The following is a 230,686-nucleotide window of genomic DNA, read 5'->3' on the forward strand; positions in this document are numbered from 1 at the left end:
AATGACTCAGAAATATTTCCACTTACTGGTAGAGCTACTGGTTGAGAATCGTCTCCTTCAGTCACGACACTTGGTGTCAAGGAAAGAGGTCTTCCAAATACTTCTTTATACCAAACATTTACTTTAGCAAAAGGGAATTGATCGGTTAATGCAGAAGCTGCCCATGCTTTTGGTTTGTTTAAAGCAGGCGATTCTGATTCCCATATAATTGCCGCTCCAAGAAAAAGCATAAGGGATAATATTGCTTTTACCGCATATTTTGCAACTGGAGATGAACTGCTTGTTTTACTTTGATTAGTACTAGTTGGAAATGCAGGATAATACCCATGTAACTCTTCCGTATCTGGGAGAGCATGCGATCGGAGGTAGTCCTTCCCTTTGGATTGGTCAGTCTTTATTCCTCTTGCTTTTTTTCGCTGTTCAATTGATTTTCTAATCTTTTGAATATCCTTATCCATAGCCTCACATTCCTTCACTTGATTTGTACCATGTATATGTACAAGCATCACATTGTATGAACAGGAATATCATATAGATTAAAAAACACTTCAAAACATATCCACTGTTTTGAAGTGTTTACAATAGTTTATATTTTAAAAAACTCTTTTACACGTTGGAAAATACCTTTCTCATCATCAAGTGCTTGTAATGGGACTGTCTCTCCTAATATTCTTCTGGCAATATTTCGATAAGCAATGGAAGCCTTAGAATTTGGATGAAGCGCAATTGGTTCTCCATTATTAGATGCTTTAATTACTTCATCGTCATCCACAACGATGCCAATTAAATCAATAGATAGCAAATTTACGATATCATCAATATCTAACATGTCACCATTTTTCATCATATGATTGCGTATACGATTAATAACCAATCTAGGTGATTCTTTCATATCTTCTTTTTCTAATAAACCTACAATTCGATCTGCATCACGAACACTGGATTTTTCTGGAGTAGTTACTACTATCGCTCGATCTGCTCCAGCAATCGCATTTTGAAAACCTTGCTCTATACCTGCTGGACAATCAATTATAATATAATCATATTCTTGTTTTAACTCTGTAATTATTTCTTTCATACCTTGAATCGTAACAGCGGTTTTATCACTTGTCTGCGCTGCCGGTAAAAGCGTTAGATAATCAAAACGCTTGTCTTTTATGAGAGCTTGTTTTAATTTACATCTTTCCTCTATAACATCGACAATATCAAAGATTATTCTGTTTTCTAACCCCATTACAACATCTAAATTTCTAAGTCCAATATCTGTATCAATCAAACATACTTTTTTCTCCATTAATGCTAGGGCAGTTCCGATATTCGCTGAAGTAGTTGTTTTTCCTACCCCGCCTTTACCAGAAGTAATTACGATAGCTTCACCCATTATTCATTCTCCTCTCAAATCCACTTATTTCTTTCCGTTTTTTTGAAAGAACCTTTAAGGAATCGATAGTGATTTTATCTTGATCTGTATCAATAATACCACATTCCATATAAACACCATCAGATTCATAGTCAGGTGCTCGACTTATATAGTCAGCAATTCGCAATTGTGTAGGTTTCATATATGAAGCTACTATAAAAGCATCTTTATCCCCATAATAACCTGCATGAGCAATCCCTAGCAGATTACCCATTATATAAATATTTCCACTTGCTACAACTCTACCACCAGGATTTACATCACCAACCAGTAATAGATCTCCTTGAATTTCTAGTATTTGTCCTGATCTAACTACACGGTTAATAACTTTAACTTCACTATCGTCCATCCACCTCTTAGCGTCGTTGATAGGAATCAGATTTGAATCAATCCCTATCACTTGAAATCGCTGATCAGTTGTAATAATTTGGCGAATCTGCTCTTCTTTTTCTTCACTTACATATCGATCTCCTAGTTTAACTTTAACAGAAACAACAGGTTCGTCTTGTTTTGGTTTACTATACTGAATTTTCTCTTCTAACTCCTTTAAAATCTCTTGAAATGAAGCATCTTCATCTATAAATAGACTTAATCCATCTCTGGTACCTTTAATTGTAATGATTTGTTTTAGATCTTGCACTCTCTAATCACCTCATTTTTCACACTACATTAATGATATATATATCCTATATCTCACTTAACGCATTCGTTCTCCGAGTGGAATTTCTGTTTTCCATTTTTCCAGTCTTTTTGATGAAAATGGATAAATAACAATTAAAAAGACAAGGTTTAATAAGATGGTCGGAGCTAATCGATTTAGAATAAAGCTTTCTAATGAAATATCTATCATTCCAACAACAGAGAAAATTCCATAAATCGTAAATTCTATTAATACAATACCAAACGTAGCTAGTAATAATAGAACATAGAAATTGCCCTGCAACATTTTTTTAATGCCATGAACAATATAAATTACTAACGCGTAAGAAAACATATAGACTCCAAGAATACCTGTATAAACAATATCAAAAAGCAAACCGAAAATTAATGCATATAATACAGAATAATACGTATCGTTATGGTCAAAAAATACAGCTATATAAACTAAAAAGATAAATAACCAATGAGGTACGATGAAATAATCTCCCGATAATAATTGCAGTGGTAGTAGCTCTAGCGCTACCCCTTCTAATACAATTATTATAAATAAAATGAGAGGTAATACAAAGCGCCTAATCAAGACTCATCCTCCTCATCTGCATTTTCTTCCATTTCTTGTGGTTGTTCTATAGCACGATCTACGACAATGACATTGTTGATATCATAAAGGTCAGCAGCTGGTTCAACCATAGCAATTCGAGTAAGACCATATTGATCGGATACTATTTCTTTTACTTCGCCGATTTTTAAACCTGCAGGAAATTTTCCACCCTTCTCAGAAGAATATACAATATCTCCTTCTTCCACGTTTTTCTCAGATTCTTCAATAATACGGAATAGTAAAGAATTTGACTCTTTGTCAAAACCTTCAATCATTCCAAAAACATCTTGATCATCTTCTTTTGTGATCGTAGCTGAAATACGATTGAATTCATCAAAACCAGTTAAAAGTTGTACGGTTGCTGTAACATTGGAAATCTGTAACACTTTACCTATCATTCCATCAGCAGTAATCACAACCATGTTCGCTTCTACTCCATGGTCAGATCCACGGTTGATAGTCACTTGATCCATCCACTGTTCCGGCGAACGGGAGATTACAGACGCGTGGATCGGTTCATAATCTCTAACCGTTTCAGTCATACCAATTATTTCTCTCAGTTCTTCGTTCTCTTCTTCTAATTTTTGAACGTCATATAATAGAGAATTTTGTTGTGCGATTTGCTCTCTTAAAACTTGATTCTCTTCATAAGTATTTTTCATATCATCAATATTAGAGATGATACCTGTTACAAAGGACACTGGTGCATGAATCGTATTTTGCACCCACCCCACTGTATCATTGATCATTGTTTCAACAAAACTCATATTTTCTCTATCTCTTAAGGAATACCCGATTAAAGCAACTAAGACAATTACTCCAATTAGGATAATGAATAGTTTTTTGCTACGTAAAAATTGCATATTAACACACCTACTTATTAATTTAACGGACGAGCAGACACACTTGGGCTATTTCTAAATTGATTGATATACTCCAAAGATTTTCCAGTACCAATCGCGACACTTTCTAAAGGTTCGTCTGTAACGAATACTGGAATCTTTGTTTCATCACTAATTATTTGATCTAAATTTTTTAAAAGAGCCCCTCCGCCAGAAAGTACAATTCCACGATCCATAATATCTGCTGATAGTTCAGGAGGAGTTTTTTCCAGTGTCGATTTTACTGCATTTACAATCGAGTCTACTGTATCATCCAATGATTTCGATATTTCTTCCGATGTTACTGTAATCGTTTTGGGAAGTCCCGTCAATAAGTCTCTTCCTCTAATATCCATTTCTTCAGCATTTTTTCCACCTTTTGCTGAACCAATATCCATTTTAATTGATTCAGCAGACCGTTCCCCTATCATTAAATTATAATGTTTGCGAATGTAATTAATAATGGCTTCGTCCATATCATCACCGGCAATACGAATGGATTCACTGGTTACAATACCTCCAAGTGATATTACTGCTATTTCAGTAGTACCACCACCAATATCTACTATCATACTTCCAGTCGGTTCCCAAACTGGCAAACCAGCTCCAATAGCTGCAGCAAATGGTTCTGCGATTGGATAAGCCTCTTTTGCTCCTGCTTGTTTTGTTGCATCAATTACTGCACGTTCCTCTACCATTGTAATTCCAGAAGGAACACAAACCATAACATTAGGTTTTTTTGCGAATAAAGAACGTTTTTTCATTGCTTTTTTCATGTAATAATTCATCATTACGGACGTTGTATCATAATCTGCAATTACCCCGTCTTTCATAGGACGAATAACAGAAATATTTCCTGGAGTTCTTCCAATCATATTTCGTGCGTTACGGCCTACAGCCTCAATACTACCTGTCTCTAAATTTTTTGCTACCACAGATGGTTCCCGGACAATTATTCCTTTTCCTTTAACAAAAACTAGTGTATTAGCTGTACCCAAATCAATGCCTAAATCCTGCGAAAAATTAAACATACCCAAGTCTATCTCCCTTTCCATCAATTCCTATTTTCTTTATGTATCACGCTTTTTTTCACTATTTTTACATTCATTATAAATGATAAGAAGCGCCTCTTCCTTTCTAACAATGAAAGATGGCGCTAAATTTATCAATCCTTATTTAATTATACGAAAAAACTTATAAAATAGATAGTATTTACAAATAACCTTTTTCTTTTAGGGATACGAATTTTTTGTCGCCGATAATGAGATGGTCTAATACTTCAATTCCGATTAATTTACCAGAGTCCACTAAACGTTTCGTCACTAGGATATCTTCTTGTGACGGTGTAGGATCGTAGGGTAGGAAAAATACGCCTTTCTACATTAATATTAGAAGGTTTTATTTCCCCTCCCTCAGAACCGTACGTACACCTTTCAGCGTATACGGCTCGCCAGTTGAATAAAAACAAGTCCACAGGAAAGGATTTGTATTACATGTTTGAGATTATCTGAAGAATCTTCTTCCGATATAACTTCAGATGATGCATTTTAATAAATATGTGGAAATTACTTTTACACACAAGACCGACTCTTCCATGTTGATTTTTTTGTTTCAAAGAAAAGGCAATTTGTTTCGATGTAGTCTTGTATTTAAAAGCAAGAGTTTTTAAAAAGCTGCTTTCTGCTAAATGAACTATTTTTTCAATATCATTAAAATTTGCAGCAAAAACATAATGATTGGCAAATGAGATAAGTTCTTCATTATATATTCTTAAAATTCGTTGATCAGAAAAATATAAAAGCTTTCTTCTAGCTAAAGAAATGTATTCTTGCAAATCACCATATTCATTTCGAGATACCCATTGGTTCATTTGTTTCTTCGGAACGATCAACCTTAGTCGCTGATTTTTATCAGGATTTGATCCGAAGGCACCTTTAGGTAAGAGTTGATATTTTTGAAAATCAATATTATCTCCTATGTGATATAAGTTTAATTGTATATTACAGAAAAAATGAATATACCCATGGACAAGCTCATCATTAATTTCTCTAAGCAAACTAAGTGCATGAGGTTTTGTGTCGTTTATACCAATAAGCAACTCCGCTCTATTATAAACTAATTTGATAGGAGAATCATTATTTCTTTTAATTATATCTTGTATGTTTTGTACAATAGACTCCTGAAAAATATATTTTATAAGATTTGCTAATTTACTCATGGGATAGGTATATGTGTGACAATGCTTTTGTTGACTCATCATTGATGCATAAAACACAAGTTGAATAAATCTGTGATCATTTACCTTTCCTTTAATCATAGTCATTACAAACTCAATAAATTGTTCTGAATATATGATTTTATCAAAAGATATTTTTATGAACCACTTCATATTGTCCCATGTTATTAATTTTTGGAGGGTGAAAAATGAAGGATCTGTTTTTGGAAGTGAGGATTGATCGAAGCCCTTCATTGGATAGATATACTCTAATATTACAACTACGGCCTCTTTGACTAATGAATCCTTTGTATGGAGGTGGTTATTTAATTTTGAGGTATTCGAAAACCGAAATTTTCCTATTCTTAATTCATAAATAATTTCTTTTATCATGTTATTTACAATTGAGTTTTGTAAGTAACTTAGAAGATTTAAACGCCGAATCACTATTTGCCAAAAGTCTTCCTTATATAATAACCGGTAACAATCGAATAATATCCTTCCCTTTTGTGATGCTTTTTGTATTACGTCCAATTGAGGAAATGGATGAAACGTCATATTCATGACTCCTTTCGTCTAGACGTATTTCAACCTGTCTTCCTTCCCCTTGCCAAACTTATTACAAGCTAACATTGAGTACTATGAAGACTCCGTTACCATATGCCATAAAATTAATATGCACTTAGGCAATCCCTGTATTATGTCAATATATAGATACGTGATATTTAGGTACCCATTTCGATGGTTTCTTCTTACTGAAGATGGGAGGATAATCCTTACAATGAGTTAGAAAGCGGTGAATTCTAGTCTCATAATATCCCAACTATAATATTAATAGTTACACACCCACTATCCCTTCATCTTGGGTTCAAGCAATTTAGCTTTTACCATGCATCACTTGATCTGAAGGACAAAAGAATAAAATGATTACTTTTTCCTCCTTTTCACATCATGCTATTGTCCCCTAAATAGTTTCCCATTCAAGGTAAGATGCTGATCATAGAACATTGTAAGGAGTTCTAGATACTTTCTGGTATCACTATATACTAACACCTTGCAGGCGCACACCGCTCGGGTGATTGTGGGCTACAATTAATGAAGCTGCAGACCGTTTAACTGCTTCTTTGAAAACCTCTCTAGGATGTACTATAGAAGCGTTTAAACTACCTATAAAGACTGTCTGATAATGAATAATCTGATTTTTAGTATTTAAGAATAAGACTACAAAATGTTCTTGACTTAAATAACGCATTTCTTCCATAACATAGTTGGCACCGTCTTCCGGAGAACGTATAACATAAGGACCATCGGGTTTATAGGCATTCAATCTTTTCCCTAACTCGATAGCAGCAAGAATGATAAGTCCTTTCGCTGTACCTATGCCTTTAATTGCTATAAGTTCTTCAATAGTCGCATCTCTTAATAATTTCATACCCTCAAAATGCATTAAAATTCGATTTGATAATACATTCACTGAATCTTGTTTTGTTCCGCTACCAATTAGAATGGATAGTATTTCTTGATTCGATAAATGAGATGCTCCATGTTTTAGTAATCTCTCTCTAGGTCGATCTTCTTTTGGTACACTTTTCATTGTTAGTACCGACGTTTTCATCCTCTCCCTCCTTTCTTTGTATAGCATATCGGTAGTAGAGAGTAACAACAAATATAAAAAATAGTATTTCACATTAGAATTTCTAACCAATAAAGAGTATTTATCTTAAATAAACTTGTAAAGAAATATAGTTAAAAATATAAATTATATAATTCCATATTAATTTGAATCACATCAAAAAAGCTTGTGAAGAATTATATCTTTCCTCACAAGCTCAATATTATTTTTGTAGAATCTCGTACTCATGCATTAATCTTAACAGTTGCTGAGAAGCAGGTTCTCCACTTGTTTCATTTAAAGTTTCTACCAATTTATTTATTGAATGTGTTTCTTTCGGTACACTCTCTATTAATGGTTGAATTTTATCACTAGTAATTGGATCTGTTGCATTCATTTGATTTGTTAACTCCGTCTGCCAAAAAGAATGAAATGAATCTATCCATTGTACTTCTTCTTTTGTTAACTCTACTTCACCTTCAGTGGTACTCCACTCTTTTACGTATAGATCCACATTACCTTGTTGACTTATAGACTCTGATATAGATTGACCCAATTCTTTTGTCGGAGCAACTCCTGCTAGAAGAAAATATTGATCTTCCCTTTGCCAAATTATTGTTTTTATATCTAAGTCGGTATATTTCTCTTGCCATTCAACTGCGTTCGCCTCTTCAGAAAATATTCCTGCTTGTATAATATAAGATTGCAATGGTTCTATTTGATATGATTCTGTAGTAACCGTCATCGAAGTTTCAGCATCATTTATCCCACCAACAGTTGGAACACCCCCATTGGCTGAAGGTGGAGAATCTACTTGGACAAACATCCGAATTAAGGTAAACCCAAGAACCGATCCGATAATTACTGCAGATATAACTGCCATTAATAAGGGCTTAAGCTGAATTGACTTTTGATTTTTTTTATTGGGAAATCCTTTTTTAGATTTTTTTAAAGCGGTTAACACTGGCAGCTTATCCTGTTCATGCTTTTCTTGGGCAGCAGCTGACTCTTCTGGTGAACTTGAGAATTCCTCTGTAGGTAACTTATACGTCCATTTTTTCCCATTTTTCTCTACTAATATTGGTTTCTTCTTCTCCACAATATGTTCCTCCTGTGCCCAGTAGTATGTCCCTCACTCTAGCACAGGAGATATAAAAAGTAAGACGAAATCTGACACTCTTACTAAGAATCGTTCAACATATTTCGCTGCAGTTCTTTTACATAATGTCTTACTAATGATATAAAGTGTAAGGATCCAGTGATATAATAACACTCATTCTTATGTTCAAAAGCTGTATCGATGTATTTTTTCCAATCATAAACTAATAATTGTGGTTGATTTGTATCTAAAAGTTCTAATTCCTCCAAAGATGGAGCACGAACATGATCAAATGTTGTCACATTTACGTTAGATAGATTTTCTTTCAGACAATTTATCATGTTTTCTACGTCTTTATCCTTAAAAGCTGCAAATAATATATGATGATCGCTTTTGGAATATTGTCGTTTTACCGCATCAACCAAAGCATGTATACCTTCCAGATTATGTGCCCCATCTACAATTATTGACGGATTATTATGGATTTTCTCTAATCTCCCAGGTAATTTAGCTTGTTCTACACCTTCAATTATTTTTTCTTCTGTCAACTGCCAGCCTTGCTCACGAAGTAAATGTAATCCATAAAGGGCTATAGAAGCATTATAGTGTTGATGTTTTCCACTCATATCTAAATTTATATGAAATTGCTGCTTAGAGATATTAAATATAAAACGATTCATTGTGATAGATTCATAAGTGAAATCTTTATCTAAAACAAATAATGGTGAATACATTTCTTCTGTTTTCTTCTCTATTATGTCATATGCAGCCCCGCTGACACCAGTTATCATTGGGATCAATGGTTTAATTATTCCCGCTTTTTGTTCAGCAATTTCTACTAATGTATCCCCTAAAAATGCAGTATGATCATAAGAAACAGTAGTGATTATCGTAAGTATCGGTGAAATAACATTGGTAGTATCCAACATTCCTCCCATTCCTGCTTCTACAACTGCTATATCCACATTATCTTCAAAACAAACAAAGCTTAATACAGTTAGTATCTCAAAATTACTCGGCGAGTTCTCTTCTTTGTCTAACATTTCAATTGCAGGCAACATTTTTTGAAAAGCATGCGAAAATACACTTTCCGATATCGGTTGTTGATTAATTTGAATAAATCCTCTTATTCCATAAAAGCTAGGAGAAGTAAAAGAACCAACCTTATAATTATTAGCTAGGAGTGCAGATTGAATAAATTGACTCGTTGATCCCTTTCCATTTGTACCAGCTATATGAATAATGGGAAGATTTTTATCTGGGTAGTTCACATACTTCAATAATTTGTTCACTCTGTCTAATCCAGGTTGAACCCCAATCGTTTCTCTATTATTAAAATATTGCTCTATTTGTTGAAATAACATACTTTCCCTACTTTCCAATCCATCATATAATAATTATAGCAGAAAGGATGATTCATTTAATGAAAAAGACTGGATGGATTATTGTCAATGGTAATCTAATAACTGATAAATTCATCGACTATGCAAAAATGATACAAGCGGCCGCACAAAAACAACATATGGATATCAGTATTATTAAAAACAATAATCTTATACTTGATTTGTCCGATAAACAACCGCTTGGATTACATAATCAAACATATACATTACCTGATTTTGTATTCTTTATTGATAAAGATATCTATTTGGCAAAATATCTAGAACAACTTGGTATTCCTGTTTTCAATAATTCTTCTACGATTGAGATGAGTGATGATAAGATACAAACGTACCAAAAACTCTCTGATACAGGAATACCTATTCCACATACAATAATCGCTCCTAAAATCTACACAACAGGGATACTTTCTGATGATTATTTACAGTCAATTATTCACAAACTAGGTATACCGCTAGTGGTTAAAGAAGCGTTCGGCTCTTTTGGTGAACAAGTTTACCTCGTGTATGATTTTGAAGAACTTAAAGAATTGACGAATCAATTACAAGGAAAGCCATTTTTATTTCAAACTTTTATTTCCAGTAGCCATGGAAGAGATATTCGATTACAAGTTGTTGGAGATAAAGTCATTGCAGCGATGGAGCGGAATAATAATCAAGATTTCAGAGCAAATATTACCAATGGTGGGAATATGAAGCCATTTAATCCTGATCCAAAGTCTATTAATATTGCTATCGCTGCTGCACGAGCTATTAATGCTGATTTTGCTGGAGTAGACTTATTATTTGGTCCAGATGATTCTTACTTGGTATGTGAAATTAACGCCAATGCACATATTAGAAATTTGACAGAATGTACTGGTGTCAATATAGCGGATGAAATGATAACCTATATCGAAAGGAAAATAAAATGAGTGCAGGGTGGATAATATACTCAGAAAAAGATGCAATAAAAAATGCAAGCTATATTGAATGGTTTCAACTAGAGGCAACAAAACAAGGTCTTTCCTTACAATTAATTATTCGTGAACAATTAACGATTGGAATTAATAGAAATCAACCTATTCTTTATTATGACAATAAACATATATCCAAACCGGATTTCGCTGTTGTCCGATATATGGATCCATTATTAAGCAGACATTTAGAGAGAAAAGGAATCAGCGTATTCAATTCATCAACTATCTCGGAGACTTTTAATCATAAAGGCTATACGCATGATGCTATAATTCAAACTGGAGTTCCTATGCCAGATACATATTATTATTCAAACGGACTTCTTCCACACAATCCACCACTTGAATTTCCATTCATTAGCAAAGTAGTAAATGGGAAAGGCGGGAAGCAAGTTACTCTAATTCATCATATGAAAGAGTGGAATACATACAAACTAAACTGTCAATCGGATATCATACTTCAGTCCACTGAAGATATTCAGTTTGGAAAAGATATACGAGTATTTGTAATTGGAAAACAGATTATAGGAGCTGTATTACGAGAAAGCAATACCGACTTCCGGGCTAATTATACGTTAGGAGGAACTGTCTCCATGTATACATTAACTTCTCATCAACGAGCGCTCATACAGAAAATTATAGATGAATTTCATTTTGATATGGTAGGAATTGATTTTCTTCTATCCACAAAAGGAGAAATACTATTCAATGAAATTGAAGATGTTGTTGGTTCACGTACGTGGAGTAAAGTGAGCAATATAAATTTACTCGAACTTTACATCAAACATATTAAATCATCTATTTAACGTTTTTCTTTTTATCGAGAATAATGTCTTTTTGGTAAATTTCTCATTTCAGCTTCACTATATCTTTATATATAACAATGGAAAAGAACATCCGTAAATGCTCTTCTCCATTGTTTTTTCATCGCATAAATTTCTGTGCTGTGGATAACTAAACGATATACGTACTGCGCTTGCGCCGATATCTTACTATTTCAGTTCAGATAAACGTGTCTTCACTTTTGCTTGTTTATCTAAATAATCTTTCTCTTTTCGTTTTTCTTCTTCTACCACGGCTTCTGGTGCTTTACTTACAAAACCTTGGTTAGATAGTTTTTTCTGTACTCGTTCCACTTCTTTCGTCCATTTTATAAGCTCATTTTCTAATCGTTTAATTTCTTTCTCAAAATCAATTAGTCCTTCTAGCGGAAGGAATATTTCTGCTCCTGTTACTACTGAGGTCATTGCTTTATCGGGAGCTTCTATATCTGTGGATATAGACAATTCACTCAGATTGCAAAAACGCTCTAAATAATCTCTATTTTTCTCCAACTCCGTAGTTAATAGTTCATTTTCTGTTTTTATAAGCATTTTAATTTGCTTCGACATTGGAGTATCTACTTCTGCACGACTATTACGTACCGAACGAATAATGGATACTAAGCGTTGCATCTCTTGTACTGCTTGAGAATCCTCAAATTCAGCATTAACCTCTGGCCACTTACTAACTGTAATCGACGGTCCCTCATGAGGCAACTGTTGCCAGATTTCTTCTGTAATAAAAGGCATAAACGGATGCAACATACGCATCGTTTGATCAAGCACGTGAGCAAGAACAGAACGAGTTGTCTTTTTCTTGTCTTCATCTTCTCCGTAGAGTGATAATTTTGCCATTTCTATATACCAATCACAAAATTCATCCCAAATAAAGTTGTATAAATGTCGACCAGCTTCGCCAAATTCATACTTGTTTGAGTTTCTTGTAACTTGTTCAATGGTTTCATTCAATCTTGCTAGAATCCATCGATCTGGGAGAGATAGATTTCCCGTTAAATCAATATCTTCATAAGTGAAGCCTTCCAAGTTCATGATAGAAAAACGTGATGCATTCCATACTTTATTTGCAAAGTTCCATGTAGACTCAACTTTTTCCCAGTGGAAACGTAAATCTTGCCCTGGTGTTGACCCTGTCATTAAGAAATAACGTAACGAATCTGCTCCGTACTTCTCAATTACATCCATCGGGTCTACTCCATTTCCAAGCGACTTACTCATTTTTCTCCCATCTGCATCACGAATAAGTCCGTGTAATAACGTATCTTCAAATGGTTTTTCATCCATGAATTCTTTGGATTGGAAAATCATTCTCGCTACCCAGAAGAAAATAATGTCATAACCTGTTACTAATACATTCGTAGGGAAGTAACGTTTTAAATCAGCAGAATCTTCATTTGGCCATCCCATCGTTGAAAATGGCCATAACGCAGATGAGAACCATGTATCTAACACATCTTCGTCTTGTTCCCAATTTTCAATATCTGCCGGTGCCTCTTTACCTACATATATTTCGTTTGTTTCTTTATGATACCAAGCTGGAATTCGATGTCCCCACCATAATTGACGAGAAATACACCAATCGCGAATATTATCCATCCAATTAAAATAAGTCCGTTCAAATCTATCCGGAACAAAGTTTACTTTTTGATGGGCATCTGCTTGCATATCTAATGCTGATTTTGATAATGGATCCATTTTAACAAACCACTGTGTTGAAAGATAAGGTTCAACTACTGCTCCACTACGTTCAGAATGGCCTACCTGATGGGAACGCTCTTCAATTTCGAACAATACTTCTTGTTCCTGAAGATCATTTACGATTTGTTTACGACATTCAAAACGATCTAATCCTTGATATTTCCCAGCATTTTCATTCATAGATCCATCTTCATTCATCACTAGAATACGTTCTAATTGATGTCTGTTACCTATTTCAAAATCATTCGGATCATGTGCAGGTGTTATTTTTACTGCACCAGAACCAAGTTCCATATCAACATAATCGTCTGCTACAATTTCTATTTCTCTTCCGACGATAGGCAAAATAACTGTCTTACCGATTAGATGCTGATACCGCTCATCTTTCGGATGAACAGCAACTGCTGTATCTCCTAGCATCGTTTCTGGGCGTGTTGTAGCAATTTCAATAGTTTCATCACTACCTTTAATTGGGTAGCGCATATGATAAAACTTTCCTTGAACTTCTTCGTAAATTACTTCAATATCCGATAGAGCTGTCTTCGTGGACGGATCCCAGTTAATTATATATTCACCACGATAAATGAGCCCTTTCTCATATAACTTAACAAACACTTCTCGAACCGCATCAGACAATCCCTTATCTAATGTAAAACGTTCTCTTGAGTAATCTAGACCTAGCCCAAGTTTTTCCCATTGTGAACGAATAAAACTAGCGTATTCTTCTTTCCATTCCCATGCTTTTTCTAAAAATTTCTCACGACCTAATTCATAACGATTCGTGCCTGATTCTTTTAATCTTGCCTCAACTTTTGCTTGAGTGGCAATTCCAGCATGGTCCATTCCAGGAAGCCATAATACATCATATCCTTGCATACGCTTCATTCGTGTAATCGTATCTTGCATTGACGTATCCCATGCATGCCCTAAATGTAAACGCCCAGTTACATTTGGAGGTGGAATAACGATTGAATATGGCTCCTTATCAGGATCTCCAGTTGCTTCAAAAAACTTTCCATCTAACCAAAATTGATAGCGTCCTTGTTCTACTTCCTTAGGATTATACTTTGGAGGAAGTGATTGCTTGTTCCCTTTGTCCTGTTCCATTTAGAAACCTCCTTTTAATAAAGCAAAAAAACCCTTTTCATCCTTAAAAAAGGACGAAAAGGGTATAATTTCCGTGGTACCACCTTTGTTTACAAACCAGTCACTGTTTGTACACTCATGTTTGGATAACGGTCAATATACCGGTCTCTCTTACTGATTTTTTCAGAGAAACTGCATCAAGGACGACTTCAAGAACAATGTACTTAGGAAATTTCCAGCTCAAGATTTCCCTCTCTATAAGTGTTAATTCTTTACTACTCCCTATCTTCGCATTTATTTTGCTTATTCGTATTTTTATTTTATATGGAAGTTCTAGTAGCGTCAACTCTTATTTATTATAGGCACGAAACAAGCTTATTTATACATAGTATACTTTAGACCACCAAAAGGTGGGTACAATTCATATAATTTTAGGAGGTTTTTTGTTATGGCAAGGTTCTACCGTTTTCGACTTCCGCCTTGGGCACGAAAGTGTATTATTATTATTGAAGTATCCGTAACACCCATTATGGTATTCCAACTTGTTCGAACATTACTGATTCCAACTACGTTTGATATACTTTTAACTGGTTTATTAATTGGATTAGTAATTGCCTTTTATCTTGAATGGATTTAATTTGTATCAACATTTATCGTTTCGTACTCTTCTTGTATAAAATCGACCCATTTCATACCAAATTGTAATCGTCTAAAGTGTTGTTGAAGTTCTCTCGTTTGTTCCAACATGGATTTTTTAGTTCTTTGCTCTGTATAATTTTGAACAACACGTATATAATGAGCGGGATTTAATAAATTTATAGTTAACAAATGCATTTCTTTTACTGTAAGATGATTCGTTTTACGATATAACTTAAAAGCTTGCTGCATTTCTTCAATTGGTTGGTCATAATGTCCAGTAATATGTTGAAAATAGTTAGCAATATCACTAGAAGGATGGTCAAAACTTGCTTCTTCCCAATTCAATAAATATCCACCCCTGCAATGTGATGGTTCTAATTTTCCATGACATAAACTTTTTGACCAAGAAACACTCTCTTCTTCCAGTTCAAATATAGCATTCATTTTGTTTTGAAGTAACTCAGAAGCGTGTACGACACCTTTATACTGAGAACATGCAATTAATTCAAAAGGTGACATGTATCTTCTGCTTTCAAAGTGAACAATATTTTCTTTCAGACTATCTGGAATATTTCTACAAAATGATTGGAATCCTTCAAAGTCCTTTTTCATTTTATCGATCTGAATGCGTTCTGTTTGCTTCGTTTTTTTGTGGATTAAGGCTAGTGTTTGCATTGTACTCTCGATCTGATAATTAATATCCATGTTTCTAGGAATATCAACCCATGGAGTTAAATAATAATAAAAATGTTCATGTTTTTGATAAAGTGAACCGTCTTTCGTTACATAAACAGGTAGGATTTCAGAGATATTTTTTTCGCTAGCAACATGATAAATACTAACCCATGATTCGATGGTATTTTCATTAAGATAGCTTCGCTTTAGAGCGTAGTCCCGCATTCCATCATGTACTCGAAAAAGTCGACTTGAAACTTTTTCGATTTCTAAAGGATAAATGCTGTAATGTCCGAGTACTTCTTTTAGTATCTCCACCTATCATCCCCCCTTACGATACACTTGACTTTTTATGTATACCTACGCAAAACTTGTTTGCGCAGGACCTCCTTATTTTGGAGGGATATACAGTAATTGACCTTGATTCACTTCAAAATCTGACTCTAATTGATTATGTTTGATTAATTGTAAAGGACTAATAGCAAACCTCTGTGCAATGGTTTCTATTGTATCATCCTCTTGAACAATACAAAGACGCATTTTTGTATACTGTTCTTCTTCTGCATTACGGAATATATCAGACAAATAGGTTACATCTTCCGGACTCTCTTCATTATCGAGAATATCAAGAACTTTCTCTTCCTGATCATCATTAACTTCATAATCAGTTTCTTCTACATACTCATCATCTTCTTCTTCTTCCGGTGATGCTTCTACTTCCGAGATACTTTGAAAGTACTCTGATAGCGGTTGTGACTTGACCTTCCATCGATCAGGGTCATCATCATTTGAATGTTCATTTTCATCTTTATTTTCCACTGTTCTCTCTAGATTTACTGTTGCATCTTCTTGGATTGGATGTTCTATTTCAAAAGAAAACGAATCCTCTTCTTCTGAGTCTTCCCTGGCTGATTCTGCTTCTAAATTATTATCTTGTTGTATACCTTTAATATCTATAGAAGCATATACTTTTAATTGATCTTCTTCCAATAATTCATAGTCAAATGACTCAATTTGAACCGTCACATCATCAAGATTAGCTACTCGATATGGCGGGACAGAAATTTCTACTGGAAAAGTGTGAGAAAATAAATATAATCCGTTTATTTCCTCAATTTTTTCTACATAGCGTTTGGATTGAATTTGATCAAAATCTAATGTTTCTTCTTCTATTTCTGTATAAGGAACTTTTTGATATTCACCTTGCAGTTCAATCGCACCACGAATTAAAATATAGTCTTCATAAGCATGAATAGATATCTCTGGTTCCAAAGATATTCCTCTGATTTCCTCCACTTCCTGTCCTTTTTCAAAGAACAAGGATTCTTCTAATTCAAATGTAAAAGCATTGGAATCAGTCGACAAATCTTATTCCTCCCTTCACATAGCTTCCTATGCCACTTTTTCTTTATCATTTATATGTGTTCATCAACAAGGATATGCAAAAAAAGCAATGTAATATGAAGTTCTCGCCTCATAATACATTGCTTTGTAAATTAATATGGATTTTTATTTTTCTATTTGTTGAAAAGCTTTATGAATAGCTTTAATAGTTTTTTCTATATCCTCATCAGTATGAGCAGTGGAGAGGAATAACCCTTCAAACTGAGAAGGTGGCAAGAAAATGCCTTCATTAACCATCGAACGATAATACTGTGCAAAGTAATCAAGATTTGAGGTTTGTGCTGTCTCAAAGTTAATTACTTCTTCATCCGTGAAAAATACTCCAACCATTGAACCTGCTCGATTAATGTGGATTGAGATATCAAACTTCTCTGCAGCTTCTTTAAAACCTTTCACTAACTTATCCACTTTATTATTGATATCTTCATAGGACTCTTTTGATAAAGCAGATAATGTCTCATATCCTGCTGTCATAGCTAATGGGTTCCCTGATAGTGTACCAGCTTGGTATATAGGACCTGTAGGAGCAATCTGTTCCATAATTTCGCGCTTACCACCATAAGCTCCAACTGGTAATCCACCACCGATTACTTTTCCTAAACAAGTTAAATCAGGTATCACTTCATAATGACCTTGTGCACTATGATAACCAACTCTAAATCCAGTCATTACTTCATCAAAAATTAATAAAGAACCATTTTCTTCAGTAATATCACGAACATCTTGTAAGAAACCATCTTTCGGTGGAACTACTCCCATATTTCCACATACCGGCTCCATAATTACCGCTGCAATACGATCACCATAATGTTCAAAAGCTAATTTTAAACTATCTGTATCATTGTAAGGTACAGTAATAGTATTCTTTGCAATATTTTCAGGTACTCCAGGGCTATCAGGTAATCCAAGAGTTGCCACACCTGATCCTGCTTTTATAAGCAGGGAGTCTCCATGACCATGATAACTCCCTTCAAACTTTATGATTAAATCTCTACTCGTGTATCCTCGAGCCAATCGAATAGCACTCATCGTTGCTTCTGTACCTGAGTTGACCATTCGAACCATTTCAATTGAAGGAACACGATCAATTACTAGTTTAGCTAAATCATTCTCTAATAGTGTTGGCGCCCCAAAACTTGTTCCTTTAGCAGTAATATCTTGAAGCTTTTTAACTACACGCTCATCAGAGTGACCAAGAATTAGTGGTCCCCAGCTTAAAACATAGTCAATATATTCATTGTTATCAATATCTACTATTTTAGAACCCTTTCCTTCTTTCATAAAAACAGGGTTCATACCAACAGATTTAAATGCTCTTACTGGTGAGTTAACCCCACCTGGCATTAAATCAACAGCTTCTTCATACGCATCAATTGAGTGATTGAGTGACATTATAATACCTCCTTAATTTGATTCCTGTAACCATTTTGCAACATCTTTAGCAAAATACGAAATAATTAAATCAGATCCTGCTCGCTTCATTGATGTAAGTTTCTCCATTACTAATGCTTTTTCATCAATCCATCCATTTTGTGCAGCAGCTTTTACCATGGAGTATTCCCCACTAACATTGTATGCTACTACTGGCACATCAAAGTTATTACGAACCTCACGAACAATATCAAGATAAGACATCGCAGGCTTCACTATTAACAAATCAGCGCCTTCTTCTACATCCGAACTTGCCTCGCGAATAGCTTCTAAGCGATTTGCAGGATCCATTTGATACGTTTTACGATCTCCAAACTGAGGAGTACTATCAGCAGCGTCTCTAAATGGACCATAAAATGCAGAAGCATATTTAACTGCATACGACATGATTGGAATATGACTAAACCCTGCTTCATCTAAAGCTTGACGAATTACGACCACAAATCCATCCATCATATTAGATGGTGCAATAATATCCGCACCAGCTTTAGCCTGTGAGACAGCGGTTTTAGCTAATAATTCTAATGAAGCATCATTATCCACATCTTGGTTCTGTATCACGCCACAGTGACCATGAGAAGTGTACTCACATAAACAAGTATCTGCTACAACTAATATATCTGGAAAATCTTTCTTAATCATACGTGTAGCCTCTTGGATAATCCCATGATCATGAAATGCTTCCGAACCTATCTCATCTTTATCAGATACTACACCAAACAAGATAATTGAACGTATACCTAATTCATATGCTTCGTTAACTTCTTCTAATAAATGATCAAAGGATAACTGATAAATTCCTGGCATTGAAGGTATTTCATTTTTTATGTTTGAACCTTCAATAACAAATATAGGATAAATAAAATCAGTAGGTCTTAAGTGAGTTTCTCGTACTAATGAACGCATAGACGTAGATGAACGTAAACGACGATGCCGTTTAAATGATAATAGTTGTTCCATATCAAGTTACACCCTTTCCTCAACCAAATCAATCATAACTTCTATCATTGCATCCGTAGTAAATTCACTAGGAACATGACGATTTGGTAATTTTAATTTTTCTGCTTTCGCTTCTGTAGTTGTTCCAATACAAATATAATCACATGAAGATGGTATATCTTCAACTAGCTCCATCAATGCCATTACTGTTGAAGGACTTGTTAGTGTAACAAAGTCTACATTCTTAATTGTCTTCTCTAATTCATGCTTTGCTTCATAACGATACGTAGTTTCATAAACGTCGATTGTATCAAAGGAAATATTATGATAAGAAAATTCATTTGGAATAATCTCTCTGGAAAGATTTCCTCTGACAATTAATATTGGTTGTTCTCTATGATCATTTTCTATAAACTCTTTTGCCATTGTTTCTGCATCAAATATAGAAGGAATAAAATCTGGTTTCAATCCGTATTCATTTAAAGCGAGTTTCGTTTTTGATCCTACAATACCAACTTTTATATCGGACGGAAATTTAATACCCAAATGATGTAGATAATGAAAAAAACCGTGAACTCCATTTGAACTAGTAAAAAAAATCCAACGATATTTTTTTAATTGCATCCAAATCGGACTTTTTACATCACTTTTATATTGTATAGACAAAAGTGGAACAACCATTGGCTTACCACCGAAACTTTCAATCTGTTTAGCAAAAACTTCTGCTTGTTGTTCTTCTCTAGTAATCAAAACACTCTTTCCTCGAAGAGAGTGACTCATTACTGATCCATCTCCTCTTTTACCCGATCAACGATTTCTTTTGCACCTTGATTTATTAATAATTCTGCCGCTTCTTTACCAACTTCAGTAGGTTCTGTACCCCGAACTGTCTCTTTTAAGATTGTTGTTCCATCTGGTGTTCCTACTAAGGCAGTTAACACTATCTCATCCCCGTCTAAATACGCGTAACCTCCAATTGGAACTTGGCATCCGCCTTCTAGTAAATGAAGAAACGTTCTTTCTGCACTTACAGTCTTCGCTGTATAAGCATCGTGAATTTTTTTAACAATATTTGTAAGTTCTTTGTCATCTTCTCTACTTTCAATTGCTAGTGCACCTTGTCCTACCGCAGGAACACACACCTCTGGTTCCAAGTATTCTGTAATTAATTCTTCACTTAGTCCTACTCGTTTCAATCCAGAAACTGCAAGAATAATTGCATCATAATCTTCTTCTTGAAGTTTACGGATTCGAGTTTCAATATTTCCTCTAATCCATTTTATAGTTAAATCAGGACGCTCTGCTAAAATCTGTGCTCCACGACGTAAACTACTTGTACCTACAGTGGCACCTTCAGGAAGGTCTTGCAAGAGAATATTGTCTTTTGCAAGATAGGCATCACGATGGTCTTCACGTTTAGGAATGGATGATATTGTAAGTCCTTCTGGTATTGCAGCTGGCATGTCTTTCATACTATGTACTGCAAAATCAATTTCTTTATCATACATTGCTTTTTCTATTTCTTTAACAAATAGACCTTTACCACCAACCTTAGATAAAGTTACATCTAGAATCCTATCTCCTTTTGTAACAATCTTCTTTATTTCAAATTCATTTTTTACGCCAGCTTTTTTCAACTGATCAATAACCCATTCTGTTTGAGTTAAAGCAAGATTACTTTTTCTTGTGCCAACAATAATTTTCCTCATCTAAGATCCTCCTAGTAATGAAAGTTTGATAACGTACTGGATAGGAAAAAATTAATTAATAATACCAAAAACGAAACAATATTATACAAAGCTATGCCCTTTCCTCGATAGCCTAAAACCCGCATAAACAAAAAGATTATATACATAACTAAAACGACAAAGGAGCCGATTGTTTTCATATCAAACCATATGAATGGCCAATTAGAAACATAAGCCCATACAATCCCTAATATTATAGCAATTAACAATACGGGTACTCCAATACGATTTATTTTAAAGGTTAGTTTATCTAGTGTTTGAAGATCACCAAATCGAGACATCCACTGATAGCCCTGCTTTTTTTTAAGTAGGTCATACTGTATATAATACATACACGATAGAAAGAATCCAATCGTAAATAGACTATATGAAATCAGTGCCAATGTTATATGAGCTATCAACATTTCTTGTGCAAACTGAATTGTTCCACCTGGAAATTGTGTGTCAGCATGAGCGGTCATATACATTAGCATTAGTATATAAGCAAATCCGTTAATAAATAGAACAATAGAACGAATAGAATATAACAGATAAATCACCAAAGATAAACCAATCAATATCCATGAGTAAAAATATAAACCATCTATAACTGTAGCTACCGGAAACGCCTTCTCATCAAAAACATGATAAAAGAAAAAAACGGTTTGAATAACCCAAACCATTGAAAGCAACCAGAAAGCAATTCGTACCGCTTTCCGGTTCGTATGAATAAAATCAATCATAAATCCAATAAGACTAAAGCTATATAGCAGTAACAATAATTCGTATAGCCATTTCATTTCAACCATCTCGGTATCCTTTCTTTCGATCAGGCTGTTGTAATCTTTTCAATCATTGGAAAAGAAGACGATTCTTCTTTAGCAATCTTCATTAAAGTTTCATTTTTTTTTGCTTGTTTAACTAATTCTTCCTTAACTTCGTCTTCAATGCCGAATATATCTATAAATAATTGTAAAGATTCTTCTGCGTTGTCTTTACCTGCAAACTCTTTCGCCTGTGTAACAGGTTCTTTTAAAAGTTGATTAATAATACTTTTCGTATGCTTATTTAATACCTTTCTTTCTCTATCAGTAAGGTTCGGTATTTTACGTTCTATACTTTGCATTGTTTCTGATTGAATGGTTAATGCTTTTTGTCTTAATGCTGATATAACAGGAATTACTCCTAATGTTTTTAACCATTCCTTGAACGTAACAATTTCTTCTTCAATTAACATTTCAATTTTTTCAGCGGCCTGCTTTCTAGTCTCAAGGTTGTCATCAACAATATGCTGTAAATTATCAATATCATATAAAAATACATTTTCAAGATCAGAAATAGCAGGGTCCATATCACGTGGTACTGCTATATCAACAAGAAAAAGTGCGCGACCCTTTCGCTGTTTCTGCACTTTCTCCATCATCTCTTTTGTAACAACAATTGAATTTGCACCAGTAGAACTGATTAAAATATCAGCCTGTTGAAGGATAATTGGAAGTTGATCTATACTCTCAACATCTGCATTAAACTTTTCAGCCATTTCTACTGCATTTTCAAGTGTACGATTTACTACAGTAATTTTTGTAGCACCAGAACCTTGGATGTTTTTTGCTGCTAACTCTCCCATTTTTCCTGCGCCCAGAATAGCCACATGTTTTTCTTGCAAATCGCCAAAAATTTTCTTTGCTAATTCCACTGCTGCATAACTAATAGAAACTGCGTGTTCTCCAATCGCCGTTTCCTTATGCGCACGCTTTCCAAAAGTAATAGCTTGTTTAAATAGCTCATTAAAGATGGTCCCCGTAGTATTAACTTGTTGTGAATTTAAGAAGGCTTGTTTCACTTGGCCAAGAATTTGCGTTTCTCCTAGTACCATGGAATCTAAACCAGTAGATACTCGAAACAAATGCTCCATTGCTCCATCATCTTCTGTAATTCTTAGATAAGTAGAGAATTCTTCTTTTTCAATACCAAACCAATCAGATAAAAACTGCTTTATATAATATCTGCCAGTATGAAGTTGATCTACAACCGCGTAAATCTCCGTACGATTGCATGTAGAGATAATTACATCTTCTAATATGCTTTTTTGATTTTTCAATTTCACCATCGCATCTTGCAATGACTCTTCAGAGAATGTAAATTTTTCCCTAATATCAACAGGGGTTGTTTTGTAATTAAACCCAACTTTTAGAATATGCACAGTACTACCCCCAAAATCTTTAAATCGGACTTTTTTAATATTATTATAACCTAATACTTATTATAACATGTAAAATTATATCGTGAATCTTTAAAATGTGAACAGAATCTGAAACAATATGTTAATATATATTGGAAAGAATCAATTCGACTGTACTTTAACACAACAGCACCGGGATAGCAAGGAATCAACTCAATATTGGAGGCTAATAGAATATGAAAAAGCAACATTCCTTATTTGCATATTTATGTATAGCAATAGGGGTATATTTTTTATTTAGAGAACTAAAATTACCTTTTTTTACTGATTTTTATTCGTGGCAAACATTACTGATGATTATCGGTATTGGTGTCCTCATACATAGTTACATGACACGTACATATAGTAACTTATTTGCTGGAACATTACTATTTGGGATCGGGATTCATCTTCATGGTGTAAAATATTATGATTTCTGGATCGATCATTGGGGAGTATTCCCATTAATAATTGGATTAGCACTACTCGTACGTTATACTAAAACAAAAAAAGGATTATTATCCGGTATTATCATTGTGATTATTGGATTGCTCCTTATTTTTTCCGATCAATTATCATATTATACTGATTGGATGAATCCAATAACCAACATATTAGATCGTTTTTGGCCTATATTGCTGATTATTTTAGGTTTTTATATGCTGAAGAAACCAAAAAATTAAACCAAACCTATGTTAAGACTACCTTTTATCTAAAAAGTTACCGTCTTTCGTTGGTACTTTTTTATAATACCGAACTAAGGCTAAGGAAGTCTTTTGTTCGTTTTTCATGAGGATATTGAAACGTTGAATATCCTTTTTTATTCTATTCCTAAAATGAGATAGATTATGTGTATTTGGTTTCAACTGTTTCTTCTTTATAATTGTTCATTCATTGTTTTCCATCTCTAAATAAAGCAACAGTGTAAAGTAATCTTGCCAGACGACTAGCTCTAATTAACACAACAGCTTTACTATCTACTTGCAGAATATTATCTGTGCATTCTTGAGCTGTTTTAAAATGTTGTCCTTATTACAACTGAGATTTAATATTTGTACGATAACAAGAACCATAATATCATAATTAATCTGCGACAATTCTATTCATTAAAAAAGTAGTGGATACAATTAATAATTGTATCCACTACTTTTCATATGCTATTTAACCTCTTAGATATTGAGATAAAGCTGACCAAGCTTCATCCTTACCTTCTCCTATTTCAGCTGAGAAAGGAATAAATATATCCGTTTCATCAATATCTAATACTTGCTTCGATCTATTAATGTGTTTTTTACGCTTGTTTTTTGTTATCTTATCTAACTTTGTACCAATAATAATTACAGGAAGATCATAGTATTTAATAAAATCATACATTTGAATATCATCCTGGGTAGGATCATGCCGTAAATCAGTTACAAGTACTACTGCTTTCAACGTATCTCTCGTTTGGAAGTATTCTTCCATCATACGTCCCCATTTTTCTCTTTCCTTTTTTGATACTTTGGCATAGCCATAACCCGGTACGTCTACAAAATAAAATGACTCATTGATACGATAAAAATTAAGTGTCTGTGTTTTACCTGGCTTTGAAGACGTTCTAGCAAGATTTTTTCGATTGATTAGCCGATTTATAAATGATGATTTACCGACATTAGATCTTCCAGCTAAAGCAATCTCCGGTAAATGATCTTCAGGATACTGCTTTTTACTTACCGCACTAATAACAATTTCCGCATGATTAACTTTCATTTTTTATTCCTCCACGAGCGCTTGTTCTAATACTTCGTCTAAATGTTTCACTGGTATAAATGTTAAATCATTTCGCACACTTTCTGGAATGTTCTCAATATCCTTTTCATTTTCTTCAGGAATTATAATAGTTGTTAATCCAGCACGATGAGCACTTAATGCTTTTTCTTTTAATCCTCCAATTGGCAGAACCCTTCCGCGTAAAGTGATCTCACCAGTCATTCCAACTTCTTTTTTAATCGCTCTACCTGTTAATGAGCTTACTAGAGCAGTTGCAATTGTTATCCCAGCAGATGGTCCATCTTTTGGCGTGGCTCCAGCTGGAACGTGAATATGAATATCATATTTTTCATAAAAATCAGGTTCAATATGAAAATGACTTGTTCTTGAACGTACATAACTAAATGCAGCTTGAGCAGATTCTTGCATTACATCCCCTAATTGTCCAGTTAGTGTTAATTTTCCCTTTCCAGGATAATGACTAACTTCAATTGAAAGTATATCTCCTCCAGCAGAAGTATAAGCTAGACCAGTTGCTGCACCAATTTGATCTTCTTGTTCCATTAATCCATATCGGAAATAAGGTTTACCTAAATAATCCTCTATAGTATGTTCCGTAATAATAATTCTCTCTTTCGTTGTATCCGATATTAGTGTTTTGGCTGCTTTTCTGCATAATGTCGCTATTTGTCTTTCTAATCCCCTCACTCCTGCTTCACGAGTGTATCTCCGAATGAGTTTCATTAATGCCGATTCCCGCATTTGTAATTTGCTTTTTGTTAATCCATTTTCTTTTAACTGCTTTGGAATTAAATGTCGCTTTGCAATATGAAGTTTTTCCACTTCCGTATAACCCGCAATTGAGATTAATTCCATTCTATCAAGTAAAGGTTCAGGGATACTCGATACATTATTAGCAGTAGCAATAAAAAGAACATTAGATAAATCATACGTCTCTTCTATAAAGTGATCACTAAACGTATTATTTTGCTCGGGATCTAATACTTCTAACATAGCCGAAGAAGGATCCCCACGAAAATCATTTGACATTTTATCAATCTCATCAAGAAGAAAAACAGGGTTAATAGTTTCTGCTTTTTTCATTCCTTGCATAATTCTACCTGGCATTGCACCAATATAAGTTCTTCTATGCCCACGAATTTCCGCTTCATCTCTAACCCCACCTAAGGATACTCTTACAAACTTTCTATTGATGGAATTCGAAATTGAATTTGCTAAGGAGGTTTTCCCAACTCCAGGTGGTCCAACTAAACATAGGATTGGCCCTTTTATGGAGTTTGTTAATTTTTGGACAGCTAAATATTCCAGTATTCGTTCTTTAACCTTATCCAATCCATAATGATCTGTATTTAATACTTTCTCTGCTTTATTTATATTAATAGTATCTTTCGTTCTGTTTTGCCATGGTAAAGCTACAAGCCATTCAATATAATTTCTAATAACTGAGCTCTCTGCAGATGATTGAGGAACTTTTTCATATCTACCCAATTCTTTTAAAGCTACATTACGAATATGATCAGGCATGTCCGATTTCTCAATCTTAGAATGCAACTGATCTAAATCTGTTGCCTTACCATCTCTTTCACCTAATTCTTTTTGAATTGCTTTTAATTGCTCTCTTAGGTAGTATTCTTTTTGTGTTTTTTCCATAGAAGATTTTACTCTTTGCCCTATTTTCTTTTCTATATCTAATACTTTCTTCTCATTTGAAATAATCTTCAATAATTTTTTGATTCGCTCATTTATACTAAGTGTTTCTAAGAGCTTTTGTTTTTCTTGTACTTTTAAAGAAATATGAGATGTTATTATATCCGCAAGTCGACCTGGTTCTTCAATGTCACCTACAGTATCAAATGTATCTTCGGTAATTTTACGGGATACTTTAACGTATTGTTTAAAATAGTCTAGTAAGGTTCTCATTAAAGCTTCTATTTCATTTTTTTCACTTTTCGTTTCATCTAATTTCTGAACTTCTACTCGATATTCATCATCAATATCAATGTGACGTATTATTTCTCCTCGGTACATACCTTCCACTAATACACGATTCGTTCCATTAGGTAATTTTAACATTTGCTTAACTTTTGCTACTGTACCAACCGTATATATATCCTCTGGTTGTGGATCGTCAATATTCCCCTTTTTTTGGGCTGCCAAAAATATGTATTCTTCTTCTACCATAGCCCTTTCAATAGAGGCAATTGATTTATCACGTCCCACATCAAGATGTAGAACCATAGAAGGAAAAACTAACAGTCCTCGTAATGGCAGGAGGGGGATCTGTTTAATTTCAGTTGTCATATATTGTGTACCTCCACTAAGTATCAAAAAATAAACTGCATTATGTAAGCTGTCTTAAATATTATTGATATTTTGCTTATTGTTAGAATGTCTCAAAGTCGCTTCTCATATGTATTTGATAAAAAAAGACGGAGAAGGCAGATTGAACATAACTGCTACATCTCCGTCCTAATTTGTATTAAGCACTTTCTTTTGGTAGTTTTTCATTCCCAAGTTTTACTGTGCCGTCTCGAAATACAAGTTTCGGACTACCATCATCCTCAGAAACCGTTTCTTTTGTAATGATACATTTCTCTACGTCTTCTCTTGAAGGAATGTCAAACATCACATCAACAATAATACCTTCGATAATGGATCGTAGTCCTCTAGCTCCTGTTTTTCGCTCAATTGCTTTCTTTGCAATTTCTTGAAGTGCCTCTTCCTCAAATTCAAGATCCACATGATCAATCTCAAATAATTTTTGATATTGTTTTACTAACGCATTTTTGGGCTTAGTTAAGATTTCAATTAACGCTTTTTCGTCTAATGGAGTAAGGCTTCCAATAACTGGAATACGGCCGATAAACTCTGGAATTAGACCGTAACGTAATAGATCTTCAGGTAATACTTTTGAAAGTAATTGACCAGTGTCTAAATCCTCTTGTTTTTCATTTGCACCGAAACCAATAACTTTCTTCCCTAAACGACGTTTGATTACTTGGTCGATACCATCAAATGCACCACCAACGATGAATAAAATATTTGTTGTATCAATTTGAATGAATTCTTGGTGTGGATGCTTTCTACCACCTTGTGGCGGAACGCTAGCTACTGTACCTTCAAGAATTTTTAGTAATGCTTGTTGTACACCTTCACCAGATACATCACGTGTAATAGATGGATTTTCAGATTTACGAGCTACTTTATCAATCTCATCTATATATATGATACCTTTTTCCGCTTTTTCTACATCATAGTCAGCAGCTTGAATTAGTTTTAGAAGAATATTTTCAACATCTTCCCCAACATAACCAGCTTCTGTTAAAGAAGTTGCGTCTGCCATCGCAAATGGAACATTAATAATTCTAGCTAATGTTTGAGCTAGTAATGTTTTACCACTACCTGTTGGTCCGATCATTGCAATATTACTTTTAGCAATTTCTACCTCATCATTGCCTTTTCCAGAATTCACGCGTTTATAGTGATTATATACTGCAACAGAAAGGTTCTTTTTTGCTTTATCTTGACCGATTACATAATCATCAAGTATATCGCAAATTTCTTTTGGCTTTGGAATGTCGTTCATTTCCATTTCTTCTTCTGTACCTAATTCTTCTTCTACGATTTCAGTACAGAGATCTATACATTCATCACATATATATACGCCTGGTCCGGCAACTAATTTACGCACTTGCTCTTGACTTTTTCCACAAAAGGAACATTTTAGTTGTCCTTTTTCCTCATTGAATTTAAACATTACTTTTCACCCCTAAACGTGCTGAAATCGTTCAGCAATCAACTTTTATAGTCATCATATCAGATACAAAATAAAAAACAAAACAATATACCTTTTAGTGTCTCCCATTTGTCAGTGATAAATAAGTCTGTTCTTTCATTATGGATTTTTTTAATAAAAAGTCAACAATTTTACAAATAATTATTTCCACTTCCACTATATGTTTAATCATTACCGAATTATCCATATAATTACTAGAAACATGAAAGACAAGGTGCGACAAAAATCGCACCTTGTCTTCTATCCAACTGTCATTGTTATTTAGTCTTGCTGTTTTCAGCTAAGAAGTCAATTGCTGCTCTAATTTTCAAATCATTCTCCAATGTTTCTGTGTTTCCACCAAGCATTTGTACAAGTTGATCAACTTCAGCTCCATACATTGAAGCCATTTTTTCAAGTTCTGCTTTTATGTCTTCATCAGAAGGTTTAATATCTTCTGCTTCAGAAATAGCTTCTAGTGTTAAATTAGTTTTCACACGTTTTGCAGCATCTTCACGCATTTGTTCTTTTAAAGCATCTTTATCTTGACCAGAGAACTGCGCGTACATATCTAATGTCATCCCTTGCATTTGAAGCTGTTGTTCAAATTCACGGACCATTTGATCTACTTCTGTATCTACCATTGCTTCAGGAATTTCTACTTCAACATTATCTGAAGCTTTTTGAATGAGTTCTTCACGTTTTTTATTTTCAACTTCTTGTTTTTTGTTTGTTTCTAACTCTTCACGTTTTTTCTTTTTCAATTCATCTAAAGATTCGACATCTTCATCAACATCTTTTGCAAATTCATCATCAAGTTCTGGTAATTCTTTTGCTTTTACTTCATTAATCTTCACGTTAAATACAGCTTCTTTACCAGCTAAATCTTCTGCATGATATTCTTCTGGGAATGTAACAGTAACTTCAGTTTCATCTCCAGCTTTCTTACCAACAAGTTGCTCCTCAAATCCTGGAATAAACTGACCAGAACCAATTTCTAATGAATGATTTTCGCCTTTACCACCTTCAAAAGGAACTCCGTCTTGGAAACCTTCAAAGTCGATTACAGCAGTATCGCCATCTTCAATTGCTTCGTCTTCTTTTACAATTAATTCAGCATGACGCTCTCTTACATTTTCAATCTCTTTTTCTACATCTTCATCTGTAATTTCAACAGATTCTTCTTCTACTTCTAATCCTTTATATTCGCCAAGTTTAACTTCTGGTTTCACTTCAACTTCAGCAGTAAAGACTAATTCTTTTCCTCTTTCAATTTGCTCTATATCCACTGAAGGTTGAGCGATAGGGAAGATAGCTGTTTCATCTATTGCTTTTGTATAAGCAGATGGTAATACAATATCCACCGCGTCTTGATAAAGTGCTTCTACACCAAAACGTTTTTCAAAGATTCCACGAGGAATTTTCCCTTTACGAAATCCTGGAATTTGAACGTCTTTAGATACTTTTTTGAAGGCTTGATTTAGTGCCTGCTCAAATTCTTCAGCAGATACTTCAAAAGTTAGTACACCTTTATTACCTTCTTGTTTTTCCCAATTTGCTGTCATTATTAATTCCCTCCAAAATCTATAATACAAATTTCTTTGTTTTTCATTAATGGAATGATCGCTATTTACAACCATCTCATTATAACATAAATGCTAATGGTTTCAAGCATTTTACGCTATTCTTCAATGATACTTAAATATAAAGAGTCACACATTTGAATAGAATCCATCCATTTCTTAACATCTTCACTTATTTCTTCAATACCTATATCCATTTGAAGATAACGTTTTGCTAAGTTAATTGCTGCGGAGATAAATAAATCCAATTCTTCATTCAACGTTTTAAAAGGATAGATCACATAAAAATAACGGTAAATAAGCTGTTCAATCAGCTGCTGCATAGATGGATTATTTACCATCCTAATTTCAAGCTCTTTTTTAGCCAATTGATATTCATGTAAATCTTCTATCTTACTTATCTGATTAGGTGTAATATCTAAACTCACATCAAACTTATGTATTGAAATAGTTTCACTAACTTTACAATCAACCAGCCATTGCATTATAGATGTCTTCACAACAGGATGTATTTGACTATTTTCTAGTAATGGATACATATCAGATGTAGGGCTTACCTTTAATGCTCTTATTTTTTTAATAAGTTGCCATTGTTTTTTATGTTGATCTTGATTAATTGCTTGATGTAACTCATCAATATGAATAGAAGAATAATCATTTTGAATATCTATCTTCATACTTTGACTCATTTCATATAATTGTTGAAATGGTTCCCGCAAGAGTTCTGGTACATTATTTTGTTCAAATTCATATTCCACTTGTTCCATAAGTATTTCATATTGACTAGTTTGAAACAAAATCGTCAAATAAATATGTAAGTAATGATAATAATGCTCATCTTTATTTGCTGTCAGCTCTTCACAAAGATCTTGTGCATCTTTATAATTTCCTAACTCCATTAAACACATTAATTTTCCTATGTATATCTCATGACTACTTGCATGATATTCTATTAAGTGGTTGAGCTTATCCAAAGCTTCTTCATAACGTTTTTCCTGTAATGCTCTCAAACTTTCATCCTCAAGTGTTTTTTTAACAGAAGGAAACAAAACCACATTATCTACTTCCTTATAACTCATTCCTTCACCTCACTCTCTACATACAAATTAACAATATTTATATATACCCTAATAAATTATAACTTAAACATATTAAAAATAGCTACATAACTTCATTAAATTAATACATAAAACCATTTGATGTATGTAATACATTCTAGAATTTCTTATTTAAATCCTGCCAGTAGACAGAACTTCTAATTAGGTGATTAATTCTTACAAGATTCGACTTCATCATCATTATTGGTTTTCCTCATTCCAAAAATTAAAAAGTTAACTTATATCTCTACTAAACTATTTCCCTATTTTTTCTTTTAACCTTTTACATAATGGATGAAACCAGTAATACCAATAGGTAGCAGCCGTTCCTAATACAATTAAAAATCTATAAAATACAGAAGCTGATTAATTGAATGTATATTTATTAGGAGGTCAACTATGAAAAAAACAAACAATATAACAAACAATTCCTATGTAAGATCAAAAGTAGGTGTAATTGGCATGGGTTATGTCGGACTTCCTCTAGCTTTATTATTCTTAAACAAAGGATATCAAGTTACTGGAATTGATATTAATCAATCTAAAATTAACCAACTACAGGACGGAAAAAGTTACATCCCAGATGTTAAAGACAAAGAACTACATGAAGCGCTACAATCTGATAATATTATATTCACTTCAAATTATGATGTCATAAGTCAACTAGATATTATCGTAATCTGCGTTCCAACCCCTTTAACGAACAATCAAATTCCTGATCTTAGTTATATAAAAAATGCAAGTGAAGAGATCTATCCAAGACTGCAAATTAATCAGTTAGTTATTTTAGAAAGTTCCACTTATCCAGGAACTACTCGTGATATTCTCCTACCTATATTAGAAAAAAGTAAATTACAGATAGGAACAGATTTCTATCTAGGATATTCTCCCGAAAGGATTGATCCTGGGAATAACACATTGAAAGTAGAAGAAATCCCTAAAGTAGTTGGCGGTATAACTGAGGATTGTCTGCAAATGATATCCGATTTCTATCAAAATGTATTTAATGAAATAATCCCAACTTCTTCTGTTGAAATAGCTGAACTATGTAAATTATTGGAGAATAGTTACCGTTTTATTAATGTATCCTTTATTAATGAATTGGCTATGCTTTGCGACCAACTAAATATAAATTTATGGGAAGCAATTGATGCTGCTAGTTCAAAACCTTATGGGTTTCAACCATTTTACCCAGGTCCTGGAATTGGTGGACACTGTATTCCTATAGATCCTCTGTATTTATCTTGGATAGGTCAACAACATGGATTTCAAAACCAGTTTCTATCTCTGGCAGAGAATAAAAACAAGGATATTAGTCAATATGTAATCAATCAAATTAACACTGTAGTTAATGAAGAAAAACCTACTAGTGAGGCAAATATTCTTATCTGTGGAATATCTTATAAAAAAGATTCGAATGATGTTCGTACATCTCCACCTTTAGAAATTATGAAAGCTTTATTAAATAATTACAAGAGTTTGGAGTACTTTGATCCCTTTGTTCCATCGGTACAAATCAACCAAAAAACTTATTATAGTACGGAGTTAACTCCTCAATTATTGAAAAAAATGGACATTGTTGTCTTGTTGGTAGATCATTCCACCATTCCTGTTCAGGAAATACTAGATCACGCAAAAAAAGTGTATGATACGAAAAATGTAACTGATGGATTAACTGGAAATGCTAAAGTATTTTTATTGGGCAACGGAAATATCTCTAAATAGGTGATAGTTTATGATATCGATTATTACTTGTACGAATCGAGACCATATGATGGAAAACATCTTCCAAAACTATATTTCACAATCTTTAGATAACAAGGAATTAATTATCATTCTAAATAATGATAGCATTAATATAGACACATGGTTATCCAAAGCTGCGAATTATTCGAATGTATCTGTTTTTCAAATGCCTGAGTGGAATACAGCTAGCGAGTGTAAAATGTTTGCATCTCAACAAGCATCTTATGATTATATTGCAAAATTTGATGATGATGACTACTATGCCCCTAATTATTTAGAATCCATTTGGTCTATTTATCAAAACAACAAACAAGTAGATATTATAGGAAAGAGTTCGGTTTATGTATATTTTCAAAAGAGCAATTTTCTTGGCATCTTACATTCTAATAAAGAAAACCAATATACAAATCGTGTAGTAGATTCCACTCTAACATTTAAAAAAGAAGTGTTGTCAAAAGTGTCTTTCATTAGATGTAAGTATGGTTCCGACGCTAAATTTCAAAAGGACTGCATTTATAATGGATATAAAATTTATTCTATAGACAGATTTAATCATGTTATTTTTCGTAATGAATCTCATAATCAACACACGTGGAAAATTACAGATAAACAACTAATGGATGCATGCACAGATCTTATCTGTACAAATGATTTTAAAACGATAATCCACCGGTAAATAAAGAAAATATTTGCCTATTTTGTGAAATCAATTATATCCCCCCTATACGTATTTTTATAACTTTCATAGTATATCTAGATCTAGCTATCAAATTAAAAAGGGGGAATGAAATTGACAAGATATTTAGTTACTGGTGGTGCAGGATTTGTAGGATCAAATATAGTAAGAAAGCTTGTAGCAAACAGAGAATCGGTTAGATTACTAGATAATTTTAGTACTGGAAATAAAGATAATATAGCAGATATTAGTGATCAAGTAGAGATAATTAACGGAGACTTTACAAATAAAGCTATTGTTAAAAAGGCAATTAAAGATGTAGATATAATATTACATCAAGGAGCTATTCCTTCCGTTCCAAAATCAATCGACAATCCAATACTATCTAATTATGCAAACGTGAACGGTACACTTACTCTTTTAAATGCTGCAGTAGAAGAAGGTGTCAGTCGATTTGTATATGCAGCTTCTTCTTCTGCTTATGGCAATAACAAAAAGCTACCAAAACAAGAAAGTATGGCCGCTAATCCTATGTCACCTTATGCAGTTAGTAAATATACAGGTGAACTATACTGTAAAGTTTTCTATGAAATATACGGATTAGAAACGATTTCCTTACGATATTTTAATGTGTTCGGTCCAAGACAAAATCCGCATTCAAAATATGCCGCAGTCATACCTGCGTTTATAGAATCAATTATTCATAATCAATCACCTACTATATTTGGTGATGGAACACAATCAAGAGACTTCACTTATATCGATAATATTGTGTCTGCTAACCTACTTGCTGCTACTGCAAAAAAATTACAAGGCGAAGTAGTTAATATCGGTACAGGATCACAAATACAATTAAATGATTTAGTAGATCGCATTAACAAAATTTTAGAAAAAAACATCCCAGCTACCTACACAAATGATCGTGCGGGAGATGTTAAACATTCATTGGCTGATATACAACGCGCTAAAGAAATTATAAAATACGAGCCAATAACATCTTTTGATGATGGACTGATAAAAACGGTAAATTGGTTTAACAAATAAAAATGGAATAGAAATACCCGAAAGCATATATTTTATGATTATTAATCACTAGATAAAGATGCTACAATTCAAATAAATATATTAAAGCAGATGAAATAATACGGACCTAACTAGTTTAATTAATTATTTAAACTGATACCGTTTTAAATCATATTTCATCTGCTTTTTGTTATTCTTTTTTATTTATACGATTAGATTTCGTACATCTATCTCGACTAATTTCCATCTTCTCAAAAGCAAAAATTCATTCAGCGGGGATTTTTCGTTCTTCTATAATGTTAACAAATCATCAACTCGAACTGGTAATCCGGTATTTATAGACATATTTCCGGCTATTCCAGTAAGAATAGATGTTGCTCCATCTGTATGACTTGCAGATCTATTAAATTTATCTTCTTTCGATTGTCCAAATAAGTCATTAAGTAATAAAGGGTCTCCTCCTCCATGTCCACCCTTTTCTTCTTTGACCTCCACATCATATGGTTTGCCAAACATTGGGAGAACACGAATAGATTTTTCCCTTACTTTTCCTTCATCTGTTTTTGATCCACCTGAATTAATATATGATTGTTCCCTCACTTGTACTTCTAATCTCCCTTTACTTCCATTAAATACAACAATAAATCCTTCCCAAGGCATATAGGCATTTAAAGAATAGTTAAGAATCGCTTTACTTTTATATTTAATTAGTACACCTAGTGTGTCTTCAATACTGATTCCATCACCAAACACACTTTGATCACGATGATACCCATCTTCATACTCCGCTTCTAAATACATTGCTTTCAAATGACTATTTGCCTCTAATTTAATTGCAAAAGGATCATTGATCGCTCGTTCATTTTGATGTGCTCTTTGATAAAAGTTTGTGATTCCTCGACTTTCAGCATTTTCCCTACCATAAAAACGTAAATCACCTAATGCATATACCGTTTCTGGAGTTGTTCCTAACCAAAAATTCACTAAATCAAAATGATGAGTTGCTTTATGGACAAGTAACCCTCCACTATTTCTTTTATCTCGGTGCCATCTTCTAAAATAATCAGCACCATGTTGTGTATCTAGAGCCCACTCAAAATTTACCGAGTACACTTCACCAATAACATCACTAGAAATTAGCTCTTTAATTTTTGTGTTATGTGGAGCATAACGATAATTGAAAGTAACACGTACTTGGTTTTTTGTACGATGGATGGTGTCCATTATTTGCTTACACTTTTCTACATCTGTTGTCATCGGTTTTTCGGTAATAACATCGCAGCCGAGTTCTAATGATTGGATTATATAATGATGATGAGTCCTATCTATTGAAGTCACGATAACTGTATCGGGTTTTTCTTTTTTGATCATTGTCTCAAAATCATTTGATTTATATGATGGTATTTCTGGATGATTATACTTCTCTGTAAGTAATTGATTCGCATAGTTCATTCTTGTTGTATTTATATCGCAAAAAGCAACCAGTTTTGCTGTTTCTTTAAAATCTCTCGCTATTGCTCCATAAAAAAACTCTGCTCTTCCTCCTGTACCAACCAATGCATAATTCTTGCTCATATTCATCCTCCTTACCATAGGTTAATCTTCTTTCAACGGGGGCCTTCTTCTCACACTACTTGTTTGTTGAACAGAACCAGACAGTTTGTTCTTCTAAAAAATTATTAAATTATGAGTGATTTTATTATCGAGCTAACCAACCTCCATCAATAGCTAAAATATGCCAATTCATATAAATTGATGCCTTATTTGCAAGAGTTTCAACGATGCATCCATAAGTGTAACTCCTCCAAAAATCATACAATCCACATGGGTATACGTTAAGATAACTTTTCCAAATTCAAACACCCTCTCCATTAAGAATTTCTCTCATAATTTAGTAGAGTCGTAACGCTTAATCTCCACTAGATGATTCGCATAGCGCTTTTCAATTTATATTAAAATCCTCCTCAAATTATTTTATATCTTTTATTTGATAAACTTTGCAATAGGTAACCGTAAATCCTTTATTCCTTCTATTACAAGCTGAGCGATCTTGTTTGCGCCGAGTTCAGTAAAATGAGTATTATCCTCCTTGCCATCAGGATAGTATTTATAATCACCCGTTTTAATCCACATATATAAATGTTTAGATAATTCCGGTCCGATATTTTCAAGCATAATGGTACTTCTTTTAGTAATATCAATTAGAGGTACCGCTAATTCTATTGCAAGATCACGCATTGCAAGCGGGTAATTTCCGTGTTTATCGACTATTTTCCCATTAATACTAAAGTTTCTCCTTTGAACAGGAGTTAATAAAACTGGAAAAGCTCCCTTGTCTCTAGCATTACTGATAAATATCCCTAAATTTTCTTTATAGGTCGTAAATGGTTCAGTATAACGATTACTGTCGACTTTAGAATCGTTATGTCCAAATTGAACAAATAAATAGTCACCTGGCCTTATTAGTTGGTAAATACGTTTTTGCCTACCTTCTTGAATAAATGTTTTTGTACTCCTGCCTGGCATTGCTTCATTCCAAACTTTAACCTGTTCATTAAAATATTGATCCAACACTTGACCCCACCCCATTTGTGGGGCTCTTTTTACATCATAAGTAGCCATTGTTGAATCACCTGCAAGAAACAAATTTATTTGGTTCATAGTTCCCTCCAATGGAAAGTAGTCTTATCGAAATCCTGAAAATTCCATTCCTATTTGTACGGCTAAATCTTGATGTTCACTATAAATTGGTACCAAAGCAACTAACTCCGTATCTAGCTCAATATCAAGATTTTCAAATAAAGCAGATTTCTTATTTATTGGCATAGCATAAACTTGTTCTTCATTTGTCTTCTTATAGATTAGTTTATAGTCTTGTGATATCTGATTCTTACGGTCTTCTGTTAATTTAAAAGGAACAAGACCTTCTGAATCAAATGTTCCTGGTGTAAGCATATCCGCTTCAACAATTAAAATATCGCCATTATGTGCTGCTATTTCACCGATCAATCTTTCATAGACAGATGCATAAAATTTACTTTGAAACTGCTTAGTAGATTCTGGATAAATTTGTTCAAGTTCATTGATTACGTCATCTTCTATATCTTCAGTAATCTGAGAGAAGAACAAAATCTCTAGAGTATCTTTTTTTTCTCCACATCCAGCCAATACCAACATAACTATCAAAACAATCAGAAATATTTTTATTAAACGGTACATTTCGTTGCCTCTTCCTTCCAAATATGGTTCATAGCTTAAAATATCTATGCAACTCTATACTCGCTAATATGAATGCTCCAACACCATGTAAATCATTATTGATTGTTTCTCTGCCTACATAATAATCATAATCTCCGATAGAAGTCCCGATACAAATATCAGTTAAGACGAAATTATTATTTGAATCTATTTGAGTAGACTTCTTCAAAATACCTTCATACCCTTTTTTCGCACTCTTTATATATTTTCCATCTACGAAGTCATTGTTAACTGCTTTAGCCATGGCATAAACAAATAAACACGAACAGGAACTTTCTAACCAATTATCTTCTAAATGACCTTTATCAATTACCTGATACCACATACCAGATTCTTGATCTTGGTACTCGATTAAACTATCGAATAAATCTTTTAGAACTAGCTTTAATTCTCCATATTTTGGATGTGACTTTGGAAGTAATTCTATAAAATAAGTAAGTACCATAGCATACCAACCAAGCGCTCTTCCCCAAACTTCAGGTGCTCTACCAGAAGAAGTTGCCCATGATTGCTCGGCTTTTTCATCCCATCCATGATGGTATAATCCATTTATATTATTCTTTGTATGTTCACGCATTAATTGCTCTTGATACAATACCAAGTCTATAAGCTCAGGTTCATTAAACAATTGACTATATTGAATGGCGAAAGGACCTGCCATATACAAACCATCAAGCCACATTTGATAAGGATACTTATCTTTGTGCCAAAAACCGCCTTGGCTAGTCTTGTTAATCGTTTTCAGTAAATTCCTCAGTTTTCCAGCAGCAATTTTATACCGATTATCATCAGTATGAGTATACAATACTATTAACAATAACCCCGGTTGTACAGCATCCAATTCACTTCTAGCAAATAAGAAATTACCTTCTTTATCTATTAATTTATCAACATATTCTTTAACATAATCATAGTATTCCTTATTATCAGTTTCTCTCCATACTTCTACCATTCCACTTAAAAATACACCCTGGTGATAATGCCACTTGTTCTGCGGTGGTAATTGATTTGGAAGAAATTGATTCATAATGCTCCTGCATGCTTTTTCTGCCCATGTCATTGCAGTCTTCTCATTCAGCTCAATTAATTTATTCATATTACCCTCCTTTTTCTATAACTTATTGTTGAAAAGTTCCTCTATACTCAAACCAGTCAAAATCTGCTTTATTATTACTTACCTTTCCATTGCTACTGGCATACATGCCTATATAGGTCCCCACAAATCCACCAGCTATATCGGTACTTAATATTCTTCCATCTTGAGTTGCAAGTAGTTGAAGATAATTGAGTGACTTTCCATAATAAAAATAAAAGTCTTGCTCTTTTGCCTCTACCTTTAAATATAATTTACTCTCACTGGTTTGATGTTGAGAAATCACCTGATCTACCCCATTATCTCTTCTTACTAGTTGTATAGTGTTAGAATTATTATCTAGCATAAGTTCCATCCGAAATTGAAAATTATTGTTTTGTAGTAAAACGATCCCAGCTACTTCTCCAATTTTCTCTGGAACAAACTCCAGTAATGTAGTAGCAACAAAACTTTTATGTTGTTGTCGTCTCCCGATGAAACTTGGATTAACTCGATCTATAATAGATTCTGATTTTAATCTTAATCTTAAGTGGCCTGGGCGCTCTTTTAAAGACCAGAATGGTTCATATGGTGTTCGGATGAAATTCCATTGTAATGAAAGTGTTGTTGAATCAAAATCATCCCTCTCTGGAGCTTTCGGCCATATTTCTTCTTCTAAATCAGGAAAAGCCGATTCCACTTCAACGATCCCTTTTCCAGGATTGATAACAGGCCATTCATTTTCCCAAATCAGAGAGACAAGAAATGTTTCTCTTCCTAAATTACGATAATGCCCTCCATAAGGGCGCGAACCAAGACATACCATCCACCAATCTCCCTTTTGTGTTTCAACAATGTCAGCATGCCCGATATTACTAATCAGATGTTCTCTTCCTAAATGTCGATGTGTCAATATTGGGTTTGTTTTTGCGGATTCATATGGTCCAAATACAGATTTACTTCTTGCTATGGTAACCGCATGAGTAAACCCAGTACCACCCTCTGCAATCATTAAATAGTACCAGCCATTCACTTTATATAGATGTGGCGCTTCTTGTGCATGAGCATTTTTCAACGCACCATCCCACAAGCTGTACTTATCACCTATTAATTGCTTGCTTTCTAAATCTAATTCCTGCAGATAGATTTCCATATGTTTCGGATACTCTTGTCCATCTGGTGGTTGACGATTTGCGGTATAGTAAACTTTTCCATCATCATCAAAAAATAAAGAAGGATCAATACCAGGTGTTGTACCCAACCAATTTGGATCACTCCAAGGCCCGGATGGATCTTCTGCAGTAACATAAAAATCTCTTCTTAGTCCTTTTCTACTCTCAACAAAGGTTGTAATCATGTAGAAAATTCCATTATGATATCTAATGGTAGGTGCGTAAATCCCTCTTGAACAAGGTATAGCATTAAGATTCAGTTGGGATGGTCGATCTAATACATGACCAATCTGTTTCCAATTCACTAAATCTCTACTGTGGAAAATCGGAACCCCTGGAAAGTATTCAAATGTTGAAGTTACTAAATAATAATCCTCGTCTACCCTACAAATGGAAGGATCAGGGTAAAAACCAGGAATGATTGGATTTTTAAATGTTTTCAAATTCATGCGCCTCCTTACTACCTTGATTAGTCCATACATTAGCTACATCCTTGACTGTAACTATAGGAGTATTTCGGTGTTTGCTTTTCATAATTAAATGATCTAATTCTACATTAATAACGTTTTCTAAGTGAAGAGCAGGTCCTTGTCTTGTTTCAATCCTGACACGATGAAATTCAATTCCATCGACATACTTACAATAAACGCCTTCTCCAGCCATGAATAACGGTTCTTTTACCATATCTGGCTCCCCGCCTTTTTCATCTGGATTAGTTGTCATCTCAAATAAAATATGACGTAAAGTAATATCTTTCACATACATCTCAGGAAGTCCATAAATAAATCCTGCAGCTGAACGACAATTTCTCGCTGTTACATTACTGACATGAATATTCTCAATTCGCGGAGTTTTATCTGTTACTTTTATAACTGTAGCATCATTCAATGAATAATCATTTTTATCCACACCATGTCTATAGAATGAATTAATCGCCAATGGACAGAGAACACTATCCATATAGATATTATTGATTAAAATATCACGAATGTAGCTTCCGCGGGCTCTATTCGTTTTTATGCGGATGCCACGATCAGTACCGATAAACATACAATTCGATACTGCAATATTTCGAATACCACCAGAATTCTCACTTCCCATTACAATTCCACCATGTCCATTTTGCATCGTGCAGTTTGTAACTGTCACATTTTCAGTCGGCTTGCCTATCCTCCTACCATCTTCATTGATTCCAGACTTAAATGCTAAACAATCATCACCCACATCAAAGTGACAATCTGATACTCGAACATTTGAACAAGAATCAATATCTAATCCATCCCCATTTGGTGTATCCGAAGGGTTTTTGAATTTAACATTGTGAATAGTAACATTGTTGCAATATACGAAATGTGTATTCCAAAACGGTGAATTTTCTAATGTAATACCATCCAAAGTTACTGAATTACAATCGTACATTTGAAGTAAAGGTGGTCGAAGAAATTGTGATGACCATTCTACAAGATTGGTATTTTTAGGCTCAGTTAAAAATGTATTTAATTCAGCTATCTTCTTCGTTTGTGGGTGATCATATTCTTCTCCTTTTCTTAATAAATGATGTACTTCCCACCAAGCTCCACCATGGCCATCTATACGACCTGCCCCTAAAATTGACACATTCGTTAAACCATTACCATATAACAATGGTGAAAATCCATAGCATTCATACCCCGACCATCTTGTTTTAACTGGTGGATAAATTGAAAAATCATCTTTAAATACCAGTTTGGCTCCTGATTCAATATAAATTGTTAATTGACTAACCAAAAGGATTGGTCCCGTCAAATACGTTCCTGCTGGAATATAGACCGTACCTCCTCCACTGTCAGCACATCTCTTGATTGCAGATGCAATGAATTCAGTATTATCTGTGATAGAATCTCCCTTTGCTCCAAAGTCAGTGATATTACAAAACATAAACACCACCCTCCATTCATTCCATTATTTATTCAGGTCCTTCTAACCTTTTACCGAACCTAGTAATGCTCCTTTTGCAAAATACTTTTGCAAAAATGGATATACAAGTAGAACTGGCACTGTAGCGACAACAATGGTTGCCATTTTTACGGTCACTTCTGGTGGAGGTACATCTGTATATGTCGCACCATCATAATTGATACCGCTCGCTAGAACTACTATCTGTCTTAACAACACTTGAACTGGCCATTTAGCAGAATCACTAATATATAAAATAGCGTGCATATACGTATTCCAATAAGTTACAGCATAAAATAATGAAATGGTAGCAATGGCTGGTAGTGAACATGGGATTACAATTCGGAATAAAATCCCAAAATCACTTGCTCCATCTATCTTTGCTGATTCTTCTAATCCAGCAGGAAGATTCATAAAGAAACTTCTTAAAATAATCATGTTAAATGCATTAATGGAAACGGGGATAATTAAAGCCCAAAGAGAATTTAATAATCCCGTTTGTTCAACCACTAGAAAAGTAGGTATCATTCCTCCATTAAACAAAATAGTAAATACGATCAAAAAATTAAAGAATCTTCTCCCGACCAGATCTTTTCTTGACAATCCATATGCTGTTAGTGTCGATAAAAACATACTCCATAATGTTCCTCCTACTGTTACCGTAACAGAAATCAATAATGCACGAAGAATAGTGTCAGTGGAAAAGATATATTTGTATGCATTCAAAGAAAATTCTGTTGGAAATAATAGAAAACTTGTCTCTGCAATTTCCGCACTCGTTGCAAACGAGCTACCCACTACATGGACAAAAGGAATAACCATAACTAGTGCTAATAACCCCAATAATGTGTAATTGACAACGTCAAAGATCTTACTGCCTACTGATATTTTATCTCGCAATATGAACTCCTCCTTTCAAAAATATTAATAGATTCCTTCTTCACCAAAACGTTTTGCTAGTCGATTTGCAAAAATTACTAATATAAGTCCGACCACCCCTTTAAAGAAACCCACAGCTGTACTGTAACTAAACTGTCCTTGTTGTAATCCAGCAGTATACACATATGTGTCAAATATTTCTCCAACTTCTCTATTCGAAGCATTTAATAATAAATACACATGTTCAAAACCAAGTTCTAGCACATCACCAATCTTCAGGATTAGCATGATGATAATAACACTTCTGATTGCTGGTAATGTGATATGCCACATCTGTCGCAATCGATTGGCACCATCCATTTTTGCTGCTTCATACAGTTGCGGATCTACACCTGTAATCGCTGCTAAAAAGATGATTGTTCCCCAACCAGCTTCCCTCCAAATCACCTGAAGAATGTACATTGGTCGAAACCATTCTTCATTCATTAAAAAATTTATTTTTTCGAATCCAAAATACTCAATTAATGAATTGATAATTCCCCCATCCAACGTTAGCATTACATAACTAATGGAAACGATTACAACCCAGGACATAAAATGAGGAATATATATAAGTGTTTGTATCCCCCGCTTGTACAAGGAATGTCTCACTTCATTTAACATTAAAGAAATGATAATTGGGATAGGAAAAAAAATAATAATTTGTAAAGCAAATAGTATGAGTGTATTTCTAAAAATCATCCAAAAATCTGGACTAGTAAACAGACGTTCAAAATGCTCAAATCCTACCCAGTCACTTCCACTAATTCCTAAGTAGGGTTTGTAATCTTGGAAGGAAATCACTAATCCCGACATCGGTAAATATTTATAGATAAAAAAATAAACAATTCCCGGAAGGATCATCAAATAAATCAATTTGTTTTTCTTGATGTTTCGTAATATTTCATGTTTTCGACCTTTCTTAATTGTGGCACTTTCCATTCTCAACTCCCTCTCTTTAACAGGCGTGTCCAGAAAGTATATTCCTTGACAGTCCTTTATTTTTACAAATCTGCTTTTAATTAATCTTAATTTCATCCTACTGTATCTTCGATAATCATTATGTTATCAACTCATTGAAACTTCTTTTATTAAATTGAAATAGATGAATTTCTTAGTTAATGATTATTGTTTGTAAATTATTATTAAAAATGAAGAATAAACAAGGAAAAGAATCTATGTATCTCATAGTAGAACTACGATTAAAAAATGATCAAGTCGCAATTAATTCATCTGCACATTCTCATTAATATCAATAAACATCCTTGTAAAATGATACAAAGAACGAAATCGCGAGCCTATTCCTGATATCACCAAAAGTGATCTTTATCAGAGGGCATTCTTTTCCCACTTTTCCTCTTTGTCTAAGCTTCATCATCTTTGAAACTGGAGTATTCCTGCCTGTTACAATCAGGACAGAGAAGTTGATTTAATAACGTTCTTTAAATTGTAAATTATAACGACCCTTCCCTATTGATTATTAAGAAAAGGCCGTTAAATCTTTAATAATTATAATGTCAAAAACTCGTACTTGGATTAGTTCTGTTCTGCATAAGAAGCATTAAATTCCTTAATGATCGCCTCTCCACCTTGAGATTTCCAATTTTCTATAGCGACATCAAATCCTTCTTCATCGATTTGTCCAAGGATATATTGATAAGTTGCATCTGTCATGATTTGCAGTAGTCTAGCACCATCTTGAATATTAGTTTCAGAATCTAATGTGATCGTTGGATCATGAATTAAATAGTTCTCATTATCCTTGAACAATTCTTCTGATTTCGCCTTTGCCTCGTATTCAAAAAATCCTTCATATCTACCATTAGTCTCTGCCTCTCCAATTTCAATCGCTTGATAAGGCTTTACTTCTCTATCATATAAGGCCTGATCCTCAGTTGGGACGGCTCCACCTTCTTTTACAGAATAATGTTCATCTTCCACTCCCCAATAAATGGTATTTGCTAGTTCTGGATCCATTAATGCATCAAAAAATCCAAGTAGTCTTTTCAATTCTGCTTCAGACTCAACCGTACTTTTTGGAAACATTACTAAGTTACCGTATCCAGGAATTGCCCATGTATTATATTCACCATTAGGTCCTTGAACTTGATTGTGGACATCGTATACTACATCAGGATTAATAGCTGCAGCATCATTATATAGTGTTACAACATCACCCATAGATCCAACATATATACCTGAAGATCCATTTTTAATAAATTCTTGCTGATCAACTTTACTTGTCACCGGAAAATCTTTGTTAATGTATCCGCTTTCATGCATTTCTTTAAAAAAATCCATCGTTTGTTTATATTCTGGAAACATGAACTCTGGGACTAACTCTCCATTTTTTTCACCCCAATTATTGGGAGTGCCAAACCAAGAGGCTACTGTTTTAAACGCTCCATAAACCAAATCACTTCGATCGGTGAGTCCAAATGTATCATCTTTACCATTACCATCTGGATCCTCTTCAGTAAAAGCTCGTGCCATCTCCATAAACTCGTCAGTCGTTGTTGGAGCCGAAAGACCTAGATTGTCAGCCCAATCTTTTCTGTAAATAATTCCTTGTCTTGATAATGGTCTTCCTTGATATAAAGAATAGATTTTGCCATCAACTTTAGTATTTTCTAGTACTTCTTCTTTCAGATTACTTAGATTTTCAAATTCTTCCAAATAGGGGCCTACTTCCCAAAATTGATCATCTCTAATTGCATCTTTAAATTGCATAAATGTTGATTGATTTTTCATAAAGACTGCTTCTGGAAGTGTATTCGTAGCAAATGCTGTGTTTAACCTATCTTCATAGTTATTATCTGGTACCCACTGAAATTCGATATCCGTGTTTGTTTTTTCTTCCAAAATATCCAAAATGACATCTCCGGGTACTTCTGGCGTATGAAGATTTGCCATAATGGAAAACGAATAAACTTCATCTTCAGCAAAATCATCACTATTTCCCTCACTTGATGCATTTTCGTTATTACATGCTGCTAAAACAAAAATTAAAATAAGAAAAAAACTAGTAAATAAAAATCTTATTTTGTTCATAAATCTAAACCTCCCTAAAATTTATTTGTGATAGTTTAATGTTATTTAAAAAAATTAAAGTTGTACATAATCACTTTCTCACAATTTGCAGAATTTTTATAATTTAGATATAATTAACAACATTAATCAATCATTTTATTAGATTTTAGTTAAAAAATAATCAATTTATTTGAAAGCGGTATCATGGATGTGTTGATATGATTATTGTATTGCAAATCTATTGTGCTACTATCATTAATAAACACAGTAGATGTTTATTATAGAGGGAGGGTTGATTTATGGAAGTTGGAGGCATTTGGGGCAATTTTTATTGGTTATGTCTTTGGATAATGCGAATGGCGTATTTAAATATTCTCTGGGGGCTATTTACGTTATTGGGATTAATTGTAATCGGTTTCACACCTGCCACCGTTGCTATGTTCAGAGTTATTAGAAAGTGGTTAAAAAAAGAAACCGAGATACCAATATTTGAGACTTTCTGGAGTACCTATAAAGAGGAATTTTTAAAATCGAATATATTTACCATTATTATTGTAACAATTGGACTCATTCTCCTTGTCGACCTATCATTTCTTGGTTCGATTACAGAACATCCGATATACCCGTTATTGCTAAGTGGGCTATTTTTATGTGGATTTATTTATTTAGTTCTAATTCTTTACATATTTCCCTTATATGTAAATTACAACTTATCGCGATGGCTATATATTAAGTATGCAATCTTAATTGGACTTACTAATTTACATTATACAATTACTATGATGATAGTAATTAGTGGATTATATTATCTATTTATGCGTATTCCTGGTCTTATACCTTTTTTTTCAATTAGTACAACAGGATTAGTAATTATGGGAATTTCGTATTTATCCTTTAAAAACCTTGATAAAAAAAGAAACATGGAGAATCAGCAAGCAAAAAACAGTACGACTTAGAGCTTCAAAAAGTATGCACTAATTGGGGTAGATGTACATGAAAAAAAATTCAATTAAGCATTATTATAAATTAATTACATTTTTAATCGTATTAAGTACTGTTCCCGTAATATTAGTTGGCGTTTTTTCTTATTTACGATCTTCAGAAATTATCGAAGCTAATGTAGCAGAAGAGAAACAACAAAGTGTTTATCAAATACAAACTAACGTCGAGCAAGTTTTAAAAAGCGTTGATAACTCTCTTACACATTTTGTCCGCTCTCCATCTACACAAGATATACTGAGAGACCCTTTAAATGCTGAAAAATTTATTAAATACCACAATATTAAACAGGAATTGGGACAACTGCAGACTTTAGAAACAGGTATTCAAGATGTAATTATGGTTAGTTTGAAACATGAATGGCTCATTAATAACAATGGCCTTCTTCGCCTTGAACATAATAATTATAATAAAATTCACGAAAAATATATGACTTACCAAAAGTCATCTTACTGGATTTTGGAAGAATACGATGACATCGTTCTAACTCATGATGCTCGTGATAATTGTAACTATTATATAAATCTAATTAAGAAACTTCCATTTCTTACATCAGACAAAACTGGAATGGTTGGTGCATTAATCCCCACTTGTACTTTAAATAATATCATGGCCGAGCAAATAGTATCGGAAACGTTCATTATATTGGACGAGTCTAATCAAATTATCGCACATAGTGATCCAGATAGTGTAGGCACCAACATAAACGAAAATGAAGATTTCCATTCTCTTATAGATGTGAACACAGGTAAAGGTCAATTCAATTCGACAATTGAAGATATAGATTATAAAGTAACGTATAGAACATCTAGTTATAATAATTGGACATACGTATCACTGGTTAAAATAAGTGATCTTAATAAGCAATCCAGTTCTATCGGATGGTTTACATTGTTAGTTTGCAGTATTTTATTGATCATATCCCTAATTGTAGCAATTATCGGTATTAGTATATTTTATAAGCCGATTCGGCATTTGCAAGACTTCTTTACCAAAACTTTTACCTCCGCTAAATTTAGTACAAAAACTAAAAATGAATTTGATTTAATAAGATTTAATATCGAACAAATGCTTGATAAAAATGTAGAATTAGAATCCCGACTACAAAATCAAATTACCCAACTAAGACAATTCTTTATTATACGGTTATTACAAGGTAAGATGAAACGTGAGGAAATTCCGGCAAAATTAAAATCATTTAATTATTATCAATCGTGGACGAGGCTTTCCTTATTTACATTGCAAATTGATTCGTTAGATGAGTCCAACTACCAATTAAAGGAAGAAGATGTAATTCTATTTGCAATTAATGCTATGATTGAAGATACCTTAGAAGAGGAGATACGGTTTACACCTGTAGTTATTAACCGAACACAAGTAACAATACTTACATTGAACATTGAGTCTGAAGAAGAATACCATTTCTACTTAAATGAATTAGCACAGATGATTCAATCTAAAATTCGCAAAGAATTTGATCTTCCTGTTAGTATCGGCATTAGCCTTCCATACACCGAATTAATCACGACAAAAGATGCTTATAAACAAGGAATGGAATCACTAAAATATAGACTGAAATTAGGTAAAGAATCGATTATTTTTTATGAAAATTTAGACAGGAATCATAATTTCAGTGGACAACTACCAACAACGAATAAAAATTCCATTTTTGATTCCATTAAAGTCGCTGATCGTGAAAAAGCAGATAAAGGATTGAAAGCCTTATTTAACACCTTATTTGATAAGGAGTTTAATCATAACCAATATCAGATATTTATAATTAAATTTCTGTATGACTTAATAGAATTAAAACAATTATTAGGTGTAGAACTAAAAAAACTAGATGAAAGACCTTTAGTTCATGAACTGGAAAATCTAAGAACCTCAGATGATTTACAGAAATGGTTTAAAGAAAATCTTATTTATCCTATTATCGAAAAAGTGGAGGAACGTACTGAATCCAAATACAAAACCATTTCGGATAAAATTATTCATATAATACAAAAAGAATATGATACAGCTATATCTTTGGATTCCATTGCAGCTAGGCTACATTATAATCCTAATTACCTTAGTAGTATCTTTCAAAAAGAGATGAAAACCACATTCAGTGAATATTTATTGAAATATAGATTAAACATAGCAAAAAATTGGTTGTTGGATACAGATTTATCCGTTAAAGATATTGCTATAAAGTTGCAATACAATAATTCCCAAAACTTCATACGCTCATTTAGAAAAATCGAAGGGATTACTCCTGGTAAATATAGAATGGAGCATAAAAAATCAGGATAGAAAGTGCCTATCACAGATCGCTTTCTATCCTGATCATTATGTTCAGTTAATTATATCAATTGAATTTACTTTTGAAATAAACCCTAGTTTTTCTTTCGCATTATCGCTACACCATGGTTTATCAGGATTATCAGAAACACCATAGAATGTTCCATATTCAATATCACTTATAATTGCATCTTTAAACAAGGTAACTGTATCTACTTCTGAAAGCCATGTATGACGATTACGTTCTATATTTTTATAAATTTCTTTTTTCTCATTTAATTTTACACTTCCAATTCTCAAATTGATAACCGAAAGAGGATATTGGTTACTAAACGCAAAACCTATATTTTCTACAGCTAGTTTAAGTACTCCATACAATCCTTCTGAATACGGATAATCGTTTACATTAATTTTTCTTCCCAACTTTGATTTCCCCCCAGACTCATAGTAATCCGTAACATGATTACTACTTGCAAAAACAACCTTTGGAATATTTAATTCGACTGCTGCCTTAAGAATATTATAAGAAGCTTTGAAGTAGACATCGACCATATTATTCATCTCAGAAATATTAACAAGACTGCCAGCATTACCAGTGGATAACAGATTTACTAATACATCTGTTCCACTTGGTATGTTATCGATAAGTTCTGCCAAATTCTTGGCATCTGTTTTCTTAGCGTTATCATTATTTTCATCAACGTTAATATCAAGACTATGAACATCAAATTCCCGTTTTAACCCCTTTTGTAAGATTGTCCCAATTGTTCCGCTACCACCTATTAAAACAACTTTTTTCATATAGACACCTCCATGCATCAATTTCATAATTAAGATACTTGGTAAAAAATCTGAACATTGTGCTATTTAATTTCCATTGCAGCCGACTGCTTTTTAGCAGAGACGGCTGCAACTAACTAGGAAAAGAGGCCCACCTTTTCATTGTGGATTTTCAAGCTCAGTGCTCTTCCTGTAGATCACCGTGTTTCATTACAATCAAAATCATGTTTTTCTATAATCCGCACAATAATATTTAAATTCCATTAAGTATTCGGTTTCTAATATAGACTTGGTAACTATGAAATTCATTCCCATAAGTAATATACCCATTATTTAGAAGTTGTATGTTAATCTAATTTTGAATATCTAAATCGGAGCTGTCTGCCCTGTATAAGATAATTAATTGTATAAGAGTTTCTGTATTAGCCAATAAAAGGATTTTTCCCCATTGATTTCATGACCTCCATTAAAGTAATGGTATTCTAACTCAGATTCTGCTCCTTTTCCCTTATAAATCTCTAATAGGTTTTTCATAGCTATTTCTACTTGATGCAAGGGGAAAAGCTGATCTTCCTTTCCTGATTCTATAAAAAGTGGCCTTGGAGCAATTGAAGAAATTAACTCATCCATCTCTCCAATTTTAAGTATTCCTGGTATATAATTATCAAGGCAATGTCTTCTGTGCATAATACTTCCTTTAAAAGTACTCAAATATCCACTAAGTACGGTTGCCTTTATCCTTTCATCAAGAATTGAAGTAAATGCCGCAATTAATCCCCCGCCAGAAAAACCGAAACATCCTATTTTCTCTTGATCAACCATTTTAATAGTTTGAATATAGTCTAACACCCGTATTAACTCATGAACCCTCAAACCTGCAATTGTCTTTCCCATTAACAATAGCTGACTTGCAATTTTAAAACATGAATTTTCACATGGTGGTACTGCGTTCATATCCTCTTCCAGTCTACGGTCCCCAAAACCAATAATCCCTGGTACTACAACAATTACACCCATTTGTACTATTTTTGCAGCAAATTTATTATGAATACCTGTAAAGTCACTATCTACATTATCCGTGTTTAGACCAATAGCTTCTTTCATTCCATGGCCGTGGCCATGAAGCGCTAGAACAACAGGAAGCTTTCGTTTCTTCTTATTGGGGATAAGTATATAAAACGGAATTCTTAGCGGATAGATAGACATAATTTCAACACATATCAATTTATAATTTTTCATTTTTCTTTTTTCCAGTATCTTTGGGTTAAATTCATTATTCTCATTTTGAAAACTTCCTAAAGCTTCCTTGACACAATCTTTTATATCTTCTTGTTGATTGCCTCCACTTATGGAATGAGTGGTGTTATTGTACTGTTGATTTAAAAATCTATTTACCCTATTCAATATTCTCCCTCCCTATATTTAATTAATCTCTAATCCTATAATTATAATATACTTTTCTGACAAATATAGATTGCTGTTCAATTTTTAGATAATATAGTGTGAACTTTAAGCACTTTTATTCGCTGAAGTTATTACCATCTACATGCGTGATAAAGGTGAAAAACTAATTATAGCTTTTTTACGCACTTCTCCTAACACCTCTAAATTACTATTTCATACTATGTATAAGATGTTATTTAATTACTGGAGGAAATCATAATGATAAATAAATCAATAATCGGCAGCCAAATAAAAGGAAAGCATATCCTAATCTATGATCGACTATGGTGGATTCAAGGACAAAGAGCATTGCTTTTGCAGAAATATCACCCGAACTTAGAAATAATGTCTTATCATGATTTTATAAACTTAGTAAAGGGAAAAGGCGTTAAAGTAATTAACAAAGAATATGAAGTTATATCAACCTTAGGTTTGTGGACAGCTGAACGCCTAATTCAATACAATGTCCATGTATATTCTTCTGTTGCTGGTTCATATAGTTATCTAGCCACAAACCAAGACGATTTTCGTGAATGGTCTGAGAAAATCAAGCCAAATTATCGGTACATCAAACAAGTAATTAATAAAATAGATAGGATTGGTGCCGTTAATAGGAAACTAGCCAATACAATTAAAAAATACTGTCCAGATAAACATGTAGAATATATTAAAGCTTTTGTTGAAACAGACAAATTTAAGCCAATGCCATTAACTAAAACAGATACATCGACATTTACGATTGGTTGGGTAGGTAATGCCGATAAAAGATCGAAGAATTACCACACGGTATATAAAGCAATAAAAGATCATTTTAAAGATGACTCTACAGTTCAATTTAAAGAAGCAACAAAAGAAACTCGAATCGATAGAGAAGATATGCCAACATTTTATAACTCCATTGATTTATTACTCGTTACTGGAGTAAATGAAGGTCTACCAAACCCTGCTATGGAAGCTTACGCTTGTGGAATACCTGTATTAGGAACTAATATTGGCATCATTAAAGACTGGGCATCGCCAAATGCAAAAACATTAATTCTTAACTCCGATGACCCTAGAAAATTTATAAATAAAATTAATCAATTAAAAGCTAATCAAAAACTTCATCAAACCCTAAAAAAAGAAATTCGAAAAAATATAGAAAACAACTGGACTATAGAACACAATATTGAAGACTGGTTATATACATTATTCAATATAGGTGGTGAACGTTAATGGAAAAAATATGTATAGCTGTTTATGTTTTTGGAAACTACACCCGATATGCTCCCTATTATATTTATAGCATTTTAAAAAGCTATCCTAATTACTATGTGAAGGTGTTTTCTAAAGATCCTCTTTCAGCAAATGAAAATACAGCCTTAGAACTAATCCGAAATCAAGTTTCACCTAATTTCGAAGTTGTTGAAGGGTATCTAGGCGAATATATTAATCTAGAAGACCCATCAAAAATGGTAGGTAGTATTGGAACTATGTTGCGTTTTTTAATTCCTTATGAGGAATTCAAGGACTTTAAGTATGTTTATATTGGAGATATCGACTTTTTAATTATTCGAGAAAAGCCAACTTTATTAGACGTTCATAAAAAGCATTCCAAGAAAATCGGCGTTCCTTATAGTAATGCAATTCGTCCCAACTCAAAACGACTTACAGGGCTCCATTTTTTCAAAGTAAAAGACTACTATAAAAAGATGAATCCAATTATTCAATATTACTTGAATAATCCTAATAAATTATATAATGAGGTAAAAGAGTTACGATACGATGAAGAATTTCTATATAAAATTATCGAGAAAGGTATTGGTTTTGGGAAAATTGAGGAACATTTTTTTCGACCTCCGCATGGTTTTCATATTGGAGTAGCAAGACAAGGAGACGATCAGGAAAAATTAAGAAAAATAGATCGTTATTTAAATCAGAAGAAATTAATAAGTCAAGGAGTTATTGAGCAATTAGATATATTTTTTAACGATCCGATATTTAAAAAAATAATGTTGTTAACCCCAGATAACAGCATTAAATTTCTTGAAAAACGAGTAAAGCACTTTAAACCACAATAGAATAGATAAAGTGCTAATTACATGCAGGAAAAATACGGTCTAATTTTCATGAAATAGAAAAACAGCGATGAATGATTCATCGCTGTTTTTTATAATTTGTAAATTATACAAGTTGCATCATTGGATAATTACTTTCAATATAACGCAGCTGTTTAGTTTTACCATCTGCAAGAACTGAATGTGTTATATAATGCTCATTCTTTCTCTGAATTCCTTTTAAAAATAAATTAGAGGTAATTCCTGTAGCAGAAAATATACAATCATCTGTTGAGACCAATTGTTGATGACTCAACGGTACCTCCATTTCATATATCCCCATCTTATTACATCTTTTAATTTCATCTTCATTTCGAGGCATTAACTTTGCTTGCATTTCTCCTCCTAAACAACGACTTGCTACAGCTCCTAACACACCTTCAGGGGCTCCTCCAATTCCATAAAACATATCAATATCTAATTCTTCCATACATGTAGCTGCTGCATATATGACGTCGCCATCCGAAAATAAATTTACGTTGGCTCCAATATTTCTGATCTTATCAATATATTTTTGATGTCTTGCTCGATCTTGAATAAGGATATTTAAATCCTCAATTTTTTTTCCTGTTGCATCTGCAACTCTAGAAATATTTAATTCCAGAGTTGCTTCTATATCAATAACCCCTTTTGCTTTAGGACCTACTACAATTTTTTTCATATACATGTCAGGCGCATGTAATAATGTACTTTCAGGTGCAGCTGCAATTACTGTTATAGCATTTGGCTGGCCATTTACTGTTGGTGTTGTGCCTTCTATTGGATCTACAGCGATATCGACAGCTAATGCATTACCTAGACCTACCTTTTCCCCTATATAAAGCATTGGAGCCTCATCTATTTCCCCTTCTCCAATAACAACCGTTCCATCCATTTTCATTTTGTTTAATTGTTCTCTCATCGCTTTCGTTGCAGCTCCATCAGCAGAAATTTTATCACCACTTCCTACCCATGGTTTTGATGCAATCGCTGCTAACTCAGTAACTCTTAAAAAATCAAATAGTAAAGACTGCATGGAGCACATCCCCCTTGGATTTAGCTACAATGTGTATCTGCAGCTACTTCTTGATTTTGTTTCGCTAAAAATTTATTCTCATTATCCGTTATTTTATCGACTTTTCGCTTTGATCCTTCTTGCCAGTTTACACTTAAATATGCTTCTACAACTTTTAAAGCTACTTCTTCACCAATAATTTGAGCACCCAGCGTGATTACTTGAGCATTATTACTTAATTGCGCTCTTTCTGCAGAATAAACATCGTGAGCAAGAGCAGCACGAATGCCAGGGTATTTATTAGCAGCTATACAAACACCGATACCCGTACCACAAATTAAAATTGCTCTATCAATTTCTTCATTACTAATTGCTTTGGAAACTTCAAATGCAACATCCGGATAATCAACAACATTACAAGAATAACAACCATAATCTACTATTTCGTGATCTGTTCCAGATAAGTATCGATTAATGGCTTCTTTTAGGTCAAATCCATTATGATCACTACCAATTCCAATTTTCATGTTGTATCCTCCTAATTTTCACTTTATATTTTCATTTTAGTTCATGATACAAATATTTTCAATTGTTTATTTTCGTTTATTTTTATTTTGTTTCGTATTTATTGTTTTTTATCAAAAAAAAGAATCAGAATTTCTGATCTGACTCCTTTTTTATTTATTTTTAAAATTAATATTAACTGGCTTGTGACTGTTGTTCTTTTATAAAGGATAAAAATGCTTGAAGAATAAGATAAGAAGACGTTGCTCCTGGATCTTGAGCACCTATCGATCTTTCTCCTAGCCTACTTGAACGGCCTTTTTTAGAAATTAAATCCTTTGTTGATTCCATTCCTTTTTTTGCTTCTATAACTGCACTTTCAAACGAAGCATAAAAGTCCTCAGTTATATTATACTTTGACTCTAATTCTCTAGCGAATGGAGCGAGTGTATCTACCATCGTTTTATCACCAATATCGGATTGCCCTCTTTCTTTAATCCCTTTAGTAAAAGCAATCCAATAATTGATTAAATCTTCTTCATTTAATATCGTTTTATTTTTTACTTGTTTTGCACCTCTCATAAATCCTGTGGCATAAAGCGGCCCAACTGATGATCCAACTGCATTCAAAAATGTCTTGCCAACAGTTAGATTTATCTTAGCTATATCTTCTTCATCCGATAGGTCACTCATTAATTTTTCCTTCACTGCTTGCCAGCCGATTGACATTGTAACACCATGATCTCCATCCCCAATTTTACGATCCAATTCACATAAATAATCTTTTTCTTCTTCAATTATATCCACGATATTATGAAAAAAAATTTTAAATTCTCTTGATGTAAATTCCATGTTAATCCTCCTATTTCGGTTGGTCTACTTCTGAACAAACATTGGACAATTGACAGGGTGATCAATTCCTTTCTTTAATTCATCATCTAGTTTCATTAAAGTAACGGAACATCCACCCATTTCTAAAGAAGTAATATAGTCACCAACATATGAACGATAGATATGAATACCTTTTTCTGATAGTATTTGTTCTACTCTTCGAAAAATAATATATAATTCCATTCGTGGAGTGGAGCCTAATCCATTTACTAAAACAGCTACTTCATCTTGGTTTGTCAGAGGCATATCAGTTAAAATATCCGTTACAAGTCTTTCTGCTACTTCATCTGCAGTAGCTAATGGTCCTTTTTCAATTCCTGGTTCCCCATGATGACCAAGACCTATTTCCATTTCATTTTCACCTAACTCAAAACTTGGTTCACCTGTTTGTGGTAAAGCACATGGTGATAGACCAACTCCCATTGATCGAGAATTTTCATTTGCTTTTTCTGCCATTCGAATTACATCGTCTAAGTCATAACCAAAATCCGCAGCTGCTCCAGCAGATTTGAAAATAAAGAACTCACCAGCAATCCCACGACGCTTCTTTTTTTCTTCTTTCGGAGCAGAGGCTACATCATCCGAGCCTAATGCAATCTTTACTTCAATATCTTCCTCTAAATCTGCCATCTCTGCAGCCATACCAAAATTCATTACATCTCCAGCGTAATTTCCATGCAGATAGGCAACACCAGCTCCTTTGTCAATTGCCTTTGTTACTTCAAGAATCGGATCAGGAGAGGGAGATGCAAAGATATTTCCAACTGCTACTCCATCTGCCATTCCTTCACCAACATATCCTAGGAATCCAGGCTCATGTCCAGAACCTCCACCTATCAAAATACCAACCTTATTCTCTTTTGTTTGTCGAGTAGTTACTAGAGCACGTTTATTTTGATTTGATTGTTTTATATAATCTGGATGTGCTTTAACATAACCTTCTAACATTTCTTCTACTACATGATTTGGATTATTTAAGAGTTTTTTCATTATTGTATGCACCTCACATTATGATTCAATTAATCTTAATTTCAAAATAAAGCGTTTACACTAATATTAGACGAGTTCACGCAATATCAGTGTATAGTTTACTCATTATTAAACGACAGCTTCATCCTTTGAACCTTTTGCTATTTCTTCTTCAGGTAATCTCAAGAATCTTGTCATAATAGCTGCTGCAAAATATAATCCCGCAAGTAACCACATTAATCCTTGTGTACCAATGAAATCATAAAATAGAGCAACAAGTGCCGGTCCTACGAATACACATAATCCTGCTCCAAGATTTAAAATAGACATTGCAGCGCCTTTGTCCCCGTCTCCAACTAAAGATGGGGTTAAAGCTGAAAGTGGAACAAAACCAGCTAAACATGCGCCCCATAACATTCCAATTGCTCCAATTAAGAATACATTTCCAGTAAACACTTGTGGTACATAGAACATCATTAACGTAAATACACCACATCCAACCGCACCAATCCAAGTAATTGTGTTTCTCCATCCAAATTTGTCGCCAACATAACCAAATATTAAATTAAATGCAATGTTGGAAATAAAGATAGTTCCCCAAATGTTCAACCAGACTGTTGTTGAAATTCCTTGACCTGATAAGTAAATCGGTAAAAACAAAGGAAACGCATATTGCGACGCTTGGTTAATTATTCTGACAATACCCGCTACAGCGACTTTAGGTTCTCGCTTTAAAATAGTTATTCCATTTAACAATTCTTTAAATTTACTACTTTTGCTTTCCTTCTCTTCTAGGTCAAACTTATCTTTGTTAACAATTAAAGCAAAGTAAGCCCCTAACAATACCCAAAATACCGCACTCCACATAGTAGGAATGTGCCCAACCCAATTAATCATAAAGCTAGAATAATATGCACCTAATACGCTTAGTCCTCCAGTAAACACAAACCAGAACCATCCCACTGCTGTTCCAAGTTGATGTTTTGGTGTACGATAAGTAACCCATACAAGAAATGAATATGCAAATAACGGATATCCAAAGCCACGTAGTGCGTATGTTGGAATCATTAATTCATAGACTAAATTTGGCATAGCAAATCCAACAAACAGAACGTGTCCGAGTAGATATAATACTAATCCCATTGTCATTGTTTTCCTTGGACCGAATGCCTCTACTAGTACTCCAGATAACCACGCTGCAATTGCAATTGTTACACCATAAGATGTAGTGAGTACTGCTGCTTGCTGGACAGTTAATCCTTGATCTACAAGGTACGGACTAATCCAAGCAAGCTCTAATCCATCACCCATCATGAAGATTAATACTCCAAAATAACCCCATACTAAATTGGAAGGAATACCAATCTTATCCAAAAAAGTCTGATTTTGCCCTAAACTTCGCACAAGTTTCTCCCCCTTTATAGTGGAAACCTCTTACGGTTTCAATATTATTTTTAGTGACTTATCTCCCTTTTTCATTAATTCGAATCCCTTCTCAAACTCTTCTAAAGGAAGTTGATGTGTCACTACTCCACTAGTAGGGAAATCTCCATTTGCAATTCCATCAATAACTAACGGATAACAATATGGCCCAAGATGTGATCCGAGTAAATCTAGTTCTTTTCGATCGCTAATAATACTCCAATCTACCGTTACAGGTTCTCCAAACACACTAAATTCTATAAATCTACCTAATTTACGAATAGCATGTAATCCTTGCTCCACTGATTTTGGATGCCCAGTAGCCTCTATATAGATGTCACATCCATAGCCTTCTGTCATATCTTTAATTTCTTGAACAACATCTGTCTTACTAGGGTTAAGAACAATATCTGCTCCGAATTGTTTGGCAAGTTCTAGACGGTCTTCTTTCATATCTAATACAACTAACTTAGCAGGTCCTGATTTTTTTATAGCACCAATCATTCCTAAACCAAGTGTACCCGCACCAGACAGAACAACAAAATCTCCTAGCTGTACTTGCGCCCGTTGTACGGCATGTAAACTACAAGCATATGGTTCAATGAGAATAGCATCTTCAATCGGCAAATCCTCTGGTACTTTATAATTAATCGCTTCTTTTGTAAATTTCATATATTCCGCCATTCCACCATTTACGTTGTTTTGAAATCCATATAAATCATGCTTTTCACACATCCAATATTGGCCTCGATTACAGAAACGGCACTCCCAACAAGGTACAATTTGCTCAGAAATTACACGATCACCAATTTCAAAATCAGATACTTCATTCCCTTTTTGCACAATCTTACCAATAAATTCATGACCAGGAATCATTGGAGCTTTAATATATGCCGGTTGTGTTTCATCTCCCCAAAAGCTAGGCGCACCATCATAAGCTTTAATATCCCCTGCACAAATTCCACAAGCCTCTAACTTTATAATTATTTCTTTATCGTTTTCTAGTTTTGGAGTTTCTACCCTTTCTTCAAATTTATAATTTTTAGGGCTATATGCTACAACAGCTTTCATATGTGTTGGTATCTCTTGCTGCTTAGTGCTCTCTTTATTTTCTACCGATTTCTCCATGCTTTCATCTCCCTTAACATTTATTTAAAACAAATTTCAATTTTTCATCTTATTGAAATCGTTTTCAATTTATAGTTACATATTATCATTCATTTTCGAATTGTCAATAATTTATTTCGTATTTTATTATTTCAATTCATATATAATCATAAATAAATAATTCGAAAATAAAACGAAAATAAATATACTTCATTATTGCTTAAATGAACAAAATACCCTAATATGAAATTAGATTACTTATTAAGGGTGAAGTTTCATGAAAATGTTTGCTAGTGAAAGAAGAAATAAAATTATTAACCTATTACAAGAACAAAAACGAATTACTGTGAAAGATATAGCATTACAGATAGGGGTATCTGAAGCTACATTAAGGGCAGATCTAAACAAAATGGAAAATGATGGTTTACTTACAAGAACACATGGTGGTGCCGTCATTAATGATGAAAATGAAAATGAAACAAGTTTTAGTGCAAGGAAAAAGAGAAACAAAGAAGAAAAAATACAAATATGTAAAAATGCTTTTGAACTTATCGAAGAAAAACAATGTATATTATTAGATGCTAGTTCCACTGCACTAGAACTAGCTCGTTTATTAAATCAATCTTCAAAACGAGTTACTGTAGTAACTAGTGGAATTCAAACCGCCTTTGAGTTAAAAGACAACCCTGATATTACTACAATCTTAATTGGTGGCGTAGTTACAAAGAAATCAGCATCTATTGAAGGTACACTAGGAATAGATATATTAGATAGTGTCAATATAGATATCATGTTTACTTCAGCAAATGCACTATCTTTTGAAAATGGCTTAGAAGATTTTAATTTATATGAAGTTCAATTAAAAAAAGAAATTATACGGAGAGCTTCAAAAGTAATTGCGCTTATTGATTCCACAAAAATCGGGAAATCATCTAGTGCTGTTTTTGCAAAGTTTGATCAGATAGACCGAATAATAACAGATCAACCTATAGATCCGTTATTTAATAGCAAATTAGATTCTCATCAGATAGAAACAATCATAGTTTAAACAATTTATCCGATAAAAAACGAAGACTTATATAAGTCTTCGTTTTTTATGCTCTACTCAAAGATAATTTAAGCTTATAGATTATAGAGTTATATGAATTTTATTGAATCATCCATTGAGGTTTTCTAAATCCAAACCCTGGAATTCACCATCTATAATTTGTTATTTCATCTAATTCCACAATTTCTTTAATATCTATAACCTGCTGCTCTTTCTCATCCTCTGTAACAACTCGATTTCAATAAACATATTCAAAGCTGCAGCCTATTCATCTTCAATCTTCTTATACTACTTCAAAATAAAATCGAGAATTGCGAACGAGGATGTGGCCCATAATATAATCTGGAGCCTCATCCTCGCATTTCAGTGTAATGATACGTTCTTTAATTTCTAGACAGTTTAAAATTCTCTACTAATTGTTGTAAGTCCTCAGCTACAGATGTTAAATCAGATGCTGAATTTGCTATTTCTTCCATAGATGCAAGTTGTTCTTGTGTAGATGCAGAAACATTTTCTGCTTCATTTGATACTGTGTCACCAATGGATGCTACTCCTTCAAATATAGAAGTAAATTGTTTCGTCGCAGTAGAAATTTCTTCAATTTCAGTAGTTACACTCGTAATTTGATTCGTAATGGAATCCACGTATCCAGTAATATTCGAGAATGATTGATCTGCATTATTTGCGATATTAATACCTTTTTCAACTTCTGTTGTTGCAGCTTTCATTGAACTCACAGTATTCGCAGTTTCCGATTGAATTGCGTTAATCATTGTCTTTATTTGTTCAGCTGATTGGGAAGACTTTTCGGCAAGTTTTCTTACTTCATCAGCTACAACAGCAAATCCTTTCCCATGCTCTCCTGCTCTGGCTGCTTCGATTGCTGCATTTAGAGCTAACAAGTTTGTTTGCTCGGAAATATCTGTAATAACATCAATAATTTTGCTAATTTCTTCTGATTGATTACCTAAATCTTGAATATTATTTGATAGTTGATGTGTATTCTCTTTGATAAATTTCATTTGACTAATTGTCGTATTCAGAGCTTTATTCCCTTCATTAACAGCAGAAATGGTATTGGTAACTGTATTTGAAACCTCATTCGAGCTCGATTCGATAGTATAAATAGACTCCGTCATTTCCTTCGCTAATTTGGAACTTTTCGTTATATTGTTATTTAGACTATTCATCCCCTCAGCTACTTCTTGTACGGATGAAGAAATTTGTTCTGTTGCTGAGGTATTTTGTTCTGTACTAGCATTTAATTGCTCTGCAGAAGATGCTAAATGATTTGATTTATCTCTAACTTGAAGTATAATTCCATTCAAGTTTTCTCGCATTTTATTAAACGATTGAGCAAGTGTGCCTAATTCATCATTTCGATGTAAGTGTACTTCATCGCTTAAGTCTCCATGACTTATCGTGTTACTTGCACTTACAAGATGATAAATCGGTTTAGAAATAGAGCGAATGATAAATACAATTAATACTCCTCCAAGAGCTAATGCAATCGTAATAACAAGGATTGTCGTATTTAAAATTGGGCTCACATTATGCGTTATTTCACTATTAAACATGCTCCCAGCTATTTTCCAACCTGTAATTTCACTTGTAGCAAATGCTAATTGTTTTTGATCCCCTTCAAAAAGATAGTTGAACTTCCCATTTTCTGAGTCATATAGTTTGGTGAAAAAATCTTCTGTTGCTTCAGCACCAGCCTCATAATTGGGATGACTGATATAATTTTGCGCTTCATCTAATAGAAACAAATACCCTTCTTCACCGATAGTGACTGAATTAACTATATCTGTCAAACTAGCCAACTCTAAGTTTACTGCCACAACACCATCGTTATTAGCAGTAGCTTTCGCAAGTGTCACCACCACTTGATTGGAAGAAGCTGATACATAAGGAGTTGTTACAATTACTTCTCCTTGATTGTCCATCGCTTGTTGATACCAAGGTCGCTCTCTTGGATCATAATCTGGTGGATTTTTAAAGGATGTAGGAAAATTCATAAACTCTCCCGTCTCCGTTCCTACATATGTTTGTTCAAAAGCTACATCTTTCGAATTTTGCATATTTTCTAGAATTCTGCCCGTAGCTTCATCTGCATTATCTTCTATATCCGATGGATCAATTGCAGTAGATAAGTATTCGATACTATCCATTTGGTCATTCATAAACTGATCAATGGTTTGTTTCATTATTTCTACACTCTTTTGGGCAGAGTCTAACATACTTTCCTCAATCTTATTCTTTGCACTTTGGTAAGAAGTTGCTCCGATTGCGATACTAGGGATTAATAATATGATAAGAAACGCTATTATTAATCTATTTCTTAAACTAATTGATTTCTTGATTCCTTTTTTCTTCTTCAAGTTGTGTTACCTCCTGCTATAAGTAATTGTGCAATCATGAGCTTTATATCGACCAAAAGCACTATAACTTAACAGCAAGTGTAAAAATAAAAATAATCATAAAAGTCGAATAATTATAGAACTCCCTATCTATAAGATTATATCTATTTAGCAAATAAGCACCTATCTCATTGATAGATGCTCGTTGATTTCGTTTTTCATCATTGTTTAATAGTCACTTATTGATCTACATTTCCCATACTATTTTTATTTATAATATAGCTAGTTATATCAGCAAGTTCTTCATGTTGATACTTTCTATTTTTTGTAGTTAATTCTTCTAAGAAAAAAGTATAGAGACTTTTCTCATCTGTAAAGATATTAACCCGGTCATTATTTGAATAATTTTTCACAACCGTATGATTTTGAGAAGCACAATTATAATACACAATCGGTTCTACAAAATTATACTTCGGATTCGCTTCTTCTAAAAAGTGTTTCAGTTTTAATGCTGTCTCGATTACTTGGTTAGATGGATTTCCATAGGATATTACTTTTACATTTGCTTGCAAGGATTCAGGTACACCATCATTTTTAATTACAATCGTATGTTCTTTATGATCATCATACGGGAACATCGAATGAATTAACAAATCTAGCGTTTCATCTTGACCATAAGAAACTCCATGTAAAACTGTACCTGACCATTTCTTCGTTTCTATAATGTACATTCCTGTAGGCAACAAAATGAAATGATCAATTTGTTTCGTCTTTAATTCAAGTCCTTTGTTGTAAGGAACAAAAAGATTACCGAGAATCACCATTTCTTCTTTTTGTACTAGATTTTGTTTGACTAACATATCCTTTACATGTAATAAAATGTTATGAGTTTCTACTTCACCGCTATTAATGGAAAATGCCTTCAAGCTATTTATATAATCATTTTTATCACTTATAATTTTATTAAATCTATTTATTTCTTTATTGAGCTCAATCTCAAAACGTTGATGTTCATTATGCAACATATTCTCGTACTCAGAGGTTTGTGTTTCCATTGTTGCCGATACTTCTTCCGTTATCGCATCAATGTTATATTCATGCTCCCTTTCCATATTCTTTGTACGCTTCAATAAAAATACAATAACGATAGCAAAAATAATTATTATCGACAAGTAAATTATAGTTACCATATTTATCCTCCTATACGGTTATTCTACTACATCGCTGTGACAATATCTTCTAAATAAACGGCAAACTTTTAAACAATTTCTGCAAAAATATAAATCCAACTATTTGTGATTAGAATACATCATACTATTAAATAAACCAACCTTTATCATGAATTTATGACTAAATTGCCAAATGATATGCCTTTAGAATTTATAGAAGTATATTATCCACCCTATGAAAAAAGGATTCTAGCTACCAACTGAATCCCTTTATCGTAACCATAGAATAAAACTAGGAAGATCAATAAGTCAACATAAAAAACCCTCATAAACATTGTGTTTACAAGGGTTAACCTAACGTCCCAGGCAGGATTCGAACCTGCGACCCACAGCTTAGAAGGCTGTTGCTCTATCCAGCTGAGCTACTGGGACAAATTTGGAGCGGGTGAAGGGAATCGAACCCTCGTCATCAGCTTGGAAGGCTGAGGTTTTACCATTAAACTACACCCGCAAAGTCTATCTCTACTCAATCATTATGTATGCCGTCTTTTTTAACGGACAAGTAATATTATATGACCGAGTAAACAATTTGTCAACAGTTTTTTTAAAAGTTTTAGTCAGTAACAAAAAAAGTTACTGACTAAACTTTTATAGTATTGTTGAATAAGACATATTTTTAATTTTTTGTCCATCCACTGTATAAAACTGAACAGAAACCGTTTCATTATCTAACCATTCTAATATAGCATACGTCTTCTCCACGCGGTTTCGCGGCATACGAATACTTCCTGGATTGATAAATAATTGTTCTCCAATTTTTTCTGCACCAGCAATATGTGTATGTCCAAAGCAAACAACTTTAGCTTGATGTTCTTCTGCTGCATAAGAAAGTGTGGTAAGTCCAGATTTCACTTGATGGAGATGTCCATGTGTAATAAAGAATCTAGTTCCATCAATATCTTTTATTTCTTCAGTTGGATATCGGGGATCGAAATCACAATTCCCTCCAACTTTATAAAAAGGATGTAACACTTCTGCATCAAAATCTAATTCTGAATCGCCACAGTGAATATACCAATCAACTTCATCATGTTGATCCATTATTTCTGTTAGCTCCTCAGTCAAACCATGACTGTCACTAGTTATTAATACACGAGTCATCGTAACCCCTCCAATTGGTGACTTATAATGTATGTAACCATTTTTCAAGCTGATCAATCGCATTTTTACGATGACTAATTTGATTTTTTTTATCTGGATCTAATTCAGCCATTGTCACATCATATCCTTTAGGAATAAAGATAGGATCGTATCCAAATCCATGATCGCCTTTTTGGTTTCTATGAATGTACCCTTCACAATACCCTGTATTAAAAGTTGTTTCTTCACCGGGTTGCGCTATAGCCAATACACAAATAAATCTAGCATGACGATCTTGATCAGGAACATCCTGCATTTCCTGTAGAACCTTGTCTATATTCGCTTGATCATTAGTGGGTTCACCAGCATATCTTGCGGAAAATAGACCAGGTCGTCCATTTAAAGCATCAATTATTAATCCTGAATCATCAGCAATAACAGCTGTATTAAAACGTTCACTAATTTGTTCTGCTTTTAAAGCTGCATTTTCTTCAAAAGTAGTTCCTGTTTCCTCAATATCTGGAATAGATTCAGGTAAATCCAATAATGATATTGCTTGAATATCAAAGCTAGCAAAGAATTCCTTGAATTCTTTAGCCTTTCCCTTATTTTTAGTAGCAACAATTATTTTTTTCATATGATTACATTACTCCCTACAATTATCTTTCCATATCTATAATTAATTTATCTGCTAAAATTTCTTTTTGTATTTTCACCAGTTGCTGAATACCTTCTTCACCTAATTTTAGCATATTTTGTAATTGGGTAGGAGTAAAGGTCGCTTCTTCTCCTGTACCTTGAATTTCCACAAACTCTCCTGCACCAGTCATCACAATATTCATATCGACTGCTGCTTCCGAATCTTCTTCATAATTCAGGTCTAGAATTTCTGTTCCGTTTATTAACACCCCTACAGAAATAGCTGCTAAATAATCATGAATTGGCATTTTTTTTAATGTTTTTGCTTCAACTAATTTTGAGAATGCAAGTGACATTGCTACAAATGCTCCTGTAATAGAAGCTGTTCTTGTTCCTCCATCCGCTTGAATTACATCACAATCAATCCAAACTGTACGCTCTCCAATTTGATCTAAATCAACAACTGATCGTAATGCTCTACCAATAAGTCGTTGAATTTCCATCGTTCTTCCACTTACTTTTCCTTTTGAAGATTCACGAATATTTCTCTGGGCAGTAGCTCTAGGGAGCATGGCATATTCCGCAGTTATCCATCCTTTACCCTGACCCCGCATAAACGGAGGGACACGATCCTCAATACTTGCGTTACATATAACTTTTGTATTTCCCATTTCTATCAGTACGGACCCTTCCGGATGCGATATATAATTAGTTGTTATGTTTATATTTCTTAATTGATTTACTTGTCTCTGATCATTTCTCATTTTAATTCTTCCTCCTCAATTGTACACTGAATAGCTTATCATATTTTTTCAAAAAGAAACATTATCCATATGTTCTCATAAGATTGTTATAACTACTATTTATATCTTAACAAATTTAAAAACCTCTATACTACTTAAAATGTAGTAATAGAGGTTATAATTTAAAACATTATTATAATTCTTCACTTGGTGAGAATACTTGTTTTGTTACTGGTTCTGTATATGCTTCTCCATTTTCATTTACAACTTTTTCTACATTCTCCACCTTTACATCAACTGCATCTATATTTGGCTGTTCCGTAAGTGTACGAACCATAGTTTCCATAACCTCATCAGCTATAATCCCTTGCTCACTATCAGCTAATATTTCTTTATTAAATACTACCTCAAGAATACCATTACTTAATGTTGGTTCAGAAGCAAGCCCAGCCTCTGGATTAAATACGTTGACAACTGTTGATTGGTATCCAGGACCATCAATCAATTCTTCTATAATATTAGCAATTGCTTCATCTTCATTAGTTTCAATATACTGCGTTACTGGCACATAATAACGATTATTTTCTTGTTCGACTGGATAATACATTGTCACAGGTTCACTCTGTAGATAATCCAACGTATCATTGTTAATTATATTGATTCCATTTGCTCTTGAATAACCAGAATTAATCGGGGTGCCATTTACTGGCATTTCCTTTAAGTCTTGACCATTTACTCGTAACTTAACTTTATGCACATTTTCAAATTGTGTTAACGTATGCGTAACAGATTCGAGTATTTGTACTTCTTGATTTTCTTCATACTGGGTAAATTCTTCTGATAAGTCTACAATAATTGTTCCATCCTCTTGTAAATTAACTCCAAGTACTTCGGTACCTTCTGGTAGCACCGCTTGAAAGCCATTTGGAAGAAGAGGTGTTACTGGACCGCCTTTTACAAGATGCTCTAATACTTGTGCTGCTACTTCATTTGTATCAGGGACTGGAAGTTCTAGTGTTTGAGAAGCAACCATTCCATTTGCATCTAGGAGATACAAGTCTCTAGATACTGTCTCAGCCGTCTCTTCAGGTGTAGCTGAAACATCTTCCTCATCTACTTTGTCAAGATTATCTACTTCCTGTGCATTTTGAGGTGGATCAATTTCATCAAGTGATTGTTCTCCTTCAAAACACCCAGATAAAATAGTGACAATACTTATTGACCCTGCTAATAGCATTAATCGCTTTTTCATGCAAATACCTCCCACGATGGTTTGTACTACTATATATACGAGCCTATATAGAAAATAGACCAATAATAGAATAAATTTCCTATAAATGATATTAATTAGTGTGAAAGCAGAAATTATATGCGATTACAATGAAGCAAGCTTTTCATCTATTTTCAGGGAAGATTTTGTTCTTCCCCACTGATTATTAGTTGAATAGAATCAAGCGGGCAGTTTATTCCCTACTTATCTTTCTTCTAATCCCCAGTGTCTAGAGTGAGGAATTACCCGTTATATGCAAGATAAAAATTAAAAAAGTTCCAATCCTCCATAACAGATGATTGGAACTTACGTACGAGATTAATACAACTTACTATTATTTACCAAACTTTGTTTGTTGATATATTTGCTTGTTTAATGGTTAGCATTTGGAAGTGAGACTCTTGAAATACTGTTTTTGCAATTTCGATAAAAATCTCTAAATCACCAGTTGTATAAAATTGATGAAGTGGAACTAGATCACTTCGATTCATAATTTGGTGAACGTCAAGAAGTGTACTAGTTTCTCGTGCAGTTTCTTCACTGGAGGAAATAACAGTGACTTCTTCTCCCATTACCTCTTGTATGGTGGATTTAAGTAATGGATAGTGTGTACAACCTAAAATTAATGTGTCCATTTTTTTGTTGCTTGAGAATGGACGTAGAGCCTCTGTTACAACTGTTTTTGCTTCGGAACCGGATAACACGCCTCGTTCAACCATTGGAACAAATGGAGGACAAGCTAACCCACTTACTTGAATGTTCGATTTAATTTTCGCCAATGCTTGTGAGTAAGCTCCACTACTTATCGTTCCTTCTGTTCCAATTACTCCAACCTGGTTATTTGTTGTAGATTTTATCGCAGCGCGGGCACCTGGTTGTATAACACCGATAACTGGTATATCTAATTGTTCTTTTAAATCCTTTAATGTAAACGCAGTGGCCGTATTACATGCAACAACCAACATTTTTATATTTTTTGTTAATAAGAAATCCACCATTTCCCAAGTGAATTGCTGTACCTCTTTTTTTGATCTCGGGCCATAAGGACATCTAGCTGTATCCCCTAAATAAATTAATTGCTCTTTTGGAAGCTGCCTCATAAGTTCGTGAACAACTGTAAGTCCACCTACGCCCGAATCAATTACCCCAATCGCTTTGTCCACAAAGATGTCTCCTCTTTCGTTTGATTATTTTTCGTTAACTATTTTCATCTCTTTATATAGAAACTCTAACAAGTGATTCAACTGATTTTTTTCCTCTTCAGAGAATTTCGTTAAGACTTCTCCTAAATATGCCTGTCGTTTATCAATTACTTCTTCAATAATATGTTTGCCTTTTTCTAATAAGTGAATGCGAACAACTCGTCGATCATTTGTATCGCGTACTCGCTCAACCAATTCATTCTTTTCCATACGATCCACTAAATCTGTTGTTGTACTAAATGCATGACTAATTCGATTTGAGAGTTCCCCAATTGTTAAATCTCCTTCTTCTAACAACCATTGTAAAGCGATAAATTGTGGAGAAGTGATTGGATAATTGTTTAAAATTTTACGACCATTTTGCTTGATCATTCCAGATATATAACGTAATCTCTTTTCCATTTGATTTACTGAATCACTTAATTCGTTCTTTTTCAACGTTCATCCTCCTACTTACTGTTCATCTATCAATTTCCAATATATTCATCTTATGTAATTGATGGAAGTTGTTTTATGTAAGGCTTGTTACTATAGTAAACCAAAATGAACTTCTTGAAAACTTTTTTGAGTAACTGACTGATTTCCGCACAAATATACGCACTAATTTTTACTATAATCATAAGCTATATTGACTAAATAATTTCCCTTCATCATGCAGCTCTATAGAGCAAGGAGGGGGTAACATTTGAAGGACAACGAGTATAAACCGAAGCAATTATTAACCAAACGCGAGAAAGAAGTGTTTGAACTATTAGTGCAGGATAAAACAACAAAAGAAATTGCACAGGAGTTGTTTATTTCCGAAAAAACTGTCCGGAACCATATTTCAAATGCTATGCAAAAATTGGGAGTCAAGGGACGGTCACAAGCCGTAGTTGAGCTTCTTCGCATGGGGGAATTAAAGCTCTAATAAAACCGACTACCCTTAATAGGGAGTCGGTTTTACTTGTGCCTTAGTAAAGGTTTACCTAAAAGTTTTTCTTTCATATTCTCCGTTAACGGTTTAGACTTACCAAGATTCGCATCTATATAAACTAACCTGCCTCTTGCTGTAAGAACAACATCAAACTCCCCTTTTGTTACCATATAATGCACATCAAAAGAAGAATTACCTACTTCTTTAGTTTTAACATGAACATTCACTTGGTCTCCAAAAAATAATTGTTTTAAATAATTACATTGGAGATCAGCAACAATGATACCTTCCTCTTTATTACTAAAATCATTGAAAAGTCCCAATGAACGTAAATATGCAATTCTTGCTTCTTCAAAATAAATAAACGGAGACACATTATTCATATGCCCATACATATCCGTCTCAGAAAAACGAATATCTACAGTTATGAAGAATTCAAACTCTTCTGCCCAAGAGCTGAAATCATCTATATACTCAATAGATTTCATCGCAGCTTCCTCCACTTTCCCATATTATATGATGAAGACCCTAGCCTGTTCATTGGTTAGGGTCTTTAATGTTCAAATTTTTATAACGCTTGGTCACTTCCAAAGAAGTTTTTGAATGCTTGAATATTTGTCGCTCTGTTCATTGCTGCAATAGAAGTGGTTAAAGGGATACCTTTTGGACATACTTGAACACAGTTTTGTGAATTCCCACATCCATCAATACCTCCGTCTTCCATTAAGCCATTTAATCGGTCACTTGCATTCATTTCACCAGTTGGATGTGCGTTAAACAGACGAGCTTGCGAAATTGCTGCAGGTCCGATAAAGTTTGAGCTATCGTTAACATTTGGACATGCTTCTAAACATACTCCACATGTCATACATTTTGACAATTCATATGCCCATTGACGTTTATTCTCTGGCATACGAGGACCAGGCCCTAAATCATGTGTACCATCGATTGGTATCCAAGCTTTTACTTGTTTTAATGCATCAAACATACGCTCTCGATCGACAATTAAATCACGTACTACTGGAAACGTAGACATTGGTTCTAAACGAATTGGTTGTTCTAATTGATCAACCAACGCAGCACAAGATTGTCTCGCCGTCCCATTAATCACCATAGAACATGCTCCACAAACTTCCTCTAAGCAATTCATGTCCCACATTACAGGTGTAGTGTTCTCTCCCTTACTATTAACAGGATTTTGTCTGATTTCCATAAGCGCAGAAATAACATTCATATTCTGTCTATATGGAATCTCAAACGTTTCCTCATAAGGAGTCGAATCAGGGCCGTCTTGTCTAGTTATAATAAAAGTAACTTTACTCTGTTCACCCATTTATATTACTCCTCCCCTAGTGTTTTTTAGTATAATCACGCTTACGCGGTTCAATTAAAGAAACATCTACTTCTTCATAGCTAAACTCAGGAGAATTCGATTCTGGATTGAATTTAGCTATGGTGGTTTTCAAAAATTCTTCATCATTACGCTCTGGGAATTCTGGTTTGTAATGAGCTCCACGACTTTCATTTCGATTGTATGCACCAATGGTGATTACACGTGCTAGATGTAGCATATTTTTAAGTTGACGTGTAAACATAACACCTTGGTTACTCCAACGAGATGTGTCATTTATATTAATGTTATCCCAACGCTCTAACAACTCTTTTATTTTTTCATCGGTTTTTAAGAGTTTTTCATTCTCACGAACTACTGTAACATTATCCGTCATCCACTCGCCTAATTCTTTATGAATTTGATAAGCATTCTCCGTACCTTCCATGTTCATGAGTTCATCAAAGCTTTCTTGTTCTGCTTTTTCACGAGATTGGTATAATTCATCAGGTAAATCATCTACATGTTGATCTAAGCCATCAATGTAATCAATTGCTTTTGGACCCGCTACCATACCACCGTAAATTGCTGACAATAGTGAGTTTGCCCCTAAACGGTTCCCACCATGCTGTGAATAATCACACTCCCCAGCCGCAAAAATACCAGGGATGCTTGTCATTTGATTTTCATCAATCCATAATCCGCCCATTGAATAGTGTACTGCAGGGAAGATTTTCATTGGTACTTTACGAGGATCTTCACCAACAAATTTTTCATAGATTTCGATAATCCCACCAAGTTTGATGTCGAGTTCTTTCGCATCTTTATGAGATAGGTCAAGATAAACCATATTTTCCCCATTAATACCTAACTTTTGATTCACACATACATCAAAAATTTCTCGAGTAGCAATATCACGAGGAACAAGGTTTCCATATGCAGGATACTTCTCCTCTAGAAAATACCATGGCTCCCCATCTTTATATGTCCAAATTCGTCCACCTTCACCACGTGCAGACTCACTCATAAGACGCAATTTATCATCACCAGGGATGGCAGTTGGATGAATTTGAATAAACTCTCCATTCGCATATTTTGCACCTTGCTGATATAGTTTACTAGCTGCAGAACCCGTGTTAATCATGGAATTTGTTGATTTACCGAAGATTATCCCAGGACCACCTGTAGCAAATATAGTTGCATCAGATCGGAATGCTTTGATTTCATGTGTTTTAATGTCTTGAGCAACAATCCCTCGACCAATGCCTTCTTCATCAATAACAGCTTCGAGGAATTCCCAGCCTTCATATTTTGTTACTAAACCTTCTACTTCGTAACGACGAACTTGCTCATCTAAAGCATAAAGTAGTTGTTGTCCAGTTGTTGCTCCTGCATATGCTGTACGGTGCATTTGTGTTCCACCGAATCTACGGAAATCTAGTAAACCTTCTGGAGTTCGGTTAAACATAACCCCCATGCGGTCAAACATATGTATAATGCCAGGTGCTGCATCACACATCGCTTTCACCTGTGGTTGATTGGCTAAGAAATCGCCACCATAAACCGTATCATCAAAGTGAAGCCAAGGAGAATCCCCTTCCCCTTTCGTATTAACAGCACCATTTATACCACCTTGCGCACATACAGAGTGAGAGCGTTTTACAGGTACGATAGAAAATAAATCTACTTTTACGCCAGCTTCAGCGGCTTTAATTGTAGCCATTAGTCCTGCCAAGCCACCACCAACCACTGCTACTTTACGATTACTCATATTAATCACTCACTCCTTCTCTTTCAATTAAATTCCATAAGCAAATGTAATTAATGATCTAATTCCAAGATAGCTCACTGCTAAAAATACGCCCAAACACACATAAGTTGAGATACGTTGTGATTTTGGAGTTTGTGTAATTCCCCATGTAACAAGGAAACTCCACAGACCATTTGCAAAATGGAATACTGCAGCAATAACACCAACTACATAGAACCAAAACATGAATGGATTCGTTAAAATACCTTCCATCAGGCTATAATCAAGTTCTGCATTTCCTAAACCTATCTGAACTCTTGTTTCAAATACGTGCCATGCAATAAATACTACAAGTACGATTCCGGTTATACGTTGAAATCTAAACATCCAGTTTCGAAAAAATCCATATCTACGTGTATTCTGTTTTGCGACAAATACAATATAAACCCCTAAAATCGCATGAAACAAAATTGGTAAATAGATTACAAAAATTTCTAACAGTAATACAAACGGTAGGTTCTTCATGAACCCAGCAGCTGTATTGAAACTTTCTTCCCCATACACAGCAAAATGATTAATAAGTAAATGCTGCACTAAGAAGATCCCAATGGGAACAACCCCTAGTAACGAATGCAGTCTTCTGTAGAAAAACTCACGATGCTCTGCCATGTTTACCCCCCTTAGTCAATTGATCACTCAATAATTATGTATACTACTAAACAATAAAGCGCTTTATTGTCAGAAAACGGTGCCTTATCTAAGTAGTACAAAATGTAACATGTTTATTGTACTTCTAACTGTGATTACCGTCAAGAAATCGTCATGAAAATTCTAGTAAAATAAAATATAACTAAAATAACCTCTAAAATTGTCAAGTATACTTGATAAATGTATAAATAATATAGATAATGAGATTAGTTATTTTTATCATGGTAATTTATCATCCCTAAAAAAGAATCAGACAAACGGGATGATTATATCGTGATTGGTCAAATCAATCAGTGGTAAGGCTGATTTTCCCTTTACTAATATAAGTCTCAGTTTATCGATCGTTATATATGCGGTTAAAGAAAGGATGAAATGGATGTCAAAAAAGTACCAAACGTTTGATGTACCTCAATTAGATAATTTACATACACCAGGAGCGGGTTATGACATCCTGCGTTATATTGGATTACCAGAATTATTTGGGGAAGAAAAAGATATATTACTATATTTTTTAGGAAAGAATATTGCTAGAAAGTTTAATATAAATACCTTAGAAGACATTATTTTATTCTTTGAGAAAAGTGGTTGGGGTACACTAGAACTCATAAAAAGTAAAAGAAAAGAAAGAGTTTTCCAACTGTTATCTGATTCAATAGTGCTTCGACTCAGTTCAGAAATAGATACTGAATTTCGTTTGGAGGCTGGTTTTTTGGCTGAGGCAATTCAACAAATCGAAGGAACAGAATGTGAATGTGTGGAGTCGATAAATAAGCGTATTAAACAAGTTGAATTTGCCGTTCACTTAACAGAAGAGTAAATGGGTCCAACAACATATCTAAAATTTTAAAAAAACCACAAGAAATCGTTAAAATTTCTTGTGGTTTTGAGATATATCCAGTACTTATGTTTCATCATCTGGTGAATTTAAATGATTCAATACTAATTCAGCTATATTACTAGGAACTCCAAGTTTTCTCATATCTTCTATAGATGCTTTTTTAATTTCTTTAACTGATTTAAAATGTGAGAGTAAAAGTTTTTTTCTCTTTTCACCAACACCTGGGATCTTATCCAATTCAGATTGAAATAAATTCTTCCCTCTTAATTGACGATGAAATGTAATTGCGAACCGATGCACTTCATCTTGAATTCGTTGGACAAGATAAAAGGCTTGAGATTGTCTTTCAAGCGGAACCACTATAGGTGGCATACCATATATCAATTCACTTGTTTTATGACGGTCATCTTTGGCTAGTCCAGCTAAAGGTATGTCTAAACCTAATTCATCTTCTAACACTTCAATCGCTGCAGACATTTGACCTTTACCGCCATCAACTATAATTAAATCTGGTAACGGTAAGTTTTCTTTCAATACTCGCGTATATCGTCTTCGAACAACTTCTCGCATCGTATCATAATCATCAGGGCCTTGAACATCGCGAATTTTATACTTACGATATTCTTTTTTGTTTGGCTTGCCATCTTCAAAGACAATCATCGCAGAGACTGGATCTGTCCCTTGGATATTTGAATTATCAAACGCTTCAATTCTATGTGGAGTCTCAATACTTAATTGTTCCCCCAAATCTTCTATTGCTTGAATTGTTCGTTCTTCGTCTTTTTCAATTAGTTGAAATTTCTCATTCAAGGAGATTTCTGCATTCTTACAAGCCAATTGTACTAATTCTTTTTTTCTTCCTCTTAATGGTGTATGCACTTGTGTCTCCAGCACTTCAGCTATTAATTCATTGTCGATACCAACCGGAACTAATACTTGTTTTGGTTTCAAATGATTTTCATGTAAATAAAATCTTCCTATAAAGCTAACTATTGTTTCTTCAGGACTATCAAAAAACGGGAAAACACTTGTATCTCTTTCAATTAATTTCCCCTGTCGTATGAAGAAAACTTGGACACACATCCATCCTTTGTCATAACTGTATCCAAAGATATCTCTATCCATTTGGTCATTTAACGTCATTTTTTGTTGTTCCATAGTAGCATCAATATGTTGTATAGTATCCCTTATTTCTTTTGCACGTTCAAAATTCAACTCTTCACTTGCCTTTTGCATTTCACCCGATAAATTTTTTCTTATATCCTTAAAACCGCCCTGTAAAAAAGAGCTGATCTCTTGTACAATTTCTTGATATTCTTTTATAGAAGGTGGATGTTCTGCACAAGCTTTGCATTGTCCCATATGATAATATAGGCATGGTCTTCCTGATGGATTATTGCATTTTCGCAAAGGATACATTCGATCTAGTAGTTTTTTTGTTTCTCTTGCAGCAATTACATTAGGATATGGTCCAAAGTACTTGCCTTTATCTTTTTTTAATCGCCTAGTAACAATTAAACGAGGATGCCTTTCTGAGGTGATTTTTAAATAAGGGTACGATTTATCGTCCTTTAACATGACATTGTATCTAGGGTCATATTTTTTAATTAGATTCATTTCCAAAATCAATGCTTCAATCTCTGAAGAGGTAACCATATATTCAAAATCGCGAATTTCTTGAACTAATCGCTGTGTTTTCCGATCATTCGCCCCCCTAAAATAAGACCGCACTCGATTTCTTAATTTTTTCGATTTCCCAACATAAATAACAGTTCCATTTTTATCTTTCATTAAATAACAACCAGGTTGTTGTGGTAATATAGACAGTTTTCTCTCTATATTTTCATTCATAAGCGTCAAATCCTTTATTCATCGATAAGAAAAATATAAAACATTGCTTGATAGATTTTAATGCTAAGTTAAGATGTAACTCCTTATATAACCTCATTCTCCTAAGTTATACAGTCATACCCCCCCATACATATGGGGTGAGCATGGGCCCTGTCTGTACATTAATCATTGAACTCTACGTTTTCTTTAATCAGAAAATCCCTTATCAGCAATAATGACAGACAAGGGATTTTTCTCTATTTCTTATAATTATACAGGTATTCAGTTACAACACCAAGTAATTTTTACTTATGCGTGTTTGTTTATAAGATCTTCTAGAGCTTCTTTCGGCTGGAATCCAATGACTTGATCCACTACATCGCCGTCTTTAAATAATAGTAATGTCGGGATACTCATAACACCAAATTTACCTGCAGTTTCTTGATTTTCATCTACATCTAATTTAACAATTTGTACTTTTTCTTCCATTTCACCATCAAGTTCTTCTAATACTGGTGCTATCATTTTACAAGGTCCACACCACGGTGCCCAAAAGTCAGCCAATACAAGACCTTTTGAAGTTTCTTCTGTGAAGTTTTGGTCAGTTACATGCTTAATAGCCATTATTTGTTACCTCCTTAAAAACATTTTCATCAAGCTTCATCTAAAGCTTATTATGAGTATATCACCCATGACATATACTTCCTAATAGTTTGCTTATTTTATGTAATAAAACTTAATTTCATTTTCCTATATTCTGTAAGAGGAAATGGAATATTGCCATGTATGATTTCCATTATAGACGATTTTTTCTACCGAAATTGTTGTCTTTTTAGATAAATAATATTTAAGACAATAGGGTTTGCTTGATTAATTTATGTCATTCAAACCCTATTGTCTCTGTTTGTTACATTGCTACTTTAACTTTTTTTACTTCTTCAATCAACAATGGAATTACTTCAAATAGATCTCCAACAATACCATAATCCGCTACATTAAAAATATTTGATTCTGGATCTTTGTTTATAGCAACAATCACTTTCGAATTAGACATACCGGCTAAGTGTTGAATCGCTCCAGATATTCCTACTGCAATATATAAATCAGGAGTTACTACTTTACCAGTTTGACCGATCTGAAGAGCGTAATCACAGTAATCTGCGTCACATGCACCTCGTGAAGCACCAACTGCTCCTCCAAGTATTTCCGCTAATTCATATAACGGCTTAAAGCCATCTGCACTTTTCACACCTCTACCACCTGCTACAATTACATTTGCTTCAGATAAATCTACTCCTTCAGATGCTTTTCTAATAACATCCTTAATCACAGTTCGTAAATCACTAATATCCACATCCACAGAGCTAACTTCACCTGATCTCGATTCATCTTTGTCAAGAGCAGGTATATTATTGGGACGTATCGTTATAAAAGTAATTCCATCAGTGATTACTTTTTTTTCAAATGCCTTTCCAGAGTAAATAGGGCGTACAAATACACCATCATCTTCTATATCTACCACATCTGATACAAGTCCAGTGTTTAATTTACTTGCAATTTTCGGTGTTAAGTCTTTACCAATCGAAGTGTGTCCCATTACTATTCCTGTTGGTGATTCATCATTAACCACTTTCATAACTGCTTGCCCGTATCCTTCTGATGTATACGTTTTCAAATTATCATGAGAAACTACAATCACACGATCAGCACCATAAGCAATTAATGATTGACCTTGGGTTTCGATATTTCCGCTACCTAAAAGCAATCCTACAACTTCTGCATTAGCATCAATTTTTTTAGCTGCTGCAATCGCTTCAAATGAAACATTACGTATCTCGTCATCTCTTAATTCACCAATTACTAAAATTTTGTCACTCATTATTTAAGCCCCTTTCTGCAATCAAACACTAAAGTACTTTTTTCTCGTTTTTCAATAAGGATACTAGTTCTTTCACTTGATCAGCAGGTTCTCCTTCTAAAATCTTGCCCGCTTCTTTTTCTGGGGGAAGATATACTTCTACTGTTTTTGTTTTTGCTTCCACATCATCTTCATCCAAATCTAAGTCATCCATTTCAATTTCTTCCAATGGTTTTTTCTTCGCTTTCATTATCCCTGGTAACGAAGGATAACGAGGTTCATTTAATCCTTGTTGACATGTAACTAGCAGAGGTAAACTTGTTTCAACAATCTCAACGTCACCTTCTACATCTTTTTCAATAGAAACTGTCTCACCATCAATTTTCAGGCTAGTTATTGTTGAAACATAAGGAATGTCTAATAGTGCTGCTAAACGTGGCCCCACCTGTCCACTTGCTTCATCAATGGCTACATTTCCAGCAAGAATCAAGTCTACTTCTTTCCCTTCAAAAAATGCTTCTAATATTTTAGCGGTAGTATATTGATCTCCATCTTCAATATCTTCTTCTGTATTTATCAACACAGCTTTATCGGCACCCATTGCTAGTGCAGTACGTAGTTGTTTTTCTGATTCTTCATCACCAACCGTTACTACAGTAACCTCTCCACCATGTTCATCACGTTGTACAATTGCTTCTTCAACTGCATATTCATCATAAGGATTGATAATGTATTCTGCACTATCATCTTCAATTCTACCGCCTGAGACAGTAATTTTTTCTTCTGTGTCAAAAGTTTTCTTTAAAAGTACATATATATTCATCTAGCTTCCTCCTAAACTAAGAATCTACTATTTATCTTGGAAATTTGGTCTACGTTTTTCAATAAATGCTGTAACGCCTTCTTTTGCATCATCAGAACCAAATAATCTGCCAAATGACTTTGCTTCTTCCGTAACACCATTTGCGAATTGATCTTTATTTGCATAAGGTACTAAGTGCATTACTTCATTTATGCCTGGCTTGCTTTTCATTGTAATTTTATTAGCTAGTTCCATCGCTTTTGAAAGCAATTGTTCCTCGGTGACTACATGGTTTGCGAGCCCCCAGTCAGCTGCTTGTTGTCCACTAATAGGTTCACCAGTTAATATCATTTCATATGCTCGGGCATTTCCTATATGTCGTGGTAATCGTTGTGTACCTGCAAAGCCAGGAATAATACCCAAATTCATTTCCGGTAATCCTAACTTTGTATTCTCAGTTACTAACCGAATATGACAAGACATTGCAAGTTCAAGCCCCCCACCAAGTGCTGCTCCATGAATAGCAGCAATAACAGGGATAGAAAAATGTTCTACACGATCAAAAACTTTTTGACCAGCGGTAGCAAGGGATTCATATTCAGATGCATGTTGATATCCAGTAAATTCTTTAATATCTGCACCAGCAGAAAAAAATCTACCTTCACCAGATATAACAACCGCCTTCGCTTTCCCCTCTTCTTCTATTTGATTGAGTCGTTCATTAAGCTGTTCCAATAAAGCCCCGGATAATGCATTGGCAGGTGGACTTTGAATAGTCAGACAGGCAACTTGGTCTTTTAATTCAAAAGCAATTTTCGTCAATATTGGCACCTCCTATAGTTAATCCATTCCATATTAAGATTCATATACTAACGCACCAATTATCATAGCGTGTACCTCAGGCACCATACGAATCAAATCATATTTCTGTTCCTTCATTACCCAGTTCGTAACAATTTCATCTAAGGTCCCAAATATCATCTGCCTTACAAGTGGAATATTTAAACCTTCACGAAATTCACCTTGGTCCACGCCTTCTTGGACAATGTGATCGATCATGGTCAAATATGGTTTTAATACTTGATTAATCTGTAGGCGTAAAGATAAATTCGATTGTCTTAATTCTAACTGAGTTACAATCGCTAAATGGTAGTCTGCAGATAATTGGCTGAAATGCATTTCTATTAGTTTCAACAATTTGTCAGGCACATTGCTTTTTCCTTCAATGGCATCTGCTATTTTGTCTACAAATTGCCCCATTTTTTGTTCAAAAACAGATACTAATATATCTTCTTTATTTTTAAAGTAAAGGTAGATCGTTCCATCTGCGACACCTGCCTCACGAGCTATCTTAGATACTTGTGACCCATGATAGCCATTTTCAGCGATAACTTTAACTGCTGCTTCGATTATTTGATGATATTTTGGTTTTTGATTATTCATGATTATCTCCTTAAGATGTGTTTCGTTGTACTGAGTGAATGATCATTCATAATTTAAATATACATTCCTCGAATTATTCTGTCAATAGAAAGCTTGTCTATATTTTAAAGAAAAAAGAGCACTAGGCTCATCATTTAAACGGATGAAACTTCTTCTTCTGTTTGTTTTTCTTTCTCTTCATCAATCAATTTTCTTCGTAGTATTTTTCCTACTGCTGTTTTTGGTAATTCATCACGGAATTCATATATACGGGGTACTTTATATGCTGCTAAGTGTTTTCTGGAGTATTCATTTAACGCTTCTTCTGTTAAATTAGCACCATCTTTTAATACAACATAGGCTTTTACTGTTTCCCCTCTATAAGGGTCAGGGACACCTGCAACAACTGCTTCCTGAACAGAAGGATGTTCATAAAGAACTTCTTCCACTTCTCTAGGATAAATATTATATCCACTTGCAATAATCATGTCTTTTTTTCGATCGACTACATAAAAATAGCCTTTTTCATCCATATAACCCATATCACCGGTCAATAGCCAGCCATCTTTTAGTACTTTCGCTGTTTCTTCTTCGTTTTTCCAATATCCCTTCATAATTTGCGGTCCTTTTACTGCTATTTCTCCGACCTCTCCAATGTCAGCTGGTTCTAATTCACCATCCATTTTAAAAATGGTTGCATCTGTATCTGGCCAAGGTACGCCAATGCTTCCATTAATCCTCTCTTCCCAAATAAAATTTGAGTGAGTTACGGGGGATGATTCAGTTAAACCATATCCTTCAACTAATTTTCCACCTGTCACTTCTTCAAACTTTTCTTGTACTTCAATTGGAAGTGGTGCTGATCCACTAATACAAGCCTCTATAGAAGATAAATCATATTTTTCTAAATCTGGATGGTTAAGTATACCAATATAAATCGTTGGAGCTCCTGGAAACAGATTAGGTTTCTGTTTATCAATTGCTTTTAATATATCTGTAGCATTGAATTTAGGCATTAGAATAATTTTTGAACCTTTTTTTATTGAAAAGTTCATTACCGTAGTCATTCCATATACATGAAAAAACGGTAATACACCGAGTACAACATTTTGTTTTTCAGAATCTGAATTCACTATTTTATACAACCACGTTTCACACATCTGTACATTCGAAGTAAGATTATAATGTGTCAACATAACTCCCTTTGGATAACCAGTAGTCCCGCCAGTATATTGTAATAATGCTATATCCTCTTCTGGATCAATAGTTGATTCTAAATAATCAGCAACTGAATGTTCCATTATTTTTTGCCAAACATGCGTGTCATTGCTTGCTTCTACTTTCACTACCATATTATATTCTTTCTTTTGGATGAATGGATAAATCAGGTTTTTTGGAAATGGGAGGTAGTCCTTAATACCTGTAACAATTACATGATCTAATGAAGTATGACTTCGTACCTGATTTACTCTCGGTAATAAAATGTCTAAACAAATAATTACCGTTGCCTCTGAATCATTCACTTGATACGTCAGTTCTCTTTCGGTGTATAAAGGGTTTGTTTGTACCACTACTGCTCCGGCCATTAAAATTCCATAGTAGCTGACTACCGCTTGTGGAGTATTTGGAAGCATAATGGCTACTTTATCTCCTTTTCTTACACCTATGGATTGAAGATAGTTTGCCATTTTTTTTGCTTCATCATACAATGATTGATAACTTATGTCTCTCCCCATAAAATGAAGCGCTTTCTTTTGTCCGTACATTTTTGCACTTTCTGCCAAATCATCATAAAGCGGCCTTTTGACATAATCGATGGTTACTGGTATTTCCTTAGGATAACGACTATGCCAAACCTTCTCTTGTTTGACCATATTAATTCCTCCTTTAGTTAATACTATAACCATTATACCGATTAATTTCTATTTTTTGAATTTTTATTTATATTTTTTTATAAAATCAGGTAAAAAATACCTACTACTAGAAACACAATTGAAACAGCGATCAAAATTTTTGCCAATCTCTCTAATACCATCTGTTTGTCCTCCTATCCAACAATACTGGCTCCAATTACATAAGCTAATCCTACAGATATGACCATTGATATTAATCCTACAGCTTTATTCCCTTTACCTATTTCTTCATCCACCTTCATTGCAGGAGTTAAAAATTCAAATATCAAATAGCCAATCATTAATAAAACAAAGCCGTAAATTCCCCAACCAATTGATATCAGCAGACTATCGTTATGTTCAATGGAGAATCGAAAAACAGTTGCTATACCAAACAATTTTCCTCCGGTTGCCATCGCAACAGCAACATTACCTTTTTTTATTTCTTGCCAATTTTTGTATGATGTTACTAATTCAAATATCGCTAAAAACAGTAAAGTACATAAAATAAACACACTATACCTTGCTGTTGTAACAACAATGATATGCTCCCAGAAGTTTTCCAATTTGGTTCTTCCTTCCTAATAATAAGATTGAGACAAAACGATAACTTTCAGCGGTTTTTTGGATAACTAACAGTAAAAGATCGTTTTGTCCCTTCTCAATAAATTAACTTAATCGAATTACAGTTACTCCACTACCACCTTCACCTGATTCACCAGATCTTGCATCTTTTATCCGTGGATGTCTTTTTACAAATTCTTGAACCCCTTTTCGTAAGGCTCCGGTTCCTTTTCCGTGTATGATGGAGGCTTTTGGATAACCTGCTAATAATACATCATCCACATACTTTTCCAAGCGGAGTATTGCATCTTCATATCTTTCTCCACGTAAATCCAATTCTGTACTGACATGATAATTAGAGCCTTTTATTGTCGCTACAGGATCAACTTGTTTCTTCTTTGGTTTTCGTATCAATTCAAGGTCTTTTCGTTTCACTTTAACTTTCATAATGCCGACTTGAACTAAATACTCCTTGTCACTAACTCTTTCTAACACTTCACCCATTTGATTGACAGTTAATAATTTAATTTCATCACCAGGCTGAAGTTGTCTATCTTCAATTAGTTTTGGATCCACTTGTTTTTGATTACCATTCTTCGTTAAGTTTGGTTTAGCTTCTTCAAGCATTTTTCTTGCTTCTATCCACTCGTGCTCTTTCAGACCTGCAGAGTCTTTCATCTGGCGCATCTCGGAAACTATAGTTTCTGCTTCTTCTCTTGCCTGCTGAATCGCTTTCTCTGCTTTTTCTTCTGCTTTCTTATATAATTTTTCTTTTTTCTTTTCAAAAAGATTAAATTCATGTTCCAAGGCATTTCGAAGTTTTTCTGATTCTAATAATACATCATGTGCTTGTTCATAGTCTTGTTCTGCCTCTAGATGCGACTTTTCTAGAGAAGCGATCATGTTCTCCACACTCTTCGAATCCACACCTATTAAGCTTTTTGCCCTTTCAATAATTGTTGCCTCTAGGCCAAGCCTAGTCGAAATATCGAATGCATTACTTCGTCCTGGTATACCAATTAATAATCGATAAGTAGGTTTTAAAGTCTCTACATTAAACTCGACAGATGCGTTCACTACTTGTTCACGGTTGTAACCATATGCTTTTAATTCAGGATAGTGTGTTGTAGCAATCACACGTGCTTGCTTAGAAATTACTTCATCTAATATAGCCATTGCCAATGCAGCACCTTCTTGCGGGTCTGTACCGGAACCTAATTCATCAAATAAAACAAGTGATCGGGCGGTAATTTTTTTCATAATATCGACTATATTGGTCATATGGGAAGAAAAAGTACTTAAGTTCTGTTCTATTGATTGCTCATCACCAATATCAGCAAACACCTCATCAAACACTGGCATTTCACACCCATCTAGTGCTGGAACTTGTAATCCTGATTGAGCCATCAATGTACAAAGTCCAACTAGTTTAAGTGTTACGGTTTTCCCTCCTGTATTAGGTCCAGTAATAACAATTGACGTATACTCTCTACCAAATTCAACATCGTTTGCTACAACTTCATCTATAGGAATCATTGGATGCCTAGCCTGTTGCATCTTCATATACCCTTCATCATTCATTTTAGGACGTGATGCTTTCATTACTTGTGCTAATTTTCCGCGAGCATAGATAAAATCAATATTTGTTAGTACTTTAACATTTTCTAATAAATCCTGTTCATAAGAGGCAATCTGATTACTCAAGTCTTTTAAAATTCGTTCAATTTCTAATTGCTCTTTCGACTTTGATTCATGAAGACTATTGTTGATGTCAACAACTGCCTTTGGTTCCATAAATAATGTTTGACCTGAAGAGGATTGATCATGTACAATTCCTCCAATAGCTCCACGATACTCTTGCTTAACTGGTAATACGTAACGATCGTTTCTTATTGTTATAATTGCATCTGAGAGCATTTTACTATTACTTCTCGTATAATTTTCTAGCTTTTCTCGAATCCGACTCTCTAACGTACGAATAGAACTTCGAATCGTTCTTAGTTGACTAGATGCCCCATCCATAATATGACCATGGTCATCGATACAACTTTTTATTGCCTGTTCTAGTTCACGTATGGGGGTAATTTGACTCACTAATTCTGTCAAAATAGGAATTTCTAGATCTTCCATATTTTCTATAGCATTTTTTACATTTCTACTTCCATATAAAGTATTGGCAACATCTAAACATTCATCTGTAGAAAGAATACCACCTATAGAACTACGTTTTACACTAGCTCTTATATCCGTTATTCCTCCTAATGGAATTGCTTGATTTAACCTAATGATCTTTGCAGCTTCATCTGTTTCATCTTGTAATTTATTAATCTTATCTAAGGAAGAAAGAGGTTTTGTGCTTATAGCTCTTTCCTTACCTAAAGCCGTTTCTGCTTGTCCTTTTAACATTTCTGTAACTGATTGGAAATCTAGTACACGTAAAACTCGTTCATTCATTTTATAAAAACCCCTTTTTGCTAAGCCCATCAGGGCAGTTACTTACCTCGGTTAAAGTAACGTTCTACCTCATCTTTTGTCCAAGTGTTTATTACAATTGATGGCCTTATCCACCCTTTTCTCGCTGTTCCTACACCGTATTTCATATGATCTAACATATGATAATTATGTGCATCTGTATTAATTGCTAACAATACACCTGCTTCTTGAGCTCTTTTCGCCCACTCGTGAGATAAATCTAAACGATTAGGGTTTGCATTTATCTCTAATGCAGTATTTGTTTCTTTTGCTTTTTGTATCAGCATATCCATATTTACAGAATAACCTGAACGCCGTCCAAGTAATCTTCCTGTAGGATGTGCAATTATCGAGACATATGGATTTTCTAGCGCCGCCCACAATCTCTCCATAATCTTCTCTTCAGATTGATTAAAACTAGAGTGGATTGCTGCAATCACATAATCCATTTCTAGCAAGAATTCATCAGAGAAATCTAATTCACCATCCGGCTTAATATCCATTTCAACTCCTGAAAAAATATGAAAATCATCATATTTTTCATTTAAATGCGAGATTTCTTCACGTTGTTTTCGCAAGCGGTCCTCATCCAACCCGTTCGCTACCCGTAAATACTTAGAATGATCAGTTATCCCCATGAACTGATACCCTTTATCTCTAACTTTATTTACCATTTCTTCCAAAGACTGAGCACCATCACTCCAAGTAGTATGCATATGGAGATCCCCAAGGATATCTGACTTCTGAATCAGTTTTTGTTCTTGTTGAAATGCCTCTACCTCCCCAGTATTTTCTCTAACTTCTGGAGGAATATAGGCCAATCCAAAATGATTAAAAAAATCGGTTTCTGTTTCAAATGTAATGACTTCTCCAGTTTCATCTACTTCTACACCATATTCACTTATTTTTTCACCACGTGATTTTGCTAACTGACGCATTGCTACATTATGATCTTTTGACCCTGTAAAATGATGTAAAGTAGTTGGAAATTCGTTATCCTTCACTAACCTAAAATCAACATTGATATCATAAATATCTTCAATCGTCACAGATACTTTTGTATCTCCGTTAGCAATGATTTCTTTAATTTGTGGTAACTCTAATAAAGCAGCTCGTACGCTCTCTAATTTATCTGTAGCTATTATAAAATCTAAATCTTTAATTGTTTCCTTCATCCTTCGAATACTGCCGGCTTGCGAATAACGGATTATTCCATCCATTTCTTCTAAATATCCCTCTATCTTTTCCGCTACAGGTAACATTGTAGCAATTGGTAACCGGTCTGGTCGCTTACCAACTTCATCGAGAGCTTTAACAATCTTCTCTGCGGTTTTCTTACCAAACCCTTGTAATGCTTCTACTTTTCCAGTAAGACAAGCTTCTTTTAAAGTACTAGCATCTACAACCTGTAATTCCTGATATAACTTAGACAACTTTTTCCCACCTAAACCTGGTAAATCCAATAAAGGTAGTAAACCTGGTGGTACTTGTTTTGATAATTCGTTTAACGTCTCTGAATAACCGTCTTTTATGAACTGCTCAATAACAACACTTGTCCCTTTTCCTATGCCTTTTATCTTTGTAAAATCATCCATTTCATCTAGACTTCGATCATCTGTCTCTAATGCTTGCGCTGCCTTACGATATGCAGAAATTTTAAATGGGTTCTCTCCCTTTAATTCTAAATACACAGCTATTTTTTCTAATAATTTTATGACATCTTTTTTATTTATACTCATTTATTTCACCCATTCAAGTCTTATTTTCTGTACTGCACTGCCACCAGAATTATATTTTCTTATCTAACGTATAGCTATATAAACGAATCTGGTTAGCTATTTCCAAATAGTATTCGTATTCTGATTTAGAACTTTTTACTATGACCGAACCTATTAAATTTCATACGCTAATGAATTTCATAAAAGAAATTTGTAGAAATCCAAATGTTAAGCTGTTTGATCTCCATTGGAGACGGCGCTTTCCAAAGACAAGGCTTCAGCTATCTTGAAATAGAACCACATTTCTGAGTAGATATTTAACTCGTTGTTTTTAGTAGGATTCGCCGTCTTCATTACAAACAAAGCTAATTATTTCTTGTAGTACGAACGTTAATATTTACATATTTTATAAATAATACTTGGAAATTATCAAATTGACTCACGCTATAAAAAACTGACCCACGCAATTTTCTAGGATGTACTGTTTAAGTCTCCCAAACAACATGAGTCAGTGCGTTAAGTTACTATTTAGCTCTTTCTAATTTCCAATTGAAAACCATAGGTCCATTATTTTCTCTGAAAAGTATGGTGTCTTTTCAATCATAAATAAGGCAATAGATGATTGTTGTATCGCCTCTTGTACTCCACCAAGTGGTGTCAATGCTAAAATAAATAGCAAAATAAAAGTTAGTAAGTATATCTCAAGAAACCCTAATACTGCGCCTAATAACTTATTAACTGAACTAATAATAGGTATCGATGCTACAAAATCTAACATTGAAGCAATTATCTGTAAAATTACTCGCACCGCAATAAAGATAAGCGCAAACGCAATCGCATTATAAAACGCGCCTTCAAGTGGTAACGATTGTAGAAAGTTAGCCCATGAACTGTCACTAGACAACTCTGGATAAGGGATAAACAATGCTAGTTGCTCACCTAGGGGCTTGTAATACATTACAGCCAAGACAAAAGCAACAATAAAACCTGTTAAATGAAGTAATTGAAGGATAAAACCTCGCTTCAATCCCATTAAAAACCCAAAAATCAAAAGTAAAAATAATAATATATCAAACATATGTTTTTAATCCTCTTTCTTCTTTATCGATCCTAAAAGCGTGGCGTAATCTTCTTTTAGTTTTAAATAGTCATTCATCGTGTTTATCGCAGTTAAAACTGCAAGACTAGAAGTATCCAATTGCTTATTCACTTCATGAATCTCGTTCATTTTTTGGTCGACAAGATTCGCTACTAATTTTACATGTCTTTCAGATTCTTCTCCAACGATATGGTATTTACGATTATATATTTCAACTGTAATTCGCTGTTTATCTTCTTGACTCATAATGTTGCCTCCTGCGACAATAATTCTCATATAATAGTAACATGAAGTTGTTATAAAAAGAAGTATTTCAATGTATCGCTCAATTTGCTATAGTCTAATGTATGTAAGGATTGGAGAGAGGTCAAAAAATGAGTCAACAAGTAATTGTAACTACAAAAGAACAAATTCAAGAAATGAAGAAATATTATATTTCACAGCTCACATCTACACCACAAGGAGCTATTTTTCGTGCGAAAACAAATAATGCAGTAATAACTGCTTATCAATCAGGGAAAGTTCTCTTCCAAGGCTCTGCCCCTGAATCCGAAGCCATGAAGTGGGCTGACATTACTGTAAAAGATAAAAAGAAACAAGCGTTAGATCAAAAACACTCCTATTCTCCACATGCCGGATTATTTACTGACAATCATATCGGGTCTGATGAAGCAGGTACAGGTGATTACTTTGGGCCAATTACAGTAGCGGCATTATTTGCAACAAAAGAGCAGCAAGTAAAACTAAAACAAATTGGTGTACGTGATTCAAAACATTTGAACGATACAAAGATTAAACAAATCGCAAAGGAAATTGTCCAGTTACAAATTCCTTATACACTCCTTTTGCTCCCTAATGAAAAGTATAATAAATTGCAGGCAAAAGGTTGGTCACAAGGAAAGATGAAAGCTATGCTCCATCATCATGCTATTGATAAATTATTACAAAAATTTGATGTGAATTCCTTAAAAGGTATTGTTATCGACCAGTTTTGCCAACCGCCCGTTTACAAAAAGTATTTACAATCAGAGAAAAAAACGCTTCATCCAAACACTACTTTTATTACGAAAGCGGAAAGTCATTCTGTTAGTGTAGCAGCTGCTTCCATATTGGCTAGATCAAGATTTGTAAAAGCAATGGATGAACTATCTGAAGATGCAAAAATTGAACTACCTAAAGGAGCTTCCGCAAAGGTTGATCAAACAGCAGCCAGAATTATGCGTTCCAAAGGTTTCGAAGCGCTTGATAAATATGCGAAAACGCATTTTGCTAATACCCAGAAAGCACAAAAACTACTGTAAGGATGATACGAAATGAAAAACCCTTTACATAATGATTGGTCCCTTTTGTTAGAGGATGAATTTAAAAAAGACTACTACCTAAGATTAAAGAGTTTCTTGAAGAAAGAATATACAGAAGAGAAGATCCATCCAGCAATGGAAGATATATTTAACGCGCTACATCTTACTCCCTTTCATAAAGTAAAAGTAGTCATATTGGGTCAGGATCCCTATCATGGTCCAAACCAAGCACATGGATTAAGTTTTTCTGTACAGCCTGGGATAACTATACCGCCATCTTTAAAAAATATATTTAAGGAATTAACCCATGAATTTGGCATAAGTATGCCTAACCATGGTCACCTTACATATTGGGCTAAACAAGGAGTATTATTATTAAACAATGTATTAACAGTGCGTGAAGGAAAAGCTCATTCTCATCGAGGTCAAGGTTGGGAATTGTTTACTGACAAAGTCATTCAAACACTCAATCAAAAAGAACATCCGGTTGTATTTTTACTTTGGGGTGGTGCAGCTCAGAAGAAAGGGGAGCTAATCGACACAAATAAACACATTATCTTAAAAGCTCCTCACCCAAGTCCATTATCGGCTTATCGCGGATTCTTTGAGTCTAATCATTTTTCTCTTGCTAATCAAATTTTACGTAAGAATAATGTAGAAGAGATTGATTGGTCACTTCCAAAAATTATAAACTGATACTTCTTTCCATGGATGAGCAATAAGACTTCGTCCATCATGTTGAGCGATTATTCAACTCATTTATTTGAGCTTAATACGGAGTCTTCCTCCCCATTACCTTCCTCATTATTATAGTTAGCCATCGTATACTTTGTTCACTTCACTACAATCAAAAATGGGTAAGGTCATCGATCGATGACCTTACCCACTAATCTTGATTTGTTTCTTACATTGATTTAGAAATCATTTATCTTTTTAGTCAAACTAATAATTTATTAAATCTCTACATTATGACCGAACGTAAGAACTAAATTTCTTATTTACAGATTCTACAATTTGTTGATAAGAACTATCCACTTCGTCATCTTGCAATGTTTTTGCAGGATCTTGATATATTAATCGATATGCAACAGATTTTTTTCCTTCTTCCAAATGTTCCCCTTGATATACATCAAATATGAAGACTTCCTTCACTAATGGTGCTCCTATTTCTTGTATATACTGTTGTACTTCACCCGCGAATACTTCAGTATCAAGGATAAACGCAATATCACGAGATACGGATGGATATCTCGGAATATCTGTAAAGGATGGAACATTGTTATATTTTTCAAATACAGTGTCTAAGTCTATTTCAAAAACATAAGTCTCCGGTAAGTCGAAGAGATTCGCTGTTTTTGGATGTAGTTGACCCATATAGCCTATTTTTTCTCCATCAATGTTAAGTTCAGCACAGCGTCCTGGATGCATATCTTTCATTTGAATTTGTTTAAACGAAATATTTATTTGCAAATAGCTAGATAAACTTTCAATAATCCCTTTAACTACAAAGAAATCAACTGGCTTTTTCTCTTGTTGCCAAGGATGATTATGCCATAAACCTGTATATGCCCCGGCTAAATGTAATTTTTCTGTTGGTTGGTGCGTTAATTCTTGTTCTTCTGAAATAAATACTTTTCCAATTTCAAAATAATTTAAGTCTGTTTGCTTTCGGGCAACGTTATGTTGTAATGTACGTAGCAATTCAGGTACAATACTTAAACGCAAATATTTATGATCCTCACTCATTGGCATAGCTAATGAAATTGGATAACTATTGTCTATATCAATATTAGGAGTGACTAATCGCTTTGCATTTTTTTCATTAGTTAAAGAATATGTTAATGTTTCCATTGCACCGCTGCTCATCATGAACTCCCTAACTTTCCGTTGCAGTAGTTGATTTTCTGTTAGGCCACCAGATTTCACCCAACCTTGTGGTATCGTATATGGTAGATAATCGTACCCATGAATACGGATAATTTCCTCTAACATATCTTCGAAAATTTTAATATCACTACGACGAGTTGGTACATGAACAATAAATGTATGACCATCTTGATCAAAATCAAATTTTAATCTATTCAAGACAGACTGTACATCTTTTTCCGATAATTCCATACCAAGTCGTTGATTTACTTGGTCAAGTGGCACTTTTACGTCTGTAGTTGCTTTTACATCTAGATGATTTTCTTCTGCATAACCTTGTAATACTTTTCCACCTGCATATCTCTGCATGAGTTGACATGCTCTTAACCCTGCTTCTACAATTCGATTAGGATCAATACCTTTTTCAAAACGGGTACTTGATTCACTTCGCAAACCTGTTTGTCTAACCGTGTGTCGTACTGAAGTAGCTTCGAAATACGCAGCTTCTAATAATACGTTAACCGTCTTATCAGTAACCTCGCTATTTGCTCCTCCCATAACTCCTGCTAAGGCAACCGGCTCACTACCATTAGTAATCACAAGATTATCTTTGGTTAGTTTTCTTTCTTGTTCATCCAATGTTTGGATTACTTCACCATCGTTTCCTCTTCGAATAACAATTTTGTTTGAACCAAAACGATCGAAATCAAATGCATGCAGTGGTTGACCATACTCTAAGAGTACATAGTTCGTAATATCAACTACATTATTAATAGGTCGAATTCCTGAAGCCATTAGGTAATTTCGCATCCATAAAGGTGATGGTTTAATTTTTACATCTTTAACGATAAATGCTCCATAATACGGATTTAGATCTTTAGCTTCAATGTTGACATCAATCTGATCAGATACTTTCTCACCAACATAATCGATTTTTCCACTCGGTAATTCAATTGGTTGATTTAAAACAGCTGCAACTTCATAAGCTACTCCCAACATGCTAAGTGCATCAGGACGATTAGCTAAAACGTCTAAATCTAAAACAGCGTCTGTTAAATTCAACCACTGATCAACATTTGATCCAACTTCGATATCTTCCTCTTCTGGGAATACAAATATTCCTTCTGCAATATCTGTAGGGATATACTTCTCTTCTAATCCAAGTTCTTGAAGTGAGCAAATCATTCCATTTGATTCCACACCACGAAGTTTTACTTTTTTTATTTTCATATTCCCTGGTAGCACTGCACCTGGTTTGGCTACCGCAACTTTTTGCCCTCTAGCTACATTTGGCGCACCACATACAATTTGTAATGTCTCTTCTCCAATATTTACTTGTGTCAAATTTAATTTATCTGCATCAGGATGTTTTTCACACGATTCCACATAGCCAACTACTATATTTTCGTTTTTTCCTGCGATGTGTTCGATCCCTTCTACCTCAATTCCTGATTTTGTAATCTTCGCTGCAAGCTCTTCGGGTGTAACCGCTTCTAAGTTAACGTAATTTTTTAGCCAATTATAAGATACTAACATGGTCTTCCTCCTTTATCTCTTTCCGATTTATGCTTGGTGAAATTGGTTTAAGAATCGAATATCATTGGTATAAAAATGACGAATATCGTTGACGCCATATTTTAGCATTGCGATACGCTCTTGCCCCATTCCAAACGCAAAACCGCTGTAAACTTTTGGATCATAGCCACTCATCTCTAAAACTCGGGGATGTACCATTCCACCACCCAAGATCTCAATCCAACCAGTCTGCTTACACACGGAACATCCTTGACCACTGCACACTTTACATGAAACGTCCATTTCTACGGATGGCTCTGTAAATGGGAAGAATGATGGACGCAATCGAATTTCTCGATCTTCTCCAAACATATTCTTTGCAAAAATGTCTAACGTTCCTTTTAAATCACTTAGTGTAATATTTTTATCAATAACTAATCCTTCAATTTGTCTAAATTGATGAGAGTGAGTCGCATCGTCAGTATCTCGACGATAAACCTTACCAGGGCATATCATTTTAATTGGCTTCTCTCCATTGTATGCCTGCATAGTACGTGCTTGGACTGGTGAAGTTTGTGTGCGAAGTAACAACTCATTTGTAATAAAAAATGTATCCTGCATATCTCTTGCTGGATGGTCTTTAGGAAGGTTTAATGCTTCAAAATTAAAGTAATCTGTTTCCACTTCCGGACCTTCCTTTACTTCATATCCCATACCTATAAATAAATCTTCTATTTCTTCAACAACACTGGTTAATAAATGTTTACCACCTATGTGTACCGGGTTCCCCGGTAAAGTGACGTCAATCGTTTCTTTCTCTAATTTCTCATTTAACGCTTCTTCTTCAATTTTTTCTGTTTTCTGATCAAGCGCTGCCGTAATTTGTTCGCGAACTTGGTTGGCTATTTCACCAACGACAGGGCGTTCTTCCTTTGATAATTTCCCCATTCCTCTTAAAACACTCGTTAACGACCCTTTTTTTCCTAAATATTTTACTTTTAGATCCTGTAATGATTTCATATCATTTGCTTCTTCGACAGAAGCAATGGCCTCATCACGGATGGTGTGTAATTCTTCTTTCATTCTTTATACCTCCCTATTTTATTTCATCAATACGAAAAACCGATTTACATATAAAAAAGCCCCTATCCCAGAAAGGGACGAGGCTTTAAGATCGCGGTACCACCCTTGTTGATTATACATTATATCAAATAATCCAACTTTCCCCTGATAACGGATGGTTCCGAATCACCTTTACATTCATTTATGGTCCAAGTGTTAGCTCCAGAGTGAAATGCAATTCTCTTTATCAATAGGAATGCTTTCAGTCTGGACATTCCCTCCCTATATTGATTAAAAATGAGTTTTGCTTGCTCCTTCATCGCTTGTATTGATTTTTTAGTAATAAAACCATTATAGAAAAAACGTACGAAGCATGCAAGGTTATTTTTTTAAATGATACATTAATATCCCAGCTGCAATACCTACATTTAATGATTCAGCTTTTCCATAGATAGGAATATTTATACGTTGATTTGCTATGTTTAGTAATGAAGGATCTATTCCCGATCCTTCATTACCTAGAATTAAGCCCACCTTATTTTGGTTGTTAACTTCTCTATAGTCCACTGCATCTTGCAATGCAGTTGCTAAAATAGAAAATCCTTGTGATTGTAACTTATGTATTTCTTGTTCTAATGGTGCAGTATAAATTGGTATGTGAAAAATTGACCCTTGCGTAGCCCGGATAACTTTATCATTAAATATATCCACACATCCTTCACCTAATACAACTGCATCTACACCAGCTGCATCAGCAGTTCGGATGATCGTCCCCATATTTCCAGGGTCTTGAATGGCATCAAGAAGAATAATCAACTCGTTATCTACTTGTACATTGGACTTATTCATTTCTACCACAGCGATGATTCCTTGAGGAGTTTGTGTTTGTGATATTTCTTTTAATACATTTTCACTTACATACTCTACAGGAATACCTTTAGCTTCGTTTGGTATTTCATATCCTTCAACAATGATCAATTCTTGAATAATCCATTTACTATTTAAGGCTTCTTGAATTAGATGGATACCATCGATTAGGAATGTATTGGTTTTTTCCCGATCTTTTCTCCGATGCAATTTTTTCAAGTTTTTCACTTTTTCATTTTTTATAGAGGTAATCATTATTCAAAACATCCTTCGTTTTTTTCCTACCTTTATCATACATATATTTTGTCGTTGTGGTCAAACTATGTTTAGTCCACTATTTCAAGAGGAGTGTGTTTGATGGATTTAAATTTACGTAAAGCAATTTATTCCAACATTTCCAATAATGACGAGCAACAACTAGAAGCTACAATTGTGGATGCCATTCAAAATGGTGAGGAAAAAATGCTTCCTGGTCTAGGAGTACTATTTGAACTAATATGGAAACACTCTGATGATCAAGAACGAAAAGAAATGATACAGTCTTTAGAATCTGGTGTAAAGCAGCTGTAATCTAGACATAGGAGATCGGGGACATATTCTTTTGAATATTTTTCACCTTGATCTCCTTCTTCTTTTCAGCAAACGAGAACAAAATCTCTAATGAATAAATTTCATTTTAACAAGGACTTTTTTCCTTATCCCCTCTCATTATTTAAAATAAAGAAAATTATTTACACATTAATTACATACAATTTGCTTATAAGAGTAAAAAGAAAATAAAATCAAAAATGAGAATAAAGAACTAACAATTCGACAATTCCTTTAAAACAAATCTTTTATTTCTTCAATTATTTACATAATATCGTACACAAATAAGTATATAGGACCATAATAATCTCTTGAATTCAAAACTTATATGAAACTTTTAATATATATATCTATTTAGAAGATTATTAGATATATTTGACTACCTATCTGTTAAATGATATAAAAAATTGAAGCAATTTTTTATTATATGTTTTTCAGTAATGTAATAAACTTGTTAAGAGAACAGTAACAGAAAGGGGTAAATGTTTTGGAAGAAAATACGAATAACAAATCAAAGAAGGGTCTCTCCAAAGGAATTATAGCCTTAATAGTAGGTGTAATAGTACTCTTAGGAGGAACAGCTGCTGCATTCTTTATTAATAGTTCATCTCCAAAAGCTACATATTTTCTTGCTGAGAAGAATTCGTTAGAACATGCAAAAGAATATGTAGAAAATCGGTATTCGGATGAATTAGCATGGTTAGAGAAATCAGAAGAAGAGGCAATGGAACAAAATCTAGACATCGGTGTTACATTTAACGAACCAAATTCAAACGGTTTGCAAACAGACCCAGGGATTGAAATGATTAATAACTCCAGACTTATGTTCAACACGCAAACAGATATGGAAGCTCGTCAATTTTATACAAATATAGGTGTGAACTATAATGGAATAGAATTAAATGATATTGAATTAGCTATTAATGAAGGAAATGTAACAGCTGGATTACCTTTCCTAAATGAAACACTTCAGTTTAATGATGAAGATTACGGAAGTCTTATGTATGAACTTGATCCATATACTTTTACAGGAAATGAAACTCTAAATTTAGATAGCATATTATTCGATAATATCTATGCATTAGAAGAAGAAGACCTTGAATACATTAAAGAAGAATATGTGATGTATACTTATGATTTACTTCCTGACGAGGCATTTGAGAGCTCGAATGAAGACGTAGAAGTAAACGGTGAATCAATAAGTGCTGAAAAAGTTACAATGCATTTATCAGAAGAACAAGCAAGAGAAGTACTGATTAGCCTATTTGAAAAAATGAAAGACGATGAGAAGTTAAAAGAACTTGTCCACGACCAAATAGTTAATCTTTCTTACGTGGCTGGATCCGATATGGCACAATTAGAAGAAGAAGTTGATCTTATTCTCGAAGACTATGAAGCTGTCTTTGAAGATGCAATCAAAGAAATTGAAACCTTCCAATTTAAAGATGGTATTCAATCTGCTTTATGGGTTGCCGATGATAAAGTAGTACAACGTGAGTTAAATATTGCTCTAGCTCCAGAAGGAGAACAATTAGTAACATTAGGGATCAATGGTCAACAACACTTAACCGATGATCAAATTTTCTTTGACTTTGAATTTACAGCAGATGAAAGCTCATCTGTAGTTCTTTCAGGTGATTTAAGTTCTAAAGATAGTATTATCAAAGACAGTATGGAAATCTCAATTCCAGATGCTGAAATGAAATTATACTATGAAGGTGAAGAATCAGTTAGTGAAAACACTCGTACGTTTGATCGAACATTTGGATTTAGCGAGCCATATACAGGTGAAGGAAGTATGGTCTGGTCTGGTGAATCGACTTATGAAGAAGATCAAATGAATTCTAACAATACTTTAACTTTCGGAACTACAGAAATGCCTGAAGTTCTCGTACTCGATATGAATATAGATGGATCTATTATTGATCATGTAGCAGAAATGGATACTTCTAATATCGTAGACATTGGAACAATGTCCTCTGAAGAAATTTCAACATATTTTAGCACAGATTTCGCAGAACAATTTCAACAATGGATCATGCAATTTATGGGTGGGTCGAACTTTGAATTTTAATAATTGATAATTTTAGATAGAAAAGAGCGTGCATTACAATGACGTTTACGAAACATGTAGGACTATTTTTAAAAAATCACATAGTTCATTTAAAGAGGAAGTGTCTAACACTTCCTCTTCTTTTCATGTTCCCTGTTCTTATCGTGAGTTTAATCGGATTTATGTTATACACCTTTATTTCTCAAGATGAACAAGATCCTATTCAAGTTGGATTAGTAGATTTAGATGAATCTGAAGAAACCCAGTTAATGGTCCAATTCTTAGAAGGTTCATCTTTATTCAATCGGTTTTTGCATATTAATAAACTTGAAGAAAATGCAGCTAAAAAAGAATTAGAGGGTAATAAAATAACTACGTACATAGCCTTTCCAAAGAATTTTATTAAAGACCTTTATCAAGGAACCACCGTCGATATTCCAATCACAGGAAATCGACAACAACCGGCTGAGAGTTATATGATATATGAAACAATGGAAAGTGTCGTCCGTCATATTCGTTCATCTCAAGCAAATATTCTTACGATGAACTACTATGCAAAACAGTTTGAAATGAATGACGATGAACGGAACGATTTTGTTTTCCAACAATTTCAAGAGTTTTTATTGTATACCATTAGTAGAGAACAAATAATACAGGAAAATGAACTTTCTAATCAGGCTACCTCCTCCCCCAAAGATTTTTTTGGAATTGGTATATGGTTTGTCGTTATAACCATATGGGTTTTTATGATATATCATTTTTTCTCAAAAGAAACCCCAGCCTATATTTATCAAAGAATGCGTTTATATGGAGTTACTGTTTTGCAGCAAATTAGTGCGCAAATAATAATTTCTTTGTTTGTCTCTTTACTTTTCATTATTCCTTCCTTTTACGGAACTTTATACATACTAGATATTACCTTGGTTAATGAGAACCTTCTACGAATAATACTTCTCATAACACTGTTTATTTTTTCTTTGTTATTACTCATTGCAAACTTAGAATTAATTATTCCATCTAAGAAATTTAGAATGCTTATCCAATCTGCGTTTATCCTTTTGATTATTTTATTGAGTGGAGCTATTATTCCAACTATTTACTATCCACCATTTCTTCAAGATGTGATGCCTTATATAATAAGCTATTTAGCTATGGATTGGATTCAACAGATTACCTTGAACGGTCGATATCATGCCGAATATACCCCATTATTAATAATAGGTGGAGCGCTTCTATTTTTATTACTTGCTTTATCCAGTTGGAAGGAGCGTGCACGCACATGATACAGGTGTGGAAAACAAGACTCATGCAGTTAAAAAAACGATGGTTAACAATTGCATTTTGGACTTTATTCCCATTTCTTTTAACTTGGATTATTATAGAAACTACTGAGGTCATCCAAGATGAGAGTAAAATTCCAGTAGGTATCGTTCTAAAAGAAAATACAGAGATGGCTCATCAACTAAAAGAGAATTTACAGTCTTCTACATTTGTTGAAGTGATGGATATTACGGAAGCAGAAGCAAAACGGATGGTTGCAACACATGAAATTGATAGTGCTTTTATAATTGAAAAAGGTTATGAAGATGCTATTTTAAATGGAGAAAGAAATCGGTTAATTAGTTCCTATACTAGTAACTTTTCTTTTGGATATGTACCAATAAGAGAAATGATTGGCTCTTTTGTACAAGAAGATAGTGGAAAAGCAAAAGCAGCTCAAACTATTTTACAATTGGGAGAGTATCTAAATACGAATAATTTGCCAACAACTTCAGAAATTATTCAAAAGATACAAGAAGTAGAAATTAGTGAAAATTTAGTGTATACCTCTTTTCAATTTCAAGGAGAAGACGATAGAGAAGGTAATACCCAAAACTACTTAATCAAGCCCTGGAAAATTTGGGGTATATTTTCTCTTTTAAGTACTCTACTCATATTTGATTGGGTCATTCGTGATCGAGACACTTCCATGCAATCACGTTTTGCATTTATACGTTATTCGTTTAAGCAATATATGTTATCTAATCTGCTATTTTATATATGCTTCCTTTATATCATTGATATATTAACCGCAATTGGATTTTATTACTTATTTCAAGACCAATGGCAATGGAATTTACCTTTTGTGCTTTTAAGTTATAGAGTGTTAATAACTTTAATCGCTTTTCTAATAGCTATATGTTTCCAAAAATATTTAATTTATTACAGTTTTGCTTTCAGCTTTGTTCTTGTTGTATTCCTTATTAGTGGCACTATCATCCCTATAGAAGGTCTAACGCAAATTGTTCCGTGGATTGATACACTAAATCCAATGTATGCATTTAGTGAGCAGGAATTATGGCATCCACTATTTATATTAGCTGCTATCACACTTGTTTTTTGGTATATGAAAGGAGAAAAGTAACATGCTGTCTGTACAGAACTTAAGGAAGTCCTATAAGAAAAATGTAGTTATCGATCAGTTATCTGTAGATATTAATCCAGGAGATATTGTAGGCTTAGTAGGTGAAAATGGAGCAGGGAAGTCTTCCTTATTGCGTATTCTTTCTACATTGTCTAAACCAGATAAAGGAACAATCACTTGGAATAATATATCCTATGAAAAGGAAATAAAGAAACTTCGTAGAGAAATTGGATTTGTTCCCCAAGAAATCTCAATTTGGGAAGATTTTACGGTAGAAGAAAATATGAAGTTTTTTGAAAAGTTATCATGGGTAAATCGTTCCCAATCAGACCTTAGAGAATTATGTTTAGATATGAAACTTTCTAAATGGAAAGAACCTGTACACACATTATCTGGTGGAATGAAAAGAAAATTGAATATGGCAATTAGCTTCATCCATGATCCAAACTTGTTATTATTAGATGAACCTACTGTAGGTATTGACTTAAAATCAAAAAAAGAAATAGGAGAATATTTATATAAACAATCAAAGGAACATCAAAAAACGATTATTTACACTTCTCATGATATGGATGAGATCACTTCTCTATGTGATTGGGTAATATGTATAGGTAAAGATAGTTTTTATGAGAATCTATTAAAATCTAGAGGACAGGCAATATTTTCTATTTAATATTGCCTATTCTTCTATAAACCGCTAAAATAGAATTAATAGAATAGAAAAACGGATGTGATGAAGTGGATATAAATGGTCTTCAGCAAATGATGCCTTATCAAGTGATGTCATCTCTACAAACAAGTAATCCTACTGATTCTTTAGGAGTATCATTTCAACAATTATTATTAGAAAAAATAAACGAAGCAGAGAAAAGAACAAGTTTGGATTTTGGATCAAATTTGGTTTCTATCCCTTATAATATGCAATCATCTTTAAATACAACAGACATTTCATCTATAACTACGAACAACCCTAGTGTGTCATCTTATCAACAATTAATATCAAACGCTAGTCAAAAGTATGGAGTGGACGAAAGACTAATTCATGCGGTAATTAAACATGAATCTAACTATAATCCAAATGCTACTAGTTCAGCAGGTGCTCAAGGATTAATGCAATTAATGCCACAAACTGCAGCAGGTCTAGGTGTTACAAATGCTTATGATCCTGCTCAGAATATTAACGCAGGAACAAAATATCTTAGTCAAATGTTACAACGCTATAACGGCAATATTCAATTAGCGTTAGCTGCTTATAATGCTGGCCCAGGAAATGTTGATAAATATCAAGGAATTCCTCCGTTTCGTGAAACTACAGCATATGTATCAAAAGTAATGCAATCTTCACAAGTGTAATTTATATTTATTTATGGAATCCGTTAACCAAGCAATAAGCTGTCCATTTTTTTGAGATTGGACAGCTTTTTTTGATTAATGGAGCTTATCAGGAAGAGAATGGATCGTTTCAATTAATTGATTAAGCTTTCCTTCAATACGGTGAAGAAGATAAAACGTAACCGCAATTGGAAAACCGACATCGGTAAAAAAAGAGACCCAAGCATCCATATGACTATCACCTCCACTTGTAATAAGGAAAGGACCAGCATTTTACTGGTCCGAATATTATTAACCTAATTCAATATCTTCTACTGTACGTTCTACTATTCTTGCGCTATGCTTCTCGAGTAAGTCTCCTCCACTTGATGTGAAAGCATTTTCACTTATAATTGTATCCATGGCCTCATTAATAGCATTTGTATCAACTGGTTCAATTGGCTGATCAAGTGAATAAGTGACAACCCTGCCTAGTTGATTCGTAAATTTAAGCTCTAACCTTCGCATACTTTCCCCTCCCTTTTCATTTTAATTCTAGATTAACTTTGATAAATGTCCGATATATCTCGTCGACTTACTTGGTATAACGTATGTTCCTGTAATCCAGCAAATGCTGTCGCAACATTGTAAAGTTGTTCATGATTTGCTTCCATCTTCACTTGATTAAAACGCTTATACGCTAAAATTGGCTCACCTGATTCCGGGTCTACTCCTTCATTGAAAGTTAGTTGTAACATTGAATCCACTAAATCTACTACTGCCATATATAACACCTCCTTCCCTCATACATATAATCGAATGCAATTAAAAAAAGGAGGGAAGAAAAAAGATAATCTCAAAACCTGAGATTATCTTTTTTATGAAAGACTTATTCATATTCTTTTTCAATTGTTTTAGTACTACGAGTTGTATTTATAGGACGAACCATGCTTTCAATTTTGTCTCGCTCTGATTCGAGGAATGGAGGTAACGAAAGTTTTTCACCAAGTGTTTCATAAGGCTCATCTCCCATAAACCCTGGTCCCTTAGTAGCCAATTCAAAAAGTATTTGTGGAGCTACTCGAGTATATAAGGACTGGAAGAAAAAGCGATCTACGAAACCTGAAGTTTGTAATCCAAATGATTTAATATGATTATCCCATTCATATATGTCACTTTGCTCATCAACACATAAAGCAGCATGGTGCACAGTTCCGTATCCTTGTCTTGCCATTGGAAGATCCGTATTATGTTCAACTATTAGTTGCGCTCCGTTACCACCTTGGCCAATTTCAAAAAGATACTCTGATCCTTCTTTCATTACTTCTTTATACTGAAATACTTTCTCTAAGATTTCCTTGAAGAAATCATATTGTGCCACTCTTACTACTATAGGACCTAAACCTACAATTGCATATTCTAAAGGTATCGGACCACCTTTCCATGCAATTCCTGTTTTTGCACCTTTATTTGTTTCATCGGATACGAGCTGGTATTGCTGGTCATCAAAATCAGAGAAAGACAATGTCTGTACTCCAAAATGTTCTTGAATTCCAGAATGATTGATCTCCAGACGATTAAATCGCTTAACCCAATAATCTAATGCGTCATCGCTAGGAACTCTAAATGAAGTTTTGTATATCTCATTTGTACCGTGGGACCCTTTTGGTATACCAGGAAAGTCAAAAAATGTCATATCCGTACCAGCATTCCCTTCATCATCTGCAAAAAATAAATGATAGGTTTGTATATCATCTTGATTTACTGTTTTTTTAACTAAACGCATACCAAGAATATACGTGAAAAATTCATAGTTTTTTTCTGCACTACTTGTGATGGCAGTTACATGATGCATACCTCTAATTGGATTCATAAAAATCCTCCTCTTTTACTCTTAATTAAATTATCTTTAATTAATTATAATATACCAATTTAAATTACATCTGTCAATTATCTCGAGAAAAAATTGAGTGCGAACTTTAGATATACATTGATGCTCCCCTGTTTTTTAAGGGAGGTTCCGACATTGGTCAAATTTTTCTTTGAGATTCAGAAATCTCGGTAAGGCGGGAAACCGATAATTACTTTCACTCAAGGTCATAGAATCGCGTCTTGAGTAACATTCGAATTTCATACAAACATCTTATGATATTAAAAAGAAAACTTAGAGCTAAATCACTCTAAGTTTTCCTGACTCACATTATTAAGATAATCGAATATTTTCTAAAGTCTTCTGATCAAGTTTTTTAACTACTTCTACAATTAACTTAACTGCATTCTCATAATCATCACGATGCAATATTCCTGCGTGTGAATGTATATATCGTGTTGCAACAGTTATCGATAAAGACGGTACTCCATTTCCCGTTAGATGAATAGATCCTGAGTCTGTTCCTCCACCAGCCATCGATGTAAATTGATAAGGGATTTGATTATCTTCTGCCGTTTGTACTACTAAATCACGTAATCCTTTATGAGAGACCATTGACGCATCATATAATACAATTTGAGGACCTTCTCCTAGCTTGTTATCCGCATCATGCTTTGAAATTCCTGGTGTATCTCCAGCAATCCCAACATCAACGCCAAATCCAATATCAGGTTGTATAGCATGAGCAGATGTACGGGCACCTCTTAATCCGATCTCTTCTTGAATGGTTCCCACGCCATACACGGTATTTGGATGTTTTTCGTCTTTTAATTGTTTTAGGACATCGATTGCAATCGCTAGCCCAATGCGATTATCCCAAGCTTTTGCCATCAACATTTTTTCATTCTTCATTGGAGTAAATTCAAAATAAGGTACAATAGAATGCCCTGGTTTGATACCAAATGATTCCACCTCATCCTTATTAGTTGCTCCAACATCAATAAACATATCCTTAATTTGATATGGTTTTTTTCTTGCTTCAGCTGATAATACATGAGGAGGTTTTGATCCGATCACTCCAGTTACATCACCTTTGTCACCCATAATAGTAACTCGTTGAGCTAGCATTACTTGATTCCACCAGCCTCCAACAGTTTGGAAATAAATAAAGCCATTGTCATCGATACGAGTAACCATCATACCAATTTCATCCATATGCCCTGCAATCATAATTTTCGGTCCACTGACATCGCCGACTTTTTTAGCAATAGAGCTTCCTAAGTTATCCATCGATACATCATCAGAATAAGGTGCGATATATTTCTCGAATACTTCGCGAACCTCTTTTTCATTGCCAGGGATTCCTTTAGCATCGGTAAGTTCTTTTAACATTGTTAACGTATCATCTAATTTAGCCATATGTAGTTTTCTCCTTTTAACAGATTAATATCCTTGATTTTGCCTTTTATAATTTATCTCGTTTTTTTCAAGATATGCATGTTGAATATCTTCTTCTGAAAAACCTAATAAATTTCCAAGGTCTATGCATGATGAGAAAAGTTGCTCATAATTAGCTTTTGTCGGTGAATTTTTGTACATTATCGTCTGTTCATAAACAATCTGAAACTGATCTACTTCAGAGCGATCTATAAGTTGATTAGTTTTACTATCAAAGCTATCATAGCCTTTGTTAATACCAATGGACATTAGAAAATGGATGACATCTACATATTCTTCTAAAATTACAGTTTGATTATTTCTTGGCTTTTTACTCCAAAACTTAAAGCATCTAGTCTCATTAGCTAGTTCTCCTAACTCAACTAATAATGCTAAGATCTTTTTATCGAATAAATCTGCTTTTAGTAAGCCATGATTTTCTTCTATATAGGAATCTAGTTGTTTTTGCATATTAAATAATGCTATCCAATCCAAACTGAACCCTCCTTCTTCTCACTTTCATTTATTGTATCATGAAATTATAATAATAGTGAAACCTTCCATTCGTTTAAAACGTATACTATAAAAACAATAACTAGGAGTAGATTACATGCTAGTGATTAGCTTTCGTATATTACTAATAATAGCAATAGCACTGCTTATTTATACACTTGTACAATACTTACGTAAACCGGAACGCAAGTTAAAGCTTGCTCAAAAAAATAAACAATTTTATATATTAGATGAGGAACAAAATGATAAAAAAAATTTTCAACTCACGTATATGGGGTGTTTGTTTGAAGGAGAAAAGTACTTAGGTACTACGGATAATAAATTTGAAGTAGTGGATATACATGTTACTGTTAAAGACCCACATCAACTTCAAGGTCTTTCTAGAGAAGATTTATATTTTATAGAAGAAGAGATTATTTTTCACTATCCCTATGCGGCGATCACTTGGAAGCACCCTATTAATAAGGTTTTACAATCATCAAAATAGTAAACCTTAGTGGAGTTAGTAGAATTCTTAGCTAAAAGTATTGTATTACGGGCAGTTTGTCCTTCGTTAATCCTCTTTGGCTAATACTCATCTTCTTGAAGTAGAGATAATACTGCCCGTTACATACGGGGATAATTAACATTTGGGTTATATAAATGGTTGTTCCCTGTCTGTAAACTGATAAATAAATGGACAAATGGTATATATTGCTAATAGTAATACTCCTGTTATACAAGCAGTAATAATATTATTTATATCGAGTATTATCATAGCCACTATAAATATCGAACAAATGGGAGTGAACAGCAAAGCTTTATTTCTACTTCCTTTTGTCAGATACTGTGATTCTCCACATGATGGACATGGTTTAATACGAAAACATAAATCTTTCCAGACAAATTGATGATTACAATTCCAACAGCGTGGCAACTCCATCTTTTATTCCTCCTTCAATCGTTCGAAAATTGAGAACAAAAAATGTAAAATTCTTTTCTTAGCTCATCTAGCTCCTCCAATGAAATTTTAATATTTCTATTCTCATTTTCATATGCATATTTAATTTTTTTTAATAACTTTTTTGAATGCGAGTGATTCCCATTTACTCCCCATAATGCTGCTTCTTGTTTTGATATAATTTTAGCAAAAACTAAATAGTATTCAATACGAAGTAAACTAAGAATACAATAAACCGGCTTTTCTCTTATTGATTTTAAACAATCATTAAATTCTCCTTGTAATGATAGAAGATAATCTTTTTTTGGTATAGTAGTAAACAGTTGCCCTATTTCCTCTCCATATAAACACCGTCCTGAATTGACTACAATAGTCAAATGAGCAGCTAAATCTGAATCGGTATGGACTTCCTTTAGATGTGTGTTTATTTTGCTAATTGGAGTGTTTTGATAAAAATCTCTCCAATATTCACTATAATGGAAATCGTAGGTACTAGGATGCCTCCAATTTTCCAACCTACTCTTTTCTAAAACAGAAACTTCAATCGGATAAGGAGTCATTGATTGTGATAAAAAGTATGATAGTAATCCATGTTTTTCATGTAAGTACAAGGGTTGATTTATAATAATAATTAGATCAATATCACTTTTATTTTTTTGAAATCCACCTAATACGATAGATCCATGTAAATAAATTCCTTCTAGTTTTTTATGCAAAATTTGTGTAATTCGAGTCTTTATCACATCCAGTATTAATTCTAATTCCATCCCACCACTTCCACCTTAATATGTATATATTTACTATAACAAAAAACACACGTAGATTCACGTGTGTTTATGAAGGAGATCGGGTTAATGAAGTGTGTTGTTGAGAGTCAGGTACGGAGAAAAATTCTTGCCATTTGATAATGATTTCTTTTCTTCTCAATAAATACAGCATCGGTAATAAAGCAACTAATAATATTCCGATGAACATTGGATTCAAATTGGATATCCAGCCTCCGATTGAAGTATACACCATTGCTAATGGTATGCTTGAAAACAATGATGATCGCGCATAATCTTTAAACCCATTACTTATTTCAATAAGACATAGGGATAACAGATGGAAATGTATAAATGGAACCAATCGTAATAAAGTAATCTGAGATTTAGTCAATTTCGCATGTTTACCTAACAGCTTTTGCTTAACTCCAATCAACCGTTGAACAGACTTTGGCGTCCATCCCATTAAACCATAGAACAGTAGGCTTGAAAGTGTAATACCTATAATTGAATAAATCGAACCTGCTACGGGACCAAACAATACTCCGCCTGAAATACATATAAACACAACAGGTAAAAATAATAGCGGTCTAAATAAATGAAATATAATAAATAAAAGCGGTGAGAGAACTCCTCCCATTTCAACAATAGAAAATAAATAATTTCCTATATATTCCATCCTCCACCTCCTCTGTCGTTCCTCTAATTATACAAGGTTCTATATATCTATATGACAGTAGACGAGCCTTTATGACATAAAAAGTAGAATCCAGCTAAAACTAATCACATTAATAACGATAAGGACAGGCATTCCAATTGTAAACGATCGATGTTTCGTTTTATGTCGAAATGATTGCATGCCTATATATATACCAACACTTCCACCTATGATTCCTAGTAACCAAAACGTCCTTTCTGGAATTCGATAATGTCTACGCACAGCCTTCTTTTTATCTATGTACATCATTACAAATCCAATAATATTCGCCGCCACTAAATAATATAATATACTACCCCATTCTTCCATTGCACACCTTACCTTCCTATACTATATTAGTAAAACACAATATGTCCGTTTAAAAAAAGACCGATCCTAGTTGGATCCGGTCTTTATCAAACTATTATTTTAAAGCATCTTTTGCTTGAGATACTAACTGTCCAAATGCTTTTTCATCGCTAATTGCAAGGTCAGAAAGCATTTTACGGTTAATATCAATTCCAGCAACTTTTAATCCGTGCATTAATTTGCTGTAAGAAATATCATGCATACGAGCAGCAGCGTTAATACGTGTAATCCATAATTTACGGAAGTCGCGTTTTTTCTGTCTGCGGTCACGATAAGCATACTGACCAGATTTAATTACTTGCTGTTTTGCTGTTTTAAATAGAGTTCTTTTAGAACCATAGTAACCTTTTGCTAATTTTAATACGCGTTTACGACGTTGACGCGTTACTGTTCCACCTTTTACACGTGGCATAAGAAATCCCTCCTAATTCATTTCCATTTCTACGATTGTATTATTTTGGTAGCATATCTTTAATGCGCTTATAATCTCCAGAAGAAACAAGTGCACTTTTACGTAATTTACGTTTTTGTTTTTGTGATTTGTTTGCAAACATGTGACTAGTGTATGCATGAGATCTTTTTACTTTTCCAGAACCCGTTTTCTTAAAACGTTTTGCTGTTCCTTTATGAGTTTTCATTTTAGGCATAATTCATTCCTCCTAGTTATCTACTGTTACGTATTAATTTTTTTCATTAATTGGTGCGACCATCATAAACATATTACGGCCTTCCATTTTAGGTTTTGTTTCAATCGTACCAAGGTCTTTTACTTCCTCAGCGAAACGGTCTAACACTTCACGTCCAAGTTCTTTATGGGTAATCGCACGACCACGGAAACGCACTGCAGCTTTTACTTTATCGCCTTTTTCAAGGAACTTGCGAGCGTTTTTCAATTTTGTCTCAAAATCATGGTCACCAATTCCTGGTGTGAAACGAACCTCTTTTACATTAATGACTTTTTGCTTTTTACGAGCTTCTTTTTCTTTTTTCTGTTGCTCGAAACGATATTTACCGTAGTCCATGATACGACATACTGGCGGTTTTGCATTTGGAGCTACTAGTACTAAGTCAAGATTTCTTGTTGTTGCAATATCCAATGCTTCCTGACGCGATTTTACTCCAAGCTGATCACCGTTTGAGTCGATAAGTCGTACTTCTCTAGCACGAATCTTTTCATTGACGTTCATATCCTTGCTAATAGCCAGCCACCTCCGAAATTATTGTTACTGATCTATTTGACAAGCTTATTTTATGCAATTAAAAAAGTGTCGGTACATACTTGCACCCACACATCTCCAAATACACTTAAATAAAAGGTTGGAACCAGTCAACTACCATAATCGGTGTCAATCAGGTGAGAAGCGGGTGCTTCTACTTGTCTTAGATCATTTTATTAACTTTTATAGTGTACCATATCTCGTCTATGACGTCAATACAGCCTCACTAGTTTTTATACAACTATCATAGATTATCACGTCATGGCAATACTGTCAATCACTTTTATAAATTACATGAGATAGAACGAAGCCGTTCTATCTCATGGCTTTCTTCTAATCTTTGAGAAGAATTTCCGTTACATGCTGCTTTTTAATTTGTACTTTTGTTCGTTCTTCACTATTCTTATTGTGGATAAAATAATTCCCTGGTGAGAGATCAGTAATCACAAAATAACCATTTGCATCTGTTTCTAATGTTTTAATTATTTTTCCATTTTTGCCACGTCGGAGTATAACTTCTTTTGCAGATTGTTCAGTAGCAAGCTGGCCTAATAGATGTCCATGATTTCCCTGACGCCATGAAGGATCTGGCAACTTTGTCGGTATTTCAAATGGTGGCCTTCCTTCATTATGTTCTGTTGGCAAATAAAGCGATTTAATCAGTGAAGATTGAGGAAGTCCATCATTGCTCCAAATATTATATACGTAGGGACTTACCCCTTCTGCCATATTACCATTGACAGATGGTGCTAACGCACGATGAATTTGATCCATACTATCCGATATCGTATTTAAATAGAGTGCTGGCCCAATTATTATGCCTCGATTTCTCGGTAAATCTTTTTGCCATTCAATCCATTGATCATAACGTATGGCCCTGCGTGGATCTGCATCACTATCGTAATTCATGACATAAGCGTAGTCTAGATAACCTTCCTGAACCCATTCCTTCCAATTCTGATGTGCTCGCTGAACAGGATCCATATCCCACCAATTCGTTTTACTCGGATTATGAAATCCCCATGATAAAACTGCTGCAGTTAACTCTACATCAGCATCAACTGTCATAAGCTCCGTGTATACGCGTTTGATTAATGAGTCAATTTGTTCTACTTTCCAAGCGATCCATTCTTGATCATTTACTGTTGGTCGATCAGATCGACCTGTCTCTTCATGAAACCGTGCTAACGAAGTAGCATTGTAACCCTTCCCGTCTTCCGGGTAACGGATGTAATCCAAATGAACACCATCAACCTCGTAATTCCGAGCAATATCATTTACCATTTCAACTACATGATTTCTCGCGTCAGGATGCCCAAGGTCAAGATAAGGCTGCCAGTACGGAACAGTACCATTATAATCTTCCGTTACCCATTTATCTTCTACCGCGTCCGGACCATGTAGATTCCAAATATGTGTTGGATCTGATGGAGCACCACCATATACGCTATGCCACATTGGACCTACAACTACCCAAGCATGTACTTCGATTCCTTTTTCATGTGCCTTGGTTAATAAGTAACCTAATGGATCGAATCCTTCTGGAACTGAAGGATCTTCTGTAAATGGTAATACATCACTATAATAATACGCATCATGTCTTCTGCTCACTTGTGCAATAATTGTATTCATATTAGCATCATCAACATCTTTAACTAGTTCATCAATTTCTTCTGGAGTTTTTAAGCCAGGTTCAAAAGCTTGTACCCAAAAAGCTCGTATAAATGGATTTTCTTTTTGTAAAGAAGCTTCTGCGGTGGTAAAAGGTGTAAGAGTGAGGCTAGACATCGCAATCAACATAACAAATACAACAATAACTCCCTTTGTCTTTATTTGTTTCATGTTTTCTCTCCTCCTATAATTTTAATCCAATACCCTTACCACTCACCTCCTCTAGATTAGTGTCTATTTCTACCGCTCTAGAAGACGTTCGTTTCTTGTTGAATGCGAGAGAAAACATCTTTTCCTTATTAATTTTTAGTTTACTACTTCCTTCTATTGTAAATAAGTGCCAAAAGTTGCTTTTAATTCTCTATTGTTGGGCACTTTGACCTTTAATATATTTTATTAAAAAACAAAACTGCAACGAAAATAAATAACATTTCGTTACAGTTCAGCTTTTATAATAAATAATATATTCCCCATTGCTAATTCTTATTTAATCTTCTTATTATCAACTTCTTCTTTGATTAGCTTTAAGAATTGATCAAATTCCAATGTCTCCGTATCTTGTTCTCCGTACCTACGATAATTAACACTGTTACTTTCCATTTCTTTGTCTCCTAATACTAGAGCGAATGGAACTTTTTGTGTCTGTGCTTCTCGAATTTTATATCCAATTTTCTCATCACGTTCATCTAATTCTACACGAATTCCTTGGTACCGAAGCTTTTCTTCAATACGCTTCGCATAATCTAAATGAGCTTGTAATGAAACTGGAATTATTTTCACTTGTACCGGTGCAAGCCAAGTTGGAAAAGCACCTTTATATTCTTCAATTAAGAAGGCAACAAATCGTTCCATTGTTGATACTACTCCGCGATGAATAACTACTGGACGATGTTGATTACCGTCTTCCCCAATATACGTAAGGTCAAATCGCTCTGGCAGATGGAAATCTAATTGAACTGTCGATAAAGTTTCATCTTTACCTAGAGCAGTTTTGACTTGTACATCTAATTTTGGACCATAAAATGCAGCTTCTCCTTCTGCTTCTACATATTCCAAATTCATATCTTCCATTGTTTCTTTCAACATTGATTGTGCTTTTTCCCACATCTCGTCCTTATCAACATACTTCTCTTTATCTTCAGGATCACGATAAGATAACCGGAAATAGTAATCATCAATACCGAAATCTTTATACACATGTTGTACTAATTCTACTACTCGAATAAATTCCTCTTTCAATTGATCAGGTCGAGCAAATATATGTGCGTCATTTAATGTCATTGCTCGTACACGTTGAAGTCCAGCTAATGCACCACTCATTTCATGTCGATGCATCGTTCCTAGTTCAGCGATTCGAACTGGTAAATTACGATAACTCCAAAGCTGGTTTTTAAATACCATCATGTGGTGAGGACAGTTCATTGGACGTAGTACCAGTTCCTCGTTATCCATCTCCATTGTTGGAAACATATCGTCCTGATAGTGGTCCCAATGTCCACTTGTTTTATACAGTTCAACATTTCCTAGTACTGGTGTATAAACATGGCTATATCCTAATCTTTCTTCTAAATCAACGATATAACGCTCTACATTACGGCGAATGGTTGCTCCTTTCGGTAACCAAAGTGGTAAGCCTTGTCCAACTTTTTGTGAGACCGTAAATATTCCTAATTCTTTTCCTAATTTACGATGATCTCTTTCTTTACGTTCCTCTAGAATTTGCAAATGTTCTTCTAATTGTCCTTTTTTCTCAAAAGCAGTACCATAAATTCGTTGTAATTGTTTATTATTACTATCTCCACGCCAATATGCACCGGAAATACTCAATAACTTAAATGCTTTAATCTTACTTGTAGAAGGTACATGAATTCCACGACATAAATCAAAAAACTCCCCTTGTTTATAAATAGTAACCTGTTCATTTTCCGGAATAGCGTCGATAAGTTCTAATTTTAAATCATCGCCAATTTCCTTGAACATTTCTTGAGCTTGTTGACGAGAAACTTCTACCCTTTTAATTTCGAGGTTTTCATCGACTATACGCTTCATCTCTTTTTCAATCTTAGGTAAATCTTCAGGAGTTAATTTGTGTTCCATATCAATATCATAGTAAAATCCTTCTTCAATAACAGGACCAACACCAAGTTTTACATCGTTAAATAAACGCTTTATTGCCTGAGCTAATAAGTGAGCACTTGAATGGCGTAACACTTCAAGTCCCTCATTGTTTTTATATGTGATAATTTCTATGCTTCCACCTGATGATAATTCTCTTCGTAGGTCGACTAGTTCACCATCAAGTTTGATTGCAAGTGCTTGTTTTTTTAACCCTGGTGATATGGAAGCTGCTATATCTTCACCAGTGGTACCAACTGGAAATAGCTTCTCTGAACCATCAGGAAAAATAATCGATAAATCTGCCATGTTCATTCTCCTTTTTCAATAAATTAAAAAACGCCCATCTCTTTGCACTAATGCAAAGGGACGAGCGTTGGTAACGACGTGGTTCCACCCTAATTCCTATCCATAACTTACTAACTATCTGGATAGCTTCATTACATCTTTAACGCAGAAATACGTTGCTGATTACTAAAAATTCACCAACAAAGCTCCAAGGTGGTAATTACTTATCTCATAAAGGTATCTTTCAGCCAATGGATTCCTTCTCTAGATTATGAAATATAAATAATCTTGTCCTTATCATCACGAATAAATATACAGTCATTTATTCGTATTATAGACCTTTCATATCAGAAAATCAAGCCTGTCTAATCATTTTTTAAATAGTAAGAAAAAGGAAAATTGCGGGTTGGTTCAAAATCCACCTTTTCTTGGAAGACATTAATAACCGTTAATGTTTTCGGTTCTGATGGATCATCTCCATAAATTTTAATTTTCTTTGGTCCCATAGCAATTAGTGGAGCTAGATTAAATTCATTATCATGTAATCCTACAACATATAATGGTTCTTCACGCATTAGCATTCTTAACTCAAGCCGCGATAATTGTTTCCCATTATCATAATAAAACTGGAATGTATCACCTTGCATAATATGAATAATTTCCATACCAACATCTTTCTTTTGTATGTAGGCACGTAACATATCAATAAATGCTTGATGATCTTCTTCTCTTCTAAACTCATCAATTGCATCTCCGACACATCTTCTAATTTCATCCCGGAAAGGTAATAAACGAAAGTTCACTAATGAATCGAAATGAATTTCCGAATTAATTTCAATATTTTCTACAAACAAATTTGTCAGTAGTCCATGAATATCTTTATTATTTCGTAAATGCTTACTATCCTCGTCCTCCCCCGTCAAAATCCAATTGGTGAGATCATGTATACGTTCGATTTCTTCTTGTTCCGTATAATAGTACTCTTTTATCATTTTTCGAATCATATTACCTAAACGATGTGTTAATACTACATCTGCCATCGCTTGACTTATCGTTTTACGAAGATCTTCAGCAGGTAATATTTCATCAATCGTTAAATGATTTCCCCAATCTTCATTTGTTTTCCAATTTAATTCCATCTTTCTATTTCTACGAAAGACAGATTCACAAAAACTTACCACTTCTTTGTCTAATTCAAAAAATACTTCCACCAATACATATCACCCTCATCCACAACCGAACTGTTACATTATATGGACAACCATTTAAAAAAATGAATAAACTACTCAAACTAGCAAATGGTTTTACGAAAAAAGGTATGAATGTATTAAAAAATACCTTTATTGAACTGCTTTAGTAGAGTTCAATAAAAGGTACTCATTAGCCACGACGATTCGGACCATTCAACTTCACATCTGTGGTAACTTGTTTAATCCGCTCAATAATTCTTCCTGCTTTAACTTGTTCTACTCCATTCCTTGTTGTAGATAATTCTTGTTCTAGTTGATCTAAGTCATAATTAGATGTAATAAAAACTGGTAATCCTTCCATCATACGGTACTGTAATACTGAACCTAATACTTCATCACGGAACCAAGCAGATTGCATCTCAGCTCCCATATCATCCAACATCAATACATCAGCTTTTTTAAAAAAATCTATTTTTTCATTGAATGAATCATTTTTAAATGATGACTTAATTTCACGGACAAACTCCGGCATATATATTAATGAAATTGAGTATTGGAGTTTTTTAAGTTCATTAGCAATTGCACCTAATAGATAAGTCTTTCCGACTCCAAACGATCCGTATAGATAGAGTCCTTTTTTGGGTAACTCTTGTTTTGAAGCTTCTAAAAAATCCAGAACTTTCGCCAATGCATTTGATCGGTGCTCATCTTGAATAACCTCAGATATTCTTGCTTGAAGAATTTCTTTCGGCATATAAAGACTTTGAATCAGCTTTTGCTGCTGTTCATTTTGCTCTTCTTCCAATCTTTTGTGGCATTTTTCATAACTTAACCGAATCTCATTTTTGTCAGCCTCCAAAACGGGAGAATATCCTTGTATCATATTCTGACATCCACCAAGCGATTTGCATCGATCACATTGCTTGGATTGAGACTTATATTCATATAATTTTATTAAATGTTTATCAATAATTTCACTAGTTAACTCTGGGTGGCTAGTTAAAAAATGCTTTATGGATGGGTCATCTAATACTTCTTTTCGGATGTTTTGATAACTTGTTTGGAAATTTTCGTTTTTTTTCATCCATGCTTTCAATTCTGATTGTATCGGTTTCACACTTAACCACCCTTATACACCTTTATTAATTTTCATTTAAATATTGTTTTAACCTAGATGCTATTTTTTCTTGGTCTTCCATCGAAGAGTTTGGATTTTCAGAAGTTACCTGTGATTTGTTTTTCCGTTCCTTAAACCAATCAGGAATAACTTCCTTAGTTGCAGTCTGGCGCTGTCTCGTATAGTTATTCTTCTTAACTTTAGATTGAGCTTTCTGTTGTTCCTGCCTAGCGAAATTCATTGCATCACTTGCTGTTTGAAGGTTCAGCCGAGACCAATGACTAGCAATTTTTTCTAAATATGCTTTTGAAAGTTTCATATTAGATTGTAATAATACATAATGAATAAGTACATTCATTACTGGTGCAGGTAAATCTTGTTTTGTCATTACAGACTCTATTACTTTAATATCTTGATCTGAAGCATCATTACCTCTTGATAAATCTTTCAATAATTGAGTCGGTGATATTCTTTCTAATTCGTAAATTAACTGTTCTTTTTTCGTTTTGGGTTTCGTCACTTCATACGACTTATCTAGGTTGTTTTTTTCAGATAGACGTACGGACTGTTGATTATTTTTTGAACGAAAAATATCATGGCACGCTGCTTTGAACTCTTTTTGATTAAATTGATATGATTCATTGATAGCATATTGACACGCACGTTCAATCTCATGACTATCCAAATTATATAATACTTTCATTTGGTAAATCAGACGCTTCGTATCAGTTGTTAATACTTGATTAGCGGGTATCATTCGCTTGTTTAACATCTGTTCTATCCAACTAAAATCCATCGGAACATCATGTTTTACAGAATTATTTTGACTATTATAATTTTCAATTCTAGCTACTTTTTCTGTAGGTGTTACTGTTTGAAAGACATCGCTAAAATCAACCGTGATTTCTTCTCCATATTCACGTTCATTAGGAACATAATGAGAAAATAACATATCATACTTTTGATCTCCAATATGATGTAATAGTAATTGCGACAACATATCATCTTTAAAGAAATCATTTGGAGCATATGGACTTAACAATTCATATGTATAAAAATCACGATTATCTTCATTATATTTATATGTTTTTAGTAAACCTATCCCTTCCAATTTCAAACGAGATCGGTAAATTTCATCCAATGAAAGATTAAGGTTATTCATTAGTGTGTGATGTGTTTGTGGGGATACATGAGCATGGATATTTGAATCGTGCAACAGAGTGTGATACAAAGAAACAGCATAAATACCAATTAATGGTTGATATAATTGAGTAAGTGAAACGCCGTAATCAACAGGTAAATGTTCTTTTTTCATAACATAATACCCATCAATAGGGAGAATCTTCCCTATAAAGTTCATGTAAACACACACCCTTTCGACTTTTTCATTTATCTTTCATCGATTTATCCGTATTAATAATATCTTTTAATTCATCTAAAAATACAGTTATATCCTTAAATTGGCGATATACAGATGCAAAACGTACATACGAAACTTCATCTACTTTGGATAAAAGTTCCATTACCATTTCACCAATGGAGTTACTTGAAACTTCTGGGTTTCCTGCATTCCGTAATTTCTTTTCCACTTCCAACGCTATACTTTCTATGGTTTCTAAAGCAACTGGTCTTTTTTCACACGCTCGAATAAGGCCACGAGTTAGTTTTTCACGCGAAAATTCTTGACGCACGCCATCTTTCTTAACCACAATTAAAGGAACTTCTTCAATTCGTTCAAAAGTAGTAAACCGAAAGCCACACCGTTCACATTCTCTACGTCGCCTAATTGCTCTTCCTTCTTCTATCGGTCGAGAGTCCAAGACTTTTGTATTTTTATTTTCACAATTGGAACATCGCATCATTGTTCAACCCCATTCTTTAATGTTCCGTAATTAGTTGAAGTTCTTTATTCATATGTTCATATAATTCTTGAATAACTTTAGAACTGTGTCCAAAATCTATTTGCAATAAACTTTCTGTAGTCACAGAAAAATCAACAGCAGTATGATAAGGGCGCACCATAATAATAGTTGCAACTACAAAGACTCTCTTGCCTTTTTTGGTTGTTGCACTTATCTCACCATGCTCCTTAGAAACAGCATTGATAGAATATGTATCTTTCGATTGAAAATAGGTTTCAATGACTTTCATTACGGAATCTTTGCTTGCTTTATAGTAATGGGTCTGCAACTTTTTATCCTCATGACGATCTTTTGTTTCTACATGATTACTAAAAAACTTCCTTATCTTATAGCCGATTGACATTTAGAAACACACCTCATACGTTCATAGAATTAGTATAACTAATTATTATTCTATTATTTTAACATGTTTTTAACAAATGCTCTAGTTAAATAAAGTAGGGATATTATATAAAGTAACAAATTAAGATTTTAACAATAAACAGATTAGAGTGTCAACAGGCAGTTAGTTCACAGATTAAGTGAAGAAAATGAATTCATTAAATCAACACACACTTTCAAACTAGATTCAATCTTATTCTATGAACAGGAGTTAGTTCGTTTAGTATGCATTTTTTAAGCAATATAAAAAAGGACAATATCAAGGGAGAAATTAACTTAACCCTTCTATTGTCCATTCCATTCATTTAATTAAACTTCCAAGATATCTTCAGTCTATGCTTTGTTTTATAAATAGATCTTGATTATGACGATACTTTCATTCCTTTTTCCAAACGGTCTCCCACATAAAGAGCTAAATCAAGAACACGTTTAGAATATCCCCATTCATTATCATACCAAGCAATTACTTTTATTTTGGTTTCCTCCATTACAATGGTAGATAATCCATCAATAATAGCGGAGAATTCACTTGTTGTATAATCAATTGATACAAGAGGTTCATCAGAGTATTCCAATACTCCTTTCATATATCCTTTTGATGCATCTTTAAATAATCGATTTAATTGTTCGACTGTAACACTCTCTTCTAGATCGATTACCAAATCAACCAAAGATACGTTAGGCGTAGGTACCCTTAAAGCCATCCCATGTAATTTTCCATTTAAATGCGGCAAAACTTCTCCGAGCGCCTTTGCAGCTCCTGTTGTAGTTGGAATAATTGATTGTGTACATCCTCTTGCCCTTCGTAAATCTTTATGTGGATTATCTAGATTCTTTTGATCATTCGTAAAAGCATGGACTGTAGTCATTAATCCATTTTTTATCGTAAAATGATCATCAATAACTTTTACAACCGGTGCCAAACAATTTGTTGTACATGAAGCATTCGAAATTACATCATCTCTTTCAGGAATATATTCAGCTTCATTTACTCCCATAACAATTGTTTTATCTACTTGCTTTCCTGGAGCAGTGATAATTACTTTTTTTGCTCCTGCTTTAATATGCAATCCCGCTTCTTCTTTTGAGTTGAATTTCCCAGTAGCTTCTATAACAATATCAATGTCCAACTGTTCCCAAGGAAGAAGTTCAGGCTGTCTATTGTTAACGATTTTTACTTTTTTTCCATCTATTTCTAAATAACCTTCAAGCGCTTTCACTTCTCCGTCAAAAATTCCATGTACACTATCATATTTCACCATATGTGCTAATGTCTCAGATGGGTAACCAGCATTGATAGCGACTACTTCAAACTGATCATTTTGTATTGCTTGTCGAAAAATCATTCGTCCTATTCGTCCAAATCCAGTAATTGCGATACGTTTTGTATTCATAAGAAATAATCCCCCTAATTATGATATACTCATAATCCATTATGCAAAATTAGTATAACACAAATAATCATTATTGTGTTGAAAATAATGAAAAAGAGGCATTTCTTCTATATATTATGTTATCATTATAGCCCAACGAGCTATATAAATAACTTTTTATCTATTAGAAAACAGAGTAACTTGTGAACGTTGATCCTCACAAGTTACTCTGTTGAATTAATCAACCAATACCCCATGTTTGTAAAACTTGGTCTAACTGTACTTTCGTCTCTTCTATTGAATGATTATTATCAATAAAGATATCTGCTAAATTAGCCTTTTCTTTTAGAGGCATTTGTGCTTTTATCCGATCGGAAGCTTCTTTTTCACTATAACCATTTCTCTTCATCAATCGTGAAAGTTGTACATCTTCATCTACATAAACAACTAATGTTTTATCTACGAGATGAGTTAAGTTACTTTCAAATAGCAAAGGAATATCTAACACAATACAAGGCATGCCTTTCTTGATATAATCATCTCGTATGGATAGCATCCGACTTCGTACAGCTGGGTGAACTATCGCATTTAGTTGCTTTCTTTTATCTTCATCTGTAAAAATAATTGATCCTAATTTGGGACGATTTATCTTATGATCATCTTTAATAATCTCTTTCCCAAATGCTTCTACAACTTGATCATATGCTCTTTCTCCTGGCTCAACTACTTCTCGTGCAATTAAATCTGCATCAATTACAGGAAAATTCTTTGCTTGAAACATTGATGAGACCGTACTTTTACCGCTTGCTATTCCACCTGTTAAACCGATAACTACTGTCATTTTCTCACACCTTGTTTATTCGGTTGGCAAGTTGGACATAGGTGGGTTCCTCTTCCACCAACCTTCATTTTAATAATATCTGCTCCACAAACTCTACACGGTTTGGAATCTTGTCCATAAACAAATAAATCTTGCTGAAACATCCCCATATCCCCTTGGGTATTTACATAGCTACGAATAGTGGTACCTCCAGCTTTAATAGCATCTTGTAATGTTTCTTTTGCATTTATTTGTAACTTTTTCACTTCCTGTTTTGTCAATTTACTGCAGCGTTTTAAGGGATGAATATTTGCTCGAAACAAAGTCTCATCCACATAAATATTTCCTAGTCCAGTAACGATTGATTGATCTAACAAAGCTGTTTTTACATATCGATCAGTACGCTTTAATTTTTCATAAAAGTAATCTAAATTAAACGAATTATCGAATGGATCAGGACCAAGTTGACTTAATGGTTTATGCATAAACTCTTCACCAATTGGATAGACATGCATTGTCCCGAATTTCCGAACATCGTTATAACGTAATTCTTCTCCATTTGAAAAGTAGAACGTTACATGCGTATGCTTTTTTACTGGATCGCCTGGTGAATGAACACTATACTTCCCTTCCATTCGCAAATGGGAGATAACTACATGTTCATCTAGATAGAACAAAAGAAATTTTCCTTTTCTCCCCACCGAGCGGATTGTTTGATCTGTAACTAATGCTTTAAATTCCTCAACATCGTCTGGATATTTAATTATATTTGGCCACTCAATATCAATATGTTTGATTGTTTTATTACATACAAAAAGTTTCAATGTTTCCTTTATAGTTTCTACTTCAGGTAATTCAGGCATTTATTTCTTCTCCTTACTTTGCATCAAACCAGCTTTTTCCAAAGGAATAGTCAACTTTTAAAGGAACATCCAATTCCACAGTGCGTTCCATTACATCGGGCACTATTTCCTTTAATTTGTCTATTTCATTTTCTGGTGCTTCTAAGATAAGCTCATCGTGTACTTGTAATAATACTTTTGCTTGTAAATCTTCTTCTTTCAGTCGATGATCAAGATCAATCATTGCTTTTTTTATAATATCTGCAGCACTACCTTGGATAGGGGTATTCATTGCTGTACGCTCCGCAAAACTACGCATATTAAAGTTTCTACTTGTAATATCTGGCAAGTATCTTCTCCGCTTCATAATTGTTGATACAAACCCTTTATGCTTTGCTTCTTGTACAATTTCATCCATATAACTTTTTACACCAGGATAACTATTGAAATACCTCTCTATAAATTTTTTCGCTTCCTTACGAGTAATTCCGAGGTTTTGTGATAAACCATAGTCACTTATACCGTAAACAATACCAAAATTTACTGCTTTCGCCTGCCTTCGCATATTTGATGTTACTTCGTCTGCTTCTACATGAAACACATCCATTGCAGTCTGCGTATGGATATCAGTATCTTCTTTAAATGCTTTAATTAGTTTTTCGTCTCCTGCTATATGTGCTAAAACACGAAGCTCAATTTGAGAATAATCAGCAGCAAACATAATCCATTTTTCTTTAGAAGGTACGAAAGCTTGTCTAATTTTTCTACCTTCTTCGAGACGAATAGGTATATTTTGTAAGTTTGGTTCAATCGAACTCAACCTACCTGTCTGGGTTAAAGCTTGGTTAAATCTTGTATGAATTCGACTTGTATCTTTACGCACAACCTTTAATAATCCCTCAATATAAGTTGACTGTAGTTTTCCTAATTGGCGATACAATAACAGTTTTGGTATAATTTCATGTTCATTTTCAAGTTGTTCTAATACATCTGCAGCAGTAGAATAACCTGTCTTCGTTTTTTTAATAACAGGTAATCCTAATTTTTCAAACAAGATTGGTCCCAGCTGTTTAGGAGAGTTTAGATTAAATGTCTCTCCGGCTAGTTCATAAACTTCTTGTTCAAGCGCATCTAGTCTTTTCTTTAAATCTTCACCCATCCCTTTTAACTTATCAATATCTACTTGAACACCATAGTGTTCTACCTCAGCTAGGATAAGTGCTAATGGCATTTCTAATTCTTTTAATAAATCATATTGTTCATTATTACCAAGTTCTTCTTCCATTTCGGGATAGAGATCATATAATAATTGTGTTTTACGAACAACATGCTCATTCAAAACTTCAGCTTTAGGAACTTTTTGTTTTGCACCTTTTCCAAATACCTCTTCGTCAAATTGAACATCCGTTCTACCTTTTCGATTAGCAATTGCTGGTATATCATGATTATTCTCAGACGGATTTAATAGATAAGATGCTAGGAGGGAATCAAAAATAATTCCTTGCATATTTATTTTGTTGCGAAGCAAGGCAACTTTAGTTCTTTTCGCATCAAAAACAATTTTATTTTTTTGTGGATTCTCTGCCCATGCTTTAAATATATCAGATTTTAGCGCAATATCTGTCGGGATAAAAGAAGCCTTCTCCTTATTAACAACAGCTACTCCTTCAATTGGAATAAGGTGATAATTCTCACCAAGCATTTCAATATACACCGCATCACTATCCGTAAATATTTCTTTCGTTACATTCTCCACAACTTCAAACTTAATAGACTCCATCTCTTTTTTAGGTTCTTCGAAGTCATTCCCTGTATCTTCACTAACTCGAGATAACAGTGATTGAAAACCAAGATCCTTAAACATTTGAATTACTGTCGTAGATTGAAATCCATTATACGGTATGTTTTCAAGCGACACATCTATAGGTGAATCACGATTAATCGTTACTAATTCCTTACTCATAAAGGCATCTTCGCGATGATTGGTCAGGTTCTCTTTTAATTTTTTTCCAGATACTTCATCTAGGTGCTCGTAAACATTTTCAAGACTATCATATTGTTTAAGTAATTTTGTAGCAGTTTTTTCTCCTACTCCAGGAACGCCTGGAATATTATCTGAACTATCACCCATTAAGGCTTTTAAATGGATAATCTGGTTTGGAGCTATCTCCATTTTCTCCATCATGTAGGATGGAGTATATTTTTCAATATCACTAATTCCTTTTTTCGTAACACTTACAGTTACTTGTTCAGAAACAAGTTGCAATAAATCTTTATCTCCTGAAATTACTGTAACTTCCCAATCTTTTTTATCTGCTTGTTTAGATAAAGTACCGATAATATCGTCAGCTTCATATTGGTCAAGCTGATAATATTTAATAGAGAAAGCATCCAGTAATTCTTTAAGAACAGGAAATTGTTCAGAAAGCTCAGGTGGGGTTTTTTGACGTCCACCTTTGTATTCTTTATATGTTGAATGACGAAATGTTGTCTTACCCGCATCAAAAGCTACTAACATATGTGTTGGTTTCTCTTCTTCTAGAATACGCAATAGCATTGTAGTAAATCCATATACTCCATTGGTATAAATACCTTTATCATTATTTAGCAAAGGTAGCGCAAAAAAGGCTCGATAGATAATACTGTTACCATCAATGAGCACTAACTTATTTGACATTCGATATACCATCCTCTCATTCTAAATCCTTAGCTCTATTTTAGCATTCTCATTCAAGAAAAGGAAAAAATACGTAAGTTTCATGTTTTCTTTACTTTACGAATACAAAAAGAGCTGACGATCTAATACAACGTCAACTCTTTTTCGTTTACTTTGGTATATAGATATGAATAGTAGTCCCTTCGTTCAAGGTACTCTCTACATCTATTTTTCCTTTATGAACTTCTACAATATGCTTTACAATTGCCAAGCCTAGACCGGTTCCACCTGTATTTCTACTTCTTGCTTTATCTACTCGGTAAAATCGCTCAAAGACTCTAGTTTGTGATTTCTCATCCATACCAATTCCACTATCTTTTACTTGAAAATGGATAGCATCCTTTTCCTCTGAAATAGTTAAGCAGATATCTCCTTCGCTTGGTGTATAATGAATCGAGTTATCAACCAAATTGATTAACACTTGTTTCATACGATCTTTATCCGCTCGCATTGTCAGTTGATCTGGAATTTCTAGATTGAAGGTTAGATTTTTCTTTTCTGCCTTTTGTTGAAGTGTCGGCAATATTTCTTCCACCATTTTTTTCACATCATAACTATCTATTAATAACCGAAAATCTTCTCTTTCTAATCTAGAAAGAGCAAGTAAATCTTCAATTAACAATTGTAATCGATGACTTTCTTTATAAATAATTTCCATAAATTCTTTCGTAGCAGGATCCTCTATTTCATTGTCTAATAAAGTTTCAGCAAAACCACGAATAGACGTAATTGGTGTACGAAGCTCATGGGATACATTCGCTACAAAGTCCTTACGCATATTCTCTAATTTTTTTAGTTCAGTAATATCGTATAGTACTAGTACTGCACCCTTTAACATATTTCTCTCATTAAAAATCGGTGCACCAACAACTTCTACGTAAATTTTGTTTAATCCCACTCGATGAACAAACGATTCCTTAACAGCTTCTTCATATAAAAAAGTTTTCTGGACTGTTTCATGTACGTTTTCATTTTCAAACACGTCATAATAAAGATGTCCTCTATAATTACTTTCTTCCTCACCAAACATTTGAAGAAACTTTCGATTTACAACATGGACATAGCCTTTTTCATCAATTAAAACTAATCCACTTTGCATATTATCTACAATTGTTGTTAATTGTTCTGATTGCATTTGTTCTTGTATTGCAATTTCGCTCATATTTCTAGCTAATGTATTGATTTTTACACTTAGTTCTTCCATTTCCGGACTATTACCATTATAAAATCGAGCACTATAGTTTCCTTCTATAAGCCGATCTACTGTTTTTGTAGCTTTTCCAATAGGTCTTGTATAACGATTATAAAATTGTATAAATAGTATCGAGATTATCATAAATTGAACTATTAATACAGCAACAACCATAATCCAATTAGACTCAGCTTGAACAATCAGCCAACCAGTTAATAATAAACTCAATATAGTTATAATCATACTTGGAAGTAACGTTCTAGAAAAAATTACTTTCATTAAACAGGCTCCTCCATTTTATAGCCCAAGCCACGTACAGTTTTGATATATACTGGCTTTTTAGAATTAGGTTCTATTTTATCTCGAAGATGGCTAATGTGAACATCTACGATTCGTGTGTCTCCTATAAAATCATAATCCCATACACTACTCAATAATTGATCCCTTGATATCACCTTTCCTTTATGTTTTGCTAGATGATACAACAATTCAAATTCTTTCCGAGTGAATGTAATGATATTATTACTCATTTCCGCTTCGTATCTTTCTGGATATATACTTAGTTCCCCAATTTTCAATACGTGAAACCCGGTGTTATTAGATAATTGCGATCGTCGTAAAATTGCTTTCACCCTAGCAATTACTTCTTTAGGGCTAAATGGTTTCGTTAGATAATCATCTGCCCCCATTTCTAGACCAAGTACTTTATCAAATTCTTCATCTTTTGCGGTCAACATAAGAATTGGTGTATTTACTTGGTTCATCCGTAATGTGCGACAAACTTCCATACCATCAATTTCAGGAAGCATTAAGTCCAATACGATTAAATCATACATGCTTGACTCTGCCTTATTAATCGCGTCTTGTCCATTATAAGCAACATCAGTCTCAAAACCAGAATTTTCCATATTGTATTTTAGTAAAGTTACAATAGACTCTTCATCATCTACGATTAATATTCGTTTGCTCATCAATAGTCCCCCTAGCATATCCATACCCAAATTATTACCAACTCATACTTCTATATTATCATTATTATCCAGCAACGCATAACGAATCACAAAATGTTAAAAAAACTTAACATGGTTCAAGAGTATTTGATATTGATAAACTAGTATGTTGAAGCTATGCCTGCTAAAAAGCTACTGTCTGCATTGAAAATCAAACAGAACAACATTCGGTTTTATAAAACATATATTATTTTGAAATTGATGTATGTTAGTAAATAGTTAAAAGGAGCAAAAACTGCTCTATATGTCTATTTGTAGACTTATAGAGCAGTTTTCTTATACTTGTTTATTGAAGTACATTTAATACATTTTTTACAGAATCAGCAGATTTATCAAGTTGTGCCTTTTCTTCTTTTGTTAAATCTAACTCAATAACTTCTTCAATTCCTTCTCCACCTATAATGGTTGGAACACCTAAATAGATATCTTGATATCCATATTCACCTTCAAGATATGCAATCGTAGGTAATACACGACGTTGATCTTTTAATATCGCTTCTGCCATCACAGTTAAGGAAGCTGCCGGTGCATAATAAGCACTACCGTTACCTAATAGATTAACAATTTCTCCGCCTCCTGTGCGAGTACGCTGAACAATTTCGTCTAAACGGTCTTTAGAAATTAATTTTTCTAACGGGATTCCACCAGCATAAGAATAACGAATTAGCGGGACCATGTCGTCACCATGACCGCCTAGTACAAAACCAGTTACATCTTTGACGGAAAGATTAAGTTCTTCTGCTACAAATGTACGGAAACGTGCGGTATCTAAAATTCCCGATTGACCAATTACACGTTCTTTTGGTAATCCGGACTCTTTAAATACTGTATATGTCATCGCATCCACTGGATTAGTTAATACAACAATAGTTGTATTTGGCGAATATTGCACAACTTCTTTTGTAACCGACTTCATAATATTAGCATTTGTATTTACAAGATCATCACGACTCATTCCTGGCTTACGAGCAATACCAGCAGTAATAATTACTAGATCAGAACCTTCTGTATCAGCATAATTAGATGTACCAGTAATTTTTGCATCAAACCCTTGAACAGGAGCAGCTTCTGCCATATCTAGCGCTTTTCCTTTTGTAGGATCTTCCATATCAGGTATATCAACTAATACAACATCGCCTAATTCTTTCTGCGCGACCATTAAAGCAGTTGTTGCACCAGTAAAACCCGAACCGATTACTGATATCTTTTTACGTTTTAAACCCATCGTAATTTCTCCTTTATCGTAAAATCTAATTTCACAAATGAAAAGCGTAGGAATAAGAATGAATTCTAACCGAATCTCTAATTCTTATTCCTACTTAATTATTCATTTCTTGCTTTACATATTTTTGATTAGTTCTTGTCCAAATTCAGAGCATTTTACCTCTGTAGCACCGTCCATTAGGCGAGCAAAGTCATATGTTACTACTTTTGAACCAATCGTCTTATCCATTGATTTAGTAATTAAGTCTGCAGCTTCTCTCCAACCTAAATGTTCTAACATAAGTACAGCAGATAAAATAACAGAAGAAGGATTTACTTTATCCAACCCTGCGTACTTAGGTGCAGTACCATGTGTTGCTTCAAAAATTGCGTGTCCAGTATCATAATTGATGTTCGCTCCAGGTGCAATTCCAATTCCACCTACTTGTGCTGCAAGTGCGTCAGAAATATAGTCACCATTTAAATTCATTGTTGCAACAACATCAAACTCTTTTGGACGAGTAAGAACTTGTTGTAAGAAAATGTCAGCAATTGCATCTTTTACAAGAATTTTACCAGAAGCAAGTGCTTCATCTTGTGCTTTATTAGCAGCTTCCTTACCTTCTGCTTCTACAATACGATCATACTCTGCCCAAGTAAATACTTTATCACCGTATTCTTGCTCAGCTACTTCGTAACCCCAATTTTTAAATGCACCTTCTGTAAATTTCATGATGTTACCTTTATGTACTAAAGTAACATTTTTACGACCTTCATTAAGTGCATAGTCAATCGCTGAACGCACTAATCGCTTCGTACCTTCTTCAGAAACTGGTTTTACACCTATTCCAGACGTTTCTGGGAAACGAATATTTTTTACTCCCATTTCTTCTTTTAGGAAGTTAATTACTTTTTTTACTTCGTCGGATCCTTTTTGCCACTCTATTCCAGCATAGATATCCTCAGTATTTTCACGGAAAATAACCATATCTACTTCTTCTGGACGTTTAACCGGGGAAGGAACCCCTTCAAAGTAACGTACCGGTCGTAAACATGTAAATAGATCTAACTCTTGACGTAATGCTACATTAAGAGAACGAATACCTCCACCAATCGGTGTAGTTAAAGGGCCCTTTATAGCAATCTTATATTCATTAATTTTATCAAGTGTATCTTTTGGCAACCATTCACCAGTTTTGTCATATGCTTTTTGACCAGCATATACTTCCAGCCACTCAATATTTTTCTTCCCATCATAAGCCTTTTCAACTGCTGCTTCTATAACTTTTTGAGCAGAAGCCCAAATATCCGGTCCTGTTCCATCTCCTTCAATAAATGGAATAATCGGTGTATCAGGTACATTCATTTTTCCGTTTTCTACTACAATTTTTTCTCCCTGTGTCATTACAATACCTCCCAAATGTTATTCGCAATGTATCTTCTTTAGTGTATCTATATTAACCTCTTTGTTCAATAGAAACATAGTCACGTAATTCTGGACCTGTATACTCTGCACGTGGACGGATTAAGCGATTATTATCATATTGTTCTAGAATATGAGCAATCCAACCTGAAGTACGACTTACAGCAAACAAAGGTGTGAATATATCATGATCAAGACCTAGGCTATGATATACTGATGCACTGTAAAAGTCTACATTTGCAGGAAGCCCTTTATTTTCTTTAATATAATCTTCTATTTTAACTGACATATTATACCATTTTTGTTGCCCTGTTAATTTTGTAAGTTCTTTTGACATCTCTCGTAAAAATTTAGCACGAGGATCTCCTGTACGGTATACACGATGCCCCATACCCATAATTTTTTCTTTATTAGCTAATTTTTCTTCAATATAAGGAATAGCGTTTTCCTCATCACCAATTTCAGTTAACATTTTCATTACGTTTTCATTCGCACCACCGTGCAACGGTCCTTTTAATGCTCCAATTGCTGCAGTAATACCTGAATAAATATCAGATAATGTTGCTACACATACACGCGCGGTAAAAGTAGATGCATTCAGTTCATGATCAGCATGAAGTACTAACGCTTTATTAATTGCTTCTATTTCGATATCTTCAGGTTCTTTACCATTAAGCATATATAAGAAGTTTTCTGCATAGCTTAAGTCTTTTTTTGGTTTTACCGGTTCCTGACCTTTACGAATGCGAGAAAAAGAAGTTACGATCGTTGCTATTTGCGCTTGAATACGCACCGCTTTTCGTTTATTAGCTGTTTCATCCATAACATCAGCTTCATTATCATAAAGCCCAAGCAATGATACTGCAGTACGTAATGCAGCCATTGGGTGAACCGTACTTAAATCATAGGAACGTAAGTGATCAATAATTGCATCAGGTATTTCCATATTTTCAGCCAATTGAGTTTTTAATTCATCCAATTCAGACTTATTTGGTAATTTTTGATTCCAAAGTAGAAAAATAATCTCTTCAAAGCTTGAATTTTCAGCTAAATCATCAATTCTATACCCTACATAGGATAGCTGATCATCAATAATCGAACTAATCGATGACTGCGTAGCGACAATACCTTCTAACCCCTTTGTCGATGCTGTCAAAATAACCCTCTCCTTTTTAAAAAATATTCAAGCATTACTAAGAATGCGAATTATAAAACAAGACAATTACAGGCTAATTCCTTCTTAACTATTGTTTCTCATATTAGCAAAGAATGTCAATTTTAATCTATAAATCTGACAAAAAGAGCCTATTTTTGTCTACCCCAAGTCTCATTATAAAGTATTATTCGTTGATTGTGAAATGAAACCGTTTAATTTTTTAATATTTACTTAAATCTACTAATTAAGACGACGTTATGTCGCTTTCCTTTCATTATAGCCTTCAATGCTTAATATTGCTTCTTTTTTTGACTCTTGTTTCATAAACTAGTACAAGCTATAAAGTGAAACTTCATAATGCTATGGTTTGCTGTCAGTTACATGCAAGATAAAAAATGGGGGAAATTATCTATGAGTACTGAAGTATTTCAAAAGTTTTTTAGAGCTATTCTCGTTATCGGATCAATATTAACTATCATAGTTGTTATATATTATAGCTTTCCGTTCATATATCCCATTCTTTTTGCATACATACTTGCTCTCTTATTTCAACCAATAGTTCTTTGGTTTGAAAAAAGAATGAAATTTCCTAAAATTCCAGCTATAGTGATTACTGTTGCTTGTTTTTTATCAATTTGTACAGGTGCATTATTTTTAGCAATTACAGAATTATACCAAGGTACCATTTTTCTTGCTGATAAGATCCCAAATCATTATCAACAGTTTGTTTTATATTTAGAGAGTATGTTCAATACTCATATTTTACCTATGTATGAAAAAGTTCTTTCTTATATTGATTCATTAGATCAAGGGTATCAAGAGACCGTTAAAAACTATATCGCCACAATTAGTGATTTAATTGCATCTGGAGGTGCCTCATTTCTACAAGCAGCAATAAGTAATATTCCAATGTTCATTGCTGCCATCCCTAGTTCTGTAACTAACATTGTTTTTATACTTATTGCTTCTTGCATGATTAGTTATGAAATGGATCGTATTCACTCATTTTTCAAGGGGGTCTTTCCTACTCACATACAATCCATTCAAAATAAAATAGCCTCCCATTTTAAACTTGCGGTGGTCGGCTATTTTCGTGCGCAATTAATACTAGTATTTACGACAGCATGTATTATACTTATCGGGTTATTAATTCTGCAAGTAGAACATGCGCTAACAATTGTTTTGTTTGCTGCCATTGCAGACATAATCCCATACGTAGGTACTGGGATTATCTTTATTCCTTGGATAATGTTTTGTTTTATTACAGGTAATTATACGTTAACAATCGGGCTATCAATACTTTATGGATTTGTTGTTATACTCCGACAAATCCTTGAACCAAAAGTATTGTCTTCGTCGATTGGTATTCACCCACTGGTGATGCTTATCGGGATGTTCATAGGTCTAAAAGTACTCGGGTTTATAGGCATATTTCTTTCCCCAATTTTACTTGTTCTTTTTAAAGGATTGATGGAAACTGGTGTATTCCATCTGGTTTTTAAATATATCAAGGGATAATTACCAACGTCGATAAATAATGGTTCCTTTCCCCATCATACGTGTCATTAATCGTTTTAATTGATGTTTAATCAAGTTCCTTGTCCAAGGTAATACAAGAATTAGTCCCACTACATCCAAAATAAACCCAGGTAAAATGAGTAATATGGCTCCAAAAAACAAAGCAATACTATCCATTAATTCTTCTGTAGGTGCATATCCTTGTTGCATTTGTAGTTGAGCTTTTCTAAATGTTTCAGCTCCTTGCTGTCGTACAAAATAAAATCCAAATAACCCAGTTGCAATAATTAATCCTGCAACCCACCATGGACCTATTAAATTACCTAACCATATAAACGTTCCTATTTCAAGAGCCGGAATAACTATTAACAATAACAAGAAAAATCTTAATTGCATTTGTAATCATCCTTTCATCCTTATTTTATCACGGGAAATAACTAGAAAGAAATTTGGTGATAGCATTATCCTAAAATTGTTAAACAGATAAATCTTAATGAATCGAAAAAAGGCTCCTAGCCTTAGAATGGCAGGAACCTTTACAACTATTTATTTTAAATCACAATACACCTGCATGTCCAGCGTAGATATCTCCACGGTTACCATCAACTGTAATGTCTTGTCCATCTTGAAGGATTTCAAATATATTGTCCACCCCTACAATAACAGGAATACCAAGACTTAATCCAACAACAGCTGCATGAGAAGTTAATCCACCTTCTTCTGTAATAATTGCTGCTGCTTTTTCAATTGCAGGCATCATTTCTTTGTCTGTAGCGTATGTGACTAGAATATCACCGTCTTGTACTTTTTCTAAAGCTTCTTTATTCGATTTAGCAAATACGGCATGTCCATATGCACTTTTTCTGCCAATTCCTTGTCCTTTAGCAATCACATCACCAATCACGTGAACTTTGAGCAAGTTAGTTGTTCCGCTTTCTCCAACAGGAACACCTGCTGTTATAATGACACGGCTCCCTCTACTGCAGATGCCTGTATTTAACCCTTTATCAACAGCAATTTCTAGCATTTCATCTGTAGACGTCGCTGGTTTACCTAAAACAGCATGCACTCCCCAAACTAAGGAAAGTTGACGATTTACTACTTCGTTAAATGTAACAGCTAAAATAGAAGCTTTTGGACGATACTTAGAAATCATTCTAGCAGTATGTCCGCTTTCAGTTGGTGTGATAATTGTATCAACATCTAAATTGGAAGCTGTATGTGTAACTGATTGACTAATTGCTTCCGTTATGGTCATATCCACATATTGTGAACGCTCTTCTAACATTTGCTTATGATCCAACGCAGATTCAGCTTTTAATGCAATATTACTCATTGTTTGTACAGACTCTACTGGATAAGTTCCAGCAGCTGTCTCTCCAGAAAGCATAATTGCATCTGTACCATCAAAAATCGCATTAGCTACGTCTGATGCTTCTGCACGTGTTGGACGCGGATTACGCTGCATAGAATCTAACATTTGTGTAGCAGTAATTACTGGCTTTCCAGCATTATTACATTGCTTGATTAATTTTTTCTGTACTAATGGTACATCTTCTGCTGGTATTTCCACTCCCAAATCTCCACGAGCTACCATTAATCCATCACTTACTTCAAGAATACTATCGATATTATCGACACCTTCTTGGTTCTCGATTTTAGGAATAATTTTAATATATTGTGCTTGATGTTGATCAAGTACTTCTTTAATTTCTAGAATATCTGAAGCTCGACGTACGAAAGATGCAGCAATAAAATCAACACTTTGTTCGATTCCAAATATAATGTCATTAGTATCCTTTTCTGTTATGCCAGGAAGGTTTACAGAAACGTTAGGAACATTAACACCTTTTTTGTTTTTGATTTCTCCAGAGTTCAGTGCGATTGTTTGAATTTCACCTTTAGTTTTATCAATTGATTTTACTTCTAATTCAATAAGTCCATCATCCAATAGAATTTTTGAACCTTCATGTACATCATTAATAAGTCCTTGGTATGTAACAGAGAATTTCTCGGCCGTACCCTCTATTTCATCCATGGCGATGGTCACTGGTTTACCCTGTATAAGATCTGCTCTACCCTCTTTAAAGCTCCCTGTGCGAATTTCTGGTCCTTTGGTATCTAAGAGTATAGCTACCGTTTTATTTTTGTTTTTAGCCGCTTTACGGATATTTTCAATACGTGCACCATGCTCTTCATAATCTCCATGAGAAAAGTTTAGACGAGCTACATTCATTCCAGCTTCTATAAGTTGCTCTAATTTTTCAATTGATTCTGACGCAGGACCAATTGTACATACGATTTTTGTGTTTCTCATTATATATCCTCCTTGATATTGCTGCATAATTCCTGGTTAACTCACTTATATGAACCCATTTCAACAACAGTTATCTTGTATTTGGATCCAAATATTACTTGTAGTTTACTCCATTTCAAATGTTACATGGATCTTATCAACGATGAAATTGATTCATATACTTAGATTGATAATTCTTTAGACAGTTTATACATTCCTTTATCAATTGTATGTTCAACGTTGAACACTTCATCAAATGTATAATCCACTAATACGTTTTTTTGGATTCCTACCATTCTGCCACCTTGATCTTCAATCAATAGTTCTACTGCTCTAGCTCCCAACCTGCTTGCAAGAACACGATCCTGTCCTGTTGGTGAACCTCCACGTTGAATATGGCCTAACACAGTTACTCGAGTTTCAAGTTGTGCTATTTCTTCAATTCGCTTCCCGAATTCAAAGCCACTACCAACACCTTCAGCTAGTAAGATAATACTATGTTTTTTACCACGGTCATGTCCATTTTTTAATCGTTGAACAATACTGGAAAATTCTTCTTTTTCCTCTGGTATTAGTATACTTTCTGCGCCAACAGCTAACCCAGCCCATAACGCCAGGTCACCAGCATCTCTTCCCATTACCTCTATGATATAAGTTCTTTCATGTGATGTGGCTGTATCTCGTACTTTATCAACAGCATCAATAATTGTATTTAATGATGTATCAAAACCAATTGTATAATCTGTACCTGCAATATCATTATCAATCGTTCCTGGAACACCTATACATGGAAAACCTTTTTCAGTTAATTTTTTTGCACCTTGGAAGCTTCCATCGCCCCCAATAACAACTAATCCATCTATATCATGCTTTTTAAGTTGCTCGATTGCTCGAAATTGACCCTCATCGGTTTTAAATTCCTCACTTCTGGCAGAAAAGAGTATGGTTCCTCCGCGATGAATAATATCACCAACAGATCCCAATGTCATTCTTTCAATATTACCATCCATTAATCCTTGATAGCCATTTTTAATGCCGTATACTTCTAGATCATGATAGATCGCCTTACGAACAACAGCTCGAATAGCAGCGTTCATACCAGGAGAATCACCGCCACTTGTTAATACTCCTATTCTTTTCATGAATTGTTCACCCCAATTAAATAATCATTAAATGCCAAAGTACTAACTATATATTTAAAGATAAAGAAAAAAACTCTAAATATCAATCATAAACCCCACAACCTACTCATTTTACAAAATTTCTCGCAAAAATAAAAGGCTGATATAAAAATTTTTATCAGCCTTTTATTTATTAAGACATAAACGTCCCCATTTGTTTAAATTTTTCCCATCTCTTATTTACTAACTCATTTGAGGAAAGCTGTATTAATTCTTCTAAAGATTCATTTATTACCTTATCAATCAAATCTGCTTGCGAATCAACATCCCGATGAGCTCCACCTCTAGGTTCAGAAATCACCTGATCTATTATACCTAATTCTTTTAAGTCTTGTGCAGTAATCTTCATAGATTCAGCTGCTTTTTTGGCTTGTGTAGAATCCTTCCATAAAATCGCTGCAGCACCTTCTGGTGAAATCACGGAATATGTAGAGTTCTCTAACATATGAATATGATTTCCAACACCAAGACCGAGTGCTCCTCCACTACCACCTTCACCAATAACGATACATATTATAGGAACCTGTAAACCCGCCATCTCCATCAGATTTTTTGCAATTGCTTCACTTTGTCCTCGTTCTTCAGCAGCTTTACCAGGGTAAGCACCTTTTGTATCAATAAACGTTATAATAGGTCGATTGAATTTCTCTGCTTGTTGCATATGTCGTAATGCTTTACGGTATCCTTCAGGATGTGGCATACCAAAATTTCTTCGAATATTTTCTTTTGTATCTTTCCCTCTCTGATGTCCTACTACTGTGACTGGAAAACCTTTATAATATCCAATACCTGATATTATTGCTTCATCTTCTCCATAGAAACGGTCGCCGTGAAACTCAATAAAATCTGTAAAAATCCGTTCAATATAATCTAATGTTGTCGGACGATTAGGGTGCCTTGCCATCTGCACTCTATTCCATGGTTTTAAATTTCCATAAATATCTTCTTCAAGTTTAGTTAATCTTTCTTCTAGCGTTTCAATCTCTTTAGTTAAATCTATCTCGCTATTTTCAGTGAACGATTTTAATTCTACTATTTTTTCTTTGAGATTTACAATCGGTTTTTCAAAATCAAGTATTGGAGTCATTTGGGTTGTCCCCCATCCACATGCATTTTAAGTAACTTGCTTAGTGTATCCTTCATATCTTGTCTATGGATTACTTTATCTACTTGCCCATGATGTAATTGAAACTCTGCAGTTTGGAAATCATTCGGTAACTTCTCACGAATAGTCTGTTCAATAATCCTTCTACCTGCAAAACCAATTAATGCACCAGGTTCCGCAAAATTATAATCTCCAATAGAAGCGAAACTTGCAGAAACACCACCAGTAGTTGGATGTGTCATTACAGAGATCATTAGTCCCCCGCTGTCTCGAAATCGTTTTACCGCAAAAGATGTTTTGGCCATTTGCATCAAACTTAAAACACCTTCTTGCATACGAGCACCGCCAGAGGCAGTAAAGATTACAAATGGAATTGATTCTTCTCTTGCTGCTTCAATTGCTCTTGTTATTTTCTCTCCTATCGCAGATCCCATACTTCCCATTCGAAAGTGAGAATCCATGACTGCAAAAGCAATTTGGACATCATTTACATTTCCTTTACCAGTAACCACGCCTTCAGTAAGAGATGTTTTTTCACGATCTTTCGCAATTTTACTTTCATATTCAGGAAAATCTAATGGATTTGCTGATGTAATCTCTTTATCCCATTCCTCAAATGTTCCGTTGTCAAATAAACTATCGATTCGGTCCCATGCTGTCATAGGATGATGAAAACCACAATTAGGGCATACTTGTAAAGCTTTTACCATTTCTTTACGATAGTATATTTTTTTGCAGTTTGAACATTTTTGCATCAAACCTTCAGGTACATCCATCTTTGCTTTTTCACTTGGAATGGATGCATATTTTTTTCGCTTGCCGAAAAGATCTTTTATTAGCAAGTCTATTCCCCCTTTTGTACACCTGGACATGCGGTATTAAAACCACTATATAGATAATTAACTGAAAAAAGTATCGAAACTCGTCGAGTATTAATAAAAAATTTGTATATACTTAATTTTAAGAAGGGTTCGTGAAAATGGATTCAATTGATCCGAAGTCTTTATCCCGAATAACCTTAATCAATCGAGGATAGAATCCATCGATATAATACTGTTTTGGCACAGTAGATGAGAACTCTTCTAAGAGCATCCAAATTCGATTCATCAATAAATTATTCGTCTTTTTTAACAAAAAGGAAAAGAAATAATGATGTAATCTATCATCTTCTTTATACAATTGAACTATTTTCTCTAGTTCTTCTATATCCATTTCAGTAAGATGTTCCATCGCAAGTTTAGTTGCTTCTTTTTCAATTATTTGCTTGGTCCAAGGTATTTCATGCTTTATATTATTTTGAGTCAAGATGAAAGAAGATAGTAATTCAACTGTTTGAAAGGATTGATAAGAATTAAGAAATGTACCTTCACCATGCCTTGTTTCTATTAATCCTATTAATTCTAATGCTCGTAAAGCTTCTCTTATGGAAGATCTTCCAGCATTAAGTTTATCTGAAAGTTCTCTCTCAGAAGGAAGCTTGTCCCCGGCATTTAATTGATTTATCTCTATATAGCGCTGTAATTCCTTAATCACGCTTTGATAAACCTTTTGTTTATTTGTTATTGGCATGCGGGGATTCACTCCTTATTTCTTCTGTTGCGTTAGCTTCCTTGTCTTCTCTGCTACTTCTTCGGGATCTACATTCATTCTAGCAACTCCAGTACTCATTGCAGCTTTTGCAACATGTGAAGCTACCAATGGTGCAACTCTTTCATCAAACGGTGATGGGATAACATAATCATCATGTAACTCATCATCGGAAATCAATGTAGCTATCCCTTCAGCAGCCGCTACTTTCATTTCTTCATTTATTCTAGTCGCTCTAACATCCAATGCTCCTCGGAAAATACCAGGAAAAGCCAATACATTGTTTACTTGGTTGGCAAAATCTGAACGTCCTGTCCCAATAACTCTAGCTCCTGCTTCTTTTGCATCCTCTGGAAGAATTTCTGGGTCTGGGTTTGCCATTGCGAAAATAATTGCATCATCATTCATGCTTCTTACCATATCTTTTGTTAAAGCTCCACCAACAGACACACCAATAAATACGTCTGCACCTTCAAGTACATCTGAAAGACTACCTTCGACTTTGTTAGCGTTGGTATACTTAGCAACACTGTCTTTTACCGTATTCATTCCGTAAGGACGCTCTTCATATATTGCACCTTTAGAGTCGCACATGATCATATCTCGTACGCCGAAGCTTTGTAATAAACGAATAATTGCAATACCAGCCGCTCCGGCTCCATTTGCTACAACTTTAATTTCAGAAAATTTCTTTCCTACCAGTTTTAATGCATTAATTAATCCAGCTACTGTAACAATAGCTGTACCATGCTGATCATCGTGAAAAATAGGAATATTTGTCTCACTCTTTAATCTATCTTCAATAATAAAACAATTTGGAGCTGCTATATCTTCTAAATTTACTCCTCCGAAATTTGGTTCTAATAATTTCACTGTTTGAACTATCTGTTCTACATCGTGAGTATCTAGACATATTGGGAAAGCGTCAACTCCAGCAAAACCTTTAAATAAGACTGCTTTTCCTTCCATTACCGGTAGTGCTGCTTCTGGTCCGATATTTCCTAATCCCAATACCGCTGATCCATCGCTTACTACCGCAACCATGTTGCCTTTCATGGTATAGTCATAAACTGTTTCTTTTCGGTCATAAATCTCTTTACATGGTTCTGCTACACCAGGAGAATAAGCTAAACTTAAATCCTTTGCATCTTCTACGGGAACCTTTGTATTTATTTCTAATTTACCTTGCTTTACTTTATGTAAATGCAAAGCTTCATCTCTTAAGTTTGCCATAAGAATACCTCTCCTTTTAGACTTCGTTATCGGTAATTCATATTATAAAATTGCGATACCACAAGTGGTCTGACCACTTGTGACCTCTATATTATAACAAATGATATAACTGTGTAAAGTCATCAATATGATTTAAATACTACATTCTCTTTACCAAAAAAGCTTTCTAATTGTTTCTGAATTTTACTATCAACTCGTAAAGAATAGTTTTCTGAGAGCTGATAAGACTGATTTAAATCTCTATCATAAACAATTATCGATACTGCCCCAGGTTCAAACTCAGCTAGTTGTCTCAGTTTTTCTATAACCTGATTTCTTTTACTAGAATGTGTCCGTATAAAAACTTCCCCAATCGATTCATGTACTTCAATATCACCTGCTTGAAAGGGAAATCCTGATTGAATAACTAATTGCAGTCTTTGTTTTCTATCTTCCACTATTCCAGATATTTGTAATAACATGCCTTCTTCAATCTTATTACTTATCTGTCTAAATAAATCAGGGAATAATACAGCATCCATCTCAAACTCTTCATCGCTTATCGTTAAAAAGGCCATCCTTTCTCCGCGTTTAGTACGAATAACTTTCACTGTATCAACAATTACTACTGCATGTATAACTTTTCTAGTATTTACTAATTTCATAGCATGAGATAGAGTGATTTTTCCTGCTCTTCGTAACTGTTTACGATATTCTTTTAGTGGGTGACTGGAGACATAGAACCCAAGAAGTTCTTTTTCATCACTCAATTTCTTTATTTTCGTGAAATCTTCTATTTCTGTATAACTTTCCACCATTTCTAACTGATCTTGGAATAAACTCGGTTGATCCAAAAATTCTTTAAATAGTTCCCTTTGTTCGATCGCTTGATCTATGGAGGCAAGTAAGCTAGCACGATTACTATAAATGGAATCGAATGCCCCTACAAGCACAAGATTTTCAATAATGGCTCTAGAAACTACTTTTAGATTAACTCGCATACAGAAATCAAAAAAGTTTTTAAAAGTACCTTCCTTGCGAACTTGAATAATCTCTTGTATTGGTTGTATGCCAATACCTTTAATGGCACTTAGTCCCATGCGAATATCATTTCTTTCTACCACATACTTTCCAAAGCTTTTATTAATATCTGGAGGAAGTATATTGCCATTAAGTTTTTTGAATTCCTGAATATAAGTATTAATTTTTTCTTGTTGATTACGAACTCCACTAATTAATTCAGCATAAAAAGCACTAGGGTAATGTGCTTTCAAATAAGCTAATTGATAAGAAATTTTACTATACGCCACAGCATGACTACGCGGGAAGCCGTAATTTGCAAATCTCACTATCCAACTGAATATTTCATCTGCGACTTCTTTGTCATACCCATTATTTATACAACCAGTAATGAATACTTGTTTTTGTTTATATATATCCGACTCTTTCTTCTTACTTACAGCTCGACGAAGTATATCTGCTTCTCCTAATGTAAACCCAGCAATTGTATTAGCAATTTGCATTATCTGTTCTTGATATACAAGCACTCCATACGTCTTACTAAGAATTGGCTTTAAATCAGGATGTGGAAAGCTAACTGGTTCTAAATTCTTCTTTCTTCTAATATAGACAGGGATAAAATCCATCGGACCCGGTCGATACAATGCATTTACTGCAACAATATCTTCAAAAGTAGAAGGCATTAAATCTTGTAAAACCTTCTTCATTCCATCCGATTCTAATTGAAAAACCCCATTGGTATGACCTTTTCTCAATAATTGATAAGTAGCTTCATCTTGTTCCGGAATATCATCAAGCTGTAACGGACGATGTTTGCTATAAGTAATGGCTTTATTCACTTTTTCAATTAAGGAGAGATTACGAAGTCCTAGAAAGTCCATTTTCAGTAAACCAATTGTTTCTAGTTCACCCATTGCATATTGTGTTAAATAAGTTTGATTGGTTCCAGTTGTTAATGGAATATGATTGGTTAATTTTTTCTTACTTATGACTACCCCAGCTGCATGCGTCGAAATATTTCTTGGAATTCCTTCTATTTTTACAGCTATGGAAAACAATAACTTTAATTTAGGTGATTGCTTCACATACGCTTTTAACTCTTCTTTTTCTTGCAGTATTTCTGTAAGTGTCCGATTTGATTGCGATGGAATTTCCCTCATGACATAATTCATATCCATTTCATGAATATCCAATGCTTTCATTAATTCTCTTAATACAGATCTTGCTGCAAATGTACCAAAAGTAATAATTTGCGCAACATGGTCTTGTCCATACTTCTCTCTAACGTAATCTATTACTTCATCCCTGCGGACATCTGAAAAGTCAACATCTATATCTGGCATGGATAAACGTTCTGGATTCAAGAATCGCTCAAATAGTAGGTTATACTCTAAAGGATCTACTTCGGTTATTCCCAATAGATAGGCAACTATAGATCCTGCAGATGAGCCACGACCTGGACCAACAGCAATTTGATTATCCTTTGCATACTGAATAAAATCAGCAACAATTAAAAAATAATCACTATAATTCATCGATTGTATAATTTCTAATTCATAGTTTAATCGATTTATAATCTGATCATCACGTTCTTTGTAACGTTCGTCAATTTTGCTATTACATAGTTGTTTTAAATAATCATCTGCAGTGAGTGAATTAGGCACAGGAAAGGATGGGATGTATCGCTCATTCATATCAATTTCCAAATTGCATTTTTCTTTTATTCTTTCTGTGTTTGCTAGAGCTTCCGGCGCAATATATTGAAATAATGACTCCATTTCTTCTTTTGTACTAAAATGAAGTTGTTTATTTTTTGGATTTATTTTGGTCCCGTCCCACTTTTCTCCATAACGAATTGATTGAAGACAATCATAAGCTATATCATCATTCTCATGAAGATAACGAACTTCTTGTATACCTGTTAAAGGGATCGAAAGTGATTGTAATGACTGAATTATATCTAAACTACGTCGATCTACCCCAACATAAAAATCGTCACGTGAAAAAAGACTGCTCCAAGAAGAAATATAAGTCATTAATTCCTCGGATGAAGATTTTTCCATAAATGAGGTAGCTGGTAATATGCCAACAATATTATTCGTGTAGGTTTTTAATAGCGATTTTTTTACTTCTGCATTTCCATTCGTATTTATGTTTGTACTCAATGCAATTAGTTGCTTGTATCCCTCATTATCTTTCGCCAAAAGAATACATGGAACCGTTTCATTTAATTGTTCGTCCTTGATCATTACTGTCAGACCAATAATCGGCTTAATTCCATTAGCAATGCATGCTTGATAAAAAGAAATTACCCCGTAGAGTACACCGACATCCGTTAGAGCTAAAGCCTCATATTTTTCTCTTTTAGCTTTATCTATCAATTTAGGAATAGTTATTGTACTTTCCATTAAACTATATCCCGATTTTATATATAAATGTGTAAATGACATATAATCCCGCCTTTTGATTCTTAACAAATTAATTATAACAAGCAATGAACGAACATGTATACGGTTTGGTTTCATCTCGCATAACCTGTACAAATATCTCATATATATGTATAAGGATACACCGCATAAGGAGTGTATGTATATGGAAGAACGTTTTTTTGCTGCCTTTATTCATTGTTTTTTTATTGCGCTAGGAGTCATTATTGGAGGATCCATTATCGGTAGTATTGGTGAATTTGCTACTGGGGATGCAGCTCTAACTTCAATTAGCAGAATTGCGGACAGATTACGAATTTGGGCAATAGTAGCTGCCATAGGAGGAACATTTGATGCCATTGCAAATTTTGAAAAAGGATTACTAGATGGAACACCTTTAGACCTCTTTAAACAAATTCTTTTAATCCTATCAGCGATGGGTGGCGTAAAAGTAGGAATTATTATTATTAATTGGTTTGTACAAGGAGAAATTCCCTAATGCATATCCCTCCGTATCATAAAAAACCCACCTGGAGATTGTTTTTTGTAGGTGTATTCTTCGGTTCTATTATTGGCTATCTCGTGATCATATATATGTATGGAACAATGTATGAAGATTTATTAAAAGAAAATATAGAATTAACCAGTGAGGTCAATGAACTAAAGAAACAAAACAACGCTTTACTTGAAGATAAAGAAGAACGAGACGAAGAGTCTCAACAACCTTTAATCGTATCAAGTATTGAAATCATCTTCGAAGAACCGGAACGACTAAAAATGGATTTACTTATTCAAGATCAATTAAAAGCTTTGATTCGTAAAGAAATTGATCATTTAATCGGTGAGGAATTAGCAACCTTATCAAAAGCAGATCGATTACTGTATTCAACTATCGAACATAAAGGATTTGAATTAGAGGAGCTTACCTATCACTTTTCTGTAAAAAAAATTGTTATAGATACAGAATTAGAAATTGTTTTATATCCCGAATCTGTCCAATAATGAACGTTATGTGACACTTCTTTCTATATATAGTAAATTAAAATAATTTCAGATATACTTATTACTTATAATATAGAGATCCTTAAATGAAGGGAGTTATAATTATGTTACCCATCCATTTAAGAAGAATTCGGGATACAAAAATGCAACTTCTTCGTCAAGGTATTACTGCTTATGCAGAAACAGAAGAATTAATTCGATTATTAAAAAATTCCATTAAAAAGGAAAATTTATCTGTACAATATGACTATGATCATGCTGGTTGTTGGTTTGTTCCGATAACAAATCAAATTCCAGTTAAATCCAGTAAAAAGAAAAGAGACTGAAACTTTATATATAAGTTCTAGTCTCTTTTTTAATTTACATAATGTACTCTTCACATGCCTTTTCAAGCTTCAATTCTAACGCTTTTGCTTCTTCCCAGCTGTATACCGTAGCTCCGGATGCTAACGGATGCCCGCCGCCGTTAAATTGTGAAGCTATTTCATTTATTATTGGCCCTTTAGAACGTAATCGAGCACGTATTTGATCAGATTCTTCAATAAAGAATACCCATGCTTTAATACCCTTTACGTCTCCTACTACTTGCACAAGCTGACTAGATTCATCCACACTAACTTTATATCGCTCTAATAATTCTGTGGTTAATTTAATGGTACATAACCCAGAAGAGGACAGCTTAAAGTTTTGTAATATGTGACCACTCAACCTAGAAATTTTATCTTCTACACTATATAAACTATTATAAATTTGTGATCGATCAAAATTAAATGTTACCAACTCTGCTGCCAATTGAAACGTTCTTTTCGTCGTGCTTGGGAACTTAAATCTTCCTGTATCTCCTACTATTCCCGCGTACAAAAGTCGTGCAGCCTCTTGATTAAGTTGTAGACCTTCACTTTCGCCATATATTGCTAAATCAACAATCATTTCACTAACAGAACTCGCATTAGTATCCACCCATTGAATATCTCCGTATGTATCTACCTCTGGATGATGATCAATTTTTATAAGCTTTTCACCTATGGTGTATCGTTGATCATCTATACGAGGTTGATTAGCAGTATCACATACAATAACTAAACTGCCCGCATAAATCTCATCACCAACAATATCCATATTTTCTAAAAAGCTTAAAGATGATTCGGTTTCACCTACAATGTATACTTCTTTATTTGGAAAAGAATGTTTTATGAGTTGTTTCAATCCTGCTTGTGATCCAATCGCGTCTGGATCTGGACGCACATGTCGATGAACTATTATTCGATTATATTGTTTAATTGTTTCAATAATTTGCTTTCTTGTCAATCTACTTCCTCCTCTATACGATCTACTTTACTCTAGCTATCCGATTGGAAAAACGTTACAATATTAACGGTATAGATAATTAATATTATAGCATGAGCTAGGAGCGATTTAAAAAATGGTTATATTTCCAATTCTTATTGTACTCTCTGCAGTCCTTTATATTTATTATAAAGTAGCTATTATCCGTGAAAAAGAACCTATTACACAAAGATACTTTAATGGCAAAGCGAGAATATGTTTAGGTATATTCCTTTCTGCATTCGCAATCAATCAATATTTAAATTACTTAACGCAATTAAGTTTATTCATTGGTATTCTTTTGCTTGTTTTCGGGATTCTTCAATTAGTAAGAGGTATAGGTGAAACTAGACATTACCGGAGTGAATGGCGCCGACTTAACCCAAATGAATAAGAAAGCATAAAAAACAAAAACCGACTATAATCTAGATAAAAATCTTATTATAGTCGGTTTTTGTTTATCATATAACCATCGCTTTTAAGTATAATTACCTTTATCTATTGATTAGTTGTGCCATAATCAATCCTTTGCCCACCATTTGGTCTAAGTTATAAACTTCGACATCAATTTTTGCATAAAGTCTCCCTACATCAATTATCTTAGGTTTAATGGTTAAATCACTTTCAATTTGAACAGGTTTACTAAAGTAAACAGTGATATTCTCTATTGAAATATCTGCTTTTTTTACTTTTAAAAGCATTCTACTACAAGCCTCTGCAATAAGTGAAGTAAATACTCCATTCGATAAAGTACCTAACTGATTCGTCATTTGCGGAATTATTTTCGTAGTGAAAGACAATTCATCTTCCTCATTAGCAATTAAATTACTTGATACAATATCATCAATTGTTTCTCCAACTTGTGGTTGTCGTTGAATCTGTTGCATTGCTTTTAAAACGTCTTGTCGAGATACAACGCCTTTTAATTGATGAGACTGGTCTACTACTGGAACTAATTCTATTCCTTCCCAAACCATCATATGTCCTACCGAAGCTAAAGAAGTCTTTTCTTGGACAACTTGCGGCTTTTTACTCATGACTCGATCAATTCGATGTTCCTTCGTTTTTCCAACAATGTCCTTAGATGAAACCATACCCACTACTCGCAATTTATCATCAAGAACCGGGAATCGAGTATGCGAAGATTTTTCATTTAATTGGTACCATTGTTCAATACGGTCATTTGTAGTTAAATAATATGCTCTTTCAAATGGTGTAGATATATCACCAACGAATACTATCTCCTTTTTTATTAATTGATCGTATATGGCGCGATTAATCATAGCAGCTACAGTAAATGTATCGTAACTAGTGGATATAATCGGAAGTTCTTTTTCATCCGCAAGTTTTTTTATATAGTCTTCCGTATCGAAACCACCTGTGATTAATACAGCTGCTCCTTCATGTAAAGCTTGTTCATGTGCTTTTATTCTATTACCAACAATCAATAAGGAATCCGCCTGTGTATAGCGCATCATTGCATCAAGCTGCATGGCTCCAATTACAAATTTACTTAGTGTTTTATATAATCCATCTCTACCACCTAAGACTTGTCCATCAATGATATTAACCACTTCAGCAAATGTAAGCTGATCGAAATTTTCTTTATTTTTCCGCTCTATTCGGATTGTTCCAACACGTTCAATTGTACTTACTAATCCCTGGTTTTCCGCCTCTTTAATTGCCCGATAGGCGGTTCCGTCGCTCACATGAAGATCCTTTGCAATCTGGCGAACAGATATTTTATTTCCCACTGGTAAAGCGATAATATGTTGAATGATCTGCTCATGTTTTGTAGACATGGTCATTCACCTTCTTTCAACTGTACTATATAGTCATCTTTACTATTATTATACAGTTGAAAATACGGAAACTCAATTATTACCAAGTTTTCGCTTTAGAATTTCCTTCTGTTCCATTACAGGAGGTTGTGTAATTTGTAAAAGCGTAGAAAGATTGGCCCCAATAAAAAGGAATAAGAAAGCTAGCCAACACCCCCAAAAAAAGTATTCGAGTTGTGACGTGGCTTCAGGTATTAATGGCCAGGCAACATATAAGAAAAAAACTGCTAAAAGTAATCGTAGTAGAGCATACTGTCGCAATAGATATCCCTCCTTTTCTTCATATTAGTCTATGAAGAAAAAAAGAGTTTCATAACCAATTAATACAATCTACCACATTGCAACACCGATGACATCCATAAATTTAGTGGGAACAAATTGATTTCCATATACATAAATCGGAGAACGAATGTTTTCTTTTATTTCAGTATAGATTTCAGATAAATAAGCAACATCACCACTTAGAACTACTTGACCAAAAGCGATTGTTTCTTGATTAGAAAGCATCTCTATATAATATTTTTTAAAAAGTCCGGGTGAATAAGTTGTGCTTTCAATATGCCAATGTTTTGTATAGACAGGTTGCCCTAAATAATACGTAGTCATAGTTAGTACATCTTTGTTCCAATATACTACTAACACATCACTTGGTATATAAGATACTCTCTCTTGGTACAATCGATATACTGCTTGTGGTGCGACATCTGCTCTTATAGCTCGAACTTTTGATTGATTTAATAAGGATGTATACGATTGAATGTGGTGAAGATAATATGAATAGATTAATAGGTTTGATGTTTCTCTTTGTTGACCATGATTATGTATATCTTTAGACCATTGGTTCACAATTAATAAGCTTTCTCGATCTTTAACTTTTGAATGATAAAGTTGATAGAGGTGTGCTAATTCACTTGGAAGTGTAAAAGTCACTTTTTTTCCTTCCCATTTATAGCGCTGCACTAAATCTGTAATAAATAATTTAAGATTTTTTTTATCTTTAATAATCCCTTTTTCAATAATACCCAAAGGGAGCTCCACTTCCCCAACATGATCTCCAACACCCTTTGAATTACTACGCTTTTCTGAATATCGTATAACATGATTGGTAATAACGAAGCTAATATCCCCTTTTTTTCCCACAACGCCACCCTCAATTCTAGTAAAATTTGGCAATGTATAGTTCTTATAACCTATATTATCATTTTTCTAACACAGCCAAAAGACTTATTTACAAATTCATAGGGTATAATTGCTTATTATTTTTCCAAAAAAAAGCATATTTTTCGTAATATTATTATGAAAAAACCGTATGAATCAACTTTAATTGATTCATACGGTTTACTGATCTTATAATTCGTCCTCTACAAATCGATTGCTTCTCCTATATTCATTGCGTAGCCTTTTCCAGTTTTAATTTGATTAGCCCAAGCTTTAGCATCTTGCTCTATTACTGGAAAAGTATTGTAGTGCACTGGAACGGAAATACTTGCATTTATCCAATTAGCTGCATGTATCGCATCTTCTGGACCCATCGTAAAATTATCCCCGATAGGAATAAATGCTATATCAATATCATTCATTTCTCCATACATTTTTAAATCCGTAAATAATGCTGTGTCTCCTACATGATAAATTGTCTTCCCATTGATAGTGAGAAGGATTCCTGCAGGCATTCCACCATATATAATTGATCCGTCCTCTGCTTCATAAGAAGAACCGTGGAATGCTTGGGTAAGTTTAACCGTACCAAAATCAAATTGTTTTGACCCTCCGATATGCATTGGATGAGCATTTAACCCTTGTGCACTAAGGTAGTTAGCTAATTCATTTGGCGCAACTATAAAAGCATCATTATTTTTAGCAATTTCAAAAGTGTCTCCTACATGATCATTATGTGCATGTGTTAATAGTATTACATCCACTTTTAAAGTGCTTGCATTTAAATCACAAGCCTCATTTCCGTTAATAAACGGATCAATAATAATGTTATGATTATCTGTTTCGACTTTTACTACTGAGTGACCATGATAAGATACTTTCATTAATATCTCTCCTTTTTTAATAACTAGTTTATCATTATCTCTACATTACTTTTTCCCACTTCATTTGTTTTTTTAAACATAAAGTGAAAATTCATTTAGTATAAGTAACTGCAGAAAAACTCCAATATTACTTTACATAAACAATAAATTACTTCATCATCTTTTAAAAAATTCTAATATACTGTTATAATATCAAAATACGAAATGAGGAGGTAATTAAATGCAAGAACGTTTAGAAAATTTTTTAAAAAAGCTAAAAGAACAATCTATAGATAGTGCATTCATAACATCAAAAGCAAATGTCTATTATTTAAGTAATTATTATACAGAGCCCCACGAAAGAATAGTAGGAATCTATTTATCAGAAAACTTTGACCCTGTCTTTTTATTACCAAAGATGGAAGAAAGTGATGCTAGAAATGCTGGCTGGAAGTATACAATTTTAAGCTATTATGATCACGAAAATCCTTGGAAATTACTTATAGATTATCTCAACAAACAAAGTCATCAACCTCAGTCGGTTGCGCTAGAACAAGATCATATAACAATGGAACGTTACCAAGCAATTCAAAATATATTACCGGAAGCTCAATTCCAAGATGCGAAAGAATTACTTGCACAGTTACGTGTAATTAAATCTGAAAAAGAGCTTTCTTTATTAAAAACAGCTGCTGAACTTGCTGATTTTGGAATACAAACTGGAGTAGAAACTATTCAAGAAGGTGTATCCGAATTAGATCTTGTAGCTACAATTGAATATTCCCTAAAAAAACAAGGTATTAGAGAAATGTCATTTCAAACAATGGCATTATCAGGTGCTAAAACGGCCTCTCCACATGGCAATCCATCAACATCTAAATTAGAAAAAAATGGATTTGTTCTTTTTGATTTAGGAGTTATTTATCAAGGGTATTGTTCTGACATAACCAGAACTGTTGCTTTTGGTAACCTGACCGAAGAACAAAAAAGCATCTATGAAACAGTACTAAAAGCAGAAGTAGCGGCAATCGAACGTTCAACTATTGGATCATCTGTCGGTGCCATAGATCAAACTGCAAGAAAAACCATTACTGATGCGGGTTATGGTAAATACTTCACACATCGGATTGGTCACGGAATAGGAATCGAAACACATGAATATCCATCAATGCATGGAGAAAATAATTTACCCTTGCAAAGTGGCATGACATTTACAATTGAACCCGGTATTTACGTTCCTAATGTTGGTGGAGTTCGAATTGAAGATATGATATATATGACTGAAGAAGGACCAAAAATATTAACGAAGTATCCGAAAAACCTACAAATAGTGAACTAAACAACTATGTTAAAAACCGACCTAAAAGTTATCTTGAATGAAAGGTCGGTTTTTTTAATGTGAACATTTTCTCATTACTGTAAAATACTAATTACATCACGATACTCTAATTGATGCGCATCTGCTACGGCTTGATAAGTCACATATCCTTCCAACGTGTTAATTCCTTTTAACAAAGCTTGATTTTCTAAACAAGCTCGTTTATAACCCTTATTTGCTAATTGTAATGCATAAGGGACTGTTACATTTGTTAATCCAATTGTTGATGTACGAGGTACTGCACCTGGCATGTTCGCAACTGTGTAATGAAGAACCCCGTGTTTAGTATAAGTTGGTGCATCATGAGATGTAATTCGATCACTCGTTTCAAAATTCCCTCCCTGATCTATAGCTACATCAACAATCACTGATCCTTCAGCCATACTTTTCACCATCATTTCACTTACTAATTTAGGAGCTCTTGCACCGGGGATTAGTACAGAACCTATAACCAGGTCAGATTCTCTAACTGCTTCTCCTATATTAAGTGAATTGGACATAAGTGTATTAATGGAACTACCAAATATATCATCTAATTGACGTAGCCTTTCAGGATTCAAATCAATGATTGTCACATCTGCTCCTAATCCAATTGCTATTTTGGCAGCATTCGTACCCACTACTCCACCACCTATGATCGTCACTTTCCCTCTTTTCACACCTGGTATACTCGATAAGATTATCCCTTTTCCACCCCTAGGCTTTTCTAAAAATTGTGCACCTACTTGTGTTGCCATACGGCCTGCTACTTCACTCATTGGTGTTAACAATGGCAGAGATCGATTTTGTAATTGTACAGTTTCGTATGCAATCCCAATTACTTTTTTTTCAATTAACGCTTTCGTTACCTCCGGCTCATTAGCTAGATGAAGATACGTAAATAAAATTTGTCCCTCTTTAAAATAAATAAATTCTTCATGTAGAGGCTCTTTTACTTTCATTATCATTTCTTTTGACCAGGCTTCTTGTGCCGTCGGAACAATTGTCGCTCCAGCTTGTATATATTGTTCATCAGTGAAATTAGAACCCAGTCCAGCTTCTGTCTCTACATAAATTTCATGTCCTGCATCTTTTAATGACATAACACCTGAAGGGGCAATCGCCACTCGATTTTCATTGTTCATAATCTCTTTAGGGATACCAATTTTCATGTATATACCTCTTTTCCGAATTGATATACGAGCTTTGATAAGTAAATTGTAACAAATATTGCGAAGAAACGCACTATTGTTTCAATTAAACGTCAAGCTAACTATTTTGAACAAATATCATTATTTATAAGGTATGCTCTATGTAAAGAGGAGGTTTACTCCTCTTGTCCATATTTATGCTTTACGGTTATTAAACGTGTTAATTCCACGATTGTTATGGAGTTGATCGTCTATGACACCACTTTGATAACTTTCATTTAATTGATTTTGTACAGCAGCGACACCTTCATTATCCTCATACAAAGATTGCTTTTTCCCTTGTTTTTTGGACATTCTCTATCACCTCCATGTTTTTATCTTAACCTATACCTAAAAAAACATAATGTTATTTTATTCCTTTAAGGATTGGAGTTATCTAAAATCGGGTATATAATTAGTAGAGTAAGAAAGGGGAGATTATTGATGGAATATAAAAATATTGTAGTAGCTGTAGATGGGTCAAAAGCCGCAGAAAATGCATTTAACAAATCTTTAGACATTGCTAAACGTAACAACTCCAGACTAATCCTCGCCCATGTCGTAGACTCTCGTACTTTTGCTACAGCAGAAGCTTATGATCGCAGTTTATCTGAACGTGCCGAAACCTACGCAAAAGAATTGCTTAATTCATATGTAGAAACTGCAAAAGGAGCCGGTATAACAGATTTAGCACGAGTTATTGAGTATGGATCCCCTAAAGTAAAAATTGCTAAAGAAATATCCAAAACATTTGATGCAGATTTAATTATTTGTGGAGCAACGGGGATGAATGCTGTAGAACGTTTTCTTATTGGAAGTGTTTCTGAAAGCATAACAAGGTATGCGCCATGTGATGTATTGGTTATTCGAGAATAATACGTTCGCTTTTTTTAGCAGGAACCGGATTTTAGCTAACTTGAAAAGAAACACTTTTCAAGTGGATTTTCATTACAAATTATAAAATTGATACACCTAAAAAGACCTACTTCCTATCTGATGATAAGAAATAGGTCTAACTTAATTTCTGAATTACTATCGCTTCAGTCAGATTATTAATGACTGACTAATTATCCATTTAGCCCGCTTAATCTCACCGTATCTTTTGCGATCATTGCCTCTTCATTTGTTGGAATAATAATTACTTTTACTGGAGAGTGTGGATAGTTAATAAATTGCTCTTTTCCACGTACATCATTTAATTTCGGATCCCAGTAAATTCCCATGAATTCAAGTCCGGTTAAGATTTTTTCCCGAATAGTTACACTGTTCTCACCAACTCCAGCAGTGAAGATGATTGCATCAAGTCCATTCATTTTTGCAGCATAAGAACCAATGTACTTATGGATACGACCTGCAAAAACATCTAGAGCTAATTCTGCTCTTGCATCTGATTCAGATTTTTCTTCAATATCACGTAAATCACTAGAAAATCCAGATAATGCTAACATTCCGCTTTCTTTGTTCAGTACGTTTAATACTTCATCTGCTGTTTTTCCAGTCTTATCCATAATATATGGAATTAATGCTGGGTCAATATTTCCTGAACGAGTCCCCATCGTTACGCCCGCTAATGGTGTGAACCCCATAGAAGTATCAATGGACTCCCCATCTTTAATTGCAGTTACACTTGCTCCATTACCAATGTGACAAGAAATCAAACGTAGGTTGGATAAAGGTACACCTAATAAGTCTGATGCACGTTCTGAGACATATTTATGGGAAGTACCATGGAAACCATATTTACGAATCCCATATTCTTCATAATATTCTCTTGGAAGACTGTACATATATGATGCTTCAGGCATTGTTTGATGGAAAGCAGTATCAAATACAGCTACCATCGGAATTTCAGGTAAAATCTCCTTAAATGCATGAATTCCTGTTAAGTTTGCAGGGTTGTGCAATGGAGCTAGTTCAGATATATCTTCTATTTTTTGAATAACTTCATCAGTAATTAAAACAGAATCAGAGAAATATTCACCACCATGTACCACACGATGCCCTACTGCGTCTATTTCATTAAATGATTGAATTACACCTGTAGAAGTCAATGACTCCAATAACATTTTAACAGCAACACTGTGATCAGGAATATCTGTAACTTGCTTATCTTTCTCTCCGTTTGCTTCGACAGAAAAAATTGCGTCAGGCATTCCAATCCGTTCTACTAATCCTTTTGCAATTACTTCTTCATCTGGCATTTGAATAAGTTGAAACTTTAATGAAGAACTACCAGCATTAATTGCTAACACATTACTCATTACTCTCACTCCTATTTACTATTAATCCCTTTTGGATAGGATGCAAACCATTGGTCCATTTTCTTTAAGATGTCCGCCATTGCATGAGCATTTTTGAAAGAAGGCATCTGAACAAGTAATGGCTGTTTTGGATCACTTGTAGCTTCCCCTTTTTTCTGCAATATTAAAATACTCTTTGCTTGTTGTTTGGATTTAAAGGCTGATTCTGGTAAACGAATAACGCCAACAATATGTGCATGCTTTTGTAAAAATGCATGAAGTTTATCTGATTGATCACTATCAAACAAGAATTCAGGCACAACTCCAACAAAATAAGCGCCTTCCTTCATATATGTTAGGCTTTGCTCTATGAACAGATGATGCGAATAAGAATGTCCTTGATCCGCCTTTAATTCATAGTCATTAGCGGATATATCGTCAGGATAATATCCAACCGGAAGATCCGATATAACGATATCAACAGGTTCCATTAAAAAAGGGCGTAAGCTATCTTGATGGAAGAATTCAACTTCTTTTTCTTGTAAGTTTGCATTAAGTACAGCTAGTCCAATTAAAGTTGGATCAACTTCAGCTGCGTATGCAGCAACATCTTTATTCATTTGATTCATCACTGCTGTTAGTAAATTACCCGTACCACTAGCTGGATCAAATAATGCCACTTCTTTGTGTGAAGACAACAATTTATTTGCTAAATAACTTACAATTAGACTAACAGTATCAGGAGTCATTAAATGTTGCTGCTGCGTAGATCCTTTCATCCCTTTTAATATTGCCAAGGATATTCCTTTTCGAATTTCTTCATGTTGGAAATCACTTACCTTTATTTCTGATAATAATTGGTTTAATTTATGTTTGGTAATATCATCAAAACCTTCAGGCACATCTTTTTCAAACAACATCTCTAATGTGATTACTAGACTATCTAAAAATGTTTCATTCTTAGTCTGTTGTACATTTTCAGTTGTTTTATCAAGCCAATTAAAAATAAGTTCCACGTTCGTTTGCTCCATGGTATACCCTCCTATCCATGCTGACAACTTTTATATTGTATCAGCACTTATCTCATATGTAAAAAAATAAGAAAGGAATTAAAAATCTCGCACAAAAACCTTTGTTTATATTTATTCCCTTTTATACACTCTTTTAAGTGATTAAAACCTATTTTCTCTATTTCAGTAATAATTTGTTTGTTACTATATCTTCATTTGAGTAAATATACAAATAAAACGAAAATTTTTCATTGATCTACACAATACTTCACTTAAAAATAGCCATCCCAAATATTCGGGACGGCTAACAACGAAAGTTATTTGTTTAAATGAGATAGTACAGCTTCATAATCAGGATGGTTTGAAACCTCTGATAAGTATTCAACATAAGTTATCTTATCGTTTTCATCAACGACAAATACAGCTCTAGATAATAAACGTAGCTCTTTAATAAGTACGCCATATTTCTCACCAAAATCAGCTGCACGATGATCAGATAACGTATCAACTTTATCTATTCCATTTGCTGCACACCAACGTTTTTGAGCAAAAGGAAGATCCATACTGATTGTAAGTATTTGAACATTATCAAAGTTACTAGCTTCCTCATTAAATCGACGTGTCTGTTCCGAACATACACCCGTATCAATTGAAGGAACCACACTAATAACTTTCACGTTTCCTTTATAATCACTTAAGTGTTTCTCTGATAAATCATTTGCTAGAACGGTAAAATCTGGCGCACTATCTCCAACTTTCTTTTCTACCCCAAGTAATGTTACTGGATCGTTTTTAAATGTTACATTTGACATAAATTATCTCCCCCAACTATATTGTGTCTACATTTATTATGAAGCTTAACAAAAAACATGTCCAATGTTAGACATCAATTTAGGAGATATACTCACTTTAAATATCGTAATGATGGAAAGATGATGATTTCTTTTCTTCTTTTTTATCTTTCTTCTCTTCTTTATGGGATTCTTCTCCATCCTCATTATCTTTCATTAACTTTTTCATTTTTTCTACAAGTTGCGGAGCAGCATCAATTAATTTCTCATAAAGATGTGTATGTTGATCTAAATGGATCATTTCCATCCCTTTTTCTCCAATTACAAGAAAAGCTACAGGAGTAATTGACACTCCTCCGCCACTACCCCCACCGAACGGCATTTCTTGTTGTCTACTTTCATCCGAATATATTTGACTAGGAGAGAATTCACTTCCCCCAGCAGCAAATCCGAAACCAACTTTAGAAACAGGTATTATTACCGTTCCATCATGTGTTTTTACAGGATCGCCAATGATTGTATTTACTTCTACCATTTTCTGTATACTTTCCATCGCTGTAGTCATTAAGCCTTCAATTGGATGTTCATCCATGATTAGTAGCCTCCTTCTGTTTATCCGGTATCTTTGATAGTTGTAGAATTCCATAAATAGCTTTTCCTAATCTTATAGATATCATGCAACGAATATCAGTTTGTATAAATGACTTTTGATAATCTGGCGTAACATCTACGATTAAGTCATCAACTTTCTTCATGTGTTCTCGTAAGAATCCAATAATAATTCCTTTAACTGCCCATGCTGCTCCTGTCGATATTCCTGTCGTTACAGCGTCCCCAGTCCCTCCTTTTGTTTTCCATTCAAAGAAAGAGAGTTCAATCATCGATAGAAAATGAGTGACATTTCGATAAACAATGGGTATCGATCGAATAAATCGTAAAATTTCTTCACGAAAATTTAAATAGTTTATTTGTTTATCTTCATTTTGTTCTAACTTCAGCTCTTTCTTATATATTTTCCATTTATAAATAAGAGCTTGAATATATACAATACTTTGCTCTTTTGAATGATGAAATGTTATATGTATAGATAATTTTACGAGAGCTATTATTAGCACAAGTAGAAAAAAGCTAAAAATGATAATACCTATTGTTACCCACATTGAAATCCCTTCTTCTTTATCATATATAAACTATTTTTAGGCAATTCACTATATTTTAAACCCTTTTATAGGGATATGTTGAAATAAACATGGTAAACTTAAAGTAGGTTGTATAAAAAAGTTTTGGAGGTTTCATCATGGCAGAGAGACAAAATATCTTCTTTTACTATCATCCTGATGAAGAAATGGATGGCAAAATTAAAGCACTCAAAAAAATATCTTCAGAAAATGGTTTAAAGGTTGTAGAGGATTCCAAAGATGCCTCTATTATTGTAAGTATTGGCGGTGACGGTACCTTTCTGCAAGCCGTTAGAAAAACCGGGTTCAGGCAAGATTGTATCTATACTGGAATTATGAGAGAAGGTCAATCCGGGTTATATTGTGATTTTAATATCGACAATTTTGATAATATGATCCATTCCGTATTACATGAAGACCTTGAAGTAAGAAGATTTCCTACAATTAAAGCACAAATTAATAGTGAAACGCCTTTTTATTGTTTAAATGAAGTATCCATTAGATCGACAATTGTAAAAACGATAGTAATTAATGTATACGTCGATGGATTTCATTTTGAAACGTTTAGAGGGGATGGAATGATTGTGTCTACTCCAACAGGGAGTACCGGTTACTCCAAGTCAGCAAGAGGGGCAGTTATTGATCCATTAATTCATGGATTTCAAGTTTCAGAAGTTGCATCTTTAAATAATAATCAATACCGCACCCTCGGTTCATCCTTTCTATTAGATAAGGACCGTAAACTACAACTCGAGATCTTACAAGATGGTAACGATCATCCAATCATTAGTCTAGATAACGAGGCATCGCCAATCAAACGTATTCAAAATATTGAAGTTACTATGGATGATACGATTATTAAAACCGTAAAATTAAAGAATAACTCGTACTGGGAACGAGTAAAACGTACCTTTTTATAATTAAAAAGCTACCCTTGTCAACAACAAGGGTAGCTAGCCAATTATTATTTTTTATGAGTTATTTTGTTCCACCGAATTGTTGCTCAGCCATTGTTACAAGACGTTTTGTGATTTCACCACCAACAGAACCGTTAGCACGTGAAGTAGTGTCAGCTCCTAACTGTACACCAAATTCCTGAGCGATTTCGTATTTCATTTGATCAAGTGCTTGTTGCACTCCTGGAACTACCAATTGGTTTGAAGAATTGTTTGCCATGTTAGTTCACCTCCTTGGTACTCATAGAATGTGTTGATTAGAGGAAAACCATGCATCTAATTTATTGGTAGTTTTTTCTTGTTTTTAGGAACAAGTCATCACTTTTACAGAAGATCTTCAAAAGATTGATCCATTACTGTTTTTTCCGTAATTTTAATTGTCTCAATTCCTTTTATTGTTTCTTCCATTGTTGGAGTAAAATCATGATGAGACTCATAATAATTTACTTTTTCCCGCTTTGGCTTTGTTTTTGGAGACTTCGGCACAAAAATCGTACAACAATCCTCATAAGGTTGTATGGAAGTCTCATACGTTCCTATCTCTTGGGATATCTCTATAACTTCTTGCTTATCCATTGCTATTAATGGACGAATAATCGGGTAATTTGTCACTTCATTTATCGTGTGCATACTTTGCATTGTCTGACTTGCCACTTGTCCTAAATTTTCTCCACTTGTTAGTGATAAAATCTCTTCTTGCTCACAAATTCTCTCACTTATACGAAACATCATTCTACGCATAATGGTCATCGCATAATCATTTGGCATCTCACGAAAGATTTCTTGTTGTAACTTCGTAAAAGGAACAATATGCACTTTAATGGATTTTCCATATTTCGTTAATGTCTGTGTCAGATCGAGTACTTTTTGTTTAGCTCGTTCACTTGTGAATGGTGGAGAATGGAAGTGAATGGCTTCTAATTGAACTCCGCGCTTCATTGCCAAAAATCCAGCTACAGGACTATCTATACCACCTGATAACAATAATAATGATTTACCTGATGTACCGACTGGAAGTCCGCCTCTACAACGGATTGACCCTGAAGTAATATACGTTGCTTCTTTACGAATTTCTACTCGTACTTCCACATCAGGTTCATGCACATTTACAGTGATGCCATCCGTATTTGTTAATAAATGTCCACCTAAAATTTGGTTCATCTGTTGAGAAGGAATAGGAAAGTCCTTTGTAATACGCTTTACGGTTACTTTAAATGTTTTTGCCTTCTCTTCTTTCTTTAAAGCATACAGCGCTCCTTCTTTTATTTGCTCTTCACTGTTCTCTACTCGAATTGCTAAACTTAAACTATGAATACCGAATACATTTTTAAGTTTTTCTATAATTGGTTCTGGTTCATTTCCATTCAATAAAACAAACATCCTACCCTGTGTGCGTATTACTTTCACACCCTCAAAATGTTTAATTTTTTGATGAATGTTCTCTTGTAGTTTTATGATGAATTGTTTTATATTCTTTCCTTTTAACGCCATTTCTCCATAGCGTATTAATATATGATCGTAATTCATTACTATCTACCCCAATGCTTCTTTGTATTGTTCAATTGCAGTATGCAATTCTTTTAAAAATTGTTCTACTTCTGCTACCGTATTATTATATGAAAAACTAACACGCAGACCAGAAATTGCTTCTTCATGCGATTTTCCACAAGCAATTAGAATTCTGCTTTCATCTAATTCTTTCGAGGAGCAAGCAGATTTAGTAGAAATATAAATGTCCTTTTCACTTAAAGTATGAATAATTACTTCTGGTTTTACACCTAGAACAGAAAAATTAACAATATGTGGCGCTCCATGTGAAGGTGAATGAATAACGATATCTTCCAATTTTGATAATCCTTCTCGTAACACCTCATTTAAATGGATTAGATGTTGTTTTTCTTGTTTAAATTGTTCCATCACTAATCGAAGTGCTTTCACAAATGAAACTGCACCAGCAACATTTTCTGTACCAGAACGTACACCAAATTCCTGATTCCCTCCATGCATCAATGGAAATAGCGTAGTTGTTTTTTCCACATAAAGCATTCCTGTTCCTTTTAACCCATGAATCTTGTGACCAGAAAAAGTACATAAATCAATACCACTATCACTTAATTTCAATGGTACTTTTCCTAACGCTTGAACCGCATCTACATGGAAAAATACTTTTGGATATTGTTTCAACATATTTCCGATCGCTTCAATTGGCTGAATGGTTCCAATTTCATTATTAACGTACATCATTGTAATTAATATGGTGTCGGACTCAATTGCATTTTCTACTTGTTCCACGGAAACTAATCCATTCTCATCAATTGGTAGGAAGGTAATTCGAAAACCTAATTTTTTTAAACTTATACACGTATCATAAATTGATGGGTGTTCCGCTTCGGTCGTTATTATATGCCTTCCTCTTTGCTCATGTTCTAAAGCTATCCCTTTGATAGCAGTATTATTTCCTTCTGTACCACCGGATGTAAAGATGATTTCTTCCCTTCGGACTCCTAATGTTTCTGCTACCTGTTGCTTAGCAGTAAATAATAGTTTTTCAACTCTTCCACCTAGCGGGTGAATAGAAGAAGGATTTGCAAAAAATTGGGAAGAAGCTAATTGAAAGCTTTGAATAACTTCTTCTTTTGGTTGTGTTGTTGCACTATTATCTAAATAAATCATCGTATTCACCTACTTTTACAAAAATGTAAGGCTGACTTAAGAAAACAATTCGTCTCTTAATGACAGCCTTTATTATATCTATCTATTCAAGGTTAGTTGATTCTCTTCAATTCGCTTTAATGCTCCAGGTTCAATTTCTTCTACTGCTTTCGCAGCATGCTCTAAAGATAATTCATATTCATAATTACGGAATAATCGTTCTGCCTCTTTTAATTTACCATTTAAAACTGTGTGCTGACTTCGATAACGGTTCGCATACTGAATAACTTGTTCCGTTAGATAAGCTTGGTCAAGCATTATATCTATTTGCTCATGTGTCTGATCAACTGCTTGTTTTGCTTCAGATAATGCATGTTGTACTTTTGCAATATCTAATGGATAATCTTCTAAAGCATCTACTACTTGACTGTTTTTAGCAGAAGCCGTTTCAAATCTTGTCCAAATAAATCCTGGTACACCTGGTATATTACTCTTTTTCAGCTTCCTATTCAACTCATAAAGCTGTTTACGCATCTCTATAAGCTTTTCTCTCGCTTCCATTTCATCTTTTCTTAGGTTCTCAATTGATTTTTTAAATTCTTCATGCTGTTCTTCTAATTGAACAATTTTATTAAATCCATCTTCAACTATATTTTGTAAATCAGAATGTGATTTTTGATCATCATCCATATCTTTTTGAAGTTCTTTTAATTGTTCTCTTAATGTAGAAATAGTTTTTCCAACAGTAAAGAATCGTTCCATGTCATTATTCTCTACAAAATAAGCTTTCTTTAGTTCTTCGACTTCTAATTTTGTCTCATCATAAGTAGCGGCAATTTCACTAACGGATTTTTGATACTCTGGAATACGCTGTTCTAAATAATTTTTAGCAATAGCCTCTCCTTCAAGAGATTCATACATTTCGGTAATACGCTCTTCTATATCATCTAATTTAGAGGAAACATCAGTAATATCACCTTCTTCCAACTGCTGTTGTAATTTCTTAAGGTGTTCTTGGTATGTAATAATTTCTTTATCAAATCCAAAATGTTTTACGCGATAACCGTTACCTTTCATCTCCTGAATACCTGACAAGACTTGTTCTAATTGAGATGGTAAATCCTGCTTACATCGTCTTAAAATTTCTGGAAATTGCTCCATTTTGTTTTCAAACTCAATAATTTCTTCTTTTAAAATTTGTATAAGTCTACTTGCCTCTAAATAATCTCCAGATTCAACATTTTCTTCATATGTAGCTAGCTGAGCATCAAAATCATCTAACTTTTTATCAAAAATTTTCTCTGCTTTTCCATATTGATATCTCGATTGCGAAAGTGATTTACGAAGAAGCTTAATTGTAGGAACAATTTGGGCAACCTCTTCTCTGCTAGTTTTTTCAGAGCTTAACAATTCATCCAATTCCTCAAGTATTTCTTCTATTTGAACTTCAATATTTTGGAGTTTCTGGTCTCCTTCAGATAGGATATTGTTCGCTCTTCTCATTCTAAATTTATCAGCTGCGTCTTCTGCATCAAATAAATGATCTTCAATGTCTGGAAGTTCTTTCGTAATGATATGCTCCCATCGACCTTTCCAAAGTTCAAATTTTTCTTGTGTTTCTCCGGACAAATTAAGGCTTTTTATTTTACTAATTTGTTGTGCTACATCCCTTGCCATAATATCCATTTTCCACTTTTCTTGATGGTCTACTTTGTCATAAATTCGTTTTCTTAGAATAAGTCCAACGGTTAATATTACAATAATTGCTAAAATGACGCTGATGACGAAAACCATAATATGCCTCCCAACCAGAATACCTACAAATCAATACAATCTATTTTTATCATTTTTATTAAAATTGAGTATACGTAACTATATTTCCTTTATGATACCATGTAATTTGCATTTTTGGCTAAAAAAATGCAAATTTATTGCGGATTCGTCACGATTTTTGCGAAGATTTATTACCTGAATGTATAAAATCTTTATCATTTTTATTATCCAGTACAAAATCCAACCATTTTTGAATCGTTCTCACATATTTTTTTATAAACTGTTGATGAGAATATTCACCAATAATTTGATCTTTCCACTCACTATGCAATATATATGGTGTAATTAACATACCTTTTAGTTGCATTAATAGATACGTTTTTTCATCAGGATGCATCTTATTAGAAAGAGCATCATAAAAGGTTTTCTGTATATAATAGTTCTCTTTTGCCAAATAAGTAACAGCCATTTCTCTAACAAATACCGAATCTAAAGAAAGTTCTCGTTGAATAAAGCACGTTAATTGATGATAGGATTGCTTATAATGTATAATAGTAAAAATTAATTGATGCAACTGTTCCTTGGGACTCAATGGTGCTACTTCTTCTAGTGCTGATTCTACACTTTGTAAGTACGCTTCATAATATGCTGTAACAGCATATTCTAAAAGCCCTTGCTTTCCATTAAAGTAATAGCTTATCAATGATACATTGACAGCAGCCTTGTCTGCTATGTCTCGAACCGAGGTTCCATGAAAACCTTTTTGAAAGAACAATGACGAAGCGGCGTCAACAACTTTTTGTTTTGTTAGGTTATTTTTCATCATAATTCAGCTCCTTATTAATCAATTACGACAGTTAATGATGAAATTCCTTCAATAAATTCTCGACAAAAAAACTACGACTGTCACCATTTGTCAACCGCTGTAAAACCATGTTAGGGGGATATATATGTTTGAACATAAAAATTATTCTGGTGAAAAAACAAAAGATTACGAGCTACTAATCAAACAACTCGATGCATTATCTGAAGGCGAAAAAAATAATGTAGCATTATTATCAAATGCCTCTGCATTATTAAACCAATTCTTAACCGAAGTAAATTGGGTTGGCTTTTATCTTTGGGAAGAAAACGAGCTCATTCTTGGACCTTTTCAAGGCTTACCAGCATGCATCCGCATTCCTTATGGAAAAGGAGTATGTGGTACAGCTGTCTCAGAACAGCAGACACAACGAGTTAATGATGTGCATGCTTTTCCTGGTCACATTGCCTGTGACGGTGCCACCAATTCAGAAATCGTAGTGCCTATCACTTTTGATAATCAAATCTATGGAGTACTTGATATAGATAGCCCGATTAACAATCGTTTTGATGAAGAAGATCAATATTTTCTAGAAAAATTTGTACTACATTTAACAAAACACCTACAGTAAAATTTAATGTATTTTGTTAGTTTTAAGTATATTAAACATTAAAAAGTTGAACGATTATCCGTAAACATAAATGATTCGGATAATCGTTCGATTTTTATTAACTATAACATTTTATGTAGTTGAGTCTATTAAAAATTTTAGCATATAACAACTTCTATTTATACACCACTTTATTCTTTCCGCGTTCCTTCGCCTCGTACAAAGCTTTGTCTGATCTTTGCCATATCGTATTTGCGCTGTCATTTTCTTCACTAGACCAAAATGACACTCCAGAAGAAAGAGTTACACGTGGATTGGTTGTTTGTTCAACAATGTCACAAGCTTCTCTGGAAATTCTTATTGCTTCTTGTAATGAAGTCTCCTGCGCATATATAGCGAGCTCTTCGCCTCCCCACCTTGCTGCTATATACTTATCTTTGACTACTTCTTGTAGTACTTGTGCAACTTGAATTAACACTTGATCTCCAATTAAATGTCCATACGAGTCATTTACTTGTTTGAAATCATCAATATCAAATAGAATTAACGAGCCTTTATTTCCCTCTTTCATATGATTATTTACAGTTTCTTCTAAATACTGTCTTGAATATAGTCCTGTTAAATGGTCCACTGCTAATGCTTTTGTAAGTTGTTCTTTTTGCAATGTGTTTGCAATAGCTACTACTGAATGTTGAATCATACTTTCCATTAATTTATATTGATGATAATCATATTGATATTCTTCTTTATGCCCGATAAATACAATTCCAATTAAACTGTTTTCATGTTTCATGGGAACGGCAATAACTGACTGAAAATTAGAGTCGGGCTCATTTTCCTTAAAATTCCCACTGAAGAACGTTTCTTCATAATTTTTTGTATAGATTTTCAGATTATAAAGAAACATGATTCCTTCTTCTTTTTCAAAATACAAATCATTACCTACACTTGTTCCTGCATATTTGCCATCTAACGGCAAGATAGCAAAGGTTGAATCTGAAGCATAAGAAGCAAACTGACTCTTTAATGTATTAATAATTTCACGAAAGTCTAACTTAGAATTAAAATGATTGCTCGTTTGATTTATCATTGTTAATTGGTCAATTTTATTTCTGGAATGTTGTAATAAAAAAGCTGTTTCTAAAGCATTACCACATACTTTTGCAACTTGAGTTAAAAAATACTTTTCATTGCTATTCATTTTCAATATGACATCACTTTGTATTTCTATGACCCCATAGTTACCTTGTTTACCAGTAATAGGAAAATAAATGATTGAATTATCACTATTAAATTGTATTTGACCATTCATAAATGTTTGTTTCACTTCTCTACTAAGAGTTTCATCATTCCACTCCATAATTTTTACATTTATATGATCAGGAATCGTAAAATCCTGTGTTACCATATAAGAAACTTTAATGTTATGAAACGTTGATTGTATAACATCTGTTATTTTCTGAAATACAAACGAAGTGTGAATCGAACCAGATAATTCATTATTTAATTCCAAAAGACGATTATTGAATAAAGGCATATGCATACTATTTAATATTGATGAAAAAGTAGTAAGATATTTGTTGACTTCTATATTTACAACCTCGATTTTTAACCTGTCCATGTTAGAGTTCGTCATATCATGTATAATTATAATCCATGGATTTGTTAATGAATCTATTTTAATCATTTTAGTTGACTTATCATCAATAACTTCAAAATGACTAGACATTAATACATGCGGCACTTTATCATTATTAGAATGGTAATGTAAATAGTAACAAGATTCTTCTTCTTGCCATTCATAAACAGTAATACTAGAACAATTTAAATACATTCCAATCGTATCGAATAATGAAGGTATCCAATTCAAATTCTTATTTTCAATAAAATCAGACATATTACGGTATAGTTTTTCTATAAACTTACCTCGTGATTGCTTCGAAACGTGCAAAATAATCACCTTTTCTCCCTAACTTAACGATTATTTAAAATAACATCAACAAAACAATTCCTTTCTACTATAATTATACATCAACTAGTCAATTTTTCCTATACCAAAGAAATTATTACTTTTTTTATGACTGTTGACATGGGTATATAAAAATTATATACTGTAATTTGTGTAAAATAATTAGGTAGCCTAAGTGCATCGACGCTTGCACCCATTTTGTTCCTTACTTGTCGAAATGATAAGAAGGTGTATCGTGTAACTCTCTGCTGCTGGAGCGATGGTACATGAAAACAAAATGGACAACGAAACGATCACGCTCGTTTTATTTTATGCAATAAAACATATAAAGGAGGAAATGACCTATGGCACGATATACTGGATCCGTATGGAAAAAATCCCGTCGTCTTGGCATTTCATTAACTGGAACTGGTAAGGAATTAGATAAACGCCCTTACGCTCCTGGTCAACATGGACCAAACCAACGCAGAAAACTATCAGAATATGGCTTGCAAATGCAAGAGAAGCAAAAATTACGCTTCATGTATGGATTGAACGAACGTCAATTCCGCACTCTATTCGATAGAGCTGGAAAAATGAAAGGTATTCATGGTGAGAACTTCATGATTCTTCTTGAATCTCGTCTTGATAACTTAGTTTATCGTTTAGGACTCGCACGTACTCGCAGACAAGCTCGTCAGCTTGTAAATCACGGTCATATAACTGTTGATGGCGGACGTGTAGATATCCCATCTTACGCTGTTAAGCCTGGTCAAGTTATTGGACTTCGTGAAAAGTCTAAAAACCTTGATGTTGTAAAAGAAGCTTTAGAAGCTAATAGTTTTGTACCTGAATATACTAGCTTTGATGCCGACAAAATGGAAGGTTCTTACACTCGCTTGCCTGAGCGTTCTGAACTTCCAGCTGAAATTAACGAACAACTTATCGTTGAGTTCTACTCTCGTTAATTGAATCGCTTAATAAAAAACAGTATTAAAAGCCCTAGAAACGTTGATATATCAATGTTTCTAGGGCTTTTGTATGTTTCCATGTTTGTAGACAAGGTATTTAATATTATTAAATTGGGGTACTTGTGGGGGCAAAAAAGCTTTTGGTAAAAACCTGTTTTGAAACCTGCACATAGAACGCCGAATAGTGATGAAAACCGTAACAATATGATTACTTAAAGGAAACAAAAGCCTCCCACATGGAGGCTTTTGTTTTTACTCCCAAAGAGTACACCTCCAAATATACCCTAACTGTAAACCAGTGTATATATTTTTAACTTTATTTAATGCTAGTATCAAGGAGGATTTTAGTATGTATGAAAATATGCACGAAAGTAATGATAAAAAATTTATCCCTATGACATCTATTTCGAGTAGAACTGGGAATGAAGTTAAACCTGATATCTATTACTACACTGATCAAATTGTAAACATATGCTTCATTGGAAAACCAGAAGAAAATTGGGTCCTAATTGATAGTGGGTTGCCAGAATCGGCATCAGAGATCGAAAAAGTTGTTGAACATCGTTTTGGAAGAAAACCTCAAGCAATTATTTTAACTCATGGTCATTTCGACCATGTTGGAGGATTGATTGACTTATTAAAACAATGGCAAGTTCCTGTATATGCACACCATCTTGAACTACCCTATCTAACCGGAGAAAAAAGCTACCCTAAGCCAGACCCAAGTGTTGAAGGAGGTTTTATAGCAAAAATCTCTCCTATATTCCCAAATGAACCAATTGACGTAGGTTCAGCAGTTAATCCCTTACCTGAAAATAACAGTGTGCCTTATTTAACTGATTGGAAATGGATTCACACACCTGGGCACTCTCCAGGGCACGTATCACTTTATAGAAGTAAAGATGGGGTATTAATATCAGGGGACGCTTTTATTACGGTTAAACAAGATTCTTTTTATAATGTATTAACGCAAAAGAAAGAAATAAACGGACCACCAAAATACTTTACAACTGATTGGCTAACTGCTCGGGAATCAGTTAAAAAACTTAACTCTTTAAAGCCTAACATAGTTATACCCGGCCATGGTACTTTTATAGAAGGTGAAGAACTTGCAAATGGGTTACAGGAGCTAGTGAATAATTTTGATGAATTAGCTATTCCAGATTACGGACAATATGTCGATGATAAAAAAAGTCACTAAAGTAGAAAAATAACCAGAAATCTAAAGGAAGGAAAATTTATGTTTTAACATTTTAAGGGGGTACGATGGAAAAGGCAAATACAAAATTCAAATGTGCCAGTCTATTGGAGAAGAACACCTAAATTCCCATCAGATCCTCCTCTCTATTATGATAACCCACTAAAAAATAAAGAATATAACAAAGAAAGCCCTACTAGTGAGGGCTTTTGTTCTACTTAAAATATATCTATATAAAGTTCTCTTATCAGACTAACACTTTTACTTTAATTTATATTAAACGACTCTCTGCTAATAAGTTTTTGAGATGTTTTCACTATAGAGATAGGGGGTATAAAATTAGTTAGCACCCATATCATTCATGATCTACTATCACTCAGTCCTTAATCAATCTGAAAAAATCCTAAAACATTAACACCTTGATAATTTATTATATTTTCTATCCAGCTATTTTTTAGAATTATATCTGGTAAATCAGATACAAATACAAATTCATATACATTTGCATTAACCTTATTGTACAAAATATATTCCCCTTTTAAACCGTTAACTATAAGATTACTAATAATTTTCATTGTTTGTTGTTGATCTACATTTTCTGCTAGGCTTATATTAAGTTGATATCTATTCCAATGCGCTCCCCCTCCGAGAGTATTAAAATTTAAAAACTGTTTATAAAGCTTTATTCTTTCGTTTTCATCATCTGATAACTGCTTTATCTTCCCTTTACTATCAAATTCATTACCATTACTCTTTTCCATCTTTCCGATACTGTTCAACTTTTTATGTACATCTACCAAATCGGTAATATCAATCATTGTAATATTATCTACTTTTACCGCAACATCTTTAATATGGTTAATTACTTCATTTCTCATATTTATTACCGAAGTTAACATCTTTTGATTGTCTTTACTTTGCTGCAACGACATGTATATAGCTACTATTGCTAAAGCAATGGAAACTGAACTAGAAATAATTCCAAAACCAACAGTAAAATCGACTAGCCATAGTGAAAAAGCCAAAATAATAATGGCTATAAGAATTCCAGTCAGCCATTTCCAATCTTTATTTGTCCATTTCGACACGAAAGCATTCGCTCCTTCTTCAGATAATAGTGCATATTGCAAAAAGAAAAAGACACCTCTATAGAGATGTCTCATATAAGAAAAGTAATTCTTATCCTATACGTTATGCGTTTAAAAGTAGTTTTATCACTTAATTAGTGACTTAAAATATCCCAAACTGAAATGTTGTAGTTTTTTGATAAGGTTGATTCGCCTCTAAAATAATGGTATCAAGGTTGTCATGGTGTAATGATGCAGGGCTTCCTTGAGTTTCAAAACATACGGCAATGTGTTTCTTTGCTTCACCTTCATAAAATTGCTGACTAGAATCTACCGAGTTTGACGTATACATGACCATCCCTGGTTGATTGGTTGAAATAAAGAGTTGTCTACCACTTCTAGGTTCAACAATATTCACAACATGCCTTTTCTCATGATTAAATAGAAAATAGTGATCATAGCCTGCTCCGACAATTTTATTTTGGTAAAAATCTTGATTTAAACCAATTCCGAGACGATGTCCACTTCGAAAATCAAACGGTGTCATATCTACATCCATTATCTTTCCTGTTGGAATTAGTTCTTCATCTAACTCCAAAAAATGATCACTATCTAATGTTATTTCATGTTCATGTATTGTTTGTTTTAAATTTCCACTTAAATTAAAATAAGAATGGTTCGTTAATGTAATCGGAGTCTGTTTATCACTAATCGCTTTATACTCAATTGATAATTCATTTTGATTATTCAAATAATAGGTAACCGTTACGTTTACATTACCTGGAAAATCACCTTCTTTTTCTTTACTTGTATGAGATAATTTAATCCCTACATAATCCGATTCTTCAATAGTTGTTACATCCCATAAAATTTGATGAAATCCACTTGAACCACCGTGCAGAACATGATCACCTTCATTGGCTTGTAAATGAATAGCTTTGTCTTCTATAGAAAAACTTGCATGTTGTATTCTTCCTGCTACTCTACCAATAATCGCTCCGAGGTAAAGTGGATTTTTGATATAATCATCAAAATTGTTATATCGCGCAACAATATTTTCTCTATCTCCATGTTTATCTGGTGTAATGATTCGTGTAATAATCCCTCCAAAATTTAGTATAGATACTTCCATTGCATCATCGTTGACCATTGTAAATTGTTTCCAATCTTTATGTACATTTTCTACATGAATTTGCATATTTATCACTCCAAACTAGTAATCTATTTTTCATTATATACTGATTAATTGTTTAACTACATTATTTTACACAACCTGAACGAAAAGACTCCTTTATTTCGAGTCCCTTCGTTCATCTATTATTTATTCTTATTCAACACGTCAAATGCTACAGCGCCTAATAGTACCATACCTTTTATAGCTTGTTGCCAATCTATTCCTATCCCCATCAATGACATGCCATTATTCAATACCCCCATTACTAAAGCACCAATTACGGCACCGAAAATAGTTCCTACGCCTCCAGTAAACGAAGCTCCCCCGATTACTGCGGCAGCAATGGCATCTAATTCGAATAAATTTCCTGCTTGTGGCGTTGCAGCGTTCAATCTTCCTGCAAAGATTAACCCTGATAATGCAGCAAGTACCCCCATATTCACAAATACAAGAAATTTCATCTTCTTTGTTTTTACACCAGATAATTGTGCGGCATTGATATTCCCTCCCAGTGCATAAATATGACGACCTATGACAGTCTTATTCATGACAAAAGTATATCCAAAAATGAGAAGTAATAAAATGATGAGCACATATGGAATACCTGCATATTGTGCCAAAACAAAGGTAAATAGATTTAAAATAATTAAGATAAAAAAGATTTTACTTACGAATAACGGGAAGGATAGCGTCTCAAAATTATATTTTACATTTGCTCTTCTGATTCTAACTTCATTTAAAACATAAATAAGAGATAATATCCCTCCTATTATAATGGTTAAGAAGTGCGTTTCAGTAGCAAATATATTCGGTATAAAGGAAGAACTTAATGATCGGAAATTTTCCGGGAAAGGAGCAATCGTTCTTCCATCAAGTACAATAAGCGTTAATCCCCTAAAAATAAGCATACCAGCTAACGTTACAATAAAGGAAGGAATATTCACATAGGATACCCAAAAACCTTGCCAAGCACCGATTAAAGCTCCGATAAGCAAGCACAGTACAATACCTACAATCACTGGTAAATCAAGGGTTACTAACAATACTCCCGCTATCGCACCTACAAAAGCTGCAACAGAACCAACCGATAAATCTATCTCTCCTGAAATAATCACTAACATCATCCCTATTGCTAATACAATAATATAACTATTTTGCATAATAATATTAGTAATATTTAGTGGTGTAAGTAATATACCATTCGTTAAGATTTGAAATAGAATAATGATACCGACTAAAGCAATTACCATTCCAAACTTACGAATATTATTTGTAATTAAATTTTTCACTATATCCATTTTAGGACCCCCAATTTTGTGTCATATAAGTCATTAAGGTTTCTTGATCTGCCTCTTGCCTGGATAGATTCCCTGTGATTTCACCTTCGCATAATGTATATATTCGGTCGCACATGCCAATTAACTCTGGTAATTCTGAAGAAATCATGATGATGCTTTTTCCTTGTTCTGCAAGTTCATTAATTAACTTATAGATTTCAAATTTTGCACCGACATCAATACCTCTGGTTGGTTCGTCAAGTATAAGAATATCTGGTTGAGCAAACATCCATTTTCCTAATACAACTTTTTGTTGATTTCCACCACTCAAATTGAAGACTTTTTGTTCAATTGTAGGAGTCTTAATATTAATTTGTAATTTAAGTTTTTCTGCTTCAATAATCTCCTTTTGATTATCAATTACTGAGTAATTAGCGAGCTCCTGTAGATTAGCTAACGTTACATTGTTCTTCACGTTATCAATCAATATCAATCCATATTCTTTTCGGTCCTCAGATACATAAGCTACACCACTTTTAACAGCTTCAGTAACATTATTAAAAACAACTTCTTTTCCATCTTTGAAAAGTTGACCGGTGATGTTCCTTCCGTAGGATTTACCGAATACACTCATTGCTAATTCTGTCCGCCCTGCACCCATAAGACCTGCGATCCCAACAATTTCTCCTCGTTTCACATATAAGTTCACATTATTTAAAATTTGCTTATCAACGTCTATGGGGTGATTGATCGACCAATTTTTAATTTCGAAAACAACATCATCCTTAATGTTGTAAGTGCGATCTGGAAACAAATTTTCTAAGTTTCTTCCTACCATGTCTTTTATAATTTGTGTTTGACTAACTTTTTGCTCCTTGTGCTTATAGGATTGAATGGTTTCTCCATCTCGTAAAACAGTTATGCTATCCGATATTTTCAATAACTCTTTTAATTTATGAGATATCATAATTGAAGTCATACCTTGTCTTTTAAAATCTAGTAGTAAGTTTAGTAGATTCTCACTATCTTCTTCATTTAAGGCCGCAGTTGGTTCGTCTAAAATAAGTAATTTAACTTCCTTTGATAACGCTTTTGCAATTTCTACTAATTGTTGTTGACCTACTCCTATATTTTTAATTTTTTCTTCCGGATTGATTCTCAGTCCAACTTTAGATAGGAGTTTCCTTGTTTTTAATATAGTCTCATTCCAATTAATGATTCCTTTGTTACTTCGTTCATTTCCTAAAAATATATTCTCTGCAATAGAAAGCTCAGGAATTAAAGCAAGCTCTTGATGTATAATAACAATCCCTAATGCTTCGCTTTGGTTAATATTTTTAAATTCACATTTAGTATTTTGAAATACAATATCTCCTCCATAACTTCCATATGGATGCACACCACTTAGCACCTTCATTAATGTGGACTTTCCGGCTCCATTTTCTCCAATTAATGCATGAATCTCTCCTGACTCTACCTTTAGATTTACATTATTAAGCGCCTTCACACCTGGGAAAGTTTTCTCAATACCTCTCATTTCCAATATATAATTATCCAACATGTACACACATCCTTACAAAAAGATGATTTAGCATGAAAATACGCTAAATCATCTTTTTAGATTAATTACTTACTTCATCTTCAGAATAATATTCAGTCTCTATTAATTCCTGTTCATAATTATCTATATCCACAGAAATGGGTTCGAGAAGATAAGAAGGAACTACTTTATTGCCATTATCATAAGTTTCTGTATCATTAATTTCAGGCTCCTCATCACTTAAAACAGAATCTGCCATTTCAACTGCTTTCTTTGCCAATTCTCTGGTATCTTTGAATACAGTTTGTGTCTGCTCTCCTGCAATGATTGATTTAACGGAAGCTAACTCAGCATCTTGTCCAGTAACTATAGGCATTGGTTTATCACCACTCCCATACCCTACTGCTTTTAACGATGAAATAACTCCTCTACTAATTCCATCGAATGGCGAAAGTACTACATCAACTTTTTCACTGGAATAATTAGCACTCAATAAGTTATCCATTCGTTCTTGCGCCTTTGATCCATCCCATCTTAGAGTAGCACCTTGTTCAAAATCTGTCTGACCACTTTGAACTACTAATTGACCATTGTCTATATACGGTTGCAATATCGACAATGCACCATCCCAAAAAAAGTATGCATTATTGTCATCAGGTGAACCTGCAAATAATTCAATGTTAAACGGCCCTTCCCCATCTGCTAAACCGAGAGATTCTTCTATATATTGAGCTTGTAATACTCCTACTTGAAAGTTATCAAATGTTGCATAGTAACTAACATGATCACTATTCATAATTAATCGATCATAAGCAATAACAGGGATATCCATGTTTTCTGCCTGTGTTAATACATCAGTGATAGCTTCTCCATCAATGGAAGCGATTACTAAAATATCTACACCTTTTGTAATCATATTTTCAATCTGAGATACTTGATTCTCTACTACGTCTTCGGCATATTGAAGATCAACTTCATAACCTAACTCTTCAAATTCTGCTTTCATATTGTCCCCATCGTACACCCATCTCTCCGAAGACTTAGTTGGCATTGCGATTCCAACCGTTTTTGAATCACTTGCACCACTCGAATCTTCGCTACACCCGACCAATAAGACACTAACTAAAAAAGCACACATCAAAAATATAAACCTTTTCATTTTGATCCCCTTTCTTTTTTCTATCGCAAACAAATAAGTAAACACAGACATACCACACTCATGTAAAAAGCATATTCAATCTATTTTGTGCGATAGTAATAATAACGTTCGTATAAGAAATAATTATTTATCTCTTGTACGTACATTTATTATAGGATATTCAAAATATCTTAAGTAAATTCACAAAATTAGTAAAAAAGAGCCAATTCATAAGAATTGGCTCTTTTTTACTCTTCTCTGTTTTATATGAATATCAATTAAGGTATATGAAAATACAAGCTATGAATACATGACTTGAAGTAAATTAAGAAGGCTTTATCACATGGTCTGGACTGTTGCCCTCGTATTTTCTAGTCCATTTAACCAAAATATAAGCAAATGGAGTATCCAATAATGCGACTAGACATTTCCAAATATATTGCGAAACGATCATACCTAGCAGTACGTTTGTGGGTACTATCCCCAAAAATGCAATCGTAATAAATAATACAGTGTCTATGAATTGACTTGACATTGTTGCTAAATTATTTCGTAACCATAATTTTTTCTTACCATGCTTATGTTTAAACCAATGAAATATAGACACACTTAAATTTTGACTTATTACATAAGAAGTTAAGCTAGCAAATATAAGTCGAAAGCTTCCACCTAAGATTTGTTCAAATTCGGCTTGTGCATGAAAATCTGGAGCCGGTGGTAATTGTATAGAAATGTAGATAAATACCATAGCAATTATTTGTGTCAGAAACCCAGCTAGCACCGTTTTTCTTGCTGCAGCCTTACCATAAACCTCACCAATAACATCTGTCATTAAGTATGTAATAACATAAACGATAGCAGCACTTGGAAGTATAAAACTTCCCATTTCAAATAACTTTACTGAAAGAATATTTGATAGCAATAACAAACCTACAAAGATTGCACTAAAATGAATATACATCCTGTCCTCTTCCCCTTTATATTAGGTTAGAGGATCTTACTTTTCCCCTCTATCGATTATCTATATTTTCTGGATACATATCATGTTGGATAAGTCGTTGGTCCGCCATTTTCTCAAATTTTGTTCCTGGTCTACCATAATTACAATATGGATCAATAGAAATACCACCACGTGGAGTAAATTTCCCTCGAACCTCTATGTATCTTGGATTCATTAGATCAATCAAATCATTCATAATAATATTTATACAGTCCTCATGGAAATCCCCGTGATTCCTAAAACTAAACAAATACAATTTCAATGATTTACTCTCTACCATTTTAATATCTGGAATATAACTAATATAAATCGTTCCAAAATCAGGCTGATTTGTTTTTGGACATAACGTAGTGAATTCTGGACAATTAAATTTAACAAAGTAGTCACGTAGTGGATGTTTGTTCTCAAAAACCTCTAACACTTCCGGTGTATAATTAAAATCATATGTAGTTCCTTGACTTCCTAATAACTGAACATCCTGAAGTTCATTTTCATCTCTACCTGCCATAATTATTACCTCCTTTTCCATAAAAAAAGCCATGCCCCTAAGGAACATGACTTGAATAATCATTGTTTGTCCTTAGTTTTTTATAGAGGGTTGAAGCTAAGAACCTCTACCAAAATTATGTTTGGTGTACAAACAATGATTATAAGTATTATTAGTGTTTATGTCAATCTTAATATTTTCATCTTACTTATACGGATGTCGCCCCTTGACCACCATCGATTCGATAATAGGAACCACTAATAAATGAAGCTTTATCTGAAGATAAGAATAACATAAGGTTCGCTATCTCCTCAGCTGTCGCATAACGATTCATCGGTACAGATGCTTCGAATTGAGCTCTAGCTTCTTCTGCCTTATCACCCATTGCATTCTTCTCAATACTTCGCATCATTTCTGTGTTAACTCCTGAAGGTGCAACCGCATTGACGCGCACACCATGCTCCGCCATTTCTAGTGCCGCTGTTTTATTTAATCCAATTACAGCATGTTTAGAAGCAACATATGCACTCATACCAGGAGCTCCTAATAATCCACCATTAGACGCAGTGTTAATAACTACACCAGATTTTTGTTCTTTCATTACTTGTAGTACATACTTCATTCCAAAAAATACACCCATAACATTAACGTCAAATACATTACTAAAATTCTCTTTTGTTTGTTCTGTGATGTTATTAAATTGACCATTGATTCCTGCATTATTAATAAATATGTCTATCATTCCATATTTTTCTTTTGTTATATCCACATAATTTTGTACATCTTCTTCTTTTCCAACATTTGCTGTAATTAATAGAATTTCTTGAGTATCAATTTCATTAGCAGCCTTCTCTAATGCTTCATTTTTAAGATCTACTAGTGCCAATTTTGCTCCTTCACGAGCATATGCTTTTGCCACCTCTAAACCTATCCCTCCGGCACCTCCGGTAATTAATACAACTTTATCTTTGAACATATCTTTAACTCCTTTAACAAACTAGATTTTATTATAGTTTTAACTAATTCGAATACAATATGCTTATTAAGTATCCAATTTATATTAATTAAAAATATTCTTTACTAGTTAAATAAAGTATGGTATATTCAACAAAATTACATATGTGATGAAGATTCATATATGTGAATTAAAGGAGGTGATAGTATGTCTGTAAAATCTGCCAAACGCGCATTAGACATTCTAGACTTATTAGCAAGATATACAGATGGGTTATCAATTAAAAATATTGGCGACAAGTTAGAATTGCCACAAAGTAGTACGTTTAACCTTTTAAAAACATTACATAACGAAGGATACGTTCGACAAGATGGTATGAAACTATATTATTTAGGTGAAAAGTTAATACCATTAGGAACAAGTGCTTTAGAATCATTAAATATACATACGGTAGCAAAACCTTATTTAACCAATCTTATGAAAGCGGTTAAAGAGACTGTGTTTATGGCAATGTTATCTAAAGATGAGCTAGTATATATTGCAAAAATGGATGCTGACAGATCAATACGCACGACTGCACAACCTGGATATAAAAAGCCAATATATTGTACTGGACTTGGTAAGACGTTCTTATCTTTTATGCCTGAAAGGGAAAAAAATGAATTATTAAATCGCATTACCTTAAAGAAAATCACTGCAAATACAATTACTGATAGAACTCAATTAGAAGATCAACTGCAATTGTTTCAAAAACAAGGATATAGCGTTGATGATGAAGAAAATGAAGATGGCTTGTACTGTTTAGCTGCTCCAATATTCGATAGTCAGAGACAGCTTTTAGCAGCTATAAGTGTTGCAGGACCAAAAGATAGAATGATAAAGCAAAAAGAATCTACTATTACAAATCTTAAAAAAACAGCCCAACTTATTTCTAATGGGATGGGATATGTATAAAGAAAGGAGTACGGAAAATTGGATGTTATTGGAATCGGAGAAACAATGATATCACTAACCCCAAATAGGAATGGACTTATTAGACAGACATCCTCCTTTGAACCACGTGTAGCTGGTACAGAAACCAATACATTAATCGGATTAAGTAGACTGGGCCATAGTACTGGTTTTATAAGTAGATTAGGTGACGATGAATTGGGCGCGATGGTATTAAAAGAATTACGAGGAGAAGGTGTAGATACCACTTTTATTGAATTTGATTCGAGTCATCAAACTGGATTATTTCTAAAAGAAATTATTAACGAGTCCGATGTTCATGTTTATTATTATCGCGAACATTCAGCAGCTAGCCAAATGAATCCTAATCTACTTGACGAAAGTTATATTTCTTTAGCTTCTTATCTTTTTATAACTGGAATTACTCCAGCGATTAGTGAAAGTTGTAAACAAACTATTTTTACAGCAATAAACATGGCTAAAAAAAATGGTGTAAAAATTGTCTTCGATCCAAATATTCGTAAAAAACTCTGGTCAGAAATAGAAGCGAGGGAAACATTACTCGATATATTAAAGTTGTCCAATATTGTCTTACCAGGAATTAGTGAAGGTCAATTTTTATTCGATAGTAATGACCCAGAAGAAATAGGTGAAAAATGTATGGAGTTAGGTGCAGAGTTAGTTGTTGTCAAACTCGGTGAAACAGGAGCCTATTATTGTACAAGTGATCAAAGTGATCATGTCCCTAGTTTTCCAGTAAAACAAGTGAAAGATCCTGTTGGTGCTGGAGATGCATTTGCAGCTGGTCTATTATCGGGGCTAATTGATGAATTAAGTGTTAATGAAGCAGTAAAACGCGCATGTATCACTGGTGGATATGCTACAACTTATGTAGGAGATTATGAAGGGTTTCCAGATAGGTCTCACTTTGAACGTTTGTCCAGTCTATCTTCGAGCGAAGATGTAAGTCGTTAATTTTAGTGATAAGAAGGAGGATATTGCTATGGATATTTTAAAACGAGTCGAAACAGAAAAGCTAATTGCTATTATACGTGGTTACAATACTAATGAAACTATTAAAATAGCAAAAGCTCTATATGAAGGTGGAATTAGATTACTCGAAGTTACTCTTAATAGTGATAATGCTTTAGATACAATAGGTGCATTACATTCACACTTAGAAAAGGATGTTCTTATCGGTGCAGGAACCGTACTTGACTCCGAATCGGCTGTGTTAGCAATAAAAGCTGGAGCAAAATTTATAATATCTCCAACATTGGATGTAGAAACAATTAAAGCGACTAAAAGATATGGCGTGATTAGCATACCCGCTGCTTTTACTCCTACTGAAATATTAACCGCCGTAGAGGCAGGAGCAGATATTGTTAAAGTTTTTCCAGCATCCTCATTAGGACCAAATTATGTTAAAGATATTCATGGTCCTTTACCACATATAAAATTACTTCCTACAGGAGGTGTAAATGTCGAAAATGTAAACGAATTCATTAAAAAAGGTGCGATTGGAGTAGGATTAGGCAGTTCCTTAGTACCTAATACGATAAAAGTCACAGATGAATTCTTAGATCAAGTAACAAACAATGCAAAGCAATTTACAATCAAAAATGAAAACGTTATAAATTGGAGTTGATCATATGAAAATAACAGATTATAAAATATATCAGGTACCACCTCGATGGTTGTTTTTAAAAATAGAAACAGATGAAGGAATTGTAGGTTGGGGAGAACCAGTTATTGAAGGTAGAGCATCTACAGTGAAAGCGGCAGTTATAGAACTTATGGAAAATTTGATTGGCAAAGATCCTCAAAGAATTGAAGATCATTGGAATCTAATGTACCGCTCCGGTTTTTATCGAGGCGGCCCAATTTTAATGAGTGCTATTGCTGGAATTGACCAGGCATTATGGGATATTAAAGGAAAATTCTTCAATGCACCTATCCACCAGTTACTAGGTGGAGCCTGTAGAGATTCAATAAAAGTATATTCTTGGATTGGGGGAGACAGACCTTCAGATGTTGGAGCAGCTGCTAAAGAAGTAGTAGATAGAGGTTTCCAAGCAATAAAAATGAACGGGACAGAAGAACTACAATATATTGACTCCCATCAAAAGATTGATGCAGTTATAGAAAGGATTGCTGCTGTCAGAGAATCGGTTGGTCCTTATATTGGAATTGGGATTGATTTTCACGGACGTGTCCATAAGCCGATGGCAAAAATTTTAGCAAAAGAATTAGAGCAATTTAGACCAATGTTTATCGAGGAACCCGTACTTCCAGAAAATAATGAAGCATTGAGAGATATTGCTAATCATGTAACTACTCCAATTGCAACAGGTGAGAGAATGTTCTCTCGCTGGGATTTCAAAAAGCTTTTATCAGATGGATATGTAGACATAATTCAACCAGATCTATCTCATGCAGGTGGAATTACAGAAGCGAAAAAAATCTTTTCAATGGCAGAAGCTTATGACGTTGCAGTAGCTCCACATTGTCCATTAGGGCCAATTGCTCTTGCAGCATGCTTACAAGTCGACGCTTCCTCGCATAATGCGTTTATTCAAGAGCAAAGTCTAGGAATACATTATAACGTAGGAAACGATTTATTAGACTATATTGTTGATAAAGATGTTTTCACTTACGAAAATGGCTATGTCACCATCCCAGATGGACCTGGATTAGGTATTGAAGTAAATGAAGAATATGTTATAGAGAAAGCAAATGATACAGAGAACTGGCGTAATCCAATTTGGAGACACAAAGACGGCTCAATTGCAGAATGGTAGTATTTAATATTTAAAATTTTGATTACAAAGGAGGATTACTTATGTCAAATACTACTATGTTGATTTTGGTTACGATACTAGGTATAGCCCTGTTACTGTTCTTGGTTATGCGGTCAAAGCTCCAAGCTTTTGTTGCATTACTTATTTCTAGTATCTTTATAGGTGTTTTATCGGGAATGGACTTAAATGATCTTATAGCTACCATGGAAGAAGGCATGGGAGGAACCTTAGGTTTCATTGCAGTTGTAGTTGGTCTAGGAGCTATGTTCGGTGAAATGCTTCGAGTTTCTGGAGGAGCAGAACGTTTAGCATTAACTTTAGTTAATAAATTTGGTGATGGAAAAGTTCAATGGGCACTTGGTTTAACAGGGTTTATTGTAGCAATTCCAGTTTTTCTTGATGTTGCTCTGGTAATCTTAATACCAATTGTGTACAGTTTAGCTCAAAAAACTAAAAAATCATTATTATATTTTGGTATACCTTTACTTGCAGGGCTAGCCGTTACTCATAGTTTCATACCACCTACTCCTGGACCAATATCGGTCGCTTCTATAATAAACGCCGATTTAGGATGGGTAATTTTATTTGGTGCTATAGCAGGTTTGCCAGCGATGATTATAGCAGGACCAATATTTGGTAAATATATTTCTAAAAAAATTCATTTAGAAGTTCCCAAGTATATTGTAGATAAAGAATATCTTGAAAATGAGGTAGAAAAAACAAACCGAGAATTACCAAGTTTTAAAACTGTATGTCTATTAATATTAATTCCACTCTTTTTAATACTAATTAACACTGTATTTGGGTTAATATTAGAAGAAGGAACGTTTGTACATTCATTCCTTACATTTATCGGACATCCATTTATCGCGTTAACTATATCTACCCTATTAACCTTCTATATTTTGGGTACAAAAAGAGGATACACTAAAGAAGAAGTACAAAATATTGCTACGAAATCATTAGAACCTGCAGGTATTATTATACTTATTACTGGTGCAGGTGGAGTTTTTAAACAAACTTTAATTGATAGTGGTGTAGGTGACGTATTAGGTAATATGTTAGCGACATCAAACCTTCCATTAGTATTAGCAGCGTTTATTATTTCAACATTTGTACGGATTGCCCAAGGTTCAGCTACAGTTGCAATGATTACTGCTGCTGGGTTAATGTCACCGATTATTAATTTGATGGAAGTCTCTGAACCTATGTTAGGGTTAATTGTAATATCCATAGCGAGTGGTGCTACAGTGTTCTCACATGTGAATGATTCTGGATTCTGGTTAGTTAACAGATTTTTCGGGATGACAGAAAAGCAAACACTACAAACATGGACAGTAATGGAAACTATCATTGGTTTTGTTGGATTTGCAGTTGTATTTGCAATCAGCTTCTTTGTCTAGCATATAAAAATATAGTAGTAGGTTGGAATAGAGCAAAAAATTTTATGAAATGACGGATGATAATAAGAATAAGCGCAAGAAATATACGTAGACCCCAGATTGCGTTAACAAACGGAGCCTACCAGCTGCTCCTGGAAAGCGTAGTATATTCTGAAGCAGGGTTAAAACCATTCATGAATAAATGATTTTTGTCCCAACCTCTACTAACTTTCAAATGTAATTAGTAATTTTACAATGCTATTTTTATATGTTTTTTTCAACTTCCTTTAACGATTTTTCACGTAACTTAAATTTTTGAATCTTTCCTGAAGCAGTCATTGGATACTCATCTGTAATAAAGATATGTTTAGGAATTTTGTACTTCGAAATTTGCCCATTACAAAACTCTCTTATCTCATCAGATGAGCTAACCACACCCTCCTTTAAGATAATCCAAGCATGAACTTCTTCTCCAAATTTTTCATGTGGTACACCAACAACCTGTGCATCTAGTATTTTCGGATGTTTATATAATAATTCTTCAATTTCACGAGGATAAATATTTTCTCCACCACGAATAATCATATCTTTCAATCTTCCAGTTATTTTACAATAACCATTTTCGTCCATTACTGCGAGGTCACCCGTATGTAGCCATCCTTCTTCATCTATTGTTCGTTGAGTGGCTTCGAGGTTTTTATAATAACCTCTCATTACGTGATATCCTCTTGTACAGAGCTCCCCTTGTGTATAACGTGGTACTTCCTCATTTGTAGCTGGATCTATGATTTTGACTTCTATGTTTGGTAATGCCTTACCAACTGATTCTACTCGCAGCTCGATAGGATCATTTGTTCTTGTTTGTGTAATTACTGGTGATGATTCTGTTTGTCCATAACAAATGGTTATCTCAGTCATATTCATTTTATTCATTACATTTTTCATTACTTCCACTGGACAATTAGAGCCTGCCATTACTCCTGTTCGTAGTGTACTTAAATTATATTGTTCAAAGTTTGGATGATTTAATTCAGCAATGAACATTGTAGGCACACCATGAAGCGCTGTAACATTTTCCTTCTCTACCGTTTGTAAAACTTGCTCCGGTTCAAATTCTTGGATAGGTATCATAGTTGCTCCTACACTAACCGCTGCTAATGTACCAATAACACATCCAAAACAATGAAAAAATGGTACAGGTATACATAACCGATCTTCTGCAGTCAATCTCATACAGGAAGCTATATTATATCCGTTATTTGTGAGATTTCTATGTGTTAACATCACGCCTTTTGGAAAACCTGTTGTTCCTGATGTATATTGCATATTAATAACATCATTTGGATCGAGGTTTTGAGATTGGGTAACTAATTCCTCATGTGTAATTTCTACTGCCTTCTCAATAATATCATTCCAAAGGAAAGTTCCTGGATACCTTTTTTCCCCCATAATTACAACGTTCTTTAAAAGGGGTAATCGTTCAGATTTCAATTCACCTGGTTCTGATTCATGTAATTCTGGACAAATTTCATATAAAGTATCAATATAAGAGTGATCCCGATAATTTTCTATCAAAAATAGAGTTGTAGAATCAGATTGCTTAAGTAAATATTCTAATTCATTTGCACGGTAGCTCGTGTTTACCGTAACAAGAACTGCACCCATTTTTCCAGTTGCATATTGAAGCGTTAACCATTCAGGAGTATTTGTACCCCATACAGCTACGTGTTCCCCTTTTCCAATCGACAAAGCCATTATCCCTCTTGCAACCTTCTCACATAGATGATTAAATTCTTTATATGTGTATCGTAATCCACGATCTGAATATACAACAGCCTCTTGTCCTGGCATTTCATCAGCACGGTCTTGAAGTAATTGTCCTACTGTTTTATGAATTAATTCTGTCATAACATCTTCTCCTTTTTATAACTTCATATAATTCAATCAAGCATTAAAAGTAACCGCTTACAATTTTATATAAATCCCTCCTCAAATATGAATTAATGAACTTTTGCATTATTTTATCATAGATATTCTCTCTATCCAATTAGTTTTCTGAAATATCTTAATTATTATCAACTTAATCATAAAAAGATAAAATAAACACTCTAATCAATCTCATAATAAGTTACTAGGTAAAAAATTTAAGCAGGTACGACTATAACTAATAAGAAAAAGAAAATCTCTTTTCCTTATGGATTTTTTCTACAATCCGAACATTAATAATAAAGACAGGACAAAACAAATACTCTCATGAGTAATATTGTTATGTCCCATCCAATCTTTAATATTATTGTACTTGAAGAAGAAAATACTTTTTCTTCCCTCTACGAATAACAGTGAATTTACTTCCTAAATGGTCCTTTTCATCCACATGGTAATCCATTTCCTGCACGCGGTCACCATTAATGTAAATCGCTCCATTTTTAACATCTTCACGTGCTTGTCGTTTTGATGATGATATTTTCGAATCGACGAGTAAATCAATTAAACCAATAGGTTCACGTGTAATAATATGATTTGGTACATCTTTAAACGCTTGTTCTACTTCTCCAACATTTAACTGTTTAATATCCCCATTGAACAATGCATTTGTAATACGCTTCGCTTGTTCTAATGCAGCTTCATCATGAACGGTTTTCGTCATTTCTTCTGCTAAACGTTTTTGAGCAACACGTTTTTCAGGTTGTGTTTCTACTTCTTTTTCAAGTTCAGCAATTTCTTCTACAGATAAGAAAGTAAAGTAACGTATAAAACGAATAACATCACGATCATCCGTATTATACCAAAATTGATAAAACTCGTATGGTGAAGTTTTTGCTGCATCAAGCCAAATAGCATTTCCAGCTGTTTTACCAAATTTTGTTCCGTCTGCTTTTGTTATTAGTGGCACTGTCAAACCGAATACTTCAATATTCTCATCATGGTTTTCACGTGAACGGCGGATGAGTTCCATACCTGCAGTAATATTCCCCCACTGATCACTTCCACCAATCTGTAAGGTACAGTTTTCCTCTTCATAAAGTTTTAAGTAATCCAATGATTGTAAAATCATGTAACTAAATTCTGTAAAGGTAATACCTTGTTCAATTCGTGCTGATACAGATTCTTTTGCTAACATATAATTTATACCAAAATGCTTCCCTGCATCACGTAGAAAATCAATTATTGTCATATTACCTAACCAGTCATGATTATTACGTGCTACTACCGCATTTTCGCTTGAGTTACTTTCCATATCAACCAATTTAGCAATTTGTTGTTGAAGTTTCGAAGTGAATCCATTTACCACTTCTGGAGCGTTTAAACTCCTTTCACTTGATCGACCACTAGGATCACCAATCATCCCTGTTCCGCCTCCAACAAGGGCAATTGGTTTATGACCTGCTTGCTGGAATCGTTTCAACATCGTTAAAGGTACTAAATGTCCAATATGCAAACTATCTGCCGTTGGGTCAAATCCACAATATAATGTTACTTGATTATCTTGTAAATGTTTCTTTAATCCTTCACGATCTGTAGTTTGATGAATCAAACCTCTGCTTTCTAAATCTTGTAAAATATCCATGTAATCACACTCCAAAATTTATATTTTTCAAATAAAAAACTCGTCTCTTCCTGAAATGGAAGGGACGAGTTGAATTCGCGGTACCACCCTTGTTGCTGGATTACCAGCCACTTGGAATTGTTAACGATGTTTCCACCGATCTCTAAATAAGAGAATTACTCCAGATTGTAATTCACTTGCAAATATATACTGACTTGCACCACCCGTCAGTTCTCTTTAATAGTGATTTGCATAGCTACTTCGATCCTTCTTCGTATTTAACTTTATTGTATGATACTATTCATAGCATAATCGTAACCGGAATGCAACAATTTAATAATCTACGCTCCTAAAAAATTTGTCATATGCTATAATAGTTTAGAGAATTTAGGAGGTCTATACATGAATATGAAAGAAAAACTACTACGTTTTTGGGATACATTAAAGCGTTGGTGGCATGAAGGTATCGTCCAACGAACTTCTAGAATTACATATGATGTAGTTTGGAATATTATCTTATTTACTTGCGTTATCATGTTCATCGGATTCTTTTTAGTTGGAGGTATCGGTTTAGGTTACTTCGCATCGTTAGTAAAAGATGAACCTATTCGAGATAAAGAATCTATGGCAATGGATATTTATAATTATTCAGAAACATCAAGTATTTATTTTGCTGGAGAAGTATATGCAGGTGATATACGTTCTGATCTATATCGGGAAGATACTACATTGAAAGAAGTGTCTCCAATCTTAATTGATGCTGTCATTGCTACTGAGGATGAGTATTTTATGGAACACGAGGGTGTTGTACCTAAAGCTATTCTAAGAGCAATGGTACAAGAATTGACCAATTCTTCTATTCAAACAGGTGGTAGTACACTAACACAGCAATTAATCAAGAATCAAATACTAACAAATGAAGTTTCGTTTGAAAGAAAAGCAAAAGAAATATTACTTGCTATGCGATTAGAACAATTCTTCGAGAAAGACGAAATTATGGAAGCTTATTTGAATATTATTCCGTATGGTCGTAACTCTTCTGGTCGTAATATCGCAGGGATTCAAACAGCGTCTCAAGGCATATTTGGTGTGGATGCAAGTGAACTTTCACTTCCACAAGCGGCTTATTTAGCCGGATTACCACAAAGCCCTTCTGTTTATACACCATTTTTAACGAGCGGTGAAATAAAAGATGAGGACGGCTTACAACCTGGAATAAATCGAATGAAAACTGTTCTAAATCGTATGCATGATATGAATTACATAACAGATGAAGAACTGAACGAAGCGTTAGAATATGATATTGCACAAGATTTCACCGAAGGAAAACCATCTATTGTTGATCAATATCCATATCTTACATTCGAAGTTGAAAAACGTGCAAAAGATATCATTAAAGATGTTCTAATGGAGCAAGATGGCATTACGAAAGAAGATATAGATGAAGATGAAAATCTAGAAGCAGAATATGAAGAGGTAGCAGAACGCGCGATGCGTATGGATGGTTATGAAATTCACACGACTATTGATAAAGGAATCTATGATGCGATGCAGGAAGTAGCCCGTAACTATGAAAATTATGGCTACGATCGTACATTTACAAAAACTAATGATGAGGGCGAATCATATGAAGTAACAGAGCGAATACAAACCGGTGCAGTAATGATTGAAAATAGTAGCGGTCGCATTGTGTCATTTGTAGGTGGAAGAGGTCATGATGAAGACCATTCGAACAACTATGCATTTAATACGGTACGATCGATTGGGAGTACAAGTAAACCAATTCTTGTCTACGGTCCTGCAATGGAAGCAGGAGTTGTACAACCAGGAACACCAATTGCAGACTATCCTAAAACATTTGGTAATTACAAAGTATCCAACTATGGTGGCGGAAGTTATGGTATGGTATCCGCACGTAAAGCACTGGAAAGTTCCTACAACATTCCGGCAGTTGATACGTATATGAGAATAATTAATGAAGATCCAGCTGCAAATTATTTGGAAAAAATGGGAGTTACTTCGTTAACAGAAGGTGACCATTATCATCCTTCACTCAGTTTGGGCGCTATGGATCATGGCATTAGTGTGGAAGAAACTGTGAATTCATATAGTACTCTAGGTAACAATGGTAAATTTGTAGACGGCTATATGATTGAGAAAATTGTTAATCCTGACGGGGAAGTAATCTATGAACATGAATCCGAACCTGTGGAGATATTTAGTCCGCAGACAAATTATTTAACACTCGATATGATGCGAGGCGTAGTTTCAAATGGTACTGCAAGATACCTGAATTCCCAGTTAAATAATACAACTGTCGATTGGGCTGGAAAAACAGGAACTTCCCAAGAGTATAAAGATGCTTGGTTCATGGGCACCAATCCAAATATTACAATGGGGACTTGGATAGGATATGATACTCCGTATTCGATTAATGCACAGAATCACCCCCTTTCTTATAGTCATAGAAACTTGCAGCTCTGGGCAAAACTGATTAATGCAGCTGCAAATGAAAACCCAGAATTAGTCACACCTACTGATCGTTTTGAACGTCCGGGAGGAATCGTCGAACGCAGTTATTGCGCGATTTCAGGTATGCTCCCATCAGAACTTTGTGAACAAGCAGGGCTAGTGAAAACCGATTTATTCAATGAAAAATATGTTCCATCGGAAAAAGACGATAGTTTAATTTCTGGTAGCTACGTTGTAGTGGATGGAAAATCGGTGAAAGCTGGTCCAAATACTCCTTCTGAATTTGTGGAAGGTGATGGATTAATGTTCAACCCTGAATGGTTGAAACGTAAGGGCTATGATAATCTCAATGACATTAGTCAACTTTACCCAAGAACAGAAAGTGAAAAATGGGAAAAAATTGCTGCCCCAAGTGGTTCTGTAGGTTCATCCATCGAAGACGATGGTAAGGCTCCTGCAAGTCCAAGTTCCATAAAGAAATCGGGAAGTAATTTAACATGGAACACATCTTCTAGTAAAGATGTAGTCGGTTATCGAGTGTATCGCTCTAGTGAACCAGGTGAAAACTTCAAAAAAATCGGAAGTACCACTTCAACAAGTTATGACATTGGGAATGATAACGGTGTATATATCGTACGCGCAGTCGATTATTTCGGTGAAGAATCCGATAATTCCAGTGAGGTTATTGTTGGTGAGACATCAGATAAAGAAGAGGAAACTCCTGATAATGAGACGAACGATGAGTCTGAACGTAATGAAGAGAATGAAGATGAAAATTCTGATGAAGAAACAGATGAAAGTAATAACGAAGAATCTGAATCTGAATCCGATGAAGAGTAGAACCTTTCATTAAGAATAAGATGAACACCCTCTAACTAGAAGTTAACTCTAATTAGTGGGTGTTTTTTATTAACGACTAGATACTCGGTTATTTAATAATCAGCATATCCTGCTCATCAAATTCCCACATATCCCCGTAAGCAACTTCCCATAAATGTCCATCTGGATCTTGAAAATAACCGCTATATCCTCCCCATTCAACTTTTTCTGGTAATTTCACAATTGTTGCTTCGGCTTTTTTTGCCAAAATAAATATCTCGTCAACTTCTTGTTTTGATTTTGCATTATATGCTAATGTTACTCCACTAAAAGCTTTATTTTCTAATGATGGTGGGTTTTGTTTATAAATATCCTTTGCTAACAAATCAATTGGATACAAGGAAATTTTTGAACCATTATTGTTAAAAAATACAACATCTGGATCTTCTGAATCCCCATAAATTTTCACATCAAATCCTAATCCTTCCTTATAAAAATTAATGCTTTTCACGATATCACGAACACCTAATGTTACTAAATTTAATCGGTTCATAGTTATACTCCTTATAATTTGATGTCTTTAATGTACTATTTTTTTATATAAATTTCAAAAAATACTAAAAACAAGTTTTCGTTTCCTGTATAATAGAAATTGAAATATTATGTATTACAACAGGTGGTGAATTAATGGAACATACAAAGAAACACCATTCTATCTCCTATTCAACGAAACTTGGTCAAATCACGATTGAAGGACCTATTCCGCGCAAAGAACTAGAAAAATATGAATTTCATTCTGAACTAACAGCTTTTCGTCCCGCTCCTAAACAATTTGAAGCTTTATTGGATATTGCTGAGTTCCCTGAAGGAAGAATTATTGTTGCAAGAACAGAAGATACCATCATTGGGTATGTCACTTATCTTCATCCTGATCCATTAGAAAGATGGTCTACATTTAATATGGAAGTGCTCATTGAATTAGGAGCAATTGAAATTATCCCTGCATACCGTGGTGCAAGAGTAGCATCAAATTTATTAAAAGTATCCATGATGGATAATTATATGGAAAATTACATTATTATATCAACAGAATATTATTGGCATTGGGATTTAGAAGGTACAAACTTAAGTATTTGGGAATATCGTAAAGTGATGGAAAAAATGATGGCTGCTGGTGGACTATTACCAGCTCCTACAGATGATCCAGAAATTATTTCTCACCCAGCAAACTGCTTAATGGTGCGAACCGGTAAGAATGTTACCCAAAAGTCAATTGAACAGTTTGACGTACTACGCTTTTTAGGAAGATCAAAATATAGAAATATGAGAGAGGGTCTTTAACATGCTAGTTGAAGAAATAATGAAAACGGAGGTTATCACGCTTACTCCAAAAGCAACAATTAACGATGCCCTGCAATTATTACAACAGCATAAGATTCGACATATACCAATTGTTAACAATGATTTTCAAGTTATTGGAATTGTTTCTGATCGAGATGTACGCGATGCTAGTCCATCTACATTTTTTGATTCTACAACAGATGTTGATGTATTAAACAATGAAATTCAATCAATTATGACAAGTCCAGTGGTGACAATCCATCCATTAGATTTTGTAGAAGAGATAGCAGCTATTTTTTATGAGAAAGAAATTGCTTGTCTACCTGTCGTAAGTCATGAAAGGCTCATTGGAATAGTAACAGAAAAAGATATGCTATATACATTAATTCAATTAACGGGAACTCATGTCCAAAGCTCTCTCATTGAAGTAAAAGTTCCAGATAGGCCAGGGATTTTACCGGAGGTTGCCGCAATATTTGGTAAGAGAAAAATCAATATTGTATCCGTTCTCATTTATCCATATAGAGACCCAGATTATAAAATTTTAGTTTTTCGGGTAAAAACATTAAATCCAATGCCTATCATACAAGACCTTCGAGAAGCTGGATATCCATTACTGTGGCCAAATAATATTGCGGAGCCTAAACGATGACTGGTACTTCAGGTTTCGTATATTCATCTCTATATTTAAAATACCATTTTCATGAACAGCATCCATTTAATCAAAAAAGGGTGCTTTTAACGAAAGAATTATTAGAGGCTCATCAAGTATTAAGTGATTGTGATTTGATAACTCCTCGATTGGCCACTGAGGAAGAATTGTTATTATTTCATCATCCTGATTATATCGAAGCAGTAAAACGTGCTGGAAGCGGAGAAATCACAGAAGAAAGAGCACTAGAATATGGTATTGGCACGGAAGACACCCCTGCTTTTTTTCAAATGCATGAGGCAGCCAGCTACTTAGTAGGAGGCACATTAGCAGCAGTTGATGCTGTATTAAATGATAATTATACCCATGCGTTGAACCTTGGCGGAGGACTACATCACGGTTTCAGGAGTCGCGCATCAGGATTTTGTATTTATAATGATAGCGCAGTAGCTATAAAATATATACGTGAACATACCAATTTAAAAGTACTTTATGTGGATACAGATGCTCATCATGGAGACGGCGTTCAATCTGCCTTTTATGATGATCCAAATGTATGTACTTTTTCAATCCATGAAACTGGTAGATATTTGTTCCCCGGCACAGGTGGTATAAACGAACGTGGTATTAAAGAAGGTCATGGATATACCTTTAATTTGCCGATTGATGCCTTTACACAAGATGAATCATTTTTAACGCTTTATGAAACCGCATTCAAAGAGATTGCAGCTTTCTTCAAGCCAGACATTATTGTTACTCAAAATGGTGTAGATGCTCACTGTCTTGATCCGCTCACCCATTTATGTGGAACTATGCGTATATATGAGGAAATTCCTCGTATTGCCCACGAACTTGCACATAAATACTGTGACGGTAAATGGATTGCAATTGGTGGCGGTGGATACGATATGTGGAGGGTGATTCCAAGAGCTTGGGGACAAATATGGAATGTGATGAAAAACAATGAAGCTAGTTATGGTAATTTACCGGCAACATGGAAAGAAAAATGGCAAGATCAGTCACCAGTTACACTTCCTCAATTATGGCAAGACCTTGAGGATATTCAACCAAGCATTCCTAGAAAAAATGAAATTACAGAGAAGAACTATCAATTACTACAAAATCTATTAAAATATACAAAACCAATTAGACATCTAACTAATGTGTCTACAAAGCCAAAATAAAAAGTGTCTTCCCAATAATGTGACACTAATAACCTGCGGGGAATTCGTTCCTTCTCCGCAGGCTGTTAGTTTATTATCTATATTTTTACTCATTATCTAAAATAATAATTTCTACACGGCGATTTTTGCTCATATTAGATTCACTGGTATTTGGTTCTAACGGAACCGTATCAGCATACCCCACTGTTGAAAATCTTTCCATATGAAGAGATTTGGCCTCTATTAAATATCGAACGACGCTACTTGCTCTTGCGCCAGATAATTCCCAATTAGAAGGATAACGATAGTTAGATATTGGTCTAGAATCTGTATGCCCTTCGACTTTTACTTGATTAGGTAAGTCACTTAATAGGGAACCAATATGATTTAAAAAAGGTCCTGCCTCCTCTAATATTTCAGCTTCTCCAGACTTAAATAGTATTTTTTCTTGTAATACAAGAACAACTCCGCGGTCATTTCTGTTAGCTGTAATAACATCGTTAAGGTTATTCTCTTCTAAGTATTGAGAAACACTCATCATTAGGTCATCAAGTTCATCATTACGATCCTCTACTTCATCTTTCGCAAGATATATTGGTTCGATTTCATCTAAAGTTCCATTATCACTTTTTTCACCTGTATTTTCTGTCGGATGATCTAAAGGTACAGCTGAAGGCAAGAAATCTAAAATCATACGGTTTTGAAAAGATTCTGTTACTTGATCGAACTTGGTTTGATCAATTTGCGACATAGAAAATAATAATATAAAGAATACTAGAATAAGTGTTATCATATCGGAATATGTGACCATCCACTTTGGTGCGCCTTTTTTCGTCTTCTGTCTTATTGATCTACGCTTCATTTAGCTTTTCTCCCGCGTAGGACTTTTCATTGGTTTTATTCTTCTCTGTTTGCATATCCTCTTCAGTTAGAAAAGCACTTAGTTTTTCTTCTAGAATGCGTGGATTTTGCCCTGATTGGACTCCGATTACTCCTTCTATAATAATCTGTCTTATAAATACTTCTTCTTCTGTTTTAGATTCAAGTTTTCCAGCCATTGGTGTAAAAAACAGATTGGCTAAGACAGTACCATACAATGTAGTCAATAATGCTACAGCCATACTTGGACCTAACGATGCAGGTTCAGCTAACTTATTCAACATAAGAACCAATCCAATAAGCGTACCGATCATCCCCCATGCAGGAGCATATTCTGCTGCTTTTTCAATTAACTGACGACCTTTGTAGTGTCGATCTTCCATAGCAATTATTTCTGCATTTAATATATCTGTGATTACTTCAGGTTCTACACCATCTACCGCTAACATCATGCCTTTACGAATAAATGGATCTTCCACTTCATCCAATTCATTTTCTAAGGCAAGGATACCTTCCCTTCTAGCACGGTCCGATAATTGGATAAATAATTGAATTAGTTCAGGGGTGGACCGTTGGCTTTTAAGAAATGCTTCTTTTAATACTCTTTTTGTTAATCGAATTTGTTCCATTTTAAAAGTAATTAGCATGGAAGCAGTTAATCCACCTAACACAATGAATATAGATGAAATATCTGCAAATGATGATATCCCTTCAGATCCACTGTTAGACATAATTGCTACCATTATCATTGCAAATCCTAGTGTAATACCAAGTGGAGTTAATAAATCACGTTTTGTCATCTAATCATTCTCCCATAGCTTTTCTGAAATAATAGAAGTCCAAAATGCCATCTATATGATAACCTTTTGAACTTCTATTCATCTATACCTTTTATCGGTATTTTTATTGAATTGTTGAGTTTCTAAATTCGATTCTATGTGGTAATACTACATTTTTTTCATCAACTTGCTCTTTGTTCATATATTTAGTTAATAAACGCATTCCTACAGCACCAATATCATATGTTGGCTGTACAATGGTGGTCAACGTAGGTCGAACCATTGTTGATAAACGAATGTTATCAAATCCAAATACTTCTAAATCATTCGGCACATTGAGTCCTTTATCCTGAGCTCCATGAATAACACCTAAAGCAATTTCATCATACATAACAAACACAGAATTAGGCTTATCATCTAAATCCAATAGATATTCTACTGCTTTAATTCCAGTTTGATAAGCGTACTCATCTTTATAAATATAATCTTCATTAACTTCTATATTTGCTTCTTTTAATGCTCTTAAATAACCACTGGTTTTCAAGTTATTTACACTAGTGTCAGCTTTACTTCCAACTAATGCTGGTTGTTTATTTCCTTTTTGAATTAATTGCTTTGTCGCTTCATATGCAGCAAGTTCATAATCAATATTTACGGAAGGTATTGTATCTGTTGGATCGTATGTGGAAGCTAATACGACAGGAACCGAAGAAGTTTGAAATTGATGAATATGCTCTTCAGAAATATTACCACCCATAAACAGTATTCCATCAACCTGTTTTTCTAACATAGTATTAATTAACTCTAATTCCTTATCTTTGTTTTGATCAGAACTACTCAAAATTATATTATATTTATACATAGTAGCAATATCTTCAATCCCTCGTGCCAGTTCAGAGAAGAAGATATTGGAAATATCCGGAATAATCGCTCCAACAGTTGTTGTCTTTTTACTCGCAAGGCCTCGTGCTACTGCATTTGGGCGATAACCAAGTTGTTCAATTGTAGCCAATACTTTCTTTCTTGTGGTTGGTTTCACATTCGGGTTTCCGTTAACCACACGAGAAACCGTAGCCATGGAGACATTTGCTTCTCTTGCTACATCGTAAATAGTTACATTCATTATATATACCTCCTATTAGGAACTCCGCTTATCACCAAACTCTAATGGTGAAAGCTTTAGTTGCAATCATGCAGTAAAGAAATGACTATACTTTCTAAACTGACAAAATGACAATATCCACTGTTCTTTCTATATATGATACTCTACCATGAAAAAAAATACAAAGTTTTCATGTAAACAAAATGAAAATTTTTCATAACTGTTTTCATTCTTGTCAAAAATACCAGTTTCTAACTAGTGAATCAAGTTTTTTTATCAATTATTGTTGTATTTTATTCATAAAGTGAAACTTCATACAGTGGAACATAATCGACAATCTATAACGATTTATCCACTACTTATTCTTTTAGGCATTAGCATATTTGTATTGAAGTAGGTGGTACTGATCCCTACATGCTGATTTACACATGTAAAAAAAATGCTCCCCTTTAAACTATCTAATGTAAAGGGGAGCATTTCATCATCAATCGGTTTGTAATTCGTTTTATCTTAATCGATTTTCTGTTTCTTTAATTTCTTTATAGAATTGATCGAAAGTAGGAATATCCATTTGTTGAGCAGAATCAGATAATGCGACTGCTGGATCAGGATGTACTTCTGCCATTACACCATCTGCACCAACGGCAATTGCTGCTTTTGCAGTAGGTAACAAGAGATCTCTACGACCAGTAGAATGCGTAACATCCACCATTATTGGTAAATGTGTTTCTTTTTTCAATACTGGTACTGCTGATATATCCAATGTATTTCTTGTTGCTTTTTCGTACGTTCGAATTCCGCGTTCACAAAGGATAATGTCTCCATTGCCTCTAGACATAATGTACTCTGCAGCATTAATAAATTCTGAGATAGTAGCAGAAAGTCCTCGCTTTAATAATACAGGTTTTTTCGAATCGCCTGCTGCTTTAAGCAATTCGAAGTTTTGCATGTTTCTAGCGCCAATTTGAATAACATCTATATATTCTATTGCTTCTTCGATATGAGCAGGATTCACAATTTCGCTAATTACAGCTAAATCATATTCATCTGCTACTTTTTTAAGTATTTGTAGCCCTTCTACACCTAGACCTTGGAAATCATATGGAGAAGTACGTGGTTTAAATGCACCTCCACGAAGTAATTTTAGGCCTTTATCTTTTACAGATTGTGCTACCGCTGCAACTTGCTCATAGCTTTCTACGGCACAAGGACCAAAGACATAACTTAATTCACCATTTCCAACTTCTTTTCCTTTTAAATTAACTACAGTATTTTCTGGCTTCTTCTTACGTGATACTAATAAAGCTTTACTATGGTCATCTTCTTGTAATTCTAAACTTGCTTTAAATATTTCTTTAAATATATGTTCTAACGTGGCATCTTGAAATGGCCCGTTGTTATTCTCTTTAATATAATCTAGCATTTCTCGTTCGCGCACTGGGTCAAAGCGAATAATGCTCTGTTTTGTTTTTAATTTACCTATTTCTTGTACAACACTTGCACGTTGATTGATTAAATCTAATATTTCTAGATTTATATCATCCATTTGCTGTCTTAGTTGTTCCATTTCATTACTCATTTGACACGCTCCTTGAAAATACAATTTATATTCTTTTCGAATAATTAGAGACAATTATAGCTAAAATTGTTTCATTTGTCACCATTAAGTTTATAATAAATTAAGAATGATATAATTATATCGATAGTTTACAAGAAAGAAGGGAGCTTTATACCTATGCCTAATACCATGTTTGCTCTGGATATTGGTACACGCTCCGTTACTGGTATTTTATTAGAAATGGAAGAAAGTACCTATCAGGTCTTGGATTATGTTGAAATAGAACATACAGAACGATCTATGCGTGATGGTCAAATACACCATGTTGTTGCTGTAGCAGAAGTAATTAAACAAGTAAAGCAACTATTAGAAGAAAGAAATAATCTGACGTTACATAAAGCATGTGTCGCAGCAGCTGGACGGTCGTTAAAGACAACGAAAGCGAAAGCAACTATTACACTAAATAATCAACCAATTACAGAGCAAGAAGAAATAAAACATATTGAACTTCTCGCTGTTCAAGAAGCTCAACGGAATCTAATAAAAGAAGAAAAACAAGATACATTAATACACTATTGTGTCGGATATTCTGTACTAAAATATCAACTAGATAATGAGGAAATCGGTTCATTTATTGATCAACAAGGAGAAACTGCTACTGTACAGATCATTGCTACATTTCTCCCAAAAATCGTTGTTGAATCTCTTCTTGCTGCACTTCAACGTGCAGAATTAGAAATGGAAGCATTGACATTAGAACCGATTGCAGCCATTCAAGTATTGATCCCCAAATCTATGCGCAGGTTAAATGTAGCATTAGTTGATATTGGGGCTGGTACAAGTGATATTGCTCTGACAGATCAAGGAACGGTAATTGCCTATGGTATGGTCCCTGTTGCTGGAGATGAGATAACAGAAGCAATTAGTGACCAATACTTATTAGATTTTCCAAAAGCCGAACAAATGAAACGGCAAATTGTCAATGAAGGTGAAGCACAGATAGAAGATATATTGGGTTTTAAGACAGTTGTGACTTACAATCAATGCGTTGAAGATATTCGAACTTCTATTAATCGTTTATCTGATCAAATTACAGATGAAATTCTCAGGTTAAATGAAAAAGTACCACGTGCTATCATGCTTGTCGGTGGTGGAAGCTTAACCCCTGAACTCAGCAAGAATATTGCTGCCAAGTTAGACCTTCCTGAAAACCGTGTAGCAATAAGAAGCATTGAGGCCATTGCGGACTTAAGGAAGAATGACCAAACACCACAAGGTCCCGCTTTTGTAACTCCTATTGGAATAGCAATTGCAGCAAGTCAAAATCCAGTTCATTATGTAACTGTTACCGTGAATAAAAAACGTATTCGTATGTTTGAAATGAAAAAATTAACTGTTGGAGACTGTATTATTCAGTCAGGGATCGATACAAATAAATTATATGGAAAACCAGGAGCAGGTATTGTCATAAATGTAAACGGAAGAGATATGACCATTCCAGGATCTGTTGGCCAACCTCCTCTTATATATGTTAATTCCGAAAGTGCGTCCTTAGATGATTTTATAAAAAATGGCGATATTATTGAAGTACAAACAGGGGCATCAGGTGATTCTCCTTGTTTACGATTAAATGAAATTGTCGATCCTCCCAATCTAAATTTTTATTATGAAAGTGAGCTTATAACACTCCCTACAAAAATATTCGTTAATGGGACAATACGTAATCGTGACTATATCATTCAAGATCAAGATAATATTGAGTGGAAAGATAAACTAACCGTACAAGATTTTAGTGAATTAAAATCAATTCCAACAAAAGATGTCTTTTACGTATATGTGAATAATCGGGAGTATACAATTCCAGAAGCTTCGACAACGATTCATATTAATGGTCTAGAGGTTTCAAAAGAAAATATTATTTCTAACAAAGATAAATTGGAAATCTCATCGTTTATATCTCCTACTGTATCTGATCTTTTAAGACATTTAGATACCGAGATGGAACAAACATGCAAAATTATGTTTAATGATAGTTCAGTTGTTCTAAGACAGCCACTTGCATTAATATATAGAAATAATGAGCAACTGTCGATGGATTCTTTGCTATATGAAGGAGACCAAATTCAATTAATGGAAGACGTTCCAAAACCATTTATTTTTCAGGATGTATTCCGTTTTATTTCATTAGATATTTATAATTTAGATCCTGGTTTTAAACTCTATCGAAATGATCGACCCACTTCATTTGATGAAATCATCCAGCCAGGAGATCGTCTAGAAATTAAATAACACACAAAAAGACTTGGGGATAAGTCAATACCTCCAAGTCTTTTGATACGTAGCATCTATTTTTTTATTTCTTCTGCGGTTTTTTTAGCAGCACCTTTTGCTTCTGCTTTTTTCTTTGTTGCTTCTACTTCCATCTCAGCTTTTTTAATTTCCGCATCTGCTTGAATTTCCTTTTTCTTGTTTGATGCGTCTTCTTTGACTTCTTCTACTTTTTTAGCTGCATTATCTTTTAACTCAGAAGCTTTCTCCTTCACATTTCCTGTGAATTCTTGTGATTTTGATGCAACTGAATTAGAAAGGTCTGAAGTTGTATCCATTGCTTTCTTCTTAAATTCTTTTGATGTTGTGTATGCTTTATCTTTCCATTCCGATCCTTTTTCTTGTGCAACTGTTTTCCATTCATCTGCACGATGCTTCACTTGTACAGCACCATCATTTATATCACCACGTAGTTCTTTTCCTGACTTCGGAGCAAAAAGTAATGCTGCAGATGCTCCAACTAATCCACCTATCAGTGATCCAATTAGAAAGTCCTTTGTGTTAATTTGATTATCAGCCATATTGTATTACCTCCTAAGTATTATTTCGATTTATTCTTTCTATTATTCCAGAATTCAAACAGCGATGCACCCCATTTTACTGCTTGTGCTGCTTTTTCCTGATCTTCTTTCGAATGTTTAGAAATAATTTTTGATAGATGTGCTAATGTCTGATTAAAATCTTGAAGCGTATTTCCAATTCCTTTTGCACTTTCAAATAGACTATCTAATTTTGATGACTTTTGATTCATATCTTCTGCAAGTCGATTCGTCTTATTTAATAATTGTGTAGCCTCAGATGTTACACCCTGCATTTGCTTTTCTAGCCCTTGCAATGTACCTGAAACATCATTTAGTGTTTGTTTTGTTGCTTTTAGTGTAATAATTACATAAACCACCAGTATTACAAAAGCAAGAGCTGCAATCCCTGCGGCAATGTATAGTATGATTTCCATTTTTTCTAATCAGCTCCTTTTATGTTGGTTGTTCAGGTTATACAGCTCAAATGTTTAAGGGCTTATTAGTATCTTGTTCATTTTATTCCCTGAATTCAATTTTATAAACCTATGTATTTTTAATTTGAACTGTATGTCTATTGTATAGTATTTCCCATAATTTGTACAAATAGTATTATGCACGGTTACTTCGTAAAACAAAAAATAGAAAAAACCGAACCCTATTTTTCGATGGTCCGGTTAAAATGGTATTTTTTAAAAATTTGTTGATCTTGTAGTTGTTTCTTCGTAAGCAGATTGGAATTTTTGAATATCTCCTGCACCCATAAAGATCAATACACTATCTGTAAATTCTTGTAAAACTTCAGTTTCTTCTAATGATAAAATTTGACTGTTCGGAACTAATTTCTGCAAATCATTAATGGTTAACTGTCCAGAATCTTCTCGTGCTGATTTAAAAATTTCACATAAATATACATTATCAGCCTCATTTAAACTATCCGCAAACTCTTTCAAGAATGTTTTTGTTCGGGTAAATGTATGTGGTTGAAAAATAGCCACAACATCCTTATTTGGATATTTTTTTCTTGCAGATTCGATTGTAACGGAAATTTCTTTCGGATGATGTGCATAATCATCAATAACAATTTGTGAACCAATTTTCTTTTCTGTAAATCGACGTTTAACTCCCTCAAAGGAATCCAATTGTTTCATATGTTCCACCGGAATCCCTTCATAGTGACAAATAGCAATGACAGCTAGTGCATTCAACACAGTATGATTGCCATATGTCGGGATAATAAAGTGATCGTAGTATGTGTTACGTACAAAAACGTCAAATTCAGTACCATTTGCAGTTTCTACTACGTTTTGTGCTTGAAAATCATTCGAATCATTAAATCCATAATAGATCACAGGTACCTTTGTATGAATTCCTTGTAGCTGCTCATCATCACCACATGCCACAATACACTTTTTAACACGATCTGCCATAGACTGAAATGCATCAACAACATCATCTAAACTCGTAAAGTAATCTGGATGATCAAAATCAATATTCGTCATAATCGCATAATCAGGCTCGTATTTTAGAAAGTGTCTGCGATATTCACATGCTTCAAAAACAAAATATTCGCTATCTACATGACCATTTCCGGTTCCATCTCCAATTAAATAAGAGATAGGATAAGCAGATTTTAAAACATGAGATAACAATCCCGTCGTTGAAGTTTTTCCGTGCGCTCCAGTGACTGCGATACTTGTATATTGTTTTAGCCATTCACCTAAAAACTCATGATAACGATAAAATTTACAGCCAAGTTCTTTGGCTTTCTGAATTTCAATATGATCATCAGAGAATGCATTTCCTGCAATTATTGTATAGTCTTCTTTAATATTTTCTTTAGAAAACGGTAAAATAGTAATTTCTTTTTGCTCTAACGCTTCTTGAGTAAAGAAACGCTTCTCAAAATCAGATCCTTGAACTTTTTCTCCAGAGTCATGAAGAATTTGTGCGAGAGCACTCATTCCAGTTCCTTTTATACCTATAAAATGGTAAGTTGTCATAAACGAACCTCCAACATGTTCTTACAATCATTCATTCTTATGATGTTTAGTACTTTTTCATACCGCTACATTATAGCAAAAAATTGATTGCTTTCAAACTTAAACATATTTATTCTATATGTTTTTCCAATTTTCACCTTTTATACTGGTTAATACATTTATCTTTCTACGTCTCTGTGTATTGATTTTTAAACTTGATACAACAATAAATCAATATATCTGACGAACCCTTGTTTTACTTCGTTATTCAAACAGTTTTCGCACTCTTTACCTCAGTGTATACAAATACTAGGTAAGATGTTCTTCACACTAGCTCTACTACTTTTAGGAGTACACTATAATTTATTTCATCATGTTAGCATTCCTCTTTTACATGTCATCTGCCTGTGTTCTAGAAATCAGTATTTCTCTTGGCTTACTACCATTCTGACCAGAAATAATCCCTCGACTTTCTAATGAGTCTATTAATCTTGCTGCACGGTTATAGCCAATTTTAAAGTGTCTTTGCAACAATGAAGTGCTAGCACCATTCTGAGCAATTACAAATGAAATTGCTTCTTGTAGAAGCTCATCTTCTTCTTCATCGACAGTAATTTGTTCCAAGAGCTCTTCTTGTTCAAATAAATAATTCGGCTCAGCAATTGATCTTGCGTACGTTGCAACTCGTTCAATTTCGTCATCGGATACAAAAGGTCCTTGTAATCGGACACTTTTTCCAGCACCATTTTCAACAAATAACATATCACCCTTACCAAGAAGCTTTTCTGCACCACTTAAATCTATGATTGTTCTAGAATCAACTTGTGAGGATACACTAAAAGCAATTCTTGTTGGTATATTTGCTTTGATTAAGCCTGTAATTACATCAACTGAAGGGCGTTGTGTAGCTAACAATAGATGAATACCACAAGCTCGCGCTTTTTGTGCAATCCGACTAATTGCATCTTCGACATCTTGGGGGGACATCATCATTAAATCAGCTAACTCGTCAATAACGATAACGATAAACGGCATCTTCTTGTCATTTCTGCCTTGCTTAATCATTTTCTGATTATATCTTTCAATGTCCCGAACGCTTTCTTTAACAAAACGATCATATCGGTCTTCCATTTCATTAACAGCCCATTTTAAGCTTTGTGTAGCTGCTTTAACATCTGTAATAACCGGTGATACTAGATGCGGAATACCATTGTAAGGGGCAAGTTCCACCATTTTTGGATCAATAAGTAAAAACTTCACATCTTCATGACTTGCTTTATAAATAAGACTGATTAATATGGTGTTTATACAAACACTTTTTCCGGAACCAGTGGCTCCAGCTATAAGACCATGAGGCATTTTTTGTATATTTGTCACCTTTGGATTTCCCTCTATGGTTAACCCAAGTGCTATACTAAGTGGTGATTTACTTTCTTTGAATGAAGTACTTTCAAAGATTGATTGTAAACCTACCATTTCAGCATGTCGATTCGGTATTTCGATTCCTACCGTGTTCTTTCCTGGTATCGGTGCCTCAATACGAATATCTTGTGCCGACATATTTAATTTTAAATCATCCGCTAAATTCTTTATTTTACTTACCTTTACTCCCATTTCAGGTTGTACTTCAAAACGAGTTACTGAAGGGCCTTGAGTTGCACGAACCACTTTTGCCTTCACCTGAAAATGTTTTAACGTTTCTTCCAACAGTTCTCGTTGTTCGTTTAACCAAACACTATCATCTTCCGTAAGTCGTATAGGATCATCTAATAAATGGTATGGAATGGATACAGGAGCTTTTTCATCTTTTGTCGGCATCTCCTGTTTGGGTTCATTTTTTGACTCATTAATAGTATTTAATTTTTGTTGAGCTTGTTGTAACGCTGCTTCTCTCTTACGCTGAGACTCCAATAATCGAGAGTGAACTTGCTCCCTCTTTTTCTGTTCATGTACATTTTTTTTATCTCTTGGCGTCATCATGACATTAAATGGAGTCGTTTTCTTCTGAGAGTGTTTTCTGTATGCTTGATTACTTTGGTTATCATCAACTGGATTGAGCTTCTTATCATTTGTTTGTTTATCTTTTTTTTGTTTAACAGCTGGTTCTTCCGTAGAGGCTACTTCGTCTTTTGCAAAGCTCTCTATTTCAACTAATGGTGGTTTAGAATTTACTAATGTCCCTTGTTTATCTTCATCACTATCTATTTCTAACGACGATGTTTGGAGGTCTTGTTCTTGCGCCTCTTCTATCAAATGTTTTTCAACTGTATTTTCTTTACGCTCTTCAACAACTTCGGTTTCATCATGTAGTTGCTCTTCCTTCTTTCGTTGAAAAGCAGGTATATCATCGATCGATGTTGAATATCTTCTTTGATAACCATAAATTGGAGAAGGTACATCTGTAGGTTGGAAAGGAATATCCGGATTTTTCTTGTATACCTTCCTTCCAATATTATCCGTTTTTTTGTATTCATCGTTTAAATAACTAGGTTTTTGTTCTTCTTTTTGTTTACTGTTATTTGATTGTCTATAAGTATACGTTTGTTCTTGGTCTTGCTTTTCTTTTTTTTCCCTTCTTATACGTTGGGTTTGTCGTTTCTTATAAGCAGGCTCATATGTTTGGTGTTTCGTTTGGTTTTTTTCCGTCTCATCGGGAATTACAGGAAATTTAAATGACGATCGAGATGGGTACTGATAAGTCATTTTTGCCTTTACTTCTGACTTTGGCTCAGGATCATCTACTTCAACTTCAATCGTCTCTTCTACTTCAACTTCTTTTGTAAATACGTTTTTTAATCGTTCTTTCCATTGTTCCCACATTTCATATTCACTCATTTCTCTAAAAGATCGTACATGCTTAGTTTATCAGTTTTTTAACCTATTTGGAATCATCCATTTGATGTGGGAGAATGGTTGTCTGATTACACAAGAAACCCCCCTGCAATAATTGCTTAGGGGGCATGTGTTAAGACAATATAAATTCTTCTCCCACTGTAAAAGAATCATCCAATACATAAATACCTTTTTCTTGAGGTGCATTAGGGATTCCTAATTCTTTTTGGGAGCATATCATTCCGTTTGAAGGTACTCCTCGGAGTTCTGATGCCTTAATTTTCATTCCACTTGGCATCGTAGCACCGACTTTTGCAACTACTACTTTTTGTTCTGCATCAACATTTGGTGCACCACAAACAATTTGTAATTTCTCTGTACCGACATCAACTTGACACACACTTAGTTTATCAGCATTCTCATGAGGTTCTTTGGTAGTCACATACCCTACTACAAATTTCGGACTCAAATCAAAATCAAGGGGGTCTTTGATTCCTTTTTCAATAAAAAGTTCCTGGATTTTTTCTAACAAATCTTCGTTTAAACGCAAAGCACCATTTGCATTCGGCAAATCCAATACTTGAGAAGCTTGAAAAATATTATATCCAAGCAATTCTCCATCAGTAGAAGTGATTCTTGTTATATTATCGTAATTAGTTGATTCTATTTCATATCGATTACCATCTTTTATTGGAATAAGTAGTACATCACCAATTCCATTTGGATTATAAAATACATCCATAGTTATTCAGCTCCTATTTATTTTCTGGTTTGTTTTTCGCTAAGATAAAGATTGGTTCCAACTTTCTATCTTCATACACAAATGAAAGTGATGTTATCGGAATTCGTCCTTCAGCAAAAAATTTCATTGTCATCTGCGCTAAAATATCATAACCCATTTTATTTTTTATGTCAGCAATAATTAATACATCTTGATGAGGAACAGCAACTGTTAACTCACCTTGAGCATTTGCCTTCATCTCTTCTAAAAATGCCTCGTTTAGAATACGACTAGCATCATAACCATCCTGAGTTGCTAAGAAATAAAAATCATTATCAGCCACTTGGTCTTTCTTCACATCATGAGATAGTGAACGCACATTAAAGCTAGCAATTTCATCTATCCGTTCCGCAGTCCACTCTTCTTCCATTAATAATTCTTCATCTATAAGACGATATGATTTCCCTAAGTCTAATGCGTAAAAAACTCTAGTCTCAGCAGTGTGATCCTTATAAATTAGTTTCTTCCCAGCTTTTGTTTCTATTGGAAAAGAAGGTGAGCGTAATACGGGAAAAATGTGTTTTTCCATTCCTTGTAAATGATGCGTTTCATTCATTATCTTTAGAGCTTCTATAATGTGTTCTTCCATTTCTTGAATGGCAATATCACCACGATTATTGTATTTGGTAATAAGATTAGGAAGTGAAACGGTCATCCCTTGTCCAGAATCTCTCCATTCGATACGAAGAGCATCGTCATCTCGTTTATATACGATACGATAATCCGGATTTTTCAAACGATCTTCGAGGAGTCGTTTCATTTTTATACTTGTCATTTTAGCCATCAAAATTCCTCCTCCTACTACTCTTTAAGGCTACGAATAAATTGCTCAATTTCCTCTTTTGTTTTTCTATCTTTACTAACAAATCTGCCAAGTTCTTTCCCCTTTTCAAATGCTAGAAAGCTTGGTATCCCATAGACATCATGAGATTGACATAATTCGATAAAGTCATCACGATTTATTTCTACAAATTGATAATCATTAAATTGTTGTTCTATCTCCGGTAAGATAGGTTCTATTATTCTGCAATCTGGACACCATCCAGCAGTAAACATAAAAATAACTGGACCTTCTTGTTTATATAATTCAAATTGATCGTTCGTTTCTAATATATTCATGTCATCTACTTCCTTTCTACACCTATCATAGCTTGCATTGTAGTTCGTTTCAATTATCGTGATTATACCATACTTAACATAGATTTTAGCATATCGTGATAGCGACTTACTTTTCAAATTATTGAAAAACGTTTACTATGAGAATTAGATTAAATTAGGAGGAATTTAAATGGAATTAACGGTTTATTTAGCTGGACAAATTCATGATAATTGGAGAGAAAAAGTAAAAGAAATAGCAAAGTCGAAGAAATTACCTTTACATTTTGTATCTCCACAGACTCACCATGATCGATCCGATGATATTGGTGAAGCAATAATCGGTAAACAACCGAGTAATTTATATAGGGATGATGCAGCATCCAGTATTAATAATTTCCGTACACAAGTTCTTCTTTCCAAGTCTGATATTGTCATTGCTTTATTCGGAGAATCTTATAAGCAATGGAACACTGCAATGGACGCTAGCTCTGCAATAACATTAGGAAAACCAACCATTATTGTCCGTCCAGAATCTTTAATTCATCCCTTAAAGGAAATTTCTAATAAAGCAAATGTTACCGTCGAGACGATTGAACAAGCTTTAGAAGTTATTGCTTATATTTATGAATAAAATGGACCAACATTCAGTGGGTAGGTTCTTTGTCCCTCTTACTGAATGTTGGTATCACAAGAGCATGACATAAGGACCCTTGAACTTCAGCTGATATTCACTGGCAGTTCATCCCAAATATATTTCCTTTCATTATTTGTTATAGTTGTTTAATAGCATCCATTGCCCTTTTAATAAAGTGACCACATGACGGAACATCTCTTGTCTTGTAATCAGTTGATTCGTAAAAATACCAATTGCTCCTTCTTTTTTGCTAACATCCTTCCTTTCCGCATATGTATCCATTAATGTTCCAAGTTCTACATTTTTTAGTAAACCCTCTTCGATATCTTTAGGTATTTTTATTCTCGCTCCGCTAGCTGTAATGATATCATTTTCAGGAGTAACTAATGCTCCCCAATTGCAAAGGTACAAATCGTTATCCATATACATGACTCCACCTTCGAGACCAATTCCAATTGTATATGGATTCTTAATGGCACAATGTTTTGCTCTAGTAATAGCTCCTAATCTAGTTTCCTCATCAGAAAAAGGTTGTTCACTCACTCCTGATTCTGCTTGAACTCCGTTTACATCTATATTTGGAAACATTTCTTTTACCGCTTGAATTTTTGTTGGATTTTTTGACCCTACTTGAATTTGCATATTAATAATCTCCTATGAAAGAGCAGTCACCCAATGGCAACTGCTCATCTCTTTAAATTTCTTTTAATTGTGATACAAAAGATTTATCTGTACCTCGTACTAATTTTACGAGCAATTCTTTTGCGGCTGCATAATCATCCACATGAATAATAGAAGCAGATGTGTGAATATAACGTGAACAAATACCGACTACTGCCGATGGAACACCATCATTGGCGAGATGAACACGACCTGCATCCGTCCCACCTTGAGAAATAAAATACTGATATGGGATGTTATTGCTTTCTGCAGTATCCAGGACATATTCTCGCATTCCTTTATGTGTTACCATTGTACGGTCGAATATACGAAGTAATGCACCTTTTCCTAATTGACCAAATGCTTGTTTATCACCAGAAGCATCATTTGCTGGAGATGCATCTAATGCATAGAACACATCAGGTTGAATCATATTTGCAGCTACTTGTGCACCTCTTAGACCAACCTCTTCCTGCACTGTTGCTCCAGAATATAATTGATTTGGTAGTTCCTCATTTTGTAATTCTTTTAACAATTCAATGGCTAGTCCACAGCCATAACGATTATCCCAAGCTTTTGCTAAAATCTTTTTGTTATTGGCCATCGGTTCAAAAGGTGTAATAGGAACGATACTGTCTCCGGGCTTTACACCTATCTTGTTTACATCTTCTTTATCGTCCGCCCCAATATCAATTAGCATATTTTTAATTTCCATTGGTTTGCTACGTTGTGCTTCTGTAAGTAAATGTGGCGGTATGGATCCAATAACACCTATAACTGGTCCGTTTGCAGTCATAACCTGAACTCTTTGTGCAAGCATAACTTGATTCCACCAGCCTCCAAGTGGTTGAAAGCGCAACATGCCATTTTCTGTAATTTGCGTAACCATAAAACCAACTTCATCCATATGACCTGCCACCATAACTCTAGGTCCATCACCATGCTTCACACCAAATGTTCCACCTAGATTATCTTGTATGACTTCATCCGAATATTTTCCCAGTTCATCTTTCATAAATGCACGTATTGGATGTTCATTACCAGGTGCACCTTGTAATTCTGTTAACGTTTTAAAAAGCGATAACGTTTCTTTTTCCATTCTCTTACTCCCCTTTCTTTTTTCATGCTATGTAACATCTAAATAGTAGTATAACTGAAAAAGTCAAAATCTTTCCAGTAATCATATTCAAATCGTTGTCATTTTTAATTTGTTTCCTGTATACTTACAACTAAATCCTTCAATAAATATAGCTAAGTAGGGGTGGACAATTTGAGCAAAAAAAACGTACTTCTTGCTGCAGCAGTTGGTGTTGCAATCGGTTATATAGCAAGAGAACAAGTTAGCAAACAAACAAAGATTACACCAGAGAAAGCACTAAATCAAGCCAAGGAAATGTTTAAACGTAAAGGTCCAATTAGTGGCTCCTGGATTTATATGAAGCCAGAAGAAATTGAAAAGAATGGTTTGTTATATGATGTCTACCGAGGGGGAGTAACCCGGAATATAGATGGCGATAACAAACAATATGAGTTTTATGTAGATATTGAAACTGGTGCCGTTATAGACACGAAAGAAGCTATTTAATGTAAAATGCTGCCGAACTTAGTTCGACAGCATTTTTATCTCCTAATCGTATGAATACCATTTTCTTTCTACTTGGTCCATTTTTTCACCATGTTCATTGAATTTGATTGCTCTATAGTGAGCATCATGATAAAACGTTATCCAAGATTTTTCTTTATAACAAATTTTCATCCATTTTTCTTTTTGATGCACAGATTTGATTGGATAATCATCATACGCCAATACCCATAACTTATTTTGATGTGCATTCGTTGGCATAATATCCGCCATATGTGTAAATGTATGATCCCCATCCTTAAATCGGATTATAGAATGACCGTCACTATGTCCACCAGTATGTATCATCGATAAGCCAGGTAGAATTTCAATCTCTTCTTCAAAAGGGATTACTTGTTCCGTAATTGGTTTCCAGTTCATCTCCCAATAAGAATTTATCGAACGAATATTTGGATGACGCATTTCATCCCATTCTATTTGAGACACATATATGTCTGCGTGCGGGAATACACTCTCATATCCTTCTTTAACAGGCTTCGTCAATCCACATGCATGATCATAATGCAAATGTGTCATTAAGATAATTGCTATATCATTAACTGTTAAATTTAAACTAGCTAAGGTACTTTCAACTCTCGATTCTTCCTTCACCCCAAAATTTCGTTTCTGTTTTTCAGTTAGTTTGTTTATTCCAATTCCAGAATCGATTAATATATTTTTTCCATCCAATTGTAATAAAATCGGATCGGTTCGTAACTCAATTTGATTCTTTTCATTAGCAGGATATTTTTTAGACCATAGCGATTTTGGAACAACTCCAAACATTGCTCCACCATCTAAATGTGTTACTCCTCCATTTAACCAGGTTAATTTAGCGCGTCCTATTTCAAGTGTTTCCACTTTCAATCGCTCCCCTCCTGCCATCTAGTTTATATAATACAACCGTTTATTGCAAACGCTATCATTTTTCTTGATATTAATCATTTAAAAAATATGGCAATTTTGTGTACGGTCTGCTATGATTATTTTTGAGTTCAATTGCAAGAAATCGCATTCAATTGTGAATAATTTCACAAAAGTTAAATGAATTGAAAGGAGAATTTTCAAAATGACGGAAAATAAATGGGCTATAATCATTGGTTCTATCGTGTTACTAGCATTTTTCTTACCATTTACGTTACTAACTAATATTGAAAAATGGTATGGTAGTTTTTTTATTTGGATTGTACTTACATTAATCGTTATTTTCTGTAATATCACTTTTACAAAGAATTGGGGTAAATACAAATGAATACGACAATGATTTGGTGGGGAATTGTTATTTATATAATTATTGCTATAGTTATTGCATTTCTCTCCCGACAAGGGAAACAATCCAATATGACCTCTTACTTTTTAGGAGACAGAAAATTAGGCGGTTTTGTTTCGGCACTAAGTTATAGTGCAACTACATATAGTGCTTTTATGTTAGTCGGACTAGCAGGTTTAACCTACAGTGGAGGTGTAGGGGCATTAGGATTTGAATTAATTTATTTAATGGGAGTTTCTCTAGTCGCTTTTTTCGGTCCTCGTTATTGGCTCGTTGGAAAGAAATACGGATATGTAACACCATCACAAATGCTCGGCGATCGCTATCAACATAGAGGTGTAGCCATTACGGTTGCTATTTTTAATGGGTTATTTCTAATCCCCTATAGCGCTGTACAATTAGCAGGTATTGGATATTTATTACAAGGTGTCTCGAATCAAGCAATCACATTTAGCACAGGAGTCATTATTGCAACACTTTTAGCTATTATCTTCTCATATATTGCTGGTATTCGTTCTGTTGCTTGGACAGACTCATTACAATCTTTATTTATGATTATCGGTTCTACACTAGTAGTTATGTTCTTAGTAAATAAATTGGGTGGTATCACTGGGTTCTTTAATCAATTAGAAACTCACAGTCCAGAGATGTTAACTGTTCCAGGTAATGGATATTTTAACTTTTGGACATTTTTAGGATTAACAATTCCTTGGTTTTTCTTTAGTATTTCCAATCCACAAGTTAGTCAGCGATTATTTATGCCTTCATCCTTAAAAAGCATGCGTCAAATGTTAATTGGCTTTATGCTATTTGGATTTATTTATACGCTTGTTGCAACTATGTGGGGGTTCACTGCTTTTATTTTAAACCCAGGAATGGAAAATGCGGATCTCGCAACACCATTTGTACTATCGTCGGATGCTATCCCTTCTGTATTAGCGGTCATAGTAATGATTGGTATTATGGCAGCAGCTATTTCAACCATTGACTCTATATTACTTACAGTGTCGTCTTTATTTGCAAAAGATGTTTATGGTAACATTTCAAAAAATAGCAATGATCAAGCTCAATTAAAAGTCGGAAAAATCATTATCCCTATTATTGCTCTTCTTGCATTTTTATTTGCAGAATTACAATTAGACCTCATCGCAGTATTATCAGTGGCATCTTCTGCAGGACTTATCGTAGTAGTTCCAGCAATTATAGGATGTTTCTTTTGGAAACGAGGCACTGCTGCAGGTGTTCTATCGAGTGTCATTATTGCTGGATTACTTGTGTGTATTCTAGAGATTTTCCAGTTAAAACCATTAGGATTAGCTTCTGGTCTATGGGGATTATTGGTATCGACCGTATTATTTATTATTGTCAGTATACTGACTAAGGCACCTAAGCAAAAAGCAGATGAATTTATAGATTATATCAAAAATGAAATGAAAAGTGTCAATTCCTAACAAAGGAGATTTCATTCAACGGGAATTTTGTTTTTTCACACTAAATGCTAGTACCGCAAAGGACCTTGAAAAGAAACGGGCATCTACGTTCAATTATCCTCTTATGCTAGGCCTCTTTGGTCTTGAAGTAAGGGATTCCAGTTACATGAGCAATAAATAACAATAGTAATTTTAAGGTATGGATATATTTCTAGTTGGTTATCCTATTCCATAGCGAAACTTCATTTATCGGGGGAATTGCTGATATTTACGGAAAGGAAAACTAACAATGAGATATATTGGAGCACTTTTTTTGAAATTTTTAATTACATTATTCACTTTATGGATTGTTCTTGGTTTTATATATGGTAATTTATTCAGCTCTATTTTTCTACTAAGTATGATTGTTGCAACTATCACATACATTGGCGACTTGTTCATTTTACCAAAACTAAGTTCACAAACTGCTGTCATAGCTGATTTTATCTTATACTGGGCTGTACTTTGGTTAGCGAGTATAATCATAATCAGTGAAATGAATAGTATTGGTATAGCTACGCTTATATCTGCTATTGCTTTATCTTTAATCGAAATATACTTTCATCGTTATATGTTGAATGATGTCATTCGTCAGAAAAAGATGGGAGAAATCGCATACTTTCCCACACATCGTTTTCAAACTGAAACGAGTGAAGAAATAACTCCATCTAATAATAATGATGATGATAGCAATAAAGAATAACGACAAAAACAGGACCCTAAGTTACCTTAGAGGTCCTGTCCTTTATCTTCATAATTACTACGTTAATTTAGATAATAACTGTTGTTGAATTTGCTTTGCCAACTCTAAATCCGATTGTAGTTTTTGATTATGTTCTTGATTTGGATATGCATCCATATACTCTATTAGTTGATGATAAGCTTGCTCATGTTTACCTAAAAGATAATATAAATTCTCTAACTCATGATGGGATAAAAATCTTGTCAAATTTTTCTCGCTCTCCTTTATTTTTACAATATAACTCGTTATTTACTATATACAAAAAAAACAACTTTTATACCACCAAAAGTTCATTATCTGAATAACTTTATCTCTTATTTTTTAAGGAACTCTGCCTATACATATACCAAAAAGAGGTCGTGACAAAACAAAATGTTTTTAATAAGCGAAGTATATTTCTGAAGCGGTTTTTCAAACCCAAATCATTCGAAATATTTTCATGTTAACACGTTCGTCACAACCTCTTAATTATCTGAGATATTCTTAATTATGATATTTTAATTTTCACAATGTGTTTACTGACCATATTGTTTTTGTTCTTTCCGTCGTACAAATCTCTCCAATTTATCCAGTTCATAAAACAGTTCAATTATACTATTAGCTACAGGAAAGACATAGTGCCATTTTTCATAGTCACTACCTTGAAGAGCCTCAATTAAGTTATTAATCGTTACCCGCATTGCGTTTTTTGTTTCTTTTTGTAAATCTCGATCCAATACGATACGATCTTCATACATTAAAAATACATTTTCACTATAATTATTAATCTCACTTACTAATTTTTTTATTAGATGTGACTTTCCGCTAGCAATCTTTTCAATCTCATGTAAATTCTTTTCTAATTCAATAATTAATGTAAATTTCTTTCTTAAAACTTGAATCATATGCTGATAAATTATAATGTTTCTTAAAAAATCGATACGTTTACGAATAAATAAGCGATTTCTTTCATCCGTAATGATATCAAAATAATCTCTTGCTTTATTAATTTCCTTCTCTATTTCCCGTTCCTCATCTCTTACTTGTGGAATACTCATTGTTTTACTAGGGATAACACGAAGAAGAAAATTCGATTTTTCACTCGCTCGTTTAATCATACTAAACAATATTTTTTGATGATCTGGTGGATTCACGATGACATTAATAACAAAAGCGGATATTACCCCGACTGCTACTAATGAAACTCGTTCTACAATGTACAACATATTTGCATGATCACCCGTACTTGCCAGCATAATACTGACTATTGTTAGAACTGTTAAACTAACCGTTTTATTTAAACCTAATTTAATGTTAATTGCAATTGCAATAATCACAACCGCTCCAACGGATATCGGATGACTTCCTAACAATACAATGCCGATAACTGCAAAGATAACACCTACCGTGTTTGATAGTAATACTTCTTTAATGTAGTTAAAAGACCGCATAATAGATGGTTGCATTGCAAGTACCGTAGCAATAGCGGCAATAATCTCAAATTGCAAATCAAACAATCCTGTGATAAGCAATGTCAGCGCAACGGCAAGGCCCGTTTTAACCATACGCGGTCCTATATTAAATTCCATGTTTTTTGCACCTCACTAGCAGTAGTATACCTTTTTCTTTGATGTCTGTCACCACAAATATCGAGGCAATACAGCTAATGCATGGAGAAGTCTCTATAGCTGGATAGAAATATATTTCACCTCTACATATTCTTCTATTCCATGATGACCGCCTTCTCTTCCAATCCCACTTTCTTTAAAACCTCCAAATGGAGCTTGAGCAGTGGATGGCACCCCATCGTTCACACCTACAATACCATATTCTAATTGTTCACTTATACGAATTGCTGTAGACAGATTTTCTGTAAATAGATATGCTGCTAGTCCATATGGAGAGTGGTTTGCACGTTTGACCGCTTCTTCTTCAGTTGTAAAAGTTGTAACGGGAGCTAATGGACCAAATGTCTCTTCAGTCATACACAACATATCATCGGTAACATCGGATAGGATAGTTGGTTTATAAAACAAACTATCCTTGCCCTCCTTACCTCCTCCATATACTATGGAAGCCCCTTTATTTACTGCATCTTGTATATGTGTTTCTACTTTGTCCAACGCATCATGGTCAATAAGCGGTCCCACATCTATACCTTCTTCTAATCCATTACCAACTCTTAACTCTCTTACTTTCCGTTCAAACGCTTCGTTAAACTCATCTTTTATCGATTCGTGTACGTATATACGATTCGTACACACACAGGTTTGACCAGCATTTCGGAATTTTGATGCTTGCGCCTGCTGCTGCCTTTTCAATGTTAGCATCTTTCATAACTATTAAAGGCGCATGGCCACCTAACTCTAAGGATACTTTTTTCACTGTTTCTGCTGATTTTCTCATTAATATTTTTCCTACTTCTGTAGAACCAGTAAAGGATATCTTTCTAACTCTACTATCTTCCATCCATGCATCACTAATCTCACCCGAACTTCCAGTTACAACTTGCAAAACTCCTCTTGGAATTCCTGCTTCCTCCGCTAACTCTGCTAATCGAATTGCTGTTCTAGGGGTTGCACTGGCAGGTTTAACTACAGCTGTACAACCAACAGCCATTGCAGGAGCAACTTTTCGGGTAATCATAGCAGCCGGGAAATTCCATGGAGTAATCGCTGCTATAACACCTACCGGCTGACGCTGTACAAGAATACGCTTGTCTGCTTTAGATGCAGGTATCGTCTCCCCATAAAGCCGCTTCCCTTCCTCAGCGTACCAAGATACAAAATTATTCGCATATTGTACCTCTCCCAAAGCTTCTTTAAATGGCTTTCCCTGTTCCATTGTCATTATTTTAGCTAACTCTTCTTGATGTTCTGTAATTAATGTATTCCATTTCATTAACAACTCACTTCGTTCATAAGCCGTAAGTTTGGACCAATCATTGAAAGCTTCAGATGCTTGATCAATAGCTTCTCTTGCTTCAACTTTACCTCCACGCTCAACACGATCAATCACTTCACCTGTTGCCGGATTTGTCACTTCAATCCATTCTTTCATTATTGCCATACTTGTAACCTCCTATATATTTCTATTCATTTTCTGTACTCTATTATACCTTTTCCCTTATTTCCATACGATGTAATCGTTCGACAATAAATGATAATAAATTAGATATAAACATAATGTACTAGTAAGCTGGAATCTATTTTTAGGTGGATACCTATTCTGGACGTATCTAGGATTAGTATATAAGTTTATTTGTATTGTCCTTAACAGTTATCTATCAAAAAAGGCCCAAATCTTATAAAAGAATTGGACCTCTACGTTCATTTTTTTATTTAATGCCTTAAAAAATTTATTTCACTTGATATACGCGTTGATGATTTTGCATTCCTGTCAGACAAATTTCAGCTGGGTCTTCATTTGTTGACCATTCAGCGACTGAACCATCTGTTGGGATTTGTTGTTCAAAGATTTTTTCATATTCGGAAACAGATATTTTTTGGCGTTTTTCAAACATAGCATTATGTTCTGTATGGTGTAGTTGTTTTTCAAAACCTTCTTGTAATATACCAGAGAAAAATTCTCCCACAGCACCAGAACCATAACTATACATTCCAATTTTATCGCCAGCTTTTAATTCCTCACTGTTTTCCAATAATGAGAGTAGACTCAAATAAAGTGAACCTGTATAGATATTTCCTATATTGCGATTATATTGGGTACTTAATTGATATTGGTCCTTCAAACGCGTTTGAGTTTCTTCCCCAACCTCATCCAATACTGTACGCAAAGCTTTCAATCCCATTTTCGTATAAGGTAAATGAAAACAAATTGCTGCAAAATCTTCTAAGCTGCGGTCTGTTTGCTCTTTGTATGAATTCCATACTTTTTGAAAAAATGCAATATACTGTTCGTTGGAGTACTTTCCATCAACAAATGCTGTATCCGAGTACACAGGTCTCCAGAAATCCATAATATCGTCAGTATAATAGGTACTTTCTTGTTCAATTTCCATTATTCTTGGCTCAGCAGAAATTAATAGCGCAACTGCACCGGCTCCTTGTGTCGATTCTCCAGGAGTCTTTAATCCATATCGTGCAATATCCGATCCTAATACTAATACTTTTCGATTTGGGTTTAAAGCTATATGTCCTCTTGCCATCTGAATACCTGCTGTTGCACCATAACAAGCTTGTTTCAATTCAATAGCTCGTGCATGTGGTTGCAATCCCAATAACTGATGTACATTTACTGCAGCTGATTTGGAATGATCAATACCTGATTCTGTACCAAAAATAACCATATCAATATCTTGTTTATCAGTATCGTCTAATATTTGTGCCGCTGCATTCGCAGCTAACGTAACTGTATCTTGTGTAATGGGCGACACTGCCATTTTTTCTTGGCCAATACCTATTGTAAATTTTTCTGGTTCAACTCCACGCTCTTTTGCTAGTTCATTCATATCTAAATATAAATGTGGAGCATAAAAACCAATTTTATCTATTCCTATCTTCAATGTCATTCTCCTTCACTATTACAACTTGTCTTATACATCTATTTCTAATAAAATGCTCGAAATCTAATACTTAAATGATAATATAACCTTTCTCTAAAAATCAACTAAGTTAGCTATCCTCTTATTTTCTTTTGTTAATTTCCAATGTACTTTCAATTTGTATACCTTGAATTGCTTGTGTCGCTAAATGATCAGCTTCCTTATTATTCTTTCTTGATATAACTTGATAATCAGGTTGAATTCCAAGTTGTTCTACTTTAATTTCAATACGTTCTATCCATCTTTGAAGATTCTCTTCATAACAAGGCCACTCTTCATTCAACTGATGAATAACTACCATAGAGTCTCCTTTAAAAGTAATCGACTGATTTGTAGCCCCCATTTCCTCGAGTATCTCTAAACTATGATATAATCCGGCATATTCCGCTTCATTATTGTTATCTAACTGCTCTAATTTTACGTTCTTTCTATGTCGAAAGTATTTATTGTTCTTTTCAAAATAAATAACTACTCCAACACCTGCAATCAAATCATTTCTATCATAGCCCCCATCAAAATAAACCAAAATATGATGTGGCTCCTCTTCCACTTGGGCTACTAGACGTTTTAATTCTTTGATCGTCCAAGTTCGGTCAAGGTCGTCTATTGCATATAAATTTTGAACGGACCGCTCTTTTTCTAACTTCTCTGCAATTATAACGCTATCTTCTATACGCATTTCATCTGACAGGAAATTTATCTCCATTTCTTTTCCAGCTCGATACATATATGCTAACCGTATATTCACTTTATCCCCACCAATCATCATTTAATTTCCATCTTAGTCTTTTCCCAAAATGTGAAAAAAGATCGGAAATCCGATCTTTTATTTCACAATTAAATTTGTATGACTATACCCTTCTTTCGTCTTTTTCACTTCAATGGTAGCAGGTAATATGTCTTTTAATTCTTGGACGTGCGATATTACACCGATTAATCTTCCAGACTTTTGTAGTTGTACTAACGTATCTATTGCCTTCGTTAATGATTCCTCATCCAATGAGCCAAAGCCTTCATCAATAAACATTGTTTGGATCATAACATTACCTTGAAAACTTTGAATTACATCAGACATGCCTAAAGCTAGACAAAGAGAGGCATTAAATTTTTCACCGCCGGACAACGTTTTAACATCTCTTGTTTGACCAGTATATGTATCATAAACATCTAAAGCAAGTCCACTTTGTCGACCATGAGATTCTTGTCGATCACTTCTAGTTAAATAAAATTGTCCATTAGATAAGTCTTTTAACCGATAATTAGCAGCTTCGATAATCTGTTCTAGATATTCCATTTGTAAATACCTTTCAAAAGAAACCTTCTTCTGATTTTGTCCACGTAATACATCATAAATCTCTGTAATCACCATTAAATTATTTTCTGTTTCTGCAACTTCATTGTGTAATACTTCCATTCGATCTTTAATTGAATAAATTTCTTGGTTATACTTTTTAAGTGTATTTAATTGATTTAAATTTTGTTCAAAATCACGTTTTAAATCCCTAAGTCTTTCTTCTAAGTAGCCAAGATCTTGTTTTTCTTCTTTCGCTAAAGTTGCTTCTAATTCTTTAATTTGACTGTCTAATTGTTGCTTTTCCTGGTTATACATTTCAACTTGTTGTTTATGCTCAACATATATATTTTCTTCTAATTTCGCTTCGTGGTATGTTCCTAAAGTAAAACCAGCTTCACTCACTTTTTGTTCAAATGTTTTGTTGGCTTTTTCTACTTGTTTATTCAGTTCTGTTATTTGTTTTTGATAATTCTTTACCTCAGAACGGATTTCCAAATGCCATTGTGTAATTTGCTGATATTGTTGTTGAATATCCTTCCATGCTTGATCCATTTCTTGTTTTTGTTGTTTTTGATTACGTAAATTTGCTTTCAGTTCCGATAACTGATGAAACTCTTCTGGCACTTGTCTCTTTTTCTCTGTATGGCTAGCCTGCTTTGTTTGTATCAAAGCAAATAGATCTTGATATTTTTGCTTTAGATGTTCAAATGCTTCTTTATTCTCTTTATCTTCTTGTTTTTGTTGCTCTAATCTTTCTTCGTATTGGTTTCGTTTCTCTTTTGCCTGCTCAATTTCCTTTTCTTTTTCAGCTAATTGTTTGCCTTCTTGTACAATTTCATTGAAAGTTTTAGATGGTTCGTCCAGTAATACCCCCCATTCATTAAGTTCAGTAAACACTTCATTCAAAGAAGATTTATTTGAAGATAGCGCAACTTGTTGTTCCTGCCAAGAATGATTTTTTTCTTCCATTTGATTCTGAAGGGACTCTAACGCTTCTTTCGTAATCGGTTGTTTTTCCATAGAAGCTTTTTTAGGATGTGCAGTACTTCCACAAACTGGGCATTCCACTCCATCATGTAAATGTGAAGCCAATACAAATGCTTGGTTATTTATCCAATTTTGTTCCATTTCTTGATATTGTTTTTTACTATTTTCATAAGCCTTTTTTGTTTGTTGATACTTGTATTGAATATTCGATTCTTCTTTTTGTAAACTAATCAACCTTTGAAGTAACTTTCCAATTTGCCTTAATTCAGTTAATCGCTTATTTAACTCGGAAGCTTTCTCAACTTGTTTTGTTAATTCCTTTATTTTTTCAGCTAAGCTTTCTTGTTCCTTCTCTCTTCTATCAAGTAACTGTCTGTCCTCACGTATCTTATGCTCCTGTTGATTAATCTGATTATTTAAAGAATTAATTTCATTTCTTTCAGAGTCCAGCTGCTCAACTATAGGAAGATACGATTCCAGTTGATTTATATAGATCGATACTTTTTCTCGCTGTTCGCTCTTTTCTTCTTCTTTTTTATATTGTGAGGTGACTAATTTTAGTTGTTCAGAAGCTTGTTGTTCTTTTTTAGTCAGTGTTTTTAGCTGAATCTCCTTTTCTTGTAGTTGTTTTTGGTAGTTTAATACATATTGCTCTGACGGCTCAATTCGCTGAGCTAGTTCAGCTGCTTTTAATTGATTTTCCAATTGGTGTATATCTGCTTCCTTATTCATTAACTCCTGACTATGAAGTTTTTTCACTCGAAGTTGATCAAACTGTTCATTTATATGCTTTGCCGCATAATATTCCTTCAGTGCAGTATCATGATTCTTATAGCTAGAAATGTATTGTTGGTTTTTCTTTTCGATTTCGTGTTGATAATATACTTTTTCATCATTCATCGCTTCTAGAACCTGCTGTACATTATAATACTCTGCTTGAAATACATCTTGTAATTTGGAATTCTCACGGAGTGGAAAAATAGAAGAAATTTGCTTCATTGTTTGATCTAACTGATCCGATACTCGATTATACGATTGTTCAAAAGTACTTTTTTTCTGACGCAATATTTCATTCATATACTTATAATGTTCTGTTTTAAATAACCTTCTTAATATTGCTTCTTTATTCTCCGTTTCTGAGGTTAATAGTTTTCGAAATTCACCTTGAGGTAGCATGACTATTTGTTTAAATTGATCTTGTGTCAGACCTATTAGCTCTTCAATCTTTTTATCTATCTCACTTACAATCTGTCTGTCTACTATCGAAATTTCTTGTAGATCCGTTATTTCAAATAGTTCATACTTCTCACCGGTCTTTGTTTTATTTCCTTTTTTTATGTGACCAGGCTGACGTAATACTCGATAGATTTTCTCTTTAATCGTAAAGACCAATTCTACGGATGTGTGTACGTGATCCTCTGCAAAATCACTTCGAAGTAATCGGTTATCTTCTCGATCGGATCCGCTAGCTCTACCATATAAAGCAAAGGCAATTCCATCAAATATCGTTGTTTTTCCTGCTCCTGTATTGCCTGATATAGAAAAAAGCTGTACGTCACCTAATTTGGTAAAGTCAATTATTTCTGTATCTTTATAAGGTCCAAAAGCAGTTAATTTAAGATATAATGGTCGCAATATTTACACCTCCATTCACTTCGCCTTGACTTCTTTATGTTCTTCTTTATTTAATTCATCCATTATTGTTTTAATAATTTCAATTGCCTCTTCTGAAGGTCCTTCACCTTTTACTTCTTTATAAAAAGCATGGAAAAGTTCCATTTCATTCATTTTTGTCTTCGGTATTGAATCTTCATCTTTCAAAGAAATTGGTGAAACTTGAGCTCGTTCAACATGCATTGCATTTGGATAGATTGAGCGGACTTTTTCCATTGGCGATAATACTGGAGTCTGATCCATTAATTGAACAAACACATAATCATCGCTTCGGTTTTCATTAAAAATTTGCTCTATCGTCATTTTCACACGACGCATATCTCTAAGTGGATATAAGTGCCTTTTCTCAACACAGACTTCCCCATTTTCAGCCAACTCTACAATAAGAAAGCCTTTTTTATGATTTTCTTCTGATATAGAATATTTCAAAGGAGATCCAGAATAACGGATTTTTTCATCTAATACATAATGCGCTTGATGGAGATGTCCCAGTGCTGTATAGTCAAATATTTTAAAATGATGTGCATCTACATATTCTGCTCCACCTATGGAAAGCGGACGTTCCGAATCACTTGTATTCTCACGTTCTTCACCAAATGGCGTGACAAAAGCATGTCCAATAGCGACATGCCTTGCATGAGGAGCCATATTTTCACGAATTTTATTTATTATATATTTTGCAGCATCATCATGTGTAATGATCTCGTCATTTTTAAAAATAGTGCGCACCGTACTAGGATCCGTATAAGGAATAAAATGAAAATGTACTTCCCCAAAAGAATCTTTCAAAATGACTGGTTCTAATTCTGTTGATAATTTACCGGTAACATGGTAACCGTTCTCTTTCATTAATCCACTTCCAAAATGTAGCCTTCCAGGACTATCATGGTTTCCAGCAATTGCTAATACCGGAATATTAAGTCCATGGATTATTTTATCTAATGTCTTGTCTAATAAGTGTACTGCGTCAACTGGAGGAACTGCTCGATCATAGAGGTCTCCCGCAATAATTACTACATCCGGTTGTTCCTTTTCAACTTCCGCAACAAATTGATTTAGTATATAATTTTGGTCTTCTGTCATATAAATTCCTTGAACCAGCTTTCCCAAATGCCAATCTGCAGTATGGAATATTTTCATTATTTCACTCCTAGCATAAGTTCTTTTTTTGTATGTAACAGAAAGTAAAGTAATGACCTACTCTAACAACATTTAAGCGGGGGGGGGGGAATATAACCCCCCACTAATTTTAGCTCCCCTTTATAATAATCCTTCTTGCTCAAATAAATAACGATAAGGAATATCTAAAAATATATACCGTCCATCTGTAAGCGGATAAGAATATGTACGGATTAATTCCGACTTATCTATATCCGTATACAGATCAGAAAGTAAACCTTTCTTCTCTAAGTTCATCCTCATTACATTTTCAAAGAAATAAGGTCGCCAACTCCAGTTTTTATTTAAACCTTCTTTAACCAGTTTCCACGTATCTTCTTGATCTTTTTCTGCGTTGGAAGAAAGTTGAATACCTTCCTCATTACAAATATAAACCCGAAATGCGAATTCTTTACATGCCTTACCTACATTTAATATAAATTCGTCATAGTTATCTGTTAAAGTCGATTGTGTTAAAATACTAGTAAACGTAGCATGTATTTTTTCTAGAAGTTCCAGTTGCGCTTTCCCCTTTTTTCGTTCATATGTAACGAATTGCTTAAAACTAACTTGAATGACTGATTTACAGCTATCAACTTCTACAAAATCATTTTGAGGATGAATTAAGTACCTACCTTGATAGTATTGGCCCCCACTTCTCCATGCATAATTAAATTGATTATAATTATTAATTCCTTTAAACAGGAGAGACGCACCAATTTTGCGTGACAACATGGAAATTGCATGATAGACATCTTTGTATAGATGAGGTAGTAAATCATCCTTTAGAAAACTTGTATCTACTTTTAATACATTTGGATGTAATGTAGCTAATTGGTCAAGGATACCATTTGGATTTTCCAGTTGAATACTAACTTTTACGCCTAATGTTTTTAAATATTTTATTAGGTTGGATAGTTGATCCATATCTTTAGGAAATGCAGTGTCTTTCACTTCTAATATAATTTCATTTAATTTTAATCCTATTGATTGGTATTCTTCAAGTATTGCAAGTAATGCTTCACCGTTGTTTCGTACAAGTAAATCAGCGTCATAGTAGAAAGATAGAAAACTTTTATCTTGCTTTTCAAGCTTATTTTCTATAGCTTTACGCTGAAGATAAGTATTTACTTCAATACGAAATTCATCCGGAATGGATACATCATCAAAAAACCAATCCATACGTTGTAACTTCCCATGCTTATTTTGAAAATAAGCAATCACTTCATATCCAATGATCATTTGCGTATCTGCGCTGACGATCGCTTTATAATAAGGAAGTAATTGGTCCATATCTAACATTACATCTAACGGATCCATATCTAATCCCCCTTTAGACTATTATATCACAGCAAACAAGTACCTCTCTTCCTTTTTAACTCATAATCATGTCAAGTGTTCTGTTACATTTTTTTTAGTTACCATACAAAATCCACATATTAATGAACATTTTGTGAAGCATTTCTCAAACTCTTGTTATTTTAGTTTACGAGTATTAATATTGTCACTGACATGTTAACTTGATAGGATTTAGAATACTATCCATAAACATACCGATGAAAGGGGTATCTACATGAATAAAAAGTGGGCCTATATAATGTTATTAACAGCAACAGCCTTATTTTTAGCAGGTTGTGAACCATTACTCGTACTTGATCCTAAGGGGCCACAAGCAGCAACGACCGCAAATGTTATATGGATTTCAATTATAACGATGGCATTAATTGTAATTGTTGTGATGGTAATGCTAGCAATTGTTTTGTTTAAGTATAGAGCTTCAAAACAAAGTGACGATTATGAGCCACCACACATAGAAGGAAGTCCTGTTGTAGAAGGAATTATTGTTGGTGTTCCAGTATTAATAGTAGCATTCTTAGCAGTTGTTTCTGTAATATCTACGTATCAAGTAGAGTCTGTACCAGAAGGGTATAAAGATGACGAACCTTTAGTTATTTATGCTTCATCTTCAAACTGGAAATGGCATTTTAGTTATCCAGAACAAGACATTGAAACTGTAAACTATGTATTTATACCACAGGATAGAAATGTAGAATTTAGATTATATTCTCATAGTACAATCTCTAGTTTCTGGGTTCCTCAACTAGCTGGACAAAAATATGCGATGGCTGACATGGTAAATACATTGAATGTAGTCGCTGATCATTCAGGCGATTTTGTAGGAAGAAACTCTAACTTTAATGGTGAAGGTTTTGCGGAAAATATGTTTAATGTAACAGTTATGCCTCATGACGAATTCGACACTTGGGTAGAGGAAATTCATGCTACAGCAGATCCTCTTACTGAAGAAAAATTTGAAGAAATATTAGAACCAGGTCATCTCGGTCAAATGACATTCACAGGAACACATCAAGAATTTAAACCTGCTCCTGAAGGTGAGAACAGTCCACATAATCACGGACCATCCGATTCTAATGACGAAGGACACCATCATCACTAATTTATAAGATTCATGCAACAAGAGCATCGAAAGGAGATTCATAAATATGAATATATTAGAAAGATTTGCCATTCCTCCGCATGACGATCCGATGCTTTATGCATCCCTGGTTGCCATTGCACTTGTTTCTATAGCAGTTGTTGTAGGTATTACCTACTTCAAGAAATGGGGATATCTTTGGAACGAATGGTTGACTACCGTTGACCATAAACGTATAGGAATTATGTATATAATTTCAGCACTTCTAATGCTTTTCCGTGGTGGTGCTGATGGAGTTATGATGCGTCTACAAACTTCAGTTCCTGATAACAGTTTCTTAGATGCACAACACTATAATGAAATATTTACTACCCATGGTGTGGTTATGATTTTCTTCATGGCCATGGCATTTATTATTGGTTTAATGAACTATGTTATTCCATTGCAAATTGGTGCGCGAGATGTTGCATTCCCTCGCTTAAACGCACTAAGTTTCTGGCTATACTTTGCTGGTGCAATGTTATTCAATATTTCCTTCGTAGTCGGAGGATCACCTGATGCTGGATGGACAAATTATTATCCACTAGCAGGACCAGAGTTTAGTGAACATGTTGGTGTTAACTACTACAACTGGGCATTACAGATATCTGGTATCGGTACACTGATGACTGGTATTAACTTTGTAGTCACGATTATAAAAATGCGTGCACCAGGTATGAAATTGATGAAAATGCCAATGTTCACTTGGTCTGCATTAATTACAAATATAATTATTGTATTTGCATTCCCTGTTTTAACAATTGCCCTATTAATGGGTACTCTTGACCGTCAGTTCTTTACGAATTTCTTTACAACATCTGATGGCGGTATGGATATGATGTGGGCAAACCTATTCTGGATATGGGGACACCCAGAAGTATATATTTTGATATTACCGGCATTTGGTATTTACAGTCAGATTATCTCGACATTCTCTCAAAGAAACTTATATGGTTATAAATCGATGGTAGCTTCCATGGTTATTATCTCACTATTATCCTTTGTTGTTTGGGTTCACCATTTCTTTACAATGGGTCAAGGTGCACTTACAAATAGTATCTTCTCCATTACAACGATGGCGATAGCAGTTCCAACCGGAATTAAGATATTTAACTGGCTACTGACCATGTGGAAAGGTAAAATTCGATTTACCACACCAATGCTTTATTCCATCGCATTTATTCCTTTATTCACGATTGGTGGAGTAACTGGTGTAATGCTCTCGATCGCAAGTGCTGATTATCAATATCACAATACGATGTTCTTAGTTGCTCACTTCCATAATGTAATTATTCCTGGTGTAGTATTTGCGATGATTGCAGGATTAATTTATTACTGGCCAAAAATGTTTGGTTTCTTACTAAACGAAAGAATTGGTAAATGGGCATTCTGGAATATCGTTATCGGTTTCTGTCTATCCTTTTTCCCAATGTACATCACAGGATTAGACGGGCAAGCAAGACGTATGTACACTTATTCGGAAGCTTCTGGTTTCGGTCCATTAAACTTACTATCGTTTGGTGGAGTAGCATTATTAACCCTAGGATTTATCCTTCTGGTATTCAATATTTACTATAGTTTCCGTCATGCACCAAGAAATGTTGGAGATGATCCATGGAACGCTCGCTCTTTAGAATGGGCTACGCATAATCCAGTTCCAGAGTATAATTTTGCTGTTACACCAACTGTAGATTCAGAAGAAGCATTTTGGGATTACAAGAAAAACGGATATCAGTTGTTTAAAGAACCAATTAGTGACATCCATATGCCAAATAACAGTGGTTGGTCCATTATATTAGCAGGTTTCTTCTTTATCTTTGGTTTCTTCTTTGTATTCCATGTGTGGGCCGGAGTTATTGTAGGAGCAATAGGAATACTAGGCTGTCTACTATACCGTACATTTGAAAAAGATGATGGTCACCATATCCATAAAGAAGAAATTATTGAGACTGAAAAGAAATTTGGAGGTGACAAGAAATGAAAATAGATTCTAATCAACCTCTTGAGTACAGTACCGAACAAAATAAGATGAATATCCTTGGTTTTTGGATATTCTTAGGTGCAGAGATCATGTTATTTGCTACACTGTTTACAAGCTACTTTATTTATGAAGGTCGTGTCGGTTCCGGTCCAGGCGCAGCAGAAATCTTCGAAATTGGACCTGTCATCATTAATACAATGATCTTATTAACGAGTAGTTTTACAATTGGTTTAGCAATACATGCAATGCGAATCCAACGTACTAAAGCAATGATCGGTTTTCTGATTGTTACACTTGCACTTGGTGCAGCGTTTGTCAGTGTTGAAATTTATGAGTTTATTCATTTCTATCACTTAAACGCAACACTACAAACAAGTGGTTTCACTGCAACATTATTTACTACCCTAGCAACACACGGAGCGCACGTTACATTTGGTCTATTCTGGGGAATAATGATTATTATTCAATTAGTAAAGCACGGCTTAACTGCTCAAACAGCGAATAAATCATTTATATTCTCATTATATTGGCATTTCCTTGATGTAATGTGGATCTTCATCTTTAGCTTTGTGTACTTGAAAGGAATGATGTAACATGAAAGAATTATTCCCTATGAAGCAGGTTAACGGATTTATCTTTTCCCTGCTCCTCACAGTGATTGCGCTGAGCGTCTACTTTTTAGACATGTCCTTTGCAATGGGCTTAACAATTCTTATTGTTACAGCATTCATTCAAGCTGGAGTACAACTGATTGTATTTATGCACGCAGGAGAAAGTGAAGATAAAGGTACAATATATACAAGTATTTATTACGGTGCATTGATTGCATTGCTCACCGTATTCGGATCATTACTCGCAATGGTTTGGGGATATATGTAGATTCGAAAAAGCCAAAGGCACTTTTGCCTTTGGCTTTTTTATATGCCTATCTTTAATATAAATTTGTTCGTTGTTCTTTCTCGCTAACAAAAGATTCCTCTGTTGCTACTAAGAAAACACCCATAATAAAGATGAAAGTTGCGCCCATTACCAACCCTATACCAATAGCAGTCACCGCGGTTAAATCGCTTACAAAATATCCATAAATAAATAGTAGAGATCCTATTGTAATTAGCGTCCCACAAATAATTGATACATATTTCAGTAATTTTTGATTGATATCCATGAAACTTCATCCCCTTTGTTTACATTATGCTGCATGTTCAAAAAGTTGTCAATAAGTAAGTTACAATTTTATGAACTAATATATTTAAACTTGACATCAGGACTTTTGGTTTATTTATCTGCATTTCGCAGGTTATTCGTAGCAATTTTTGTATTAACAATTTATACTAAATTTGTATTTTAATTCTTATAGGAGGTTTCATATGCGTAACAAATTATTCACTGCACTATTTATTATGATTCTTAGTTTCACTATTATTCCAACGGTTGCATTTGCAATTGAAGCAGATGATCCAGAATTCGAAGCATTTCTCGTAGAAATTGATTGGGATAAGGAAGATTATATTGAGTACTTAGATAGTAAGTTTTATTCCATTGATGATTTTCCTAACAACGACTACTTAGGTATTCCCGTAACTGAAAAAACGTTAGAAGAAATTTATAACACCTATGATATTACTCATGAAGAGTTAAATGAAAAATTAAGAGAGACAGGACAACTATTTGAAGATGAAGATGTGTTTGATTCAACTTGGTTTTTATTCATTGAAGATGTAGCATTTGCTTTAGATCAAGGAGTAGAGAATTCTGATGAAATACCGGATTGGGACGAGGAAATTACTGAAGAAAATATTCAAGGTCTACTAGAGTTTTATGATTTCAGTTCATCTGAAGAATTAGAAGAGTACTTGAAGAGTATGGGCGATTCTATCGAAAACTACGAGACTATTTGGGATCTCGAATTAGCAGTTGACGCTTATATGGGTGGTCAAGATGTTACTTCTGATTTAACAGATGATTTTTCTGGAGATTTCGGTAGTGGAATGAATATGAGTATATGGGATACGGAGAGTATATTCCCTACTACAGATCCGCATCTTAACGTATTTATCGGTCTTACTCCAATTGCATTCCAAGCAATCTTTTTTTAGTATAAGATGAACTAGGTATTTACGTTTACACTCACAAAAGAGAGGTTAGACAATAAAGCATTAATCAAAAGCACCAATTTTGAACTAATCTTTTTATTTGTCTAACCCGTTTTTATTAAATTTATGATTTACTCATCCAATTAAACAAGTAATCCGTCTCATATAAATCATTTGGGTATGTTATCTTACCTGTATTCCCATCCTCGTATGCCCACTGAAGAAATTCATTTAATGCTGATATATATGGTTCATAAAGAAATTCAAAACTAACGGTTTCTTTTGGAAGTAGATTTTCTTTACATAATAGTGGGTCAGAATAACTCATATATGTTCTACACGGAATTGGACGTACTTCGTATGCCATACATTGGTTTGTTTCCGTATCCAGCAGTACACAAGGAAGTTGTAATTTTTTATAAGCTTCCTTCACCTCACCAATTTCCTCATCCGTATTATCAGGAACCTGCTCAAGTATATGCTTATATTTAATAAAGTATTGTTCAATGTGATTATATAGCTTTTCTTTCCGTTCAGAATCAAAATTATTGATAGTCATCTGCAGTAATTTTGATTCTAATTTCGTTATAATAATTGGAAAATAACAACAGAAAGCACATCCCATTTGGCATGTCGCTTCCAAAGACACTTTGTCTTCCATTGTAGTAATTTCATTTGATACAACTTTTAATAAACTCTGGAATACCCCTTGTAACTTATCATTTATTGTCTTCTCAGTTCCATCCCAATCTTCAATCACACCATAAAATAATTCTTCATTTATCTGATAAGTTTCACTTATTTCATCACATTTTTTCCTTACTTCATCATAACTCAAATCTTTTAGCATTTCATTCTATCTCCTTATATCTGTCTCCATTCTATTGTTACGTATTACCTAAAAAAAGTAAATCAATTTATGAACAAAACAATACCGCAAGAAATCAATGTACATGGTATCGATTTCTTGCGGTATACGTATTAACGTTGATTACTTTTTGGATCAAAAGCATCTCTTAAACCGTCTCCAATAAAATTAATAGTTAGTACGGTAATAAAAATCGCAAGTCCTGGTGGTATCCAAGCTTCCGGATGGTTACGTAAAATCCTAATATTTTGCGCTTCGGATATCATATTCCCCCAGGTTGGTGTTGGTTGCGGGATTCCAAACCCTATAAAACTTAGTCCGGATTCTATGATAATGTAAGATGCCATCATAAGCGTGGCATTTACGACAATTGGTCCTATTGCATTCGGAATAAAATGTTTAAAAATGATTCGAAAATCATTTGCTCCAATAGCATGTGCACTCAATACAAATTCTTGTTCACGTAAAGATAAATATGACCCCCGAATAATCCTTGTTAAACTTGGCCATGACGTTAAAGCAATTGTTGTAACAAATAAACCAATTGTTACATTATCAATTACCGCCATTATCGTAAGTACTAATACTAGAAATGGCAACATTAACATAATATCTGCTCCACGCATAATAACACTATCGACTTTACCACCATAGTAACCAGCTAGCGAACCTAATACAACACCAATTACTAATGTAAAGAACATTGCACTAAACCCAACGACTAAAGAGATTCGTCCTCCGTATAACAGACGAGAAAAATTATCTTGTCCAACTCCATTCGTTCCTAAAATATGTTCTTCACTCGGACCTTGCTCGATTTTTAAAAGATTCGTTTTTTCCGGATCAAGATCCGTAAATAATGGAGCAAATATACAGATTAAAATAATTAATAGTAATATAATTAGACTAATTACAGCGAGTTTGTTTTTAAAAAATCTACTTAATCCTATTTGAAAAGGACTTTTACTTTTTTGGTTTTTGGATAATATACCTTCTTCAGGAATATTAGGCACTGGTTCTTGCGGCATGGATTGCATTTTCACTCACCTCAATCATAACGAATTCTAGGATCAATAACACTATACAAGATATCAGCAACTAAATTTCCAACTAAGACGAGAACACCCAAAATCATTGCAATTGCCATTACAACCGGATAATCACGATTGGTAACAGAGCTAAGAAATAGAGTTCCTAGTCCTGGGTATTGAAAGACTTGTTCCGTAATTACTGCACCACCAAGCAAAATTCCAATTTCAAATCCCATTAAAGTCACAATCGGTAATAATGCATTTCGTAGGGTATGTTTATAAAGAACATTTCTCTCTGACATTCCTTTTGCTCGTGCAGTGCGAATATAATCACTACCTAAAACGCCCAGTACCTCAGATCGCATATATCTCATGTATGTTGCTGTACCAGCTAATCCTAGTGTTATTCCCGGAAGAATCATATGATGAATTCGATCAACGAAACCACTGAATCCTGATGCTCCTGGAGATGATAGTGTCCCTTGAGCAGGGAACCATCCTAAGTTAATAGATAAAAAGTAGATTGCCATTAAACCAAAAAAGAAGTTCGGTATGGCTAGTCCTAAAAATCCAAACCCTGTAGCAGCATAATCTACCAATGAATATGGTTTTCTAGCAGAATAAATGCCTATCGGTATAGATACAACTAATGTAATTAATAATGCAAACACACCTAAGTATACTGTATTCATTATCCTATCCTGAATTAATTCCATTACAGAACGACCGTTAAACACAAGTGAGTTACCAAAATCTCCCTGAGCTACACCTGATATCCATCTACCATAACGAACCGGTATAGGGTCATTTAAGCCGAGTGCTTCTCTCTGCTTTTCGTACACTTCAGGATCTACTCTTGGATCTGCAAGTTGCTGTCCAGTCAGTGCGTCTCCAGGAGCTAATTGAGCAAGCGTAAAAACAATAATAGTTAGAGCTAAAAGCATCGGGAAAAATACTAATACTCTTCGTATAATATATTTCGTCATGTCATTCCCACCTTAATGTTTTTTCCTAGGAACATATATGTAAGTCCTTGTTGGTATGAACTATGCTCTTTAGTAATGGGATTCGATTTTTCTACCACCTCTACACAGTGCAAATAAAGAAACGACAGAAAAGAGCAAATGTTGAATTGGAATATCTCGCTATCACTCAACTCGAATCTTCTAGTTCCTTAAGAGCAAAATAGAAAGGAGCATACGGCCACAAACGCACGCTCCTATACATATACTATTACTCAGAAACCCACCATAGGTGTGGATCATTTATAAATCCATATGGCATTGGATCTATTCCATTTAGGCGTTTATTATGGCCGTAAATTTTATTTTGCGCGTAAAGT

214 protein-coding genes, 2 tRNA genes, 2 pseudogenes, 1 riboswitch and 5 other annotated features (2 of these 224 running past the window's edge) are annotated in these 230,686 nt (G+C 34.1%); of the genes and pseudogenes, 54 read left to right on the plus strand and 164 right to left on the minus strand.

What is annotated here, in order from left to right:
* From C794_RS10875 to C794_RS10920, 11 genes and pseudogenes are all read right to left on the minus strand, one after another.
* Window positions 1–458: the 5' portion of a M23 family metallopeptidase gene (locus tag C794_RS10875; protein ID WP_017797163.1), read on the minus strand. Its footprint begins 319 nt before the window's first position; only the first 458 of its 777 coding nucleotides appear in the window; its start codon is at window positions 456–458; its stop codon lies beyond the left edge, outside the window.
* A gap of 128 nt (window positions 459–586) precedes the next feature.
* On the minus strand, window positions 587–1,381 hold the full coding sequence (minD, locus tag C794_RS10880; RefSeq protein ID WP_017797164.1) for a septum site-determining protein MinD: 795 nt from the start codon (window positions 1,379–1,381) through the stop codon (window positions 587–589).
* A complete protein-coding gene (minC, locus tag C794_RS10885) occupies window positions 1,374–2,060 on the minus strand; it encodes a septum site-determining protein MinC (RefSeq protein WP_017797165.1) in 687 nt (228 codons plus the stop codon). Before minC ends, minD begins: the two co-directional genes overlap by 8 nt.
* A gap of 57 nt (window positions 2,061–2,117) precedes the next feature.
* Complete coding sequence (gene mreD, locus C794_RS10890) at window positions 2,118–2,660, minus strand: rod shape-determining protein MreD (RefSeq protein ID WP_017797166.1); 543 nt, start codon at window positions 2,658–2,660, stop codon at window positions 2,118–2,120.
* Complete coding sequence (gene mreC / locus C794_RS10895) at window positions 2,657–3,544, minus strand: rod shape-determining protein MreC (RefSeq protein WP_017797167.1); 888 nt, start codon at window positions 3,542–3,544, stop codon at window positions 2,657–2,659. The genes mreD and mreC overlap by 4 nt, the downstream gene beginning before the upstream one ends.
* 17 nt (window positions 3,545–3,561) lie before the next feature.
* Entirely contained in the window at window positions 3,562–4,593 is a 1,032-nt protein-coding gene (locus C794_RS10900; RefSeq protein ID WP_017797168.1) for a rod shape-determining protein, read from the minus strand.
* A gap of 181 nt (window positions 4,594–4,774) precedes the next feature.
* Window positions 4,775–4,915: pseudogene (locus tag C794_RS20470) on the minus strand (JAB domain-containing protein); the annotation flags it as partial.
* Between the two features lie 136 nt (window positions 4,916–5,051).
* Complete coding sequence (locus tag C794_RS10905) at window positions 5,052–6,170, minus strand: hypothetical protein (protein WP_230199299.1); 1,119 nt, start codon at window positions 6,168–6,170, stop codon at window positions 5,052–5,054.
* A 646-nt stretch (window positions 6,171–6,816) separates the two neighbouring features.
* Window positions 6,817–7,392 carry a RadC family protein gene (radC, locus tag C794_RS10910; RefSeq protein WP_017797170.1) on the minus strand — a complete coding sequence of 192 codons (576 nt, stop codon included), beginning with the start codon at window positions 7,390–7,392 and terminating at the stop codon, window positions 6,817–6,819.
* Window positions 7,393–7,612: 220 nt separating this feature from the next.
* A complete protein-coding gene (locus tag C794_RS10915) occupies window positions 7,613–8,488 on the minus strand; it encodes a hypothetical protein (RefSeq protein ID WP_017797171.1) in 876 nt (291 codons plus the stop codon).
* Between the two features lie 83 nt (window positions 8,489–8,571).
* Window positions 8,572–9,852, minus strand: coding sequence for a bifunctional folylpolyglutamate synthase/dihydrofolate synthase (locus C794_RS10920; protein WP_017797172.1), 1,281 nt, complete (start codon window positions 9,850–9,852; stop codon window positions 8,572–8,574).
* A 59-nt stretch (window positions 9,853–9,911) separates the two neighbouring features.
* On the opposite strand from C794_RS10920, the gene C794_RS10925 reads away from it, so the two are divergent.
* Together C794_RS10925 and C794_RS10930 are read left to right on the plus strand one after the other, a co-directional pair.
* Window positions 9,912–10,802, plus strand: coding sequence for a RimK family alpha-L-glutamate ligase (locus C794_RS10925; protein ID WP_017797173.1), 891 nt, complete (start codon window positions 9,912–9,914; stop codon window positions 10,800–10,802).
* The gene (locus C794_RS10930) at window positions 10,799–11,650 is read left to right on the plus strand and encodes an ATP-grasp domain-containing protein (RefSeq protein WP_017797174.1); all 852 of its coding nucleotides are present in this window, start codon (window positions 10,799–10,801) and stop codon (window positions 11,648–11,650) included. Before C794_RS10925 ends, C794_RS10930 begins: the two co-directional genes overlap by 4 nt.
* 186 nt (window positions 11,651–11,836) lie before the next feature.
* On the opposite strand, the gene C794_RS10935 is transcribed toward C794_RS10930, so the two are convergent.
* Complete coding sequence (locus C794_RS10935) at window positions 11,837–14,488, minus strand: valine--tRNA ligase (RefSeq protein ID WP_017797175.1); 2,652 nt, start codon at window positions 14,486–14,488, stop codon at window positions 11,837–11,839.
* Between the two features lie 46 nt (window positions 14,489–14,534).
* Window positions 14,535–14,765, minus strand: a binding site (T-box leader).
* 150 nt (window positions 14,766–14,915) lie between these two features.
* Here C794_RS10935 and C794_RS10940 point away from each other — a divergent pair.
* Window positions 14,916–15,104, plus strand: a complete 189-nt coding sequence (locus C794_RS10940; RefSeq protein WP_017797176.1) for a hypothetical protein — start codon at window positions 14,916–14,918, stop codon at window positions 15,102–15,104.
* Here the strand turns inward: C794_RS10940 and ysxE are convergent.
* The 8 genes from ysxE to hemA all read right to left on the minus strand — a co-directional run bounded on the left by ysxE (window position 15,101) and on the right by hemA (window position 23,485).
* Window positions 15,101–16,099 (minus strand): spore coat protein YsxE, encoded by a 999-nt coding sequence (gene ysxE, locus C794_RS10945; protein ID WP_017797177.1) that lies wholly within the window; start codon window positions 16,097–16,099, stop codon window positions 15,101–15,103. The two genes, C794_RS10940 and ysxE, sit on opposite strands and share 4 nt — an antisense overlap.
* Before the next feature lie 72 nt (window positions 16,100–16,171).
* Entirely contained in the window at window positions 16,172–17,146 is a 975-nt protein-coding gene (gene spoVID, locus C794_RS10950) for a stage VI sporulation protein D (RefSeq protein ID WP_017797178.1), read from the minus strand.
* A gap of 144 nt (window positions 17,147–17,290) precedes the next feature.
* Window positions 17,291–18,577 carry a glutamate-1-semialdehyde 2,1-aminomutase gene (gene hemL / locus C794_RS10955; RefSeq protein WP_017797179.1) on the minus strand — a complete coding sequence of 429 codons (1,287 nt, stop codon included), beginning with the start codon at window positions 18,575–18,577 and terminating at the stop codon, window positions 17,291–17,293.
* A gap of 12 nt (window positions 18,578–18,589) precedes the next feature.
* Complete coding sequence (gene hemB / locus C794_RS10960) at window positions 18,590–19,576, minus strand: porphobilinogen synthase (protein ID WP_017797180.1); 987 nt, start codon at window positions 19,574–19,576, stop codon at window positions 18,590–18,592.
* 6 nt (window positions 19,577–19,582) lie between these two features.
* Window positions 19,583–20,335 carry a uroporphyrinogen-III synthase gene (locus C794_RS10965; RefSeq protein ID WP_017797181.1) on the minus strand — a complete coding sequence of 251 codons (753 nt, stop codon included), beginning with the start codon at window positions 20,333–20,335 and terminating at the stop codon, window positions 19,583–19,585.
* Complete coding sequence (gene hemC, locus C794_RS10970; protein WP_017797182.1) at window positions 20,335–21,264, minus strand: hydroxymethylbilane synthase; 930 nt, start codon at window positions 21,262–21,264, stop codon at window positions 20,335–20,337. The genes C794_RS10965 and hemC overlap by 1 nt, the downstream gene beginning before the upstream one ends.
* 11 nt (window positions 21,265–21,275) lie before the next feature.
* Complete coding sequence (locus tag C794_RS10975; protein WP_017797183.1) at window positions 21,276–22,091, minus strand: cytochrome C assembly family protein; 816 nt, start codon at window positions 22,089–22,091, stop codon at window positions 21,276–21,278.
* 20 nt (window positions 22,092–22,111) lie between these two features.
* Complete coding sequence (gene hemA / locus C794_RS10980) at window positions 22,112–23,485, minus strand: glutamyl-tRNA reductase (protein ID WP_017797184.1); 1,374 nt, start codon at window positions 23,483–23,485, stop codon at window positions 22,112–22,114.
* Window positions 23,486–23,700: 215 nt separating this feature from the next.
* Between hemA and C794_RS10985 the strand changes: the two genes are divergently transcribed.
* Window positions 23,701–24,186, plus strand: coding sequence for a LiaI-LiaF-like domain-containing protein (locus C794_RS10985; RefSeq protein WP_017797185.1), 486 nt, complete (start codon window positions 23,701–23,703; stop codon window positions 24,184–24,186).
* A gap of 478 nt (window positions 24,187–24,664) precedes the next feature.
* On the opposite strand, the gene yihA is transcribed toward C794_RS10985, so the two are convergent.
* The 5 genes from yihA to C794_RS11010 form a co-directional block, all read right to left on the minus strand.
* On the minus strand, window positions 24,665–25,252 hold the full coding sequence (yihA, locus tag C794_RS10990) for a ribosome biogenesis GTP-binding protein YihA/YsxC (RefSeq protein ID WP_017797186.1): 588 nt from the start codon (window positions 25,250–25,252) through the stop codon (window positions 24,665–24,667).
* A gap of 3 nt (window positions 25,253–25,255) precedes the next feature.
* On the minus strand, window positions 25,256–27,574 hold the full coding sequence (lon, locus tag C794_RS10995; RefSeq protein WP_017797187.1) for an endopeptidase La: 2,319 nt from the start codon (window positions 27,572–27,574) through the stop codon (window positions 25,256–25,258).
* A gap of 178 nt (window positions 27,575–27,752) precedes the next feature.
* Window positions 27,753–29,030: an ATP-dependent protease ATP-binding subunit ClpX gene (gene clpX / locus C794_RS11000; protein ID WP_017797188.1), complete on the minus strand. Its 1,278-nt coding sequence runs from the start codon at window positions 29,028–29,030 to the stop codon at window positions 27,753–27,755.
* A 296-nt stretch (window positions 29,031–29,326) separates the two neighbouring features.
* Window positions 29,327–30,613, minus strand: a complete 1,287-nt coding sequence (tig, locus tag C794_RS11005; RefSeq protein ID WP_017797189.1) for a trigger factor — start codon at window positions 30,611–30,613, stop codon at window positions 29,327–29,329.
* Window positions 30,614–30,729: 116 nt separating this feature from the next.
* Window positions 30,730–31,710 (minus strand): tetratricopeptide repeat protein, encoded by a 981-nt coding sequence (locus C794_RS11010; protein ID WP_017797190.1) that lies wholly within the window; start codon window positions 31,708–31,710, stop codon window positions 30,730–30,732.
* A gap of 417 nt (window positions 31,711–32,127) precedes the next feature.
* Between C794_RS11010 and C794_RS11015 the strand changes: the two genes are divergently transcribed.
* From C794_RS11015 to C794_RS11025, 3 genes are all read left to right on the plus strand, one after another.
* Window positions 32,128–33,453, plus strand: coding sequence for a nucleotide sugar dehydrogenase (locus tag C794_RS11015; RefSeq protein WP_017797191.1), 1,326 nt, complete (start codon window positions 32,128–32,130; stop codon window positions 33,451–33,453).
* Between the two features lie 10 nt (window positions 33,454–33,463).
* On the plus strand, window positions 33,464–34,150 hold the full coding sequence (locus tag C794_RS11020; protein WP_017797192.1) for a glycosyltransferase family 2 protein: 687 nt from the start codon (window positions 33,464–33,466) through the stop codon (window positions 34,148–34,150).
* A 108-nt stretch (window positions 34,151–34,258) separates the two neighbouring features.
* Window positions 34,259–35,194, plus strand: a complete 936-nt coding sequence (locus C794_RS11025) for an SDR family oxidoreductase (RefSeq protein WP_039819630.1) — start codon at window positions 34,259–34,261, stop codon at window positions 35,192–35,194.
* 270 nt (window positions 35,195–35,464) lie between these two features.
* Here the strand turns inward: C794_RS11025 and C794_RS11030 are convergent, their stop codons facing one another.
* The 9 genes from C794_RS11030 to C794_RS11070 form a co-directional block, all read right to left on the minus strand.
* Window positions 35,465–36,748 carry a Gfo/Idh/MocA family protein gene (locus C794_RS11030; protein ID WP_017797194.1) on the minus strand — a complete coding sequence of 428 codons (1,284 nt, stop codon included), beginning with the start codon at window positions 36,746–36,748 and terminating at the stop codon, window positions 35,465–35,467.
* Between the two features lie 408 nt (window positions 36,749–37,156).
* A complete protein-coding gene (locus tag C794_RS11035) occupies window positions 37,157–37,834 on the minus strand; it encodes a rhamnogalacturonan acetylesterase (RefSeq protein WP_017797195.1) in 678 nt (225 codons plus the stop codon).
* 24 nt (window positions 37,835–37,858) lie between these two features.
* A complete protein-coding gene (locus tag C794_RS11040; protein ID WP_017797196.1) occupies window positions 37,859–38,392 on the minus strand; it encodes a hypothetical protein in 534 nt (177 codons plus the stop codon).
* Between the two features lie 28 nt (window positions 38,393–38,420).
* Window positions 38,421–39,527, minus strand: coding sequence for a glycoside hydrolase family 88/105 protein (locus tag C794_RS11045; protein ID WP_017797197.1), 1,107 nt, complete (start codon window positions 39,525–39,527; stop codon window positions 38,421–38,423).
* A gap of 22 nt (window positions 39,528–39,549) precedes the next feature.
* Window positions 39,550–41,124, minus strand: coding sequence for a glycoside hydrolase family 43 protein (locus C794_RS11050; RefSeq protein WP_039819631.1), 1,575 nt, complete (start codon window positions 41,122–41,124; stop codon window positions 39,550–39,552).
* Complete coding sequence (locus C794_RS11055; RefSeq protein ID WP_017797199.1) at window positions 41,105–42,592, minus strand: glycoside hydrolase family 28 protein; 1,488 nt, start codon at window positions 42,590–42,592, stop codon at window positions 41,105–41,107. The genes C794_RS11050 and C794_RS11055 overlap by 20 nt, the downstream gene beginning before the upstream one ends.
* Window positions 42,593–42,634: 42 nt before the next feature.
* Entirely contained in the window at window positions 42,635–43,513 is an 879-nt protein-coding gene (locus C794_RS11060; RefSeq protein WP_026133790.1) for a carbohydrate ABC transporter permease, read from the minus strand.
* A 21-nt stretch (window positions 43,514–43,534) separates the two neighbouring features.
* Entirely contained in the window at window positions 43,535–44,470 is a 936-nt protein-coding gene (locus C794_RS11065) for an ABC transporter permease (RefSeq protein ID WP_017797201.1), read from the minus strand.
* 594 nt (window positions 44,471–45,064) lie between these two features.
* Entirely contained in the window at window positions 45,065–46,579 is a 1,515-nt protein-coding gene (locus tag C794_RS11070; RefSeq protein WP_017797202.1) for an extracellular solute-binding protein, read from the minus strand.
* 278 nt (window positions 46,580–46,857) lie between these two features.
* On the opposite strand from C794_RS11070, the gene C794_RS11075 reads away from it, so the two are divergent.
* Both C794_RS11075 and C794_RS11080 read left to right on the plus strand, forming a co-directional pair.
* Window positions 46,858–47,514 (plus strand): YesL family protein, encoded by a 657-nt coding sequence (locus tag C794_RS11075; protein WP_017797203.1) that lies wholly within the window; start codon window positions 46,858–46,860, stop codon window positions 47,512–47,514.
* A 37-nt stretch (window positions 47,515–47,551) separates the two neighbouring features.
* Window positions 47,552–49,852 (plus strand): helix-turn-helix domain-containing protein, encoded by a 2,301-nt coding sequence (locus C794_RS11080; protein WP_017797204.1) that lies wholly within the window; start codon window positions 47,552–47,554, stop codon window positions 49,850–49,852.
* 42 nt (window positions 49,853–49,894) lie between these two features.
* Here the strand turns inward: C794_RS11080 and C794_RS11085 are convergent, their stop codons facing one another.
* Entirely contained in the window at window positions 49,895–50,641 is a 747-nt protein-coding gene (locus C794_RS11085) for an NAD-dependent epimerase/dehydratase family protein (protein WP_017797205.1), read from the minus strand.
* 378 nt (window positions 50,642–51,019) lie between these two features.
* Window positions 51,020–52,024, minus strand: coding sequence for an alpha/beta hydrolase family protein (locus C794_RS11090; RefSeq protein ID WP_017797206.1), 1,005 nt, complete (start codon window positions 52,022–52,024; stop codon window positions 51,020–51,022).
* A gap of 258 nt (window positions 52,025–52,282) precedes the next feature.
* On the opposite strand from C794_RS11090, the gene C794_RS11095 reads away from it, so the two are divergent.
* Both C794_RS11095 and C794_RS11100 read left to right on the plus strand, forming a co-directional pair.
* A complete protein-coding gene (locus C794_RS11095) occupies window positions 52,283–53,278 on the plus strand; it encodes a glycosyltransferase family 4 protein (RefSeq protein WP_017797207.1) in 996 nt (331 codons plus the stop codon).
* Window positions 53,278–54,123 carry a hypothetical protein gene (locus tag C794_RS11100; protein WP_017797208.1) on the plus strand — a complete coding sequence of 282 codons (846 nt, stop codon included), beginning with the start codon at window positions 53,278–53,280 and terminating at the stop codon, window positions 54,121–54,123. Before C794_RS11095 ends, C794_RS11100 begins: the two co-directional genes overlap by 1 nt.
* Window positions 54,124–54,226: 103 nt before the next feature.
* Here the strand turns inward: C794_RS11100 and glpX are convergent, their stop codons facing one another.
* From glpX to C794_RS11130, 6 genes are all read right to left on the minus strand, one after another.
* Entirely contained in the window at window positions 54,227–55,174 is a 948-nt protein-coding gene (gene glpX / locus C794_RS11105) for a class II fructose-bisphosphatase (RefSeq protein WP_017797209.1), read from the minus strand.
* A gap of 20 nt (window positions 55,175–55,194) precedes the next feature.
* A complete protein-coding gene (gene rpiB / locus C794_RS11110; protein ID WP_017797210.1) occupies window positions 55,195–55,680 on the minus strand; it encodes a ribose 5-phosphate isomerase B in 486 nt (161 codons plus the stop codon).
* 172 nt (window positions 55,681–55,852) lie between these two features.
* Window positions 55,853–56,509 carry a dihydroxyacetone kinase subunit DhaL gene (gene dhaL, locus C794_RS11115; protein ID WP_017797211.1) on the minus strand — a complete coding sequence of 219 codons (657 nt, stop codon included), beginning with the start codon at window positions 56,507–56,509 and terminating at the stop codon, window positions 55,853–55,855.
* A gap of 24 nt (window positions 56,510–56,533) precedes the next feature.
* Window positions 56,534–57,538: a dihydroxyacetone kinase subunit DhaK gene (locus C794_RS11120; protein WP_017797212.1), complete on the minus strand. Its 1,005-nt coding sequence runs from the start codon at window positions 57,536–57,538 to the stop codon at window positions 56,534–56,536.
* Window positions 57,539–57,646: 108 nt separating this feature from the next.
* Window positions 57,647–58,921, minus strand: coding sequence for an MFS transporter (locus C794_RS11125; protein WP_017797213.1), 1,275 nt, complete (start codon window positions 58,919–58,921; stop codon window positions 57,647–57,649).
* Between the two features lie 30 nt (window positions 58,922–58,951).
* Window positions 58,952–60,067 carry an erythritol/L-threitol dehydrogenase gene (locus tag C794_RS11130; protein ID WP_017797214.1) on the minus strand — a complete coding sequence of 372 codons (1,116 nt, stop codon included), beginning with the start codon at window positions 60,065–60,067 and terminating at the stop codon, window positions 58,952–58,954.
* A gap of 256 nt (window positions 60,068–60,323) precedes the next feature.
* Here C794_RS11130 and C794_RS11135 point away from each other — a divergent pair, with 256 nt between their 5' ends.
* A complete protein-coding gene (locus C794_RS11135) occupies window positions 60,324–61,094 on the plus strand; it encodes a DeoR/GlpR family DNA-binding transcription regulator (protein ID WP_017797215.1) in 771 nt (256 codons plus the stop codon).
* Between the two features lie 383 nt (window positions 61,095–61,477).
* Here C794_RS11135 and C794_RS11140 read toward each other — a convergent pair whose 3' ends face one another.
* The 10 genes from C794_RS11140 to C794_RS11185 all read right to left on the minus strand — a co-directional run bounded on the left by C794_RS11140 (window position 61,478) and on the right by C794_RS11185 (window position 70,055).
* A complete protein-coding gene (locus C794_RS11140; protein ID WP_017797216.1) occupies window positions 61,478–63,475 on the minus strand; it encodes a methyl-accepting chemotaxis protein in 1,998 nt (665 codons plus the stop codon).
* Window positions 63,476–63,693: 218 nt separating this feature from the next.
* Window positions 63,694–64,644 carry a nuclease-related domain-containing protein gene (locus C794_RS11145; protein ID WP_017797217.1) on the minus strand — a complete coding sequence of 317 codons (951 nt, stop codon included), beginning with the start codon at window positions 64,642–64,644 and terminating at the stop codon, window positions 63,694–63,696.
* A gap of 337 nt (window positions 64,645–64,981) precedes the next feature.
* Window positions 64,982–65,055, minus strand: a tRNA-Arg gene (locus C794_RS11150).
* A 5-nt stretch (window positions 65,056–65,060) separates the two neighbouring features.
* Window positions 65,061–65,134 (minus strand) — tRNA-Gly (locus tag C794_RS11155).
* Window positions 65,135–65,271: 137 nt separating this feature from the next.
* Window positions 65,272–65,784 carry a metallophosphoesterase gene (locus C794_RS11160; RefSeq protein ID WP_017797218.1) on the minus strand — a complete coding sequence of 171 codons (513 nt, stop codon included), beginning with the start codon at window positions 65,782–65,784 and terminating at the stop codon, window positions 65,272–65,274.
* A gap of 22 nt (window positions 65,785–65,806) precedes the next feature.
* Window positions 65,807–66,400 (minus strand): XTP/dITP diphosphatase, encoded by a 594-nt coding sequence (locus C794_RS11165; protein ID WP_017797219.1) that lies wholly within the window; start codon window positions 66,398–66,400, stop codon window positions 65,807–65,809.
* 22 nt (window positions 66,401–66,422) lie between these two features.
* Complete coding sequence (gene rph, locus C794_RS11170) at window positions 66,423–67,166, minus strand: ribonuclease PH (RefSeq protein WP_017797220.1); 744 nt, start codon at window positions 67,164–67,166, stop codon at window positions 66,423–66,425.
* A 172-nt stretch (window positions 67,167–67,338) separates the two neighbouring features.
* On the minus strand, window positions 67,339–68,397 hold the full coding sequence (locus C794_RS11175; protein WP_017797221.1) for a GerMN domain-containing protein: 1,059 nt from the start codon (window positions 68,395–68,397) through the stop codon (window positions 67,339–67,341).
* A gap of 356 nt (window positions 68,398–68,753) precedes the next feature.
* On the minus strand, window positions 68,754–69,578 hold the full coding sequence (gene racE, locus C794_RS11180) for a glutamate racemase (protein ID WP_017797222.1): 825 nt from the start codon (window positions 69,576–69,578) through the stop codon (window positions 68,754–68,756).
* A gap of 24 nt (window positions 69,579–69,602) precedes the next feature.
* Window positions 69,603–70,055: a MarR family winged helix-turn-helix transcriptional regulator gene (locus tag C794_RS11185; RefSeq protein ID WP_017797223.1), complete on the minus strand. Its 453-nt coding sequence runs from the start codon at window positions 70,053–70,055 to the stop codon at window positions 69,603–69,605.
* 247 nt (window positions 70,056–70,302) lie between these two features.
* Here C794_RS11185 and C794_RS11190 point away from each other — a divergent pair, with 247 nt between their 5' ends.
* Window positions 70,303–70,527 (plus strand): helix-turn-helix domain-containing protein, encoded by a 225-nt coding sequence (locus C794_RS11190; RefSeq protein ID WP_010651078.1) that lies wholly within the window; start codon window positions 70,303–70,305, stop codon window positions 70,525–70,527.
* Window positions 70,528–70,559: 32 nt separating this feature from the next.
* On the opposite strand, the gene C794_RS11195 is transcribed toward C794_RS11190, so the two are convergent.
* The 4 genes from C794_RS11195 to C794_RS11210 all read right to left on the minus strand — a co-directional run bounded on the left by C794_RS11195 (window position 70,560) and on the right by C794_RS11210 (window position 74,282).
* Window positions 70,560–71,021, minus strand: coding sequence for an acyl-CoA thioesterase (locus C794_RS11195; protein WP_017797224.1), 462 nt, complete (start codon window positions 71,019–71,021; stop codon window positions 70,560–70,562).
* Between the two features lie 80 nt (window positions 71,022–71,101).
* Window positions 71,102–71,866 (minus strand): succinate dehydrogenase iron-sulfur subunit, encoded by a 765-nt coding sequence (gene sdhB, locus C794_RS11200; protein ID WP_017797225.1) that lies wholly within the window; start codon window positions 71,864–71,866, stop codon window positions 71,102–71,104.
* A gap of 16 nt (window positions 71,867–71,882) precedes the next feature.
* Window positions 71,883–73,634, minus strand: a complete 1,752-nt coding sequence (sdhA, locus tag C794_RS11205) for a succinate dehydrogenase flavoprotein subunit (RefSeq protein ID WP_017797226.1) — start codon at window positions 73,632–73,634, stop codon at window positions 71,883–71,885.
* Window positions 73,635–73,661: 27 nt separating this feature from the next.
* Window positions 73,662–74,282: a succinate dehydrogenase cytochrome b558 subunit gene (locus C794_RS11210; protein ID WP_017797227.1), complete on the minus strand. Its 621-nt coding sequence runs from the start codon at window positions 74,280–74,282 to the stop codon at window positions 73,662–73,664.
* A 415-nt stretch (window positions 74,283–74,697) separates the two neighbouring features.
* On the opposite strand from C794_RS11210, the gene C794_RS11215 reads away from it, so the two are divergent.
* Complete coding sequence (locus C794_RS11215; RefSeq protein WP_017797228.1) at window positions 74,698–75,138, plus strand: YslB family protein; 441 nt, start codon at window positions 74,698–74,700, stop codon at window positions 75,136–75,138.
* An 84-nt stretch (window positions 75,139–75,222) separates the two neighbouring features.
* Here the strand turns inward: C794_RS11215 and uvrC are convergent, their stop codons facing one another.
* The 12 genes from uvrC to zapA form a co-directional block, all read right to left on the minus strand.
* Window positions 75,223–77,010, minus strand: a complete 1,788-nt coding sequence (gene uvrC, locus C794_RS11220) for an excinuclease ABC subunit UvrC (RefSeq protein ID WP_017797229.1) — start codon at window positions 77,008–77,010, stop codon at window positions 75,223–75,225.
* A 288-nt stretch (window positions 77,011–77,298) separates the two neighbouring features.
* Window positions 77,299–77,613 carry a thioredoxin gene (trxA, locus tag C794_RS11225; RefSeq protein ID WP_017797230.1) on the minus strand — a complete coding sequence of 105 codons (315 nt, stop codon included), beginning with the start codon at window positions 77,611–77,613 and terminating at the stop codon, window positions 77,299–77,301.
* 283 nt (window positions 77,614–77,896) lie between these two features.
* Window positions 77,897–78,868 carry an electron transfer flavoprotein subunit alpha/FixB family protein gene (locus C794_RS11230; RefSeq protein ID WP_017797231.1) on the minus strand — a complete coding sequence of 324 codons (972 nt, stop codon included), beginning with the start codon at window positions 78,866–78,868 and terminating at the stop codon, window positions 77,897–77,899.
* A gap of 28 nt (window positions 78,869–78,896) precedes the next feature.
* Window positions 78,897–79,670, minus strand: coding sequence for an electron transfer flavoprotein subunit beta/FixA family protein (locus C794_RS11235; RefSeq protein ID WP_017797232.1), 774 nt, complete (start codon window positions 79,668–79,670; stop codon window positions 78,897–78,899).
* Window positions 79,671–79,697: 27 nt separating this feature from the next.
* A complete protein-coding gene (locus C794_RS11240) occupies window positions 79,698–80,471 on the minus strand; it encodes an enoyl-CoA hydratase (RefSeq protein WP_017797233.1) in 774 nt (257 codons plus the stop codon).
* 33 nt (window positions 80,472–80,504) lie between these two features.
* A complete protein-coding gene (locus C794_RS11245; protein ID WP_017797234.1) occupies window positions 80,505–81,092 on the minus strand; it encodes a TetR/AcrR family transcriptional regulator in 588 nt (195 codons plus the stop codon).
* 134 nt (window positions 81,093–81,226) lie between these two features.
* On the minus strand, window positions 81,227–82,945 hold the full coding sequence (locus C794_RS11250) for a long-chain-fatty-acid--CoA ligase (protein WP_017797235.1): 1,719 nt from the start codon (window positions 82,943–82,945) through the stop codon (window positions 81,227–81,229).
* A gap of 173 nt (window positions 82,946–83,118) precedes the next feature.
* Window positions 83,119–83,529 (minus strand): DUF350 domain-containing protein, encoded by a 411-nt coding sequence (locus tag C794_RS11260; protein WP_017797236.1) that lies wholly within the window; start codon window positions 83,527–83,529, stop codon window positions 83,119–83,121.
* A 103-nt stretch (window positions 83,530–83,632) separates the two neighbouring features.
* On the minus strand, window positions 83,633–85,981 hold the full coding sequence (locus C794_RS11265) for an endonuclease MutS2 (RefSeq protein ID WP_017797237.1): 2,349 nt from the start codon (window positions 85,979–85,981) through the stop codon (window positions 83,633–83,635).
* A gap of 38 nt (window positions 85,982–86,019) precedes the next feature.
* Window positions 86,020–87,738, minus strand: a complete 1,719-nt coding sequence (gene polX, locus C794_RS11270) for a DNA polymerase/3'-5' exonuclease PolX (RefSeq protein ID WP_017797238.1) — start codon at window positions 87,736–87,738, stop codon at window positions 86,020–86,022.
* A 517-nt stretch (window positions 87,739–88,255) separates the two neighbouring features.
* Window positions 88,256–88,795, minus strand: a complete 540-nt coding sequence (locus C794_RS11275; RefSeq protein WP_017797239.1) for a CvpA family protein — start codon at window positions 88,793–88,795, stop codon at window positions 88,256–88,258.
* A 6-nt stretch (window positions 88,796–88,801) separates the two neighbouring features.
* Entirely contained in the window at window positions 88,802–89,062 is a 261-nt protein-coding gene (zapA, locus tag C794_RS11280) for a cell division protein ZapA (protein ID WP_017797240.1), read from the minus strand.
* Between the two features lie 128 nt (window positions 89,063–89,190).
* On the opposite strand from zapA, the gene rnhC reads away from it, so the two are divergent.
* Window positions 89,191–90,117, plus strand: a complete 927-nt coding sequence (rnhC, locus tag C794_RS11285) for a ribonuclease HIII (RefSeq protein ID WP_017797241.1) — start codon at window positions 89,191–89,193, stop codon at window positions 90,115–90,117.
* Between the two features lie 12 nt (window positions 90,118–90,129).
* A complete protein-coding gene (locus C794_RS11290; protein WP_017797242.1) occupies window positions 90,130–90,813 on the plus strand; it encodes a uracil-DNA glycosylase in 684 nt (227 codons plus the stop codon).
* Window positions 90,814–91,083: 270 nt separating this feature from the next.
* Here the strand turns inward: C794_RS11290 and pheT are convergent, their stop codons facing one another.
* The 3 genes from pheT to C794_RS11305 all read right to left on the minus strand — a co-directional run bounded on the left by pheT (window position 91,084) and on the right by C794_RS11305 (window position 95,682).
* Window positions 91,084–93,519: a phenylalanine--tRNA ligase subunit beta gene (pheT, locus tag C794_RS11295; protein WP_017797243.1), complete on the minus strand. Its 2,436-nt coding sequence runs from the start codon at window positions 93,517–93,519 to the stop codon at window positions 91,084–91,086.
* 27 nt (window positions 93,520–93,546) lie between these two features.
* On the minus strand, window positions 93,547–94,581 hold the full coding sequence (gene pheS / locus C794_RS11300; protein WP_017797244.1) for a phenylalanine--tRNA ligase subunit alpha: 1,035 nt from the start codon (window positions 94,579–94,581) through the stop codon (window positions 93,547–93,549).
* 70 nt (window positions 94,582–94,651) lie between these two features.
* Window positions 94,652–94,889 (minus strand) — a binding site (T-box leader).
* 52 nt (window positions 94,890–94,941) lie between these two features.
* Window positions 94,942–95,682 (minus strand): TrmH family RNA methyltransferase, encoded by a 741-nt coding sequence (locus C794_RS11305; protein ID WP_017797245.1) that lies wholly within the window; start codon window positions 95,680–95,682, stop codon window positions 94,942–94,944.
* 102 nt (window positions 95,683–95,784) lie between these two features.
* Here C794_RS11305 and sspI point away from each other — a divergent pair, with 102 nt between their 5' ends.
* The 6 genes from sspI to C794_RS21245 all read left to right on the plus strand — a co-directional run bounded on the left by sspI (window position 95,785) and on the right by C794_RS21245 (window position 101,825).
* Window positions 95,785–95,997, plus strand: a complete 213-nt coding sequence (gene sspI / locus C794_RS11310; RefSeq protein WP_017797246.1) for a small acid-soluble spore protein SspI — start codon at window positions 95,785–95,787, stop codon at window positions 95,995–95,997.
* 505 nt (window positions 95,998–96,502) lie between these two features.
* Entirely contained in the window at window positions 96,503–98,089 is a 1,587-nt protein-coding gene (locus C794_RS11315; protein WP_017797247.1) for a flagellar basal body-associated FliL family protein, read from the plus strand.
* Between the two features lie 38 nt (window positions 98,090–98,127).
* A complete protein-coding gene (locus C794_RS11320; protein WP_026133793.1) occupies window positions 98,128–99,351 on the plus strand; it encodes an ABC transporter permease in 1,224 nt (407 codons plus the stop codon).
* Window positions 99,348–100,472, plus strand: a complete 1,125-nt coding sequence (locus C794_RS11325; RefSeq protein ID WP_017797249.1) for an ABC transporter permease — start codon at window positions 99,348–99,350, stop codon at window positions 100,470–100,472. The genes C794_RS11320 and C794_RS11325 overlap by 4 nt, the downstream gene beginning before the upstream one ends.
* 1 nt (window position 100,473) lies before the next feature.
* Window positions 100,474–101,145 carry an ABC transporter ATP-binding protein gene (locus C794_RS11330; protein ID WP_017797250.1) on the plus strand — a complete coding sequence of 224 codons (672 nt, stop codon included), beginning with the start codon at window positions 100,474–100,476 and terminating at the stop codon, window positions 101,143–101,145.
* A gap of 65 nt (window positions 101,146–101,210) precedes the next feature.
* Entirely contained in the window at window positions 101,211–101,825 is a 615-nt protein-coding gene (locus tag C794_RS21245; RefSeq protein WP_017797251.1) for a lytic transglycosylase domain-containing protein, read from the plus strand.
* Window positions 101,826–101,900: 75 nt separating this feature from the next.
* Here C794_RS21245 and C794_RS20475 read toward each other — a convergent pair whose 3' ends face one another.
* The 6 genes from C794_RS20475 to C794_RS11365 form a co-directional block, all read right to left on the minus strand.
* Window positions 101,901–102,035 (minus strand): YvrJ family protein, encoded by a 135-nt coding sequence (locus C794_RS20475; RefSeq protein WP_017797252.1) that lies wholly within the window; start codon window positions 102,033–102,035, stop codon window positions 101,901–101,903.
* 60 nt (window positions 102,036–102,095) lie between these two features.
* Window positions 102,096–102,311: a DUF2922 domain-containing protein gene (locus C794_RS11345; RefSeq protein ID WP_017797253.1), complete on the minus strand. Its 216-nt coding sequence runs from the start codon at window positions 102,309–102,311 to the stop codon at window positions 102,096–102,098.
* Between the two features lie 32 nt (window positions 102,312–102,343).
* Window positions 102,344–102,568, minus strand: coding sequence for a DUF1659 domain-containing protein (locus C794_RS11350; RefSeq protein WP_017797254.1), 225 nt, complete (start codon window positions 102,566–102,568; stop codon window positions 102,344–102,346).
* 104 nt (window positions 102,569–102,672) lie between these two features.
* Window positions 102,673–103,656, minus strand: coding sequence for a ring-cleaving dioxygenase (locus C794_RS11355; RefSeq protein WP_017797255.1), 984 nt, complete (start codon window positions 103,654–103,656; stop codon window positions 102,673–102,675).
* Between the two features lie 330 nt (window positions 103,657–103,986).
* Window positions 103,987–105,072 (minus strand): M42 family metallopeptidase, encoded by a 1,086-nt coding sequence (locus tag C794_RS11360; protein ID WP_017797256.1) that lies wholly within the window; start codon window positions 105,070–105,072, stop codon window positions 103,987–103,989.
* Between the two features lie 24 nt (window positions 105,073–105,096).
* Window positions 105,097–105,585, minus strand: coding sequence for a dUTP diphosphatase (locus tag C794_RS11365; RefSeq protein WP_017797257.1), 489 nt, complete (start codon window positions 105,583–105,585; stop codon window positions 105,097–105,099).
* 115 nt (window positions 105,586–105,700) lie between these two features.
* On the opposite strand from C794_RS11365, the gene C794_RS11370 reads away from it, so the two are divergent.
* Window positions 105,701–106,090, plus strand: coding sequence for a hypothetical protein (locus tag C794_RS11370; protein WP_017797258.1), 390 nt, complete (start codon window positions 105,701–105,703; stop codon window positions 106,088–106,090).
* Between the two features lie 147 nt (window positions 106,091–106,237).
* Here C794_RS11370 and C794_RS11375 read toward each other — a convergent pair whose 3' ends face one another.
* From C794_RS11375 to citZ, 23 genes are all read right to left on the minus strand, one after another.
* Complete coding sequence (locus tag C794_RS11375; RefSeq protein WP_017797259.1) at window positions 106,238–106,525, minus strand: TIGR04104 family putative zinc finger protein; 288 nt, start codon at window positions 106,523–106,525, stop codon at window positions 106,238–106,240.
* Window positions 106,526–106,539: 14 nt separating this feature from the next.
* Entirely contained in the window at window positions 106,540–107,310 is a 771-nt protein-coding gene (locus C794_RS11380; protein ID WP_017797260.1) for an aminoglycoside adenylyltransferase domain-containing protein, read from the minus strand.
* A gap of 67 nt (window positions 107,311–107,377) precedes the next feature.
* Window positions 107,378–107,986, minus strand: coding sequence for a TVP38/TMEM64 family protein (locus C794_RS11385; protein WP_017797261.1), 609 nt, complete (start codon window positions 107,984–107,986; stop codon window positions 107,378–107,380).
* Between the two features lie 69 nt (window positions 107,987–108,055).
* Window positions 108,056–108,334 carry a DUF1294 domain-containing protein gene (locus C794_RS11390; protein WP_017797262.1) on the minus strand — a complete coding sequence of 93 codons (279 nt, stop codon included), beginning with the start codon at window positions 108,332–108,334 and terminating at the stop codon, window positions 108,056–108,058.
* Between the two features lie 94 nt (window positions 108,335–108,428).
* Window positions 108,429–108,785, minus strand: coding sequence for a 50S ribosomal protein L20 (rplT, locus tag C794_RS11395; protein WP_017797263.1), 357 nt, complete (start codon window positions 108,783–108,785; stop codon window positions 108,429–108,431).
* 40 nt (window positions 108,786–108,825) lie between these two features.
* Window positions 108,826–109,020, minus strand: coding sequence for a 50S ribosomal protein L35 (gene rpmI, locus C794_RS11400; RefSeq protein WP_011066545.1), 195 nt, complete (start codon window positions 109,018–109,020; stop codon window positions 108,826–108,828).
* A 33-nt stretch (window positions 109,021–109,053) separates the two neighbouring features.
* Window positions 109,054–109,560: a translation initiation factor IF-3 gene (gene infC / locus C794_RS11405; protein ID WP_011066546.1), complete on the minus strand. Its 507-nt coding sequence runs from the start codon at window positions 109,558–109,560 to the stop codon at window positions 109,054–109,056.
* Between the two features lie 66 nt (window positions 109,561–109,626).
* Window positions 109,627–109,756, minus strand: a sequence feature (ribosomal protein L20 leader region).
* Window positions 109,757–109,923: 167 nt separating this feature from the next.
* Window positions 109,924–111,432 carry a glycoside hydrolase family 10-like protein gene (locus C794_RS11410; protein ID WP_017797264.1) on the minus strand — a complete coding sequence of 503 codons (1,509 nt, stop codon included), beginning with the start codon at window positions 111,430–111,432 and terminating at the stop codon, window positions 109,924–109,926.
* A gap of 312 nt (window positions 111,433–111,744) precedes the next feature.
* Window positions 111,745–113,685, minus strand: coding sequence for a threonine--tRNA ligase (gene thrS, locus C794_RS11415; protein WP_017797265.1), 1,941 nt, complete (start codon window positions 113,683–113,685; stop codon window positions 111,745–111,747).
* A 53-nt stretch (window positions 113,686–113,738) separates the two neighbouring features.
* Window positions 113,739–113,974, minus strand: a binding site (T-box leader).
* Window positions 113,975–114,029: 55 nt separating this feature from the next.
* A complete protein-coding gene (gene ytxC, locus C794_RS11420) occupies window positions 114,030–114,875 on the minus strand; it encodes a putative sporulation protein YtxC (protein WP_230199348.1) in 846 nt (281 codons plus the stop codon).
* A 169-nt stretch (window positions 114,876–115,044) separates the two neighbouring features.
* Window positions 115,045–115,971, minus strand: coding sequence for a primosomal protein DnaI (dnaI, locus tag C794_RS11425; protein ID WP_017797267.1), 927 nt, complete (start codon window positions 115,969–115,971; stop codon window positions 115,045–115,047).
* A 25-nt stretch (window positions 115,972–115,996) separates the two neighbouring features.
* The gene (locus tag C794_RS11430) at window positions 115,997–117,331 is read right to left on the minus strand and encodes a replication initiation and membrane attachment family protein (RefSeq protein ID WP_017797268.1); all 1,335 of its coding nucleotides are present in this window, start codon (window positions 117,329–117,331) and stop codon (window positions 115,997–115,999) included.
* Between the two features lie 25 nt (window positions 117,332–117,356).
* On the minus strand, window positions 117,357–117,830 hold the full coding sequence (gene nrdR / locus C794_RS11435) for a transcriptional regulator NrdR (RefSeq protein ID WP_026133794.1): 474 nt from the start codon (window positions 117,828–117,830) through the stop codon (window positions 117,357–117,359).
* Window positions 117,831–117,849: 19 nt separating this feature from the next.
* On the minus strand, window positions 117,850–118,236 hold the full coding sequence (locus tag C794_RS11440) for a hypothetical protein (RefSeq protein ID WP_017797270.1): 387 nt from the start codon (window positions 118,234–118,236) through the stop codon (window positions 117,850–117,852).
* A 400-nt stretch (window positions 118,237–118,636) separates the two neighbouring features.
* Window positions 118,637–119,668 (minus strand): glyceraldehyde-3-phosphate dehydrogenase, encoded by a 1,032-nt coding sequence (locus tag C794_RS11445; RefSeq protein ID WP_017797271.1) that lies wholly within the window; start codon window positions 119,666–119,668, stop codon window positions 118,637–118,639.
* A 220-nt stretch (window positions 119,669–119,888) separates the two neighbouring features.
* Window positions 119,889–120,488 (minus strand): dephospho-CoA kinase, encoded by a 600-nt coding sequence (gene coaE / locus C794_RS11450; RefSeq protein ID WP_017797272.1) that lies wholly within the window; start codon window positions 120,486–120,488, stop codon window positions 119,889–119,891.
* Window positions 120,485–121,330: a DNA-formamidopyrimidine glycosylase gene (gene mutM / locus C794_RS11455; RefSeq protein WP_017797273.1), complete on the minus strand. Its 846-nt coding sequence runs from the start codon at window positions 121,328–121,330 to the stop codon at window positions 120,485–120,487. Before mutM ends, coaE begins: the two co-directional genes overlap by 4 nt.
* Before the next feature lie 13 nt (window positions 121,331–121,343).
* Window positions 121,344–123,986, minus strand: coding sequence for a DNA polymerase I (gene polA, locus C794_RS11460; protein WP_017797274.1), 2,643 nt, complete (start codon window positions 123,984–123,986; stop codon window positions 121,344–121,346).
* A gap of 148 nt (window positions 123,987–124,134) precedes the next feature.
* Window positions 124,135–125,496: a two-component system histidine kinase PnpS gene (pnpS, locus tag C794_RS11465; protein ID WP_017797275.1), complete on the minus strand. Its 1,362-nt coding sequence runs from the start codon at window positions 125,494–125,496 to the stop codon at window positions 124,135–124,137.
* The gene (locus C794_RS11470) at window positions 125,496–126,188 is read right to left on the minus strand and encodes a response regulator transcription factor (RefSeq protein ID WP_017797276.1); all 693 of its coding nucleotides are present in this window, start codon (window positions 126,186–126,188) and stop codon (window positions 125,496–125,498) included. Before C794_RS11470 ends, pnpS begins: the two co-directional genes overlap by 1 nt.
* A gap of 325 nt (window positions 126,189–126,513) precedes the next feature.
* The gene (gene mdh / locus C794_RS11475; protein ID WP_017797277.1) at window positions 126,514–127,452 is read right to left on the minus strand and encodes a malate dehydrogenase; all 939 of its coding nucleotides are present in this window, start codon (window positions 127,450–127,452) and stop codon (window positions 126,514–126,516) included.
* Window positions 127,453–127,566: 114 nt separating this feature from the next.
* The gene (gene icd, locus C794_RS11480) at window positions 127,567–128,835 is read right to left on the minus strand and encodes an NADP-dependent isocitrate dehydrogenase (protein WP_017797278.1); all 1,269 of its coding nucleotides are present in this window, start codon (window positions 128,833–128,835) and stop codon (window positions 127,567–127,569) included.
* Window positions 128,836–128,887: 52 nt separating this feature from the next.
* Window positions 128,888–130,009 carry a citrate synthase gene (citZ, locus tag C794_RS11485; RefSeq protein WP_017797279.1) on the minus strand — a complete coding sequence of 374 codons (1,122 nt, stop codon included), beginning with the start codon at window positions 130,007–130,009 and terminating at the stop codon, window positions 128,888–128,890.
* Between the two features lie 411 nt (window positions 130,010–130,420).
* Between citZ and ytvI the strand changes: the two genes are divergently transcribed.
* The gene (gene ytvI, locus C794_RS11490) at window positions 130,421–131,527 is read left to right on the plus strand and encodes a sporulation integral membrane protein YtvI (protein ID WP_017797280.1); all 1,107 of its coding nucleotides are present in this window, start codon (window positions 130,421–130,423) and stop codon (window positions 131,525–131,527) included.
* Here ytvI and C794_RS11495 read toward each other — a convergent pair whose 3' ends face one another.
* From C794_RS11495 to dnaE, 8 genes are all read right to left on the minus strand, one after another.
* Window positions 131,528–131,923, minus strand: coding sequence for an FxsA family protein (locus C794_RS11495; RefSeq protein WP_017797281.1), 396 nt, complete (start codon window positions 131,921–131,923; stop codon window positions 131,528–131,530). It lies immediately after the preceding gene.
* Between the two features lie 160 nt (window positions 131,924–132,083).
* Window positions 132,084–133,844 (minus strand): pyruvate kinase, encoded by a 1,761-nt coding sequence (gene pyk / locus C794_RS11500; RefSeq protein WP_017797282.1) that lies wholly within the window; start codon window positions 133,842–133,844, stop codon window positions 132,084–132,086.
* A gap of 161 nt (window positions 133,845–134,005) precedes the next feature.
* Window positions 134,006–134,965, minus strand: a complete 960-nt coding sequence (pfkA, locus tag C794_RS11505) for a 6-phosphofructokinase (protein ID WP_017797283.1) — start codon at window positions 134,963–134,965, stop codon at window positions 134,006–134,008.
* A gap of 172 nt (window positions 134,966–135,137) precedes the next feature.
* A complete protein-coding gene (gene accA / locus C794_RS11510) occupies window positions 135,138–136,091 on the minus strand; it encodes an acetyl-CoA carboxylase carboxyl transferase subunit alpha (RefSeq protein ID WP_017797284.1) in 954 nt (317 codons plus the stop codon).
* Window positions 136,088–136,951, minus strand: a complete 864-nt coding sequence (gene accD, locus C794_RS11515; RefSeq protein ID WP_017797285.1) for an acetyl-CoA carboxylase, carboxyltransferase subunit beta — start codon at window positions 136,949–136,951, stop codon at window positions 136,088–136,090. The genes accA and accD overlap by 4 nt, the downstream gene beginning before the upstream one ends.
* Before the next feature lie 118 nt (window positions 136,952–137,069).
* Window positions 137,070–137,678 carry a FadR/GntR family transcriptional regulator gene (locus tag C794_RS11520; protein WP_017797286.1) on the minus strand — a complete coding sequence of 203 codons (609 nt, stop codon included), beginning with the start codon at window positions 137,676–137,678 and terminating at the stop codon, window positions 137,070–137,072.
* Between the two features lie 15 nt (window positions 137,679–137,693).
* Window positions 137,694–138,929, minus strand: coding sequence for an NADP-dependent malic enzyme (ystJ, locus tag C794_RS11525; RefSeq protein WP_017797287.1), 1,236 nt, complete (start codon window positions 138,927–138,929; stop codon window positions 137,694–137,696).
* 122 nt (window positions 138,930–139,051) lie between these two features.
* The gene (gene dnaE, locus C794_RS11530) at window positions 139,052–142,378 is read right to left on the minus strand and encodes a DNA polymerase III subunit alpha (RefSeq protein WP_017797288.1); all 3,327 of its coding nucleotides are present in this window, start codon (window positions 142,376–142,378) and stop codon (window positions 139,052–139,054) included.
* Between the two features lie 142 nt (window positions 142,379–142,520).
* Here dnaE and ytrH point away from each other — a divergent pair, with 142 nt between their 5' ends.
* From ytrH to C794_RS11545, 3 genes are all read left to right on the plus strand, one after another.
* A complete protein-coding gene (gene ytrH / locus C794_RS11535) occupies window positions 142,521–142,853 on the plus strand; it encodes a sporulation membrane protein YtrH (protein WP_017797289.1) in 333 nt (110 codons plus the stop codon).
* Entirely contained in the window at window positions 142,853–143,356 is a 504-nt protein-coding gene (gene ytrI, locus C794_RS11540) for a sporulation membrane protein YtrI (RefSeq protein WP_017797290.1), read from the plus strand. Before ytrH ends, ytrI begins: the two co-directional genes overlap by 1 nt.
* A 104-nt stretch (window positions 143,357–143,460) precedes the next feature.
* Window positions 143,461–143,682 carry a YtzJ family protein gene (locus tag C794_RS11545; RefSeq protein WP_017797291.1) on the plus strand — a complete coding sequence of 74 codons (222 nt, stop codon included), beginning with the start codon at window positions 143,461–143,463 and terminating at the stop codon, window positions 143,680–143,682.
* A gap of 34 nt (window positions 143,683–143,716) precedes the next feature.
* Here the strand turns inward: C794_RS11545 and C794_RS11550 are convergent, their stop codons facing one another.
* Window positions 143,717–144,664: a DHH family phosphoesterase gene (locus tag C794_RS11550; RefSeq protein WP_017797292.1), complete on the minus strand. Its 948-nt coding sequence runs from the start codon at window positions 144,662–144,664 to the stop codon at window positions 143,717–143,719.
* Window positions 144,665–144,779: 115 nt separating this feature from the next.
* Between C794_RS11550 and C794_RS11555 the strand changes: the two genes are divergently transcribed.
* Complete coding sequence (locus C794_RS11555; RefSeq protein WP_017797293.1) at window positions 144,780–145,076, plus strand: YtpI family protein; 297 nt, start codon at window positions 144,780–144,782, stop codon at window positions 145,074–145,076.
* A 100-nt stretch (window positions 145,077–145,176) separates the two neighbouring features.
* Here C794_RS11555 and C794_RS11560 read toward each other — a convergent pair whose 3' ends face one another.
* From C794_RS11560 to C794_RS11575, 4 genes are all read right to left on the minus strand, one after another.
* Window positions 145,177–146,484 (minus strand): DRTGG domain-containing protein, encoded by a 1,308-nt coding sequence (locus C794_RS11560; RefSeq protein ID WP_017797294.1) that lies wholly within the window; start codon window positions 146,482–146,484, stop codon window positions 145,177–145,179.
* A gap of 72 nt (window positions 146,485–146,556) precedes the next feature.
* Window positions 146,557–146,784, minus strand: a complete 228-nt coding sequence (locus tag C794_RS11565) for a hypothetical protein (protein WP_017797295.1) — start codon at window positions 146,782–146,784, stop codon at window positions 146,557–146,559.
* A gap of 69 nt (window positions 146,785–146,853) precedes the next feature.
* Window positions 146,854–147,663 (minus strand): type IV pilus biogenesis protein PilM, encoded by an 810-nt coding sequence (locus C794_RS11570; RefSeq protein ID WP_017797296.1) that lies wholly within the window; start codon window positions 147,661–147,663, stop codon window positions 146,854–146,856.
* A gap of 221 nt (window positions 147,664–147,884) precedes the next feature.
* Window positions 147,885–148,565: a metal-dependent hydrolase gene (locus tag C794_RS11575; RefSeq protein WP_017797297.1), complete on the minus strand. Its 681-nt coding sequence runs from the start codon at window positions 148,563–148,565 to the stop codon at window positions 147,885–147,887.
* A 220-nt stretch (window positions 148,566–148,785) separates the two neighbouring features.
* Between C794_RS11575 and C794_RS11580 the strand changes: the two genes are divergently transcribed.
* On the plus strand, window positions 148,786–149,883 hold the full coding sequence (locus C794_RS11580) for a M24 family metallopeptidase (RefSeq protein WP_017797298.1): 1,098 nt from the start codon (window positions 148,786–148,788) through the stop codon (window positions 149,881–149,883).
* Between the two features lie 74 nt (window positions 149,884–149,957).
* Here C794_RS11580 and ald read toward each other — a convergent pair whose 3' ends face one another.
* Window positions 149,958–151,073 carry an alanine dehydrogenase gene (ald, locus tag C794_RS11585; protein WP_017797299.1) on the minus strand — a complete coding sequence of 372 codons (1,116 nt, stop codon included), beginning with the start codon at window positions 151,071–151,073 and terminating at the stop codon, window positions 149,958–149,960.
* Between the two features lie 174 nt (window positions 151,074–151,247).
* Window positions 151,248–151,406 carry a hypothetical protein gene (locus C794_RS20845; protein WP_017797300.1) on the minus strand — a complete coding sequence of 53 codons (159 nt, stop codon included), beginning with the start codon at window positions 151,404–151,406 and terminating at the stop codon, window positions 151,248–151,250.
* 129 nt (window positions 151,407–151,535) lie between these two features.
* Between C794_RS20845 and C794_RS11595 the strand changes: the two genes are divergently transcribed.
* Window positions 151,536–151,967: a universal stress protein gene (locus C794_RS11595; RefSeq protein WP_017797301.1), complete on the plus strand. Its 432-nt coding sequence runs from the start codon at window positions 151,536–151,538 to the stop codon at window positions 151,965–151,967.
* A gap of 191 nt (window positions 151,968–152,158) precedes the next feature.
* Here the strand turns inward: C794_RS11595 and C794_RS11600 are convergent, their stop codons facing one another.
* The 5 genes from C794_RS11600 to C794_RS11620 all read right to left on the minus strand — a co-directional run bounded on the left by C794_RS11600 (window position 152,159) and on the right by C794_RS11620 (window position 156,292).
* On the minus strand, window positions 152,159–153,352 hold the full coding sequence (locus C794_RS11600; RefSeq protein ID WP_017797302.1) for an acetate kinase: 1,194 nt from the start codon (window positions 153,350–153,352) through the stop codon (window positions 152,159–152,161).
* Window positions 153,353–153,363: 11 nt separating this feature from the next.
* On the minus strand, window positions 153,364–154,362 hold the full coding sequence (locus tag C794_RS11605; RefSeq protein WP_017797303.1) for a class I SAM-dependent methyltransferase: 999 nt from the start codon (window positions 154,360–154,362) through the stop codon (window positions 153,364–153,366).
* A gap of 296 nt (window positions 154,363–154,658) precedes the next feature.
* Complete coding sequence (gene tpx / locus C794_RS11610; protein ID WP_017797304.1) at window positions 154,659–155,153, minus strand: thiol peroxidase; 495 nt, start codon at window positions 155,151–155,153, stop codon at window positions 154,659–154,661.
* A 97-nt stretch (window positions 155,154–155,250) separates the two neighbouring features.
* Window positions 155,251–155,724: a GerW family sporulation protein gene (gene ytfJ / locus C794_RS11615; RefSeq protein WP_017797305.1), complete on the minus strand. Its 474-nt coding sequence runs from the start codon at window positions 155,722–155,724 to the stop codon at window positions 155,251–155,253.
* Entirely contained in the window at window positions 155,717–156,292 is a 576-nt protein-coding gene (locus C794_RS11620; RefSeq protein ID WP_017797306.1) for a DUF2953 domain-containing protein, read from the minus strand. The genes ytfJ and C794_RS11620 overlap by 8 nt, the downstream gene beginning before the upstream one ends.
* A gap of 137 nt (window positions 156,293–156,429) precedes the next feature.
* Between C794_RS11620 and C794_RS11625 the strand changes: the two genes are divergently transcribed.
* Window positions 156,430–157,230, plus strand: a complete 801-nt coding sequence (locus tag C794_RS11625; protein ID WP_017797307.1) for an NAD kinase — start codon at window positions 156,430–156,432, stop codon at window positions 157,228–157,230.
* A 58-nt stretch (window positions 157,231–157,288) separates the two neighbouring features.
* Here C794_RS11625 and C794_RS11630 read toward each other — a convergent pair whose 3' ends face one another.
* The 5 genes from C794_RS11630 to refZ form a co-directional block, all read right to left on the minus strand.
* Complete coding sequence (locus C794_RS11630) at window positions 157,289–157,486, minus strand: alpha/beta-type small acid-soluble spore protein (RefSeq protein ID WP_017797308.1); 198 nt, start codon at window positions 157,484–157,486, stop codon at window positions 157,289–157,291.
* Between the two features lie 104 nt (window positions 157,487–157,590).
* Window positions 157,591–158,793 carry a tRNA uracil 4-sulfurtransferase ThiI gene (thiI, locus tag C794_RS11635; protein WP_017797309.1) on the minus strand — a complete coding sequence of 401 codons (1,203 nt, stop codon included), beginning with the start codon at window positions 158,791–158,793 and terminating at the stop codon, window positions 157,591–157,593.
* A 6-nt stretch (window positions 158,794–158,799) separates the two neighbouring features.
* Complete coding sequence (locus C794_RS11640; protein ID WP_017797310.1) at window positions 158,800–159,939, minus strand: cysteine desulfurase family protein; 1,140 nt, start codon at window positions 159,937–159,939, stop codon at window positions 158,800–158,802.
* Window positions 159,940–160,017: 78 nt separating this feature from the next.
* Window positions 160,018–161,712 (minus strand): septation ring formation regulator EzrA, encoded by a 1,695-nt coding sequence (gene ezrA, locus C794_RS11645; protein WP_017797311.1) that lies wholly within the window; start codon window positions 161,710–161,712, stop codon window positions 160,018–160,020.
* Window positions 161,713–161,860: 148 nt separating this feature from the next.
* Window positions 161,861–162,514: a forespore capture DNA-binding protein RefZ gene (gene refZ / locus C794_RS11650; protein ID WP_051042518.1), complete on the minus strand. Its 654-nt coding sequence runs from the start codon at window positions 162,512–162,514 to the stop codon at window positions 161,861–161,863.
* A gap of 127 nt (window positions 162,515–162,641) precedes the next feature.
* Here refZ and C794_RS11655 point away from each other — a divergent pair, with 127 nt between their 5' ends.
* Window positions 162,642–163,124, plus strand: a complete 483-nt coding sequence (locus C794_RS11655) for a GAF domain-containing protein (protein ID WP_017797313.1) — start codon at window positions 162,642–162,644, stop codon at window positions 163,122–163,124.
* A 154-nt stretch (window positions 163,125–163,278) separates the two neighbouring features.
* Here the strand turns inward: C794_RS11655 and C794_RS11660 are convergent, their stop codons facing one another.
* Window positions 163,279–165,063, minus strand: coding sequence for a sensor domain-containing diguanylate cyclase (locus C794_RS11660; RefSeq protein ID WP_017797314.1), 1,785 nt, complete (start codon window positions 165,061–165,063; stop codon window positions 163,279–163,281).
* Window positions 165,064–165,416: 353 nt separating this feature from the next.
* Here C794_RS11660 and rpsD point away from each other — a divergent pair, with 353 nt between their 5' ends.
* Entirely contained in the window at window positions 165,417–166,019 is a 603-nt protein-coding gene (rpsD, locus tag C794_RS11665; RefSeq protein WP_017797315.1) for a 30S ribosomal protein S4, read from the plus strand.
* A 352-nt stretch (window positions 166,020–166,371) separates the two neighbouring features.
* Window positions 166,372–167,223, plus strand: coding sequence for an MBL fold metallo-hydrolase (locus tag C794_RS11670; RefSeq protein ID WP_017797316.1), 852 nt, complete (start codon window positions 166,372–166,374; stop codon window positions 167,221–167,223).
* A gap of 380 nt (window positions 167,224–167,603) precedes the next feature.
* Here C794_RS11670 and C794_RS11675 read toward each other — a convergent pair whose 3' ends face one another.
* The 8 genes from C794_RS11675 to C794_RS11710 all read right to left on the minus strand — a co-directional run bounded on the left by C794_RS11675 (window position 167,604) and on the right by C794_RS11710 (window position 175,879).
* The gene (locus C794_RS11675; protein WP_139136324.1) at window positions 167,604–168,308 is read right to left on the minus strand and encodes a hypothetical protein; all 705 of its coding nucleotides are present in this window, start codon (window positions 168,306–168,308) and stop codon (window positions 167,604–167,606) included.
* Between the two features lie 142 nt (window positions 168,309–168,450).
* Window positions 168,451–169,485 (minus strand): aldose epimerase family protein, encoded by a 1,035-nt coding sequence (locus C794_RS11680; RefSeq protein ID WP_017797318.1) that lies wholly within the window; start codon window positions 169,483–169,485, stop codon window positions 168,451–168,453.
* Between the two features lie 119 nt (window positions 169,486–169,604).
* Window positions 169,605–170,759: a multiple monosaccharide ABC transporter permease gene (gene mmsB / locus C794_RS11685; protein WP_017797319.1), complete on the minus strand. Its 1,155-nt coding sequence runs from the start codon at window positions 170,757–170,759 to the stop codon at window positions 169,605–169,607.
* 1 nt (window position 170,760) lies between these two features.
* Window positions 170,761–172,296, minus strand: a complete 1,536-nt coding sequence (gene mmsA / locus C794_RS11690; protein ID WP_026133796.1) for a multiple monosaccharide ABC transporter ATP-binding protein — start codon at window positions 172,294–172,296, stop codon at window positions 170,761–170,763.
* A gap of 64 nt (window positions 172,297–172,360) precedes the next feature.
* Window positions 172,361–173,437, minus strand: coding sequence for a multiple monosaccharide ABC transporter substrate-binding protein (gene chvE, locus C794_RS11695; protein ID WP_017797321.1), 1,077 nt, complete (start codon window positions 173,435–173,437; stop codon window positions 172,361–172,363).
* A gap of 304 nt (window positions 173,438–173,741) precedes the next feature.
* On the minus strand, window positions 173,742–174,377 hold the full coding sequence (locus C794_RS11700) for a queuosine precursor transporter (protein WP_017797322.1): 636 nt from the start codon (window positions 174,375–174,377) through the stop codon (window positions 173,742–173,744).
* Between the two features lie 49 nt (window positions 174,378–174,426).
* Complete coding sequence (queF, locus tag C794_RS11705) at window positions 174,427–174,924, minus strand: preQ(1) synthase (protein ID WP_017797323.1); 498 nt, start codon at window positions 174,922–174,924, stop codon at window positions 174,427–174,429.
* A gap of 66 nt (window positions 174,925–174,990) precedes the next feature.
* Window positions 174,991–175,037: riboswitch (PreQ1 riboswitch) on the minus strand.
* A 74-nt stretch (window positions 175,038–175,111) separates the two neighbouring features.
* A complete protein-coding gene (locus C794_RS11710; RefSeq protein WP_017797324.1) occupies window positions 175,112–175,879 on the minus strand; it encodes an SDR family NAD(P)-dependent oxidoreductase in 768 nt (255 codons plus the stop codon).
* 186 nt (window positions 175,880–176,065) lie between these two features.
* Here C794_RS11710 and C794_RS11715 point away from each other — a divergent pair, with 186 nt between their 5' ends.
* Genes C794_RS11715 through C794_RS11735 form a run of 5 tightly spaced genes read left to right on the plus strand, consistent with a single transcriptional unit; the run spans window position 176,066 to window position 181,013 of the window.
* Window positions 176,066–176,812 carry an IclR family transcriptional regulator gene (locus tag C794_RS11715; protein ID WP_017797325.1) on the plus strand — a complete coding sequence of 249 codons (747 nt, stop codon included), beginning with the start codon at window positions 176,066–176,068 and terminating at the stop codon, window positions 176,810–176,812.
* Between the two features lie 18 nt (window positions 176,813–176,830).
* A complete protein-coding gene (locus tag C794_RS11720; protein WP_017797326.1) occupies window positions 176,831–177,784 on the plus strand; it encodes a sugar kinase in 954 nt (317 codons plus the stop codon).
* A 28-nt stretch (window positions 177,785–177,812) separates the two neighbouring features.
* Complete coding sequence (locus tag C794_RS11725; protein WP_017797327.1) at window positions 177,813–178,457, plus strand: bifunctional 4-hydroxy-2-oxoglutarate aldolase/2-dehydro-3-deoxy-phosphogluconate aldolase; 645 nt, start codon at window positions 177,813–177,815, stop codon at window positions 178,455–178,457.
* A gap of 4 nt (window positions 178,458–178,461) precedes the next feature.
* Window positions 178,462–179,610 carry a galactonate dehydratase gene (dgoD, locus tag C794_RS11730; RefSeq protein WP_017797328.1) on the plus strand — a complete coding sequence of 383 codons (1,149 nt, stop codon included), beginning with the start codon at window positions 178,462–178,464 and terminating at the stop codon, window positions 179,608–179,610.
* A 41-nt stretch (window positions 179,611–179,651) separates the two neighbouring features.
* Window positions 179,652–181,013 (plus strand): GntP family permease, encoded by a 1,362-nt coding sequence (locus tag C794_RS11735; protein ID WP_017797329.1) that lies wholly within the window; start codon window positions 179,652–179,654, stop codon window positions 181,011–181,013.
* Window positions 181,014–181,256: 243 nt separating this feature from the next.
* On the opposite strand, the gene C794_RS11740 is transcribed toward C794_RS11735, so the two are convergent.
* Window positions 181,257–182,900, minus strand: coding sequence for an AMP-binding protein (locus C794_RS11740; protein ID WP_017797330.1), 1,644 nt, complete (start codon window positions 182,898–182,900; stop codon window positions 181,257–181,259).
* Between the two features lie 382 nt (window positions 182,901–183,282).
* On the minus strand, window positions 183,283–184,560 hold the full coding sequence (tyrS, locus tag C794_RS11745; RefSeq protein ID WP_017797331.1) for a tyrosine--tRNA ligase: 1,278 nt from the start codon (window positions 184,558–184,560) through the stop codon (window positions 183,283–183,285).
* Window positions 184,561–184,617: 57 nt separating this feature from the next.
* Window positions 184,618–184,821, minus strand: a binding site (T-box leader).
* A gap of 120 nt (window positions 184,822–184,941) precedes the next feature.
* Between tyrS and C794_RS11750 the strand changes: the two genes are divergently transcribed.
* The gene (locus tag C794_RS11750) at window positions 184,942–187,851 is read left to right on the plus strand and encodes a transglycosylase domain-containing protein (RefSeq protein WP_017797332.1); all 2,910 of its coding nucleotides are present in this window, start codon (window positions 184,942–184,944) and stop codon (window positions 187,849–187,851) included.
* 88 nt (window positions 187,852–187,939) lie between these two features.
* Here the strand turns inward: C794_RS11750 and C794_RS11755 are convergent, their stop codons facing one another.
* The gene (locus C794_RS11755) at window positions 187,940–188,383 is read right to left on the minus strand and encodes a VOC family protein (RefSeq protein ID WP_017797333.1); all 444 of its coding nucleotides are present in this window, start codon (window positions 188,381–188,383) and stop codon (window positions 187,940–187,942) included.
* Window positions 188,384–188,517: 134 nt separating this feature from the next.
* Here C794_RS11755 and C794_RS11760 point away from each other — a divergent pair, with 134 nt between their 5' ends.
* The 3 genes from C794_RS11760 to C794_RS11770 are packed head-to-tail and all read left to right on the plus strand — an operon-like array spanning window position 188,518 to window position 191,007.
* The gene (locus C794_RS11760; RefSeq protein ID WP_017797334.1) at window positions 188,518–189,171 is read left to right on the plus strand and encodes a GNAT family N-acetyltransferase; all 654 of its coding nucleotides are present in this window, start codon (window positions 188,518–188,520) and stop codon (window positions 189,169–189,171) included.
* A gap of 1 nt (window position 189,172) precedes the next feature.
* The gene (locus tag C794_RS11765) at window positions 189,173–189,823 is read left to right on the plus strand and encodes an acetoin utilization AcuB family protein (protein ID WP_017797335.1); all 651 of its coding nucleotides are present in this window, start codon (window positions 189,173–189,175) and stop codon (window positions 189,821–189,823) included.
* Entirely contained in the window at window positions 189,820–191,007 is a 1,188-nt protein-coding gene (locus C794_RS11770) for an acetoin utilization protein AcuC (RefSeq protein ID WP_017797336.1), read from the plus strand. The genes C794_RS11765 and C794_RS11770 overlap by 4 nt, the downstream gene beginning before the upstream one ends.
* Window positions 191,008–191,092: 85 nt before the next feature.
* Here the strand turns inward: C794_RS11770 and motS are convergent, their stop codons facing one another.
* From motS to C794_RS11790, 4 genes are all read right to left on the minus strand, one after another.
* A complete protein-coding gene (gene motS, locus C794_RS11775; protein WP_017797337.1) occupies window positions 191,093–191,848 on the minus strand; it encodes a flagellar motor protein MotS in 756 nt (251 codons plus the stop codon).
* Window positions 191,838–192,665 (minus strand): flagellar motor protein MotP, encoded by an 828-nt coding sequence (gene motP, locus C794_RS11780; RefSeq protein WP_017797338.1) that lies wholly within the window; start codon window positions 192,663–192,665, stop codon window positions 191,838–191,840. The genes motS and motP overlap by 11 nt, the downstream gene beginning before the upstream one ends.
* A gap of 103 nt (window positions 192,666–192,768) precedes the next feature.
* A complete protein-coding gene (gene ccpA / locus C794_RS11785; RefSeq protein WP_017797339.1) occupies window positions 192,769–193,767 on the minus strand; it encodes a catabolite control protein A in 999 nt (332 codons plus the stop codon).
* Window positions 193,768–194,251: 484 nt separating this feature from the next.
* A complete protein-coding gene (locus tag C794_RS11790; RefSeq protein WP_017797340.1) occupies window positions 194,252–195,325 on the minus strand; it encodes a bifunctional 3-deoxy-7-phosphoheptulonate synthase/chorismate mutase in 1,074 nt (357 codons plus the stop codon).
* 156 nt (window positions 195,326–195,481) lie between these two features.
* On the opposite strand from C794_RS11790, the gene C794_RS11795 reads away from it, so the two are divergent.
* Window positions 195,482–197,593 carry a cell division protein FtsA gene (locus C794_RS11795; RefSeq protein WP_017797341.1) on the plus strand — a complete coding sequence of 704 codons (2,112 nt, stop codon included), beginning with the start codon at window positions 195,482–195,484 and terminating at the stop codon, window positions 197,591–197,593.
* A gap of 56 nt (window positions 197,594–197,649) precedes the next feature.
* Here C794_RS11795 and C794_RS11800 read toward each other — a convergent pair whose 3' ends face one another.
* From C794_RS11800 to C794_RS11830, 7 genes are all read right to left on the minus strand, one after another.
* Complete coding sequence (locus C794_RS11800; protein WP_017797342.1) at window positions 197,650–198,153, minus strand: YtxH domain-containing protein; 504 nt, start codon at window positions 198,151–198,153, stop codon at window positions 197,650–197,652.
* Window positions 198,154–198,173: 20 nt separating this feature from the next.
* Window positions 198,174–198,587: a DUF948 domain-containing protein gene (locus C794_RS11805; RefSeq protein WP_011066624.1), complete on the minus strand. Its 414-nt coding sequence runs from the start codon at window positions 198,585–198,587 to the stop codon at window positions 198,174–198,176.
* A 255-nt stretch (window positions 198,588–198,842) separates the two neighbouring features.
* The gene (gene murC, locus C794_RS11810) at window positions 198,843–200,153 is read right to left on the minus strand and encodes a UDP-N-acetylmuramate--L-alanine ligase (RefSeq protein WP_017797343.1); all 1,311 of its coding nucleotides are present in this window, start codon (window positions 200,151–200,153) and stop codon (window positions 198,843–198,845) included.
* Window positions 200,154–200,522: 369 nt separating this feature from the next.
* The gene (locus C794_RS11815) at window positions 200,523–202,952 is read right to left on the minus strand and encodes a DNA translocase FtsK (protein ID WP_017797344.1); all 2,430 of its coding nucleotides are present in this window, start codon (window positions 202,950–202,952) and stop codon (window positions 200,523–200,525) included.
* A 145-nt stretch (window positions 202,953–203,097) separates the two neighbouring features.
* Window positions 203,098–203,706 (minus strand): YtpR family tRNA-binding protein, encoded by a 609-nt coding sequence (gene ytpR, locus C794_RS11820; protein WP_017797345.1) that lies wholly within the window; start codon window positions 203,704–203,706, stop codon window positions 203,098–203,100.
* Between the two features lie 13 nt (window positions 203,707–203,719).
* Window positions 203,720–204,529, minus strand: coding sequence for a DUF1444 domain-containing protein (locus C794_RS11825; protein WP_017797346.1), 810 nt, complete (start codon window positions 204,527–204,529; stop codon window positions 203,720–203,722).
* Between the two features lie 17 nt (window positions 204,530–204,546).
* Complete coding sequence (locus C794_RS11830) at window positions 204,547–204,918, minus strand: thioredoxin family protein (RefSeq protein WP_260048385.1); 372 nt, start codon at window positions 204,916–204,918, stop codon at window positions 204,547–204,549.
* Between the two features lie 115 nt (window positions 204,919–205,033).
* On the opposite strand from C794_RS11830, the gene C794_RS11835 reads away from it, so the two are divergent.
* Window positions 205,034–205,474 carry a YtoQ family protein gene (locus C794_RS11835; protein WP_017797348.1) on the plus strand — a complete coding sequence of 147 codons (441 nt, stop codon included), beginning with the start codon at window positions 205,034–205,036 and terminating at the stop codon, window positions 205,472–205,474.
* Between the two features lie 132 nt (window positions 205,475–205,606).
* On the opposite strand, the gene C794_RS11840 is transcribed toward C794_RS11835, so the two are convergent.
* Complete coding sequence (locus C794_RS11840) at window positions 205,607–206,119, minus strand: DUF84 family protein (RefSeq protein WP_017797349.1); 513 nt, start codon at window positions 206,117–206,119, stop codon at window positions 205,607–205,609.
* A 52-nt stretch (window positions 206,120–206,171) separates the two neighbouring features.
* A complete protein-coding gene (locus C794_RS11845) occupies window positions 206,172–207,236 on the minus strand; it encodes a M42 family metallopeptidase (protein ID WP_017797350.1) in 1,065 nt (354 codons plus the stop codon).
* Between the two features lie 171 nt (window positions 207,237–207,407).
* On the opposite strand from C794_RS11845, the gene C794_RS11850 reads away from it, so the two are divergent.
* The gene (locus C794_RS11850; RefSeq protein WP_017797351.1) at window positions 207,408–207,722 is read left to right on the plus strand and encodes a PepSY domain-containing protein; all 315 of its coding nucleotides are present in this window, start codon (window positions 207,408–207,410) and stop codon (window positions 207,720–207,722) included.
* Window positions 207,723–207,764: 42 nt separating this feature from the next.
* Here C794_RS11850 and C794_RS11855 read toward each other — a convergent pair whose 3' ends face one another.
* Window positions 207,765–208,619: a YtnP family quorum-quenching lactonase gene (locus tag C794_RS11855; RefSeq protein ID WP_026133797.1), complete on the minus strand. Its 855-nt coding sequence runs from the start codon at window positions 208,617–208,619 to the stop codon at window positions 207,765–207,767.
* A 208-nt stretch (window positions 208,620–208,827) separates the two neighbouring features.
* Here C794_RS11855 and C794_RS11860 point away from each other — a divergent pair, with 208 nt between their 5' ends.
* The 3 genes from C794_RS11860 to C794_RS11870 all read left to right on the plus strand — a co-directional run bounded on the left by C794_RS11860 (window position 208,828) and on the right by C794_RS11870 (window position 211,200).
* Window positions 208,828–209,010: a hypothetical protein gene (locus C794_RS11860; RefSeq protein ID WP_017797353.1), complete on the plus strand. Its 183-nt coding sequence runs from the start codon at window positions 208,828–208,830 to the stop codon at window positions 209,008–209,010.
* Window positions 209,007–210,479, plus strand: a complete 1,473-nt coding sequence (locus tag C794_RS11865) for a sodium:solute symporter family protein (protein WP_017797354.1) — start codon at window positions 209,007–209,009, stop codon at window positions 210,477–210,479. Before C794_RS11860 ends, C794_RS11865 begins: the two co-directional genes overlap by 4 nt.
* A gap of 268 nt (window positions 210,480–210,747) precedes the next feature.
* Complete coding sequence (locus tag C794_RS11870; RefSeq protein WP_017797355.1) at window positions 210,748–211,200, plus strand: YndM family protein; 453 nt, start codon at window positions 210,748–210,750, stop codon at window positions 211,198–211,200.
* A gap of 57 nt (window positions 211,201–211,257) precedes the next feature.
* Here C794_RS11870 and C794_RS11875 read toward each other — a convergent pair whose 3' ends face one another.
* The 8 genes and pseudogenes from C794_RS11875 to C794_RS11910 all read right to left on the minus strand — a co-directional run bounded on the left by C794_RS11875 (window position 211,258) and on the right by C794_RS11910 (window position 222,215).
* Window positions 211,258–211,446 carry a hypothetical protein gene (locus tag C794_RS11875; RefSeq protein WP_017797356.1) on the minus strand — a complete coding sequence of 63 codons (189 nt, stop codon included), beginning with the start codon at window positions 211,444–211,446 and terminating at the stop codon, window positions 211,258–211,260.
* Between the two features lie 308 nt (window positions 211,447–211,754).
* The gene (locus C794_RS11880; RefSeq protein ID WP_017797357.1) at window positions 211,755–212,807 is read right to left on the minus strand and encodes an FUSC family protein; all 1,053 of its coding nucleotides are present in this window, start codon (window positions 212,805–212,807) and stop codon (window positions 211,755–211,757) included.
* A 93-nt stretch (window positions 212,808–212,900) separates the two neighbouring features.
* Window positions 212,901–214,287, minus strand: a pseudogene (locus tag C794_RS19830) (NAD-dependent succinate-semialdehyde dehydrogenase).
* A gap of 289 nt (window positions 214,288–214,576) precedes the next feature.
* Window positions 214,577–215,743 carry a hydroxymethylglutaryl-CoA synthase gene (locus C794_RS11890; protein WP_017797358.1) on the minus strand — a complete coding sequence of 389 codons (1,167 nt, stop codon included), beginning with the start codon at window positions 215,741–215,743 and terminating at the stop codon, window positions 214,577–214,579.
* Window positions 215,744–215,864: 121 nt separating this feature from the next.
* Window positions 215,865–216,551: a ribonuclease H family protein gene (locus C794_RS11895; protein ID WP_017797359.1), complete on the minus strand. Its 687-nt coding sequence runs from the start codon at window positions 216,549–216,551 to the stop codon at window positions 215,865–215,867.
* A gap of 57 nt (window positions 216,552–216,608) precedes the next feature.
* On the minus strand, window positions 216,609–219,698 hold the full coding sequence (locus tag C794_RS11900) for an AAA family ATPase (protein ID WP_017797360.1): 3,090 nt from the start codon (window positions 219,696–219,698) through the stop codon (window positions 216,609–216,611).
* Window positions 219,699–219,713: 15 nt separating this feature from the next.
* Window positions 219,714–220,877, minus strand: a complete 1,164-nt coding sequence (locus tag C794_RS11905) for an exonuclease SbcCD subunit D (protein ID WP_017797361.1) — start codon at window positions 220,875–220,877, stop codon at window positions 219,714–219,716.
* Between the two features lie 120 nt (window positions 220,878–220,997).
* Complete coding sequence (locus C794_RS11910; RefSeq protein ID WP_017797362.1) at window positions 220,998–222,215, minus strand: EAL domain-containing protein; 1,218 nt, start codon at window positions 222,213–222,215, stop codon at window positions 220,998–221,000.
* Window positions 222,216–222,468: 253 nt separating this feature from the next.
* On the opposite strand from C794_RS11910, the gene qoxA reads away from it, so the two are divergent.
* Genes qoxA through qoxD form a run of 4 tightly spaced genes read left to right on the plus strand, consistent with a single transcriptional unit; the run spans window position 222,469 to window position 226,231 of the window.
* Window positions 222,469–223,353, plus strand: a complete 885-nt coding sequence (gene qoxA / locus C794_RS11915) for a cytochrome aa3 quinol oxidase subunit II (protein ID WP_017797363.1) — start codon at window positions 222,469–222,471, stop codon at window positions 223,351–223,353.
* Between the two features lie 46 nt (window positions 223,354–223,399).
* Window positions 223,400–225,352 (plus strand): cytochrome aa3 quinol oxidase subunit I, encoded by a 1,953-nt coding sequence (gene qoxB / locus C794_RS11920; RefSeq protein WP_017797364.1) that lies wholly within the window; start codon window positions 223,400–223,402, stop codon window positions 225,350–225,352.
* A complete protein-coding gene (locus C794_RS11925) occupies window positions 225,349–225,945 on the plus strand; it encodes a cytochrome (ubi)quinol oxidase subunit III (RefSeq protein ID WP_017797365.1) in 597 nt (198 codons plus the stop codon). Before qoxB ends, C794_RS11925 begins: the two co-directional genes overlap by 4 nt.
* A gap of 1 nt (window position 225,946) precedes the next feature.
* On the plus strand, window positions 225,947–226,231 hold the full coding sequence (qoxD, locus tag C794_RS11930) for a cytochrome aa3 quinol oxidase subunit IV (protein WP_017797366.1): 285 nt from the start codon (window positions 225,947–225,949) through the stop codon (window positions 226,229–226,231).
* A gap of 52 nt (window positions 226,232–226,283) precedes the next feature.
* Here qoxD and C794_RS11935 read toward each other — a convergent pair whose 3' ends face one another.
* Window positions 226,284–226,517, minus strand: a complete 234-nt coding sequence (locus tag C794_RS11935) for a hypothetical protein (RefSeq protein ID WP_017797367.1) — start codon at window positions 226,515–226,517, stop codon at window positions 226,284–226,286.
* Window positions 226,518–226,719: 202 nt separating this feature from the next.
* On the opposite strand from C794_RS11935, the gene C794_RS11940 reads away from it, so the two are divergent.
* Window positions 226,720–227,448, plus strand: coding sequence for a processed acidic surface protein (locus C794_RS11940; RefSeq protein ID WP_017797368.1), 729 nt, complete (start codon window positions 226,720–226,722; stop codon window positions 227,446–227,448).
* A gap of 121 nt (window positions 227,449–227,569) precedes the next feature.
* Here C794_RS11940 and C794_RS11945 read toward each other — a convergent pair whose 3' ends face one another.
* The 4 genes from C794_RS11945 to C794_RS11960 all read right to left on the minus strand — a co-directional run.
* Complete coding sequence (locus C794_RS11945) at window positions 227,570–228,295, minus strand: YkgJ family cysteine cluster protein (protein WP_017797369.1); 726 nt, start codon at window positions 228,293–228,295, stop codon at window positions 227,570–227,572.
* Between the two features lie 131 nt (window positions 228,296–228,426).
* Window positions 228,427–229,350 (minus strand): oligopeptide ABC transporter permease, encoded by a 924-nt coding sequence (gene opp4C / locus C794_RS11950; RefSeq protein ID WP_017797370.1) that lies wholly within the window; start codon window positions 229,348–229,350, stop codon window positions 228,427–228,429.
* Window positions 229,351–229,361: 11 nt separating this feature from the next.
* Window positions 229,362–230,330, minus strand: a complete 969-nt coding sequence (locus tag C794_RS11955; RefSeq protein ID WP_017797371.1) for an ABC transporter permease — start codon at window positions 230,328–230,330, stop codon at window positions 229,362–229,364.
* 247 nt (window positions 230,331–230,577) lie between these two features.
* On the minus strand, window positions 230,578–230,686 hold the final stretch of the coding sequence (locus C794_RS11960) for a peptide-binding protein (protein ID WP_017797372.1). It continues 1,691 nt past the right edge of the window; the window shows 109 of its 1,800 coding nt (coding positions 1,692–1,800); the start codon falls outside the window, past its right edge; it ends in the stop codon at window positions 230,578–230,580.

Origin of the sequence: Oceanobacillus kimchii X50, from assembly GCF_000340475.1 — a bacterium.
GTDB classification, from domain to species: Bacteria; Bacillota; Bacilli; order Bacillales; family Amphibacillaceae; genus Oceanobacillus; species Oceanobacillus kimchii.

Bases quoted from the DNA above. Each gene is read 5' to 3' on its own strand.
- minD (WP_017797164.1), bottom strand. From the start codon at position 1,381: ATGGGTGAAGCTATCGTAATTACTTCTGGTAAAGGCGGGGTAGGAAAA.
- mreC (WP_017797167.1), bottom strand. From the start codon at position 3,544: ATGCAATTTTTACGTAGCAAAAAACTATTCATTATCCTAATTGGAGTA.
- C794_RS10900 (WP_017797168.1), bottom strand. From the start codon at position 4,593: ATGTTTAATTTTTCGCAGGATTTAGGCATTGATTTGGGTACAGCTAAT.
- C794_RS10905 (WP_230199299.1), bottom strand. From the start codon at position 6,170: ATGATAAAAGAAATTATTTATGAATTAAGAATAGGAAAATTTCGGTTT.
- radC (WP_017797170.1), bottom strand. From the start codon at position 7,392: ATGAAAACGTCGGTACTAACAATGAAAAGTGTACCAAAAGAAGATCGA.
- C794_RS10920 (WP_017797172.1), bottom strand. From the start codon at position 9,852: ATGTTATTTCAACAAATAGAGCAATATTTTAATAATAGAGAAACGATT.
- C794_RS10925 (WP_017797173.1), top strand. From the start codon at position 9,912: ATGAAAAAGACTGGATGGATTATTGTCAATGGTAATCTAATAACTGAT.
- C794_RS10930 (WP_017797174.1), top strand. From the start codon at position 10,799: ATGAGTGCAGGGTGGATAATATACTCAGAAAAAGATGCAATAAAAAAT.
- C794_RS10935 (WP_017797175.1), bottom strand. From the start codon at position 14,488: ATGGAACAGGACAAAGGGAACAAGCAATCACTTCCTCCAAAGTATAAT.
- C794_RS10940 (WP_017797176.1), top strand. From the start codon at position 14,916: ATGGCAAGGTTCTACCGTTTTCGACTTCCGCCTTGGGCACGAAAGTGT.
- hemL (WP_017797179.1), bottom strand. From the start codon at position 18,577: ATGTCACTCAATCACTCAATTGATGCGTATGAAGAAGCTGTTGATTTA.
- hemB (WP_017797180.1), bottom strand. From the start codon at position 19,576: ATGGAACAACTATTATCATTTAAACGGCATCGTCGTTTACGTTCATCT.
- C794_RS10965 (WP_017797181.1), bottom strand. From the start codon at position 20,335: ATGAGTCACTCTCTTCGAGGAAAGAGTGTTTTGATTACTAGAGAAGAA.
- hemC (WP_017797182.1), bottom strand. From the start codon at position 21,264: ATGAGGAAAATTATTGTTGGCACAAGAAAAAGTAATCTTGCTTTAACT.
- C794_RS10975 (WP_017797183.1), bottom strand. From the start codon at position 22,091: ATGGTTGAAATGAAATGGCTATACGAATTATTGTTACTGCTATATAGC.
- C794_RS10985 (WP_017797185.1), top strand. From the start codon at position 23,701: ATGAAAAAGCAACATTCCTTATTTGCATATTTATGTATAGCAATAGGG.
- yihA (WP_017797186.1), bottom strand. From the start codon at position 25,252: ATGAAAGTTAATCATGCGGAAATTGTTATTAGTGCGGTAAGTAAAAAG.
- lon (WP_017797187.1), bottom strand. From the start codon at position 27,574: ATGACAACTGAAATTAAACAGATCCCCCTCCTGCCATTACGAGGACTG.
- clpX (WP_017797188.1), bottom strand. From the start codon at position 29,030: ATGTTTAAATTCAATGAGGAAAAAGGACAACTAAAATGTTCCTTTTGT.
- tig (WP_017797189.1), bottom strand. From the start codon at position 30,613: ATGACAGCAAATTGGGAAAAACAAGAAGGTAATAAAGGTGTACTAACT.
- C794_RS11010 (WP_017797190.1), bottom strand. From the start codon at position 31,710: ATGAGTTATAAGGAAGTAGATAATGTGGTTTTGTTTCCTTCTGTTAAA.
- C794_RS11015 (WP_017797191.1), top strand. From the start codon at position 32,128: ATGAAAAAAACAAACAATATAACAAACAATTCCTATGTAAGATCAAAA.
- C794_RS11020 (WP_017797192.1), top strand. From the start codon at position 33,464: ATGATATCGATTATTACTTGTACGAATCGAGACCATATGATGGAAAAC.
- C794_RS11025 (WP_039819630.1), top strand. From the start codon at position 34,259: ATGAAATTGACAAGATATTTAGTTACTGGTGGTGCAGGATTTGTAGGA.
- C794_RS11030 (WP_017797194.1), bottom strand. From the start codon at position 36,748: ATGAGCAAGAATTATGCATTGGTTGGTACAGGAGGAAGAGCAGAGTTT.
- C794_RS11035 (WP_017797195.1), bottom strand. From the start codon at position 37,834: ATGAACCAAATAAATTTGTTTCTTGCAGGTGATTCAACAATGGCTACT.
- C794_RS11040 (WP_017797196.1), bottom strand. From the start codon at position 38,392: ATGTACCGTTTAATAAAAATATTTCTGATTGTTTTGATAGTTATGTTG.
- C794_RS11045 (WP_017797197.1), bottom strand. From the start codon at position 39,527: ATGAATAAATTAATTGAGCTGAATGAGAAGACTGCAATGACATGGGCA.
- C794_RS11050 (WP_039819631.1), bottom strand. From the start codon at position 41,124: ATGAATTTGAAAACATTTAAAAATCCAATCATTCCTGGTTTTTACCCT.
- C794_RS11055 (WP_017797199.1), bottom strand. From the start codon at position 42,592: ATGTTTTGTAATATCACTGACTTTGGAGCAAAGGGAGATTCTATCACA.
- C794_RS11065 (WP_017797201.1), bottom strand. From the start codon at position 44,470: ATGGAAAGTGCCACAATTAAGAAAGGTCGAAAACATGAAATATTACGA.
- C794_RS11070 (WP_017797202.1), bottom strand. From the start codon at position 46,579: ATGAACAAAATAAGATTTTTATTTACTAGTTTTTTTCTTATTTTAATT.
- C794_RS11075 (WP_017797203.1), top strand. From the start codon at position 46,858: ATGGAAGTTGGAGGCATTTGGGGCAATTTTTATTGGTTATGTCTTTGG.
- C794_RS11080 (WP_017797204.1), top strand. From the start codon at position 47,552: ATGAAAAAAAATTCAATTAAGCATTATTATAAATTAATTACATTTTTA.
- C794_RS11085 (WP_017797205.1), bottom strand. From the start codon at position 50,641: ATGAAAAAAGTTGTTTTAATAGGTGGTAGCGGAACAATTGGGACAATC.
- C794_RS11095 (WP_017797207.1), top strand. From the start codon at position 52,283: ATGATAAATAAATCAATAATCGGCAGCCAAATAAAAGGAAAGCATATC.
- C794_RS11100 (WP_017797208.1), top strand. From the start codon at position 53,278: ATGGAAAAAATATGTATAGCTGTTTATGTTTTTGGAAACTACACCCGA.
- glpX (WP_017797209.1), bottom strand. From the start codon at position 55,174: ATGCAGTCTTTACTATTTGATTTTTTAAGAGTTACTGAGTTAGCAGCG.
- rpiB (WP_017797210.1), bottom strand. From the start codon at position 55,680: ATGAAAATTGGAATTGGTAGTGATCATAATGGATTTGACCTAAAAGAA.
- dhaL (WP_017797211.1), bottom strand. From the start codon at position 56,509: ATGGAATTTACATCAAGAGAATTTAAAATTTTTTTTCATAATATCGTG.
- C794_RS11120 (WP_017797212.1), bottom strand. From the start codon at position 57,538: ATGAAAAAACTCTTAAATAATCCAAATCATGTAGTAGAAGAAATGTTA.
- C794_RS11130 (WP_017797214.1), bottom strand. From the start codon at position 60,067: ATGGAGAAATCGGTAGAAAATAAAGAGAGCACTAAGCAGCAAGAGATA.
- C794_RS11135 (WP_017797215.1), top strand. From the start codon at position 60,324: ATGAAAATGTTTGCTAGTGAAAGAAGAAATAAAATTATTAACCTATTA.
- C794_RS11145 (WP_017797217.1), bottom strand. From the start codon at position 64,644: ATGGTAACTATAATTTACTTGTCGATAATAATTATTTTTGCTATCGTT.
- C794_RS11160 (WP_017797218.1), bottom strand. From the start codon at position 65,784: ATGACTCGTGTATTAATAACTAGTGACAGTCATGGTTTGACTGAGGAG.
- C794_RS11165 (WP_017797219.1), bottom strand. From the start codon at position 66,400: ATGAAAAAAATAATTGTTGCTACTAAAAATAAGGGAAAGGCTAAAGAA.
- rph (WP_017797220.1), bottom strand. From the start codon at position 67,166: ATGAGAAATGATCAGAGACAAGTAAATCAATTAAGAAATATAAACATA.
- C794_RS11175 (WP_017797221.1), bottom strand. From the start codon at position 68,397: ATGAAAAAGCGATTAATGCTATTAGCAGGGTCAATAAGTATTGTCACT.
- C794_RS11195 (WP_017797224.1), bottom strand. From the start codon at position 71,021: ATGAAATCTATTGAGTATATAGATGATTTCAGCTCTTGGGCAGAAGAG.
- sdhB (WP_017797225.1), bottom strand. From the start codon at position 71,866: ATGGGTGAACAGAGTAAAGTTACTTTTATTATAACTAGACAAGACGGC.
- sdhA (WP_017797226.1), bottom strand. From the start codon at position 73,634: ATGAGTAATCGTAAAGTAGCAGTGGTTGGTGGTGGCTTGGCAGGACTA.
- C794_RS11210 (WP_017797227.1), bottom strand. From the start codon at position 74,282: ATGGCAGAGCATCGTGAGTTTTTCTACAGAAGACTGCATTCGTTACTA.
- C794_RS11215 (WP_017797228.1), top strand. From the start codon at position 74,698: ATGTCAAAAAAGTACCAAACGTTTGATGTACCTCAATTAGATAATTTA.
- uvrC (WP_017797229.1), bottom strand. From the start codon at position 77,010: ATGAATGAAAATATAGAGAGAAAACTGTCTATATTACCACAACAACCT.
- trxA (WP_017797230.1), bottom strand. From the start codon at position 77,613: ATGGCTATTAAGCATGTAACTGACCAAAACTTCACAGAAGAAACTTCA.
- C794_RS11230 (WP_017797231.1), bottom strand. From the start codon at position 78,868: ATGAGTGACAAAATTTTAGTAATTGGTGAATTAAGAGATGACGAGATA.
- C794_RS11235 (WP_017797232.1), bottom strand. From the start codon at position 79,670: ATGAATATATATGTACTTTTAAAGAAAACTTTTGACACAGAAGAAAAA.
- C794_RS11245 (WP_017797234.1), bottom strand. From the start codon at position 81,092: ATGAATAATCAAAAACCAAAATATCATCAAATAATCGAAGCAGCAGTT.
- C794_RS11250 (WP_017797235.1), bottom strand. From the start codon at position 82,945: ATGGTCAAACAAGAGAAGGTTTGGCATAGTCGTTATCCTAAGGAAATA.
- C794_RS11265 (WP_017797237.1), bottom strand. From the start codon at position 85,981: ATGAATGAACGAGTTTTACGTGTACTAGATTTCCAATCAGTTACAGAA.
- polX (WP_017797238.1), bottom strand. From the start codon at position 87,738: ATGAGTATAAATAAAAAAGATGTCATAAAATTATTAGAAAAAATAGCT.
- C794_RS11275 (WP_017797239.1), bottom strand. From the start codon at position 88,795: ATGTTTGATATATTATTATTTTTACTTTTGATTTTTGGGTTTTTAATG.
- zapA (WP_017797240.1), bottom strand. From the start codon at position 89,062: ATGAGTCAAGAAGATAAACAGCGAATTACAGTTGAAATATATAATCGT.
- rnhC (WP_017797241.1), top strand. From the start codon at position 89,191: ATGAGTCAACAAGTAATTGTAACTACAAAAGAACAAATTCAAGAAATG.
- C794_RS11290 (WP_017797242.1), top strand. From the start codon at position 90,130: ATGAAAAACCCTTTACATAATGATTGGTCCCTTTTGTTAGAGGATGAA.
- pheT (WP_017797243.1), bottom strand. From the start codon at position 93,519: ATGTTAGTATCTTATAATTGGCTAAAAAATTACGTTAACTTAGAAGCG.
- pheS (WP_017797244.1), bottom strand. From the start codon at position 94,581: ATGAAAGAAGAATTACACACCATCCGTGATGAGGCCATTGCTTCTGTC.
- C794_RS11305 (WP_017797245.1), bottom strand. From the start codon at position 95,682: ATGATTACCTCTATAAAAAATGAAAAAGTGAAAAACTTGAAAAAATTG.
- sspI (WP_017797246.1), top strand. From the start codon at position 95,785: ATGGATTTAAATTTACGTAAAGCAATTTATTCCAACATTTCCAATAAT.
- C794_RS11320 (WP_026133793.1), top strand. From the start codon at position 98,128: ATGACGTTTACGAAACATGTAGGACTATTTTTAAAAAATCACATAGTT.
- C794_RS11325 (WP_017797249.1), top strand. From the start codon at position 99,348: ATGATACAGGTGTGGAAAACAAGACTCATGCAGTTAAAAAAACGATGG.
- C794_RS11330 (WP_017797250.1), top strand. From the start codon at position 100,474: ATGCTGTCTGTACAGAACTTAAGGAAGTCCTATAAGAAAAATGTAGTT.
- C794_RS20475 (WP_017797252.1), bottom strand. From the start codon at position 102,035: ATGGATGCTTGGGTCTCTTTTTTTACCGATGTCGGTTTTCCAATTGCG.
- C794_RS11345 (WP_017797253.1), bottom strand. From the start codon at position 102,311: ATGCGAAGGTTAGAGCTTAAATTTACGAATCAACTAGGCAGGGTTGTC.
- C794_RS11350 (WP_017797254.1), bottom strand. From the start codon at position 102,568: ATGGCAGTAGTAGATTTAGTGGATTCAATGTTACAACTAACTTTCAAT.
- C794_RS11355 (WP_017797255.1), bottom strand. From the start codon at position 103,656: ATGAATCCAATTAGAGGTATGCATCATGTAACTGCCATCACAAGTAGT.
- C794_RS11360 (WP_017797256.1), bottom strand. From the start codon at position 105,072: ATGGCTAAATTAGATGATACGTTAACAATGTTAAAAGAACTTACCGAT.
- C794_RS11370 (WP_017797258.1), top strand. From the start codon at position 105,701: ATGCTAGTGATTAGCTTTCGTATATTACTAATAATAGCAATAGCACTG.
- C794_RS11375 (WP_017797259.1), bottom strand. From the start codon at position 106,525: ATGGAGTTGCCACGCTGTTGGAATTGTAATCATCAATTTGTCTGGAAA.
- C794_RS11380 (WP_017797260.1), bottom strand. From the start codon at position 107,310: ATGGAATTAGAATTAATACTGGATGTGATAAAGACTCGAATTACACAA.
- C794_RS11385 (WP_017797261.1), bottom strand. From the start codon at position 107,986: ATGGAATATATAGGAAATTATTTATTTTCTATTGTTGAAATGGGAGGA.
- C794_RS11390 (WP_017797262.1), bottom strand. From the start codon at position 108,334: ATGGAAGAATGGGGTAGTATATTATATTATTTAGTGGCGGCGAATATT.
- rplT (WP_017797263.1), bottom strand. From the start codon at position 108,785: ATGCCACGTGTAAAAGGTGGAACAGTAACGCGTCAACGTCGTAAACGC.
- rpmI (WP_011066545.1), bottom strand. From the start codon at position 109,020: ATGCCTAAAATGAAAACTCATAAAGGAACAGCAAAACGTTTTAAGAAA.
- infC (WP_011066546.1), bottom strand. From the start codon at position 109,560: ATGAACGTCAATGAAAAGATTCGTGCTAGAGAAGTACGACTTATCGAC.
- C794_RS11410 (WP_017797264.1), bottom strand. From the start codon at position 111,432: ATGAAACAAATAAAGACAAAGGGAGTTATTGTTGTATTTGTTATGTTG.
- thrS (WP_017797265.1), bottom strand. From the start codon at position 113,685: ATGGCAGATTTATCGATTATTTTTCCTGATGGTTCAGAGAAGCTATTT.
- C794_RS11430 (WP_017797268.1), bottom strand. From the start codon at position 117,331: ATGAACTTTATAGGGAAGATTCTCCCTATTGATGGGTATTATGTTATG.
- nrdR (WP_026133794.1), bottom strand. From the start codon at position 117,830: ATGCGATGTTCCAATTGTGAAAATAAAAATACAAAAGTCTTGGACTCT.
- C794_RS11440 (WP_017797270.1), bottom strand. From the start codon at position 118,236: ATGTCAATCGGCTATAAGATAAGGAAGTTTTTTAGTAATCATGTAGAA.
- C794_RS11445 (WP_017797271.1), bottom strand. From the start codon at position 119,668: ATGAATACAAAACGTATCGCAATTACTGGATTTGGACGAATAGGACGA.
- coaE (WP_017797272.1), bottom strand. From the start codon at position 120,488: ATGACAGTAGTTATCGGTTTAACAGGTGGAATAGCAAGCGGTAAAAGT.
- mutM (WP_017797273.1), bottom strand. From the start codon at position 121,330: ATGCCTGAATTACCTGAAGTAGAAACTATAAAGGAAACATTGAAACTT.
- polA (WP_017797274.1), bottom strand. From the start codon at position 123,986: ATGTCAAATAAGTTAGTGCTCATTGATGGTAACAGTATTATCTATCGA.
- pnpS (WP_017797275.1), bottom strand. From the start codon at position 125,496: ATGAAAGTAATTTTTTCTAGAACGTTACTTCCAAGTATGATTATAACT.
- C794_RS11470 (WP_017797276.1), bottom strand. From the start codon at position 126,188: ATGAGCAAACGAATATTAATCGTAGATGATGAAGAGTCTATTGTAACT.
- mdh (WP_017797277.1), bottom strand. From the start codon at position 127,452: ATGGGTTTAAAACGTAAAAAGATATCAGTAATCGGTTCGGGTTTTACT.
- icd (WP_017797278.1), bottom strand. From the start codon at position 128,835: ATGACACAGGGAGAAAAAATTGTAGTAGAAAACGGAAAAATGAATGTA.
- ytvI (WP_017797280.1), top strand. From the start codon at position 130,421: ATGAGTACTGAAGTATTTCAAAAGTTTTTTAGAGCTATTCTCGTTATC.
- C794_RS11495 (WP_017797281.1), bottom strand. From the start codon at position 131,923: ATGCAATTAAGATTTTTCTTGTTATTGTTAATAGTTATTCCGGCTCTT.
- pyk (WP_017797282.1), bottom strand. From the start codon at position 133,844: ATGAGAAACACAAAAATCGTATGTACAATTGGTCCTGCGTCAGAATCA.
- pfkA (WP_017797283.1), bottom strand. From the start codon at position 134,965: ATGAAAAGAATAGGAGTATTAACAAGTGGCGGTGATTCTCCTGGTATG.
- accA (WP_017797284.1), bottom strand. From the start codon at position 136,091: ATGACTCCAATACTTGATTTTGAAAAACCGATTGTAAATCTCAAAGAA.
- C794_RS11520 (WP_017797286.1), bottom strand. From the start codon at position 137,678: ATGCCAATAACAAATAAACAAAAGGTTTATCAAAGCGTGATTAAGGAA.
- ystJ (WP_017797287.1), bottom strand. From the start codon at position 138,929: ATGGCAAACTTAAGAGATGAAGCTTTGCATTTACATAAAGTAAAGCAA.
- dnaE (WP_017797288.1), bottom strand. From the start codon at position 142,378: ATGTCATTTACACATTTATATATAAAATCGGGATATAGTTTAATGGAA.
- ytrH (WP_017797289.1), top strand. From the start codon at position 142,521: ATGGAAGAACGTTTTTTTGCTGCCTTTATTCATTGTTTTTTTATTGCG.
- ytrI (WP_017797290.1), top strand. From the start codon at position 142,853: ATGCATATCCCTCCGTATCATAAAAAACCCACCTGGAGATTGTTTTTT.
- C794_RS11545 (WP_017797291.1), top strand. From the start codon at position 143,461: ATGTTACCCATCCATTTAAGAAGAATTCGGGATACAAAAATGCAACTT.
- C794_RS11555 (WP_017797293.1), top strand. From the start codon at position 144,780: ATGGTTATATTTCCAATTCTTATTGTACTCTCTGCAGTCCTTTATATT.
- C794_RS11560 (WP_017797294.1), bottom strand. From the start codon at position 146,484: ATGTCTACAAAACATGAGCAGATCATTCAACATATTATCGCTTTACCA.
- C794_RS11575 (WP_017797297.1), bottom strand. From the start codon at position 148,565: ATGAAAGTATCTTATCATGGTCACTCAGTAGTAAAAGTCGAAACAGAT.
- C794_RS11580 (WP_017797298.1), top strand. From the start codon at position 148,786: ATGCAAGAACGTTTAGAAAATTTTTTAAAAAAGCTAAAAGAACAATCT.
- ald (WP_017797299.1), bottom strand. From the start codon at position 151,073: ATGAAAATTGGTATCCCTAAAGAGATTATGAACAATGAAAATCGAGTG.
- C794_RS20845 (WP_017797300.1), bottom strand. From the start codon at position 151,406: ATGTCCAAAAAACAAGGGAAAAAGCAATCTTTGTATGAGGATAATGAA.
- C794_RS11595 (WP_017797301.1), top strand. From the start codon at position 151,536: ATGGAATATAAAAATATTGTAGTAGCTGTAGATGGGTCAAAAGCCGCA.
- C794_RS11600 (WP_017797302.1), bottom strand. From the start codon at position 153,352: ATGAGTAATGTGTTAGCAATTAATGCTGGTAGTTCTTCATTAAAGTTT.
- C794_RS11605 (WP_017797303.1), bottom strand. From the start codon at position 154,362: ATGGAGCAAACGAACGTGGAACTTATTTTTAATTGGCTTGATAAAACA.
- tpx (WP_017797304.1), bottom strand. From the start codon at position 155,153: ATGTCAAATGTAACATTTAAAAACGATCCAGTAACATTACTTGGGGTA.
- ytfJ (WP_017797305.1), bottom strand. From the start codon at position 155,724: ATGGATGAACATCCAATTGAAGGCTTAATGACTACAGCGATGGAAAGT.
- C794_RS11620 (WP_017797306.1), bottom strand. From the start codon at position 156,292: ATGTGGGTAACAATAGGTATTATCATTTTTAGCTTTTTTCTACTTGTG.
- C794_RS11625 (WP_017797307.1), top strand. From the start codon at position 156,430: ATGGCAGAGAGACAAAATATCTTCTTTTACTATCATCCTGATGAAGAA.
- C794_RS11630 (WP_017797308.1), bottom strand. From the start codon at position 157,486: ATGGCAAACAATTCTTCAAACCAATTGGTAGTTCCAGGAGTGCAACAA.
- thiI (WP_017797309.1), bottom strand. From the start codon at position 158,793: ATGAATTACGATCATATATTAATACGCTATGGAGAAATGGCGTTAAAA.
- C794_RS11640 (WP_017797310.1), bottom strand. From the start codon at position 159,939: ATGATTTATTTAGATAATAGTGCAACAACACAACCAAAAGAAGAAGTT.
- ezrA (WP_017797311.1), bottom strand. From the start codon at position 161,712: ATGGTTTTCGTCATCAGCGTCATTTTAGCAATTATTGTAATATTAACC.
- refZ (WP_051042518.1), bottom strand. From the start codon at position 162,514: ATGAAAAATAACCTAACAAAACAAAAAGTTGTTGACGCCGCTTCGTCA.
- C794_RS11655 (WP_017797313.1), top strand. From the start codon at position 162,642: ATGTTTGAACATAAAAATTATTCTGGTGAAAAAACAAAAGATTACGAG.
- rpsD (WP_017797315.1), top strand. From the start codon at position 165,417: ATGGCACGATATACTGGATCCGTATGGAAAAAATCCCGTCGTCTTGGC.
- C794_RS11670 (WP_017797316.1), top strand. From the start codon at position 166,372: ATGTATGAAAATATGCACGAAAGTAATGATAAAAAATTTATCCCTATG.
- C794_RS11680 (WP_017797318.1), bottom strand. From the start codon at position 169,485: ATGCAAATTCATGTAGAAAATGTACATAAAGATTGGAAACAATTTACA.
- mmsB (WP_017797319.1), bottom strand. From the start codon at position 170,759: ATGGATATAGTGAAAAATTTAATTACAAATAATATTCGTAAGTTTGGA.
- chvE (WP_017797321.1), bottom strand. From the start codon at position 173,437: ATGAAAAGGTTTATATTTTTGATGTGTGCTTTTTTAGTTAGTGTCTTA.
- C794_RS11700 (WP_017797322.1), bottom strand. From the start codon at position 174,377: ATGTATATTCATTTTAGTGCAATCTTTGTAGGTTTGTTATTGCTATCA.
- queF (WP_017797323.1), bottom strand. From the start codon at position 174,924: ATGGCAGGTAGAGATGAAAATGAACTTCAGGATGTTCAGTTATTAGGA.
- C794_RS11710 (WP_017797324.1), bottom strand. From the start codon at position 175,879: ATGTTCAAAGATAAAGTTGTATTAATTACCGGAGGTGCCGGAGGGATA.
- C794_RS11715 (WP_017797325.1), top strand. From the start codon at position 176,066: ATGTCTGTAAAATCTGCCAAACGCGCATTAGACATTCTAGACTTATTA.
- C794_RS11725 (WP_017797327.1), top strand. From the start codon at position 177,813: ATGGATATTTTAAAACGAGTCGAAACAGAAAAGCTAATTGCTATTATA.
- dgoD (WP_017797328.1), top strand. From the start codon at position 178,462: ATGAAAATAACAGATTATAAAATATATCAGGTACCACCTCGATGGTTG.
- C794_RS11735 (WP_017797329.1), top strand. From the start codon at position 179,652: ATGTCAAATACTACTATGTTGATTTTGGTTACGATACTAGGTATAGCC.
- C794_RS11740 (WP_017797330.1), bottom strand. From the start codon at position 182,900: ATGACAGAATTAATTCATAAAACAGTAGGACAATTACTTCAAGACCGT.
- tyrS (WP_017797331.1), bottom strand. From the start codon at position 184,560: ATGGATATTTTACAAGATTTAGAAAGCAGAGGTTTGATTCATCAAACT.
- C794_RS11750 (WP_017797332.1), top strand. From the start codon at position 184,942: ATGAATATGAAAGAAAAACTACTACGTTTTTGGGATACATTAAAGCGT.
- C794_RS11755 (WP_017797333.1), bottom strand. From the start codon at position 188,383: ATGAACCGATTAAATTTAGTAACATTAGGTGTTCGTGATATCGTGAAA.
- C794_RS11760 (WP_017797334.1), top strand. From the start codon at position 188,518: ATGGAACATACAAAGAAACACCATTCTATCTCCTATTCAACGAAACTT.
- C794_RS11765 (WP_017797335.1), top strand. From the start codon at position 189,173: ATGCTAGTTGAAGAAATAATGAAAACGGAGGTTATCACGCTTACTCCA.
- C794_RS11770 (WP_017797336.1), top strand. From the start codon at position 189,820: ATGACTGGTACTTCAGGTTTCGTATATTCATCTCTATATTTAAAATAC.
- motS (WP_017797337.1), bottom strand. From the start codon at position 191,848: ATGAAGCGTAGATCAATAAGACAGAAGACGAAAAAAGGCGCACCAAAG.
- motP (WP_017797338.1), bottom strand. From the start codon at position 192,665: ATGACAAAACGTGATTTATTAACTCCACTTGGTATTACACTAGGATTT.
- ccpA (WP_017797339.1), bottom strand. From the start codon at position 193,767: ATGAATGTAACTATTTACGATGTAGCAAGAGAAGCAAATGTCTCCATG.
- C794_RS11790 (WP_017797340.1), bottom strand. From the start codon at position 195,325: ATGAGTAATGAAATGGAACAACTAAGACAGCAAATGGATGATATAAAT.
- C794_RS11795 (WP_017797341.1), top strand. From the start codon at position 195,482: ATGCCTAATACCATGTTTGCTCTGGATATTGGTACACGCTCCGTTACT.
- C794_RS11800 (WP_017797342.1), bottom strand. From the start codon at position 198,153: ATGGCTGATAATCAAATTAACACAAAGGACTTTCTAATTGGATCACTG.
- C794_RS11805 (WP_011066624.1), bottom strand. From the start codon at position 198,587: ATGGAAATCATACTATACATTGCCGCAGGGATTGCAGCTCTTGCTTTT.
- murC (WP_017797343.1), bottom strand. From the start codon at position 200,153: ATGACAACTTACCATTTTATAGGTATAAAAGGAACTGGAATGAGTGCT.
- C794_RS11815 (WP_017797344.1), bottom strand. From the start codon at position 202,952: ATGTGGGAACAATGGAAAGAACGATTAAAAAACGTATTTACAAAAGAA.
- ytpR (WP_017797345.1), bottom strand. From the start codon at position 203,706: ATGGATGTATTTTATAATCCAAATGGAATTGGTGATGTACTACTTATT.
- C794_RS11825 (WP_017797346.1), bottom strand. From the start codon at position 204,529: ATGGCTAAAATGACAAGTATAAAAATGAAACGACTCCTCGAAGATCGT.
- C794_RS11835 (WP_017797348.1), top strand. From the start codon at position 205,034: ATGGAATTAACGGTTTATTTAGCTGGACAAATTCATGATAATTGGAGA.
- C794_RS11840 (WP_017797349.1), bottom strand. From the start codon at position 206,119: ATGCAAATTCAAGTAGGGTCAAAAAATCCAACAAAAATTCAAGCGGTA.
- C794_RS11845 (WP_017797350.1), bottom strand. From the start codon at position 207,236: ATGGAAAAAGAAACGTTATCGCTTTTTAAAACGTTAACAGAATTACAA.
- C794_RS11860 (WP_017797353.1), top strand. From the start codon at position 208,828: ATGACGGAAAATAAATGGGCTATAATCATTGGTTCTATCGTGTTACTA.
- C794_RS11865 (WP_017797354.1), top strand. From the start codon at position 209,007: ATGAATACGACAATGATTTGGTGGGGAATTGTTATTTATATAATTATT.
- C794_RS11870 (WP_017797355.1), top strand. From the start codon at position 210,748: ATGAGATATATTGGAGCACTTTTTTTGAAATTTTTAATTACATTATTC.
- C794_RS11880 (WP_017797357.1), bottom strand. From the start codon at position 212,807: ATGGAATTTAATATAGGACCGCGTATGGTTAAAACGGGCCTTGCCGTT.
- C794_RS11895 (WP_017797359.1), bottom strand. From the start codon at position 216,551: ATGATGATTGGTGGGGATAAAGTGAATATACGGTTAGCATATATGTAT.
- C794_RS11905 (WP_017797361.1), bottom strand. From the start codon at position 220,877: ATGAAAATATTCCATACTGCAGATTGGCATTTGGGAAAGCTGGTTCAA.
- C794_RS11910 (WP_017797362.1), bottom strand. From the start codon at position 222,215: ATGGATCCGTTAGATGTAATGTTAGATATGGACCAATTACTTCCTTAT.
- qoxA (WP_017797363.1), top strand. From the start codon at position 222,469: ATGAATAAAAAGTGGGCCTATATAATGTTATTAACAGCAACAGCCTTA.
- qoxB (WP_017797364.1), top strand. From the start codon at position 223,400: ATGAATATATTAGAAAGATTTGCCATTCCTCCGCATGACGATCCGATG.
- C794_RS11925 (WP_017797365.1), top strand. From the start codon at position 225,349: ATGAAAATAGATTCTAATCAACCTCTTGAGTACAGTACCGAACAAAAT.
- qoxD (WP_017797366.1), top strand. From the start codon at position 225,947: ATGAAAGAATTATTCCCTATGAAGCAGGTTAACGGATTTATCTTTTCC.
- C794_RS11935 (WP_017797367.1), bottom strand. From the start codon at position 226,517: ATGGATATCAATCAAAAATTACTGAAATATGTATCAATTATTTGTGGG.
- C794_RS11940 (WP_017797368.1), top strand. From the start codon at position 226,720: ATGCGTAACAAATTATTCACTGCACTATTTATTATGATTCTTAGTTTC.
- C794_RS11945 (WP_017797369.1), bottom strand. From the start codon at position 228,295: ATGCTAAAAGATTTGAGTTATGATGAAGTAAGGAAAAAATGTGATGAA.
- opp4C (WP_017797370.1), bottom strand. From the start codon at position 229,350: ATGCAATCCATGCCGCAAGAACCAGTGCCTAATATTCCTGAAGAAGGT.
- C794_RS11955 (WP_017797371.1), bottom strand. From the start codon at position 230,330: ATGACGAAATATATTATACGAAGAGTATTAGTATTTTTCCCGATGCTT.